At 68.7% G+C, this 230,686-nt stretch carries 174 protein-coding genes, 2 pseudogenes and 1 riboswitch (2 of these 177 running past the window's edge); of the genes and pseudogenes, 102 read left to right on the top strand and 74 right to left on the bottom strand.

Going from position 1 to position 230,686, the window contains the following annotated elements; genetic code table 11:
* The 4 genes from AC3B6C_RS01805 to AC3B6C_RS01790 form a co-directional block, all read right to left on the bottom strand.
* Positions 1–149: the 5' portion of a heme-binding beta-barrel domain-containing protein gene (locus AC3B6C_RS01805; protein WP_010840621.1), read on the bottom strand. Its footprint begins 559 nt before the window's first position; the window shows 149 of its 708 coding nt (coding positions 1–149); the start codon lies at positions 147–149; its stop codon lies beyond the left edge, outside the window.
* Positions 150–350: 201 nt separating this feature from the next.
* Entirely contained in the window at positions 351–656 is a 306-nt protein-coding gene (locus AC3B6C_RS01800) for a DUF1416 domain-containing protein (RefSeq protein ID WP_010840619.1), read from the bottom strand.
* A 5-nt stretch (positions 657–661) separates the two neighbouring features.
* Entirely contained in the window at positions 662–1,501 is an 840-nt protein-coding gene (locus AC3B6C_RS01795) for a sulfurtransferase (RefSeq protein ID WP_010840618.1), read from the bottom strand.
* 412 nt (positions 1,502–1,913) lie between these two features.
* The gene (locus AC3B6C_RS01790) at positions 1,914–2,771 is read right to left on the bottom strand and encodes an LmeA family phospholipid-binding protein (RefSeq protein WP_488374689.1); all 858 of its coding nucleotides are present in this window, start codon (positions 2,769–2,771) and stop codon (positions 1,914–1,916) included.
* A gap of 212 nt (positions 2,772–2,983) precedes the next feature.
* Between AC3B6C_RS01790 and AC3B6C_RS01785 the strand changes: the two genes are divergently transcribed.
* A complete protein-coding gene (locus tag AC3B6C_RS01785; protein WP_010840616.1) occupies positions 2,984–3,808 on the top strand; it encodes a winged helix-turn-helix domain-containing protein in 825 nt (274 codons plus the stop codon).
* A 4-nt stretch (positions 3,809–3,812) separates the two neighbouring features.
* Entirely contained in the window at positions 3,813–4,706 is an 894-nt protein-coding gene (gene mshD / locus AC3B6C_RS01780; protein WP_488374688.1) for a mycothiol synthase, read from the top strand.
* A gap of 3 nt (positions 4,707–4,709) precedes the next feature.
* On the opposite strand, the gene AC3B6C_RS01775 is transcribed toward mshD, so the two are convergent.
* Both AC3B6C_RS01775 and AC3B6C_RS01770 read right to left on the bottom strand, forming a co-directional pair.
* Positions 4,710–7,340: an alpha/beta fold hydrolase gene (locus AC3B6C_RS01775; RefSeq protein WP_488374687.1), complete on the bottom strand. Its 2,631-nt coding sequence runs from the start codon at positions 7,338–7,340 to the stop codon at positions 4,710–4,712.
* Entirely contained in the window at positions 7,337–8,671 is a 1,335-nt protein-coding gene (locus AC3B6C_RS01770) for a lipopolysaccharide biosynthesis protein (protein ID WP_488374686.1), read from the bottom strand. Before AC3B6C_RS01770 ends, AC3B6C_RS01775 begins: the two co-directional genes overlap by 4 nt.
* 401 nt (positions 8,672–9,072) lie before the next feature.
* On the opposite strand from AC3B6C_RS01770, the gene AC3B6C_RS01765 reads away from it, so the two are divergent.
* Positions 9,073–9,918 carry a glycosyltransferase family 2 protein gene (locus AC3B6C_RS01765; RefSeq protein WP_010840612.1) on the top strand — a complete coding sequence of 282 codons (846 nt, stop codon included), beginning with the start codon at positions 9,073–9,075 and terminating at the stop codon, positions 9,916–9,918.
* Between the two features lie 243 nt (positions 9,919–10,161).
* Here AC3B6C_RS01765 and AC3B6C_RS01760 read toward each other — a convergent pair whose 3' ends face one another.
* The 5 genes from AC3B6C_RS01760 to AC3B6C_RS01740 form a co-directional block, all read right to left on the bottom strand.
* On the bottom strand, positions 10,162–12,330 hold the full coding sequence (locus AC3B6C_RS01760) for a hypothetical protein (protein ID WP_488374685.1): 2,169 nt from the start codon (positions 12,328–12,330) through the stop codon (positions 10,162–10,164).
* A complete protein-coding gene (locus tag AC3B6C_RS01755) occupies positions 12,327–13,661 on the bottom strand; it encodes a glycosyltransferase family 2 protein (protein ID WP_488374684.1) in 1,335 nt (444 codons plus the stop codon). The genes AC3B6C_RS01760 and AC3B6C_RS01755 overlap by 4 nt, the downstream gene beginning before the upstream one ends.
* On the bottom strand, positions 13,658–14,437 hold the full coding sequence (locus tag AC3B6C_RS01750; protein WP_010840609.1) for a glycoside hydrolase family 16 protein: 780 nt from the start codon (positions 14,435–14,437) through the stop codon (positions 13,658–13,660). Before AC3B6C_RS01750 ends, AC3B6C_RS01755 begins: the two co-directional genes overlap by 4 nt.
* Before the next feature lie 26 nt (positions 14,438–14,463).
* Entirely contained in the window at positions 14,464–15,459 is a 996-nt protein-coding gene (locus AC3B6C_RS01745) for a glycosyltransferase family 2 protein (protein WP_488374683.1), read from the bottom strand.
* Between the two features lie 65 nt (positions 15,460–15,524).
* Positions 15,525–16,826 carry a hypothetical protein gene (locus AC3B6C_RS01740; protein WP_488374682.1) on the bottom strand — a complete coding sequence of 434 codons (1,302 nt, stop codon included), beginning with the start codon at positions 16,824–16,826 and terminating at the stop codon, positions 15,525–15,527.
* 232 nt (positions 16,827–17,058) lie between these two features.
* Between AC3B6C_RS01740 and pstS the strand changes: the two genes are divergently transcribed.
* The 4 genes from pstS to pstB all read left to right on the top strand — a co-directional run bounded on the left by pstS (position 17,059) and on the right by pstB (position 21,030).
* Positions 17,059–18,135 carry a phosphate ABC transporter substrate-binding protein PstS gene (gene pstS, locus AC3B6C_RS01735; protein ID WP_010840606.1) on the top strand — a complete coding sequence of 359 codons (1,077 nt, stop codon included), beginning with the start codon at positions 17,059–17,061 and terminating at the stop codon, positions 18,133–18,135.
* A gap of 141 nt (positions 18,136–18,276) precedes the next feature.
* Entirely contained in the window at positions 18,277–19,305 is a 1,029-nt protein-coding gene (pstC, locus tag AC3B6C_RS01730) for a phosphate ABC transporter permease subunit PstC (protein WP_010840605.1), read from the top strand.
* 2 nt (positions 19,306–19,307) lie between these two features.
* Complete coding sequence (gene pstA, locus AC3B6C_RS01725) at positions 19,308–20,207, top strand: phosphate ABC transporter permease PstA (RefSeq protein ID WP_035716889.1); 900 nt, start codon at positions 19,308–19,310, stop codon at positions 20,205–20,207.
* Positions 20,208–20,253: 46 nt separating this feature from the next.
* Positions 20,254–21,030, top strand: coding sequence for a phosphate ABC transporter ATP-binding protein PstB (pstB, locus tag AC3B6C_RS01720; RefSeq protein WP_010840603.1), 777 nt, complete (start codon positions 20,254–20,256; stop codon positions 21,028–21,030).
* Between the two features lie 106 nt (positions 21,031–21,136).
* On the opposite strand, the gene AC3B6C_RS01715 is transcribed toward pstB, so the two are convergent.
* The 6 genes from AC3B6C_RS01715 to AC3B6C_RS01690 form a co-directional block, all read right to left on the bottom strand.
* On the bottom strand, positions 21,137–21,286 hold the full coding sequence (locus AC3B6C_RS01715; RefSeq protein WP_010840602.1) for a hypothetical protein: 150 nt from the start codon (positions 21,284–21,286) through the stop codon (positions 21,137–21,139).
* Between the two features lie 166 nt (positions 21,287–21,452).
* On the bottom strand, positions 21,453–22,115 hold the full coding sequence (gene phoU / locus AC3B6C_RS01710; protein ID WP_044507185.1) for a phosphate signaling complex protein PhoU: 663 nt from the start codon (positions 22,113–22,115) through the stop codon (positions 21,453–21,455).
* Positions 22,116–22,222: 107 nt separating this feature from the next.
* Entirely contained in the window at positions 22,223–24,478 is a 2,256-nt protein-coding gene (locus AC3B6C_RS01705) for an LCP family protein (protein WP_488374681.1), read from the bottom strand.
* Between the two features lie 176 nt (positions 24,479–24,654).
* Positions 24,655–25,788 (bottom strand): tRNA dihydrouridine synthase DusB, encoded by a 1,134-nt coding sequence (gene dusB, locus AC3B6C_RS01700; RefSeq protein ID WP_269432730.1) that lies wholly within the window; start codon positions 25,786–25,788, stop codon positions 24,655–24,657.
* A 128-nt stretch (positions 25,789–25,916) separates the two neighbouring features.
* Positions 25,917–26,909, bottom strand: coding sequence for an acyl-ACP desaturase (locus tag AC3B6C_RS01695; RefSeq protein ID WP_010840598.1), 993 nt, complete (start codon positions 26,907–26,909; stop codon positions 25,917–25,919).
* 364 nt (positions 26,910–27,273) lie between these two features.
* Positions 27,274–27,831 (bottom strand): nuclear transport factor 2 family protein, encoded by a 558-nt coding sequence (locus tag AC3B6C_RS01690; protein ID WP_488374680.1) that lies wholly within the window; start codon positions 27,829–27,831, stop codon positions 27,274–27,276.
* A gap of 105 nt (positions 27,832–27,936) precedes the next feature.
* Here AC3B6C_RS01690 and AC3B6C_RS01685 point away from each other — a divergent pair, with 105 nt between their 5' ends.
* From AC3B6C_RS01685 to AC3B6C_RS01675, 3 genes are all read left to right on the top strand, one after another.
* Positions 27,937–29,856, top strand: a complete 1,920-nt coding sequence (locus AC3B6C_RS01685) for a serine/threonine-protein kinase (protein ID WP_010840596.1) — start codon at positions 27,937–27,939, stop codon at positions 29,854–29,856.
* Positions 29,856–30,707, top strand: a complete 852-nt coding sequence (locus tag AC3B6C_RS01680) for a fibronectin type III domain-containing protein (protein ID WP_488374679.1) — start codon at positions 29,856–29,858, stop codon at positions 30,705–30,707. Before AC3B6C_RS01685 ends, AC3B6C_RS01680 begins: the two co-directional genes overlap by 1 nt.
* A 131-nt stretch (positions 30,708–30,838) precedes the next feature.
* Positions 30,839–32,239, top strand: coding sequence for a WS/DGAT/MGAT family O-acyltransferase (locus tag AC3B6C_RS01675; protein WP_488374678.1), 1,401 nt, complete (start codon positions 30,839–30,841; stop codon positions 32,237–32,239).
* Positions 32,240–32,256: 17 nt separating this feature from the next.
* Here the strand turns inward: AC3B6C_RS01675 and AC3B6C_RS01670 are convergent, their stop codons facing one another.
* From AC3B6C_RS01670 to AC3B6C_RS01655, 4 genes are read right to left on the bottom strand one after another with little or no spacing between them, the layout of a single operon-like run.
* Positions 32,257–34,290 (bottom strand): NAD(+) synthase, encoded by a 2,034-nt coding sequence (locus AC3B6C_RS01670; protein ID WP_488374677.1) that lies wholly within the window; start codon positions 34,288–34,290, stop codon positions 32,257–32,259.
* 50 nt (positions 34,291–34,340) lie between these two features.
* Positions 34,341–35,165 carry an NAD(+) synthase gene (gene nadE / locus AC3B6C_RS01665; RefSeq protein WP_055474362.1) on the bottom strand — a complete coding sequence of 275 codons (825 nt, stop codon included), beginning with the start codon at positions 35,163–35,165 and terminating at the stop codon, positions 34,341–34,343.
* A 21-nt stretch (positions 35,166–35,186) separates the two neighbouring features.
* A complete protein-coding gene (locus AC3B6C_RS01660) occupies positions 35,187–35,681 on the bottom strand; it encodes a SixA phosphatase family protein (protein ID WP_010840591.1) in 495 nt (164 codons plus the stop codon).
* Positions 35,678–35,968 (bottom strand): hypothetical protein, encoded by a 291-nt coding sequence (locus AC3B6C_RS01655; protein WP_014927956.1) that lies wholly within the window; start codon positions 35,966–35,968, stop codon positions 35,678–35,680. The genes AC3B6C_RS01660 and AC3B6C_RS01655 overlap by 4 nt, the downstream gene beginning before the upstream one ends.
* A gap of 115 nt (positions 35,969–36,083) precedes the next feature.
* Here AC3B6C_RS01655 and AC3B6C_RS01650 point away from each other — a divergent pair, with 115 nt between their 5' ends.
* A complete protein-coding gene (locus AC3B6C_RS01650; protein WP_488374676.1) occupies positions 36,084–37,025 on the top strand; it encodes a DMT family transporter in 942 nt (313 codons plus the stop codon).
* Between the two features lie 28 nt (positions 37,026–37,053).
* On the opposite strand, the gene AC3B6C_RS01645 is transcribed toward AC3B6C_RS01650, so the two are convergent.
* On the bottom strand, positions 37,054–37,494 hold the full coding sequence (locus tag AC3B6C_RS01645; protein ID WP_010840588.1) for a flavodoxin domain-containing protein: 441 nt from the start codon (positions 37,492–37,494) through the stop codon (positions 37,054–37,056).
* A gap of 101 nt (positions 37,495–37,595) precedes the next feature.
* Between AC3B6C_RS01645 and AC3B6C_RS01640 the strand changes: the two genes are divergently transcribed.
* Genes AC3B6C_RS01640 through mmsB form a run of 3 tightly spaced genes read left to right on the top strand, consistent with a single transcriptional unit; the run spans position 37,596 to position 41,276 of the window.
* Entirely contained in the window at positions 37,596–39,185 is a 1,590-nt protein-coding gene (locus AC3B6C_RS01640; protein ID WP_014927954.1) for a CoA-acylating methylmalonate-semialdehyde dehydrogenase, read from the top strand.
* Between the two features lie 6 nt (positions 39,186–39,191).
* A complete protein-coding gene (locus AC3B6C_RS01635; protein ID WP_010840586.1) occupies positions 39,192–40,367 on the top strand; it encodes an acyl-CoA dehydrogenase family protein in 1,176 nt (391 codons plus the stop codon).
* Between the two features lie 39 nt (positions 40,368–40,406).
* Positions 40,407–41,276: a 3-hydroxyisobutyrate dehydrogenase gene (mmsB, locus tag AC3B6C_RS01630; protein WP_010840585.1), complete on the top strand. Its 870-nt coding sequence runs from the start codon at positions 40,407–40,409 to the stop codon at positions 41,274–41,276.
* A 78-nt stretch (positions 41,277–41,354) separates the two neighbouring features.
* Here the strand turns inward: mmsB and AC3B6C_RS01625 are convergent, their stop codons facing one another.
* Both AC3B6C_RS01625 and AC3B6C_RS01620 read right to left on the bottom strand, forming a co-directional pair.
* Positions 41,355–42,227, bottom strand: coding sequence for a DUF559 domain-containing protein (locus AC3B6C_RS01625; protein WP_488374675.1), 873 nt, complete (start codon positions 42,225–42,227; stop codon positions 41,355–41,357).
* A gap of 125 nt (positions 42,228–42,352) precedes the next feature.
* A complete protein-coding gene (locus tag AC3B6C_RS01620; protein ID WP_014927953.1) occupies positions 42,353–42,856 on the bottom strand; it encodes a MarR family transcriptional regulator in 504 nt (167 codons plus the stop codon).
* Between the two features lie 975 nt (positions 42,857–43,831).
* Here AC3B6C_RS01620 and AC3B6C_RS01615 point away from each other — a divergent pair.
* Positions 43,832–62,218, top strand: coding sequence for an amino acid adenylation domain-containing protein (locus AC3B6C_RS01615; protein ID WP_488374674.1), 18,387 nt, complete (start codon positions 43,832–43,834; stop codon positions 62,216–62,218).
* On the top strand, positions 62,215–63,270 hold the full coding sequence (locus AC3B6C_RS01610) for a hypothetical protein (RefSeq protein WP_488374673.1): 1,056 nt from the start codon (positions 62,215–62,217) through the stop codon (positions 63,268–63,270). Before AC3B6C_RS01615 ends, AC3B6C_RS01610 begins: the two co-directional genes overlap by 4 nt.
* Positions 63,271–63,325: 55 nt before the next feature.
* Here the strand turns inward: AC3B6C_RS01610 and AC3B6C_RS01605 are convergent, their stop codons facing one another.
* Positions 63,326–63,955 carry a TetR/AcrR family transcriptional regulator gene (locus AC3B6C_RS01605; protein ID WP_488374672.1) on the bottom strand — a complete coding sequence of 210 codons (630 nt, stop codon included), beginning with the start codon at positions 63,953–63,955 and terminating at the stop codon, positions 63,326–63,328.
* A 251-nt stretch (positions 63,956–64,206) separates the two neighbouring features.
* On the opposite strand from AC3B6C_RS01605, the gene AC3B6C_RS01600 reads away from it, so the two are divergent.
* From AC3B6C_RS01600 to AC3B6C_RS01560, 9 genes are all read left to right on the top strand, one after another.
* The gene (locus AC3B6C_RS01600) at positions 64,207–65,772 is read left to right on the top strand and encodes an amino acid permease (protein WP_488374671.1); all 1,566 of its coding nucleotides are present in this window, start codon (positions 64,207–64,209) and stop codon (positions 65,770–65,772) included.
* A 192-nt stretch (positions 65,773–65,964) separates the two neighbouring features.
* Positions 65,965–66,816 (top strand): urea amidolyase associated protein UAAP1, encoded by an 852-nt coding sequence (locus AC3B6C_RS01595; protein ID WP_488374670.1) that lies wholly within the window; start codon positions 65,965–65,967, stop codon positions 66,814–66,816.
* Between the two features lie 25 nt (positions 66,817–66,841).
* Positions 66,842–67,522, top strand: coding sequence for an urea amidolyase associated protein UAAP2 (locus AC3B6C_RS01590; RefSeq protein ID WP_488374669.1), 681 nt, complete (start codon positions 66,842–66,844; stop codon positions 67,520–67,522).
* Positions 67,523–67,572: 50 nt separating this feature from the next.
* Entirely contained in the window at positions 67,573–69,642 is a 2,070-nt protein-coding gene (locus tag AC3B6C_RS01585; RefSeq protein WP_488374668.1) for a 5-oxoprolinase/urea amidolyase family protein, read from the top strand.
* Entirely contained in the window at positions 69,639–71,312 is a 1,674-nt protein-coding gene (atzF, locus tag AC3B6C_RS01580) for an allophanate hydrolase (protein WP_488374667.1), read from the top strand. The genes AC3B6C_RS01585 and atzF overlap by 4 nt, the downstream gene beginning before the upstream one ends.
* Before the next feature lie 178 nt (positions 71,313–71,490).
* Positions 71,491–73,128 carry a hypothetical protein gene (locus AC3B6C_RS01575; protein ID WP_488374666.1) on the top strand — a complete coding sequence of 546 codons (1,638 nt, stop codon included), beginning with the start codon at positions 71,491–71,493 and terminating at the stop codon, positions 73,126–73,128.
* Positions 73,129–73,524: 396 nt separating this feature from the next.
* On the top strand, positions 73,525–73,719 hold the full coding sequence (locus AC3B6C_RS01570; RefSeq protein WP_014927941.1) for a hypothetical protein: 195 nt from the start codon (positions 73,525–73,527) through the stop codon (positions 73,717–73,719).
* Positions 73,720–73,922: 203 nt separating this feature from the next.
* The gene (locus tag AC3B6C_RS01565) at positions 73,923–74,810 is read left to right on the top strand and encodes a DUF3558 family protein (RefSeq protein ID WP_488374665.1); all 888 of its coding nucleotides are present in this window, start codon (positions 73,923–73,925) and stop codon (positions 74,808–74,810) included.
* Positions 74,807–75,358, top strand: a complete 552-nt coding sequence (locus AC3B6C_RS01560) for a DUF3558 domain-containing protein (protein ID WP_488374664.1) — start codon at positions 74,807–74,809, stop codon at positions 75,356–75,358. Before AC3B6C_RS01565 ends, AC3B6C_RS01560 begins: the two co-directional genes overlap by 4 nt.
* Positions 75,359–75,373: 15 nt before the next feature.
* Here the strand turns inward: AC3B6C_RS01560 and AC3B6C_RS01555 are convergent, their stop codons facing one another.
* Positions 75,374–76,201 carry an acyl-[acyl-carrier-protein] thioesterase gene (locus tag AC3B6C_RS01555; RefSeq protein WP_014927938.1) on the bottom strand — a complete coding sequence of 276 codons (828 nt, stop codon included), beginning with the start codon at positions 76,199–76,201 and terminating at the stop codon, positions 75,374–75,376.
* A 100-nt stretch (positions 76,202–76,301) separates the two neighbouring features.
* Here AC3B6C_RS01555 and AC3B6C_RS01550 point away from each other — a divergent pair, with 100 nt between their 5' ends.
* From AC3B6C_RS01550 to AC3B6C_RS01535, 4 genes are read left to right on the top strand one after another with little or no spacing between them, the layout of a single operon-like run.
* Positions 76,302–77,978, top strand: coding sequence for an FAD-dependent oxidoreductase (locus AC3B6C_RS01550; RefSeq protein ID WP_014927937.1), 1,677 nt, complete (start codon positions 76,302–76,304; stop codon positions 77,976–77,978).
* Positions 77,979–77,980: 2 nt separating this feature from the next.
* Complete coding sequence (locus AC3B6C_RS01545) at positions 77,981–79,255, top strand: glycosyltransferase family 4 protein (protein WP_044508152.1); 1,275 nt, start codon at positions 77,981–77,983, stop codon at positions 79,253–79,255.
* Complete coding sequence (locus AC3B6C_RS01540) at positions 79,242–79,973, top strand: class I SAM-dependent methyltransferase (protein ID WP_010840567.1); 732 nt, start codon at positions 79,242–79,244, stop codon at positions 79,971–79,973. The genes AC3B6C_RS01545 and AC3B6C_RS01540 overlap by 14 nt, the downstream gene beginning before the upstream one ends.
* A 25-nt stretch (positions 79,974–79,998) precedes the next feature.
* Positions 79,999–81,054, top strand: a complete 1,056-nt coding sequence (locus AC3B6C_RS01535) for a prenyltransferase (RefSeq protein WP_010840566.1) — start codon at positions 79,999–80,001, stop codon at positions 81,052–81,054.
* A 19-nt stretch (positions 81,055–81,073) separates the two neighbouring features.
* On the opposite strand, the gene AC3B6C_RS01530 is transcribed toward AC3B6C_RS01535, so the two are convergent.
* The 6 genes from AC3B6C_RS01530 to AC3B6C_RS01505 all read right to left on the bottom strand — a co-directional run bounded on the left by AC3B6C_RS01530 (position 81,074) and on the right by AC3B6C_RS01505 (position 86,092).
* The gene (locus AC3B6C_RS01530; RefSeq protein WP_488374663.1) at positions 81,074–81,895 is read right to left on the bottom strand and encodes an ABC transporter ATP-binding protein; all 822 of its coding nucleotides are present in this window, start codon (positions 81,893–81,895) and stop codon (positions 81,074–81,076) included.
* Positions 81,892–82,671, bottom strand: coding sequence for an ABC transporter permease (locus AC3B6C_RS01525; protein ID WP_010840564.1), 780 nt, complete (start codon positions 82,669–82,671; stop codon positions 81,892–81,894). Before AC3B6C_RS01525 ends, AC3B6C_RS01530 begins: the two co-directional genes overlap by 4 nt.
* A gap of 5 nt (positions 82,672–82,676) precedes the next feature.
* The gene (locus tag AC3B6C_RS01520) at positions 82,677–83,705 is read right to left on the bottom strand and encodes an ABC transporter substrate-binding protein (protein WP_488374662.1); all 1,029 of its coding nucleotides are present in this window, start codon (positions 83,703–83,705) and stop codon (positions 82,677–82,679) included.
* Positions 83,690–84,400, bottom strand: a complete 711-nt coding sequence (locus tag AC3B6C_RS01515; RefSeq protein ID WP_488374661.1) for a TenA family protein — start codon at positions 84,398–84,400, stop codon at positions 83,690–83,692. Before AC3B6C_RS01515 ends, AC3B6C_RS01520 begins: the two co-directional genes overlap by 16 nt.
* A riboswitch (TPP riboswitch) is annotated at positions 84,388–84,483 on the bottom strand. It overlaps the preceding gene by 13 nt.
* A 30-nt stretch (positions 84,484–84,513) precedes the next feature.
* Positions 84,514–85,371, bottom strand: a complete 858-nt coding sequence (locus AC3B6C_RS01510) for an LLM class F420-dependent oxidoreductase (protein WP_014927930.1) — start codon at positions 85,369–85,371, stop codon at positions 84,514–84,516.
* Positions 85,372–85,447: 76 nt separating this feature from the next.
* On the bottom strand, positions 85,448–86,092 hold the full coding sequence (locus tag AC3B6C_RS01505) for a TetR/AcrR family transcriptional regulator (RefSeq protein WP_488374660.1): 645 nt from the start codon (positions 86,090–86,092) through the stop codon (positions 85,448–85,450).
* A 177-nt stretch (positions 86,093–86,269) separates the two neighbouring features.
* Here AC3B6C_RS01505 and AC3B6C_RS01500 point away from each other — a divergent pair, with 177 nt between their 5' ends.
* Genes AC3B6C_RS01500 through AC3B6C_RS01490 form a run of 3 tightly spaced genes read left to right on the top strand, consistent with a single transcriptional unit; the run spans position 86,270 to position 89,348 of the window.
* Entirely contained in the window at positions 86,270–87,646 is a 1,377-nt protein-coding gene (locus AC3B6C_RS01500) for a flavin-containing monooxygenase (RefSeq protein WP_488374659.1), read from the top strand.
* Positions 87,643–88,596, top strand: coding sequence for an alpha/beta hydrolase (locus AC3B6C_RS01495; protein WP_488374658.1), 954 nt, complete (start codon positions 87,643–87,645; stop codon positions 88,594–88,596). Before AC3B6C_RS01500 ends, AC3B6C_RS01495 begins: the two co-directional genes overlap by 4 nt.
* Positions 88,593–89,348, top strand: a complete 756-nt coding sequence (locus AC3B6C_RS01490) for an SDR family NAD(P)-dependent oxidoreductase (protein WP_488358149.1) — start codon at positions 88,593–88,595, stop codon at positions 89,346–89,348. The genes AC3B6C_RS01495 and AC3B6C_RS01490 overlap by 4 nt, the downstream gene beginning before the upstream one ends.
* Positions 89,349–89,375: 27 nt before the next feature.
* On the opposite strand, the gene AC3B6C_RS01485 is transcribed toward AC3B6C_RS01490, so the two are convergent.
* Positions 89,376–90,074, bottom strand: coding sequence for a class I SAM-dependent methyltransferase (locus AC3B6C_RS01485; protein ID WP_010840556.1), 699 nt, complete (start codon positions 90,072–90,074; stop codon positions 89,376–89,378).
* A gap of 50 nt (positions 90,075–90,124) precedes the next feature.
* Here AC3B6C_RS01485 and AC3B6C_RS01480 point away from each other — a divergent pair, with 50 nt between their 5' ends.
* The 4 genes from AC3B6C_RS01480 to AC3B6C_RS01465 all read left to right on the top strand — a co-directional run bounded on the left by AC3B6C_RS01480 (position 90,125) and on the right by AC3B6C_RS01465 (position 94,617).
* Positions 90,125–91,099: an NADPH:quinone oxidoreductase family protein gene (locus AC3B6C_RS01480; RefSeq protein ID WP_488374657.1), complete on the top strand. Its 975-nt coding sequence runs from the start codon at positions 90,125–90,127 to the stop codon at positions 91,097–91,099.
* A gap of 63 nt (positions 91,100–91,162) precedes the next feature.
* On the top strand, positions 91,163–91,432 hold the full coding sequence (locus AC3B6C_RS01475; RefSeq protein WP_010840554.1) for a DUF2277 domain-containing protein: 270 nt from the start codon (positions 91,163–91,165) through the stop codon (positions 91,430–91,432).
* A 574-nt stretch (positions 91,433–92,006) separates the two neighbouring features.
* On the top strand, positions 92,007–93,833 hold the full coding sequence (locus AC3B6C_RS01470; RefSeq protein ID WP_044507170.1) for an ABC transporter substrate-binding protein/permease: 1,827 nt from the start codon (positions 92,007–92,009) through the stop codon (positions 93,831–93,833).
* A 4-nt stretch (positions 93,834–93,837) separates the two neighbouring features.
* Positions 93,838–94,617 carry an amino acid ABC transporter ATP-binding protein gene (locus AC3B6C_RS01465; RefSeq protein ID WP_014927924.1) on the top strand — a complete coding sequence of 260 codons (780 nt, stop codon included), beginning with the start codon at positions 93,838–93,840 and terminating at the stop codon, positions 94,615–94,617.
* 39 nt (positions 94,618–94,656) lie between these two features.
* Here AC3B6C_RS01465 and AC3B6C_RS01460 read toward each other — a convergent pair whose 3' ends face one another.
* The 3 genes from AC3B6C_RS01460 to AC3B6C_RS01450 are packed head-to-tail and all read right to left on the bottom strand — an operon-like array spanning position 94,657 to position 97,307.
* Complete coding sequence (locus AC3B6C_RS01460; protein ID WP_488374656.1) at positions 94,657–95,571, bottom strand: amidohydrolase family protein; 915 nt, start codon at positions 95,569–95,571, stop codon at positions 94,657–94,659.
* Positions 95,572–95,616: 45 nt separating this feature from the next.
* Positions 95,617–96,666, bottom strand: coding sequence for an alcohol dehydrogenase catalytic domain-containing protein (locus AC3B6C_RS01455; protein WP_488374655.1), 1,050 nt, complete (start codon positions 96,664–96,666; stop codon positions 95,617–95,619).
* Entirely contained in the window at positions 96,666–97,307 is a 642-nt protein-coding gene (locus AC3B6C_RS01450) for a PaaI family thioesterase (protein ID WP_010840549.1), read from the bottom strand. The genes AC3B6C_RS01455 and AC3B6C_RS01450 overlap by 1 nt, the downstream gene beginning before the upstream one ends.
* A gap of 197 nt (positions 97,308–97,504) precedes the next feature.
* Here AC3B6C_RS01450 and AC3B6C_RS01445 point away from each other — a divergent pair, with 197 nt between their 5' ends.
* The 4 genes from AC3B6C_RS01445 to AC3B6C_RS01430 are packed head-to-tail and all read left to right on the top strand — an operon-like array spanning position 97,505 to position 102,604.
* Positions 97,505–98,302 carry a lysophospholipid acyltransferase family protein gene (locus AC3B6C_RS01445; protein ID WP_488374654.1) on the top strand — a complete coding sequence of 266 codons (798 nt, stop codon included), beginning with the start codon at positions 97,505–97,507 and terminating at the stop codon, positions 98,300–98,302.
* 16 nt (positions 98,303–98,318) lie between these two features.
* Positions 98,319–99,974, top strand: a complete 1,656-nt coding sequence (locus tag AC3B6C_RS01440) for an AMP-binding protein (RefSeq protein WP_488374653.1) — start codon at positions 98,319–98,321, stop codon at positions 99,972–99,974.
* 3 nt (positions 99,975–99,977) lie between these two features.
* The gene (locus tag AC3B6C_RS01435; protein WP_010840546.1) at positions 99,978–101,429 is read left to right on the top strand and encodes a wax ester/triacylglycerol synthase domain-containing protein; all 1,452 of its coding nucleotides are present in this window, start codon (positions 99,978–99,980) and stop codon (positions 101,427–101,429) included.
* The gene (locus AC3B6C_RS01430) at positions 101,426–102,604 is read left to right on the top strand and encodes an alpha/beta hydrolase family protein (RefSeq protein ID WP_488374652.1); all 1,179 of its coding nucleotides are present in this window, start codon (positions 101,426–101,428) and stop codon (positions 102,602–102,604) included. Before AC3B6C_RS01435 ends, AC3B6C_RS01430 begins: the two co-directional genes overlap by 4 nt.
* Positions 102,605–102,805: 201 nt before the next feature.
* Here the strand turns inward: AC3B6C_RS01430 and AC3B6C_RS01425 are convergent, their stop codons facing one another.
* From AC3B6C_RS01425 to AC3B6C_RS01375, 11 genes are all read right to left on the bottom strand, one after another.
* Positions 102,806–103,876: an LLM class flavin-dependent oxidoreductase gene (locus tag AC3B6C_RS01425; RefSeq protein WP_488374651.1), complete on the bottom strand. Its 1,071-nt coding sequence runs from the start codon at positions 103,874–103,876 to the stop codon at positions 102,806–102,808.
* Positions 103,873–104,907: an ABC transporter substrate-binding protein gene (locus AC3B6C_RS01420; RefSeq protein WP_488374650.1), complete on the bottom strand. Its 1,035-nt coding sequence runs from the start codon at positions 104,905–104,907 to the stop codon at positions 103,873–103,875. The genes AC3B6C_RS01425 and AC3B6C_RS01420 overlap by 4 nt, the downstream gene beginning before the upstream one ends.
* 49 nt (positions 104,908–104,956) lie before the next feature.
* Entirely contained in the window at positions 104,957–105,307 is a 351-nt protein-coding gene (locus AC3B6C_RS01415) for a 4Fe-4S dicluster domain-containing protein (protein ID WP_010840542.1), read from the bottom strand.
* Positions 105,304–106,929, bottom strand: a complete 1,626-nt coding sequence (locus AC3B6C_RS01410) for an FAD-binding protein (RefSeq protein WP_488374649.1) — start codon at positions 106,927–106,929, stop codon at positions 105,304–105,306. The genes AC3B6C_RS01415 and AC3B6C_RS01410 overlap by 4 nt, the downstream gene beginning before the upstream one ends.
* Positions 106,922–107,701 (bottom strand): ABC transporter ATP-binding protein, encoded by a 780-nt coding sequence (locus AC3B6C_RS01405; protein ID WP_488358138.1) that lies wholly within the window; start codon positions 107,699–107,701, stop codon positions 106,922–106,924. The genes AC3B6C_RS01410 and AC3B6C_RS01405 overlap by 8 nt, the downstream gene beginning before the upstream one ends.
* A 4-nt stretch (positions 107,702–107,705) precedes the next feature.
* Positions 107,706–108,581 (bottom strand): ABC transporter permease, encoded by an 876-nt coding sequence (locus AC3B6C_RS01400; RefSeq protein ID WP_010840539.1) that lies wholly within the window; start codon positions 108,579–108,581, stop codon positions 107,706–107,708.
* 125 nt (positions 108,582–108,706) lie between these two features.
* Entirely contained in the window at positions 108,707–110,035 is a 1,329-nt protein-coding gene (locus tag AC3B6C_RS01395) for an alpha/beta hydrolase domain-containing protein (protein WP_488374648.1), read from the bottom strand.
* 8 nt (positions 110,036–110,043) lie between these two features.
* Positions 110,044–110,433, bottom strand: coding sequence for a carboxymuconolactone decarboxylase family protein (locus AC3B6C_RS01390; protein WP_010840537.1), 390 nt, complete (start codon positions 110,431–110,433; stop codon positions 110,044–110,046).
* Positions 110,430–111,326: an NAD(P)-dependent oxidoreductase gene (locus AC3B6C_RS01385; RefSeq protein WP_488374647.1), complete on the bottom strand. Its 897-nt coding sequence runs from the start codon at positions 111,324–111,326 to the stop codon at positions 110,430–110,432. The genes AC3B6C_RS01390 and AC3B6C_RS01385 overlap by 4 nt, the downstream gene beginning before the upstream one ends.
* The gene (locus AC3B6C_RS01380) at positions 111,323–112,063 is read right to left on the bottom strand and encodes an SDR family oxidoreductase (RefSeq protein WP_010840535.1); all 741 of its coding nucleotides are present in this window, start codon (positions 112,061–112,063) and stop codon (positions 111,323–111,325) included. Before AC3B6C_RS01380 ends, AC3B6C_RS01385 begins: the two co-directional genes overlap by 4 nt.
* A gap of 143 nt (positions 112,064–112,206) precedes the next feature.
* Positions 112,207–113,673: an aldehyde dehydrogenase gene (locus tag AC3B6C_RS01375; RefSeq protein ID WP_488374646.1), complete on the bottom strand. Its 1,467-nt coding sequence runs from the start codon at positions 113,671–113,673 to the stop codon at positions 112,207–112,209.
* A gap of 64 nt (positions 113,674–113,737) precedes the next feature.
* On the opposite strand from AC3B6C_RS01375, the gene AC3B6C_RS01370 reads away from it, so the two are divergent.
* Genes AC3B6C_RS01370 through AC3B6C_RS01335 form a run of 8 tightly spaced genes read left to right on the top strand, consistent with a single transcriptional unit; the run spans position 113,738 to position 120,710 of the window.
* On the top strand, positions 113,738–114,319 hold the full coding sequence (locus AC3B6C_RS01370) for a TetR/AcrR family transcriptional regulator (RefSeq protein WP_035716876.1): 582 nt from the start codon (positions 113,738–113,740) through the stop codon (positions 114,317–114,319).
* Positions 114,319–115,563: a cytochrome P450 gene (locus AC3B6C_RS01365; RefSeq protein ID WP_010840532.1), complete on the top strand. Its 1,245-nt coding sequence runs from the start codon at positions 114,319–114,321 to the stop codon at positions 115,561–115,563. The genes AC3B6C_RS01370 and AC3B6C_RS01365 overlap by 1 nt, the downstream gene beginning before the upstream one ends.
* Complete coding sequence (locus AC3B6C_RS01360) at positions 115,563–116,375, top strand: SDR family oxidoreductase (protein ID WP_488374645.1); 813 nt, start codon at positions 115,563–115,565, stop codon at positions 116,373–116,375. Before AC3B6C_RS01365 ends, AC3B6C_RS01360 begins: the two co-directional genes overlap by 1 nt.
* Positions 116,372–117,739 (top strand): cytochrome P450, encoded by a 1,368-nt coding sequence (locus AC3B6C_RS01355; RefSeq protein ID WP_010840530.1) that lies wholly within the window; start codon positions 116,372–116,374, stop codon positions 117,737–117,739. Before AC3B6C_RS01360 ends, AC3B6C_RS01355 begins: the two co-directional genes overlap by 4 nt.
* Complete coding sequence (locus tag AC3B6C_RS01350) at positions 117,739–117,930, top strand: ferredoxin (RefSeq protein WP_010840529.1); 192 nt, start codon at positions 117,739–117,741, stop codon at positions 117,928–117,930. The genes AC3B6C_RS01355 and AC3B6C_RS01350 overlap by 1 nt, the downstream gene beginning before the upstream one ends.
* A 54-nt stretch (positions 117,931–117,984) precedes the next feature.
* Positions 117,985–118,530, top strand: coding sequence for a Cif family virulence factor (locus AC3B6C_RS01345; RefSeq protein WP_488374644.1), 546 nt, complete (start codon positions 117,985–117,987; stop codon positions 118,528–118,530).
* Between the two features lie 6 nt (positions 118,531–118,536).
* Entirely contained in the window at positions 118,537–119,805 is a 1,269-nt protein-coding gene (locus AC3B6C_RS01340; RefSeq protein WP_488374643.1) for a hypothetical protein, read from the top strand.
* The gene (locus tag AC3B6C_RS01335) at positions 119,802–120,710 is read left to right on the top strand and encodes an SDR family NAD(P)-dependent oxidoreductase (RefSeq protein ID WP_488374642.1); all 909 of its coding nucleotides are present in this window, start codon (positions 119,802–119,804) and stop codon (positions 120,708–120,710) included. Before AC3B6C_RS01340 ends, AC3B6C_RS01335 begins: the two co-directional genes overlap by 4 nt.
* A gap of 805 nt (positions 120,711–121,515) precedes the next feature.
* Here AC3B6C_RS01335 and AC3B6C_RS01330 read toward each other — a convergent pair.
* Together AC3B6C_RS01330 and AC3B6C_RS01325 are read right to left on the bottom strand one after the other, a co-directional pair.
* Positions 121,516–122,078: pseudogene (locus AC3B6C_RS01330) on the bottom strand (NAD-dependent epimerase/dehydratase family protein); the annotation flags it as partial.
* A 63-nt stretch (positions 122,079–122,141) separates the two neighbouring features.
* Positions 122,142–123,194 carry a phosphotransferase family protein gene (locus AC3B6C_RS01325; RefSeq protein WP_488374641.1) on the bottom strand — a complete coding sequence of 351 codons (1,053 nt, stop codon included), beginning with the start codon at positions 123,192–123,194 and terminating at the stop codon, positions 122,142–122,144.
* 250 nt (positions 123,195–123,444) lie between these two features.
* On the opposite strand from AC3B6C_RS01325, the gene AC3B6C_RS01320 reads away from it, so the two are divergent.
* Positions 123,445–124,308, top strand: coding sequence for a mycofactocin-coupled SDR family oxidoreductase (locus AC3B6C_RS01320; protein ID WP_488374640.1), 864 nt, complete (start codon positions 123,445–123,447; stop codon positions 124,306–124,308).
* Positions 124,309–124,324: 16 nt separating this feature from the next.
* Here AC3B6C_RS01320 and AC3B6C_RS01315 read toward each other — a convergent pair whose 3' ends face one another.
* The 3 genes from AC3B6C_RS01315 to AC3B6C_RS01305 form a co-directional block, all read right to left on the bottom strand.
* A complete protein-coding gene (locus tag AC3B6C_RS01315) occupies positions 124,325–125,443 on the bottom strand; it encodes a TIGR03857 family LLM class F420-dependent oxidoreductase (protein WP_488374639.1) in 1,119 nt (372 codons plus the stop codon).
* Entirely contained in the window at positions 125,440–127,029 is a 1,590-nt protein-coding gene (fadD1, locus tag AC3B6C_RS01310) for a fatty-acid--CoA ligase FadD1 (protein ID WP_488374638.1), read from the bottom strand. Before fadD1 ends, AC3B6C_RS01315 begins: the two co-directional genes overlap by 4 nt.
* 103 nt (positions 127,030–127,132) lie before the next feature.
* Positions 127,133–127,594, bottom strand: a complete 462-nt coding sequence (locus AC3B6C_RS01305) for a hypothetical protein (RefSeq protein ID WP_488374637.1) — start codon at positions 127,592–127,594, stop codon at positions 127,133–127,135.
* 103 nt (positions 127,595–127,697) lie between these two features.
* Between AC3B6C_RS01305 and AC3B6C_RS01300 the strand changes: the two genes are divergently transcribed.
* From AC3B6C_RS01300 to AC3B6C_RS01280, 5 genes are all read left to right on the top strand, one after another.
* The gene (locus tag AC3B6C_RS01300; protein WP_488374636.1) at positions 127,698–128,609 is read left to right on the top strand and encodes a PaaI family thioesterase; all 912 of its coding nucleotides are present in this window, start codon (positions 127,698–127,700) and stop codon (positions 128,607–128,609) included.
* A gap of 395 nt (positions 128,610–129,004) precedes the next feature.
* Entirely contained in the window at positions 129,005–129,805 is an 801-nt protein-coding gene (locus AC3B6C_RS01295; RefSeq protein WP_488374635.1) for a TIGR03084 family metal-binding protein, read from the top strand.
* Positions 129,806–129,891: 86 nt separating this feature from the next.
* Complete coding sequence (locus AC3B6C_RS01290; protein WP_488374634.1) at positions 129,892–131,052, top strand: acyl-CoA dehydrogenase family protein; 1,161 nt, start codon at positions 129,892–129,894, stop codon at positions 131,050–131,052.
* Between the two features lie 75 nt (positions 131,053–131,127).
* Positions 131,128–132,300 carry an acyl-CoA dehydrogenase family protein gene (locus tag AC3B6C_RS01285; protein ID WP_488374633.1) on the top strand — a complete coding sequence of 391 codons (1,173 nt, stop codon included), beginning with the start codon at positions 131,128–131,130 and terminating at the stop codon, positions 132,298–132,300.
* A gap of 8 nt (positions 132,301–132,308) precedes the next feature.
* Positions 132,309–132,956 carry a TetR family transcriptional regulator gene (locus tag AC3B6C_RS01280; protein WP_014927895.1) on the top strand — a complete coding sequence of 216 codons (648 nt, stop codon included), beginning with the start codon at positions 132,309–132,311 and terminating at the stop codon, positions 132,954–132,956.
* On the opposite strand, the gene AC3B6C_RS01275 is transcribed toward AC3B6C_RS01280, so the two are convergent.
* The 3 genes from AC3B6C_RS01275 to AC3B6C_RS01265 all read right to left on the bottom strand — a co-directional run bounded on the left by AC3B6C_RS01275 (position 132,953) and on the right by AC3B6C_RS01265 (position 136,410).
* Entirely contained in the window at positions 132,953–133,606 is a 654-nt protein-coding gene (locus AC3B6C_RS01275) for a Pr6Pr family membrane protein (protein WP_488374632.1), read from the bottom strand. The genes AC3B6C_RS01280 and AC3B6C_RS01275 overlap by 4 nt on opposite strands.
* A 108-nt stretch (positions 133,607–133,714) precedes the next feature.
* Positions 133,715–134,833, bottom strand: coding sequence for an NDMA-dependent alcohol dehydrogenase (locus AC3B6C_RS01270; RefSeq protein WP_488374631.1), 1,119 nt, complete (start codon positions 134,831–134,833; stop codon positions 133,715–133,717).
* Positions 134,834–134,895: 62 nt separating this feature from the next.
* Positions 134,896–136,410, bottom strand: coding sequence for an aldehyde dehydrogenase family protein (locus AC3B6C_RS01265; RefSeq protein ID WP_010840512.1), 1,515 nt, complete (start codon positions 136,408–136,410; stop codon positions 134,896–134,898).
* A gap of 222 nt (positions 136,411–136,632) precedes the next feature.
* On the opposite strand from AC3B6C_RS01265, the gene AC3B6C_RS01260 reads away from it, so the two are divergent.
* Positions 136,633–137,751 (top strand): HPP family protein, encoded by a 1,119-nt coding sequence (locus AC3B6C_RS01260; protein WP_488374630.1) that lies wholly within the window; start codon positions 136,633–136,635, stop codon positions 137,749–137,751.
* Positions 137,752–137,760: 9 nt separating this feature from the next.
* Here AC3B6C_RS01260 and AC3B6C_RS01255 read toward each other — a convergent pair whose 3' ends face one another.
* Complete coding sequence (locus tag AC3B6C_RS01255; RefSeq protein WP_488376199.1) at positions 137,761–139,392, bottom strand: sigma-54-dependent Fis family transcriptional regulator; 1,632 nt, start codon at positions 139,390–139,392, stop codon at positions 137,761–137,763.
* Between the two features lie 93 nt (positions 139,393–139,485).
* On the opposite strand from AC3B6C_RS01255, the gene AC3B6C_RS01250 reads away from it, so the two are divergent.
* The 6 genes from AC3B6C_RS01250 (at position 139,486) to tuf (ending at position 145,925) form a co-directional block, all read left to right on the top strand.
* Positions 139,486–140,361, top strand: a complete 876-nt coding sequence (locus AC3B6C_RS01250; RefSeq protein ID WP_488374629.1) for an exodeoxyribonuclease III — start codon at positions 139,486–139,488, stop codon at positions 140,359–140,361.
* Positions 140,358–141,128, top strand: coding sequence for a hypothetical protein (locus AC3B6C_RS01245; RefSeq protein WP_488374628.1), 771 nt, complete (start codon positions 140,358–140,360; stop codon positions 141,126–141,128). The genes AC3B6C_RS01250 and AC3B6C_RS01245 overlap by 4 nt, the downstream gene beginning before the upstream one ends.
* Positions 141,129–141,581: 453 nt before the next feature.
* Positions 141,582–141,953 carry a 30S ribosomal protein S12 gene (gene rpsL / locus AC3B6C_RS01240; RefSeq protein WP_004020596.1) on the top strand — a complete coding sequence of 124 codons (372 nt, stop codon included), beginning with the start codon at positions 141,582–141,584 and terminating at the stop codon, positions 141,951–141,953.
* 6 nt (positions 141,954–141,959) lie between these two features.
* Entirely contained in the window at positions 141,960–142,430 is a 471-nt protein-coding gene (gene rpsG, locus AC3B6C_RS01235) for a 30S ribosomal protein S7 (RefSeq protein WP_004020595.1), read from the top strand.
* Positions 142,431–142,521: 91 nt separating this feature from the next.
* Positions 142,522–144,627 (top strand): elongation factor G, encoded by a 2,106-nt coding sequence (gene fusA / locus AC3B6C_RS01230; protein WP_010840507.1) that lies wholly within the window; start codon positions 142,522–142,524, stop codon positions 144,625–144,627.
* A gap of 107 nt (positions 144,628–144,734) precedes the next feature.
* Complete coding sequence (gene tuf, locus AC3B6C_RS01225) at positions 144,735–145,925, top strand: elongation factor Tu (protein WP_010840506.1); 1,191 nt, start codon at positions 144,735–144,737, stop codon at positions 145,923–145,925.
* 100 nt (positions 145,926–146,025) lie between these two features.
* On the opposite strand, the gene AC3B6C_RS01220 is transcribed toward tuf, so the two are convergent.
* Positions 146,026–146,898, bottom strand: a complete 873-nt coding sequence (locus AC3B6C_RS01220) for a CDP-diacylglycerol diphosphatase (protein WP_014927887.1) — start codon at positions 146,896–146,898, stop codon at positions 146,026–146,028.
* A gap of 232 nt (positions 146,899–147,130) precedes the next feature.
* Here AC3B6C_RS01220 and AC3B6C_RS01215 point away from each other — a divergent pair, with 232 nt between their 5' ends.
* From AC3B6C_RS01215 to AC3B6C_RS01205, 3 genes are all read left to right on the top strand, one after another.
* On the top strand, positions 147,131–148,024 hold the full coding sequence (locus AC3B6C_RS01215; protein WP_488358122.1) for an SHOCT domain-containing protein: 894 nt from the start codon (positions 147,131–147,133) through the stop codon (positions 148,022–148,024).
* Between the two features lie 211 nt (positions 148,025–148,235).
* Positions 148,236–149,147 carry an alpha/beta hydrolase gene (locus AC3B6C_RS01210; RefSeq protein WP_014927885.1) on the top strand — a complete coding sequence of 304 codons (912 nt, stop codon included), beginning with the start codon at positions 148,236–148,238 and terminating at the stop codon, positions 149,145–149,147.
* A 79-nt stretch (positions 149,148–149,226) separates the two neighbouring features.
* Positions 149,227–149,973: an alpha/beta fold hydrolase gene (locus tag AC3B6C_RS01205; protein WP_014927884.1), complete on the top strand. Its 747-nt coding sequence runs from the start codon at positions 149,227–149,229 to the stop codon at positions 149,971–149,973.
* A 134-nt stretch (positions 149,974–150,107) separates the two neighbouring features.
* On the opposite strand, the gene AC3B6C_RS01200 is transcribed toward AC3B6C_RS01205, so the two are convergent.
* On the bottom strand, positions 150,108–151,046 hold the full coding sequence (locus tag AC3B6C_RS01200; RefSeq protein ID WP_488374627.1) for an oxygenase MpaB family protein: 939 nt from the start codon (positions 151,044–151,046) through the stop codon (positions 150,108–150,110).
* Positions 151,047–151,128: 82 nt separating this feature from the next.
* Between AC3B6C_RS01200 and AC3B6C_RS01195 the strand changes: the two genes are divergently transcribed.
* The 10 genes from AC3B6C_RS01195 to AC3B6C_RS01150 all read left to right on the top strand — a co-directional run bounded on the left by AC3B6C_RS01195 (position 151,129) and on the right by AC3B6C_RS01150 (position 158,544).
* The gene (locus AC3B6C_RS01195; protein WP_488374626.1) at positions 151,129–152,157 is read left to right on the top strand and encodes an o-succinylbenzoate synthase; all 1,029 of its coding nucleotides are present in this window, start codon (positions 151,129–151,131) and stop codon (positions 152,155–152,157) included.
* 99 nt (positions 152,158–152,256) lie between these two features.
* Positions 152,257–152,490 carry a hypothetical protein gene (locus AC3B6C_RS01190; RefSeq protein WP_010840499.1) on the top strand — a complete coding sequence of 78 codons (234 nt, stop codon included), beginning with the start codon at positions 152,257–152,259 and terminating at the stop codon, positions 152,488–152,490.
* On the top strand, positions 152,487–153,119 hold the full coding sequence (locus AC3B6C_RS01185) for a TetR/AcrR family transcriptional regulator (RefSeq protein WP_035716915.1): 633 nt from the start codon (positions 152,487–152,489) through the stop codon (positions 153,117–153,119). Before AC3B6C_RS01190 ends, AC3B6C_RS01185 begins: the two co-directional genes overlap by 4 nt.
* 81 nt (positions 153,120–153,200) lie before the next feature.
* Positions 153,201–154,130, top strand: a complete 930-nt coding sequence (locus AC3B6C_RS01180; RefSeq protein WP_488374625.1) for an SDR family oxidoreductase — start codon at positions 153,201–153,203, stop codon at positions 154,128–154,130.
* Entirely contained in the window at positions 154,127–154,750 is a 624-nt protein-coding gene (locus tag AC3B6C_RS01175; RefSeq protein WP_010840496.1) for a hypothetical protein, read from the top strand. Before AC3B6C_RS01180 ends, AC3B6C_RS01175 begins: the two co-directional genes overlap by 4 nt.
* Complete coding sequence (locus tag AC3B6C_RS01170; RefSeq protein WP_488374624.1) at positions 154,747–155,286, top strand: SH3 domain-containing protein; 540 nt, start codon at positions 154,747–154,749, stop codon at positions 155,284–155,286. Before AC3B6C_RS01175 ends, AC3B6C_RS01170 begins: the two co-directional genes overlap by 4 nt.
* Positions 155,287–155,317: 31 nt before the next feature.
* On the top strand, positions 155,318–155,956 hold the full coding sequence (locus tag AC3B6C_RS01165; RefSeq protein WP_488374623.1) for a hypothetical protein: 639 nt from the start codon (positions 155,318–155,320) through the stop codon (positions 155,954–155,956).
* The gene (locus AC3B6C_RS01160; protein ID WP_488374622.1) at positions 155,953–156,528 is read left to right on the top strand and encodes a hypothetical protein; all 576 of its coding nucleotides are present in this window, start codon (positions 155,953–155,955) and stop codon (positions 156,526–156,528) included. The genes AC3B6C_RS01165 and AC3B6C_RS01160 overlap by 4 nt, the downstream gene beginning before the upstream one ends.
* Before the next feature lie 83 nt (positions 156,529–156,611).
* Positions 156,612–157,805, top strand: coding sequence for an NAD(P)/FAD-dependent oxidoreductase (locus AC3B6C_RS01155; protein WP_488374621.1), 1,194 nt, complete (start codon positions 156,612–156,614; stop codon positions 157,803–157,805).
* Between the two features lie 7 nt (positions 157,806–157,812).
* Complete coding sequence (locus tag AC3B6C_RS01150) at positions 157,813–158,544, top strand: DNA alkylation repair protein (protein WP_488374620.1); 732 nt, start codon at positions 157,813–157,815, stop codon at positions 158,542–158,544.
* A gap of 246 nt (positions 158,545–158,790) precedes the next feature.
* Here AC3B6C_RS01150 and AC3B6C_RS01145 read toward each other — a convergent pair whose 3' ends face one another.
* From AC3B6C_RS01145 to mftR, 3 genes are all read right to left on the bottom strand, one after another.
* Positions 158,791–159,120, bottom strand: coding sequence for a DoxX family protein (locus tag AC3B6C_RS01145; protein WP_425307023.1), 330 nt, complete (start codon positions 159,118–159,120; stop codon positions 158,791–158,793).
* A 112-nt stretch (positions 159,121–159,232) separates the two neighbouring features.
* Positions 159,233–160,291: a 2Fe-2S iron-sulfur cluster-binding protein gene (locus AC3B6C_RS01140; RefSeq protein ID WP_488374619.1), complete on the bottom strand. Its 1,059-nt coding sequence runs from the start codon at positions 160,289–160,291 to the stop codon at positions 159,233–159,235.
* A gap of 130 nt (positions 160,292–160,421) precedes the next feature.
* Positions 160,422–161,039: a mycofactocin system transcriptional regulator MftR gene (gene mftR, locus AC3B6C_RS01135; RefSeq protein WP_014927873.1), complete on the bottom strand. Its 618-nt coding sequence runs from the start codon at positions 161,037–161,039 to the stop codon at positions 160,422–160,424.
* 158 nt (positions 161,040–161,197) lie between these two features.
* On the opposite strand from mftR, the gene mftA reads away from it, so the two are divergent.
* The 5 genes from mftA to AC3B6C_RS01110 all read left to right on the top strand — a co-directional run bounded on the left by mftA (position 161,198) and on the right by AC3B6C_RS01110 (position 165,293).
* Positions 161,198–161,305, top strand: a complete 108-nt coding sequence (mftA, locus tag AC3B6C_RS01130; protein WP_010842291.1) for a mycofactocin precursor MftA — start codon at positions 161,198–161,200, stop codon at positions 161,303–161,305.
* On the top strand, positions 161,305–161,658 hold the full coding sequence (mftB, locus tag AC3B6C_RS01125) for a mycofactocin biosynthesis chaperone MftB (protein ID WP_010842290.1): 354 nt from the start codon (positions 161,305–161,307) through the stop codon (positions 161,656–161,658). Before mftA ends, mftB begins: the two co-directional genes overlap by 1 nt.
* Positions 161,659–161,805: 147 nt before the next feature.
* Entirely contained in the window at positions 161,806–163,101 is a 1,296-nt protein-coding gene (gene mftC / locus AC3B6C_RS01120; RefSeq protein ID WP_010842289.1) for a mycofactocin radical SAM maturase, read from the top strand.
* A gap of 103 nt (positions 163,102–163,204) precedes the next feature.
* Positions 163,205–164,404, top strand: coding sequence for a pre-mycofactocin synthase MftD (mftD, locus tag AC3B6C_RS01115; protein ID WP_010842288.1), 1,200 nt, complete (start codon positions 163,205–163,207; stop codon positions 164,402–164,404).
* 76 nt (positions 164,405–164,480) lie between these two features.
* Positions 164,481–165,293, top strand: coding sequence for a mycofactocin-coupled SDR family oxidoreductase (locus AC3B6C_RS01110; protein WP_010842287.1), 813 nt, complete (start codon positions 164,481–164,483; stop codon positions 165,291–165,293).
* Between the two features lie 203 nt (positions 165,294–165,496).
* Here the strand turns inward: AC3B6C_RS01110 and AC3B6C_RS01105 are convergent, their stop codons facing one another.
* Entirely contained in the window at positions 165,497–166,609 is a 1,113-nt protein-coding gene (locus AC3B6C_RS01105; protein ID WP_010842286.1) for a CaiB/BaiF CoA transferase family protein, read from the bottom strand.
* A gap of 197 nt (positions 166,610–166,806) precedes the next feature.
* Between AC3B6C_RS01105 and mftE the strand changes: the two genes are divergently transcribed.
* From mftE to AC3B6C_RS01080, 5 genes are read left to right on the top strand one after another with little or no spacing between them, the layout of a single operon-like run.
* Positions 166,807–167,502: a mycofactocin biosynthesis peptidyl-dipeptidase MftE gene (gene mftE / locus AC3B6C_RS01100; RefSeq protein WP_488376198.1), complete on the top strand. Its 696-nt coding sequence runs from the start codon at positions 166,807–166,809 to the stop codon at positions 167,500–167,502.
* A complete protein-coding gene (mftF, locus tag AC3B6C_RS01095; protein WP_488374618.1) occupies positions 167,499–169,031 on the top strand; it encodes a mycofactocin biosynthesis glycosyltransferase MftF in 1,533 nt (510 codons plus the stop codon). Before mftE ends, mftF begins: the two co-directional genes overlap by 4 nt.
* The gene (mftG, locus tag AC3B6C_RS01090) at positions 169,028–170,377 is read left to right on the top strand and encodes a mycofactocin system GMC family oxidoreductase MftG (RefSeq protein WP_488374617.1); all 1,350 of its coding nucleotides are present in this window, start codon (positions 169,028–169,030) and stop codon (positions 170,375–170,377) included. Before mftF ends, mftG begins: the two co-directional genes overlap by 4 nt.
* 54 nt (positions 170,378–170,431) lie before the next feature.
* Positions 170,432–170,863 carry a PPOX class F420-dependent oxidoreductase gene (locus tag AC3B6C_RS01085; RefSeq protein ID WP_488374616.1) on the top strand — a complete coding sequence of 144 codons (432 nt, stop codon included), beginning with the start codon at positions 170,432–170,434 and terminating at the stop codon, positions 170,861–170,863.
* Positions 170,850–171,506 (top strand): hypothetical protein, encoded by a 657-nt coding sequence (locus tag AC3B6C_RS01080; protein WP_488374615.1) that lies wholly within the window; start codon positions 170,850–170,852, stop codon positions 171,504–171,506. Before AC3B6C_RS01085 ends, AC3B6C_RS01080 begins: the two co-directional genes overlap by 14 nt.
* 16 nt (positions 171,507–171,522) lie before the next feature.
* On the opposite strand, the gene AC3B6C_RS01075 is transcribed toward AC3B6C_RS01080, so the two are convergent.
* The 10 genes from AC3B6C_RS01075 to AC3B6C_RS01030 all read right to left on the bottom strand — a co-directional run bounded on the left by AC3B6C_RS01075 (position 171,523) and on the right by AC3B6C_RS01030 (position 183,558).
* Entirely contained in the window at positions 171,523–172,281 is a 759-nt protein-coding gene (locus AC3B6C_RS01075) for a MerR family transcriptional regulator (RefSeq protein WP_488374614.1), read from the bottom strand.
* A gap of 4 nt (positions 172,282–172,285) precedes the next feature.
* On the bottom strand, positions 172,286–173,779 hold the full coding sequence (locus tag AC3B6C_RS01070) for a flavin-containing monooxygenase (RefSeq protein WP_488376197.1): 1,494 nt from the start codon (positions 173,777–173,779) through the stop codon (positions 172,286–172,288).
* 10 nt (positions 173,780–173,789) lie between these two features.
* Positions 173,790–174,713 carry a hypothetical protein gene (locus AC3B6C_RS01065; protein WP_014927862.1) on the bottom strand — a complete coding sequence of 308 codons (924 nt, stop codon included), beginning with the start codon at positions 174,711–174,713 and terminating at the stop codon, positions 173,790–173,792.
* Positions 174,714–174,755: 42 nt separating this feature from the next.
* Positions 174,756–175,616: an SDR family NAD(P)-dependent oxidoreductase gene (locus AC3B6C_RS01060; protein ID WP_488374613.1), complete on the bottom strand. Its 861-nt coding sequence runs from the start codon at positions 175,614–175,616 to the stop codon at positions 174,756–174,758.
* Complete coding sequence (locus AC3B6C_RS01055) at positions 175,613–176,623, bottom strand: alpha/beta hydrolase (protein WP_488374612.1); 1,011 nt, start codon at positions 176,621–176,623, stop codon at positions 175,613–175,615. Before AC3B6C_RS01055 ends, AC3B6C_RS01060 begins: the two co-directional genes overlap by 4 nt.
* A gap of 144 nt (positions 176,624–176,767) precedes the next feature.
* The gene (locus tag AC3B6C_RS01050; RefSeq protein ID WP_488374611.1) at positions 176,768–178,417 is read right to left on the bottom strand and encodes an NCS1 family nucleobase:cation symporter-1; all 1,650 of its coding nucleotides are present in this window, start codon (positions 178,415–178,417) and stop codon (positions 176,768–176,770) included.
* Positions 178,418–178,549: 132 nt separating this feature from the next.
* Positions 178,550–179,242, bottom strand: a complete 693-nt coding sequence (locus AC3B6C_RS01045; RefSeq protein WP_010842274.1) for a GntR family transcriptional regulator — start codon at positions 179,240–179,242, stop codon at positions 178,550–178,552.
* An 8-nt stretch (positions 179,243–179,250) separates the two neighbouring features.
* Positions 179,251–181,164 (bottom strand): S9 family peptidase, encoded by a 1,914-nt coding sequence (locus tag AC3B6C_RS01040; RefSeq protein ID WP_488374610.1) that lies wholly within the window; start codon positions 181,162–181,164, stop codon positions 179,251–179,253.
* A complete protein-coding gene (locus AC3B6C_RS01035) occupies positions 181,161–182,960 on the bottom strand; it encodes an N-acetylglutaminylglutamine amidotransferase (RefSeq protein WP_488374609.1) in 1,800 nt (599 codons plus the stop codon). Before AC3B6C_RS01035 ends, AC3B6C_RS01040 begins: the two co-directional genes overlap by 4 nt.
* 121 nt (positions 182,961–183,081) lie before the next feature.
* On the bottom strand, positions 183,082–183,558 hold the full coding sequence (locus tag AC3B6C_RS01030) for a hotdog fold domain-containing protein (protein ID WP_488374608.1): 477 nt from the start codon (positions 183,556–183,558) through the stop codon (positions 183,082–183,084).
* Between the two features lie 404 nt (positions 183,559–183,962).
* On the opposite strand from AC3B6C_RS01030, the gene rpsJ reads away from it, so the two are divergent.
* The 13 genes from rpsJ to AC3B6C_RS00965 all read left to right on the top strand — a co-directional run bounded on the left by rpsJ (position 183,963) and on the right by AC3B6C_RS00965 (position 191,841).
* A complete protein-coding gene (gene rpsJ / locus AC3B6C_RS01025; protein ID WP_003938093.1) occupies positions 183,963–184,268 on the top strand; it encodes a 30S ribosomal protein S10 in 306 nt (101 codons plus the stop codon).
* A 19-nt stretch (positions 184,269–184,287) separates the two neighbouring features.
* Positions 184,288–184,944 carry a 50S ribosomal protein L3 gene (gene rplC / locus AC3B6C_RS01020; protein WP_014927856.1) on the top strand — a complete coding sequence of 219 codons (657 nt, stop codon included), beginning with the start codon at positions 184,288–184,290 and terminating at the stop codon, positions 184,942–184,944.
* Positions 184,941–185,630, top strand: a complete 690-nt coding sequence (rplD, locus tag AC3B6C_RS01015) for a 50S ribosomal protein L4 (RefSeq protein ID WP_010842269.1) — start codon at positions 184,941–184,943, stop codon at positions 185,628–185,630. The genes rplC and rplD overlap by 4 nt, the downstream gene beginning before the upstream one ends.
* Before the next feature lies 1 nt (position 185,631).
* Positions 185,632–185,937 (top strand): 50S ribosomal protein L23, encoded by a 306-nt coding sequence (rplW, locus tag AC3B6C_RS01010; RefSeq protein WP_010842268.1) that lies wholly within the window; start codon positions 185,632–185,634, stop codon positions 185,935–185,937.
* 29 nt (positions 185,938–185,966) lie between these two features.
* Positions 185,967–186,803 carry a 50S ribosomal protein L2 gene (rplB, locus tag AC3B6C_RS01005; protein WP_010842267.1) on the top strand — a complete coding sequence of 279 codons (837 nt, stop codon included), beginning with the start codon at positions 185,967–185,969 and terminating at the stop codon, positions 186,801–186,803.
* Between the two features lie 17 nt (positions 186,804–186,820).
* Complete coding sequence (rpsS, locus tag AC3B6C_RS01000; protein ID WP_004020551.1) at positions 186,821–187,102, top strand: 30S ribosomal protein S19; 282 nt, start codon at positions 186,821–186,823, stop codon at positions 187,100–187,102.
* The gene (gene rplV, locus AC3B6C_RS00995; RefSeq protein WP_004020550.1) at positions 187,102–187,512 is read left to right on the top strand and encodes a 50S ribosomal protein L22; all 411 of its coding nucleotides are present in this window, start codon (positions 187,102–187,104) and stop codon (positions 187,510–187,512) included. The genes rpsS and rplV overlap by 1 nt, the downstream gene beginning before the upstream one ends.
* A gap of 3 nt (positions 187,513–187,515) precedes the next feature.
* Positions 187,516–188,322, top strand: coding sequence for a 30S ribosomal protein S3 (gene rpsC, locus AC3B6C_RS00990; protein ID WP_004020549.1), 807 nt, complete (start codon positions 187,516–187,518; stop codon positions 188,320–188,322).
* 3 nt (positions 188,323–188,325) lie between these two features.
* Positions 188,326–188,742: a 50S ribosomal protein L16 gene (rplP, locus tag AC3B6C_RS00985; RefSeq protein WP_004020548.1), complete on the top strand. Its 417-nt coding sequence runs from the start codon at positions 188,326–188,328 to the stop codon at positions 188,740–188,742.
* A complete protein-coding gene (gene rpmC / locus AC3B6C_RS00980; RefSeq protein ID WP_004020547.1) occupies positions 188,742–188,975 on the top strand; it encodes a 50S ribosomal protein L29 in 234 nt (77 codons plus the stop codon). The genes rplP and rpmC overlap by 1 nt, the downstream gene beginning before the upstream one ends.
* Positions 188,972–189,262 carry a 30S ribosomal protein S17 gene (rpsQ, locus tag AC3B6C_RS00975; RefSeq protein WP_004020546.1) on the top strand — a complete coding sequence of 97 codons (291 nt, stop codon included), beginning with the start codon at positions 188,972–188,974 and terminating at the stop codon, positions 189,260–189,262. Before rpmC ends, rpsQ begins: the two co-directional genes overlap by 4 nt.
* Positions 189,263–189,472: 210 nt before the next feature.
* A complete protein-coding gene (locus AC3B6C_RS00970; protein ID WP_488374607.1) occupies positions 189,473–190,741 on the top strand; it encodes a sensor histidine kinase in 1,269 nt (422 codons plus the stop codon).
* Positions 190,738–191,841 (top strand): hypothetical protein, encoded by a 1,104-nt coding sequence (locus tag AC3B6C_RS00965; RefSeq protein ID WP_488374606.1) that lies wholly within the window; start codon positions 190,738–190,740, stop codon positions 191,839–191,841. Before AC3B6C_RS00970 ends, AC3B6C_RS00965 begins: the two co-directional genes overlap by 4 nt.
* Before the next feature lie 78 nt (positions 191,842–191,919).
* On the opposite strand, the pseudogene AC3B6C_RS00960 reads toward AC3B6C_RS00965, so the two are convergent.
* Together AC3B6C_RS00960 and AC3B6C_RS00955 are read right to left on the bottom strand one after the other, a co-directional pair.
* Positions 191,920–192,231 (bottom strand): annotated as a pseudogene (locus AC3B6C_RS00960) (GNAT family N-acetyltransferase); the annotation flags it as partial.
* Complete coding sequence (locus AC3B6C_RS00955) at positions 192,228–192,725, bottom strand: phosphoribosyltransferase (RefSeq protein ID WP_014927852.1); 498 nt, start codon at positions 192,723–192,725, stop codon at positions 192,228–192,230. The gene AC3B6C_RS00955 and the pseudogene AC3B6C_RS00960, both read right to left, overlap by 4 nt.
* A gap of 355 nt (positions 192,726–193,080) precedes the next feature.
* On the opposite strand from AC3B6C_RS00955, the gene AC3B6C_RS00950 reads away from it, so the two are divergent.
* The 5 genes from AC3B6C_RS00950 to AC3B6C_RS00930 all read left to right on the top strand — a co-directional run.
* The gene (locus tag AC3B6C_RS00950) at positions 193,081–194,694 is read left to right on the top strand and encodes an ATP-binding cassette domain-containing protein (RefSeq protein ID WP_488374605.1); all 1,614 of its coding nucleotides are present in this window, start codon (positions 193,081–193,083) and stop codon (positions 194,692–194,694) included.
* A gap of 1 nt (position 194,695) precedes the next feature.
* On the top strand, positions 194,696–195,523 hold the full coding sequence (locus tag AC3B6C_RS00945; RefSeq protein ID WP_014927850.1) for an ABC transporter permease: 828 nt from the start codon (positions 194,696–194,698) through the stop codon (positions 195,521–195,523).
* Positions 195,523–196,389, top strand: coding sequence for an ABC transporter permease (locus AC3B6C_RS00940; RefSeq protein WP_010842260.1), 867 nt, complete (start codon positions 195,523–195,525; stop codon positions 196,387–196,389). The genes AC3B6C_RS00945 and AC3B6C_RS00940 overlap by 1 nt, the downstream gene beginning before the upstream one ends.
* A 372-nt stretch (positions 196,390–196,761) precedes the next feature.
* Entirely contained in the window at positions 196,762–204,957 is an 8,196-nt protein-coding gene (locus AC3B6C_RS00935) for an amino acid adenylation domain-containing protein (protein WP_488374604.1), read from the top strand.
* Positions 204,954–230,686, top strand: partial view of a non-ribosomal peptide synthase/polyketide synthase gene (locus tag AC3B6C_RS00930; protein WP_488374603.1) — the 5' portion only. The gene runs 14,482 nt beyond the window's last position; only the first 25,733 of its 40,215 coding nucleotides appear in the window; its start codon is at positions 204,954–204,956; its stop codon lies beyond the right edge, outside the window. Before AC3B6C_RS00935 ends, AC3B6C_RS00930 begins: the two co-directional genes overlap by 4 nt.

The raw sequence follows: 230,686 nt of genomic DNA, 5'->3' as shown, positions 1-230,686 counted from the left end.
CGGCTGCCGGACTCCGCCGCACGGGCTTCGGCCTGACTGATCGCCTCGTCGCCGGACCGGCGGGGTTCGGCGTCGGCGACGAACCCGTCATCGGAGGGCTCCGGATGACCTGGATTGTCCGCGGCCGGACCTCCGGGTGCGGACGTCACGACTCGTCGGTCACCAGGCGGTACAGCGTGTAGACACCGAACCAGGTGATCAGCACAGCGGCCAGGATCAGCAGGATTTCGAAGAAGAGGACCACGAGAGAAATTCTAACCCCGGGCCGGCGGGTGGGCCTCCGCAGGGTCGCAACGAGACAGCCCGGTCACCGCGGATGCGGTGACCGGGCTGTCTGGTCGACATCGGCGTCACTTCGAGACGGTGATGTCCTTCTCGTGGATGCCGGGGCCCTCGGGACTGATCGTCACGTCGCCGTTGCCCACAGCGGACAGGGCGCGAAGCGTCCAGGTGCCGGGGGCGGCGAAGAAGCGGAAGTCACCGGTGGGCGAGGCAACGACCTCGGCGGTGAATTCACCGGTCGAGTCGAGCAGACGGACGAAGGCGCCGGCGACGGGCGAGCCCGAGCCGTCGGTGACCTGTCCGGTCAGGACGGTCTCCTTCTCCACGTCGACGCCCGCGGGCAGCTTCTGTCCCTGCTTGGGTGCAGCACACATATCTCTTACTTTCCTTCTCCGAGTTCGATCGGGACGCCGATCAGCGAGCCGTATTCGGTCCAGCTGCCGTCGTAGTTCTTGACGTTCTGGTGACCGAGCAGTTCCTTCAGGACGAACCAGGTGTGGCTCGAGCGCTCGCCGATACGGCAGTAGGCGATGGTGTCCTTCGAGCCGTCGAGGCCGGCCTCGCCGTAGAGCTCCTTGAGCTCCTCGTCGGACTTGAAGGTGCCGTCCTCGTTGGCGGCCTTGCTCCACGGCACGTTGATGGCGCTGGGGATGTGGCCGGGACGCTGGCTCTGCTCCTGCGGGAGGTGAGCCGGCGCGAGGATCTTGCCCGAGAACTCGTCAGGGCTGCGCACATCGACGAGGTTCTTGACGTTGATGGCGTCGACGACCTCGTCGCGGAAGGCGCGGATGCTGAGGTCCGGCTCGCCTGCCTTGTAGGTCGTGGCGGGGCGGCTGACGGCATCGCTGGACAGCGGGCGACCGTCGAGTTCCCACTTCTTGCGGCCGCCGTCGAGCAGCTTGACCTCGTTGTGGCCGTACAGCTTGAAGTACCAGTAGGCGTAGGCGGCGAACCAGTTGTTGTTGCCGCCGTAGAGGATCACGGTGTCGTCGTTGGCGATGCCGCGCTCGGAGAGCAGGGCGCCGAACTGCTCGGCGTCGACGAAGTCGCGGCGGACCGGATCCTGCAGGTCGGTCTTCCAGTCGAGCTTGACGGCGCCGGCGATGTGGCCGCCGTCGTAGGCCGAGGTGTCCTCGTCGACCTCGACGAAGACGGTCTTGTCGGCATTGAGGTTCTGCTCAGCCCATTCGGTGCTGACCAGGACGTCGGAACGTGCCATGGCGGTGTCCTTTCCAGTGGATCTGTGATGGTCGTCGATCAGATGGAGATGGTGGAGAGTGAGGCGCGGGACGGATTCCCGCGTTCTCGGCGGAGATGATGAGCGCGGGTGGCGGCGCATGGAATCGAGGATTCAGACCTCGGTGGAGACGCCCCCGTCCTCATCGACGGTGTGGGCGGCCGGCTGCTCACGCAGCACGGATGGTCACACCGTCAACGGCGAGTGCGACAACAACAGTCGGCGACACGACAGAAGTCGATCGCCCGGCGTCGTGTGAGCAAGTACTCACGGCGCTGCTGCATGCCCACGAGGGTACAACAGAGCCGATCTCGCACCCAACGGCCGGGGTGCTTTGGCGCCGACACCGCCAGAAACCCGTCTGAACTGCTCAGAGTCTCCTCGGACGGTCGTCTCAGAAGCGGTCGGGACGGACCGCGGCCGGGCCCGAATCGCCGACCAGCTGGACGTCCCCGCCGAAGCTCTCCGCGCGCTCGGCCGTGACATCCCAGGCCATCGGCAGGCGGGGGAGCGTCATGCTGAACCGGTCGAGCACCGCGGTGCGCATCTCGGGCGGGACCTCGGCGTCGACGTGGCGTTCGGGCCCGGTGTAGAAGCCGGTGGCCCGGATGTCCAGTGCGCCGTCGACGACGGCGAGGTCGACGGAGACACTGACTCGGACCTTCGGCCCGTCGTAGGCCGACGCCGACGGCGGGTCGGCGGGGTCGAGGCCGTCGCGCGGCGGCAGCGCGACCGTACCGGTGAACACCACGCCGCTCTGGCGACTGACGGTGCCGTCCTGGGGGCCGCCCGCACCGGCCTTGCCGTCCGGCCCCGGGGTGCTGACTGTCAGGTCGACGATGCGCAGATACCGGGCGAGGGTGACGGCGTCGAGGCGGGTGTATGCCGAGATCGAGCGGGTGTGGAGAACATCACTCGGGGAGAATCCGCTGCCGTCGGCGACGTCGAACGGGCCGAGCGAGGCGCCCAGCTCACCCCGGCAGACACCGCGAACGGGCTCGCATCCCGGTAGTTCGACGCCCCGCGCGGCGATGGTGGCACCCGCGAAGTGACCGGCGGATGACTGGGAGGTGAACGGGAAACCGGCGATGGTGACCTCGGGATCGAAAGTCACGCGGGGGGATTCGGCGATCGCGCGGGAGAGCTGGTATTCCCCGCGGACGGCGGCCCCGACGTCGACGCCGACGGCGACCCCCACTGCGGCAAGGGTGGCGACGATGCCGATGACGAGCACTTTCCGGATGCGCGGCATACTCGGCCGATCACCCTCCCCGTCGTCGTCATCCTGCGGTCGAGGTCGCCTTGTTAACAGCGAACCGCCCCGGTGGCGCTATTCTGTCACCTATCCCGCACACGTTGGTAAGGCGGCGTAAACAATCGCCGAGCGCATGTGGGGGTGGCGTTCACGTCGTGGTGAGCGATCTGGATGGTCCGGGACGGGGACGAACGAGATCGGAGTGCTTGGTGGATCTCTTGTTGTTGACGGCCGACCCCAATCCGGAGTCGGTCTTGCCGTCGTTGTCGCTCCTCGCGCATACGGTGAGGACCGCTCCGACCGAGGTGTCGTCACTCATGGAGGCGGGGAACGCCGATGTGGCGCTGGTCGACGCGCGCGCCGATCTGGCCGCAGCTCGTGGACTGTGCCGGCTGTTGGGCAGTACCGGCTCCTCGGTGCCGGTTGCGGCGGTGCTGACCGAGGGTGGGCTGGTCGCGGTCAACGCGGACTGGGGTATCGACGAATTCCTGCTGCCGGGGACCGGTCCCGCGGAGCTCGACGCCCGGCTGCGCCTGCTCGTGGTGCGCACCCGCGGTGTCGCGGCCGAGGAGTCCTCGGGCAAGGTCACCCTGGGTGAACTCGTGATCGACGAGGGGACCTACACCGCGCGGCTGCGCGGCCGTCCGCTCGACCTGACCTACAAGGAGTTCGAACTCCTCAAGTATCTGGCGCAGAACGCGGGTCGCGTGTTCACCAGGGCGCAGCTGCTCCAGGAGGTGTGGGGGTACGACTTCTTCGGCGGCACCCGCACCGTCGACGTGCACGTCCGTCGACTCCGCGCCAAGCTCGGCAGCGAGCACGAATCGCTGATCGGCACAGTGCGCAACGTGGGCTACAAGGCCGTGCGTCCGACGCGGGGCCGGGCGGCGGCGGCCGACACCGACCTGTCCGACGACGAGCCGGCGGGTCCTGGCCCGGTCGGTGCCGAGCAGGCGGACGCCGACGACTTCGACGGCGCTCTCGACGGTCCGGATCCCTTCGACGAGGAGTTCAGTGCAAGCGCCGGAAACTGATCAGGTGCAGGTGCATCGGGGCGCGCTGCCCGACGATGTCGCGGATTTCGCTCATCGCCTGGTGCGCGATGCGACAGCGGCCGACGGCGTCGCCCCGCTCTCGGAGGGCGCGGTGACGGCCATCGACGCTCCGGACGGATCGCCGGTCGTGCATGTCTGGTCGACTGCGGCCTATGCCGTCATCGTCCCGGGTCGCGACGGTGAGCCGGCGATGATCGAGGCGGTCGTCGATCCGGCCCATCGGCGCAAGGGGCACGGTCGGCAACTGCTCGACGCGGCCTTCGGTGCCGCACCCGTTCCCGAGTCGGGAGCCGGGGTGCGGGTGTGGGCGCACGGTGACCTGCCCGGCGCGGTGGCGCTCGCCGCATCCATGGGCCTGACGAAGCGTCGCGAACTGCTGCAACTGCGTCGTCCGGTCGGAGCCGGCCACGAACTCCCGGAACTCGTCGTCGACCCGACCGTCGAGCTCCGGACCTATGCCGGACCGTCCGACGATGCCGAGATCCTGCGCGTGAACAACGCGGCCTTCGACTGGCATCCGGAGCAGGGTGGCTGGTCCGCGGAGCAGATCCGCGAACGGGTGGGCGCCGACTGGTTCGATCCGGAGGGTCTGTTCCTCGCCTTCGACCGTTCCGGCGACGAGCCCGGCAGGCTCCTCGGGTTCCACTGGACCAAGCGGCACGACGCCGACCTCGGCGAGGTCTACATCGTCGGGGTCGATCCCGCCGCACAGGGCCGGGGGCTCGGCCGATTGCTGACGCTGGCCGGACTGCACCATCTCGCGCGCGCAGGTGTCTCGGAGATCAACCTCTACGTGGAGGGCGACAACGCCGCCGCGCTGCACACCTATGAGCGGCTCGGGTTCACCCGTTACGCCGTCGACGTCGCCTACGGCTGAGTCTCACCGGTCGCGCGTTCGCAGGACGGTGTCGATGGCGTCGACGATGTCGCCGATGTGGGGTTCGCGGACCACGGACAGGTGGTTGCAGTCGAGACGGAGGACGTCGACGTCCCCGGTCACGATGTGGCGCCGCCAGATCGACGGTTCGTCGCGGTTCTCGCTGCCCTGCACCACCAGGGCACGCCCGGAATAGGGGCGGGGACGATGCAGCCGCCCGACCCGGACGCCGAGTTCCTCGAGGGCCTGGGCGTCGGCGGTCGGCGAGGTCTTCACCACGCCCGCGAGCGGGACGCGAATGCGTCGGCGCCACAGTTCTTTCCGCGGAAGCGGCTCGTACACCGGAGTGGTGGTGAGGGACGGGTCGGCGCGTTTGGCGCGATGCAGGATCCGCGGCGGGACGAACGTGTCCACCACGACGACCAGGTCGACACGGTGCCCCTCGGCCTCGAGTCGCCGCGCGGTCTCCAGGGCGATGAACCCTCCCAGCGAGTGCCCGACGAGGACGTAGGGTCCCTCGGGCTGGATGCGGCGCAGGTCGCGCAGATGGCGACGCACGGCGGCGTTGACCGTCCAGTCGGGGATTCCGCGGGTGTCCAGGCCGTGCGGTGCGAACGCGAAAACCGGTCCGACGCCGTCGAGTTCGCCGACGCGGTCGGCGAACGGCACGAACGTGAGTGCCGAGGCGCCCGCGCCGGTGAAACAGAAGACCGGCCGCCCGTGTCCCCGGCGCAACGGGATCGTCGTCGGTGCCAGGCGTTCGCCTCGCCGATCCCGCGACCCCGTGCCCGAGCCGCCGGTGCGGGCGGCGATGATCGTCGCGAGCTCGGCGACGGTCGGCGCGGAGGCCATGTCGGACTGGGTGAGGCCCGCTCGGTGCGTCGAGTTGAGGCGCACCATGATCTGCTGGATCGTGAGCGAATCCGCACCCAGGGCATAGATGTTCTCGGTCCGCCCGACGACATCCAGCGAGAGTTCACCGGCCCAGGTCGCGGCGACGGATGACTCGAGTTCGCCGACAACGGGTTCGATGTGGCGCCGGGGTTCGGGCAGGGCGGTGCGGTCGATCTTGCCCCGGGCATTGCGGGGCAGGTCGGACAGTTCGACGATGTGCGCCGGGACCATCCAGGGGGGCAACGCCTCGCGGAGGCGCGCGCGCAGGGCGGCGGTCGGCGGTGTGCGCCGGTTTCCCTCCGGGACCACGTAGGCGATCAGTTCGATTGTCCGGCTCGCATTCTCGCGCGCGATGACGACGGCCTCGGAGAGATCGCCCTCGCGTAGGAGCGCGGCGCTCACCTCGGCCGGTTCGACGAGGTAACCCCGGATCTTCACCGCATCGTCGGCGCGGCCGAGCAGGACGAGGTCCTCGCCGTCGAACCGCCCGTTGTCTCCGGAGTGGAACGTGCGAATCCCGTTGTCGTCGACGGAGAACCGATCGACGTCGCCGGCCGGGTCGAGGTAGCCGAGAGCGATGTATCGCGAGGAGATCGACACCCGTCCGGACCGTTCGACCCTCACCGTCTTGTGGAGTGCCGGTGTGCCGGCGGGCAGCGGTCCTGTTCGCGCAGGGTCGCCGGCGCGGACGTCGAAGTGTCCGATCGCGTAGGTCTCCGAGGAGCCGGCCCAGTTGGTGACCGTCGCCTGGGGTGCCAACAACAGTGTGGCGGTCGCGGATTCACCGGTCAGCGGCTCACCGGTGGTGATGATCCGTCGCACCGTCGACCACGCGGGGTGGACGGTGCCGGCGGTACTCGAGCGAACGAGTGAACGCAGCAACGACGGGGTCAGGAAGACGGTGTGGATCTGCTCCGCCGCGATCATGTCGAGCAGGTCGGTCGGCGTGCCCTGCCTGGGGTCGGCCACGAGGACGTCGCAGCCGCTCAGCAGTGAACCCATCAAGACGTTCAACCCGCCGCCGAAACTGATCGGCATGCACAGGGCGACGCGCAAGCGCTCACCGAGCCCGAAGCGCTCCCGCATGAAGATCGAGTCACACAGCCACATCGCGCCCGGTTGCAGCACGCCCTTCGGCGTTCCGGTGGAACCGGACGTGAACTGGATGTTCGTGACCCCGAACGCGGCGTCGGATCCGGATCGGGTGTCCTCGGTCTCGATCGCCCGCGCCGCCGTGTCCGGTGCGGACGCCGCGTCGACGAGGAGGCCGGTCGTCTCGACGACCGGGAGATCACATCGGGTTCCGCAGTCGCGCAACCCGTCCATGTGTTCGGCGTCGGCGATGGCCAGTCCCGGTGGCCGACCGTGGGTGCGCAGCGAGGCGAGGATCGCGTCGATCCGCTCCGCGGGCAGGGCCGTGTCGAGCGTGACCAGGGGGCGCCGCGTCAGGAAGACGCCGAGGACCACGGCGACGGTGTCCGGCGACAGACCGAGCTGGACGACGACCGGGCCCTGATCAGTGGGCTGCAGGTCGCGGATGCGGGCGGCGACTCCCCGTGCGGCGCGGAGGAGTTCGCGGTAGCTGATCACGGTGTCCGACAAGCGGAGCGCGATCGCGTCCCCGAACCGGTCGGCCGCCGTCGCGAACGCGTGCGCCAGTCCGCCGGTCAGGTCCGGCTCGGGGGCGGAGACAGGCGTGGGCACCGCGGCCAGGGGGCCACGAGAGGTGTCGATGGTCATGGTGTGGTCGTCCTCGCCGAGAGCTCGGCAGCAGTGGTGGTGGGGGTCAGGGCCTGCCGGATGAGGCGCAGCCCGGGAACGAGCAGGAGGATCACGACGGCGACGTTGGCCGTGAGGTAGACGTAACCGACGCCGATGATGCCCCAGTGGTCGGCGCCGAAGACGATGCCGCACAGGACGATCACGCCGAACACGCCCTGCACGCCGACCGCGAGACGGAGTTTGCGGCGCACGCGGGCCAGAGCGGTGTAGATCGTCACGAACGACACCGTCGGCAGGGTGAGCGCCATCAAGCGGATCAGGTCGGTGCCCTCGTCGGCGTACTGCGGTCCCATGATCGCGAGAATCCAGGGCGCGGTGACGAACAGCACGACGCAGCCGATGACCCCGGCGCCGCCGCACAGGGCGATGAACCGGAGCGTTGCCGACCGGAGATCGGCGCCGGGCTCCGCGGCGGTGGCCACGAAGGGTGCCGACGTGGCGTGCAGGAGGATCGCCGCGGTGTTGACGACCAGCCAGCAGATCGAGAAGTAGGCGTTCATCTCGGTGCCCAGGCGCGCCACGATGACCAGCGGGACGATGAGCGGCACGACCACCCCGACGGCCGTGATCCCCAGTGAGCCGGCGTAGAACTGGGCGATCTCGCCGGGCCGCGGCAATGTGCCCGGCCCGGTCATCGAGCGTGCGGTTCGACGGATCGCGCCCAGACCCACCCACGCCGCGATCACCGCGGCGGGTAGGACCCAGGCCCAGAAGACGGCGAATCCGGTGGCGATCGGGATGAACGCCGTCACGAGGACCAGCTTGATGGTCGACTGGGAGATGTTCTTCGTGGCGACCGTTCGTGAACGGCCCAGGCCGATGAGGATCTGGTCCTGGATGGCGAAGATGCCGAGAACGGCCACGAACAGCGGGAAAAGCCAAGTCTCCCAGGGGCTCATGAACAGCGAGTCGACCGGTCCGAGGAGGACGAAACCGAGGCCGAGGAGAAGTGCGGCACCGATGATCACCATGCGCCCCGACGTGATCATTCGCGGTGCGTTGCCGCCCGCGACCGGCAGAAAGCGTTCGTAGAGACTGCCGATGCTCAGATTCGACAAGGTGGCCAGCAGCGTCGCCGAGGTGATGAGCGCCGACGCCCGACCCACTTCCGCGGTGGTGTAGCCGCGCGCGGCGATCGTCCAGAAGATGAACCCGAGCACGCCGGTCGCCAGACTCGACGTCATGACGGCCATGATGTTGAGGCCCACGCCCGTCTGGTCGCCGAGGAGTCCGCCCGGGTTTCTGGTGAGTCCCCGTCGCGTCCGGATGCGACGGTGGGTGACGGTCACCGTCGGAGTCCGGATCGGTGTGCGGTCGCCGAGATCCGCGGATGGGACCCGAGTCGGTCTTGCGATCGTCGAGACGGCGTGTGCGCGTCGAACACTGACATCTCCGATCCGATCCGGCGGCTGTAGATCTGGCGGGGCGCTCGGATCCGAGATGAGGGTAGCCTATCCTGAAGATTGCTTCCATTCGGTGGCGCCGGAGCCCTTTTCGGGTCGACGGCGCCCTGACCGGCGGGAAGTGCGGAAGGCGAGGACCCCGTGCACGTCTGCGAGTCCGTTTTGGGCGGTTCGTATGAAGCTGATCACAAAGTAAGAGAAGCCTAACCTTACTGGTTATGCTTCTTCTCGCTGAGCGTCGTGGGGGGCGCTTCATGGCTTATCGATGATGCGAATGCTCTGGAGGAATGGTGACCGACTTGATCGACGCTGGGAATGGCACGGGGAGTGCCGATCCGGCGGTGCTCGACGACTTGACGGAGTTCGAGAACGAACTGGGCGTCTCCGAAGCCGGGATCGTGGAGACGGCGAAACCGACTGTCACCGTGGTGATCCCGACCCGGAACGAAGCGCTCAACCTGCCGTATGTTGCCGAGCGGATGCCGCCCGTGGATCAGATCGTCGTCGTCGACGGTGCGTCGGTCGACGGAACGGTGGACGTCGCGCGGTCGTTGTGGCCCGACGCGACGATCGTCTCGCAGACCCGTTCCGGGAAGGGAAACGCGCTCGCCTGCGGGTTCGAGGTGGCGACCGGCGACATCATCGTCATGATCGATGCCGACGGGTCCACCGATCCCGCCGAGATCCCCGACTTCGTCGGAGCGCTCGTGGCCGGCTCGGACCTCGCCAAGGGCAGCCGCTTCTCCCTGGGTGGACACAGCGATGACATCACCGCCTTCCGCCGCGTCGGCAACAAGGGGCTCAACTGGCTCGTGAACCGGATCTTCGCCACCTCGTTCGCCGATCTCTGCTACGGCTACAACGCATTCTGGCGTCGGCACCTGGACGTCCTCGACCTTCCGCTCACCGACTTCGACGAACCCCAGTGGGGCGACGGATTCGAAATCGAGACGATCATCAACGTGCGGATGGCGCGCAGCGGCTTGACGATCCGGGAGGTCGGCAGCCGGGAGTCCAAGCGAATCCACGGACGCAGCAACCTCAACGCCCTGACCGACGGTATGCGCGTGCTCCGGACGATCGGCCTCGAGCGCCGTCTCCATCGCGACGCGAAGGCCTCAGCCGTCCGCTGAGCGGCATCGAAAGACGTTCGGCCGCCCCGCTGGACGGCTCGCGTGACAAGAACGCCGGCGACCGTGTGGTCGCCGGCGTTTCGCGCTCTACCGATGAACCTCAACTCGACTGATGGACTTCGATCGAAATCCATCAGTCGAGTTGAAGTTCATCGGTCGCGTGGGTGTTTGTCTGGACCCTTCGTGGCTCGTCGCTTGCGCTCCTCGCACCTCAGGGAGCAGGAAGCAGGTCGTTCTTTCGGATCAGGGAGCAGAGGCGGCGGGCTTCGGTTCGAAGACGAAGATCGCGGTGTCGCCGTCCTCGTGGACCAGCCGCCACCCGGGTGCGACCCGCAGGGCCGCCTCGAGTTCCGCTGCCGCACCGGGGCGGTAGGTGCCGTAGTACTCGGAGATCCGACGAGACTGCTCGGTGAAGGTGACGTAGGTCGGCTTGTCGGACTGGTCGACCTTCCAGAAGAGGTCGCCGAGTTGTTCGGGACTGGGGAACGTCATCCGGTCGCCCGCGAGGTCGAAACTGAGCGGGTAGTCGAAGTAGGGGTTCGCCAGCGTCATCGGGGCGTAGTTGCCGTTCGTCCGGGTGGGCATGCCCGCCGGATGCAGTGTGATGAACCGGGTTCCGGGCTCGGCGGTCTCGGTGATGGCGTCGATCGCCTCGTACTGCGCGCGCGTCTCGACGATCACCGGCCACAGCGCGACGTAGGAGTACATCCCGGCGAGAGTCGCCGCACAGACCAGGATCGCGGCACCGGCGGCGCGCAACCGGGCGCGGCCGCCGCGTGCGAAGCCGGTGAGCAACCACACGAGGGTGGGCGCGATGAGCAGCGCGCACCCGAGTAGCCCATAGAGATACACGCGGAAGATCGCCTCGCCGCCGTAACTCTGTCCCAGCAGCAGGGCGAGGGCGGAGAACGCGAGAACGGCCAGGGTGAGCCAGTGTGCGCGCCGGCGGCGCCAGCCGATCAGCGCGCAGATCCCCGCCGCCACCACGACGCCCGCCGACAGGGCGCGGCACACCGTCGACGTCGTCTCCTTGGCGGGGACACCGGCCATCGTGAAGTTGGTGGCCGCGTTGTCGATCGGGTTACCCCCGGAGAGGATGCCGTACGGCGCGACGGCTTCGAGATTGGCCAGGAGATAGGCGCCGGCGATGCCGAGCATGATGGCCACCGCCCACCACGGCCGCACCCGGCGCAGGACCACCAGTACGACGGCCGCACCCAGAACCCAGAACGGTGTCAGCTGATGACTCGGCACGATCGCCGCGAACGGGATGATCGCCAGGACTGCGGCTCGCGGGGCATGCCGGGACGCCAGCAGAAGGGCGATCGCACCGTAGGCCAGGACGAGTGCCCACGCCTGGGGCGCGAAGTAGTCCTGGCCGACCCAGTTGGCCGTCTCGACGATGAGAGCCGCGGTCAGTGCGACGACACGGCGCATCGACAACGTGCGGGCGGTGGCATAGACGACGACCGCGAGCAGGATGTGGACGACCGTGGCGAAGAGATGCGCCAGGACCATCGGATCGAGCCCGGTGGCGTCGCAGAACCATGCGGCGACCGCGAAGAAGGCGGGCCACTGGGCGTAGATGTCGGTGCCGCCTGGGGTGAGCGTGCCCGTGTCCTGGATGTAGTCGACGACCGCGAGGTGCTTGTAGGTCCAGTCGTAGAGCGGCATCTCGGTACCGAGCCAGGTGGTCACGCGGCTGACGACGATCGCGGTGCCGATGGTGACGACCAGCCCGGAGCTGCTGCGGGTGGCGATCGCGACGACGGCTGCGGCCGCCGTCAGCACCGTCGCCGGGATGAGTAGACGTCCGCTGCCGGAGAACAGCAGGCCGTAGTAGCTCGCGTCGACGCTCGGCAGCGTCGGCACGGCCACTGCCCAGCAGGTCAGCGCCGCAACGCACAATGCGACCGACACGCGAAATCCGGTGGAGCGCAGCGCCGGACTGCGGACCGCGGTGAGTCCGCGGGATGTGAGTCGACTCCGTAGCTCCCGGACGTCGGGTGCAGGGGTGTGTGTTCGCCGACGGTGGACGATGCCGGATGCCAAGACCGCCACGCTGCCTGCCACGAGGAGTGTGGTCGGATGCCACCACGACGACCAGAGCGCGGCGATGGTGACGAGGGTGGTCAGCGCCATGCCGAGCGTCGGTACCGCGGCGAGCACGGTGCGCCGCGGGAGTGTCACCCAGGTGCACACGGCGGCACCGGGTCCACAGAGAACGAAGAAGCCCACCAGCAGTGCGCTCGGCACCGACGGCAGGGGCAGGGCGCCGACGAGTCCGGCGATCGCGGCGACGAGGCTCAGGACCGCGACGGACCCCGACGGTCCGGCCGATGCCGGGGAGATCCCGGCCCGAGCGTCGGCGTCGGTGGGAGGTGACGGCGCGGCCTCCGCGGCGGCCGTCACGACCGCGCCTTCGCCAGAGGCCTGGCGCGCCGGCCGCGAAGCCGTTCGCGTGCAAGAGCGACGGGTCCGCCGACGACCGACAACACCTCACGCCGGCCTGCCTGCGCCGCAACGCCGTCCGCGATCCCCTCCGGTGGCCTGGTGATCGCGCCGTAGGCGGCACCGGCTCTCGCGACGGCTCGCGACCGACGCCGGAGTACGCGCAGCGCGAGCGCGAGATGATGCCGCTCGGTGGCGACCTTCGTCAGCCATGCACCGAGCCCGAGCCCGTAGCCCCGTGACTGTTCCAGGAGATCCTCGTCGGTGCTGCGATGCCGGTGCCAGATGATCGAATCCGGCTCGTTGGCCAGCGCATGGCCGGCCGTCAGGATGCGGAAGAACATGTCGATGTCCTCGCCTCCCCGCGTTCGTGTCCCGGCCCCTAGTGCCTCGTCGAATCCGCCCAGCGCCAGGGCGACGTCCCGGCGGATCGCGAAGTTCGCACCGGTGCCGTAGACGCCGATCTGGAAGGGGAACAACGGGAGATCCGACGGTGGGTCGGCGAGCGAGAAGACCCGTGCCCGCATGGAATCCGCCCAGGACACCCGCCAGTCGAAGTAGATCTGGGACCGCGTCCGCAATTCCCCGCTCGGCACCATTCCACACACACACGCGATCTCCGGTGACCGGCCGAAACCCTGGGCCAGGCCGAGCAGCCACCCGGTGTCGGCGACGACGTCGTCGTCGGTGTAGGCCACCAGGTCGTGAGCGGCGGCGAGCAGACCGGCGTTGCGCGCGTTGGACAGTCCGGCCACCGGCTCGGTCACGAGCCGGAACCGCGGATCGTCGAGCGCGTCCACCACGCGTCGCGTGCCGTCGGTGCGGGGTGCGTTGTCGACGACGACCACCTCGTAGTCGGGATAGTCGAGTCGTTGCAACGAGGACAGTGCATCGGCCAGCATGCCCGGCCGCTCATGCGTGCAGACGACGACGCTGATCGGCGGCAGTGTGGCACGAGATGGCAAGTCCGGCAGAGCGTACGGTGCGACCGGGACACGCACCAGGCCGTCGACGATCGGCGCGTCGACGAACCGGATGGGCGCGGACCCGTGCCGGAGGAGAACCCGGGCTCGCCCATAACCGGCGGCGTCGAGTGGGGCGCACGTGACCATTCCGTCGGAGACCGAATCGGGATCCCGGTCGTCGCCGGTGATCTCGGCGACATCGAGCATCCCTACCCAGGTGGCGCCCGGCCATTCGGGGGCGCCCTCGAGCGGCATCGCGGGATCGAGTGGGACGGGGTCCGGCTCGGCGGTGGCATCCGCCGCGTCGTGGGCGTAGTCGGTTGTCACGGTGCGGTCACCCGGACCCAGTCGACGAGCATGGTGTTCTCCGCAGGTGTCGTGTCGTCGGTCGGTCCGGGCCAGTTGCCCCCGACGGCGAGGTTGAGAAGTAGGTGGAAGGGCTGATCGAGTACCCACCGCGAGTCCGGTGCCAGATCCCCGGGCTCGACGACGAACAGCCGTTGGTCGTCGATCCCGCTCTCGATCCGGCCCGGGAGCTTGTTCACCCAGTAGGTACGGAAGGTCGAGGCCAGTGGCTGGGCGGGCACGCCCGACCGCGAGATGTTCTGTCCCCGTTCCGATGATGCCTGCGGGACGTGGACGCCGGTGTGGTACTCGGGTGCCTGGTTGAGTGTCTCGATGATGTCGATCTCCCCGGCCGCGGGCCAGCCGACCTCGTCGATGTCGTCGCCGAGCATCCAGAACGCGGGGTGTAGGCCGGTGCCGGCGGGTACGGCGATGCGGGCACTGACCCGGCCGTAGGTGACCGACAACCGGTCCTTCGTGGACAACCTGGCCGAGGTGTAACCGTCGGGTCCCCGTCGCGCGGTGATGGCCAGATGTCCCTCGCCGTCGATCCGGGCGTTGGCTGGCGAGTCGGTGTACACCTGCGCTTCGTCGTTGCCCCAGCCCCCGCCGCCGGTCATCATCTGCCAGGGGTCGTCCGGTGCACGCGCGGGGCCGTCGAACTCGTCGACGAAGATGACCTCGGGCCCGTTGTCGGGTTCGGCCAGGACGGTCGGTGCCGAACACGCCGACACCGCTGTCGCCACCACGGCGCCCATCGACGCCAGCAGCCGTCCGGGCCCCATCATCGGGACACACCCCGGTCGCGGCGGGCGAGGCCGGAAACGTATCCGGCGCAGGTGAACACGAAGCCCATGACGAGCGCGCCGACACGACTCGGGGTCCGGCGATGACGCCAGACCCCGGAGGGCAGCACCCGGGTGGTGTATCTCCGCTCGCTCGACAGGGCATCGCCGGTGCCGGCCAATTCGGACAGAATCGCCTTGGAGCGACCCTCTTGGTAGCACCTACGGGCAAAGTAGACGAACCGGGCGCGGTCGTCGGTCACCGCATGGGTGACCCCGAAAGTGGTGTCGCGCACGATCTTCGAGGAAGGATCGCGACGACGCAGGTCGATGCCCATGAGGGTTTCCTCGCATCCGGCGGGCATCGTGCCGCGTCGGCCGAGCCGCGTCGAGAATCCGCCGATGTCGGTCAGTGCGTCCCGGCGGACCGCCATCGCGGCGCCGATCGGGTTGCGGATGGCCGAGCCGTCGCCGGGCAGTCCTCGGTAGTCGCAACCGATCACCCATCCGAATTCTTCGGGAAACCACCGGGGCGCGGGCGAATCCCACTGCGCCACAACGGCTCCCCCCACCGCCACGATGTCGGCGTCCGCGCATCGGGTCCGAACGGCCGCGAGTGCACCCGGTGCCGGGCACGCGTCGTCGTCGATGAAGACGACGATGTCACCGCGGGCGGCGGCGGTGCCGGAGTTGCGCGCGTCGGAGAGCCCGCGGGATCCCTCGTTCGCGCACACGACCGCGTCGGGATGTGCGGCCGCGAGGTCGGCCCACAGGGTCTCGTTGTGATCGACGACGAGGACGAGTTCGTCACCGGGGCCGAGCTGTGCCCGGATCTCGGCGATCGCGATGTCGAGCAGCCGGCGCCTGCGTTCGGTGTAACAGCACACGACCACCGACAGGGTCGGATAGGGGCGGACCGGGGCGTCGGGGTCGGGGGCACCCGGAACGGGGGTCGCCTGGTCGGCCAGTGGATCGACAGGATGGGAGGACAGCACGGTTTCGGCCTTCGGTAGCTCGGGATCAGATGTGGTTCGGGGTGTGACCGGGGGAGTGATGGACGTCAGGGCACCCCGACGATCCGTGCGGCGTGCCCGGCGACGGCGTCCATCGCCGCGCGAATGCGCGCCGGGTCGAAGACGTCGTCGCGGAACGCCGCGGTCATCGAGACCGCGCCGCCCACGAAACCGGTCGTGACCGTGATCCCGGTTGCCGACGGCGGCGTGGCCACCCCGATGACCGCGGCGCGGGCGGGGTCGGACCATTGCCAGCCGCGTTGATGTCCGGGCAGGTGGCCGACACTCGAGTGGAGCAGTTCGGCACGGACCCGACCGTCGGCCGGGACGTGCTGGGCCGGCGACGCCGAGCCGCGGTCGTCGCGTGGACGGCGCAGGGTCTTGATCGTGGCGAGTGCCAGGTTGGCCGTCGGCCGTCCCATCCGGGCCGACGCGGTCATCGCGCGTTGCAGCGCGGCAGCCGAGGTGGCCTCGTCTACGGGGAAGCTCAGCCCGGCAGAGAAATTGGCGTAGGTCCGCATCGCGGATGGCAGGTATGTGCGGGCGTCGAAGGGCAACGTGACCATCGGGTCGAGCCGGACGCCCGCTTCGGTCAGCGCCGCGACCAGGGCAACTGTGTAGATGGCGAACAGCCCCGTTCCCGGCATGGACGACGTCCGCCCGGCCCGGATCGCGTCCACCGCGGGGGCCGCGATGTGGACGTTCGCGGAGACCGGCCGTCGTGGCGGAACCAGGCGTCGGGTGCGAGGCGGCTCGACGGGTTCGCGGTGCCGCTGGAAGCGCAGGAGCGAGGCGGCGCGGCGCGGGTCGGCCACCGTGATCGCCGACGCGACCAGCAGAGGGGGGAGAACAGGTCCCCGGCGCGGCAGCGTCGACGGGTCGACCGCGCCCACGATGACGTCGACGATGAGATTCAGCAGGGTGAGGTCGCCGAGTCCGTGGTCGTAGTCCAGGGCGAGATGGTCGCCGGCCAGCACGATCCGCAACGGCCGGTGGGGCAACGAGTACAGAACATCGAACAGGCGGGCCGGGTCTGTGCCGGGCGCCGGCGGTGACGCGTCGACGACCGAGTCGGCGGCGGCGTCGGGGTCGAAGACCCACTCGCGTCGATGGGGCGAGGGAAGGAGGCCGACGCGGGTGTGCGGCCCCACCCGCGCGAGGCGCACGATCCGGTCGGCGGCCACCGCGCGGGACGGGAGGTCGAGCGGGCCGATCACCAGTGCCGCCCGGTTGTGTCCGTGCAGCAGGTCGATCGCCGCGCAGCGGAAACGCGAAAGCGTGCCGGGTCGGGATGCCGGTGGGTCGACGTGCCGGGGGGTCGAAGCCGGGGTGGGTGAGGGCGTGGCCATGAGTGCGATCCGGGAAACTATAGCAAGGCTTGCCTAAGTCCCGAATGTCGGGTTATGCAGATCACGTACGCTCGCCCCGAAGTTGTTCTCACCCCGTCTGCCTTGGCCAGTTCACCCGCAGTTCATCTTTTGTAGGGGATCAGTCCACCACGCCCCCATAGCTTTCCATTCGGACACTCCGGACCCGACGCCAGTCGGGGCGGAGAACGCGAACGGAAAGGCAACACCAGCGGTGAAAATCAATCGGAACGGCGCCCTGGCGTCGGTGTCGGCGATCGCGGCACTGACTCTCGTGACGGCGTGCGGTGGGGGAAGCGAACAGACGGTCAGCGGCGAGGGCTCCACCGCGCAGCAGAAGGCCATGGAGCACTTCAGCCAGGTCCTGACCGACAACAGTGACATCGTGCTCGACTACACCGGCAGCGGCTCCGGTGACGGCATCAAGAAGTTCATCGCGGGTGACGTCGACTTCGCCGGGTCGGACTCCGCCCTCAAGGCCGACGAGGTCACCGAGGCCACCGCGCGCTGCAACGGCAACGCCCCGTGGCACCTGCCGCTGGTCGTCGGTCCCGTCGCGGTCGCCTACAACCTCGAAGGTGTCGACGACCTCAAGCTCAACCCGAGCGTCATCGCGAAGATCTTCAACGGCAAGATCACCAAGTGGAACGACCCGGCCGTGGCCGCGCTGAACCCGGGCGTGCAGCTGCCCGCCAGCGACATCGTCCCGGTGTACCGCTCGGACAGCTCCGGTACCACCGACAACTTCCAGCGCTTCCTGGAGAACTCGGCTCCCGCCGACTGGCCGTACGAGCACAGCAAGGAATTCGCTCCCAAGGGCGTCGGCTCGGGTGCCTCGAAGTCCACCGGCGTCGGCGACACCGTCAAGAAGACCCCCGGATCGATCACCTACGTCGAGTGGGGCTTCGCCACCGAGAACGACCTCGGAGTGGCGCAGGTCGACTTCGGTGCCGGCCCGGTCGCGCTGAACGCCGAGAGCGCCGGTACCGCCCTCGAGTCGCTGGCCTTCAAGGACCCGGCCAGCAAGGACCTCGTCGTCGACACCGACGCGCTGTTCGCCTCCAAGGCTCCGGGTGCGTACCCGCTGCTGCTGACCCCGTACTCGATCGTCTGCTCCGCGGGCTACGAGGACGAGGCCACCAGCCAGACCTTGAAGGACGCCTTCACCGGAATCCTCAACGACGGCCAGGCCGGCCTCGAGGAGATCGGCTACGTGCCGGTCCCCGACGCCTTCAAGGCCAAGCTGCAGGGAACCATCGATTCGCTGTCCGGTGGGTCCGGGAACGCCTGATCAACCCCATCTGATCGCGTGCGCGGGGCCGCTTCGGTTGCGGCCCCGCGCACGTGGTTGACACACTGACACGACATTTCGCGTGTCCACGAGACGGCGGGAAGTGCCCCAATGACCAGAGCCGAATCACAAGAAGGACGCATGACCTCGCTGAGCAAAGAGGGTGGCGCGATTCCGCCGGACACCGGTGAATCGAACGCCCCCGGGTCATCGCCAGACCAACCGGAATCCAAACTGCACGCAGCCGCGCATCACCGGGTCGCCGACAAGGTGTTCCGGAATCTGGCCGTCGGGTCGGGGTTCGTGGTCTCCCTCGTCATCGCGCTGATCGCGCTCTTCCTTCTCGCACAGGCGATCCCGTCGCTGGCGAAGAACGAGGAGAACTTCTTCACCTACACCGGTCAGTGGATCACCAGTGGAGATCAGCTCGCCTTCGGCATCCCGCAGCTCTTCTATGCGACGGTGGTCGTGTCGGTGATCGCGTTGCTGATCGCGATGCCCGTCGCACTCGGTATCTCGATCTTCCTGACCGAATACGCGCCCAAGCGATTCGTCGGCCCGATCACCTACACCGTCGACCTCCTGGCCGCTGTGCCCTCGATCGTCTACGGCCTCTGGGGCATCCTCGTGCTCGGCCCGGCGCTGGTGCCGGTGAACGAGTGGCTGGTCGCGAACCTCGGCTTCCTGCCCTTCTTCCAGCAGCCCACCCAGGTCGCCAACATGAGCACCGGCGGAACGCTGCTGACCGCGGGAATCGTGCTCGCCGTCATGATCCTGCCGATCATCACCGCGGTGACCCGCGAGGTCTTCATGCAGACCCCGAAGGGTCATCGTGAGGCGGCGCTCGCGCTGGGCGCCACCAAGTTCGAGGTCGTCAAGGTCGCGGTGCTGCCCTTCGGGTTCTCCGGTTACATCTCCGGGTCGATGCTCGGCCTGGGCCGCGCGCTCGGCGAGACGATGGCGCTGCTGCTCATCATCTCGACCGTCGGGCCGATGAACTTCAACCTGATGGAGAGCGGCGAGACCTTCGCCACGAAGATCGCCAACAACGCGGCCGAGTTCGACTCCCCGGCGAAGACCGGCGCCTACATCTCGGCCGGCCTGACCCTGTTCGTCCTGACCTTCATCGTCAACGCCGCCGCCCGCGCGGTCGTCGCCGGAAAGAAGTGACCATGTCTGTGACAACGACAACTTCCGCGGCCGACCCGGTCAAGAAGCCGTCGGGCTTCACCCCGATGTCCGGGCGCCGGCGTTTCACCGACGCCACCGTGCGTGTCGCCGTCGTCGCCGCCCTCCTGGTGGCGCTCGTCCCGCTCCTCTGGCTGGTCTTCACCCTGCTGTCGCGGGGTATCGAGACCATCCTCGACATCGACTGGTGGACCCAGGCCGAGCGGAAGGGCGGTGCGGCCAACGCGATCGTCGGCACCCTGATGCAGACCGCGCTCGCCGCCGTCATCTCCATTCCCCTGGGCATCTTCGTCGCCATCTACCTGGTGGAGTACGCGACCAAGAAATCGCTCCTGGCACGCGTCACCACCTTCATGGTCGACATCCTCTCCGGCGTGCCCTCGATCGTCGCCGCGCTGTTCGTCTACGCGGTATGGCGCACCACGCTCGGCCTGCCCCGCTCGGGATTCGTGGTGGCCATCGCGCTGGTGCTCCTGATGGTTCCGCTGGTGGTCCGCGCCACCGAGGAGATGCTGAAGATCGTGCCGCAGGACCTGCGGGAGGCGTCGTACGCGTTGGGCATCCCCAAGTGGAAGACCATCGTGAAGGTCGTCCTGCCGACGGCACTGTCGGGCATCGTCACCGGCGTCATGCTCGCGATCGCCCGGGTGATGGGTGAATCGGCACCGGTGCTGATCCTCGTCGGCGCCACGCGAGCGATGAACTTCAACCCGTTCGAGGGCAACCAGCAGTCGCTGCCGCTGATGATGGTGCAGCAGTACAACAACGGGCCGGGCGCCTTCGACCAGGTGTGGGGTGCGGCGCTGACGCTGGTGATCCTCGTCGCCATCGTCTACTTCGGTGCCAAGGCGGTGTCGAAGCTCTTCGCCCCCAAGACCTCCTGACCTCCCACCCATCTCGGGTCATCTTTCCCCAGAACGGACCACTGCCATGGCCAAGCGCCTCGACATCAAAGACCTGAACATCTACTACGGCGATTTCCACGCGGTCAAGGACGTCACCCTCGAGGTCCCGCCGCGGTGCATCACCGCCTTCATCGGCCCGTCGGGCTGTGGCAAGTCGACGGTGCTGCGAACCCTCAACCGCATGCACGAGGTGACCCCGGGCGCGTACGCCAAGGGGAGCGTCCTGCTCGACGGCGAGGACATCTACGGCAAGTCCGTGGACCCGGTGAGCGTGCGCGCGACCATCGGCATGGTGTTCCAGCGGCCGAACCCGTTCCCGACGATGTCGATCCGCGACAACGTCGTCGCCGGCCTCCGCCTGCAGGGTGTACGGAACCGGTCACAGCTCGACGACGTCGCGGAGAAGAGTCTCCGCGGCGCCAACCTCTGGGAAGAGGTCAAGGACCGTCTGGACAAGCCCGGTGGCGGCCTGTCGGGCGGCCAGCAGCAGCGTCTGTGCATCGCCCGTGCGATCGCGGTCTCGCCCGACGTCCTGCTCATGGACGAGCCGTGCTCGGCGCTGGACCCGATCTCCACACTGGCCATCGAGGATCTGATGGGTGAACTCAAGAAGGAGTACACCATCGTCATCGTGACCCACAACATGCAGCAGGCGGCCCGCGTCAGCGACCAGACCGCGTTCTTCAATCTCGAGGCGGTCGGCCAGCCCGGTCAGCTCGTCGAGATCAACGACACCGAGACGATGTTCTCGAACCCGACGAAGAAGGAAACCGAGGACTACATCTCGGGCCGCTTCGGCTGAATCGACCGCGACACCGACCAGGCCCGCTCACCCGTCCGGGGAGCGGGCCTCGTCGTGTCGGCGGGTGGTGGGTGCGGCGGGGTCCGGCAGTCGACGAGTCGCGGCGTCACATGTTGAGCACCAGGATCGCCAGCATGGCGACCAGTGACGCGGTCACACCCAGGTATGTCAGTATCTTGCGTCGATGGGCGGCAGCCTCTGCGTCCTCGTCGGTCACCGCATTGAAATCGGGCTCGGTCGGATAGTGCTGGGCCATGTCCGCCACCCTAACGACGAGCTGGACGCAACTGAAATCTCGCAGGACTCGGTCCGGGCACAGATCTTCACGGACATGAAAAAGAGGCCGAGTTCAGTGTGCGAAACTGAATTCTCGGCCTCTTTCGTGTGGTCCTCCGCTCGGCGATCAGCGCCAGCGAGGGAAATCACCCAAGGGTCTGGAACTGCTCCGGGGTCTTGCCGGTCGCGGTGAACACCACGCGGCGTCCGATCAGCACCGCATGGTCGGCGAACCGCTCGTAGTACCGGCCGAGCAGTGTCACGTCCACCGCGGCGGCGACGCCGTGCTTCCATTCGCGGTCCATGAGCACTGTGAACAGGTGGCGATGGAGGTCGTCCATCGCGTCGTCGTCCTCCTGGAGACGGAGCGCGGCCTGCGGGTCGCTGGTCACCAGGACCTCGTGCGCGTTCTTCGCCAGGGTCACCGCCAAGCGGCCCATCTCGGCGAAGTAGCCGTTGACCTCTTCGGGGAGGGCCTTCGCCGGGTGGCGACGACGTGCGACCTTCGCGACGTGCAGGGCCAGCGCACCCATGCGGTCGGCGTCGGCGACGATCTGGAATCCACTCACGACTCCGCGCAGGTCGCCGGCGACCGGGGCCTGTAGCGCGAGAAGCGCGAAGGACTGTTCCTCGGCGCGAGCCGTCAGCCGGCTCATCCGGTCGGTGTCCCCGATGACCTCTTCGGCGACGGCGAGATCGGCCTGCAGCAGGGCCTGCGTGGCGCGCGCCATCGCAGTGCCGGCGAGCTCGCACATCTCACCCAGTACCGAGGTCAGCGCCTCGAGTTGCTCTTGGTAGGCGGTACGCATGATGCCAGGATACGTGCGTGATCACACGACTCCGACTCCGACCGATGAACGCACAGTGAACGTCGGGTGCAGATCCGTCCACCCGGCCGGTCGCGGACGTTCGCCGATCACGTGCAGGTGGTGTCACCCGCGTTGGTGATCGCCAGGTCGTTGGGCAGATTGCCGGTGTTCTCGGCGGGTGCGAGCTGATTCGCGGTCAGCGTCGCCCCGGAGGCCGGCACGGACCCGAGGGTGCCGGCGAAATCCGCACCGACGATGAGCTCGACGCCCGATTTGACCGTTCGGTCGAGCTGGATGCTCGCGTTGGGGAACATCTCGGCGAGGGTCGCGGCGGCGTCGCGCTGCCCCGGCCCGTAGCGCACCACGGTGTCGTCGCGGTTCTCCGAGGCGTCGGCGACACCGCGGACGTCGAAGCCGTACGGGGTGAGTTGTTCGGACACCTCGGTGGCGAGACCGGTCTGATCGGTGCCGTTGAGCACCCGGACGCCCACGTTGCCGGGATTCTGTGCCGTGGCGGTGACGGGTCCGGGAGTGCCGGCGTCGGCGTTTGTGCTCGGTGCGTCAGAACTCGAAGCCGCCCTCGACGACGACGGCGGCTTCTTGCGTGCCTGCTCGCCCGGCAGGGGCAGGTCGTCGATGATGGCGTCGAAGATCGCGTCGATGTCGCTGGTGCGCGGGATCTCGTTGTTGGCCCCGTCGGTGGACGTACCCGAGGTCGGGATCGTCAGGAACGAGACGCGTCCGGCCTCGATGCCCTGCATCGATTCGGCCAGGCTGATCAGCGACTGGGTGTCGACTCCGTCGACATAGCTGTATTCGATGAAGGTGTTGACGATCCCGTTGAGCTTGTTGGGGTTCGACAGGACATTGCCCGACAGGCTCGACCGCAGCAGGGACGACATGAACAACTGCTGACGTTTGATCCGGCCGTAGTCGCCGTTGCCCTCCGAGGCGATGTTGCGGGCGCGCACGTAGTTCAGGGCGCGCCGGCCGGTGAGCTTCTGCTTGCCGGGCTTGCGCAGGATCTGCCCGATCTCGTAGTCGTAGAGCGGGACCGTCGAACAGACCTCGACGCCGCCGATCGCGCGGACGACCTTCTCGAAACCGTAGAAGTCCATCCCGATGAAGTGATTGATGTTGAGGCCACTCATCGCGGTGATCACGCGGACGAGGCACTGCGGGCCGCCGTAGAAGTAGACGCTGTTGAGCTTGACGCCGCTCTGGGCCGGCATCTCGGCGCCGTACTGGCCGGTCTCGTTGTCCCACGCATTGCACGCCGGCTGGTCCACCTGCAGGTCACGCGGGAACGACACCGCGACGACGCGACCGCGGTTGGCCGGGATGTTGACCAGGATGACGGTGTCCGAACGGGCGCCCTCGGCGTCGGCGGTGGTGCCGGCGCCGACCTTGGCGTTCTGTCCGCCCCGGGTGTCGGTTCCGACGATCAGATAGGTCTCGTCGCCGTACTGGGCGTCTTTGTTGCGGATGTTCTGGTCATCGGGATCGACGGCGGTGACATTGCGCCAGTTGCCGTTCCACGACTGCAGGTAGCCCCAGACGAATCCGGTGCCGACGAGGGCGAGCACGCACGCGATGGCGACCAGGATCCGTCCGGTCGCGGCGGTCTTGCGGAGCATCGCGCCCGGGCGGTCCTCGTCGCGCCCGGGATGGCGTCGGGGCGCCGAACGCAGGGCGAGGGGGCCGGTGAGGTCGGGAGTGCGCTCGAGCGGCGGCTGCACGGCCGGGGCGCCGGCCGGAGGCCCGGCGACCGGCTCCTGGGCACGGGATTCCTCGATGGCCCGCTTAGCGGTCGCGCGGTCGGACAGGTCCGGTGCGGAGTCGCCGACGGTCGGGATCTTCTGGGTGACGTCGTTGTCGAAGCGGTGGACCGTGGTGGGGCGGTCGTCGGGTGCCGGTTGCGGGCTGTCCGGCGCGCGACCGGGCGGAGCCGGCGGGGGCTCGGCGCCCGAACCGAACGGCTGGCCGAGGCGGCGGGCCCGTCCGCGGGTCGACGGCGGGGTCTCGGGCGTCCGTGACTCCGGACGTGGCGGCATCGCGCGGCGGGTGCCGGGCCGGCCGGGGCCCGCGGGCGGCTCGGCGGGTGCCGACTCCTCCGCGTTCATCTGCTCCATGAGCTGGCGGACCGTGAGCCGCGTTCGTCCGCGGACGAAACGATCCGCCGAGCGGGGCTCGCGGAGGCTGGGGTGTGCGGGCGGCTGAGTACCGGGATCGGCGGGGCCGGTCGCGTCCTGACCCGGCGCCGGGACGAAGTCGTCGCGGGAGCGTCCGGCGCGACGGCCACGACGAGAGCGATCGGCGTCGCCCGCCTCGGGGTCGTCCGGGCCCGGTGTCCTACGACTCAATGCACGTTCCTCATGCCCCGTGGTCTGGTTCGCAAGTCACCGCAGATCGGGGCTCGACCAGCGCGGTGCGCACAGATGTGAGGCCCCGGCGGCCGGGACCTCCGCGCAATAGTACTGATTGCACCTGAGAATGGGTCTCAGCCAGGCGGCGGTTGTGACGGTTTTCGCAGTTCGGTTCAACCGCCGGAGTGCATGATCTCGGCGCCGGCCGGGATGACGTCCTCGTCCGGATCGTCGAGCCACCCGTCCGGCAGTGCGACCTTGGCCGGCGAACCCTGCCGACCGCGCGGGCCGTGGCCGTCGGACGGGAAGGGGGCGTCGGCGGGCAACTCGGCGAGCAGCTCACGCAGCTCGTCGACGCTGCCGACCAGCGCCATCCGCCGGCGGATCTCCGAACCTGCCGGGAAGCCGCGCAGGTACCAGGCGACATGCTTGCGGATCTCGCGGCAGCCCTTCATCTCACCGTGGTGATCGACCAGGAGTTGGCAGTGCCGGACCATGATGTCGGCGACCTCGCCCAGGTTCGGCGGCGTGGGGGCCGCGAAACCACCGAGTTCGGCCGCGAGTTCGGCGAACAACCAGGGACGGCCGAGGCAGCCGCGGCCGACGACCACACCGTCGCAGCCCGTCTGGTTCATCATCGCGACCGCATCGGCGGGTTCGAAGATGTCGCCGTTGCCGAGCACGGGCACCGAGGTCACGTGCTCCTTGAGCCGGGCGATCTCGTCCCAGTCGGCCTCGCCGGAATAGCGCTGCGACGCGGTGCGCGCATGGAGGGCCACGGCGGCCGCGCCCTCCTCCGCGGCGATCCGGCCGGCGTCGAGGTGGGTGCGGTGCTCGTCGTCGATGCCGATGCGGAACTTCACCGTCACCGGGATATCGGTGCCCTCGGTGGCGCGGACGGCCGCGGCGACGATCTTGCGGAACAGGGTGCGCTTGTACGGGATCGCCGAACCGCCGCCCTTGCGCGTCACCTTGGGGACCGGGCAGCCGAAGTTCATGTCGATGTGGTCGGCGAGGTTCTCGTCGACGATCATCTTCGCGGCCTGGTACGTGTACTCCGGGTCGACGGTGTAGAGCTGCATCGACCGTGGATTCTCGTCGGGTCCGAAGGTCGTCATGTGCATCGTGACCGGATGCCGCTCGACGAGTGCGCGAGCCGTCACCATCTCGCAGACGTACAGCCCGGAGACGGTGCCGGTGCGGGCGAGTTCGAGTTCACGGCACAGCGTCCGGAACGCGACGTTCGTGACACCGGCCATGGGGGCGAGCACGACCGGGCTGGCCAGCTCGATCGAGCCGATGCGCAACCCCTTCGAGACGCTCGCAAGCTCGCTCCTCAGGGAGCTGGGACCGGCGCTCGCAAGCTCGCTCCTCAGGGAGCTGGGACCGGCGCCTTCGGTGGTCGAAGGCGCCGGGTGCGTCGAGAGGGTGGTGCTCAGGATGCCTGCTGCTCCCGCTTCTTGGCCTCGCGGGCGAGCGAACGGTCGCGCATCTCCTCGAAGCGGATGGTGTCCTTCTCGAGCTGCTCGAGGAAGGCGGCGAGCTCCTCGCGGGTCTTCTCGCCCTCGCTGGTGAAGTCGTCGCGCTCGAAGACGTTCCACTTGCGCAGGACCGGCATGACGACCTCTTCGAGGTGCTGGCGCAGGTCGTAGATGCCGTGCTTGGCCATGAGCACGCCGTGGCGACGGAAGTTGGGCATACCGGCGCCGGGCATCTGGAAGTTGGTCACGATGTCGGTGACCGCACGCAGCGTCTGGTCGGGGGAGATGTCGAAGCCCGCACCGCAGATGTTGCGATAGAAGATCATGTGCAGGTTCTCGTCGGCCGCGATGCGCTGGAGCATCTTGTCGGCGATCGGGTCGTTGCAGGCCTTGCCGGTGTTGCGGTGGCTGACGCGGGTCGCGAGTTCCTGGAAGGTCACGTAGGCCACGGAGTGCAGGATGCCCAGTTCGTCGGCGTGCTCTTCGAGCTCGTCCACGCGCCCGGCGGCGGCCAGCATCGGGTCGTAACCGTTGGTCATGTGGATCATCCGCGCCTCTTCGAGGGCGACGGGATCGACACCGCGGGTGACCACGAGGTAGTCGCGCATGACGATGCCGTGGCGGTTCTCCTCGGCGGTCCAGCGACCGACCCAGTGTCCCCAGGCGGAGTCGATGGAGAAGTTGTCGGCGATGACGCGGTGGTACGACGGCAGGTTGTCCTCGGTGAGGAGGTTCGTGATCATCGCGGCCTTGGCGACCTCGTCGAGCTGCGACTGCTCGGGGTCGTAGTCGACGCCACCGAGGGCGGCGAAGTTGCGGCCCTCGTCCCACGGCACGTAATCGTGGGGGTTCCAGTCCTTGGCGATCTTGAGGTGACGGTTGACGTTGTCCTCGGCAACCGGGGCCAGCTCCTTGAGAAGCTCGAGTTGCGTCAGCTCGCGTGCCATATAGATGTCCTCCGAACGGTGTCCGCGTATGTCATCGTGCGTGTGTCGTCGTCTGTATGTCGTCGTGGGTCGGTCCGCGTGCGCGGCCGGCTGCCACAGTCGTGGTTCCCGACGTCGTCGGTGGTACTCGCCGCCCCGGCGAGGGTGTGCGGTACCCGCCGGACCGTGGGTGAGCCGGGTGGGATGGTGCCACGGCCCCCGACGCCGATGGTCAAAGTCCTAGCGTACGGCACGCTCACCGGTGTCCCAAGTCCGTCGTGAGGGTGTCGTCGCAGCACCGGCGAACCGTTACCGACCGCCGGGGTGTCATCCGTCACCTCCGGAGCCCGCACCGGCGTCGCCGTATACGCCCAGCTCGGCGGGGTCAGCGCCGCGAGGCGAACATGGCGCCGGTGGTCTTCATCCAGGCCGCCGCGGATTCGTCGATGGTGCCCAGTTCGCGCGCTTTCTCACACCAGCGCATCGCCGCCCGCCCGAACTCCATCGGGTTGTACACGTCTTCCTCACAGCTCCAGCGCCCCTCACCGGCATAGGTGAGGATGGTGATGTTGGTGGCTGTGATGTGGGTCGAGTCACCGGGATCGCGCATCGGGTTGTCGACTTCGCAGATGACCCGGCCGGTCGGGGCGTCGACCACGTGCCACAGCGACGGGAAACCGGTCATGTGGCTGCCGGGAAAGGAGGTCATGGTCCGCCAGATCCAGGCCCGGATCTCCTCGCGACCGCGCATGGTGCCGAGCGCGTGTTCGATGTAGTCGGCGTCGTCGGTGAACAGCTCGGCGTAGCGGTCCCAGTCCCGGCTGACGGCGATCTCGGCGACCGTGCGCTGGAACTGCGCGAACGCCTCGTCGAGTTCGGCTGCCGTGAACTCGGCCGGTGTGGCTGCGGTGATCGGTGGAGTCGGTGTCTCGGTGGTGTCCATCGTCGCCGATCGTAGAGTCCGAGGCGGCGTCGTCCACCGGGTTTCGCGACACTCGGTACCATTCGTGCCCAGCACAAACACCGCACACGGATCGGTGAGGACGTCATGTACCAGGTAGGGGACCTGATAGCGGGGTACCGCGTCCTCGGCGTGCTCGGACGCGGCGGTATGGGTGAGGTCTACCAGGTCGCCCACCCTCGGTTGCCGCGCGCCGACGCCCTCAAGGTTCTCCGGTCGGTACACGCCACGGATCCGGTCTTCCGCGCGCGTTTCGAACGCGAGGCCGACATCGTGGCGCCCCTGCATCATCCCAACATCGTCGCCGTCTACGACCGTGGCGTGTTCGAGGGTCTGCTGTGGATCGCGATGGAATACGTGCCGGGTACCGACGCCGCTCGCATGCTCGCCCGGGAGTCCCCCCTCGACCCCGGGCTCGCGTGCACGATCATCGCCGGAGCGGCGGCGGGTCTGGATGCGGCGCACCGCCGCGGGGTCATGCACCGTGACATCAAACCGGCCAACATCCTGATCACGCCGGGCGAGGCAGGAGACGACGGCGGCGTCGGCGGCCCAGAGGCCATCAAGCTCACCGACTTCGGCATCGCGCAGGTCCTCGACGAGGTCACCCACCTGACCGGTACCGGCATCACGATCGGCACCATGCGTTACGCCTCGCCGGAACAGATCGAGGGGCTGCGCGTCGACGGCCGGAGCGACATCTACTCGCTGGCCGCCACCGCCTATGAATTGCTGACCGGTGCACCGCCTTTCGACTCGCCGTCGCTGCACGGGCTGATGACCGCGCACATGCACCACGAACCTCCGTCCGCCAGCGCGCGCAACCGGGCGCTGCCCGCGGCCGTCGACCGGGTGCTCGCCCGGGCGATCGCCAAGGAGCCGGGTCGCCGTCACCCGACGGCCGGGGAGTTCGCGGCCGCGCTGGCCGACGTCTTCGACTCCCGTGCGACGCTCATCGGCCCTGTGGTGCAGCCCCATCCGCCGGAGGCCTCCGCGACCCGGGGTCCGGATGACGACCCCCCGGCCGGGTCGGGGTACGCCGGAACCGGCGTCGATGTGGGTGTTCGCCCGGCGATCTCCGACCCCGGCCCGGGCGGGGCGCTGCACGCGCCGCCGTCCGGGGTCGCGCCGGAACCCCCGCCGGCGTGGCCGTCCGACGACGATGCGACGCAGCCGAATCCGGTCCGTCGGCCACGAAGCCTGATCGTGATCGGGATCGTGGCGATGCTCGTCGCCGGAATCCTGGGCGCCGGAATCGGTCTCGTGCGTATGTCGGCCACCGCGCTCGACACCCCGGACCCACCGGATGCGGAGGTCACCACCGCCGCCGTCGAACTGAGCTGGAACCACGTGGCCGGCGCCACCGGCTACGTGGTCACCCAGAACGACACCGTGATCTACTCCGGGCCGGCCACCGAGTTCACCGCGCCCCGGCCGGTGCCCGGCAGCTACACCTATCAGGTCGCCGCGCACGACGACGGCCGGATGTCGGACTTCTCGCGGAACTCCGAGCAGGTTGACGTGTTCATGACGTGGGGGCATCTGCAACCGATCGCCGACCTGTACCACGACCTGATCCCGGCGACACCGTTGAGCACCAACGGTTTCGACGCGATGCGCTGCTGGGGTGAGGACGGCGACCTCGCCTTCTCGTCGAGCAAGCGCACCGTCTCGTGCACCAGGGACGCCGACACCACGACCGGAGCCGGCAGTGCTGGACCGTCCGGTCCGGAGGTGGCCGCGTATCAGGTGATCGTCGACGCCTACGACACCCCGGAGGAGGCCGTAGCGTCGGCGAAGGTGACCGCCTACGACCTCCGCGGCGTCGACTACACGACGGCGCAGGGACACACCGGCACGCTGTACCTGTCGGACAAGCAACGCGAGCAGGGTCAGGCGATCCTCACGTTCGACGACGGCGACCATGCGCGGTCGGTGGTGTGGGTGGTCGTCCCGGGCAAGCCCGCGGCGGCCGCCGGGGATGTCCTGAAGAGGTTGCCGATCTGATGACTTCGCCGACTTCGCCGACTTCGCCGACTTCGCCGACCCCGCCGGCCGTCCCGGCCCGACCGCGGCGGACCGGCCCCGCGCCCTGGCTGATCGGACTGATCGTGCTGATCTCGGCGCTGGTGGCGGTCGGCGGATTCGCGGTGGTCCGTTCGGTGACGGCGCCGGACGCGCCGGACGCGCCCGGCGGGCTGACCCTGCAGGCGCGGCCCGGACGGGTGATCGCGACCTGGGATCCGGTCCCCGGGGCGTCGGCCTATCAGCTTCTCCGCGGCGACGGCTACGTCGTCCACCAGGGTCCGGAGACCACCGCCGAGGATGCGACCGTGAGTGCCGGGGAACATGCTTACCGGGTGGTCGCGATGCGCGGGGGCGTGTACTCCGAGGCCGGCCCGGTGCAGCGGGTGCGGACGGGAGCGAGCTGGGGAGAATTCGCTCCGCTCGTGGCGCAGTTTCCCGAGCTGCTCCCGCAGGCGCCCGACACCGCCGCGCAGTGGATGAACACCGAGTGCGTCCGCCGATACTCCGGGGGCCGGGACGAGGTCGGCCCCTCGGAGACCGGCGCGGGTCAGGTGCGCACCGTCTTTGTCGTCCGGTGTGCGGCGGGTTCGGTCGACCGGCCCTTCGGGGTGTTCTGGTTCGCGTCGAGGGATGCGCTGAACGCGGAGTACTCGCGTTCGTCATCGACCTCGCGACCGGTGCGGTGGCGGCACGGGACGGGGTTGATCGACGAGAACGGTCGCGGCGTCTTCAAGATCACCGACGACCCGTCACGCGAACTGGCGATGATCGTCGTGCTCGAGACCGACGGTCAGGACATTCTCGACATGGTGGACTCACTGCCACTCTGACGGCCCCGACGATCTGTCCCGATGTGGTGGTGGCGGTCGGCGGAACCGGCTCCGCGAGGGACACCGGGTGCGGCATGATGGCGTGGGGTGCCTGCGGGGTGGGTGCCCGACGCCGAGGAGAGGCTGAACTCATGCAGCGCTTGAGTGGACTGGACGCATCGTTTCTCTACCTCGAGACTCGTGCGCAACTGATGCACGTCATCGGCCTCTTCGAGATCGATCCGAGCACCATGCCGGACGAGTATCGGTTCGACAAGCTCCGGGCCGAGATGGAACGCCGCGTCGCCGCCATCCCGACGTTCCGGCGCAAGCTCGACAACTCGCTGCTCAACATCGACCACCCGGTGTGGATCGAGGACGAGGACTTCGACATCGAGCGTCACGTGCACCGTGTGGGTGTGCCGGCGCCCGGCGGCGCCGCAGAGGTCGCCGAACTGTGCGGTCATCTGGCCGGTCAGACCCTCGACCGCGGGAAGCCGCTGTGGGAGCTGTGGGTCATCGAGGGGCTCGCCAACGGCCGGGTGTGCGCGATGCTGCGGATGCACCATGCCGGGACCGACGGTGTCACCGGCGCCGACATGCTGGCCCAGATGTGCACGCTCACACCGGAACCCCCCGAGCTCGACGCCGAGAAGGTCGGCGAGTCGGCGGGGCCGTCGTCGCGGGCCGCGATGGCGGCAGGCGGCGCCGTCAACTTCTTCGTGCAACGGCCGCTTGCCATGGTCAAACTCCTGCCCCGGACGGTCGGCGTGCCCATCGGGTGGCTCCGTCGCGCGCAACAGGATTCGGCGATGCCCGCACCGTTCCGTGCCCCGCGTACGCGCTTCAATGCGCCGATCACGCCGCATCGGAGCATCGCGGTGACGCAGTTGTCGCTCGACGACGTGAAGCGCGTGAAGGACCACTTCGACGTCAAGCTCAACGACGTCGTGCTCGCGATGGTCGGCGGTGCTCTACGTACCTACCTCCTCGGCCACGATGAGCTTCCCGACCGGCCGCTCGTCGGGATGGTGCCGGTGTCCGTGCACGGAGCCGACGAGAAGGACCTCGTCGTGAGCGGCACCAACAAGGTCACCGGCATGTTCACGCTGCTCTCCTCCGACGAGTCCGATCCTGTTGCCCGGCTGCGAAAGCAGGCCGAACTGAGTCGCACCTCGAAGGCGCATCACGCGGAGATCGATGCGAACATCCTGCGGTCCTGGGCCCAGTTCGCCCCCGGCACAACACTGTCCACCGTCATGAAGATCTACGGTGACCGCAACTGGGCGTCGGCCCACCCGCCGATCTTCAACGTCCTGGTGTCCAACGTCGCGGGACCGGACTTCCCGCTGTACTTCCTCGGCGCGCGCGTGACCGGCGTGTACCCGCTCGGCCCGATCATGCACGGACTCGGACTGAACATCACGGTCTTCTCCGCCGACGGCAACCTCAACATCGGCATCGTGGGGTGCACCGACCAGACCCCGGACCCCTCGGCCATCGCCGACGCGTTCGACGACGAGCTCAAGCAACTGCTCGCCGCCTGCGACTGACCGGCGGTGCGCCCGGCCTAGCTCCCGGGCGCACCGCCGGCCAGCTGGTCGAGCCAGACCCGCGCCGACGCATCCGACGGTGAACGCCAGTCGCCGCGCGGGGACAGGGACCCGCCCGAGCCGATCTTCGGCCCGTTGGGCATCGCCGAGCGCTTGAACTGGTTGCCCATGAAGCGCTTCAGAAACACTCCGAGCCAGTGCTCGATGGTCGCCTCGTCGTACTGGTTGCGTTTGTCCTCGGTCAGCAGATCCGACCACGGTCCGCGGGTGCGGTCATCCCACGCCTGCCGGGCGAGGTAGGCGATCTTCGTCGGGCGATAGCCGAACCGCGTCAGGTGGTAGAGGAAGAAGTCGTGCAGTTCGTAGGGGCCGACGGTGTCCTCGGTGCTCTGGATCCGGCCGTCGTCGCCGGCGGGCACGAGTTCGGGGGAGATGACGTCGTCGAGGATCTCGACCAGGGTCTCGGTGGTCTCCGCGGAGTGGTGCCCGCTGGTGATCATCCATCGGATCAGGTGCTGGATGAGCGTTTTCGGCACCGAGCCGTTGACGTTGTAGTGCGACATCTGGTCGCCGACGCCGTAGGTGCACCACCCGAGCGCGAGCTCGGACAGGTCGCCGGTCCCGAGCACGATGGCACCGTTGGAGTTCGCGAGGCGGAACAGGTGCGAGGTCCGTTCACCGGCCTGCACGTTCTCGAAGGTGACGTCGTAGACCTTCTCGCCGCGCGCGTACGGATGGTCGAGGTCGGCGAGCATCTGTTCGCACGACGGCCGGATGTCGATCTCCGTGCCGCTCACACCGAGGGAGTTCATCAGCGCGTGGGCCCGCCGGAGGGTCGGGCCGCCGGTTGCGAAGCCGGGCATCGTGTAACCGAGGATGTTGGTGCGCGGCAGCCCGAGTCGATCGAAGGTGTCGACGGCGACGAGGAGCGCGAGCGTGGAGTCCAGACCGCCCGAGACGCCGATGACGATCTTCTCCAGACCCGTGGAGCGCAGTCGCTGGGCAAGCCCTTGCACCTGGATGGAGCGGACCTCCGCGCAGCGTTCGTCGCGGTCGGCGGAATCCGCCGGTACGTACGGGAACCGGGGGACCACCCGCCGGACGACGTCGTCGTCGGACAGGTTTCCGAAGCTGAAGCCGATGCGGCGTAACGACTTCAGACGATCGGCGTGGTCGCCGACCTGGTCGCGCAGACTGATCATGCGCATACGTTCCTGCCGCAGCCGGTCGAGGTCGATGTCGGCGGAGATGATCTGGTCGGTCGTCGCGAACTGTTCGCTGCGGGCCAGGAGCGAGCCGTTCTCGGTGATGAGGGCGTCGCCGTCCCAGGCCAGATCGGTGGTCGATTCGCCGAACCCCGCGGCGACGTACACGTGGGCCGAGATGGTCCGCGCGGAATGTCCGGTGCAGAGATTGGTGCGGTAGCTCTCTTTGCCGATGGTGACCGGACTGCCCGACAGATTTGCCAGCACCGTGGCGCCGCCGAGAGCCGCCCACGTGCTCGGGGGGATCGCCACCCAGCCGTCCTCGCAGATCTCGACGAACAGTGCGAAGCCCGGGAGGTCGTGCGCCTCGAACACGAGGTCGGCGCCGAACGGCACCTCGTTGCCGCCGATCGACACGGTCGAAGGGATCGCGTCGCGTGCCGCGGCGAAGAAGCGCTGCTCGTAGAACTCCCGGTAGTTCGGCAGGTAGGACTTCGGGACCACTCCCAGCACGGCACCGTCGTGGATGACCGCGGCACAGTTGTACAGGCCGTCGCCGACCTGCACCGGCAGACCGACGCAGAGGACCGGCTTCAGTCCGGCGCTGGCGGCGACGATCTCATCGAGCGCGGCGCGACAGCCGTCGAGCAAGGCGTCCTGATGGAAGAGATCGTCGACGCTGTAACCGCACAGCCCGAGTTCGGGGAAGACGACCAGGCAGGCTCCGTCGTCGGCGGCCCGCGTCGCGAGCTCGATGGTGCGCGCGGCGTTGACCGCGGGCTCGGCGATCGTCAGGACGGGCACGGCTCCGGCGACCCGGGCGAATCCGTTTGCGTAGACAGACACTCCGACACCCTAATCGCGGGCGCGCCCCGATGCCTCCGCCGAGCGCATCGTCAGGAGCGCCACCAGGTGTCGTCGACCTCCACGGGGGTCGTGCGCTTGTGCCGGTTGCGGTGCCAGGCGGCCTCGATCTTCTCCGCGGCCTCGGCGGGGATCTCGCGACCCTCGAGGTAGTCGTCGATGTCGTCGTAGCGCAGGCCGAGCTCGTCCTCGTCGGTCTGACCGGCCTTCTCGTCGAGCAGGTCGGCGGTCGGGACCTTCTCCCACAGCTGCTGCGGCGCCCCGAGGTGACGCAGCAGCGCACGACCCTGCCGCTTGTCGAGTCCAGAAAGGGGCAGCACGTCGGCGGCGCCGTCGCCGTGTTTGGTGAAGAAGCCGGTGACGTTCTCCGACGCGTGGTCGGAGCCGATCACCAGCAGTCCCCGGTCGCCGGCCAGGGCGTACTGCGCGACCATCCGGTGCCGGGCCTTCGCGTTGCCCTTGGTGAAGTCGGACAGACCGGTGCCGGTGGCGCGTTCGATCTCGGCGTTGAGGGCGTCGACGCCGGGGGCCACGTTGACGGTCACGATCTCGTCGGCGGCCACGAACTCGAGAGCCGCGGCCGCGTCGTCCTCGTCGTGCTGCACCCGGTAGGGGAGCCGGACGCCGACGAACACGGCCTCGCCGCCGTCGGCACGGACGCGGTCGGCGGCCAACTGTGCCAGGCGTCCGGCCAGGGTGGAGTCCACCCCGCCGGAGATGCCCAGGACATAGCCTTTGGCGCCGGTCGCTCCGAGGTAGTCGGCGAGGAACCGGACGCGGCGTTCCACCTCCTCGTCGGGATCGATGGAGGGCTTCACCCCGAGGGCGTCGATGATGGTTCGCTGGATCTCACGCATGGTTCCAGTGTGCGTCATCGGTCAGTCCTCGCGCGGGATCCGCACGCCGACGAGGCGGGCCCCGGGGTCGGGGGCCATGCCGATGCGGTCCCACGGGTGGGTGACGGCGACAACCGCGTACGCCGAGGTGGGGAACCGTTCGATGAACCCGTCCGGATCGAGCGTCAGCGCGGTCTCGGGCATCCCGGGCGCGTGTCCGACGACGAGGATCGTCTGGGCGTCTGCCGGCGCGTGGAGGCGGATGGACTCGAGGATCTCCTCCGGCGCGCCGCCGTAGATGTCGTCGACGAAGGTCACCGGCGCGTCGATGCCGGTCCGGACCAGGGTCTGCCGCGTCCGCGTCGACGACGAGCAGAGCACCGCGTCGACCCGCAGGCCCTCATCGGCCATCCATCGCCCGGCGAGCGCGGCCTGCCGGTCGCCCCGCTCGGCCAGCGGGCGGCCATGGTCGGGCGTCCCGGGCGGGTAGCCCGACTTGCCGTGGCGCATGAGGATCAGCGTGCGGGCCCGGCTCATGCGGCGCCGTGCCGCCGGTCGCGGCTCCGGTGGCGCTGTCCGGACTCCGCATCCATCATCCGCAGCACTCGTACGGTGGCACGCCATGCCGCGGCCTCCTGGCGGAGGAAAGCCGCGTGCTCGTCGTCGCCGCGGGCCTCGGCCTCCTCGGCGGCGACATCGAACTCCAGATATTCGTCGACGGCACAGGCGATGAACTCGCCCACCGAGTCGCAGTCGGTGCAGGCCACCTCGATCGCGGCGGCGTCGAGGGTGGCCAGCCGTTCCAGATCTGACCGATAACGCATGGGTTCGAATCTACGTTGTCCGGGCAGGTGGTGGGTGTTCCGACACCGCGAACATCACCTCGGGCGGCTCCGGCCGCGACCGCGTGCGCGAGGAGCCGCCGTTACCCTGGGGATCGTGCACACCTGGGTACCCGCGCTCCTCGCGGTGTTCGCCGCGCTGATGATCGCGGCCGGCACCGTGTTGCGTCAGCGCGCCTCCCGGGTGAGCGGGGCCATCACCCCGGGCTGGTGGGCGGGTGCCGCGATCGCGCTGTGCGGCTTCGGTTTGCAGGCATCGGCGCTGGGGCTCGGCTCGATCCTGCTGGTGCAGCCGCTCGTCGTGCTGGCGGTGCTGTTCGCGCTGCCGCTGGAGGCGTGGGCCGATCATCGGCACCCGGCCCGCGTCGAATGGGCATGGGGCGGGGTGCTGGTGGCCTGCGTGGTCACCTTCCTCATCGTGGCGCGTCCCGAACCCTCGATGAGGCGGCCCGACGCACTGCTGCTCTGGAGCACGGTGGGGGCGGTGATCGGTGTCGTCGTCGCGTTGGTGATCCTCGCGCACCGCTCGAGTCCGCACTACAAGGCGTTGTTCTACGGGCTGGTGGCCGGCATCCTGTTCGGCGTGTCGGCGCTACTGGTGAAGACGGTGATCTACCAGGTCACCCACCATTTCTGGCGTACCTTCGTGCACCCGGAGATCTATCTGTTCGTGCTGGTCGTGGTCTGTGCGGTCATCGCGCAGCAGATGGGTTTCGGCGCCGGCGACCTGCAGACCTCGTTCCCGTCGATGACGGTGGCCGAGCCGGCCGTCGCGATGGTCCTCGGCGTGCTGCTGCTCGGCGAGAACCTGAAGGTGTCGGTGCCGACGGCGCTGTTCCTCGGGATCGTGCTCGCGATCATGGTCCGCGCGGTGTGCGAACTCGCGAAGCTGTCGGCCGTGCGCGGGTGGGAGCAGGCCGTGGCTGCGGAGGAATCCGCCGCAGAAGATGCCGCCGGGGATGCCGCTTCGGAGGGAGTCGCTGCGGAAGAGGCCGCGGCGGGGGAATCGGAAGCGGCGACGCGACGGCCGGTGGCCTGACCACCGGCCGCGTCGACGTCAGGCGTTCTCAGATCTCCTGCGAGATCCCCTCGGCCCACTCGGCGGCCTGCTTCGCCGGCTTGATCGGCGACGAGTTGTCGTGGCGGGCGTGCTCGCCCACCTGGACCGCGCCACGCTTGGTGAGCATCTCGGCGACGATCTCGCCACCGCGGTTGAACGTGTCGTAGATCGAGTCACCCAGACCGAACACCGCGAACCGCAGGCCGGTGAGGTCGGGGTCGACGCTCTCGAGTTCGTCGGCGAAGGGCTCGGCGCCCGTCGGCAGTTCGCCTTCGCCATAGGTCGAGCACACGATGACGAGGAAGTCCTCGGGGTCGAGGTCCTCGACCGCGAACTCGCTCATGTCGTAGATCGAGGGGTCGTGGTCGGCGGCCAGCGTGTCGGCGATGGCGTCCGCGACGAGCTCGCCGTTACCGGTTTCGGTTCCGTAGAGGATGACGACCGACATGTGAACTCCTCTCGACGTCGGCGTTTTCGCAAAGCGAGGGTAGCCTAACCGGCTCGCCGTCGCGAAATCGCTGGTGACAGGGGGTTGGAAGAAATACTTGGATGTCCTACTATGTGGTGACACCGGCCATACCCCCAACGAAGTCAAAGGTGATCTCCGTGTCCGCTCCTGCTGTCCCCTCGATCCCGCACTACCTGAACGGCAAGCGCGTTTCCGCCGAGGGCGGACGTTTCGCCGACGTCTTCAACCCGAGCACCGGCTCCGTGGCCGCCCAGGTCCCGCTCGCGTCCACCGACGAGGTCTCCGCCGCGATCGCGACCGCATCGGCCGCCCAGAAAGAGTGGGCCGCCTGGAACCCGCAGCGCCGCGCCCGCGTCATGATGCGGTTCGTCGACCTGATCAACAAGAACGCCGACGAGCTCGCGACCACGCTGTCGCTCGAGCACGGCAAGACCCACGCCGACGCACTCGGCGACATCCAGCGCGGTGTCGAGGTCATCGAGTTCGCGATCGGCATCCCGCACCTGATCAAGGGCGAGTTCACCGCCGGTGCCGGAGGCGGCATCGACGTGCACTCCATGCGCCAGCCGCTCGGCGTCGTCGCCGGCATCACCCCGTTCAACTTCCCGGCGATGATCCCGCTGTGGAAGGCCGGCCCCGCGCTGGCATGCGGCAACGCCTTCATCCTCAAGCCCAGTGAGCGGGATCCCTCCGTCCCGGTCCGGCTCGCCGAATTGTTCACCGAGGCAGGACTTCCCGACGGTGTCTTCCAGGTCGTGCACGGCGACAAGGAAGCCGTCGACGCGCTGCTGACCCACCCCGACGTCAAGGCTCTCGGCTTCGTCGGCAGCTCCGACATCGCGCAGTACATCTACTCGACCGCGGCCGCCCACGGGAAGCGCTCACAGTGCTTCGGTGGCGCCAAGAACCACGCGATCATCATGCCCGACGCCAACCTCGACCAGGTCGTCGACGCGCTGATCGGCGCGGGCTACGGCAGCGCCGGCGAGCGCTGCATGGCGATCAGCGTCGCCGTCCCGGTCGGCGAGCAGACCGCGGACCGGCTGCGCGCCAAGCTGATCGACAGGGTGAACGCGCTGCGCGTCGGCCACAGCCTGGACCCCAAGGCCGATTACGGGCCGCTGGTCACCGCCGCCGCCCTCGAGCGAGTCCGCGGATTCATCGACAAGGGAGCCGAGGAGGGTGCCGAGGTCGTCATCGACGGTCGCGACCGCACCAGCAACGAGCAGACCTTCGGCGACGAGGACATCTCGAAGGGCTTCTTCATCGGCCCGACGCTGTTCGACCACGTCACCAAGGACATGACCATCTACACCGAGGAGATCTTCGGACCGGTCCTGTCGATCGTGCGCGCCGGTGACTACGAGGAGGCGCTCGCGCTGGCGTCGGACCACCAGTACGGCAACGGTGTCGCGATCTTCACCCAGGACGGCGACGCTGCCCGTGACTTCACGGCCCGCGTCGACGTCGGCATGGTCGGCGTGAACGTGCCGATCCCGGTTCCGGTGGCGTACTACACCTTCGGCGGTTGGAAGCGCTCGGGCTTCGGCGATCTCAACCAGCACGGCCCGGCGTCGATCCAGTTCTACACCAAGACCAAGACGGTGACGACGCGCTGGCCGTCCGGCATCAAGGACGGCGCCGAGTTCGTCATCCCGACGATGGACTGATCGGCGTTGACCACCTTTGCCGACGCCGCGTTCGCCCGGCTCGACGGTGACGACCGCGTCATCGTCGAGACCGCGGCGGGTTTCGCGGCGAAGAAGCTGGCGCCGTTCGCGCTGGAGTGGGACGCCGCCAACCACTTCCCGGTCGACGAACTGCGCGAGGCGTCCGAGCTCGGGATGGGCGCCATCTACTGTTCGGAGGACGCCGGCGGCAGTGGCCTGCGTCGTCTCGACGGGGTGCGCATCTTCGAGCAACTGGCGTACGCCGATCCGGCCGTCGCGTCGTTCCTGTCCATCCACAACATGTGCACGTGGATGGTCGACAAGTACGGCACCGAGGAGCAGCGTTCGACCTGGGTGCCGCGCCTGGCGACCATGGAGACGGTCGCGAGTTACTGCCTGACCGAGCCGGGCGCCGGCTCGGACGCGGCCGCGCTGGCGACCCGCGCCGAGCGGTCCGGTGACGAGTACGTGCTCACCGGGGTGAAGCAGTTCATCTCCGGCGCCGGGTCGTCGGACCTGTACGTCATCATGGCCCGCACGGGCGACGCCGGTCCCAAGGGGATCTCCACGTTCCTGGTCGAAAAGGGCTCGCCCGGACTGAGTTTCGGAGCCCAGGAGCACAAGATGGGCTGGCATGCGCAGCCCACGGCGCAGGTCATCCTCGACGAGGTGCGGGTGCCGGCGACGAGCCTGCTCGGCGGCACCGAGGGCCTCGGCTTCGGTATCGCGATGAACGGACTGAACGGCGGCCGCATCAACATCGCGGCGTCGTCGCTCGGTGGCGCCCAGGCCGCGTTCGACAAGGCGGCCGCTTATGTCGCCAGTCGCCGTGCCTTCGGGCACGCGCTCATCGACGAGCCGACCATCCGGTTCACCCTCGCCGACATGGCGACCTCCCTGCAGGCGTCGCGGCTGATGTTGTGGCAGGCGGCGTCGGCGTTGGACGACGACGCGCCCGACAAGGTCGAGCAGTGTGCGATGGCCAAGCGTTTCGTCACCGACACCTGCTACGAGGTCGCCGACCAGGCGTTGCAGCTGCACGGCGGATACGGATATCTCACCGAGTACGGAATCGAGAAAATCGTCCGCGACCTCCGTGTGCACCGCATCCTGGAGGGGACCAACGAGATCATGCGGGTCGTGCTCGGCCGCTCGATCGCGACCCGCTACCGGGACAGCTGAATCCGCTCCACACAACCACTTTCGTAGGAAGCAGAGACAATGACGACGATCGCCTTCCTCGGCCTCGGCAACATGGGTGGCCCGATGGCCGCCAACCTGGTCAAAGCCGGCCACACCGTTCGCGGGTTCGATCCGGTTCCCGAGGCGGTGAAGACCGCCCAGGACAACGGCATCGAGACCTTCCCGGCCGCGATCGAGGCCGTGTCCGCCGCCGAGGTCGTGATCACGATGCTGCCCAACGGCGGCATCGTGAAGAAGCTGTACGACGACATCCTCCCGGCCACCCCGACCGGTGCGCTGTTCATCGACTCGTCGACGATCTCCGTCGACGATGCGCGAGAGATCCACCGGCTCGCCTCCGAGCACGGCTTCGCACAGGTCGACGCACCGGTGTCGGGTGGGGTCAAGGGAGCCGTCGCCGGCACGCTCGCGTTCATGGTCGGCGGTGAGGACGAGGCCTTCGCCGCCGCCCGCGGGACCCTGGATCCGATGGCGGGCAAGATCATCCACTGCGGCGCCGCCGGCGCCGGCCAGGCCGCCAAGGTGTGCAACAACATGGTCCTCGCCGTCCAGCAGATCGCGGTGGGGGAGGCCTTCGTCCTCGCCCAGAAGCTCGGGCTCGACGACCAGGCGCTCTACGACGTGATCACCGGCGCCACCGGCAACTGCTGGGCCGTGCAGACCAACTGCCCGGTCCCGGGGCCGGTCCCGACCTCGCCCGCGAACAACGACTTCAAGCCGGGCTTCGCGACCGCCCTGATGAACAAGGACCTCGGCCTGGCGATGGACGCCGTCGCCAGCACCGGGGCCCGCGCACCGCTGGGCACCCACGCCGCACAGCTCTACCGCAACTTCGCCGAACAGCACGCCGACCTCGACTTCAGCGCGATCATCACCTCGCTGCACTAGTCGTTCGACGCTCCCCTCAGATCCCGTTGCGTTTTGTCCCGGAAACCGGGACAAAGCACAACGGGATCGTTCGGTCCGTCAGGCGGCCAGCCGACGGAGGGCTTCTGAGACCGTCGCGACAACATGCTCGGGCCGTTCGATGAGGTCGGCCCAGGTGAAGTTGAGGACGGTCCAGCCCGCAGCGATGAGTGCGTTCCGCTTGGTGCGGTCGCGCTGAAAGGTCTGCGTGTCCCGGTGGAACGCGAAGCCGTCGATCTCGACCGCCAACGCACGTCGCTCGAAGGCGACGTCGATGACGTAACCGCATGACGGGACGTTGGACCGCCACCCGTCGACACCCGCATCTCGGAACAGTTCGACGACGAGGCGTTCGGCCTCGGATCGGGCTCCGTCGTCGAGTAGGTCCAGGTGACGCGACGTGGCCGGGGCACCATGCCTTTTCGGGTATCGCGCGTGGGCCGCTCGCAGGTCGGCGAGCTTCGTCGCACCGGTCAGGAGCGACGAGTCGAGGATGCTGATCCCGAGGTCCACCGAGGCGTCGAGGACGGTCAGGGCCGGGGCGGTGACCCGAAGGCCCTGGTGGGTCGTCACGTCCACATCCGCCAGAGTTCGGTGCCGCACCACCGCAGTCGCCGACGACCGGGCATGACGGCCACGTGACGCGGTCAGGACGAGATGCTTGCGCGGCTCCTTGGAGTGCAGTCCGTGCCACCATGCCGCCGCCACGCCACCGAGAACCGCGTCGTCGCCGATGGACATCACTGCGATGCGCGCCTGTGCCCGGGCCGACCGGTGATGACCGGCCACGAGGTAGACGGCCCGCGCGACGGGCACCCACTCCCCGGAGTCGAGCCGTCGCCCGATGGCCGATCTGCTCATTCCTGCTGTCATCGCCTGCGATGCCGAGACGACACCGTCCTGGGTGCTGATCAACTCGCGGAGATCTGTCATGCGCTTTGGACGCACGGGCAGCCGATTGGGTTGCACCGCCGCCACGAGTGGAAGCCGCCTGCCAGATCAGGTTGCGCTTTGGCCCGCTTTCCGGGACAAATCGCAACGTGATCGGACTGCGGCCCTCAGAAGTCCCCGTTGTGCTTCCGCAGTGACTGGATCGCGCCGACGAGCCCGGTCATCTCGTCGTCGGACATGCCGACGTCGCCGAAGACCTCGCTGTTGAGGGTCTCCGTCGCGTCGCTCACCGTCTTCTGTCCGAGCTCGGTGATCTCGACGAGTGTCGTGCGTCCGTCGGTGGGATGCGGGACGCGGCGGACGAGTCCGCCCTCTTCGAGCCGGCGGATCGCGTGGGTCACGCTGGTGACATGGACCTGGAGCCGGTCGCTCGCCTTGGTGATGGGCAGGGAGCCGTGTCGCGAGAACGCCAGCAGCCGGAGGAGTTCGAAGCGGGAGAAGCTGAGATCGTACGGCCGGAGAGCTGCCTCGACGCGGGCGAGCAGGATCTGGTGCGCACGCATCACCGAGGTGACCGCCACCATGCCGTCGGCGACCTCGCCCCACCCCGCCTGGGTCCAGTTCTCCCGTGCCTCGGCGATGGGGTCGAAATCCATGCTGCGCCCTGCCATACCGACACCCTAGTGGTGTGTCTCCGGGCCCGGCGACTGGTCTGCGGTGTTCGATCGGCGCCTGGCTGCGTTGTCGTCGGTCGAGATGGCTCCGCCATCCCTCTCTCCTCCGCCTTGGCAGATCACCGATCGCTCCACCGGATACCGGCCACCTGGTCCAGAGACACACCACTGGTGCTCGTCGCGGCTCGTCGCGGTCAGGCGCGAGGAGTGCGCCATCCGTCGATGACGGCGGTCACGGCCGCCGGGTCGGGAGCCGGCCGGCCCCGTGCCACGACACCGTCGTCGCATCGTGGTGTGCACGGGGCCCGGTCGGGCCGGGGACGGCCACCGCCGCCGGTCGTCTGGCTCGAAGTCGGCCGGATGTGGACTGTGTCGTATCAGTGAATGACGCTGCGAATTCGAGTGATTCACCGCGGTGATTAAATCAAAGTGTGACCGGGGTATTCGACGATATTCCGGCGTTTAGCGTGGGGAAGTTCTTCGTTAGCAATAGAACCTAACTGTACGTATGACCTTTCTGGGCGATTCGTGACCAATGCGTTCAATGGGACCGATGAGGTGAGGGCTCAAATATCAACTGTCGCTTGTAGTTTGACAATAAAGCCAAGAATGATGAATCCGCATTCGATTTTTTCGCTTGCGCAACTGAAAATCAGAGACATGGACGAAAATCCATGCTTTTCTGAAAACTCATCCGACTAGACCATTCGATGTTTCGTGACGTTTTCGAGACGTTATCCCAGGTCTCATTACCGCACCTTTACCCACATTTTGCCTTTGCCGAAAATTGATGTCGGCGAATGTTAATCGGGAGTAATGTTCCGATTTGTCGACGGGGCGACAGCTCTCCAGGGGGGCTTCTTGGCTTGATCTTGCGCGGGGTCGTGGAATTCTTCGTCCCGTGGTCTGCGGGGTCCGCTCGGGTCGTCCCGCCTCGGACGAGTGCGATCTATACGAACGCATGGAGGCCAAGTGACCATCTCCGACAAGGACCTCGTACACCCGTCCGCGCATGCCGCGACGACCCACCCCACAACCGACGGCCGTTCGCCGGGACCGGTCGGCGCCGACGCCCCGACGAGACCGGAGTCCGGCGTCGACTCGCTGCCGCTGTCCGCCGCGCAACGCGGGATCTGGTTCGCGCAGCACCTCGCCGGGGATCTGCCGATCTCGGTGGCGCAGTACGTCGACATCGACGGCGAGCTGGACACCGAGTTGCTGGCAAGGGTCTGCCGGATCACCGGACGGGAGTTCGGATCGGGGCACCTCCGTCTGATCGTCGTCGACGGCGAACCACGGCAGTACGTGGCCGAGCAGGGCGGCCCGGTGAGCACCGTGGACCTGCGGGACGAGGCCGATCCGATCGCCTCGGCTCATCGGCTGATGCTGCTCGACTACACGAGACCGCTCGATCTGCTCGCGGATCACCTGATGACGAGCATCGTCTACCGAGTCGGGGACGAGCACTACATCTGGTATCTCCGTGCCCATCACATCGCGCTCGACGGGTTCGCCGCCGTGACGATGGTCCGGCGGATCACCGAGTTGTACAACGCTGCCGTTCGCGGCGACGCGGCCCCGCCGTCGAAGGCGAGCGACATCGCCGACATCATCGCCCAGGATGCGTCGTATCCGGGGTCGACCCGTCACGACAACGACCGGAAGTACTGGAGCGAACACCTCGAGGGCGCCCCACCGGTCGTCACGCTGGCCGGGCGGCACGGCAAGCCGACGCTGCACCCGATCCTGGTGAGCGCGCCGATACCCGAGGACACGGCTCGACTCCTCGACGTCGCCGCGCACGAGGGAGGCGGCGTCACCCCGGTGATCGTCGCGGCCTTCGCCGCGTACCTCGCGCGGATGACCGGAAGTGCCGAGGTGCTCCTCAGTCTGCCGGTGTCCGGCAGGCACTCGGCCGTGCTGCGCAGGTCGGGCGGCATGGTGGCGAACGTGGTGCCGCTGCGCGTGCCCGTCGCCGGCCGCACCCTCGGCGACGTGGTGACCTCCGTGCAGGGCGAGCTCCTGAGCGCCCTGCGCCGCCAGCGGTACCGCCAGGAGGACATCTTCGCCGACATGGGGATGGCGCGCGACGAGTCGGCGGCGTTCGGGCCCGCGGTGAACCTCATGATGGTCGACAGCGAGGTCGTCCTGGGCGAGGTCACCGGGCGGTTGCATGTATTGACCTCCGGTCCGACGTCCGATCTGTTCGTCAACATCTACCCGGGCGCGGGTAAGAGCAGCACGCACATCGACCTGCAGGGCAATCCGAACATCTACACCCCCGACGAGCTCACCGCGCACCACCGTCGGTTCCTGATGTTCCTGCACGAGTTCCTCGGCGGGGCGCCCGACGACCACGTGGGACGACTCCCGCTGCTCGACGAGCAGGAGCGCGCGACGTTGCTCCCCGTCCGGGGCGCCCAGGCCGCCCGGCCACGGCTGCTGGCCGAGATACTCGCCGACACCGTTGCGCGCCACGGTGATTCGATCGCGGTCTGCGCTCCGGGGCGCTCGATGACCTATCGCGAACTCGATGCCGCCTCGTCGCGACTCGCGCATCGCCTGCTGGCCGCCGGCTGTGCGCCGGAGGAGTCGGTCGCCGTCCTGTTGCGGCGATCCCTGGACACCGTCGTGGCCGTCTGGGCGGTGGCGAAGACCGGGGCCGCGATCGTTCAGGTGGATCCCGAGTACCCGCGCAAGCGGATCGAGCACATCTTCGCCGACAGCGGCGCCCGGGCCGCGATCACCGTCGACGAGTTCGCCGATCGCGTCCCGCCGGCAGCAGTCCGGATCGACGTCGGTCACCTCGCGCAGGGCGACGGCGCCGACGACCTGGGCGCAGGTGCCGGCACCGACGGCGCGGTGCGTGCGCGGCTCGAGAACGTCGCGTACCTGACCTACACATCCGGCTCGACCGGTGTGCCGAAGGGTGTGCAGGTCACCCACTCCGGCCTGGCGAGTCTCATCGCCGACCGGACCGAGGCGTACGGGCTCGGGCCCGAGTCGCGGGTGTCCTATGCGCTGTCCCCGAGCTTCGACGCGTCGATGGAACAGCTCCTGACCTGCTTCGCGACCGGAGCCGCGCTGGTGATCGTGCCTCCGGAGATCATCGGCGGCGACCGACTCACCCGGTTGCTGGCCGACGAGCGCGTGACCCACCTGACCCTGACGCCCGCGATGCTGGCGACCGTCGAACCGGAGCCGCTGACCCGGCTGCAGACGGTCGTCGTCGGCGGCGACAGGTGCGCGCCGCACGTCGTCGAACGCTGGACGCGGTCGGCGACGATGATCAACGAGTACGGACCTACCGAGTCGACGATCACGGCCGCGAGTTCGGTTGTCGAGCCCACCGGGAACGTCACCGTGGGCGGCCCCATCCGTGGGACATCGGTGATGGTCCTCGACCACGCGCTGGAGCCGGTGCCGATGGGGACCGCGGGCGAGCTGTACCTCGCCGGCCCCGGGCTGGCGCGCGGCTACGCGCACCTGTCCGGTCAGACCGCGGCTCGATTCGTGGCCCATCCGCACGGCGCGCCCGGCGCTCGTATGTACCGGACCGGCGATCTCGCCCGCTGGGTGGGACCGTCGGCATCTCCGAGACTGGAGTTGTTGGGCCGCACCGACTTCCAGCTGAAGATCCGCGGCTACCGGATCGAGCCCGGCGAGATCGATGCCGCCCTCACCGGCCACGTCGCGGTGGACCAGTCCGTCACCGTGCCCGCACGCAACCACGCCGGCACGACCGTCCTGGCCTCGTACGTGATGCCGGCCGCGGGTGAGCGGGCCGAGCCGGCGGAGCTGGAGCGTTTCGCGCGCGAATGTCTGCCGCCGCACCTGGTCCCGGCTGTGATCACGACTCTCGACGCCCTTCCGCTGAACTCGTTCGGCAAGGTCGACCGGCGGGCCCTGCCCGCACCCGTGTTCGCCTCCGCGCGGTCTGGCCGGCCGCCGTCCACTCCCCGGGAATACCAACTGGCGCAGCTCTTCTCCGAAGTCCTGGGAGTGGCGGAGGTGGGTGCCGACGACAGCTTCTTCGTCCTCGGCGGGGACAGCATCCTGTCGATCCAGCTCGTGGCACGGGCGAAGACGAACGGACTGTCGTTCACCACCCAGGACGTGTTCGAGCACAAGACCGTCGCCGCCCTCGCCGCGATGGCGTCCGACGTCGCCGACGACACCGGACTGGGCGAGCTGCCCGGCGGTGCCATCGGGTCCCTACCGCTGTCGCCGATCATGCACGCGATGCTCGAACGCGGTCCCATCGACCGGTTCGGCCAGGCGGCGCTCGTCGAACTCCCGCCCGCCGTCGAACGCGACGAACTGGTGCGCACGCTCGGCGCCGTCCTGGATCGGCACGACATTCTCCGGGCCGCGCTGGTCGACGATCTCGCCGACCAGCCGCACGTGGTGGTCCGCCCGCCCGGCACGATCGACGCCGGCGAGGCGCTGGAGCACGTGTGGCTGGAACGACGCGACGCCGATGAGGTCGACCGGCACCTCCAGGCCGCCGCCGACCGGCTGGACCCGCGGGCCGGTGAGCTGGTGAGGTTCGTCTGGATGCAGGATCGGGACCGCACCGTCCCCGACCTGATGTGGCTCGTCATCCACCATCTGGCCGTCGACGGGGTCTCCTGGCGGATCATCCTCGCCGACCTGGCGATGGCCTCGCACCACGTCCGAGAGGGTTTAGCTCCGCGTTTCGGTCCGCCGACCACGTCGGTGCGGCGCTGGGTCCACGGCCTGGTGGAGCAGGCCCCCGCGCGCACCACGGCCGAACTCGATCGGTGGACAGAGGTCATGTCGCCGGACGACCGGTTGCTCGGTCGTCGCGCGCTCGACCCGGATCGCGACATCGTCGCCACCGCCGGCCGTCTGCGGATGCGGATTCCGGCGGACGTGACCGAGGCGGTGCTCACCACCATCCCGGCGCGCTTCCACGGGAGTGCCAACGATGCCCTGCTCGCGGCTCTGGCCCTGGCGCTCGCGCAGTGGCGACGCCGGCGCGGGCAGGACGACGGCAGTGAACTGATCGCACTCGAAGGTCACGGCCGTGAAGAGGCCGCGGTACCCGGTGCGGACCTCACCTCGACGGTCGGCTGGTTCACCTCACGCTTTCCCGTCCGGCTCGAGCTGCACGGCGTCGACGTCGAGGACGCCCTGACCGGTGGCGACGCCGCGGGGCGGGCGATCAAACAGGTCAAGGAACAGCTGCGCGCGGCACCCGATCACGGCGTCGGATACGGCATGGTCCGATACCTCGATCCGATCGGTCGCGACCGGCTCGGCAGCCGGCCCGAACCCCAAATCAGCCTCAATTACCTGGGCCGGATGGGGACCGGCGACCACACCGGTCCCTGGATGCCGGCACGCGGCTTCGACGCGCTGGCCGGGACCGGTGACCCCTGGATGGCCCTGCCCGCCGTCATCGACATCAATGCGATCGCCGAACAGGGGCCGGCCGGCCTCGAACTCGATGCCGGGTGGGACTACGCATCGCTGGTGCTCGACCGGGTCGACGTCGAGGAGCTCGCGGGCCTGTGGGTGCAAGCGCTCAAGGGCCTCGCCCAGCACGTGCGTTCCGGGACAGCCGGCGGGCACACGCCGTCGGACTTCCCGCTGGTCTCGGCCACCCAGGCGGAGGTGGACGGATGGACCCGGGCCCACCCCTCGATCGTCGACGTGTGGCCGCTGACCGCGCTGCAGTCCGGACTGCTGTTCCACGCCACCTACGACGACGCCGCCGACGGCTACACGGTGCAGGCCGAACTGCGGCTGGGCGGGCACCTGCGACCAGAACGGATGCGGCGTGCGGCGCAGGCGCTGATCGACCGGCACGACAGTCTCCGCGTCGCGTTCGTCGAGACGGGCGCCGGGCCGCGCCAGATCCTCCTCGACGACGTGTCCGTCGACTGGTCGGACTCCGACCTCACCGGCATCGCCGACACCGGCGACCGGGACCGCGCACTGCGTGGACTCATCGCCGAGTCGGCCGCGCCGTTCGACCTGGCCCGTCCGCCCCTGCTGCGTTTCCGGCTGGTCCGGACGGGCAGCGGCGAGACCGCGGACGCCGACGAGTACCTGCTCTCGATCACCAACCATCACATCGTGCTCGACGGGTGGTCGATGCCCGTGCTCATCTCCGAGCTGTTGGGCCTGTACCTCACCGACCGCGACGAGAAGGGAGACACCGGTCTACCGGCGCCCCGGACCTTCCGGGACTACCTGCAGTGGCTGCACACCCGCGACCACGATGCGACGACGCGCGCGTGGCAGGAGACCCTCGCCGGGATCGAGAGCCCGACGCGGCTCACCGGTGTCCCGGAACGCGGCGCCACCGGCGAGGTCGGCGAGACCGGCCTCGAACTCGACATCGCGACGACGGAGGCGATCGCGGGACTCGGACGTGCCCACGGCGTCACCGCCAACACCTCGATCCAGGTGGCCTGGGCGCTGCTGCTCTCGATCATGACCGGACGGTCCGACGTCGTGTTCGGCAACACGGTGTCCGATCGTCCCGCCTCCATCCCGGGCATCGAGCAGATGATCGGACTGTTCATCAACACCCTCCCGGTACGAATCCGGCTCGACCCGGACGAGCGCGTGGTCGACCTGCTCACCCGGGCGCAGTCCGAGCAGGCGGCGATGCTCGACCACCGCGACATCGGTCTGGCCGAGCTGCAGCGGGTGACCGGGGTGGCCGACATGTTCGACACCGCAACCGTGCTGGAGTCCTACCCCGTCGATCCCGACGAGATCAACCGCATGCTCGTTGACGCGGGGCTGCGCTGGAACGGCCTGACCGCGCACGACGCGACCCCGTATCCGGTCAGCCTCCAGGTCACACCGCCCCGGCCCGGTCGAGCCGACCATTCGGCCACCGATCGATCCGGCACCTATGAACTGGTGCTGAAGTACGCCGTCGACCGCCTCGACCGGGAGTCCGCCGATGTGCTGCTCGAGCGGTTCGTGCTGCTGCTGCGGCAGATCGCCGCCGAACCGGGCCGCAAGGTCGCCGCGCTGGGCTCGTGCTGGGACACCGAACGCAGCGCACTGTGCCCGATCGAGGGCCCGCCCGCGGTGTCGGCCCGCGTGCTCCGGGACATCCTCGCGGAGACCGCCCGGCTGTACCCCGAGGCGCCTGCGGTACGGGCCGACGGCCTCACCATGACTTACCGCGAACTGGAACGCCGCGGCGATCGGCTCGCGGGTGAACTCGCCGCTCGTGGCGTCGGTCCGGAAACCGCAGTGGCGCTGGCGGTCCCGCGATCGGCCGCCCTCATCGTGGCGATCTGGGCGGTCGCGCGGACCGGAGCTGCCTTCGTCGCCGTCGACCCGGGAAACCCGGCGTACCGCATCGCCGAGCTGCTCACCGACGCGAGATCCACCATCGGGGTGACCGTCGACGCCGTCGTCCCGAACCTCCCGGACACCGTCGAGTGGCTGACCCTGGTCGGCCCCGGCACGCTTCCGCTGGGGGAGGGCGTCGCGTTTTCAGACCGGCCGGACCGCTCGCGCCCGCTCCGGCCCGACAATGCGGCCTACCTCATCTTCACGTCCGGTTCCACCGGCCGGCCCAAGGCCGTCCACATCACCCACCGCGGTCTCGCCGACCGGGTCGTCGAGTACGCGGAATCGTTCGCCGTGCAACCGGATTCGACGATCCTGCAGGTCGCGTCGCCAGGTTTCGACGCCTGCGTCTCGGAAGTACTGGTCGCGCACAGCGCCGGCGCGTGCCTGGTCGTCGCGCCGCCGGAGGTCTACGGCGGGTCCGAGCTCGAGGACCTGTTGCGGACCGAGCGGGTCTCGCACGCGATCATCACGCCGACCGTGCTCAACACGATGGACCCGTCCCGCCTGCCGGCACTGCGGATCATCGCGGTGGTCGGCGAGGCGACGGGCGCGGACATCGTGAACCGGTGGTCGCCGGGGCGTCGTCTGATGAACCACTACGGACCCACCGAGACCACGATCTGGGCGACCGGGGCCAACGATCTCCGGCCCGGTGAGCCGGTCACGATCGGAGAGCCGATCCGGGGTGTGTCCGCGTTCGTGCTCGACACCTGGTTGCGCCCGGTGCCCGTCGGGGTGGTCGGCGAACTCTATCTCGGCGGTCCCGGCCTCGCCCGCGGCTACTTCGACCGCCCGGGCGTCAGCGCCACACGGTTCGTGGCGGATCCCGTCCGCGGTTCCGGCGAACGCCTGTACCGCACCGGCGATGCGGTGCGGTGGGTACGCGCGGAGGGCGCTCTCCGGCTGGAGTACCTGGGGCGCAACGATCATCAGGTGAAGATCCACGGCCTGCGGATCGAGACCGGGGACATCGATGCCCACCTCGCGCGCAACGCCGGTGTCGCCCAGACGGCCACGGTGCTCCAGCGCGGACCGGGGGGTCGACCGGTGATCGTGTCCTACGTCGTGGGCACGCCCGACGAGACGATGGACGTGCACGCACTGCACGACGAACTCGCGAACACACTGCCGCACTACATGGTTCCCGCGGCGATCGTCGAACTGGAGTCGATGCCCGTCACCCGATCCGGGAAGGTCGACACGAAAGCACTGCGGCAGTGCGACTTCCGGGCTGAGAGCAGCGGCGGACGGCCGCCGGAGACGGCCGCCGAGCGGATCATCGCCGCCCTGTTCGCCGAGGTGCTGCAGCTCGACGACGTCACCGCCGACGACAATTTCTTCACGCTCGGCGGTGACAGCATCGTCTCGATGCAGCTGGTCGCGTCGGCGAAGGCCGCCGGCCTGTCCATCACCCCGCGCGCGGTCTTCGAGGCGAAGACCGTGGCCGCACTCGCCGCCGTCGCGACCGGGACCGACGGTGTCCGGCGCTCGAGCGGAAGCGCGGAAGCCCCGGCCGCCGAGTCGGCCGCGCACCTGGAGGAGTTGCCGGACATCGACCTCGACGGCCTCCGGCACCGCTTCCCGCGGCTCGCGGATGTATGGCCGCTGTCGCCGACACAGTCGGGTATCCACTTCCATTCGACGCTCGATCCCGACGTCGTGGACGACTACACCGTGCAGTCGACCATCGCCCTGTCCGGTCCGGTCGACGCGGACCTGCTGCGCCGCGCGGCGCAGGCTCTCGTGGATCGGCACGACATCTTGCGGACGGCGTTCGTCCCGACGTCGCAGGGTCCCCGGCAGATCGTCGTCGGCGGCGTCGAGGTGCGTTTCCGGGCCGTCGACCTCGCCGGCGGGGACCGGGCAGCGGCCCGCCGGATCGCGGCCGACGACGCCGCCGCGGGTTTCGACCTCGCCGAGCCGTCGCTGATCCGTTTCACCCTCGTGCAGCTCGACCGCGATCGCTTCGCACTCCACGTCACCAATCACCACGTGATCCTCGACGGCTGGTCGATGCCTCTGCTGCTCGGCGAACTCCTGCAGTACTACGGCGATCCCGCGCAGATCGGCGCGGCCGGACCGGCGGCGTCGTACCGGGACTACCTCTCGTGGCTCGCCGATCAGGATCACGACGCCTCGGCGGCCGCGTGGGCGCGGGCCTACGCCGACGTCGACGGCCCCACCCGGGTGACCCGTCGCGGTGCCTCGACCACCGGGGTCGCCGCCGGCGAGATCACGGCCGAACTCCCCGGGCAGGAGTATGCGCGCCTGCGGTCGGCGGCCGCGGAGTCCGCCGTGACGGTCGGCACCGCGTTGTCGGCGGCATGGGCGCTCGTCCTGCGAACCCTCACCGGTGACACGGATGTGGTCCTGGGCTCCGCGGTGGCCGGACGACCACCGGAGCTGCCCGGCGTCGATCGGGCGCTGGGCATGTTCCTCAACACGGTGCCGATCCGCGTCCGTCTCGATCCATCGATGTCGTTGCGTGAGTTGCTGGTACACGTGCAGGACACGAATGCGCTGGTCCTCGACCACCACTACGTCGGACTCCCGGCCATCCATCGCGCGGTGGGCAGGCCGGACCTGTTCGACACCGCGCTGGCCTTCCAGTCGTTCCCGCTGCGCGAGGACGTGCTGCAACAGCTGGTCGCCTCGGCCGGACTGCACGTCGACGGCATCACCGGACTCGACGCCACGCCCTACCCGCTGAGCGTCGTCGTGGCGCCGAAGGTCGACGGTGGCGAGGGCGAACCGGGACTCGGGATCACGGTGCGGTTCCACCGGGACGAGTTCGACGAGAGCCGTGCGCGTGAGATCGTGGACCACTTCGTCGAGTGCCTGGCCCGAATCGCCGACGAGCCGGGCTCGCGGCTCGGCGACCTCCGCCCGGCCGGGCACGAGGCCGGCGCCGGTCGGATCGACGAGATGCCGCAACCGGCGACCCTTCTCGACATTCTCACCGCCGCGGCTGCGCACGACCCGGATGCGGGCGCGGTGACGTGCGGTGAGCGGTCGATGTCGTACCGGCAGCTGACAGACGAGTCCGACCGGGTGGCCCGGCAGATCCTGCGCCGTGCGGAGGGGCGCGTGGTGGCGTGCGCCCTGCCGCGGTCGGTCGAGGCGGTCATCGCGATCTGGGCCGCGGCGAAGGCGGGGGTGCCGTTCCTGCCGCTGGATCCGAACCTGCCTGCCGAACGCATCGAGTTCGTCCTCGCCGATTCCCGTGCCGGCCTGGGGATCACGGTCGGCGCGTGCCGGGCGGGACTGCCCGACAGCGTCGACTGGATCGTCCTCGACGATCCGCGGGCGGACCCCCGCTCCCTGAGGAGCGAGCTTGCGAGCGTCTCGGACCCCCGCTCCCTGAGGAGCGAGCTTGCGAGCGTCTCGAAGGGTCAACCCTCCGGCCCGGTCACCGACGCCGAACGGGGCGGCCCGATCCGGATCGGGGACAACGCCTACGTGATCTACACCTCGGGGTCCACGGGCACACCGAAGGGTGTGGTCGTCTCCCACCGTGGACTCGCGCATGTCGTCGAGGCCCAGCGCGCGGTCCTCGGCGTCGATCCCTCGTCGACGGTGCTCCAGGTGGCCTCGCCGAGCTTCGACGCCTTCGTGTTCGAGCTGTTGATGGCGCACGGTTCCGGGGGACGGCTGGTTGTGTCGCCGCCAGAGGTATACGGTGGCCCCGACCTCGCGAACCTGATACGGCGAGAGAAGATCTCACACGCGGTACTGACCCCGTCGGCTCTGGCCACGGTGCCGGCCGACGGTCTCGACGCCCTGCGCGTGCTGGCGACCGCGGGTGAACCGGTCGGTCCCGAGCTGGTCTCCCGCTGGGCTGGTGGACGCCGGATGGTCAACCTCTACGGACCGACCGAAGCCACCATCTGGGCCACCGCGAGCACGCCGTTGCGCGTGGGCGAACCGATCACGATCGGAACCGCGGTGGGGCCCGTCGGCACGTTGGTGCTCGACTCGTGGCTGCGCCCGGTCCCGCAGGGCGTCGTCGGCGAGTTGTACCTCGTGGGACCCGGACTGGCCGACAGCTACGTCAATCGCGCCGCGACGACCGCCGCGCGATTCGTGCCCTGCCCGGCCGATGGGCCCGGCACCCGGATGTACCGGACGGGTGATCTCGTCCGGATCTCCCGCGCCGGTGATCTGGAGTATCTGGGACGCAACGACTTCCAGGTGAAGGTGCGTGGCACTCGGGTCGAGGTCGCCGAGATAGACGCACGCCTCGGGTCGCGCGACGGCGTCGCGTACGCCGTGACCGTCCCACACGGGGGGAGCGGAACGCCGCAGTGTCTGGTGTCGTACGTGACCGCCGCCCCGGGGGTGTCGCTGTCCGGTGCCGAGCTTCGCAGGTCGCTCGAGCAGACGCTGCCCGCCTACATGGTTCCGGCCGCGGTCGTCGTACTGGACGAGATCCCACTCACCCCGACCGGCAAGCTGGATCGGCGTCGACTCCCCGAACCGGTCTTCGCCGCACGGGAATTCCGCGCGCCGTCCAACCGCGTCGAGGCCACGGTCGCCGCCGTCTTCGGGGAGGTCCTCGGGATTCGGCGAGTAGGCGCCGACGACGACTTCTTCGCCCTGGGCGGCGACTCGCTGAGCGCATCCGTGGTGACCGCGCGGCTGGGTGCGGAGCTCGGGGTCCGGATCCCGCTGCGATCGGTCTTCGAGGCGCCCGGCGTCGCGGCCCTGGCGGAGCTCGCCGCATCGTCGGTCGGCGCCCGGCGCACACCCTTGACGGCTGCTGTTCGTCCGAAGCGCATCCCGTTGTCGCTGGCGCAGCAGCGGATGTGGTTCCTCAACCGGATGGAGCCCGAGTCGCCGGCCTACAACATCCCGGTGGTCCTCGAGCTGACGGGACACGTGGACCTCTCGGCACTCGAGCAGGCACTGGGGGACGTCGTGGGGCGGCACGAGGTACTGCGGACGATCTATCCCGAGACCGACGGCGAGCCATGCCAACTCATCCTCGACGAGGCCCCGGTGATCCTGGAGTCGGTCCGGGCGTCTGTCGCCGAGGTCGAGGACGTCGTCGTCGGCTTCGTCCGTCGCGGCTTCGACGTGACCGCGTCGGTGCCGATGCGGGTGGCAGTGGTCGCGGTCGATCCGGACGGAGCCGGAGCGGTCCCGGGGTCGCGGGCCGACGGACGTTTCCTGCTGGTGCTCGTGGTCCATCACATCGCCGGGGACGGGCAGTCCATGGCGCCGCTGGCGCGAGATGTGATGACCGCCTACACCGCCCGGCTCGCCGGAGGCGAACCGTCCTGGGAGCCACTGGCGATCCAATACGCCGACTACGCCCTGTGGCAGCGAGAGGTTCTCGGCCGCAACGACGATCCGGACTCGCTGATGCGCAGCCAGCTCGACTTCTGGCGGTCGGCCATGGCCGACGCCCCCGACGTGCTCGATCTGCCCACCGACCGGCCGCGTCCGCCGGTGGCGACACTCGCCGGCGGGCAGGTGCCGGTCGCGATCGACGCCCGCCTGCACGGTCAGCTCCTCGCTCTGGCGCGCGCTCACGGCGCGTCGCTGTTCATGGTCCTGCATGCCGCGCTCGCGACGGTCCTCAACCGGCTGAGCGGCGGGGACGACGTCGTGATCGGCACACCCGTTGCCGGGCGCGGCGAACCGGGCCTGGAACCGATCGTCGGCATGTTCGTGAACACCCTCGCGCTCCGTACCGATCTCGACGCCGCGGAGTCGTTCGCCGGATTGCTCGACCGCGTCCGCGATGTCGACCTGGACGCCTTCGAGCACTCCGACGTACCGTTCGAGCGGATCGTCTCCGAACTCAATCCACAACGGTCCACCGCTCACCATCCGCTGTTCCAGGTCGCCCTCGCGTTCCAGGACCTGTCCGGCGTCGACCTCGAACTACCGGACATGCGCGTGTCCCGTGCGCAGGCGGACACCGGCATCTGCCAGTTCGACCTCCAGCTGGTGCTCGCCGAGTCGTACACGGACACCGGAGCGGCGCAGGGGATCTCCGGAACGATGATGTTCGCCCGCGATCTCTTCGACCCCGCGACCGTGGCGGTCTTCGTCCGCCGCCTGCAGCTCGTTCTCGATGCGATCGTCACCGACGCGTCGACCCCCGTCGGCGACATCGACTGGCTCGGTGGCACCGAGCGCGCCGAACTGCTGTCGGTCGTCGGATCGGGTGCGGTGACCGAGCCCAGGCTGCTGCCGGAGGTCTTCGCGAACGCCGTCGAGATCGATCCCGACGGTGCGGCGGTGATCGCCGGCGACGTCGAGCTGTCCTACGGTGACCTCGATCGCCGATCGAATCGTCTTGCTCGGCAGCTGATCCGGAGCGGAGCTGCACCGGAGCGGCCGGTGGTGGTGGCCGTCGAGCGGTCGGTCGACTCACTGGTGGCCTGGTGGGCCGTCGTGAAGTCGGGTGCCCCCTACGTTCCGGTCGATCCGCACTACCCGGCTGCACGCATCGAGCAGATGGTGTCCGATTCCGCTGCGTCACTGGGGATCACGACAGGCCAATCGCGGCCGGCGTTGTCCGGCGCGGTCGACTGGGTGGTCCTCGACGATCCCGCGACCACCACAGCGGTCGACGAACAGTCGTCCTCGCCGATCGAACAGTCCGATCGGGTGTGCCCGGTCCGACCCGCGAACACCGCGTGGGTCGTCTTCACATCCGGTTCGACCGGCGTGCCGAAGGGTGTCGCCGTCTCGCATGCGGGCGTCGCGGACTACCTCGCCACGCTGCACGCCGACCGATCCGGCGGAACAGCCCCGCGGGTCCTGCATTTCGCCTCCCCGTCCTTCGACGCATCGCTGCTGGAGATCCTGCTGGCCGTGAGCGCCGCGGGCACGCTGGTGGTGGCACCCACCGGGATGCGGGGCGGTCGGGAACTGGCCGACTTCCTCCGCAACCACCGCGTCTCCCACGCATTCGTCACCCCGGCCGCGCTGGCCTCGGTGGACCCGGACGGGCTCGACGACCTGCGGGTCGTCCTGTCGGGAGGTGACGAGGTGCCGACCGATCTGGTGAGCCGGTGGGTGGGTACCGATCCGGCCGGCGCCAGGCAGTTCCGCGTGCTGTACGGCCCCACCGAGGCGACCATCGTGGCCACCGCGACGGCTCCGATGCGGGTGGGGGAACGTTCGTCGATCGGGTCGGCGGTCGCCGGAATGCAGACACTCGTGCTCGACCCGCGCCTGCACCCGGTGCCGGACGGGGTCGCCGGCGAGCTCTACCTCTCCGGACCCGCGCTGGCGCGCGGTTATCTGAACCGCCCGGGGGTGTCGGCGGCCCGGTTCGTCGCCCACCCCGCCGGCCGTGCGGGAGAACGCGTGTACCGGACGGGTGACATCGTCCGCCGGAACTCTGCGGGGCGACTGGAATTTCTGGGACGCAACGACTTCCAGGTGAAGGTGCATGGTTTCCGGGTCGAACTCGGGGAGATCGACGCGGCGCTGGCCGACCGGGCCGCGGTGGCCTTCGCCGTCACCGTTCCGCGGCACGACCCCGGTATCGGCATGCGCCTGGTGTCCTACGTGGTGCCCGCGCCGGGCGTCGCCCTCGTCGGCGAGAAGTTGCGTGCCGGCCTCGGCGAGGTCCTGCCGTCGTACATGGTTCCGGCCGCGGTCGTGGTCCTCGACGAGATCCCGCTGACGCCGAGCGGGAAACTCGACCGGCGTGCCCTACCCGCACCCGTCGTCACCACCAGGAGCTTCCGTGCGCCGGCCACGCCGGTCGAGGAGATCGTCGCGGGAGTGTTCGCCGACGTCCTGTCCGCCGGCGCCGCGGTGGGTGCCGACGACGACTTCTTCGACCTCGGTGGGAACAGCCTCGCCGCCACCCGCGTGGTGGCGAGAATCGGTGCGGCGCTCGACACCACGATCCCGGTCGCGATGCTCTTCGAGGCGTCCACGGTGACGCGGCTGGCGGCGCGTGCGGAATCCCACGCGGACACCGGACGCGTCGGCCTGGTGGCGCACACTCGTCCGGAACGGGTCCCGCTGTCCTACGCCCAGCAGCGCATGTGGTTCCTGAACCGGATCGAACCCGAGTCGCCCGCGTACAGCATCCCGATCGTGGTGCGGCTGTCCGGCAGCCTCGATGTCGACGCGCTCCACCGGGCGATCGGCGACGTCGTCGACCGCCACGAGATCCTGCGTACCGTGTATCCCTTCGCCGAGGGGGAGCCGGCCCAGGTGATCCTCCCGGCCGAGGCCGACGTCGTCCCGATGGAGGTCACCCGGCTCGCCGAACACGAGGTGGACCAGGCGATCTCGGATCTGATCGGGACACCGTTCGATCTGACCGCCCAGGCGCCGACGCGCATCGTGCTCTTCGAGCTCGGCGGCGACGAATGGGTGCTCGCCGTCGTCCTGCACCACATCGGCGGAGACGGGTCGTCGTTGACGCCGCTCGCGCGGGACATCATGACGGCCTACGTCGCGCGTACGCAGGGGGAGGCGCCCGGATGGGAGCCGCTGCCGGTGCAGTATGCCGACTACGCGATCTGGCAACGCGCCGTCCTGGGTTCCGAGTCGGACCCGGACTCGTTGCTGCGCGCGCAGATCGACTATTGGGCGGAGCAGTTGGCCGACACACCACCGCTCCTCGAACTGCCCACCGACCGGCCGCGCCCGGCCACGCAGTCCTACGCCGGGGGCTCGGTCGGCCTCACCGTCGACGCCGATCTGCACGCCGGGCTCCAGCGGGTTGCCCGCGCGCACAACACGACCCTGTTCATGGTCTTCCACGCCGCGCTGGCGGCTGTGCTCGCCCGGCTCGCCGCGACCGACGACGTCGCCATCGGCACCCCGTACGCCGGACGCGGGGAACGCGAGCTCGACGAACTGATCGGCATGTTCGTCAACACCCTCGTCCTCCGCACGAGGGTGCGCAACGGGATGTCGTTCGGCGAGTTGATCGACGACGTGCGCGTCACCGACCTCGCGGCGTTCGGTCACGCCGACGTCCCGTTCGAGCGGCTCGTCTCCGAACTCAACCCCGTCCGCTCCGACGCCCACAACCCCCTGTTCCAGGTGATGCTGGCGTTCCAGAACATCTCCACCACCGACATCGAACTACCCGAACTGTCGGTGCGTGCTGTCGAACCGGACACCGGACTGGCCCTGTTCGACCTGCAGGTGACGGTGGCCGACACCTACGACGCGAACGGCGCGCCGGCCGGCATCACCGGCGGGGTCACCTTCGCGGCCGACCTCTTCGACGCCTCGACCGTGGAGCGGTTCGTCGAGCGGCTGGTGGGGATGCTCGAGGCCATGGCGACCGACGTCGATCGTCCCGTCCACGACGTCGAGTTGCTCGACGACGCCGAACGGTATGCGGCGCTGGAGGGTCCGAACGCGACGTCGCACGACGTGAACTCCGCCGAAACCCTGGCCTCGATGTTCGCCGCAGCCGCTCTCGCACACGCCGATGACATCGCGGTGGTCTCCGGGACGGTCTCGCAGAGCTATGCGGAGTTCTCCGGGCGGGTGAATCGGCTGGCCCGCTGGATGATCGCTCGGGGAGTGGGTCCGGACGCGCTGGTCGCTCTTCGCATGCGGCGCTCGCTCGACCAGCTCACCGCGATGTACGCGGTGCATGCCGCGGGCGGTGGCTATGTGCCGATCGACCCGGATCATCCCGCCGAACGGATCGACTACATGATCGAGTGCGCCGCGCCCGTGCTGGTGCTGTCCTCACTCGACGCCGTCGACCTGTCGGAGTTAGACGACTCGCCGGTGAGCGACGACGCCCGGATCAGACCGCTGAACCCGGATGCCCTCGCCTACGTGCTGTTCACCTCCGGTTCCACGGGCAGGCCCAAAGGTGTTGCCGTGTCGCATCGTTCGGTGGTCAACCAGGTGCGCTGGATCTGTGCCGAGTACGGCCTCGACCGGGCGGACGTGGTGTTGCAGAAGACCCCTGCGACGTTCGACGTGTCGGTGTGGGAACTGTTCGCGACTCTGGCGGTGGGTGCCCGGCTGGTCATCGCGCGACCGGATGGCCACACCGATCCGCGATACCTGGCCGAGGTCATGTCCGCGCATCGGGTCACCGTCACGTCGTTCGTGCCGTCGATGCTGGCGGTGTTCGCCGATGCCCTGCCCGTGGGCTCGGTGACGTCGCTGCGGGCACTGCTCGTGGCCGGTGAGGCATTCGGGCCCGATGTGGTGGACGCCGCCCGCCGCGCGCTGCCGGGGGTGGAGCTGCACAACCTCTACGGGCCGACGGAGTTCACGGTGCACGCGACCGCCTCCGCGGTGGGCACGGCCGACGACGGTGCGGTGCCGATGGGGGCGCCGGTGTGGAATGCCCGCGCCTACGTGCTGGATTCGCGGATGCGGCCGGTGCCGGTGGGTGTGACCGGAGACCTGTATCTGTCCGGTACGCAGGTGGCGCGCGGCTATCACGGACGCCCCGGTCTGACCGCCGATCGTTTCGTGGCCGATCCGTTCGCCGCCGGCGCCCGGATGTACCGCACCGGTGACCTGGTGCGTCGTCGCCGGAGCGGTGAGCTGGAGTACCTGGGACGCAGCGACTTCCAGGTCAAGCTCCGCGGATTGCGCATCGAACTCGGCGAGATCGAGGCGGTGTTCGCCGCGCATCCGGATGTCGCCCGTGCGGCGGCCGCGGTCACCTCCACCGACGCGGTCGACTATCTCACCGTCTATCTGGTGCCGTCCGGGCCGGACCGCGGCGATGCGAGGGGATCGTTGGACACCGCCGAGGTCACCGCATTCGCCTCGGCAGCGCTTCCGGGATACATGATCCCCACGGCGGTGATGGTGCTCGACTCGCTGCCGCTCACCGCCTCGGGCAAGCTCGACCGGGCTCGGCTGCCGCAGCCGCCGCGCGACGCCTCCGGGTTCCGCGCACCGTCGTCGTGGCTGGAGACCGAGATCGCGCGGACATTCGAGCACGTGCTCGGCGTGCCCAGAGTCGGGGCCGATGACGACTTCTACGCCCTCGGCGGCAACTCGCTGAGATCGGTGCAGGTGGTCAACGATCTCGAGACCGAGTTGCACGTGGAGATCCCGATCCGGTGGATGCTCTCCGATTCGAGTCCGGCCGACCTCGCCCGGCGGATCGAGGCCGGGACAGGCACCGGGTTCGACCCCGAACACGACTCCGCGGCCGGGCCCGGTGGCCCCGGGTCGCGCAGTGTAGGACTCGACGTGCTGCTCCCGATCCGCCCGGACGGCGACCAGCCGCCGCTGTTCTGCATCCATCCCGCGTCGGGACTGGCCTGGTGCTACCAGACGCTGAGCCGACACATCCCGGCCGGCCGGCCGGTCTACGGCCTGCAGGCGCCGCAGATCGGTGGTGAGGTGCCCGGTCCCACGACGATGTCCGACATCGCGCGCAGGTACTTCGACGAGATCCGGGCGGTACAGGCCGACGGGCCGTATCACCTGCTGGGCTGGTCGTTGGGAGGTGTGATCGCCCACGCGGTGGCCGCCGAGATGCGCGCGGCCGGTCACGAGGTCGCGCTGCTGGCGATGCTCGACGCGGAGGCCGACGGCGTCGACACGTCGGCGATCACCGCCGTCACGGCGGGCGAACTGATCAGCAACCTCGGACCGGTGCTCGGCATCGACTTCGTGAGTTCGGACGCGACCGCCGAACGCGCCGCCGAGCAGATCGCCGAGCGTCTCGGAGACGGATTCGGCATCGATGCCGCGACGATCGAGCGGCTGACCGACGCCTACAACCTGTTGATCCGTGCGACCGGTGAGTGGCACCCGCCGGTCGTCGATGCCGACGTGCTCTACTTCACCGCCGTGCGCGATCGACGACCGGATGCGGTGGGTGCCGACGGGTGGGGTCGCCACATCCGGGGAAGCATCACGAATGTCGACGTGGACTCCCACCACCTGGGGATGACCGAGAACGAGGCGATCGTGCAGATCGCCGCCGTGCTCGACGAGCACCTGACGCCCGAAAGTGCCACGCGGAAGGCCGGTTCGGGGTTAGCGTTTTCTCACGATGATCGGTTCACCATCAAGAAATGAGGTCGTCCATGGACAAGATCGGCAAATCCGGCGCACACCGGTGCCCACGTCCGCGCGGTCGCCGCCCGGCCGGCGCCCTGCTCGGCTGCGCATTGGCCGCATCGCTCACGGTGACGGTTCCGGCCCTCGCCCAGGCGGCCTCGCCCGGTGTCGCCCTGCCCGTCCCGCTGATACCCACGACATCGACTCCAGGGGAACAAGCGCTGTCCGGCAACGCCTTCCGGATCGCGCGCGTCGACGCCTCGTTGGTGTCGGACGCCGCCCCCGTGGTGGTCGGTCAGTGGCCGGAAGCGGGCTCGGCCGTCGGATCGCCGGCTCCGAGGCACCTGCGGCCGCTGGGTCAGGTCGTGGTGCCGGTCGCTGCCGCCGATGCCGGAGACCGGGTCCGGGTCGGCAACCTCGACATGACCCGTCCGAATGCGGTGTCGCCGGAACTGGCGGCGCAGATCTCGGCGGGTTCCGGTGAGATCGTGCAGGGAATCTCGGATGTGTTGCGCAGCAATGGTGTTTCGGCCGATCGAGCGGACCGGGTGGCCGAGCAGATGGTCGGCGACGCGGCGGTCGGCGGGGTCATCGGTGCAGGCGTGGCAGCGCCCCTCGCCCTCGCGGTCGGTGGCGTTGTGGGTGCCCCACTGGGTCTGATCCTCACATTGCCGTTGTGGCCCACCGGACTCGTCGTCGGGCCGTTGGTGGGGACGGCCGTGGTCGCCACCCTCGTCGCGCTGCCCGCGGTCGCCGCCGGTGTCGCGATCGGCGCCGCGCACGGCTACGACAAGGGCTGGAAGGTACCGATCAGCGGGCCGCGGCATCTGCGCCCGGACACCGGGGAGGTGGCGACCGAACGGTCCGTCGTCCCGCATCAGGCAAAGCATGCCGCATCCGCGCCGGTCGTCGCCCCGGAGGTCACCGGGCCCGTCTCCCGCCGGCCGGCCCCGACTCCCGCCGTCAAGCGGGTGGAGCCCATGGGGTCTGCCGGGAGTGGTCCGGCGGACTGCTCGATCGTGCGCAAGATGGAGGTGGCGCTGCGGGGAGGCGTGATCGGGACCTGCTAGTCGTCGAGCCTCCCGGGATTCCGTAGCGACAATGCGCGCCAGATACGCACTGCTGCTACAGAATCCGCGAGATTGCGTCGATCACGGTGTCGGCGAGACCGGCGGCGGTGTGCTCGCCGAGTTCGCCGCGCTGCTCGTCGGCGCGCATCATGATGACGGACTCCACCAACCGGAAGGGGAGCAGCGTGCGCTTGTCGGTGTCGTCGCCGAGCGCCGCAGCCGCCAGTGCGGCATACGAAACGGCCAATTCCTGTCGAGCCGAACGGAATTCGACGAATCGCTGATCGGCGACCTCGGGTAGGAGATAGAGCGCACCGAGGTTCCAGCGCGACCGCGCCAGCTGATCGATGTCGAATCGCGCGAGTTCGAGGAGTCGCGCCCGGGCGGGTTCGTCGCCGTCGAGGAGCCCCCGCGCGCGTTCGAGGGAGGCGACCACGGTCGTCTCCAGCAGCGTTGCGAGGATGTCGTCCTTGGTGCCGAAGTAGTGGTACATCGACGCCTGTCGGATGCCCACCGCCTCGGCGATCATCCGCGTCGACGTCCCGGTGTACCCGTGGCGGGTGAACAATTCTGCGGCGGCGTCGAGGATCTCCTCGCGGGCGGTCTGCCCGCGTCGCCGGGCCGGTACCAGGCGCGGTCGGCCGCGACCGATCGGAGTCGGGGGCGCGCTCGAGCCGGTGGGCATGCTCGTCTCCTCAGTGCGGTCGGGGCGATTTCTCGACCCTAGCCGACGAATCGCGTGCTTCTGCCGCGCGTGAACCCGCAGGTCGGGGAAGCCCAGGGCGTGTAACGAGGACGTAACCGGAGTTTTCACGACCGGAACATTTCTGTCAATTGATAGAAATCAGCGAGGGCTTACCTATCAGGTGACAGGAAACAGTGCCTGACTCACACCGTGCTCAACGTGGAGCTTCTTCTCCGAAAGGAAGACCGCGCATGACCTCCACCCCCGAAGTGGCTCCCGCGACGCCCTCCTCGCCCGCCGGCGTCCCGGACGCCGACGCCCATGACCTCTCGGCACTCGGCTACGACCAGCAACTCCACCGTTCGCTCGGCAAGTTCGCGTCCTTCGCTGCCGGGTTCTCCTTCGTCTCCATCCTGACCACCATCTTCCAGCTGTTCGGCCTGGGGTTCGGCTTCGGCGGCCCGGCCTTCTTCTGGACCTGGCCGATCGTCTACGCCGGCCAGTTCCTGGTCGCCCTGTGCTTCGCCGAAATCGCTGCGCGGTACCCGATCTCGGGTGCGATCTACCAGTGGTCGCGGCGCATGGGCGGCGAGGTCGTCGGCTGGTTCGGCGGCTGGTTCATGATGATCGCGCAGATCGTCACCGCGGCCGCGGCCGCGATCGCCCTGCAGGTCGTCCTGCCGTCGATCTGGATCGGCTTCCAGATCATCGGCGACGACCCGACCCTCACCACCACGAGCGGCGCGGCGAACGCGGTCCTGCTCGGCTCGGTCCTGCTCGTCATCGTGACCGCGATCAACTGTGTCGGTGTCCGGTGGATGAGCCGCGTCAACAGCATCGGTGTCGTCTGTGAACTCGTCGGCGTCGTGGCGGTCATCCTGGCACTGTTCACCCATGCGCAGCGCGGCCCCGACGTCGTCTTCGACACCGGCGTTCCCGGTCAGCAACCCGGCTACATCTGGGCGTTCATCGTCTCCGGACTCATGGCCGCCTACGTCATGGTCGGGTTCGGGTCGGCAGGCGAACTGGCCGAGGAGACCCGGGACCCGCGCCGCGTCGCACCCCGCACCATCCGGATGGCGCTGACCGTCTCGGCCATCGGCGGCGGGCTGATGCTGCTCGGCACCCTCATGGCGGCCCCGACCCTCGACGAGCAACTCGCAACCGGCGGACTGCCCTACGTGCTCGACTCGGTTCTCGGGAGCTTCTGGGGCAAGGTCCTGCTCTGCGACGTCGCGATCGCGATCTTCATCTGCACCCTCGCGATCCAGACCGCCTGCTCGCGGCTGATGTTCTCGATGGCGCGCGACGGCCGGCTCCCGTTCTCGGCGCAGCTGTCCCACGTCAACAGCCGCACCGGGACACCGATCCTGCCGTCGATCCTGATCGGTGTGCTGTGCATCGGCATCCTGCTGGTCAACGTCGGCAACTCCGCGATCTTCGCGACCCTCGCCAGCGTGTGCATCATCCTCATCTACCTCGCCTACCTGGCCGTCACCGGTCCGATGATCTACCGACGGTTCCAGGGCTGGCCGCATCGCGGCGGAGACACCCCGGCCGTCGACGCCGGCGGGCGAAAGTTGTTCAGCCTCGGCCGTTTCGGAATCGTGGTGAACGCCCTGGCGGTGCTCTACGGCGCCCTGATGGTGATCAACCTGGCGTGGCCGCGGGCCGAGGTCTTCGACCCCTCCGGTGAGATGCCGATCCTGCGCTGGGCCGGACCCATCTGCATCGTGGCGACCGTCCTCGTCGGGATCGCCTGCTACCCCCGCGGCAAGGAGCATCCGCGACCGGTGAGCACCCGCCTGTCCGCGTAATCCAGGTCGCGACCCTTCGAGGCTCGCTTCGCTCGCACCTCAGGGAGCAGGGAGTTGGTTGCTTCGCTCGCACCTCAGGGAGCAGGGAGTTGGTCGCTTCGCTCGCACCTCAGGGAGCGGATTATTCCGAGGAGCGCAAGCGACGAGCCTCGAAGGGGCACGCCGAACACCCACTACGACAAAGGAGTTCCCATGAGCACGATCACCGCTCCCGGTACCGGGACCACCTCCGGTGCCCGCGAACACGCCCGCGCACAAGCCGGCGCGATCACCGACAGCATGCCGGTGGTGCCGGCATCGGCCTGGCCGAACCCGCCCGCTGACGTGCCGGCCGCATCGTTGACCTGGGCGGAGACCGTTCCCGGCGGCCGGTACACCAGCAAGGTCCTGGCACGGGGGACCCGGCTGCGGTTCACCGACGTCGCGGGGGCGGCCTGCGCGCACCTGCTGCTGTGGCGCGCCGACGCGCCGTGGGAGCGTCTCAACGTCGCCGACACCGTCAAGGTGCCCTGGCAGGCGTATCTGGGTGCGGGGCATCCGCTTCTCAGCGATCAGGGGCGGGTGCTGGCGACCGTCGTCGCCGACGACTCGGGCCACCATGACGCGCTGTGCGGCACCTCGACTCTCGCCGGAAACGCTGCGAAATACGGAGCTGGCGAGGTGCATTCGGCGAGTCCGGCGGGCCGTGAACTGTTCACCCTGGCGGCGGCGAAGCACGGTCTGGCACCCGCGGATGTCGCCCCGTCGTTGTCGTTCTTCCACGGCGTCACCGTCGACGCCGACGGGTCGCTGCGCTCGACCGGGAGCGCCGGACCGGGCCGGACGGTGGACCTCATCCTGCACCTGCCGTGCACGGTGGCGGTCGTCAACACCGCGCATCCGCTCGACCCGTCGCCCGACTTCGGCACCACCTCGCTGGAAGTGCTGGCGTGGCAGGCGCAGAGCGATCTCGACGCCCTGCTGGCCGACGTCGCCGGGACCGACCCCGAGTACCAGCGCGCCGCCGCCAACTCCGAAGACGTCTGGGCCGCGGCTCATCACTGAGCCGTCCAACAGAGAGGACACCATCGTGACCGAGACAAGCACCGCAGTCATCACCGATTTCACCTCGGCGCCCGCCGCCGAACTCGCCCTCGTCCCCGGCGCCGTCGTCGACGACGCGCAGGTGGGCGAGCGCGCACCGTGGTCGGGTGTCGTCGCCGCCGGCGACGTCCTCACCATCGTCGACCTCCACGGCAACCAGGCCGTCGACACGCTGTTCTACGCGGCCGCCGACACGTCCCGACGGTATTCGGCCCAGGCGACCATCGCCGCGCAGGGCAACATCTTCCTGACCACCGGCAGTGTGATCCGCGATCACGACTCCGCAGCGCTGATGACGATCGTCGCCGACGAGGTCGGCAACCACGACACCCTCGGCGGCGCATGCTCGCAGGAGTCGAACACGCTGCGTTACGGGCACCACACCAAACATCAGCACGCGTGCGTCGAGAACTTCCTCATCGAGGGCAGCCGCCACGGGCTCGGCAAGGCCGACCTCGTCGGCAACGTCAATTTCTTCATGAACGTGCCCGTCGACCCCGACGGCTCGCTGGGGATCGTCGACGGGTTGTCCGCACCTGGTAAGCGTCTGGCGTTGCGTGCCGAGGTCGACACCCTGGTGCTCATCTCCAACTGCCCGCAGATCAACAACCCCTGCAACGGATTCGACCCCACCGCGGTCCGGGTCATCGTCACCCGGCCGTTCTGAGAATCCGCTCCCACCGCGCGCCGACCGAGTCCGACGAGGAATCCACCATCATGACTGCCACCACCCCGGGTGCCGTGACCGTAATCCGGTCCGGTCCGCTCACCACGATCCAGGACTGGCCCGGCCGGGTCGGGTACTGGAAGGTCGGCGTGCCGCCGTCCGGCCCGATGGACGACCTGTCCTTCCGGCTCGCCAACCTCGCCGTCGGCAACCCGGAGACCGCCGCCGGCCTGGAGATCACGCTCATGGGACCCGCACTGCGGTTCGACCGGCCCGCGGTCGTCGCCGTCACCGGCGCGCCGGTGCCCGTGACCGTGAACGGAGCGGCTGTGCCGCAGTGGGTCCCGCTCACTGTCGCCGAGGGTGACGTCCTCGACATCGGTTCGACCGGTGTCCTGGGCATGCGGGCCTACGTCGCGGTCGCCGGCGGGCTCGACGCCGCCGATCATCTCGGCAGCCGGTCGACCTTCACCATGGGCCGGTTCGGCGGACTCGACGGCCGGGCGCTCGTCGCCGGCGACCGCCTCGAACTGCTCGGCGCGCCGGCCGGGGCGCCGCGTCGGATTCTCGGAGACGAGCAGCCGGCCTTCACCAACAGGTGGCAGCTGGCCGTGACCGTGGGGCCCCACGGAGCGCCGGAGTTCTTCACCGACGAGGACATCGCCGACCTGTTCGCGACCGACTACGAGGTGCACTTCAACTCCGACCGGACCGGAATCCGATTGATCGGCCCCAAACCGCGATGGGCACGCGACGACGGCGGTGAGGCCGGACTGCACCCGTCGAACATCCACGACACCGCCTACTCCGTCGGCGCTCTCGACTTCACCGGGGACACGCCCATCCTCCTCGGTCCGGACGGCCCGAGTCTCGGTGGATTCGTCTGTCCGGTGACCGTGACGACCGCGCAACGGTGGAAGCTCGGCCAGCTGAAGCCGGGCGACACGATCAGGTTCGTCGCGGTACGCGGCGACCGGGCCGCCTCACCCTCCGAGCTCGGTCTGGGCCGGCGGGCCAGCTTCGTCGACGTCTGGTCGTCGGGTGGCGATCCCGACAACGGAATCCTCGGGACCACGATGACCGCGGACGGATCGACCTCTGTGACCTACCGCCGTTCCGGTGACGACAACATCCTCGTCGAATACGGCGAGATGCATCTCGACCTCGCCCTGCGTGCCCGGGTGCACGCGCTGGGCGAGCGGATCGCCGCGGAGAAGCCGCGCGGACTCATCGACCTCACCCCGGGCATACGTTCGCTGCAGGTGAAGGCGGATCCCGACGTGTGGTCGCAGGCGCAGATGCTGGAGTGGCTGACCGAATGCGAGAGCCAGCTGCCGGCCGCCGAGGACCTCGTGGTGCCGAGTCGTACTGTGCACCTGCCGTTGTCGTGGGACGATCCCGCCACCCGGGAGGCGATCGAACGCTACATGCTGGGCGTGCGATCCGATGCGCCGTGGTGCCCGTGGAACATCGAGTTCATCCGGCGGATGAACGGCCTGGACTCCGTCGACGACGTGTACCGTACCGTCTTCGATGCGAGCTACCTCGTGCTCGGCCTCGGGGACGTCTATCTCGGTGCGCCGGTTGCGGTCCCGCTCGACCCGCGGCATCGCCTCGTCACCACCAAGTACAACCCCGCCCGCACCTGGACGCCGGAGAACGCGGTGGGGATCGGCGGCGCCTACCTCTGCATCTACGGCATGGAGGGGCCGGGCGGTTACCAGTTCGTCGGCCGCACCACGCAGGTGTGGAACCACCGGCATCCGCTGCCGGCACCGGCGTTCGACCCCGAGCATCCGTGGCTGCTGCGGTTCTTCGACCGGATCCATTGGTACCCGGTGAGTTCGGAGGAACTCCTCGACATGCGGGCCGACGTCGCCGCCGGGCGTGGTGAGAGCACGAAGATCGTCGACGGTGAATTCTCGCTGGCCGCGCACCAGCGATTCCTCGACGAGCATGCCGCCGACATCGCGACCCGGCGGGAGAAGATGGAGACCGCCCGGGCCGAAGAGCGCGAACGGTGGTCGGTGCAAGGCGAATTCGCGGCGAAAGCCGCCGGGGCAGAGCTCGCCGGCACCGGGGCAGCGGGGATCAGAGAGGACGAGGAGCAGGTGGCATGAGCAGGATCGACGAGCTGTATGCGCGGATCGCCGAGGCAGACCGTCCGGAGGTGTTCATCACCCTGCGACCCGCCGGTGAGGTCGCAGCCGAGTACGAGCGGTCCGTCGCCGCGGGCGGCCCCTTGGCCGGCGTGCTTCTCGCCGTGAAGGACAACGTCGACGTCGGCGGTCTGCCGACCACCGCGGGATGTCCCGGTTTCGCCTTCACCCCCGAGTCCGATGCGCCCGCGGTCGCCGCATTGCGCGCGGCCGGCGCGGTGGTGGTGGGCAAGACCAACCTCGACCAGTTCGCAACCGGTCTGGTGGGCACTCGTAGTCCGTATGGCGCGGTGCGGGATTCGCGACGTCCCGACCGCATCTCGGGCGGGTCGAGTTCCGGGTCGGCGGTGGCGGTCGCCCTCGGATTCGCCGACATCGCGATCGGAACCGACACCGCCGGATCGGGTCGGGTGCCGGCCGGCCTGCAGGGCATCGTCGGCATCAAGCCGACCGTCGGTGTGGTCTCGACCGCCGGAGTGGTGCCCGCCTGCGCGAGCTATGACGTCGTCACCGTCTTCGCCGCCGACCTCGCGCTGGCCGACCGTGCGATGGCGGCCATGGCCGGGGCGCAGGGCCTGCGACCCTTCCCGACGTCGATCCCGTACGCCGCGCCCGAGCGCCCGGTCGTCGCGGTGCCCACCGAGCTGCCCGGGCTCGACGACCGGTGGCGGGCCGCGTTCGACGAGGCGGTGCTGCGTGCCGAGGCGGCGGGGCTCATGGTCAAGACCATCGACCTGTCGCCGTTCCTCGAGGCCGCCCGGCTCCTGTACGACGACGCGCTCGTGGCCGAGCGGTTCGACGCGGTGGGGGACTTTCTCGGCTCCGTCGCCGATCCCGATGACGCCGGCATCGACCCGACCGTGTCGACGATCATCGGTGCCGCGGCGAGGTTTTCGGCCGTCGACCTGTTGCGGGCTCGTCGTCGGCTCGCGGACCTGCGGTCCGAGGCGATGGAGCAGTGGGGCGACGCCACGGTTCTGATGGTGCCGACCGCGCCGGCGCACCCGACCCTCGCCGAGGTGGCCGCCGACCCGGTGGGCGTCAACTCGCGGATGGGCACCTACACCAACTTCTGCAACCTCTTCGACCTGTGCGGCCTCGCGGTACCGGCCGGGACGGTCGTCGACGAGGACGGCAGCACAGCACAATTCGGCATCACACTGCTGGGCCGCGCGCATGCCGACGCTGTCGTCGTCGATGTGGCCCGCCGGTTTCTGGGCGACGACACGGTGGCGCCGTCCTGGGCGGAGCGCGGCGACGCGATCGAGCTCGCGGTCTTCGGCGCACACATGCGGGGCGGACCGCTGACCCACGAGCTCGGCGAACGCGGCGCCCGATGGGCGGGTGAGGTCACCACGACCCCGTCGTACCGCCTGGTCGCGCTGGACACGACCCCGCCGAAGCCGGGGCTGATCCGAGATCCGGTTGCCGGCCGCGCGATCCGGGGCGAGGTCTGGACGGTGCCTTCCGCAGCGCTCGGGGATTTCCTGGCCGCCCTCCCCGAACCGATGATGCTGGGCAAGGTCGAGATCGCCGTCGGCGAGACCGGACCTGCCCGCTGGATCGTCGGCTTCGGATGCGCCGCCGACGCCGGCGCCTCCGGGCAGAGTCTCGACCGCGATCGCTGGTAGCCCGGTCACCGGGTTCGTCTGCGCCGGAACCCGTGCGCCGGAACCCGTCTCACGCCCAGTCTGGGACGTCTGTCCAGAACGGCCGCCTCGTGCCATTTCCACCGATCTGACCTCTGGTCGCCGACCGTGATGATTCACTTACTCAGCTCGGGCGGTCGGGGAGAGAGAGTTGGGACGGATGACCAGGGTGGGGCGCAACGGGATTCGACGATCGGACAAGGTCGCACGACGCGAGAACCGGACGCAGCGGCGGCAACACCGCGCGATCGCGGGGGCGGCGGCGCTGGCGACCGTCGCCGCGATCGGCGCGGGGCAGGTGGCGGAACCGGCGGTGGCCGACGCGGCGCTGGTCCCGGCGATCCCGTCCGAGATCGACGACCTGCGGAACTGGTCGAACGGTTTCGACAGTGCCAATCCGCTGGGAGGTCTGGTGACCACGATCGGAAACGGCGCCCTCGCCGACATCGCGGAGCAGTGGCGGATCCAGAGCTGCATGTCCGGCGCCGTCCGGGACGGGGCCGACTGCTCTGCGTCGAGCACGGAGTACGGCGGCATCGGACTCGCCGTCGTCCTGCCCGACCGCATCGAGGTCGTACCCGTCGCCGTCTACGATCCGGTCAAGCAGGTGTTCGACGGGTTGTCCGGGTCGGTCCTCGGGGACATCATCCGCCGGCTCGGCATCGATCTGCCGCCGACGATGATCGACGGCCCCGCAACCGAGGGTTCGGCGACGGTCGCCGGGAACGGCTTCCAGTTCGCGCTGGCCTACCGCGGCGGCGACGCGAGCGCGACGTCCTACCTCCCGTTGAGCATCGCGACCGCGGGTGCGAGCGACGGACGGACGGCGAGGTCGTTCGCGCTGATCGGGATGGCCCATGCATGGAACACCGGTCCGCTCGACGTCACTGTCCTCGGCGAGAAGATCGGAACAATCCCCGGTGTCACGGGCGTCGGCTGCTACGGCGGACTCACCGGCGCCTATGCAGAGGGCGTCGGGGCCTGTGCGAATGTGCTGGGCACATTCGACTTCCGCTACCAGCAAACAGATGGCGAACTGCAGTTCGCGCTCACCGATCCGACGGCACTGATCGCCGATCCGGGCGGGGTTCTCGGTGGCCTCGGTGCGGAGGTCCTCGAGGGTCTGCTCGCCGGCATCCTGAGCGGCTCCGGCATCGACTTCGACAGCGACTGGATGTCCCTCTCCAAGGACTTCGCCCGCCTGAGCATCGGCGGCGACCACGATCTGTTCAGCGGCAACTTCCTCCGGCTGACGAGCGATTACGGATTCACCGGTCCGATCACGGTCGACTGGCTGGGTTCGACGGTCACCTTCCGGCCGCTGGTCGAGGTCAACGGCGAGCTCCGGCCGAATCGCCTCGGGTTGCCGGTCATCGAGTTGGGTCAGCTCGACACCGGCGAGTTCATCCCGGCCATCCGCATCCCGGCGTACGAGTTCCCGTTCGGTCTGCCCGCGACCGATCCGATCGACACCGGTGCGTCGAACACGCTGGTGTCCGCGAGCCGTTCGGCGGAAGAGGCGCCTGTCGAACGGGTCAGCATCGCGTCGCACGACACGCCCGAGGCGGCGGCCGGCCCGGAGGCCGTCGACGCGGAGAGCTACGTCGGCAAGCACCGCGCGGCAGACGAGGACAGCTACGTCGGCAGGCACCGGACGCCGCAACCCTCCGACGACAGCGGCGCGGGGGAGTCGCACGCTCCGGAATCCGACAGCCCGGACGATGACACCACGGACGACGACAGCACGGAGGCGGGCGACGTCGACGCGGGCAGCGCCGACGAGTCCTCTGCTCCCTGAGGTGTGAGGAGCGTTAGCGACGAGTCCCCTGCTCCCTAATCCGAAAGAACCACAGACCCGCTGGCCGGCCCTGCTCCCTGAGGAGCGCCCGGAGCTTGCGGAGGGCGCGTCACGAAGGGTCTGGCGACCGAGGCTGCGAAACCCTTCGTGACGCTCGCAAGCTCGCTCCTCAGGGAGCAGAGCGTGACGCTCGCAAGCTCGCTCCTCAAGGAGCGGGGCGTGACGCTCGCAAGCTCGCACCTCAGGGAGCAGAGCGTGAAGCTCGCTCCTCAGGCGGCAACAACTCGGGCGACATGCTTCAGCGCAACGGTTCCGCCCTCGGACGGGACTACGCTGGGCACACGACCCCGGGCCGGTTGTGCAGGGCGGGCGGGGCGACCGACCAGGGAGGGCCTCATGGCGATCGATCGGGACAAGAGCAGAGCGGTGTCGGAGGTCGTGCGCGAGCACCCGGTGATGAGCCTGGTCGCGGTGTCCCCGGGCATCGCCGTGTTCGCGGCGTTGCTGTTGCTCGACCAGACCTTTCTGGCGATCCTGTTCCTCATCCTCGCCGTCGGCGGGGGTGCATACCTGCTGACCCGCAAGCGCTGACGGTGTCGCCCGTTCGGAGCCCGCGTCGAGGTATTCGTCGCGGCTACAGTGGTGCGCAATGAGTCCCGCCGGCGCCAAGCAAGCGCGGTGAACGGGTCGAGGAGAGCGGTGAAGGGAGTCGGCGTCGTGGTCGCTGAACCGGGTCGAGACGCTCCGGCCGGACGTGTTCTCGCGTTCGGGACGAATCGGCTGGGCGGCTGATCGTGTCCACCCGCGTCGACGCCTACATCTGGGCCATCCGACTGACCAAGACGAGGTCGGCTGCGGGCGCTGCCTGCCGTGGCGGGCACGTCCGGGTCAACGGGGTCACCGCCAAACCCGCGCAGCCGGTGGTGCCGGGCGACGAGATCCGGGTGCGGCTCGCCGGGCACGAGCGCATCGTCGAGGTCACCCGGACGATCAGCAAACGGGTGTCCGCGCCGATGGCCGCGGAGTGCTTCATCGACCGGTCTCCGCCACCCCCGCCCAGAGAGATCCTGGCCAGTCAGCCGCGTCGCGACCGGGGTGCCGGCCGGCCGACGAAACGTGAACGGCGCCAGCTGGACCGGCTGCGCGACAGCACCTTCCTCGTCGCGGCGCTGGCCGCGGTCGCGCTTGTCGTCGGCGCATGTTCCGGCGACGAGCCGACGGCCGACCCGAACAAGCCGAACACGCCCGAGGCGCCCGCGCAGGCAGGTTCCGGACCGTTCTTCGGCGAATGCGGCGGGGTGTCCCTCGACGAGGTCGTCCGCATCACCGGTTTCGGTGGGCTCACCGAAACCGTGAACAACACCTCGGTGTGCGAATGGGACACGACCGGTTCCAGGACCGGTGCCGTCGCCTCGTTCAACTGGTATCGCGGGTCGCCGATCGGTCGCGAGGAAGCGAACGTGAAGCTCTCGCGCGACGTGACCGACAAACTCGAGATCGACGGTCACGAGGGGTTCATCGGCCACACGCAGTCAGGTCAGATCTGTGAGGTCGGCATCGGTTTCGGTGCGGACTTCTTCGAGTGGTCGATCCGGGGCGACGCCGCGACACCGCGACCGATCGAAGAGATCTGCGATGCCGCGCGTGAACTGGCGACCCTGTCGATCGAGCGTGCGTCATGAAGCGGCTCGCCGTCCTGATCGCGGCCGTGCTGGTGGGCCTGTCCGTCCTCGCCGGGTGCGCACGGACCGTCGACGGTGAGCCGGTGCCCGTGGGTGCCGCGGACCAGTCCGGCAGCAGCGACATCGACACCGACCAGTTCGACCGCCTGCTGCTCGAATGCGACGTGTTGCCCGACGCCATGATCGCCGACGTCGTCGCCGGCGGCGGATTCGCCGAGCGCTCCTTCAGCGGCGCCATCTGCCGCTGGCTGGTCTCCGGTACCACCGACGTGGTCAGCGTGACGTTCAACTGGTTCGAGTGGGGCAACGTCAACGTCGAGAAGGAGACGGCGAAAAAGCTGGGCTTCGAGACCGAGAACATCAAGGTCGCCAGTCAGTCGGCATTCACCCAGCGCAGCCCCGAACGTCCCGGGGTCTGCGGGGTGACGGCCAGGGCGCCGAGCCGCGGCATCTTCACCTGGTTCGTCGAGCCCCGCGGTGCGCCCCAGGGCGACCCGTGCGAGGCGCCGATCAAACTGATGGAGCTACTGCTCCAGGGCGGTCAGTGAGCCTGTCGAAACCCATCACTCCGGGATCGGCCCGACGACGACGCTGGCCGCGACCACGAGTTCGTCGCCGGTACCCGGGATCATCAGCCACACGGTCAGCCGGTCGCCCTCGCGCACCCGCCGCAGGATGAGCCGGGTGCCGGGCACGATGGGCCGCAGGTACTCGATCACCACGCGGTGCGGACCGTCGACCAGGTCGGGATGTTCGACGAGTTCGTCTTCGATCGCCTCGAGGTAGGCGGCGTTGTTCAGGTGTTTGAAGGGGTCGAAGTCGGTGATCCGCAGAACGTGTTCGCGGTCGGGGAAGTCGATCTCGGCGGGGTCGGGGGCCTTCTCCGGGTTCATCGACCGCCAGCGCAGGCGGTGCTCGTCGGTCATCGAGGACAGCATCGAGAACGCCTCGTCGGACAGCCGCGACGGCATGCCCTTCTCGTTGACGTTGATCCAGAACGCCTCGGTCTCGATCAGCCCCGGAGGGCGAGGCCGCGGGTTGAACCGGTTCGTCTCGTGGTCGGCGGTGAGGCGCACGCGCATGTTGGTCCAGCGGGTCGACAGTGCGCCGCACCAGCGCTGCGCGGTGACCGCGGCCGGCCATGTCAGGGGCTCGATGACGTCGATGATGGTGCGCCGGACGATCCAGAACGGATCGGTGTCACCGAACGATGTGGCCTCGATGTTGTCGTTGGCCACGTCCTGGAGGTATCGCGCAACGGCGTCGAGCCGCACCCGCATGTCCTGGTCGACGTCGCCGGTGCGGACCCGATATCCCACCTCGTAGAACTGGGATCCAGGCTTGCGGTCCGGAAGTGATGCACCGGACACTGCTGGCGTAACCTGGCTCACTCGAGTCCCTTCGGTAGGTCGCCGGTATCTTTGCAGCTAAGATACATTCAATCGAAAAAATAGAACACGTTCTACGTGTCGGATCACGAGGAAACAGCAGATGGCGCATGTGATTACCCGCCCATGTTGCAACGATGCCAGTTGCGTGAGCGTGTGTCCGGTGAACTGCATCCACCCCACGCCCGACGAGCCGGAGTTCCTGACGGCGGAGGCCCTCTACATCGATCCGGAGACGTGTATCGACTGCGGTGCCTGCATCGACGAGTGCCCGGTGGAGGCGATCATCCCCGACGATCAGCTGGAGGCGCGCGACGAGCCGTACCTGCAGATCAACGCGGACTACTACAAGGACCACGACGTCGAGGGCGGGCTCGTCCCGCCGCGCAAGGCGCCGCCGCTGCCCGACAAGGAACTGCACGTGGCCATCGTCGGTGCCGGGCCCGCCGCGTTCTACGCCGCCGAGGAACTCGTCCGCAAGCCGAGCATCAAGGTCGACATGTTCGATCGCCTGCCGACGCCCTACGGACTCGTACGCGCCGGGGTGGCACCCGACCACAGCGCCACCAAGGGCGTGGAGAAGACCTTCGCTTCGGTCGCGGCCAAGAAGAACTTCTCGTACTACCTCAATGTCGAGGTGGGCAAGCACATCAGCCACGACGAACTCGTGGCGCGCTACCACGCGGTGATCTACGCGGTGGGTGCCTCGACCGACAAGCGGCTGGGCATCGACGGCGAGGACCTGTCCAACTCGGTTGCCGCGACGCAGTTCGTCGCCTGGTACAACGGCCATCCCGACTTCGCCGAACTCGACGTCGACCTGTCCGGTGAGCGGGCGGTCGTGGTCGGCAACGGCAACGTCGCGCTCGACGTCGCACGCATCCTGGTCACCGATCCCGACGAGCTCGCCAAGACCGACATCGCCGATCACGCACTCGCGAAACTGCGGGAGTCGAAGGTCTCCGAGGTCGTGCTGCTCGGTCGCCGCGGTGTCGCGCAGGCCGCCTACACCAACAGCGAATTCCTGGCACTCGGTGAGGTCGAGGGCGTGGACGTGGTCATCGATCCCGACGAGCTGGTCCTCGACCCGGCCACCGAGGCGGCGCTGTCCGACGACACGCTCGACTCGACGATCGCCACCAAGATCCGGCTCGCCCGCGAGTTCGCCGAGCGGCCGCAGACCGAGGGGAACAAGCGCATCGTGTTCCGGTTCCTCGCGTCTCCCGTCGAAATTGCCGGTGACGGGGAAGTGGCTAGTCTTACCTGCGTGCGCAATGCCTACGCCGACGCGACCGGGAAAGTCGCGGTGACACCCACCGACGAGCGTTTCGACCTCGAGACCGGCCTGGTACTCCGGGCCATCGGATACCGCGGTGTGCCCGTCACAGACCTGCCCTTCGACGAGGGACACGGCGTGGTCCCGAACAGCGAAGGGCGCGTCCAGACCGCGGCAGGCGGTGAGGTGATGCCGGGCCTTTATGTGACGGGATGGATCAAACGAGGGGCGACGGGGGGTATCGGCATGAACCGCATCTGCGGCCAGGAGACCGCGCAGGCGGTCATCGCCGACTTCGTCGCCGCGGCCTTCGACGATCCGTCGACCTCTCGGGACGATGTCGACGCCCTCGTGGCCGATCGTGGTGCCAACCGCATCGATCTCACCGGGTGGAAGGCGATCGACGCGGCCGAGAAGTCCGCAGGCAAGGCCGCCGGCCGGGTGCGCGCGAAGTTCGTCAGTGTCTCCGAGTTCGAGGCGGCCGCCACCGCCGGGGCGCGGTGACCGTGCGCATCGCACTGCTGTCCTACCGCAGCAAGCCGCACTGTGGCGGACAGGGCGTCTACGTCCGCCATCTCTCCCGCGAACTCGCCCTCCTGGGCCACAGCGTCGAGATCTTCTCGGGTCAGCCCTATCCGGAACTGGATCAGGTGGCCATCGATGCCGGCGTCACCGTCACCAAGGTGCCGAGCCTGGGACTCTACGACGAGCCGGACCCGTTCCGCACGCCCCGGCCGTCGGAGTACCGCGACTGGATCGACGTCCTCGAGGTCGGTTCGATGTGGACGGCGAGCTTCGGCGAGCCGCTCACCTTCAGCCTCCGGGTGGCCCGTCTCCTCAAGGAGCGTCGCGACGACTTCGACATCGTCCACGACAACCAGTGTCTCGGTTACGGATTGCTCGACATCCAGAAGGCGGGTTTCCCGCTGATCGCGACGATCCACCACCCCATCACGCGCGACCGCACGCTGGCGGTGAAGGCGGCCAAGGGATGGCGCAAGATCAGCGCATGGCGGTGGCATTCGTTCCTGCGCATGCAGGGTCGCGTGTCCCGCCGGATCCCTGAGCTGCTCACCGTTTCCCGGAGCAGTGAGGTCGACATCCGCAAGGCATTCGACATCCCGTCGGGCCGTATCACGACGATCCCGCTGGGAGTCGACACCGAGATCTTCACGCCGGCTGCCACGCGGGTGCCGGGTCGCATCGTGTGTGTCGCCAGTGCCGACGCTCCGTTGAAGGGCGTGTCCTACCTCCTCGAGGCGGTCGCCAAGCTGTCGTCCGAGCGCGACGTCGAACTGGTACTGGTGTCCAAGTTGGACCCGAACGGTCCGTCCGCCGAGATGATCGAGGACCTGGCGATCTCCGATCGGGTCACGGTGGTGTCCGGACTCGAGGACACCGAGCTCGCCGGTCTGCTCGCTTCTGCCGAGGTCGCGTGCGTGCCCTCGCTCTACGAGGGCTTCTCGCTGCCCGCGGTGGAGGCGATGAGCTGTGGCACGCCGCTCGTCGCCACCCGGGCCGGCGCGATCCCGGAGGTCGTCGGAACCGCCGAGGAGGCCGCATTGCTGGTGCCGCCGAGGGATTCCGGACGTCTGGCCCAGGCCATCGGCCGGCTCCTCGACGACGCGGACCTGCGGACGCGACTCGGTGACGGCGGTCGTCGCCGCGCCGAGGAGAACTACAGCTGGGCAGCGGTGGCCGCGAAGACGGCGGCGCACTACGAAACCGTGCTCGCCGGACACCGGCGGGCAACAGAAGGGACAGTGAGTGCTCACAGTTGATTTCGACCGGCTGGGCGTTGGACCGGGGACCAAGGCGATCGACATCGGGGCGGGGCAGGGTAGGCACTCGTTCGAGATGTTCCGTCGCGGCGCTGAGGTCATCGCATTCGACATGTCCGAGAGCGACATGTCCGACGTCGGTGAGATGTTCGACGCGATGATGGCCGAAGGGCATGTGCCCGCGTCGGCCAAGGCTCGCGCCGAGGTCGGGGATGCGCTTCGTCTCCCGTACTCGGACAACAGTTTCGACGTCGTGCTGATGAGTGAGATCCTCGAGCACATCCCGAGCGATGAAGGCGCGATCACCGAGATGGTGCGCGTGCTCAAGCCGGGTGGCGTCGCGGCGGTCACCGTGCCCCGGTACTGGCCGGAGAAGGTGTGCTGGGCCCTGTCCGACGAGTACCACGAGGTCGAGGGTGGGCACGTTCGCATCTACAAGGCCTCCGAGCTCGCGGACAAGTTGCGCCGCGCCGGACTGGAGGTCACCGGCACCGACCACGCCCACGCCCTGCATGCCCCGTACTGGTGGCTGAAATGCGCGGTGGGAGTCGAGAACAACGACAACGTCCTGGTGAAGGGTTATCACCAGCTGCTCGTCTGGGACATGATGAGCAAGCCGTGGCTGACCCGCGTCGGGGAGCAGGTGCTCAACCCGCTCATCGGCAAGTCGGTGGCCCTCTACCTGCGTAAGCCCGAGACCGCCACCGCGTCTTCATGACCGGGCCCTCCAGGACGGGAGCTCCATGACGGCCGCTCCGGCGGTCCCCGGTGTGGTCACGGCCGACGAGATGCACGCCACGGGTGCCGCGATCGTCGGCATGCAGGAAGAGTCCGGGGCACTGCCCTGGTTCCCGGGCGGTCAGACCGACCCGTGGGACCACATCGAATCCGCGATGGCGTTGTCGGTGACCGGGTTTCACGCCGAGGCCGAGGCTGCGTACGAGTGGTCGCGCCGCAAACAGCGCGATGACGGTTCGTGGCCCATCCGCACCGTCGGTGGCAAGGTGGAGGACGCGGGCACCGACAGCAACTTCTGCGCCTACATCGCGGTCGGGGTGTGGCACCACTACCTGATCACCGGTGACGACGCCTTCCTGCAGAAGATGTGGCCGGTGGTCTGGTCGGCGATCGACTGTGTGCTCCGCTTCCAGCGAGACGACGGTGCGTTCCGCTGGGGCGGCGACCACCGGACCGGGGCGATGTTCGGGGAGGCGCTGATCACGGGCAATGCCAGCATCTTCCAGGCCCTGGACTGCGCCATCCGGATCGCCGGGGAGATGGACCAGCCCGACGACGCCTGGATCGCGGCTCACAGTGTGCTCGGCGACGCCATCCGTACCGACGTCGCGCGCGACGAGTGGCAGATCTTCACCCCGCCGTCCGAACACTCGATGGACTGGTACTACCCGATCCTCGGCGGCGCGGTCCGCGGTCGCGACGGTCAGGAGCTCATCGCTCGCCGGTGGGAGCAGTTCGTCGTGCCGGGCAAGGGGGTTCGATGCGTGGACCACCGTCCGTGGGTCACCGGCGCCGAAACATGTGAACTCGCACTGGCACTCGATGCGCTCGGCGACACCGCCGACGCCGTCGAGCTCATCGCGTCCATCCAGCACCTGCGCGACCCCGATGGATCGTATTGGACCGGACTGGTTTTCGCCGACGGCAAACGCTGGCCGGTGGAGAAGAGCTGCTGGACCTCGGCGGCGGTCGTGCTGGCGGCCGACGCGGTGAGCCGTACGAGTGTGGCCAACGGGATCTTCCGGGATGTGCGGCAGAGGCTCGTGGCACCGACGCCCTGATCGGTCATCGCTCGGAAGATCATTCCTCGATCGACAAGCGCGGGTCGGTCTGCTCGGCGAGGGCCCGACGCGCTTCGTCGTGCAGCACTTCACGCAGATCTCCCTCGAGCGCGACGAACTCGGGGGAGGTCTGAACCGCCAGTTCCCGCGGTCGTGGGAGGTCGACGCGTGTTTCCCGGACGACGGTCGCCGGACGGGCGGACAGCACGATCACCCGGTCGGAGAGGTAGACGGCCTCACGGATGTCGTGGGTGATCATCAGCACGGTCCAGCGGTAGCGTTGCCACACCGACTGCAGCCACGACTGCATCTCGGTCCGGGTCAGCGAGTCGAGCGCGCCGAACGGCTCGTCGAGCAGCAGGAGATTGCGATTCTGCACGACCGTGCGGAGCAGTGCCGCCCGCTGCCGCATCCCGCCGGACAGCTGAGACGGACGCGCGTCCTCGAACCCGGACAGTCCGAAGGTGGGGAACAGTTCGGCGGCCCGGCGCCGGGCCTCGGCTGTCGACACACCGTGCACCTGGAGGCCGAGGATCGTGTTGTCGAGGATCGTGCGCCACGGGAACAGCAGGTCTTTCTGCGGCATGTACGCGCAGTGCCCGGCCACTGCGGTGTCGGAGCCGACGGTGACGCTGCCCGAGTCGGGGACGTCGAGCCCGGCGAGCATGCTGAAGATCGTGCTCTTGCCGCATCCACTCGGCCCGATGACGGAGACGAATTCGCCGGGTTCGGCCGTGAACGAGACCGCGTCGAGGACATGCCGCCGGGGACGACCTCGGCCGGGCTGAGGGAAGGATTTCGTCAGCCGGTCCACGACGAGCCGGCGGGTCTCGTCGGTCATGACGGCGCCTTCTCGGCTCGCGCCCACGGTGCGACGACCCGTTCGACCGCGAAGGTCAGCAGGTAGAGGGACACACTGACGAGTGCCGTCACCAGGACCGCGGCGAGCACGAGGTCGGTGCGGAACGAGTTCTTCTGCAGGCTCATGTAGATGCCGAGCCCTTGCGTGGCGCCGACGTACTCGGCGAACACGGCACCGACCACCGCGTAGGTGATGCCGATCCGCAGCGCGGTGAAGAACCGGGGCAGCGCGGAGGGGAGGCGGACGTAGCGAAAGATCTGGCGGCGAGTGGCACCCATGCTCCGCAGGAGTGCGCCGGCCTCGCGGTCGGCGGCCGCGAATCCCTCGATCAGCCCGATCGCCATCGGAAAGAAGGTGACCAGGGCGATGACCAGGACTTTGGGCAGTACGCCGAATCCGAACCAGATGACCATCAGCGGCGCGATCGCGATGATCGGCAACGTCTGCGACGCGACGAACAGGGGTACGAACGCCCGGCGCAGTACGGGGGAGAAGTCGACGATGATCGCCAGCACCCATGCCAGTACCAGCGACACCCCGAATCCGATCAGTGTGACCTGGAGAGTCGCCGCGGCATGCACCCCGATCTCGCTCCGGTGCGCCCACCCCTGCTCCGCGACACGCGACGGTGACGGCAGGAGCTGGGGCCGGATTCCGCTGAGCTCGACGTAGATCTGCCAGACCGCGACGAGGGCCGCCACCGTCACGATCGCGGGTGCCGCCCGCCGGAGACCGGTGCTAGCGGGCGGGGCCACGGCACTCAGCCCAGGTACTCATTGGTGAAGTAGGTCGACCAGTCCGGTTCGGCCGTGAGCGGAGCGCCGTCCGGACCGGTGAGAAGTCCACTGCGGTAGAGGAATCCGGAGTTGCCGGCCCATTGTTCCAGCGTTTGCGTGCCGACCTTGCCGTCGGCATCCTTCATGTACCGGTCGGCGAGCATCCGCTGGCTCTCGATCACCAGCTGTTCGTCGTTGAACGCGCCGGGGTTGGCCTCGATGAGGTCGCGTGCGGCCGCGTCTGGGTCGTCCGCCGCGGCCTGGTAGCCGCGTTGCAGCGCCCGTACGAACTTCGCCGCACGCTCCGGATTCTCCGCCAGCCAGTCCTCGTTGGCGTCGACGACGATCGCGTAGGCCTCCGGGAATCCGAAGTCGGTGTAGTGGAAGTACTTCATCGGGGTTCCGTGATGCTCGGCCTCGATGCCCTCCCAGGCGAGGTAGGAGACGGTGAAGTCCGCCCGCCCCGAGTAGACGGCCTCGTACGCGGAGGTGCCGAGGGTCACCGACGTGAAATCTCCTGTGCCGCCGTCGTTCCGGATCACCTGCTTGAGGGTCTCTTCCTCGCCGGGGTCGCCGAACCCGGCATATGTCCTGCCGTCGAGGTCCTTCGGGCTCGCGATGTCGTCACGACCGGCCCGAACCCCGATACCCGTCGCCCATCGCTGCAGCGGCGCGAGCACGGAGATCGTGTGCGCGCCCGAGGCCCGGGAGAAGGTGGACGAGTTGTGGGTGCTGATCCCGAACTGGGCGTTCCCCGCGTCCACCACGGTGTCGACGGCGGTGTTGTTGTAGGGCAGTATCTCGACGTCCAGTCCGGACTCGGCGAAGAAGCCGCGCTGTTGCGCCACGAACAGTCCCGTGTGGTTGGTGTTCGGGGTCCAGTCGAGCGCGAATCGGATGGTGTCGTCGGAGGCGGAGTCCGACCCGCACGCGGTGGCTGTCGACAACACCGCGATCGCGACGACGAACCCGGCGAGGGTGCGGTGCACGCGGCCGATCATGCGGCGGGCCATGCGTAGGGGTGCAACGCGGTGTCCCAGAACATGAGCTCGTACCGGGTGGCGACGGTGAACGCCGCGGTCATCGCGGCCTGCTCGTCCGCGCCGGCGGACGCCGCTGCCGCATCCACCAATTCCCTTGCCCGAGCGGCGGACTCCTGGAACTCCGGGGCGTCGTAGGTGGTCACCCACTGTGCATAGGGATGGTTCGGGTCGGCGGCGAGAACCGCGGCGGCGCTCGCGGCAAGTCCTCGGCCGACATCGGCGTAGATCCAGAAGCAGGGCAGTGCGGCGGCCGCGCCGACCGCGTACGACTCGGTCGCGGCGGTGGCGATCAGATAGGACACGTACCCGAGGCAGGCGGTCGACGGCTCGGGTTCACCCTGCCGCGGCGGCAACTGGCCTCCCTCGAGCAGGTCGCCGTGCAGGGTGACCTCGACGGCGGCCGCGGTTGCCGACGAATTCGCCCAGAACGCCGCGGTCTGCGGATCCGGCGACTTCGACGCCAGGATCGCGAGTGCTCTCGAGTACCCGGCCAGGTACAGGGAATCCTGTTCCAGGTAGGTGCGGAACACCTCCAGGGGCAACGTCCCGTCCCCGAGGCGGCGCAGGAACTCGAGATCGTCGATCGCCGCCCTCAGGCCGGAGGTGTGGTCCCACAGCTGATCGGTGAAGCGGCCGGTATCGGACAAAAGCGTACGCAAAGACATGACATCCCTTCGCCAGCATTACCTGGACAGGTTCTCGGGTCTCATCTCAGCCCCGCGGTCGCGGAGCACCCCGTGTCAGAACGGAACCAGGCTAGCAGAAGGGAGCAGGGGGCCTAGACGACCGCGGGCTCGATGCCCAGCTTGCCGGCCAGCTTCGCGAGGTATCCGGTCGCGCGCTCGACCGAGTCGTCGGGCAGGCCGTACAGCACTGTCGTGACCCCGATCTCGCGCCACTTCTCGAGCTTCTCGGGGACCGGCCGGAAGTCGAGCACGACGATCTCGGGCTCGCCGTCGCGGCCGGCGTCGGACCAGATCTGCTTGAGCAGGGACACCGATCCCTCGATGTCCTCCTCGCCGGGGGTGGTGATCCACCCATCGGCACTGCGCGCGATCCACTTGAAGTTCTTCTCGTTGCCCGCCGCGCCCACCTGCACCGGGATGTGCGACTGGGTCGACTTGGGCCACGCCCAGCTGGGGCCGAAGTTCACGAACTCGCCGGCGAACTCGGCCTCTTCCTGCGTCCAGAGAGCGGTCATCGCCTCGAGGTATTCACGGAGCATGGTCCGCCGCCGCTTCGGCGGCACGTCGTGGTCGGCGAGTTCGTCGAGATTCCAGCCGAATCCGACACCGAGAGTGACTCTTCCGTCGGAGATGTGATCGAGCGTCGCGATGGTCTTGGCGAGAGTGATGGGGTCGGACTGCACCGGCAGCGCCACCGCGGTGGCGAGCCGGATGCGTTCGGTCACGGCTGCGGCGGCGGCGAGTGACGTCCAGGGGTCCAGGGTGCGCATGTAGCGCTCGTCGGGAAGGGTCTCGTCGCCGGTGCGGGGGTGTGCGGCGTCGCGTCGCGTCGGAATGTGTCCGTGTTCGGGGACGTAGTACGACGCGAACCCCGCATCCTCGATGAGCGGAGCCAGGACATGGGGCTTGAGCCCCCGGTCACTGGTGAACTGCACGATCCCGAAATCCATGTGGCCCTCCGACGGCGTCGTTCGGTCGTCCGCACGATCCGGACGGTTGACTGGACACCAGTCTAGGTGATCGGCGTCACTCAGGCCAGGGGTGCCGGTGGGCGCCGGCCGTTCGATCACGCGGATGTGTGGACAGCGCCGGCATGACGAAGAGGTCGAGGTGACGCCGGATCTGCGCGGCGTCGTCGATGTCGAGTGCCTCGCCGGGCGAGGTGCCGAGGCTGATCAGCACGCGCGCAACCCATTCGGACACCTCGCGCAGATCGTGCGCGGGGTGTATCTCGCCCCGGTCGACGGCCTGCTCGACGAAGGGGAGCCAGAACGCCGCGAGGTCGGGGATCAGTTTGACGACGCCGACGCCCGCGCATTCGGCGAACTCGGTCGGCTCCTCGGTGCGGAGCCTCAACAGCAGCGTGCCCGGGTCGTCGTAGGCGCCTCGACCGATACGCACCCCGGCGGTGAGCTGGCCGGCCAGGTCGCCGATGGCGTCGAGCTCGGCACGGGCGTCGCGCCAGAACGATTCGGTCAGGCGGACGATCGTCGCGCCGATCATGGACGGTTTGTCCGGATAGTGCCGATACAGCCACGCGCGGGACACGCCCGCCGACTCCGCGACCTGTTGCATGGTGGTCGCCCGGATGCCCTTGTCCGCGAGCAACTTCTGCGTGGCGTCGAGCAACCGCTCGTGGACCGTCGTGGTCGAGGCTTCGGTCACCGGCATCTCCTGCGTTCGGGGTCGTCGCGCGCCGTGTGTCCGGGTGTCCGCTCGGGGTGGGAAGCAGATACGTCGTAGACAGTTCGCGGATTCTGTGTACACGATACGTCCCGTCGTGTAGACACAAATCAGATTGTGTCTACATCCACATCGTGACCACAGCGGGTCCATCGAGGGGGCAGTGTGCCTTTACCAACAACCGCGATCATCGGCGCCGGAATCAGCGGGCTGACCGCCGGGAAGATGCTCACCGACTACGGCGTCCCGTACACCTGTTTCGAGAGTTCGGACAGGGTGGGCGGCAACTGGGCGTTCGGGAACCCGAACGGTCACAGCAGCGCCTACCGGTCGCTGCACATCGACACCTCGAAGCATCAGTTGTCGTTCCGGGATTTCCCGATGCCCGACGACTACCCCGACTTCCCGCACCACACCCAGGTGAAGGCGTATCTCGATTCGTATGCCGAGGCCTTCGATCTGTACTCGTCGATCGAGTTCACCAACGGGATCGAGCACGCGGCCCGGTTGGACGGCGGCGGTTGGGAACTGGAGACCCAGCACGGCGAACGTCGACGGTTCGACCTGCTGGTGGTGGCGAACGGTCATCACTGGGATCCGCGGTGGCCCGACTTCCCCGGCGACTTCGACGGCATCGAGATGCATGCCCACCACTACATCGATCCGCGTACCCCGCACGACTTCACGGGCAAGCGCATCCTGGTGGTCGGGCTGGGCAACAGCGCGGCCGACATCGCCGTCGAACTGTCGTCGAAGGCGCTGGACAACAAGCTGACCCTCTCCACGCGGTCGGGTGCGTGGATCGTGCCGAAGTACTTCGGCGGCAAACCGGCGGACAAGTACTACCGGTCGACGCCGTACCTGCCCACGTCCTGGCAGCGGAAGTTCGTCCAGGTCATGCAGCCGGTGACCGCGGGCCGCCCAGAGGATTACGGCCTGCCGACGCCGAATCACAAGTTCTTCGAGGCGCATCCGACCCAGTCGGTGGAACTGCCGCTACGCCTGGGGTCGGGCGATGTCATCCCCAAACCCAACATCAGTCGATTCGACGGGTCCACGGTCCATTTCGACGACGGGACGGCCGACGACTTCGACATCATCATCTACGCGACGGGGTACAACATCACGTTCCCGTTCTTCGACCCGGACTTCATCAGTGCGCCCGACAACCGGATCGACCTCTACAAGCGGATGTTCTACCCGGGGATCGACGACCTCGTCTTCGCCGGGTTCGCACAGGCGGTTCCGACCCTGTTCCCGTTCGTGGAGTGCCAGGCGCGGCTGATCGGGGCCTACGCGACGGGACACTACCGGCTTCCCTCGGTGCCGGAGATGCGACAGACGATCGAGGCGGACATGCAGTACTACACGGGGCACATGCTCGACCGGCCGCGACACACACAGCAGCTCGATCACTATCTCTACGAACACAACATGCGGACCAAGGAGATCCCGGCCGGCATCCGCCGTGCCCGGCAGCAGGGGCCGCCGACCTGGGCGGGGATCACCGCGGACCTGGTCACGAAGGGAGTCTCCGCATGAGCACCCCCGACGGCGCGACCACCGTACGTTTCCGCTCGACCGACGCCGAATGCGATGCCTGGTTCTTCCCGGGCGCGGAGTCGTCGGCATTCGAGATCGACGGCAAGCGCCCCGTCGTCGTCATGGCACACGGCTTCGCCGGGACGAAGGACTCGGGCCTGGCCCCGTACGCACAGCGTTTCGCGGCCGCCGGTCTGGCGGTCCTCGCGTTCGACTACCGCGGCTTCGGATTGTCCGGAGGTGATCCGCGACAACAGATCTCACTGGAACGCCAGGCCGACGACTATCGCGCGGCGGTCACCGCGGCCAGCGAGCAGCCGGGAGCGGATCCCGAGCGGATCATCCTCTGGGGTGTGTCCCAGTCCGGCGGGCACGCGCTCACCGTCGCCGCCGATCGCACCGACGTGGTCGCGGTCATCGCGGTGGTCCCGCTGGTCAACGGTCTCGCTGCCGGTCGTGTCGCTTATGCGCAGGTCGGTGGGGCGGCCATCGCCCGATCCACCGCCACCGCGGTGGCCAGTTTGGTGGCGCGGCGGTTCGGCCGCGCGCCCAAGATGATGCGGGTCGTCGGCGAACCCGGCGACGTGGGTGCCGCGCTGACCGCGCCCGGGTTCCTGGAGAGTTATCGCGCCATCGCCGGGCCGTCGTGGCGTAACGAGGTCGACGCATCGGTCGGGCTCGAGATCGGATCGTTCCGGGTCGACAAGTACGCCACCCGTGTCCATGCCCCGGTGCTCTTCCAGATCGCCGACTTCGACTCCGCCGCACCGCCGCACGCGGCGTCGAAGACCGCGTTCAAGGCGCGCGCCGAGGTTCGCCATTACCCGTGCGACCACTTCGACGTCTTTGCGGGCAACGATTACTTCGAACCATGCGTCGCACACGAGATCGGCTTCCTGACCAGGCATCTGGTGTCGAGGTCCGAGGTCGTGGGGACCGGGACGCGATGAGCCGGGCGATTGTGATCGGGGGTGCCTCCGGCATCGGTCTCGCCACGGTCGACGCGTTCGTCGAGCAAGGTGTGCAGGTGATCGTGGCCGACCGCGACACCGAACGTGCCGACCAGGTCGCGGCCGCGCGCGACGGGGTGGCGGCGGTGCACCTCGACGTGACCGACGAGGCTTCGGTCGCAGCGACTTTCGCCGATGCCGGCGAGTTCGACACCGTGGTGAACTGCGCCGGTCTGTCGAATCCTGGTGCACTGACCGAACTCGAACTCGATGCGTGGCGAAACACCGTCGACACCTGCCTCACCGGCACGTTCCTCGTGATCAAGCATGCCGGACGCCGGATCGCCGACGGCGGGTCGATCATCTGTGTCGCGTCGCTCAACGGGCGTCAGCCGGGCGCGGGCATGGGGGCGTACTGCGCGTCGAAAGCCGGTGTGCTGATGCTCGTCGAAGTGGCCGCCCTCGAGCTCGCGGATCGTCGGGTGCGGGTCAATGCGGTGTCGCCGGGACTGGTCATGACGCCGTTGACCGAGGGCATCGGCTTCGTGCCGGGCCTCACCGAGGACTATCTCGACAACACCCCGCTGGGCAGGAGCGGGGAACCCGCCGAGATCGCCGACACGATAACGTTTCTCGCCTCGGACAAGGCGCGCTGGATCACCGGTGCCGCCTTCGACGTCAACGGTGGTGCGCACCTTAAGCGCTACCCCGACGTGCTCGGCAAGGTGCGCGCGCTGGCCGGGGAGGGGTAGTACCGCGCCCCTCTGCTCGCCGAGGTGTCAGACCTTCGGTGCCAGTGGCGCGCCGACCTCGCCCGAGTCGCGGCGGAGGACACGCAAAGAGCCTTCGGCGCGAACTTCCGTGAACTGCCCGGTTTCCAGCGCCTGGCAATAGATCTCATACGGTGGCCGACCGCCGTCGGCCGGGTCGGGGAAGACGTCGTGGATGAGCAGCGCGCCACCGATCCGCACCCACGGCGCCCAGCCGTCGAGGTCGGTCTGCGCCGCCTCCATGCTGTGCCCGCCGTCGATGAAGACGAAGTCGGCCGGGCGGCCCCAGATCTTCGCGGCGACAGCCGACGGCGCGAGCAGTCCGACGACGGTGTTCTCGAGCCCGGCGTCGAACATGGTGCGGCGGAACCGTGCCGACGTGTCGAGTGTTCCGGTGTGCGCGTCGACCAGGGACTCGTCGTGATACTCCCAGCCGGGCTGGTGTTCCTCGGAGCCGCGGTGATGGTCGACCGTCACGATGACGGCGTCGTGCGCCTCGCCGGCCGAACCGAGGAAGACGGTCGACTTCCCGCAGTACGTTCCGATCTCCACGCCGACCTTCGTCGAATCGGGTTGCGAGAGATACTCTCCGGCGATCTCGAAGAGTGTCTGGGCCTCGTCGAGCGGCATGAATCCGGGTGCCTCGTCGGCGACGCGGAGGCGGTCGGTGGAGGGTGCGTTGGGCGACGGTGCCGCGGGTTGTGACATGGCACCAGATCCTATCGGGTGTGTGAGGGTCGCCGCGTAGGGTGAGCCGTATGAAAGCTCAGGTGCTCACCGCAGAGACAGGACCCTCCGGACTCGAGTTGACCGACGTCCCCGACCCCACGCCGGCCGACGGTCAGGTGATCGTCGACGTGAAGTCGTGCGGCGTGTGCTTCCCCGACGTGCTGATGAGTCAGGGCAAGTACCAGCTGCGCGTCCCGACCCCGTTCACCCCCGGCACCGAGGTCGCCGGCGTGGTGCGCTCGGCACCCGAGGGGTCGTCGGTCGCGGTCGGGGACAAGGTCCTCGTGGCGTCGATCGTCGGCGGATTCGCCGAGCAGGTCGCGGCCGCACCCGAACAGCTCCTCCCGCTCCCCGAAGGGCTGACCTTCGAGCAGGGTTCGGCGATGGGGATCAACTATCAGACCGCGCTGTTCGCGCTCAAGACGCGGGCACACACCCAGCCGGGTGAGGTCGTGGGCGTGCTCGGCGCCGCCGGCGGTGTCGGGACCGCGTCGATCATGGTCGCCAAGGCGATGGGCGCGAGGGTCATCGCCATCGTGCACCGCAAGGGCGCCGAGGAACTCCTGCGCAGTGCCGGGGCCGACGAGATCGTGCAGCTCGAGGAGGGATGGGGCACCAAGCTCAAGGACATCGTCCCCAGGGGCGTCGACGTCATGATCGACCCGTCGGGTGGCGAGGTGTTCGACGAGGCGCTGCGGCAGGTGGCGCCCGACGGCCGGTACGTCGTGGTGGGCTTCGCGGCGGGCGGTATCCCGACCGTCAAACTCAACCGGGTCCTGTTCCGCAACATCGCGGTCGTCGGTGCCGCGTGGGGCGAATACGTGCGCACCCACCCGGAGCTGAATCTGCCCGCGAAGCTGCACGAGGAGCTGTCGCAGATGATCGCCGACGGCCTGGAACCCCAGGTGAACGTGACTTATACGCTCGATCAGCTGCCCGAGGCGTTGACCGATCTCGCCGAAGGGCGGATCCTGGGCAAAGCGGTCGTCAAGATCGGTGACTGAGGTCCCCACCTGAGTGCGGTCCCGGCGGCGACCCTCACGAGCATCCGACCGAAGGGATCTGCCATGTGCCGCAACATCACCGAACTCCGTGGACTGGAACCGCCGGCGACGGGGGACGAGATCGAGGCGGCCGCTCGGCAGTACGTGCGCAAGGTGAGCGGGGTCCGCCACCCGTCGGCGGCGAACGCCGAGGCGTTCGAGGCGGCGGTCACCGCGGTCACCGCTGCCACGCGCACACTCCTCGACGTCCTGCCGGAGCGTCGTCAGCCGCCGAAGACAGTGCCCCCGCTCCGGCGCCCCGAGGTCCAGGCGCGTATCGCCGCCCGAGGCTGAACCCCCGGCCTGCATACAGGTTCAGCAGTAGGTATCGCCTGGCGATACCTACTGCTGAACCATTTCGGCTCGCAGAGGAATCTACGACCCGGCGGCTTCGTCGCTTCCGGTGACGATTGTTTCCGCGATGTCCCAGAGCAGGTTGTCGAAGGCCTCGATTGCGTAGAAGATTGCTGACAGCATGGTTTTTCCAGCTTTCGTTTCGAATTCGACGGAGGATGGAAGCCGCGGCGTAACAGCACGTCAACGGCCGTCGGGAGAGCGAGACAATCGTCGAATGAATCGCAACATGCGCGATTCCGACGCGGTCGAGAATGGATGTTACAAATCCCGTTTCCCTGTATCATTGGTAGCACGGCCATCAGAAGCCGACAAGCAAATCGAGAATTCACACAGACAATTCACGTAGGCGCGCACGGTCGGTCGGGGACGGTGACGCGTTGTACCGGCGGGCGCCGCGTCCCGGGCTCGTAGTTCGGTGGCGGTCGACGAGAACGCGCAGCTCCGCGGGATTAAACCCACCGGCGAGCAAAAATTTGGGACACCTCTCGTGCGTCCGGATAGTGTCGACACGGTGTCCAACCACCGATCCCATCGCGCCCACGGGGCCGCGCCGCGCGCTGTTCGCGTCGTAGCGCTGGCCCTGACGGCCGCCATCGTCGGCCTGTTGACCATCCTCGGCGGACCGGCGCCCCGTGCGCAGGCCGCCCCCGCCGACAGCTGTGCGCCGGCCGGCCTCGCGTCGGCGTCGGCGGCGCCGGTCAACCTCGCCGCCGCAGATCAGGGGGGTGAAGACCGCTACACCACCGAGTCGACCACGCCGCTCGACCAGATCGACGTCGGTCAGCTGGAGCTGCTGTCGCCCGGCAAGATCTCCGTCGGCACCCTGTCCGATGCCGGGCCGAGCATCTGTGTGAACAGTGCGGGCGACTTCACCGGCTTCGACAACGAACTCCTCAAGGCCGTCGCCGCGAAGCTTGGTCTGCAGGTCGAGTTCAACGGCACCGAGTTCGCGGGTCTTCTGTCGCAGGTGGCCAATAACCGTTTCGACGTCGGATCGTCGTCGATCACCACCACCGACGACCGCCGCAAGACCGTCGACTTCACCAACGGCTACGACTTCGGGTACTTCTCCCTCGTGGCGCCGACCGCCGGCCCGATCAAGGGATTCGGCGACCTCTCCGACTCGACGCGGATCGCTGTCGTGCAGGGCACCGTCCAGGACGACTACGTCGTCAACACCCTGGGTCTCGACCCGGTGAAGTTCCCGGACTACGCCACCGCGTACGCGAATCTGAAGAGTGGCCAGGTCGACGCCTGGGTCGCTCCGTCGCAGCAGGCGGAGGGGGCGGTCCGCGAGGGCGACGGCACCGCGATCGTCGAGAACACCTTCAGCGTGAACAACTTCGTCGCCTGGGCCGTGGGCAAGAACAAGCCGCGGCTCACCGAGGCCCTCAACTCCGGACTCGACGCCATCATCGCCGACGGCACGTACGCCGATCTCTACGTCGACTGGGTGCCCCGCGAACTGCCCGAGGGATGGAAGCCCGGCAGCAAGGCCGCGCCCGCCCCGGACCTGCCCGACATCGCCGCCATCGCGGCCGAGAATGCCGAGAAGGCCGGCCCGGCGGAGGAGACCGCGCCCAAGAGCACCCTGGAGCAACTCGGCGACACCTTCTTCAACTGGGACCTCTACAAGGAATCATTCCCCGAGCTGATCAAGACCGGTCTCGTCAACACCCTGATCCTGTCGCTGGTCTCGGGAGTGCTCGGCACCATCCTGGGCATGATCCTGGCGATCTGCGGGATCTCGCGGTCGCGGTGGCTGCGCTGGCCGGCGCGGGTCTACACCGACATCTTCCGCGGGCTGCCCGCGGTCGTCGTCATCCTGATCGTCGGTCTCGGTGTGGGTCCGGTCGTCAAGGGCATCACCGGCAACAACCCGTACTGGCTCGGCGCGGTCGCGCTCGCCCTGCTCGCCGCGGCCTACATCGGCGAGATCTTCCGGTCGGGAATCCAGAGCGTCGACGACGGGCAGCTCGAGGCCTCGCGTGCCATCGGCTTCAGCTACCGGGAGTCGATGCGGCTCGTCGTCGTCCCGCAGGGCGTCCGGCGGGTGCTCCCGGCGTTGATGAACCAGTTCATCAGCCTGATCAAGGACAGTTCGCTGGTGTACTTCCTCGGGCTGCTGGCCAGCCAGCGGGAGCTGTTCGCGGTCGGCCGAGACCTGAACGCGCAGACGGGCAACCTCTCGCCGCTCGTCGCCGCGGGAATCATGTACCTCATCCTGACGATCCCGTTGACACACCTGGTCAACTACATCGACCGGCGCCTGCGCACCGGACGGCCCGCCGAGGTCCAGGACGACCCGCTGCCCCCGACCGTCGTCGAGAAGGGATAGGCCCGTGCCCGATCTCAGCAAGTCCGAGTCACCGTCCCCGAATGCCGCCGTCGTCCGGGAAGCCGTCTCGCTGACCGGTACCGATCTCCACCTGTCGTTCGGCAAACAGCACGTGTTGCGGGGTGTCGACATCCAGGTCGACGCCGGCACCACCACGACCGTCATCGGGCCGTCGGGGTCGGGTAAGTCGACCCTGCTGCGTGTGCTGAACCGGTTGTACGAACCCGATCAGGGAGACATCCTGCTCGACGGACGGTCCGTCCTCAAGGACAACCCGGACGAGCTCCGGCGGCGGATCGGCATGGTGTTCCAGCAGTTCAATCTGTTCCCGCACAAGACCGTCGTCGACAACGTCGCGCTCGGACCGCGAAAGCTGAAGGGGCTGAGCAAGGACGAGGCCCGCGAGGTCGCTCTCCGGCAACTCGAGATCGTCGGGCTCACCAACAAGGCCGACGTGCGTCCGGCACGGCTCTCTGGCGGTCAGCAGCAGCGGGTGGCGATCGCGCGAGCGCTCGCCATGACTCCGGAGGTCATGTTCTTCGACGAGGCGACCTCCGCGCTGGACCCCGAACTCGTCAAGGGAGTCCTCTCGCTCATGGCGGATCTGGCCACCGAGGGGATGACCATGGTGGTCGTCACCCACGAGATGGGTTTCGCCCGCAACGTCTCCGACAACGTGCTGTTCATGGACCACGGAGCCGTCGTGGAGACCGGCCGGCCGGAACAGGTCTTCGACGACGCGAAGTCCGACCGGTTGCGGACTTTCCTGTCCCAGGTCCTGTAGCCGGGGTTCTTGTCGACGGGGGTCTCGCCGACCGCTGGCTCAGCCGATCCCGAAGAGCCTGGAGCCGTTGCGGTAGAACACGTCTCGGAGCCAGTCGGCACCGAGGTCGAGGCGGATGATCGCCTCGAGCGCATGGGTGTAGCCGTAGGGGATGTTCGGGAAATCGCTGCCGAAGAGGATCTTCTCGCCGGCGTCGGCCAGACGCGGCAGGTAGTCCGCCGGGAACGGGGCGTCTTCCTCGGCGAAGTCGGTGAACGCCATCGTGGTGTCCAGGTGCACATTCGGGTACTCCAGCGCGAGGTCGAGGAACGCGGTGTACTCGGGCATCCCCATGTGCGCGACGATCAGCGGCAACGACGGGAACCGGTGCAGGAGTTCGCGGATCGGCTCGGGGCCGGTGAAGGTGCCGGGCGCGGGCCCCGACCCGCAGTGGATGATGACGGGGACCTGCGAATCGGCGATCTGGGACCACACGCCGTCGAGGAGCGAATCGGTGGGGGAGAAGTCGCCGACCTGGATGTGGCACTTGAACACCCGGGTTCCCGCCTGGATGGCGCGGGAGACGTAGGAGTGGGCGGACTCCTCCGGATAGAAGGTCGCGGTGTGCAGGCAGTCGTCATGGCCGGCGGCGAAGTCGTGCGCCCAGCCGTTCAGCCACTCGGCCATGTTCGGCTTGTGGGGGTACACCAGCGACGAGTAGGCCCGCACCCCGAACTCGCGCAGCGTGGCCACCCGGACGTCCTCGTCGGCGCGGTAGGTGATCGGCCACTCGCGTCCCACCAGCGGCCCGACCGAGTCGAAGTAGGCCCAGACCTTGTCCATGACCGGACGCGGCATGAAGTGGGTGTGGACGTCGATGATGCCGGGCAGGTCCAGCTCTGACCAGATCGCGCGCACCCGCTGCGCCTCGTCGGTACTGAACGGCTCGGGGGTCACGGGAACGGCACTGTTCACCCCAGAGACCGTACGCCGGGTGCGCCGCCGGCCGCGAGTGCCACCTCAGCCGGCGGACGACACCGTCGGTGAGATGAGCACCTTTCGGTGGTCGTTGGGCACGGAGAGTTCGCGGAAGACGCGGTCGGCCTCGTCGAGCCCGACGATCTCGCTGACCAGCGCCGACGACCCGATCGCGCCCTTGCTCAACTCGGCTGCCGCGGTGCGGAATTCGCTCGCGGTGTAGTAGGAGACGAAGTGCATCGTGGTCTCTTTCACGACCCCGGCCACCGGCATGAACGAGTCGTCGCTCAAGCAGACGCCCGCGATGACGATGGTGCCGTGGGTGGCGACCGCGTCCAGGGCGGCGGCGATCATGCCCGGCTTGCCCACGCATTCGATGACGACGTCGAAGCCCGGTCCGACGTGCGCAAGGAGTTCGTCGGGGATGCACACCGCGGACGCACCGAGATCGAGTGCCGCCGCACGCCTGCCCGGGGACGGGTCCGAACAGACCAGGTCGGTGGCCACGCCGCGCGACAACCAGTGCAGCGCGGCGAGACCGACCGGACCCGCGCCCAGCACCAGCACCCGGTCCCCGGGACGGACGGACGCGCGGGTGACCGCGTGCAGTCCCACGGCCAGTGGTTCGACCAGGGCGCCGTCGACCGGATCGATGCCCTCGAGAAGAACGCTCTCGGCCGCCCCGACCAGGACGTACTCGGCCAGCCCGCCCGGGAGGACACCGAGTCCCAGGGTGCGCGCCGACCTGCATCGCGCGACGTCACCGGTGAGACAGGCGCGGCACCGGTGGCATCCGATCACCGGCATGGCGGCCACGGTATCGCCGACCCGGAAGGAGTGCGCCGGATCGGCGCGGCCCCGGCCGGCGTCGTCTGGGTCTGCCGGCCCGACGCCGACGACCTCGCCGGCGAATTCGTGACCCATGATCGTCCCGTGCGGGAGCAACGGCGCGGTGGACAGGTCGGAACCGCAGATGCCGTTCGCCGCCACGCGCAGGACGAGCTCGCCGGGGCCCGGCGTCGGGTCCGGTAGGTCGGCGACGAGGAATCGGCCTGCGCCGAACTCTCCTGGGCCGGTCACCGCGGCGCGCATCAGCCCGCCGACCAGCGGACGGACGGGACGTCGTCCGCCGCGCGGGGCACGATGAACACGCCCTCGGCCTCGCAGGTCACCCCCTGCGCATCGGAGATCGTGCCGCGGACGATGCGCTTGCGTCCGTTCCGCTCGGTCACCCACGCCCGCGCGACCAGCGCGCCGAGGGGAGTCGGCCGCCCGTACCGGACGGTGAGGGTCCCGGTGTAGCAGGGGCCCTCGACGCTGGCCGCATTCCCCAGGACGTGGTCGAGGACCATCGCGCACACACCGCCGTGGACCTGGCCGGGCGGTCCCTCGTAGGCCGCCCCGAGGGTGAAGGCGCTGCGCACGCCGTCGTCGACGTGGACGACGTCGAGCGGCGGGGCCAGCGCGTTGCGCACCCCGATCACCGCGTTTCCCCAGGCCATCCCGGTGTTTTCGCGCGTGTGTCGCACCCCGAACGCGCCGTCCATCTGGCGACTCCGCAGGTCGGCCACCACCTCGGCGATCCGCCGTCGTGCCTCGTCGAGGTCCTCATCGGCCACCTCGGTGCGGATCACCGCGTCGACCAGATCCCGAACGGTGTCGGTGAGAGGGGTGTAGACCGCGCGGCGACGCGCGACCTCGTCTTCGGAGATGTCCTCCAGGGTGAACTCCATGTGGCTACCGATCAGTCAGTTGTGGCATAGGTAACGAACAGTGGCGACGCAAATTAGAACGTGTTCTAATTCAACCACTAGAACGTGTTCTCATTTTGCGGTTTCGAGGACATCGACCCCGGGTCGGACGTCGTGCTCCAGCCGATCGAGCGGTGATCCGATCGAACCGCACGAGCGATCCACAGGAGATGTGACCGATGAGCGCGAAGACCTTCGACCTCACCGCACGCGACGAGACCTGGGTGAAGCGGGTGCTGCCCGTCCTGAAACTCGTGGCGAAGACCTATTTCCGCTCCGAGGTCCGGGGCATGGACAAGGTGCCCGACGGCGGCGCGCTCCTGGTGTCGAACCACTCCGGCGGATTGCTGGCGTTCGATGTCCCGGTCATCAGCGTGGCCTTTGCCGACGAGTTCGGTGCCGACCGTCCGCTCTACACCCTCGCCCACGACCTCATCTTCACCGGATCAGGCAAGCAGATCTTCGGCAAGGTCGGCTTCCTCCCCGCCCATCCCAAGAACGCGGTCGCCGCGCTGCGGTCGGGTGCCACGACGATCGTGTTCCCCGGCGGGGAGTGGGAGGCGCTGCGGCCGAGCAGCCAGAGCGCGACCATCGACTTCCACGGTCGAACCGGTTACATCCGCACGGCGCTCGAGGCGGGCGTCCCGATCGTCCCCATCGTCACCATCGGCGGCCAGGAGACGCAGCTGTTCCTCAATCGCGGCGACACGCTGGCGCGTTTCCTCCGTCTCGACAAACTCCTGCGCACCGACACCGCGCCGTTCGCATTCGGCTTCCCGTTCGGCCTGACCGCCCACCTCCCGCCGAACATCCCGCTGCCGTCGAAGCTCGTGACGGAGGTCCTCGACCCGATCGACATCACCGCCGAGTTCGGCAACAACCCCGAACACGACGAGGTCGATCAGATGGTGCGCAAACGGATGCAACACGCTCTCGACGACCTCGCCCGCGCCCGCCGGTTCCCGGTTCTGGGCTGACCACGAGGAGACGACGATGATCTCGCAACTCCGCGATCGCGTCACCACCGCGTTGTGGCTCGTTCGCACCCTGATCCGCAGTGGATTCCTCGGCTCGCTCAGGGTCGACCGATATATCCGCATGGGGCTCAACCTGCGTCGGCACGGCGGTGCGTCGCCGGTGAGCGGTATCGGCCTCGCCGCGGCGCGCGATCCCGACGGCATCGCGCTCATCGACGAGGCGGGTCAGCTCACCTGGCGTGAACTCGACGCCCGCTGCGATGCGCTCGCCGTCGGATTGCGCGACGCTGCCGGCACATCCGTCGCGACCGTCGCCATCCTCTGCCGCAACCACCGCGGCCTCGTCGAGGCCCTCGCCGCGACGTCGCGGCTCGGCGCCGACGCGGTGCTCCTCAACACCGGCTTCGCCGCACCTCAGCTCGCCGATGTACTCGAACGCGAGCACGCCGACGTGCTCATCGCCGACGAGGAGTTCGATGCGGTCGTCGCGCCTGCGGCGCAACGCCTCCCGAGCATGCGGCTGATCCACGCGTGGACGGAGGGCGACCCGTCGCCCCGGGGCGCGACCGTCGACGGCCTGATCGACGCGAACAGCGGCTCGCGACCCGGCCGGCCCCCACGCGCCGGACGTATCGTGTTGCTGACCTCGGGGACCACCGGGATGCCCAAGGGCGCCCGTCGCGGCGGAAGCACCGACGTCGCCTCCCTCGCCGCCATGCTGGACAGGATTCCCTGGCGCGCAGGCGAATCGATCGTGATAGCCGCGCCGGCGTTCCACGCGTGGGGCTTCGGACAGGTGGCCATCGCGGCGACGATGTCGTGCACGATGATCATGCGGCGTCGGTTCGATCCGGAGGCGACACTCGAGCTGGTCCGCGACCACAGGGCCACCGGACTCGCGGTGGTGCCGGTGATGCTCGAACGCATCACCGATCTTCCCGACGAGGTCCTCGACGACCATCCGATGCCGACACTGCGCTTTGTCACCGCGAGCGGGTCGCGGATGCGCTCCGATGCGCTCGTCGCGTTCCTCGATCGATACGGCGACGTGGTCTACAACAGCTACAACGCCACCGAGGCCGGCCTCATCACCACCGCGACCCCGGCCGATCTGCGCGTCGCGCCGGACACGGCCGGGCGACCGCTCACCGGTACCAGCGTCCGCATCCTCGACGACGACGACCGGGAAGTGCCCGTCGGCGAGGTCGGCCGCATCGTGGTCGCGAACAATTCGGGATTCGACGGTTACACCAGCTCGGACACCAAGGCTTTCAGCGACGGGCACATGGTGTCGGGCGACGTCGGCCGCTTCGACGAGAACGGGCTTCTCTTCGTCGTCGGCCGGGACGACGAGATGATCGTGTCCGGCGGGGAGAACGTCTATCCGCTCGAGGTCGAGCAGGCCATCGACGCGCTCGACGAGGTACTCGAGGTCGCGGTGACCGGTGTCGACGACGACAGGTTCGGTCAGCGACTCGTCGCCCACGTGGTGCGTGCGCCGCGAGCCCAGATCGGTGCCGACGACATCCGAGAACACGTGCGCGACCAGTTGGCCGGGTTCAAGGTCCCGCGCGACGTGTACTTCCTCGACGAACTGCCGCGCAACGCCACCGGGAAGATTCTCAAGCGCGAACTCGGCGCCGGACCCTCGACCGAACGGAAGGTGAGCTGACACATGAACTCCGTCCAGCAGATCGACCGATCCGCCGGTGGTGCGGACGCCGAACGGATGTCCGGACCCGATGCGCTGATGCTCAACATGGAGTCGGCGTCGAATCCGATGCACACGCTGAAGGTCGCGATTCTCGACACCGCGCGGCGCGGACGACCCCTCGACCTCGCCGAGCTCGCCGACGTCCTGCCCGACCACCTCGGGATGTTCCCGCGCGCAACCCAGCGTCTCGCGTGGGCGCGCGGACACCGTGCCCGTCCCTTCTGGGTGCGCGACAACGACTTCGACGTGACCCGGCACCTGGACGAGCGATGGGTCGCCGCCCCGGGGGGACGTGCCGAGCTCGACGAGATCCTCTCCGAACTCGCGGTCCGGCAACTCGACCGTCGCCGGCCGCTGTGGGGACTGACGCTCGTCCACGGTCTCGCCGGCGGTCGGCAGGCGGTCGTCGTACGTGTCCACCATGCCGTCGCCGACGGTCTGGCCGCACTCAACACCTTCATGGCCGCCACCGCCGGACCGGACGAGCGGGTCTGTCGTGCGCCGATCGACCGGACCCGGGTCGAGCACGACGAGCGGGAGCTCACACGCGCGGCGCGTGCGGAATCCTGGCGCATGGTCCGCGATCTCCCGGCCGCGGCGTCGGCCCTGGCACGCGCGTTCTCGGCAAAACGCAAGGCGGGTCACGCCGAACTCATCCCGAAACCACTGACCGTCCGCCGGACGAGTTTCAACGCGCGCAGCGGCGCCGAACGCGTCTGCGCGTCCGGTGACATCCCGCTCGCCGCCGTCCAGCGGCTCGCGCTCGCCACCGGCACCACCGTGAACGGGGCACTGCACGGCGTCATCGCGGGGGCGATCCGGGCGGAACTGATCGCCCGCGGTGAGGAGCCGGGCGTCGCGGTGTCCATCTTCGGAGTGTGCCGGGACCTGGCCTCGACGCGCGTCCACGGCAACGAGATCGCCACGGCGATGGCGTATCTGAGGTCGGACCTGGCCGATCCGGTCGAGCGGATCGCCGCCACCGGGGAGAGCTGCGCCGCCACCGTGCGATGTCGGCGCGAGGTCGGGTTCGAACTGACCGACGCACTGGCCACCTACACCGGCCGCCTCGGACCGGCTTTCCGCGGTCTGGCCGCGCACCGCGCGCCGTTGGTGATGAACAACATCACCACGGCCAACATGCCCGGTCCGCGCACCACTCGGTGGGTCGGGGACATCGAGGTCGTCGACTGGATCTCGTTCGCCCTGGCGATCGCACCCGCCGACGTCAACCTCACCACGTACAGCTACGCCGGAAAACTCAGCATGGGGCTCATCGCGACGCCGGAGTCCATGCCCGACCCGGCCCGGTTCCTGCGGCGGGTGGCCGACGCGGCCGTCGAAGCCGCCGACGCGCTCGGGCGGCCGACCGAGGACACCGACGATGCCGTGCTGGCGCGGGAGGCGAGTTGATCGACTGGGAGTCCGGCGCAGCGCGACTGGGACTGTTCGCGAAAGTGCTGCCACGCGCGATCGGCAGTTCGCGTGCGGCCGGTCGCGGCGACCCGGCGGCGGGAGTGCCACCGGCGGAATGCGGTCCGCGCATGGTCGGGGAGACCGCCGTCGACGAGCTGTTCATCGCGATCAACTCGGTGATCCGGGACATCCCGCCGATCGAGTTCGTGGAACAGTGCGTGCAACGATGCGCCGGCGTCGCCGAGGAACTGGCCGCGCTGGGGCCGTCGGGAATCCACCTCGACCCCGGGCCGCCCGGCATCGTGTCCCGTGATCGGAAGACCTTCGGGACGACCTCGTTCGATCACATCGACTACTCGGTCGCCGTTCCTCTCCCGGAGTCCATCGCCGCCGCCGACCCCTACGCCGACGGGATCGCCTCGGTCCGCGTGCTCTCGCGACGACGAACCGGCCGTCGCTGGTTGATCTGGGTGCACGGGGCGGCCCAGGGGCGCGCCGACGATCTCTATGCGTTCCGCGCTGCCAACCTGTACAACAAGCTCGGCTACGACGTGGTGTTCCCCGTCCTGCCGGCGCACGGCTCGCGGCGGGTGGAGAAGGTCGCCTACCCGGGTTTCGACCCGCTGGTCAACACCGTCATCACCATCCGGGCGATCGCCGAGATCCGCTCGCTCATCACCTGGATCGAGGGCCAGGAGCCGGCCGACATCGCGATCGCGGGTACGTCGCTCGGCGGTCCGATCGCGGCGATGGTCGCCTCGATGGATCCCCGGATCAGCTCGGTCCTGGCCGTCGTCCCGATGCTGGAGATGCACGCCACCCTCGCCCACCACATGGAACGCGGCGGGTCCAAGGGGCGTCACCTCGCGTCGCTGATGCGCAGCGACCCGGTTCGCGCGGTCTCGTCGGTGATCAATCCGCTGGCGGTGCAACCCATCCCGACGCCCGAACGCCGGATGGTGGTCGCGGCGCTCAACGATCGGGTCACCTCGGTGTCCGCCGCCCAACAGCTACACCGACACTGGGGCGGGCAGGTCCACTGGTACTCCGGTAGCCATGTCGGACACGCCATCTCGGGCAGCATCCGGCAGGCCACGGACGAGTTCCTGCGTGCCTCCCCGCCGCCTGATTCTCGGTTCGACAGCGAAGCCGGCCTGCGTTCGTTGATGTAGGAAAACCGTTGCTCCCTGAGGTGCGCGGAGCGGTGCGGCCTGCCCCCGCTCCTTGAGGTGCGCGGAGCGGTGCGGCCTGCCTCCGCTCCCTGGGGTGCGAGGAGCGGTGCGGCCTGCCTCCGCTCCCTGAGGTGCGCGGAGCGGTGCGGCCTCCCCCCGCTCCCTGAGGTGCGAGGAGCGCAAGCGACGAGCCTCGAAGGGTCAGCCTCCCGGCACGGCGACAACCGCTCCCAGACGCTCGTGCACGCGCGGGATCACTTCCGCGGCAAAGCGTTCCATCTCGGCCTCGAAGGGCTGGAACTGCAGCATGAATGTCTCGATCCCGGCCCGGTGGAAGTCCGCGATCCGATCGGCCACCTCGTCGTAGGACCCGACGAGTCCGGCCGCGGTACCGCCGTTCGTGCCGATCGCGGGGTAGCGCGCGAACGTCTGGAACATCACCGCCTTCTCGTCGGCCCCGCCGGCGATGTTCGCCAGGACGGGCTGATCGAGTTCGTTGAGCTTCCAGTGGTGATCGAGCTCGCGCTGAGCGGACTCGGCGTCGTCACGGGCGATGACGAAGGCCGACAGTCCGTAACGGACCGGCGGGCCGGTCCGTTCGCGCCGGCCGACATCGGCGATGAGTTCTCGGACCCGCTCGATCGGTTGTCCGTTGATGAACCACACGTCGCCCTGCGCCGCCACCAGATCGCGGGCCTGATCGGATTCACCGCCGACGTAGATCTGCGGACGGGACCGGAAGCGGCCGGTGGGGTTGATCTCGTAGTCGTCGACGGTGAAGTACCGCCCGGCGTGGGAGACCTTCTCCCCGTTGAGCAGCCCGCGGACGATCCCGAGCCATTCGGCCCCGTACCCGTAGCGGTCGTCGTGCTCGGGGAACGCGATCCCGGCCTTCTCGAGCTCTGGACGGAACCACGCGTTGACGACGTTCAGGGACAGCCGGCCGCCCGAGATCTCCTCGATGTTGGCGGCCTGTTTGGCCAGCACCACCGGATGGAACAGCAGCGGCTTGATGGCGGCGATCAGTTCGATCGTGGACGTCGACGCTGCGAGTGCGGCTGCCGAGGTCCATGTCTCGAGCTGATCCCATTCCGACGAGAACGGATTGATCACGTGCTGGGCGATCAGTGTGCTGTGGTACCCGAGTTCCTCCGCGCGCCGGACCAGTGCCAGGTTGCGTTCCCAGGACGCGTCGACCGGGTCGTCGGGATGGTGCGCCGAGGCCCACGTGCCGTAGACATTGGCCCACACACCGAATCGGGGGCCGGTCACGGGTTCGGTCCGGTCGAGGGCCGCTGCAGCCAGGAGTCGAGTTCGAAGTCGTCTTCGATGCTGCCCTGTTCGACGAGGAATGCCTTGGTACCGGTGAGCAAGTCGACGGCGCGGGCCGGGAACGGCTCCTCGGAGTACCCCTCCGGGTTGGCCGCGGCACGGACCGCGGCTTCGGGCGCCTTGGAGTTGCCGAGTTCGAAGCGCAGGTATTCCTCCCAGTTCGCCTTCGCATAGCGGACCGACGACGCGTGCAGTTGCTGCCAGGTCGCGGCGAAGTCCGGGTTCTTCTCGAGGAACTGGTCACTGCTCACCGTCACGCTGGTGCCCGCGAGGTCGGGATGGTCCCGGTACACCGAGTCGACCAGGTGGAACCCCTTGCCCTCGAAGGTCTGCAGTGCCACCGACGGGATGACGCCCGGCAGCGCCGCTGCGTCGATCTCACCGGAGTTCAGCGGAGCCTCCTGATCGGCCGGATACAGATGGATCAGGTTCGCGGTGATACCCCGTTCGGCCAGCGCGCCTTGGAGATAGCGGTCGATGTAGGAGCCCTTCGGCACGCCGATGTTCTTGCCGGCCAGGTCGGCCAGCGACCGGATCGACGGGTCCTTGGCCACCACACCCGCATCGTTGTCGAACTGGTTGATCGACAGCAGACGGGTCTGTAGACCCGAGCCACGGGCGACGAGCGCGGGCGTGTCACCGTAGCTCGCGACGTCGAGACGTCCGCCGATGAGCGCCTGATTGAGATCGGGTCCGTTCGGGAAGCTGAAGACCTCGACCTTGTTGACGCCCAGCGGGGCGAAGGCCTCGATGAGTTCCCCGCGGCTGTGGGCGAAGCCGACGGGACCCGAGATGACATTGCTCGAGCCGATGACCCCGATCCGGAGTGTGTCGATGACGTCGCGCTGCGCCGACGATGCGTCGTCGGAACCGCACGCGGCCACCGCCGCGAGTGCGACGCCTGCCGAGAGGACGGCGATGGCGCGTCTGATCCGGCGCAGCGGGGATCCGAATGATGTTGTGGTGGGCATGGTTCTCTGTCCTGGAGATCTCGAGGGGTTGGTGAACGAGGTGAGCTGGTCAGTCCGTGCGTCGGTCGACGAGCCGTGGTGGCGGGTCTCCGTGCGGGATCGGTGGTCCGACGGCGGTCAGGCTTCCGGGCGCGCGGCCCTTGCCCCAGCCGAGCCGTTCCCGGTAGCTGCCGATCAGTTCGAGCGGCACGGCGTCCCCGGCGCCGAGTGGGGAGGACTCGGGGCTCACGTAGAGAGCGTCGGTGGGGCAATATGCCTCGCACATGAAGCATGTCTGACAATCCGATTGCCGGGCGATCGTCGGCACGCCGTCGGGTCCGGTGTCGAAGACGTTGGTGGGACAGGCGTTGACGCATTTGTCGCAGGCGATGCACGCCGACGCGACGACGAGCTCGATCATGCGGGAATCCCGACGGCGAGGCCAGGAGCCGGGTCCTCGATACGTCCCACGGCCGACCCGGGTACCGCGACCCAGACGTCGGTGAGTCCTCCCGTGCGGACGTGATCACCGAACGCCGGGTCGAGCCGGGGGTGGTCGGCGCGCTTGCTCATCCCGCGGGATTCGGTGCGGGCGAGTGCAGATCGGTAGATCCATCGTCCGACGGCGGTGATCGCGGCCGCCTCCCGTGCCCGCACGCGCCCCGCCGGTGTCCGGGCGCCATAGGCCGGTCCGGCGATCTCGTCCCACAGCGCGTCCAATGTGTTCAGGGCCGGAGTCATCCGGTCGCCGTGACGCAGGTAGTTCTTCTCGAACGGGATCAGCTCGCGCTGCGCGGCGGTCACCAGCTCGTCGGGTGTGATCCCGCCCCGGGCCGTGCCCAGCCCGACGGTGCCGGCGCCGGTGAGCACGTCGAGCGGGGACGCCCCGCCGGCGTCGCGGGCCGCTCGTGCCGCGGCAGTTCCGGCGAAGCTGCCCGACGACATCGCCCACGCGGAGTTGTGACTGCCACCGCCGGTGAAGCCGCCGCAGATGCGCTCGCGGGTGGCGGCGTCCCCGGCCGCATAGAGCCCCGGGACGCCGGTCCAGCAGTCCGCATCGACGATGTCGATGCCACCGGTTCCGCGAACGGTGCCCTCGGCGAGCAGGTCGACCTCGAACCGGTCGGTGAACGGGTTGATCCCCCGACGGTCGAACTGGAGGAAGAAGTTGGGCTGGCCTCGGCGCATCTGCGCCGCCACCCGCTCGTCGGCCCGGTCGAGTTGCGCATAGACCTTCTCCTGCAACAGAGTGCGTGCGATCACCGACCGTCCCTTCGTCGACCCCGCGCCCTCGACGATGCGTCCGTCGGCATGGAAGAAGGTGGCGTAGCCGTAATACGCCGTCTTGGTGACCGTGGAGCCCTTCGGCACGATCGCGTACGCGTTGGCGAATTCCATTCCCGAGAACGAGGCACCGACCTCGGCGGCCATCAGGGCGCCGTCGCCCGTGTCGACGTTGCTGCCCAATGCCTTTGACAGGAATGCGCAGCCGCCGGTCGCGACGACCACTGCGCCGGCGGACACACGAAAGTCGCGGCCGGTCTGTCGCTGGTGTCCGGCGGCACCCCGTACGGCGCCCTCGCGGTCGGTGAGGAGTTCCAGGACAGGGGAGTGGTCGAGGATTCGCACACCGCGGCGTCGTACCCATGCGCGCATGCGGCGCATGTACTCCGGGCCCTGCACTCCCGTGCGGATGGGCTCGCCGGTGTGCTCGTCGACCGGGAACGGGTAGCGCCCTTCGGTGCCCAACCGGTGCATGTTCGCGTAGGTCTTGTCGAGGACCCGGTCCATCCAGCCGTGGTCCGCGAGATACCCGCCGAGGGCTTCACGGCTCGCCTTCGCCGCCGAGCGCTTCTCCGGGTCCGGGGCGACGTACCAGACCCCGGTCCCGGAAGGGGCCGTCGTACCCGACGCTCCGCAGTATCCCTTGTCCGCGATGATCACCTCGGCTCCGGCATCGCGAGCGTGGATGGCGGCCCAGGTGGCGGCGGGGCCGCCGCCGATCACCAGCACGTCCGTGGACAGGGTCAGTACGTCAGACATGGGTGAACTCCTGGGGTGTCGATGCCGGTGTCGGTGTCGTTGTGGGGCCGGTGGATTCGGCGTCGCTTCCGCTGACGCCGAGTCCGGCGAGCAGTTGCGAACGCAGGGCGACGAACGCGGGGTCGGTGACCCGGCGCGGACGAGGTAGGTCGACGACGATCTCCTGCGCGATCCGACCGGCCCGCAGGATCAGTGCGCGATCCGCGAGAAGCAGGGCCTCCTCGACGTCGTGCGTCACCAGCAAGGTGGCCGGCCGGTGCGCTTCCCACAGTCGCGCCACGAGGCGCTGGGCATTGATCCGGGTGAGGGCATCGAGTGCCCCGAAGGGTTCGTCGAGCAGCAGAATGTCGGGCTCCCGGACGAGTGCGCGGGCCAGCGCGGTGCGTTGGGCTTCGCCGCCCGAGAGCGTGGACGGCCAGGCTCCGGATTTGGCCGCCAGTCCGACCTCGTCGAGTGCGCGGAGTGCGCGGGCCTCGGTGTCGCCGCCTCGCAACCCGAGGGCGACGTTGCGCCACACCGGCATCCAGGGCATGAGCCGGTGTTCCTGGAACACGATCGCCTTGGCCGACGGTGCCTCGATCGTGCCGGTGAACCCGCGGTCGAGGCCGCCGATCCCACGCAGCAGCGTGCTCTTCCCGGAACCGCTCGCACCGAGCAGCGCCACGAATTCGCCTCGGTCGATGGTCAGGTCGACGTGGTCGAGCACCCGCCGGCCGTCGAACTCGCGTGCGGCCCCGGTGACCCGGACACCGTCGATGTGGTCTGCGGACATCAGGTCACCGTCCTTCGAATCCGTTGCGCCACGACAGGAATCGACGCTCGAGTATCCGTACGCCGATGTCGGTGAGTAGTCCGAGTACCGCATAGATGACCAGGACCAGGAAGATCTGATCGGTGCGGAGGTACTCCTTGGCGTCGTTCATCAGAAAGCCCAATCCGACCGGGGTGGTCTGCATCTCCGCGACGACGAGGACCAGCCAGCCGATGCCCAGCGCCTGCCGCAGGCCGACGAAGATCTGCGGTAGCGCACCCGGCAGGACCACGTACCGCACGAGCTCGAAGCGCGTCAGCTCCAGTGATTCGGCGGCTTCGATGAGTTTCTGGTCGACGCCCCGGATTCCGGCGAGGAAGTTGAGATAGATGGGGAAGATCGGGGCGACGATGATCAGGGCGATCTTGAACGAGTCGCCGATCCCGAACCAGATGATGAAGACCGGGACGAGGGCGACGGCGGGCATCATCCGCAGCACCTGGACCGGTGCGTTGACCAGGTCTTCGGCGACCTTGAAGAGGCCGGCGGCCGCGCCCAGCACCGCGCCGACGGCGATTCCGATCGCCAGTCCGATCGCGACGCGGCGCCCGGAGGCGGCCAGGTGTGTCCAGAGTTCGCCGGTACTGATCAGTTCCCATCCCGCCTCGACCACCTCGGTGGGCGCGGGAGTGGTGGCGCCGAGCCATCCGCGCGCACCGAGCTGCCAGATGACGACCACCAGGATCAAGCCGATGGACTGACGGAGAGTGCGTATGGCGGCCTGGCGGGAGAACCGTCGCCGACGCGCTTGTGCCGCTGGAGCGTCGGACGGTGCGTCGACGGTCCCGGCCGCCGACGGGCCGGGGGCGACACCGACCGGTGTCGTGAGTTCTAGGGTCATCGAAATCCGCCTGAGAGAGGGCTGGGCAGGACTTCTGGGACGCTACTGAGCTCTGGGCGCCGGCGGCACCGTTGGAGTCATGGTGATTTTCAAATACGCAGCGCGCCGCGCTGATCGGCGAACCGTCAGTTCGGGATCAGCTCCGGATTGGCGTCGGCGAGCAACTCGTCGCGGTCCTCGGCGAGGACGAACCCACCCGCGATGGCGATGTCTGCGGCGTCCCGGTAGTGCTTCTCGTACTCGTCGCGCGTTCCGTACCGGGCCACGAGTTCGTCGGTGGGGACCGGAGAGGTCGTTCCGAACAGCAGACAGATCCGGGACACCGGGTCGGCGACGATCCCGCTGAGGATCTGGGTCGGCGCGTCGACGCACGGTGTGCGGACCCCGCCCCGGACGTTGCCGATGTCGTCGAGCTCGAACACGGGCTCGGCACCGCCGGCGTCCCGGAGGGCCAGCGGGTCGGCCACCGGAGGCGGGGGACCTCCCTCGGCCCAGGATCGCAGGTGCCGCAACGCCGATCGCAGAACGAACCTCTGCTGGCCCCGATTGACCGGGTCGGGGCAGCCGAGGAACTCCTCGAAGTCACCGACCTGGTGGAGATCGGCGTGTGCCGTGCCCGCCATCTCCCAGACCCGGAGTCGATCCGAATCGGGTTGCCGCACGGCGTGATAGCGGAAGTTGGTCAGGACGTCGGTCTCGGTCTGGACAACGAACACCGGTGCGTCGAGATCGGCGCGGATCGTGGTGGGCTCGCTCCCGAAGACGCTCGCCACGTCGATCCCCGAACCGACCTCACCGGGGGGCAACCCGGCGGCCGCACGGCTGTGGATGAGGTACCCGTCGAACGGTGCCCCGTCCGGACCGATGGTGTTGACGTAGGTCGTCAGGGCCATGGCCGACTGTGATTCGCCGATCCCGAGAACGGTGGAGACCGTCAGACCCGCGAGCGGATGACCGGCGGCGTCGGTCTCGCGGACTGCTCGGCCCACCGAAGTGAAGATGTCGTAGCAGTACGCGTCGCCGGGGTGTCGCAGTCCGGCATAACGTTCCGGGTCTTTGGCGGCGAGGCTCTGCGGGGCGCCGGTCGCCACGCCGACCGAACCCGCCCCGCCCTCGACGCCGACGAACTGTGCCGACACGCCCACCCACGCGTGGCCCGCGCGGACGAGCTCGGCCGCCACATAGGAGTATTCGGGCGCGGCGTCGGCGCCGCTGCTGACGTTCAGCCACTCGACGACCACGCAGCCGCTGAAGGCCGCGGCCTCCGTCGGGCGTCGGACGACGATCCGGGTCGTGAACTCGGCGGTGGGCGCGCCGGTGTCACCGACGACCGGGTCGGCGGCCCCCGAAGCCGCGTACTCGGTGTCGGTGTAACCGGCCGCGGTGAGGTCGGGTAAGGGTGAGGCGCTCAGCAACGAACACCCGTTTCCACCGCGGAGGACACGGAATCGCATGGCCTGACTCACTTCTTCTTCCGATGCTGCTTGATCACCTCACCGAACATGAAGTGCATCTTGGTGCCCTGCGGCCAGCCGACGTAATAGCAGAGGAAGAGGCTGATCTCCTCGAGCTGTTCGGGAGTGAGCTCGCCGTTCCCGAGGGCGGCGCCGGCCTGGATCTCGGCGACGTCGATGTTGTTGCTCGCGGCGAGCGCACCGAGCAGGAGCAATCGGCGATCGCGGTTGGACAGACCGTCGCGCGCCCAGACGTTGCCGAACACCTGGTCGGCGGTGTGCGCGAAGTAATCGCCCGGGCCGTCGCTCACCTCCCAGCCGTAGACCTCGGACATCTTCGCGAGTCCGCGCCTGCGCACCTCGTCGGGTGCGTCGCCGGAGATGTCGGATCGGGTCATGCTGGTTCTCCTTCGAGGTGGGGGACACCGAGCCCGGCGGCCAGATTCCGCAACGCGAGCTGCCCGAGAGGCAGATCGACACCGAGTTCTTCGCCGAGAGCGAGTGCGAGCGTCAGGTCCTTCTCCCCCAGGGTACGGACGCCGGTGAGGATTCCGTACCAGGGATCGTCGGCCGCGACCGGAGCGGTGGTGTCACGCAACATGATCGCCCCGGGCCCACCGGTCACGGCGTCGGAGTGCCGGACCACCTTGCCGAGCTTGGCGATGTCAATGCCGGCGGCCTCGGCCAGTCGCGCGGCCTCGGTGGTCGCGGTGAACGAGATGAAGTGGAGGAGGTTGCGCGCCAGCTTCATCCGGGTGCCCGAGCCGACCTCGGGTCCCGCGTGGACGAGCATGTCGGCGGTGAGCGCGAACGGTTCCTTCAGTTTCTCGTACGCCTCACGCGGCCCGCCGACCATGATCGCGAGCCGGCCCGACGCCGCACCCATCGCGCCACCGGAGATGGGGGCGTCGAGCAATGTCACCTCGCGCGCCGTGCATTGTTCGGCGAGTTCGGCGGCGGTCTCCGGCGCGATCGTCGAGTGGACGGTGATGATGGTGCCCGGGCGAGCCTCGGACAGCAGGCCGTCCGGCCCGGCGACCACCGTTCGGACCTGGGCGTCGTCGAGGACGCAGATGCCGATGATGTCGGCCGACGCGGCGAGATCGGCGAGCGAACCCGCGGCCGCGGCACCTTTCTCGACGACCTTCGCGATGGCCTCGGACGAGAGGTCGAACACCGTCAGACCGCCGCGCCACGCGGCCAGACTCCCGGCCATCGGACCACCGATGTTGCCGAGTCCGACATATCCCAGCCGAATCGGGTCCGGCGGGCCGGGCGTCGATTCGCTCATGAGCGGATGACCTGGCCGCCGTCGACGTTGAAGATCTGCCCGGTGATCCACCCGGCTTCGTCGGACAGGAGAAACAGGCACATGCCGACGAGATCCTCCGGCGTGCCGAAGCGCTTCAGCGGCAGACGATTCACGATGTCGGCGACCATCTCCTTGGGTGTCGTGGTCCGAGTCGCCTCGGTGTCGATGGGGCCGGGGGCGATCGCGTTGACGCGGATGTTCTGCCCGCCGAGTTCGGTGGCGAGTTGCTGTGTCAGACCGTTCACCCCGACCTTGGCCAGACCGTAGAAGCCGCTGTACAGCCACGCGGCGGTGGAGGACTGGTTGACGATGGCGCCACCACCATTGGTCATGTGCGGGTAGACCGCCCGGGTCACGTTGAGCGCACCGTCGAGGTTCACGCTCATGAACTTCTTGTAGTAGTCCCAGGGCACGGTGATGAGGAAGTCGAGCTTCATCCCGCCGTAGATCGCCGCGTTGTTGACCAGGCCGTCGACCGAGCCGTAGGCGTCGACGGTGGCCGCGGCGAGCGCCTTCGCCGAATCCTCGTCGGCGACATCGGTGTTGACGTACAGTCCGCCGATGTCGGCCGCGACCTGCTTGCCCTTGTCGTCGGCGAGGTCGGCGACCACGACGTTCGCGCCCTCGGCGGCGAGCCCGCGGGCGTACGCCTCACCGATCCCTCCTGCCGCGCCGGTGACGATGATGGTCTTGTTCTCGAAACGCTTGGAACTCATTGTCCTGCTTTCTGTGTGGTCAGTGTTCTGTTCCCTGAGGAGCGATAGCGGGGGCTTCTCTGTTCCCTGAGGTGCGAGGAGCGATAGCCGCCGGGCCGAGCAAGCGACGAAAGAGCGCGTCGAGGTCGACGAGCCTCGAAGGGTCACGCCGGACGCGCGACGGCCTTGGTCTCCAGGTACTCCTCGAAACCGGCGACTCCCATCTCGCGGCCGATGCCCGACTGTTTGAAGCCGCCGAACGGGACATCGGCGGAGTACCAGATGCCGCCGTTGACGCCCATCGTCCCGGTGCGTACTCCGTCGACGACCTTGTTGATCCGCTCCTCGTCGGATCCGTAGACCATGCCCGACAGGCCGTACGGCGAGTCGTTGGCGATGCGGATCGCGTCGTCGTCGCCGTCGTGGGGAATGATCACCAGCACCGGACCGAAGATCTCCTCCTGCGCGACTCGCGCCGAGTTGTCCAGGCCCGAGATCAGGGTCGGCTCGACGAAGTAGCCGGCGGGCTTGTCGGCGGGACGTCCGCCACCGATCTCGATGGTGCCGCCCTCGCTGGTGGCTAGTTCGATGTAGGACTCGATGCGCTGACGCTGCCGGGCGGAGATGACCGGTCCGCAGATGGTGCCGCCGTCGGTGGGGTCTCCGGCGGGCAGGCCGGCCATCGCGTCGCGGGTGGCGGAGATCGCCTCGTCGAGTCTGCTGCGCGGCACCACCAGGCGCGTGGTGATGGCGCACCCCTGACCGGCATGGGTGACGACGTTGAATGCGGCCATGGCGCAGGCAGATCCGATGTCGGCATCGTCGAGGACGATGAAGGCCGACTTGCCGCCCAGCTCCAGGAACACCTTCTTGAGCGACTCGGACGCGGCGGCCATCACCTTCTTGCCGGTCGCGGTGGAGCCGGTGAACGACACCAGGTCGACGCGGGGGTCGGTGCTGAGCTGGGCGCCGAGCTGGTGGTCGGTCGAGGTGACGATGTTGAGAACACCGGGCGGGAAGTCCGTCTCCTCGGCGACGACCCGGCCGACGAGCGCGGCACACCACGGGGTGTCGGGTGCGGGCTTGAGCACGACCGTGCACCCGGCGGCCAGGGCGGGGCCGATCTTGGCGAAGTTGATCTGGTGCGGGAAGTTCCACGGCGTGATCGCGCCGACGACGCCCACGGCCTCCGAGCGCAGCTCGCGACGGTTCTTGAGGCCCATGGGTTTGGCGGTGCCGAGGTCACGGGTCCACTCGTAGCTTTCGGCGAGGTCGGCGAAATAGCCGAGATCGGTGACCGGTCCCTCGAACTGCGGGCCGTGGGTGAGGAAGGACGGGCAACCCACCTCGGCGATGGTGAGTTCGCGGAGCTCGTCACCGTGGGCGAGCAGGGCGTCGCGCAGCTGACGGAGACAACGGGCGCGGAAGGCGTGGTCGCGCGACCAGTCGGTGGTGTCGAAGGCGGTGCGTGCGGCCGTGATGGCGGCGTCCATGTCGGCCGAGGTGGCGTCGGCCGCCTGCCCGATGACCTCCTCGGTCGCGGGATTGACGACGTCGAAGACGCCACCGCTCCCGGGGGTGAGTTTGCCGTCGATCAACAGATCCGACGCGGATTCGGGGCGAAGAGGCATGAGCTGGAACTCCATCTGGACAGGTGTCTGGACTCGCGTTCAAAGCTAGTGTAGCGTGGCTCACATGTCCAGCCCCGTGTCTCAGGAATCCACTCGCCGCAGGCTGACCCAGCAGCAGGCGGAAACGGTCACGCGCCTCACCGATGCCGCAGTCGATGTGCTGAACGCAGAGGGTTTCGACGGTCTCACCGTGCGGACGGTGGCCAAGATCGCCGGGGTCGCGCCGGCCACCGCCTACACCTACTTCTCGTCGAAGAGTCACCTGGTCGCCGAGGTGTTCTGGCGTCGACTCTCGGCCGGTGTGCTGGAACCGGATCCCGCTGCGCCACGGAGCGAGCGCGTCGCGCAGGTGCTCCGCGAGGTCGCGCTGGTCGTGGCCGGCGAGGGGCAACTGGGCGGTGCGGTGACGGTGGCCCTGCTGGGCAGTGATCCCGACGTCGAACACCTGCGCGTGCGGATCGGCGCTTTCATCCGACGTCGCCTCGCCGCGGCACTCGAAGAGGACCCGGAGAATCCGGGCCCGCTCCTGGACACCCTGGAGATGATCTACTCCGGCGGCCTGGTCTACGCCGGCATGGGGCACATGACCTACGAGCAGACCTCCGAACGTCTTGTCGCAGCCGCACATCTACTGATGGAGAAGTGATGACCGAATCGACGACGGTGTCGGGGATGGAGCACGAACTCCCCTTCGACCCGTATGCCTATGGTTTCCACGAGGATCCGTACCCCACCTATCACCGCCTCCGGACGGAATCGCCGGTGTACTACCACAGCGGGATGGACTTCTGGGCACTGGCCGGACATGCCGACGTCCGTGCGGCTTTCCGTGACACACAACGACTCTCGAACAGCTGGGGCGTGTCGATGGACCCCTCGGCGTACGGTCCCGACGCACACAAGTCGATGTCCTTCCTCGCCATGGACGACCCCAAACACATGCGCATCCGCAAACTGGTCTCCAAGGGTTTCACTCCTCGCCGGGTCAACGAACTCACCGGCCGGATCACCGCCCTCACGCACCAGCACTGGAGCAAGTGTCTCGACAAGGGGGAGTTCGACTTCGTCCACGACTTCGCCGCGCTGCTCCCGATGGACGTGGTGTCCGAGCTGCTGGGAGTCCCCGAGGCCGATCGCACCAGGCTGCGCCATCAGTCCGACCTGCTCCTCCACCGCGAGGACGGCGACCTCGACCTTCCCGAGGCGGCGGTCTACGCCTACATCGAACTGCACAACTACTATTCGGAGCTCATCGCCGACCGCCGCAAGAACCCCGGCGAGGATCTGGTCTCGGCCCTCATCGCGGCCGAGATCGACGACGACGAGACCGGCGAGAAGACACGGCTCACCGAGGACGAGATCGTCGGCTTCATGGTCCTGATGGTGGTGGCGGGCAACGAGACCACGACCAAACTCCTTGCCAACGCCCTGTATTGGGGCTGGCGCAATCCCGACGAACTCGCGAAGGTCTTCGCCGACCCGGAGGTCGTCGTCCCGGACTGGACCGAGGAGACGTTGCGCTACGACAACTCGACGCAGATCGTCGTGCGACGGGTGGTCGAGGACGCCCCGTACGGCGACTTCGTGATCCCGGCGGGCGATCGCGTGCTCCTCCTCGTCGGTTCGGCGAATCGCGACGTCGAGGTGTTCGGCGCCGATGCCGACCGGTACGAGATCGGCCGCGACTGCGGCCAGGCCCTGATGAGCTTCGGGCTGGGAGCGCACTTCTGCCTCGGCGCGCACCTCGCACGCCTGGAGGCGAACATCGGCCTGACCGAGGTCGTCAAATCGATCCGGGCGGTGGACATCGACGCCGACAAGGCGGTCCGGGTCCATTCGGTGAACGTGCGCGGCTTCGCCGAACTCCCGGTGAAGGTGACGGTGCGCTGATGGCCTTCCGTCCCCATCCCGAGCGGCGACCGGTCCTCGTCGCCGGCGCCTCGTCGGGCATCGGTGCCGCCACCGCCGAATTCCTCTCCACCGCCGGTCATCCCGTCGCCCTCGCGGCCCGCCGGGTGGACAAGCTGCAGGAACTGGCCGACACGATCACGGCGCGGGGCGGCGAGGCCGTCGCGGTGCCGTTGGACGTCACCGACGAACAGTCCGTGCTCGACTGCGTGGCGAAGGCCGAGGCCGCTCTGGGGCCGCTGGAGATCGTCGTCGCCGGTGCCGGCGACCTCGCGGTCGGGCTCTCCTATGAGACCGGGACCGACCATTTCGCCGACCAGATCAACATCCATCTCACCGGCGCCTACCGGATCTACCGCGCGGTCATCAGTGGCATGATCGAGCGCGCCCGAGGTGATTTCGTGTTCATCGGGTCCGATGTGGCGATCCATCCGCGACCCTGGTCGTCGGCGTATGTCGCCGCGAAATCCGGTATCGACGGGCTCGTTGCGACCATTCAGCTCGAACTCGAGGGCACCGGTGTGCGGGCCGGGGTCGTCCGCCCCGGGCAGACGCTCACCGGTATGGGGATGAACCTCGATCCGACGACGACCGAACACATGCTCAACGACTGGATCACACACGGTCTGGCCCGCCACGGCAATTTCCTCTCGCCCGAACACATCGCGCAGGCCGTCGCGGCCATGGTGTCCATGCCGCGCGGCGCGCACATGCGGTCGGTCGAGGTGGAGGCCGAAGGCGCGGTCAGCGACAAGAAACGACAGGCAGCACAGGAGAAGGGGACGGACAAATGACCGCCATCACCGAATCAGGCCTGAGACAACCGAATCGCGTCTCGGGTGGCGAGGGCGAACACGGGCATCTCGACGAACTCGCGACCGACCCGATCTCGCTGTTCTGGCGCGTCCGCGAGGAGTGCGGGGACGTCGGCATGTTCCAGCTCGCCGATCGGGAGGTGGTGCTGGTCTCGGGGTCGGCCGCGAACGAGGAGTTCTTCCGCGCGCCCGAGGAGGATCTCGACCAGGCCGCCGCCTACCCGTTCATGACGCCGGTCTTCGGCGAAGGCGTCGTGTTCGACACGAGCCCCGAGGAGCGGTCCAAGGCGATCCACAACTCGGCGCTCAAGGGCGCACACATGAAGCAGCACGCGGTGACCATCCCGAACGAGGTCGAGCGGATCATCGCGGGGTGGGGTGACGAGGGGGAGATCGATCTCCTCGACTTCTTCGCCGAGCTGACTCTCTACACGTCGTCGTCGTGCCTCATCGGGCGGAAGTTCCGGGAGCGGCTCAACGGGCACATCGCGCACCTGTTCCACGACCTGGAGAAGGGCACGGACCCGATCGCGTACGTGGACTACAAGGCCGACATCGAGAGCTTCCGCAAACGTGACGAGGCCCGGGCCGAGCTGGTCGAGTTCATCCAGGGCGTGATGGACGAGCGGATCGCGAATCCGACCGAGGACAAGGAAGATCGCGACCTGATGGACGTCCTGGTCCAGGTCGGATTCGACGCGAACACCGTCACCGGCATGTTCATCTCGATGATGTTCGCCGGCCACCACACGACGTCGGGCACCGCCGCGTGGACCCTCATCGAACTGTTGCGCAACCCCGACTACATGCGACGGGTGTACGACGAGCTCGACGAGATCTACGGCGAGACGCCGCCCGGTGAACGTCCGGAGTACACCTTCGCGCACACCCGTCAGATGCCGCAGCTCGAGAACGCACTCAAAGAGGCGCTTCGGTTGCACCCGCCGCTGATCATCCTCATGCGAGTGGTGCAGAACGACTTCCACGTCGAGGACTTCGAGGTCAAGGCCGGACAGTCGATCGCCGTCTCGCCGGCGATCTCCAATCGGCTGCCCGAGGACTTCCCCGGCGCAGACAGCTTCGACCCGGACCGCTACGACAAGCCGCGGCAGGAGGACCTGGTCAACCGGTGGACCTGGATTCCCTTCGGCGCCGGCCGCCATCGTTGCGTCGGCGCGCAATTCGCGATCATGCAGTTGAAGGCGATCTTCTCGGTGCTCTTCCAGAACTACGAGTTCGAGATGCTGCAGCCCCCGGAGAGCTACCGCAACGACCACTCGAAGATGGTGGTCCAACTGCAGCAGCCCTGCCGCGTCGCCTATCGCAAGCGTCAGGACGCCTGATGCGCGTCGAGGTGGACCTGGACCTCTGCCAGGGGCATGGGATGTGCGAGCTCGAGGCGCCTGAGGTCTTCGCCGCGCACACCGACCATGTCGAGATCCTCGACGCGACCCCCGACGAATCCCGGCGCGCCGAGGTCGAGGCCGGCGTGCACTACTGCCCGACGCAAGCTCTCCGGATCATCGAGGGCTGAGTTCTGAACACGTCGCCCTCGCAATACCAGAACGACCGAATGAAGGTGGAAGACATGTCTTTTGACCGTGCGGAACTCGACGAGATGAAGGAGCGGTGGCTCGCCGCCAACATCGAGGCCGAGAAAGCGGGGGACTGGAAACCCCTGGCCGACTTCTACACCGAGGACGCCACCTACGGGTGGAACTACGGCCCTGAGAAGGATTTCATGGCCGTGGGTCGCGAGGAGATCCGCGAGCTCGCCCTCGGCCAGGAGATGGAGGGCCTGCAGGGGTGGGAATATCCCTACCAGGCGTGGGTGATCGACGACCAGACCGGCGACATGATCGGACTCTGGAAGCAGATCTACGAGGGCACGCGCGAGGACGGCAGCCATTACGCACTCGAGGGTATCCAGGGCAGCTGGTTCAAGTACGGCGGGAACTTCCAGTTCCGCTGGCAGCGCGACTTCTTCGACTACGGGAACGTGTCGGCGCTGTTCATCGAGATGATGAAGAACAACGCGATGAGCGAGCCGATGCTGAAGCGGGTGGAGAAGTCGGCGCCGGGAAACCTGCCGGGGTGGTACGACTTCGGCAAGGCCCCGGTCAAGTTCTGGTGACCTGAGATGACTTCCACAGCCCCGGCCTACCAAGGTCTGAGTCAGGATCAGCTCGCCGTTCTCGTACCCGAACTGCTGCTGTCGGGTCAGATGATCGACCGCAGCGGGATGGCTCACCTCATCAGTGCCTTCGGCCGGGACGTGATGGGCAAGGTCGCCATCGAGGAGTGGATGGCGGCGAGCCCGGTCTACACGCACCGGATGCGCACCGCCCTCGGGATCGACGGTGACGGCGTCGAGGACATGTTCAAGTGCCTGCAGCTCGACATCGGCGCGCCACCACAGTTCATGGACTTCCGGTACCGCATCGACGACGAGTACCACGGTTCGTTCGTCCTCGATCACTGCGGCGCATTGCTCGACGTCGAACCTCTCGGTGACGACTACGTGACGACCATGTGCCACGACATCGAGGACCCCACCTTCGACGCGACGGCCATCGCCACCAATCGGCGGGCGCGGATCCGGCCGGTCCATCGGCCACCGCGCCGGCCGGTCGATCGAACGCCGCACTGCGAGTGGACGGTCACGATCGAGCCGGATCGTGACGAGTTGCCGCTGCCCCCGGACTCCGTGGACATGTTCGGCACCCGGGCCGGGCAGCTGGTCCTGTCGCCGATCGACACCACGGAGACCGACGGCTGGGTCGACTACCGCGGCCCGCTCGTCGAGGACCTCCAGTTCGCGGAATGGTCGACGTCGGCCCTCGTCCGCGTCGCCGAAGAGGTTGCGCTGCAACATCAGCTGCTGTCGCTGGGCTTCCTCGTCAGTCTGCGCAGGTCCGCCGAGAGCGAGGCGCAGGTCACCGAGATCTTCCGCAAGCAGTTGACCGGCATCGCCGGGCTCGCCGCCGACCGGATTCGCGTCGCGCTTGGATTGTCCGCCGACGCCGCAGGTCTCGCCGGGGTACTCGCCCTGCACCCGTGCTTCGGCCCGGTCCAGTACACGGGACTGAGCGCCGAGGCCGACGGGGACACCGTCGTCGTCCGCATCCCGCAAGAATCCGATGCGATGACCGACTGCGGCTGGGTGTCGATCCTGGACGCCGATCACGTCGAGCCGCTCCAGGCCGCGGCCACCGCCGTCGACCCGTATCTCGCAGTCGCGGATGCGACGGAGGCAGGCGGCGATCTGGTCGTCCGGATCGTCAAGACGGACAGCCCGCGGAAGGAATACGGCGAGGTGGCCGTCGCACGATTCAGCGGGGGAGCGAGTTTCGAGTTCGTCGACCGCGGGCGGTCGATCCCGATCACGCCGGTGGGCAGCTCGGCGTGACCCCCGGCGGTGGCTGGTCACCCGGCGGCGCTGGACTCGGGGGCCGGGTCGCCGTGGTCGCCGGGGCCACGCGGGGCATCGGTCTCGCGGTCTCGTACGCGCTGGCCGGCCAGGGGGTCTCGGTCGTGGTCAACGGACGCGACCCGCAGGCGGTCGCCGACACGGTCGCCGAGATCCGCGGGGGCGGGGGCTACGCCGTGGGCGTCCCCGGCTCCGCGGGTGACGACGGAGTGGCCCAGACGATGGTCGAGACGGCACTGGCGGAATTCGGTGCCCTCGACATCGCCATCAACTGTGCCGGGATCGCCGAACCGTCCGGTTCGACGGTCCTCACGATCTCCCCGGACGAGTTCCGTGCCCAGGTCGACGCCCACCTGATGAGTGCGTTCCACCTGCTGCAAGCTGCCGGGCGGGTGTTCGTCGAGCAGGGTTCCGGGTCGATCGTCCTGACCGGTTCGGCGGCGTCACTCGGAATGTTCGGCGGCAGCGGGTACCCCGCCGCCAAGGGCGGTGTCAATGCGCTCGCTCTCGCCGCGGCCGCCGACCTTCGGGACCACCGGGTGCGTGTCAACGTGGTGATGCCCGGTGCGAAGTCGCGGTTGTCCTCCGGTGAGGACTACATCGCCCACATCGAAGGACTCCATCGCCGCGGGATACTCGACGACCTCACGCGCGACGCTGCTCTCGATCCCGCCCCGCCCGAGTACGTCGCGCCGCTGTACGTGTTCCTGGCCGGTGACGCGGCCGAACACATCACCGGTGAGATCTTCAGTGCTGCCGGTGGATTCATCGGCCGCTTCGAGTCGCAGCAGGCGAGCTTCGTGGCCTACCGCGACCACAAGGACACCTCGCCCTACAGCCTCGACGAGCTCGCCGGCATCCTGGCCGGGCCTGCCTCGCCCTGAGCGGGTCGCGTCACCCATTCTCTGAGGAGCGAGCGGTGACCCCCGCTTTCTGAGGAGCTAGCGGTGACCCCTTTCGTTCCCTGAGGAGCGAGCGGTGACCCCTTCTGATCCCTGAGGAGCGAGCTTGCGAGCGTCACGAAGGGTCTGGCGCGGCGCCGTGCGGGACCCTTCGTGGCTCGTCGCTTGCGCTCCTCGCACCTCAGGGAGCGGAAGGGTTGTTGCTTGCGCTCCTCGCACCTCAGGGAGCGGAAGGGTTGTTGCTTGCGCTCCTCGCACCTCAGGGAGCGGAAGGGTTGTTGCTTGCGCTCCTCGCACCTCAGGGAGCGGAAGGGCGTCGCTTGCGCTCCTCGCACCTCAGGGAGCGGTGGGGTTGTCGCTTGCGGTTCTCTCACCTCAGGGGTGCCGGCTCAACCAGCGGGGGTGGTGCCGCTCAAACAGCGCGGCGCGCGACGCGGCGATCGAGACAGAACCGGGCACCGTCGGCGATGGCCTCGGTCACCGGGCGTGGTTGCCAACCGAGGTCGCGTTCGGCCTTGCCGTGGTCCATCTCGGACATGAAGTGCATCAACCGGACCGAGGGGATCGTCAACTGCACCGGCTTGCGGGTCAGCGCCGCCCGCGCGGAACCCACTGCCCCGAAGGTGTAGAGGGCGGCGCGGTTGAGAACCAGACGCGGGGCCGGCCGGCCTGCGGTCGCGGCTGCGATGGAGACGATCTCACCGGTGTCGATGGATCTCTCGGAGACGATGTAGCGTTCGCCGACCTCGCCGCGGTCCGCGGCGAGGAGCAGCGCGTGCGCGGCGTCGTCGATGCCGACCGACTCGGCGCGACAACCGCGAACGGTGAACGGCAACCTGCCAAGCGCCGCGCCCGCCACGAACGCGCCGTGCGGGGTGGGTTGCCAGTCGCCGGGGCCGTAGGTGTTGGCAACGCACATCGCGACCGCGGGCACCGCGCCGTCCTGCGCTCGGTTCACCACCAGGTCTTCGGCGGCCACGCGGCTCTTCACATACTCAGGAGCCCTCGCGGCCCAGTTGAACTCGTCGTCCTCGGTCGCTTGACGGCCGTCCACCCGGCCGATGGTCGCCGCGGTGCTGGTGAACACGAACTTCCGCAGTGGCATCCGAGCCGCGACGTCGAGCACCGAGCGCAGGGCTTCACATTCGTCCGGTACAGCGGTGCGGGGTCGCGCAGCCACGCGCGCGTGTCGACCGCACAGTGGAACACCACGTCGCACCCGTTCATCGCTCGCGCGACCGCGTCGGCGTCGAAGAGGTCGCCCGTCACGTGGTCGATGCCGAGGCCGGCCAGGGTACGGAGGTCGCTGGTGGGTCGTGTCAGCACTCGCACCTCGTCACCCGCGTCCACGAGCTGCCGCACGAGACGGGAACCCAGAAACCCGTTGCCTCCGATGACGAGTGACGGCACGGTTCAGAGTCCTCCGGGCGCGAGGTCGTCGATCGCCGCCGCGCTCCGGGACAGCATCGCGTCGAACATCGCGTTGCCCCGCTCGGTCGGTTGCGCCGCCGCGGAGCCGAACACGATGATCAGCGGCGCCTGGATGAGGTTTCCGACGTAGTCGTCCCAGCATTCGTCGAGCGTGTAACCGCTCACGCCTGCGATCGTCAGTGCTCGATGGTACGAGGCGACGATGCCGCGCTCGTGTCGGCGCCGGTCGTCGGTGTTCAGACTGGTACTCAGGAGAAAGGCGATGTCGCGCAACGGGTTACCGGTCGTGATCGTCTGCCAGTCGATCACCGTGACCTCCCCGGAGGGTCCGAACAGGACGTTGTCCACACGGAGGTCGCCGTGGATCAGGGTGGCGTTGTCCAGCGGGGCGACCAGCCACTCACCGGCCTCGCGGACGAGCCAGTCGACGGCCGCCGACGACGGGCCGTCGGGGGAGAAGCGTTCGCGGTACACCTCGGCCATCGGGGCGAGGATCGATTCCATCACCTCCCGGTCGGCGTCGGTGGGCAACGGCATGTCGGCCAGGAGGGTCGGATCGTTCCATCGGGGAGCGTGCAGACCGGCGGCCGCGACGGCGATCGACTCGGCCTGCGCCGGTGTGCAGCCGGCGATCTGGTCACCCTGGACAGCGGCGCCCATGTCCTCGAGCAGGAGAACGAACTCGGTGCCCGGATCAGAGATCGTCGCGGCGAAGCAGGTGGGTATGGGGACAGTGAACGAGGAGGCGAGGTCGCGGTAGAACCGCACCTCGTTGCGGAACACCCCGGATCCGAACTCGCGCTGGTCCGGTGTTCCGGTGGCGAGTTTCGCGATGACCGTGTCGGGCAACGCCGCTGCGTTCTCGTGGTCGAGATGCAGCCGATACGACCCGGCCATCTGCCCGGTGCCGACCGGCTCGGTCCGGACCGAGCCGATGTGGACGTCGTGTCCGTTGGCGGCGAGAAACGCGGTCAACCACTCCGGGCTGAGTTCGTCTACGCGGGTGGGGATTCCGACGGTGTCCGGCACGGTCACGCCCTTTCGGTTTAGCGGTACGGATCGGGCCGATGTGACCGGGCTCACCCAGGCCGCTGGTCGCGACACTACCGAGGAAATGGACTGGTGTCCAGGGAGGCGGACGACGGTTCCGGTGTGTGGTGGATTCTTGCCTCACGACGGCTCCGAGAGCAGCAAATCCATTCCGCCACAGTACGGATCGTGCTCGACTAGGCTGCGCGCAGACGCGGTGACCCGAGTCGCGGTCGCCGGGAGAGGGGAAGTGCGAGTGAACACCAGACTCGACGGAAAGGTCGCCCTCGTGACGGGCGCGGCGCGCGGCCAGGGCCGCAGCCACGCCGTGCGGATGGCCGAAGAGGGCGCCGACATCATCGCGATCGACATCTGCGATCAGATCACCACGGTCAACTACGCGATGAGCACTCCGGACGACCTGCAGCAGACCGCCAAGATGGTCGACGCCACGGACCGCAGGGTGATCGCCAAGATCGCCGATGTCCGCAGCCGCGATGCGCTGCAGGCCGCGATCGACGATGCAGTGGCGCAATTCGGCAGGCTCGACATCGTCGTGGCCAACGCCGGGATCAGTCCCCTCGGACCCGAGAGTCCCTCGGTCACATGGATGAACACCGTGTCGGTCAACCTCGGTGGCGTGATCAACACCCTCGAGCTGTCCTTGCCTCACCTCGAGGCGGGTGCGTCGATCGTCTGCATCGGGTCGATGTCCGCGTTCATGCCGTCGTTCGAGTCCGCGCAGGCCGGACCGGGCGCGGGCGGGTACGGCCACTCGAAACGGGCGGTGGCGCGACTCGTCAACGACCTCGCACGTCTTCTGGCGCCGAAAGGCATCCGCGTCAACGCGATCCATCCCGGCAACGTCGACACCGCGATGGTGCATCACGACGAGATCTACCGGTTGTTCCGTCCCGACCTGGAGAAGCCGGACTACGCGGACGTGAAGGATGTCTTCGCCTCGCTGCACGCGATGCCGGTGGATCTGCTCGCACCCGAGGATGTCACCGAGGCGGTCCTCTACCTGGTGTCCGATGCTGCGCGATATGTGACCGGGCAGCAGCTTCGGGTGGAGGCGGGCGCGTTGCTCAACTCGGTTCCGCCCGGCGTGCCCGACTGAGCGCGCGCCGATCAGGTCACCCCGCAACAGAACCCGGGTTCACGGGCAATTGTCGCCTGGCGGGCCGGATCGAGCGATACGCACTCAGTACCGACAACAGTTCCGACGGTGCGGCGCCGTGCATGATGACCGAGTCGACACCGAGGTCGAACTGCCGAGCCACGGTGGCCGCACAGCGCGCGGCGGTCCCGACCGCGCTGTCGGCGACCCAGGACGCCGGGATGACCTCGGCGAGCTGTGCGAGTTCGTCAGCGGTCGCGGTGGCGTCGATCGGTCCGCGTGCGCCGGCGAAAGCCGGACTCTCCCTGATCCGGTCGAGATCCTCTCGGTGCCAACCATTGGCGCGCATGAGAACATCCGGATACCCCTGGAGATAGGTCGCGAGCCGGCCGTACAGGCGACGCAGCCGATCGTCCTCGGCGAGTTGATCGGGCACGGTCGCCACCACAGACCAGATACGCACCGAAGCCGGGTCCCGGCCGGCCTCCTCGGCCGCCCCTCGCACCGTCTCGACCGCAGCGGTCGTGGCGGCGTCGGAGAAGAAGGTGTGCAGGACCACCCCGTCCGCGATTCGTCCGGCGAGACGCAAGGTGTTGGGCGACATGGTCACCAGCAGGATGGGGACCGGTGGGACGGCGACCCCGAGGTTGAGGTAGTCGTAGGTGCCGAGCGGTCCGTCGTGCCCGAGGACCATCTCGCCCCGCCAGAGGGTGCGCAACACCGAAGCCGCGTCGGTGAGTTGGGCACTCGTGACATCGGGGACGCCGAGAACTTGCCACTGCATGGCGAATCCGCGCCCGAGGCCGAGTGCGAACCGCCCACCTGTCATCGCCGACAACGTGGCGCCCATGGACGCGGTGATGATGGGATGACGGGTGTTGTGGTTGGTCGCGGCCGTGGCGACGCCCATGCGGCGAGTCGCTGCTGCCAGACCTCCCGCGAGCACGGCGGCATCCTTGACGTTGAAGCGCTCGGAGACGAAGGCGGCGCCGAAGCCCTCGTGGTCGGCCAGCCGCGCCTCGTCGGCGAGCTCGGCGGGATCGACCGGATGCCGGGACAGGGCGTAGTAACCGATCTCCGGGAGTGTCTGGTGTGCGGTCGAATCGGGAGACGACACCGCCGCGGGCGACGTCATGCCTGTGCGGCCACCGCTTGCCGGTACACGCGGGTCCGGGCTTCGCGCACCCAGAGCCGGCCCGATCCGGGCGTGGCGCCCTCGGCCTTGAGGGTCCGTTTCAGGATCTTGTTCGTCGCGGTCGTCGGGAGGTCGTCCTCGATCCGGACGTAGGTCGGCCACGCCTTCGGTGACAGGTCCGGTTGCGCAGCAAGCTGTTCGGCGAATGACTCCGGTGTGAGTTCGACGCCGTCCTGCAGGACCACCGCGGCCATCACCGCGTCGCCGACGTGTTCGTCCGGAACGGCGTAGACCGCAACGCGATTGATCTCCGGAACACGCAGCAGCACGCGTTCGATCGGACCGGCAGCGAGATTCTCGCCGTCGACGCGCATCCAGTCGCCGGTTCGGCCGGCCAGGTAGATCCAGTCGTCGGAGTCCTTGTAGGCCAGGTCGCCCGACCAGTACATCCCGTGGCGGAGTCGTTCGCTCGTGGCGTCGGCGTCGTTGTAGTAGCCCATGAACATGCCGCCGCCCTCGATGTTCACCAGCTCGCCGATCGCGTCGTCGGCGTTGAGAAGTGCGCCATTGGAGTCGAATTCGGCCCGCGGGCACTCGGTCAGCGTCGACGAGTTGTATACGGCGACATTCGGGAAGCCCTTGCCGATCGAACCGTGCGGGGTGCCGGGCTCTCGGGTGATGATGATCGCCAGTTCCGTCGAGCCGAATCCGTCCCACACGGTGCAACCGAAACGGCGGGAGAAGTCGTCGATGTCGCGGTCGGTGGCCTCGTTGCCGAACGCCACCCGAAGTGGGTTGTCGGCGTCGTCGGGCTTCTCCTCGGTCGCCAGGATGTAGGCGAGCGGCTTGCCGACGTAATTCATGTATGTCGCGTTGTAGCGGCGGATGTCGTCGAGGAAGGTCGACGCGGAGAACTTGGCCGGTGCGATCGCTGCACCACCGCACAGCGCCACGCAGTAGCCACCCATGAGTGCGGCGCTGTGGAACAGGGGCATCGAGAGGTAACACACGTCGCCGGGGCCGATGTCGTACTTGTCGGCGAGCACCGGGCCGGCGAAAGGCATCATCAGATGCGCGAACTGGACGGGCTTGGGATTGCCACTGGTGCCCGAGGTGAAGATGAGCATGAACGTGTCCATCGCCCCGGGTACCGAATGGGGCGTCAGTTCGCCTGCGCCGGAGATCATGTCGGCCCACTGCTGGGTGGAGGTGTCCAGTACCGTCACGCCGGGCAACTCCAGGCCGTCGAGGAGTGGTCGGTGTTCGGCGTCGGTGAGGAGGATCTGACAGTCGGCTCGCAGGATGTCGGCGGCGAGGCCGTCACCGCGGCGGGTGTTGTTGATACCCGCCGTCACGTATCCGCCGAGTGCGCCGGCCGCCAGAGCGATCAGCATGTCCGGGGTGTTCCCGAGCAGTGCGCCCACGTGGAGTGGGCGCTGCGGGTCGGCGACCCCGAGGATCGCCGACGCCGCCCGCTCGGCATCGCGTATGTACTCGCGCCAGGTCCATTGCCGGCCCTCGAAGGTGATCGCGAGGTTGTCGTCGTCGGCGCGTGCCTGCAGGAGCTGGGTGACTGTCTCGGCCATGCGGCAAATCTAGAACGTGTTCACCCCACGTGTGTACAGATTTGCAGAATTGTCTACTCGGTTCTGGAGAGCCCGCTCAGCCCCGGGGAAGAACGTTGAAGAATCAACGCGTGAACGATCCGCTGCCCGGCACGACCGTGAAGGTCTGATCGCTCTTTCCGAGGATCGTCGTCGTGAATTCGACCGACCCGGTCCCGGTGGTGACAGCGACACCGTCCGACGGACGCCCGTCCGTGCACGCCGCAAAGACTTCGTCTCCGGATGTCCTGGACGACGTGTTCTTCCAAGTGATCCCGACTCGTGCGTCCTTGAGGTTGGTGGCGCAGGCCTCGGTGGGAGTGGTGTCGAGTGAGATCCGCGTGACCCCGGGTTCGGTGGCCGAGGCGAGAATGCTCGCCACGAATCCGCCGGTGACGCCCTGGGAGCCGACGGTGACGCCGGCATTGGGGATCTGCTCCACGCTGAGCGGCCGCTCCGCGGGTTCCGCGACGGCGGTGCCCGCTCCGGCTCCGAACGCTCCCACTGCCACAATCGCCCCGATTGTTGCCACAGTCTTGCGTCGCATCTGTCTCTCCCGTCACTTTGGACACGTACGAACCCAGAGTACGGGAGTGAGATTGGACTCTCCAACGTGAGATCGGCTGCACTTCGCTGATACAAGGGATTTCATGAGCGAGCCGCACGATCCACTGTCCGCATTCCACCTCGGCGACATCACGGTGTCGGAGTCGGGGGTGCGGGCCTCGCAGCAGCTGTGCACGCGTTTCGTTGATCATCGCGGACTGATCGAGTTGCCGGCCCTCGCGGTGCTGTTCGACCACTGCGGCGGCATCCCGTTCCATGGCGTCCACGACGACCCCGCCGCAGCGACCCTGCAGGCGCGCCTGACGATGTCGACCCATGGGCGCGCGGAGATCGGGGACCTCCTCGCGGCGCGCGCCGAGGTGGTCATGCACGACGACGCGTGGGGCTCGACGTCGGTCGAGATCCGCACCGGAGCCGGGGATCTGTGCTGTGTGGGGACTGCGCGAAACGTTCGCGTCGGCCGTGCGCCGACCGGTGCCACGCCGTCGGCCGAGCTGGGCCTTCCGACACCACGGTGCGCCGACGCCGACCAGTCCGTCCTGCCCGAACCGATCCCGGCCACGCTGTCCGGGCGCGAAGTGGTCGATGAGATCGCGTCGAAGATTCGGGAGCCCGGCCCGCTCACCGACATGCTCAACGGCCGCGTCGAGGTCATCGACGGTACCTCCGACCGCGAGTCCGGTATCCGCTTCCGCAGTGCCACCGAACCCTGGATGGGCAACATGTTCGGCACCATGCACGGCGGTGTCATCGCCACGATCGTCGGTCAGGCCGCGTCGTTCGCCGGACATCTTCATGCCGGTGCCGGCCAGGAGTACTCGATCGGGGACATGGCGATCGGCTTCTACCGCTCACCTGCTGTCGACGGCAGTGAAGTGGTGGTCGAGGTGACGCCGATCAAGCTCGGCAGGCGCATCTCGTCCTTCGAGGCGACGATGACCTCCTACGACGACGTCCTGCTGAGCCGGGCCACGGTCGACATCCACTACCGCTGACCGCAGCTGGGTCTCGGGCTGGCCGAGCAGCGTCGACCGAGCGTAGCGAGGCCGCGTGGTGCTCCTGCTGGCCGAGCAGCGTCGACCGAGCGTAGCGAGGCCGCCGCGTCCGTCGAGGTCACTTTCTCATGCTCGGGTCGCCAGGTGGCTTCGACTCGGCGCCTCGCTTCGCTCGGTGCCGGCTCAACCAGCGGTGGGAGCGTCGATCGACGAGCCTGGGGCTGTTTGCTCTACCGGCGGTGGGTCGCTGGCTCAACCAGCGGTGGGAGCGTCGATCGACGAGCGGTGGGGCTGCCGGCTCAACCAGCGGAGGGGGGGTCGATCGACGAGCGGTGGGCTACAGAAACAATCAAGCGTGCTTGATTTCTTCTGCGGTCGTGTGTGAGGGTGATCGCATGTCTGATGGACGCACCGCCGTGATCGGCGTCGTCGCCGATCTCGAGGCCGAATCCGCGCAGCTCGACACCGTGGTCGCCGGTCTCGACGACGCGGGCTGGGCCACGCCGACACCCGCGCCGGGATGGACCGTCGCCCACCAGATCGCGCATCTGGCGTGGACCGATGAGGTCGCCGCTGTCGCGGCCACCGATCCCGATCGCTTCGCCGAACTCCTCGGCGAGGCGGCGGACAGCGTGGCGACCTTCGTCGACGACGCGGCCGAGGCCGGCGCGGCCGCACCGGTCGGGGAGATCCTCGCCGGGTGGCGAGCCGCGCGTGAGCGTCTCGCCGACGCCCTGCGTGAAATTCCCGCCGGCGTCAAGATCCCATGGTTCGGCCCGCCGATGTCCGCGGCGTCGATGGCCACCGCGCGACTCATGGAGACCTGGGCACACGGCCTCGACGTCGCCGATGCCCTCGGTGTTTCCCTGCCGCCCACCGACCGGATTCGCGGGGTCGCGCACATCGGTGTGCGCACCCGCGACTTCGCGTACGTGATCAACGGCCGGACCCCGCCCGCCGAGCCCTTCCACTACGCGCTCACCGCGCCGTCGGGTGAACTGTGGACTTGGGGGCCGGCGGACGCGTCGAACAGCGTGCGAGGACCGGCGCTCGACTTCTGCCTCCTGGTGACGCAGCGGCGCGCACTCGCCGACCTCGACCTCGAACTCACCGGCTCCGACGCGGTCGAATGGTCCAGCATCGCACAGTGTTTCGCGGGGCCGCCCGGACCGGGTCGCGAACCACGCGGGCGCTGAGACGCCCCGACCCCGCCGAGGCCCGGCGGACAGAGACCGATCGCCGTCGAATCACCGATCGCACGCAGTCCCGACAGGAGAACACGATGCCCATCGCCAACCCGCTCTGGGAGACACCGGAACGTCTCGAATTGCGTTCCACTGTGCGGCGATTCGTCGACAAGCACATCCTCCCGCACCAGGACGACTGGGAGCGGGACGGAGCGATCCCGCGTGAACTGCACGTCGAGGCAGCCAAACTGGGCCTGTTCGGGCTCGGGGTTCCCGAGGAGGTGGGCGGCTCCGGCGGCGACCTGATCGACAGCACGATCCTCGGCGAGGAACTGCACTACGCCGGTGCGGCCGGCGGCGTCTTCGCGTCGTTGTTCACCCACGGCATCGCGCTGCCGCATCTGATCGCGGCCGGCGACCCCGACCAGATCGACCGCTGGGTGCGGCCGACGCTGGCGGGCGAGAAGATCGGGAGCCTGGCGATCACCGAGCCGGGCGGCGGCAGCGACGTCGGTCATCTGACGACCAAGGCCGAGCGCGACGGGGATGAGTACGTCGTCAACGGTTCGAAGACCTACATCACCTCCGCGGTCCGGGCCGACTTCGTCGTCGTCGCCGTCCGCACCGGAGGTCCCGGGGCAGGCGGTGTCTCGCTGCTGGTCGTCGAGAAGGGCACGCCCGGCTTCTCCGTCACCCGCAAGCTGGACAAGATGGGCTGGCGCAGTTCCGACACCGCCGAACTGTCCTTCGTCGACGCCCGGGTGCCGGTCGGCAATCTCGTCGGACCCGAGAACTCCGGATTCGCCCAGATCGCCACGGCTTTCGTCACCGAACGGTCCGGCCTCGCGGTCCAGGCCTACGCCAGCGCGCAACGGTGTCTCGACCTGACCCTGCACTGGGCGCGTGATCGGGAGACCTTCGGCAAGCCGATCATCGCCCGGCAATCGGTGCAGGACACGCTGATCGAGATGGCCCGGCGCATCGACATCGCGCGGACCTACACGCGCGCTCTCGTGGAGCGCAAGGTCAGCTCCACCGACGACCTCATCGCCGAGGTGTGTTTCGCGAAGAACACCGCGGTCGAGGCGGGGGAGTGGGTGGCCAACAAGGCCGTTCAGCTGCACGGCGGCCTCGGTTACATGACCGGCACCGAGGTCGAACGGCAGTACCGCGACATGCGCATCATCGGAATCGGTGGCGGCACCACCGAGATCCTCAACGGACTGGCCGCCAAGCGGCTCGGCTACCAGGCCTGATCGGCCCGCTGGAACGCCCGCCCGCGGGACCATTCCGCCGACGAACCACATCGACGACTGACAGGGAGTATCGAGATGACCGTGGACACCAATCCGTTCGTGGAGACCACCGAACGAGCCGAACTGCGCGCCGCGGTCGCCGGACTGGCGGCGAAGTACGGACAGGAGTATTTCCGCGAGTGCGCGCGAACCGGTCGTAAGACCGACGAGTTGTGGGCCGAAGCGGGCAAGCTCGGCTTCATCGGGGTCAATCTCCCCGAGGAGTACGGCGGGGGCGGTGCCGGGATGTACGAGCTCGCGATCGTGATGGAGGAGATCGCCGCGTCGGGTACCGGACTGCTCATGCTCGTCGTCTCACCGGCCATCTGCGGCAACGTGATCGCGCGGTTCGGCACCGACGAGCAGAAGCAACGCTGGCTGCCGGGTCTCGCCGACGGGTCGATCACGATGGCGTTCGGGATCACCGAACCCGATGCCGGCTCCAATTCCCACCAGATCACCACCACGGCCCGCCGGGACGGTTCGGACTGGCTGCTCACCGGCCAGAAGGTCTACATCTCCGGCGTCGACCAGGCTCAGGCGGTGCTGATCGTCGCACGCACCGAAGACGCCAAGACCGGCAACCTCAAGCCCGCGCTCTTCATCGTCCCCACCGACTCCGAGAACTTCTCGTACACCATGATCGACATGGAACTGCAGAACCCGGAGAAGCAGTTCCAGCTCTTCCTCGACGACGTGCGGCTGCCGGCCGACGCGCTCGTCGGCTCCGACGACGCCGCACTCAGTCAGCTGTTCGCGGGACTCAATCCGGAACGGATCATGGCCGCGGCGTCGGCCGTCGGGATGGGCCGCTTCGCGCTCGACAAGGCGGTGTCGTACGTCAAGGAGCGCACGGTGTGGAAGACGCCGATCGGCGCGCACCAGGCGATCGCGCATCCGCTCGCGCAGGGCAAGGTGGAACTCGAGATGGCCAAGCTGATGATGCAGAAGGCCGCGACCCTCTACGACGCCGGCGACGACTGGGGCGCCGCCGAACCGGCCAACATGGCGAAGTACGCGGCCGCCGAGGCCTGCGTGAAGGTCGTCGACCAGGCCGTGCACTCCCTGGGCGGCAACGGACTGACCACCGAGTACGGACTGGCGCCGATGTTGAGTCTGGCCCGGATCGCCCGCATCGCACCGGTGAGCCGGGAGATGATCCTCAACTTCGTCGCGCAGACCAGCCTCGGGCTGCCGAAGTCCTACTGAGGCCCTCGGTGACCGCATCCTCGGCGAATGTCCGCTCACCGCAACAGGAACGCTCGCGACTGACCCGCGAGCGCCTGTTGCGGTCGACGATCGACGCGCTGGCCGCGGACGGCTGGGCCGCTGCGACCGTGGCCGCGGTCGCCGAACGCGCCGGCGTGTCCCGCGGCGCGGCGCAACATCATTTCCCGACGCGCGAGACCCTCATCACCGCGGCGCTCGAGCAGGTCTTCGAGGACATGACGCGTGCGGCCGGCCAGGACCCCGGGGCATCGTCGGAGCCGGCTGACGAGGTGACCCCCGACCGGGTCATCCGTGCCGTGCGGAGGGCCGTGGACGTCTACACCGGCACCGAATTCAAGGCCGCACTCCAGGTGTGGGCGGCCGCCGCGTCCGATCCCGCACTGCGGCGGCTCATCCTGCCGCTCGAGGCGAAGTTCGCGCGGGCGGCTCACCAACGCACCATGGCCGCGATGGGGGTGTCCCCGGACGACGAGACCGGTTACCGGCTCGTGCAGGCGACACTCGACATGGCGCGCGGACTGGGTCTGGCGGACACGCTGTCCGACGATTCGGCTCGACGCGCGCTGGTCGTCGACACATGGTCGGCGCAGCTCGTCGCCGCGTTCGGGACCGGGTCCGCGGACCGGCCGGGTTAGACCCGTTTGGAGGCGGGGTGTTCGGGGTCCGGGTGTTCGGGCTCTGGCGGGCCGGGTCGCCGGCCACGGGTGCCTGCCCAGTAGACACCGAACGACATGAACGCCATGCCGACGAACACGACGACGAGTGAGATCGTCATCGACAGATAGCCCTGTTCGCGCGGATCGATGAACGGGTAGGGATACCAGTTCACGATCGGCCCGCGGATCAGCGTGTAGACGCCGTACACGAACGGGATCGCGAGCCAGGTCAGCCATGAGCGCTCCGGTAGTCGGCGGGCGCGCACCACGATCCAGTCCAGGAGCATCACCAGCGGGATGACGCGGTGCAGCACGTCGTTCACCCAGGCATAGGTGACGTCGACGTCGATCCCCTGCAGCAGAAGTGCGTAGACGATCCCGGTGATGACCATGCATGTGGTTGCCGCTCCGCGAAGCCACTCCCACACCGGTGTCCCGGGCGCGAGGAGGCCCCCGGCGAGCAGGACGATTGCGGCGAAGATGTTGCTCAGCACCGTGAAATAGCTGAAGAAGTTGGCGAGGGTGAACCCGGCGTCGCCGTAGCGCAGCGCTGCCTGGTAGACGAGGGCGCTGATGCCGAGCGCGGCAAAGGCGATGCGGAGCAGACGTATCCACCAGGTTGCGGTCACGTCAGCAATTCAAGCACCTCCGCCCAGGGTGACCCGGGTGAATCGCTCGCCGACATGGGTGGCCGGTTCGCCCGAGGGAGACGACACCTCGGGCGAACCGACCGGGTCTCACTCCGCGTGGATGATGACCCCGCGGATGTTCTTGCCGTCCCGCAGATCCTGGTACCCGTCGTTGACCTGGTCGAGGGTGTAGGTCTGCGTGATGAGTTCGTCGAGCTTGAGCTGCCCGGCGTCGTAGAGACGCAGCAGTTTGACGATGTCGTACTGGGGGTTCGCCGACCCGAACAAGCTGCCCTTGATCGTCTTCTGGTTCAGGGTCAGGTCGGTTCCGGAGACCTGCACGGTCAGCTTCGTCGGATCGGCGAGACCCGTGATCACGACCGTCCCGCCCTTGCCCACCACGGCGGTCGCGTTCGCCACCACCTCCGCGTCGACCGTTCCGACGAGGATCAGAGCCTGATCGGCGCCTTGTCCCCAAGTCAGCTCGTTGACCTTCTCCGCAGCCTCGGCAGCGTCGGCGAAAGCATGTGTCGCACCGAATTTCAGCGCCGTGTCCCGCTTGAGGGCGACCGGGTCGACGACCACGACGTACTTGGCTCCCGCCGAGACCGCACCCTGTACCGCGTTGATACCCAGGCCGCCGATGCCGTAGATCACCACTGTGTCGCCGGCACGGACACCGCCGGCATACACCGACGTGCCCCAGCCGGAGGGCACGCCGCAGCCGACGAGCACCGCCTTCTCGAGCGGCAGCCACTCGTCGACCTTGACCACCGAATGCTGCGAGATCGTCGCGCGTTCGGCGAAGGTGCCGAGCATGCACATGGCGCCGAAATCATCGCTGCCGGAATGGAACCGGAACGTGCCGTCGGGCATCGACCCCTCGAGGATGGTGGCGCCCATGTCGCAGAGGTTCTGCCGACCGGTGGAGCAGTAGCGGCAGGTGCCGCAATTCGGGATGAAGCTGCAGACCACGTGGTCGCCGGGCTTCACCTTGGTGACCCCGGGGCCCACGGCTTCGATGATCCCCGAACCCTCGTGGCCGCCGACGATGGGGTAGCGGGGCGGGAGATCGCCGTCCGTGAGATGCAGGTCGGAGTGGCAGAGGCCGGCCGCGGTGTACTTGATCAGCACCTCGCCCTCGCGGGGCTCGTCGAGGTCGAGTTCGACGATCTCGAAGGGCTTTCCGGGTGCGGTGAGGACGGCGGCCTTGGTGGTGAGAGACATGAGGTTGTGCTCCTTGGGTATACGGGAAGGGGGCGTGCGGCCGGGCGGAGATGCGCTGTGGGTCAGAGCGAGATGTTGACGGCCTTGGTCTGGGTGTAGAGCTCGATGGCCGACGATCCGAGTTCGCGTCCCCAGCCCGACTGCTTGTAGCCACCGAACGGCATGGCCGTGTCGAAGCCGTTGTACTGGTTCACCCACACCGATCCGGCCTTGATCTGGCGGGCAGTCCGGTGCGCCTTGGACAGGTCGGTGGTCCAGATGCCCGCGGCGAGTCCGTAGATCGAATCGTTGGCCGCGGCCGCGACGCCGGTGTCGGCATCGAAGGGCATCGCGGCGACGACGGGACCGAAGATCTCCTCCTGCACGATCGAGAAGCTCGGCTCGACGTCGACGAACACGGTCGGTTCGATGAAGAAACCCTCATCGCCCCAACGTTTCCCACCGGTCAGTGCCCGTGCGCCGTCGGCGAGGCCCGCCGCGAGATACCCCGAGACGCGATCGAACTGTTCCTGGCTGACCAGCGGTCCGAGTTCGGTCGTCGGATCGAGGCCGGGTCCGATCTTGGCCTGGGATGCGGCCTCGGCGACAGCCGCGGTGAAGTCGTCGAAGATGGGGCGTTCGACGAAAAGCCTTGTCCCGGCGACACAGCACTGGCCGTGGTTGAACATCCAGGCCGCCACCGATCCGGCCACCGCCTTCTCGAAGTCCGCGTCGGCGAACACGATGTTGGGGCTCTTGCCACCCAGCTCCAGCGACACCTTCTTGAGGTTGCCCTTCGCGGCGTCGACGATCTTCTTGCCGACCTCGGTCGAACCGGTGAACGCGATCTTGTCGACGTCGTCGTGCGCGGCGAGCGCCGCTCCGGCCTCGCCGTACCCGGTGACGATGTTGACCACACCCGGCGGGAAGCCGGCCTCGGTGAACACCTCGCCGAGGAGCAGGGCCGTCAGCGGGGTCTGCTCGGCAGGCTTGAGGATCACGGTGTTGCCGGCCGCCAGTGCGGGCGCCAGCTTGAACGCGGCCATCAGCAGCGGGAAGTTCCACGGCACGATCAGGCCGCACACCCCGACCGGTTCGCGCAGCGTGTACGCGTGGAACTCGCCGCCGGGCACGAACGGCATCGAGACGTCGACCGTCGACCCGGTGATCTTGGTGGCCAGCCCCGCGTTGTAGCGGAAGATGTCGGCGGACCAGTTGGTGTCGACCGCGGCGGCGATGGTGGCCGCCTTGCCGTTGTCGAGCGCCTCGAGCTGACCGAACTCCTCGGCGCGTTCGGTGAGGATGTCGCCGACCCGCCAGAGCAGGCGTTCACGCTCGTTCGGCTTCATCCGGGTCCACGGGCCGTCGTCGAAAGCACGGCGTGCGGCGCGGACCGCCAGGTCGATGTCTGCCGCGTCGCCGTGCGCGACCGAGGTGATCGGGCGTGCGGTGGCGGGGTCGATGGTCTCGAAGGTGCGGCCCGAGGCCGACCACACCCATTCGCCGTCGATCAGCATGGGACGGTCGGCGGAGATGAAATCGCGGACACGCTGATGCAGGGCGGTGTGGTGGGCGGTGTCGGGTGCGACGGCGGTCATGTGGCCTCCTGGTCGGAACGGTGTCGACAGGGATGTGTCCTGGAGTGATCTGGGTCATATGCGACCTGACTCATTTCTCTCACCGTTCCGGGCCGCCGCCGTGTCCAGAAACTGAACACCTGGGCTGTACAGGGGCCGCGGCGGCCGGGCGCGCCCGCATGGCTACGGTGAGACGCCGACGAGTCAGTCAGATTCAGAGTTGGGGATCCCCGGAGGAGCAGAGTGAACGTGCGCCCAGCGGGCAGGGCCGGCGCCGCCCTGCGCGGCCTCGGCCCGGTGGCCGGGGGTCTCTCGGTCCGTGAGGCGATCCGGGCCGGGACGGGTGCCGGAGTCGCGCTCGGACTCGTCGGCCTGGTGCTCGCGGCGTCGGGGGTCGACCTGCGGCTCGGGCTCTTCCTGATAGCGCCGTTCGGGGCGACCGCCGTGCTCGTCTTCGCCGCGCCGAACAGTCCGCTGGCACAACCGTGGCCCGCGACCGTCGGCAACGTGGTGTCGGCCGTCGTGGGGGTGGCGACGACCCTCACCATCCCGCTGCCGGCCCTCCGGGTGGCGCTCGCGGTGGGCCTGTCCGTGGGCCTGATGATCGGGTGCCACGCGGTGCATCCGCCCGCCGGCGCGGTGGCGATGACGGCCGCGCTCAGTCCGGAGACGATCCACTCGCTGGGATTCCGGTTCGTCCTCGCGCCGGTCCTCGCGGGCACACTCCTCCTGGTCGTCCTCGCCGCCGGATACGCAGGGCTGACCGGGCGGCGTTATCCGTATCGCCGGTTCGACGACGCGTCTCCGCCGGCGGCGCGGCTCGGTCTCGACGAAGACGAACTGACCGGTCTCCTCGATCGCTACGAGCAGTCGCTCAACCTCGGCGTCGCCGATCTCGCCCGCCTGATCGGGGCAGCAGAGCTCCAGGCCGCCGGGCATCGGGCGGGTCCGCTCGCCGCCTCGGATGTGATGTCCCGCGACCTGGTGACGGTGGGCTCCGAGACGCCGCTACGGGACGTCGCGACCCTCTTCGACGAGTACGGCTTCACCTCGCTTCCGGTGATCTCGGACGAGGGCACGTTCGCCGGGGTTGTCTTCCAGATCCATCTCGTGCGCCGGTTGATGCGTCCCGACGAGGTCGAGTTGCGCGCCGCGGACGTGATGTCGCCGGAACCGGCCGTCGCGACCCCGGGTACGCCGGTCGGCGCCCTGCTGCCGCTGCTCGCCGAGAGCGGATGCGACGCGGTTCCGGTGCTGCAGGGCCGGACCCTGGTCGGCATCGTCACCCGGACCGACCTCATCGCGGCGCTCGCTCGGCGGACGCTGCGGGACCCGCTGCCGCCCAGCTCGGTGCCGGAGTAGCCGGCCGGTTCAGATGTCCAGCGCGCGCATCCGCGAGTACAGCGTCGTGCGGCTGATGCCGAGATCCTTCGCGGCGTGCACCTTGTTGCCGCGGGCCCGGTCGAGTGCCTCGACGATGGCCGTGCGCTCGGCCTGCTCCCGGCCGGACAGGTGTGCGGCCCGGCTGGTCGTCCGATATGCGGGTGGCAGGTCGCTCGACTCGACGACACGCGCCGCGCGGGCCCGGCAGGCCGCCGCGGCCTGTCGGAGTACGGAGTTGAGCTCGGTGAGGTTGCCGGGCCAGTCGTCGCACAGCAGCGCATCCGTCGCCGATCCGGACAGCGAGAGCTCCGGGTCGATGCCGGTCAGCGCGCTGCTCGCGATCGCCGCCAGCTCCGAGGTCCGATGACGCAGCGGCGCGAGGTCGACCCGCGTCGCACACCGCGCCAGCAGGGCGGCCACACCCGGGCTCGCCTGGTCTCGAGGCCCGCCGACGACGATCAGCGGCGACTCCCGCGAACTCGAGACCGCCACGCGGCCGAGCAGCGCGACCGACTGTGCGTCGAGCAGGTCGACGCCGTCGATGACCAGCGGAGTGTTCATCGATCGGGCACGTCCGACATACGCGGGGATGTCGGGCCGCCGTCCGCTGATGAGTTCGTCGGCCACATCGACGATCACCGCCGACCGATCGGCCTCCGCGGCGAGCGCGGCCGCGTGGGTGCTGCGTCCGGTGCCCGGTTCGCCGGTGATCGCGACGCTCGTGCGGGACGGGGCGGTCGGCGGTGCGGACCGCGTCGTGGGCGGCTCGCTGACCGGCCGGAACCGGAACAACGCTGCGCCGCAGGCGCCCGGCACGGGTTCGACCGCGATCTCCACCTCGGCGCCGGACACGAGCGTCAGCGGGAGCACCGTCGCCCGCAGAGCGGGATCGGTCGCGACGATCCGTAGGGCGCCGATGTCGGTGGGGGAGAGCAGTTCGGCGGCAAGGGCATTCGTGAGCTGGAGGTCGTCGCCGATGGCGGCGACGGCCAGGTCGCGCCGTGGCGCGGCACGCTGGAACGCGTCGAGGACGCACCGTTGGTGGGCGCGCGAGCGGTCGAGCAGACGGTCGGCGATGTCGGCGACGATCCCGTTCACCACGGGGATCGCCAGCGGGTTGATGCGGTCGGCGATCTCGGACATGCAGATGATCCCGGCGAGCCTGCGGGTGGCCGGATGGATGATCGGCTGCCCGAAACAACTGATCGACTTGAACTGCTCGAGGTAGTGCTCGGCTCCGTTGACGACGATCCCGCCCCGGGTCTCCGCCGGGGTGCCGAGGGCCGTGGTCCCGACGACGTCCTCGCCGAACGGCACACCCGGCGACGCGCCGATCGCGTCGAGTCTGCGCTCCACCGTCGTGCCGAACGCCACCCGTGTCACCATCCGGCACTCGTGGTCCACGAGCAGCAGCGAGACGTCGGTGCCGGCGAGTCGGGCGGCGGCATCGTCGAGTACCGGGCGCGCGGCGTCGAGCAGCGGATCGGCGGCGGCGATGTCCTGGACCTGCGTCGGGGTCCGGTCCCCGGGGCGGACCCCGGACAGCGCCGAGCGGCGCCACGAGTGCTCGATGACGGCTCGTCGAGGCGCGGAATCGGAGGTGCGGTGCAGCGTGTCGATGCCACCAACGTGACATACATCACCGTGGAAGGAAAGGTCGGGTCCCTGCTCCGCGGTCTCGGGGGCCTGGTCCGAGCGTACTACCGTGGTCACATGCGCGTGGCGACCTGGAATGTGAACTCGGTGAAGCAGCGCATCCCGCGCCTGCTGCCGTGGCTGGACGAACGTCGACCCGACGTGGTGTGCCTGCAGGAGACCAAACTCTCCGACGCGGCCTTCCGCGAGTCGCTGGGCACCGAGCTCGCCGAACGCGGATACGAGATCGCGCACGCCGGACAGGGGCAGTGGAACGGGGTGGCGCTGCTGTCGCGGGTCGGACTCGACGACGTCCGCATCGGGTTCGACGGCATGCCCGGATATCCCGACCCGTCGACCCTCGAGGCGCGGGCGGTGTCGGCGGTGTGCGGGGGACTGCGCATCCACTCGCTGTACGTACCCAACGGCCGCTCGCCGGACTCGGACCACTACGGCTACAAACTCGAATGGCTGGCGGCGCTTGCCCGCGCGGTCGACGACCCCGCCACGACGCTCCTGTGCGGCGACATGAACATCGCGCCCGCCGACGCCGACGTGTTCGATCCCGGCGCGTACGTGGGACACACCCATGTGACCCCGCCCGAACGCGCCGCGCTGGCGACCTTCGCATCGATGGGCCTGCGCGACGTGGTCCGGGACCGGTGGCCCGACGACCGCGTGTTCAGCTACTGGGATTACCGCGCCGGGATGTTCCACAAGGACCTCGGGATGCGCATCGACCTGATCCTGGCCGGCGAATCGGCCGCCGATCGGGTGACGGCCGCCTGGATCGACCGGAAAGCGCGCAAGGGCAGCAAGCCCAGCGACCACGCGCCCGTCATCGTCGACCTCGACGAGGCCCCCGACGGAGACATCGGCCCGGTGGTCCCGCCGCCGTCGAACCCGGCGAAACCCGGTGCGGCGAAGGTGAAACTGCCGCAGACGCCGGAGTGACCCGCTCGACGGCCGACCCTCGCCTCCGTCGTCCGGTCGTCGCGGTCGCGAGGACTTACGGACGATTGCTCGGCGCGGTGCTGTCCGTCGCGAAACGGTGCGGTGCCGGACGACTCGGCGGGGGTCCGGCGGCCACGGCCGGTGTCCTCGTCTCGGTTCACCTGCTGGCGGTGACCATGTGGTTCGGCCCGCTCGGGATCGGCGCGGCGCTCGGCGCGGGCCTGGTGTCGGCGGCCGTCGTCCGACGCCGCGTGCGGTACCGCGGGCTGACCGAGGTCGAACGCCGCACCGCCGAGGAGGTGTTCGGGACAGCGAGCTGGCTCGACGACGTGGTCCTCACCGATCTGGCCGGTCGCGGTCGGCGCGCGTTCACCCTGCCCGCGGTCGACGGACGCGTCCTGTGCAACCTCGGAACGGCGTTCGACGCGCCCCTGGGCACCGGCACCGGGGCATATCCGGCGCCGGCGCAGCTGCTGATCCACGAGCTGGTCCACGCCTGGCAGATCACGGCCGCGACCTCGCCCGGGGAGTTCCTCGCCGACGCGCTGGCCGACCAGGCCCGGTACGAACTGGGCGAGGACGTCTACGGCATGCACGACGCCGGCGCCACCCACCGCGCGCTGCGCCGGGGCGACGTGGAACGGCAGGCGACCGTCGTCGACCGGTGGTTCGCCGGCCAGTCCTCGCCCACCCGGCGTCCGCGCGATCCGAACAGCCCGTACCTGCACGAGATCGAGCAGCTCAGGAGTCCCCGCCGACGCCGATGACCGTGCCACCCGGCCGGCCGCTCTCCGCCCTCGACGCCTGCGGTTTCGAGGTGTATGAAGTGAGAGGGGTGCGCCGTGCACGAGCGTCACCCGGAGCCGATCGCACACAACCCGTTCACCTGCTGGTTGCGCGCAGGATCCGTTTTTTGACCTGTGTAAACCCGATCGGTAGAGTGGATCGTCGGTGCCCGGCCCATGCTGGGCCAGTCCGCATGCCTGCCCAACGGCTCTCGAGCCGCCGAGTTTCTCGGGGTACGGCCGGCAGAGGGACTGACAGGCGAATCCGCTGTCGAGTGTATGACACGCCCGACCTCGGGGTAGCGAAAATGTACTGACCAGCACATACGTGCTGGTGGGGCGAGTTGTGGAAGCCACGAAAACAGGCTGCGAGCCGGTTTTCGTGCTTGCCCGGAGCACCAACCACAACCGATGACAAAGAGGAACGAACACCTAGTGCCAACCATCAATCAGCTGGTCCGCAAGGGCCGTCATGACAAGGCCGCCAAGACCAAGACCGCGGCCCTCAAGGGAAGCCCGCAGCGTCGTGGCGTGTGCACCCGCGTCTACACCACCACCCCCAAGAAGCCGAACTCGGCGCTGCGCAAGGTCGCCCGTGTGCGCCTGACCAGCTCGGTCGAGGTCACCGCGTACATCCCCGGCGAAGGCCACAACCTGCAGGAGCACTCGATGGTGCTCGTCCGCGGCGGTCGTGTGAAGGACCTCCCGGGTGTGCGCTACAAGATCATCCGCGGCTCGCTCGACACCCAGGGTGTCAAGGACCGCAAGCAGGCTCGCAGCCGCTACGGCGCAAAGAAGGGGAACTGATAAGTCATGCCACGTAAAGGACCCGCGCCGAAGCGCCCCCTCATCAACGACCCCGTCTACGGTTCGCCGCTGGTGACCCAGCTGGTCAACAAGATCCTGCTGGACGGCAAGAAGTCGACCGCCGAGCGCATCGTCTACGGCGCACTCGAGCAGGCTCGCGACAAGACCGGCACCGATCCGGTCGTCACCCTCAAGCGCGCCCTCGACAACGTGAAGCCCACCCTCGAGGTGAAGAGCCGCCGCGTCGGTGGTGCCACCTACCAGGTGCCGATCGAGGTCAAGCCGAACCGTGCCAACACCCTCGCGCTCCGCTGGCTCGTCAGCTTCAGCCGTCAGCGTCGTGAGAAGACCATGGTCGAGCGTCTCGCCAACGAGCTGCTGGACGCGTCCAACGGTCTCGGTGCTTCGGTGAAGCGCCGCGAGGACACCCACAAGATGGCCGAGGCCAACCGGGCGTTCGCGCACTACCGCTGGTGACACCTGCCGTCCGCGGCGTCGGCGAACACCGACGCCGCGGACGGTCCCACCCCCAGACCCAACAGCTCTAGCGAAAATGCGAGGCGATTAAGTGGCACAGGAAGTGCTCAGCGACCTGAACAAGGTGCGCAACATCGGCATCATGGCCCACATCGATGCCGGCAAGACCACCGCCACCGAGCGAATCCTCTTCTACACCGGTGTGAACTACAAGATCGGTGAAACCCACGACGGTGCCTCGACCACCGACTGGATGGAGCAGGAGAAGGAGCGGGGGATCACCATCACCTCCGCGGCGGTGACGTGTTTCTGGAACAAGAACCAGATCAACATCATCGACACCCCCGGCCACGTCGACTTCACCGTCGAGGTGGAGCGCAGCCTCCGCGTGCTCGACGGCGCGGTCGCCGTGTTCGACGGCAAGGAAGGCGTCGAACCGCAGTCCGAGCAGGTCTGGCGTCAGGCGGAGAAGTACGACGTCCCGCGCATCTGCTTCGTCAACAAGATGGACAAGCTCGGTGCGGACTTCTTCTTCACCGTGCGCACCATCGAGGAGCGCCTCGGCGCCAAGCCGCTGGTCCTCCAGCTGCCGATCGGTGCCGAGGACAACTTCGACGGTGTCGTCGACCTCATCGAGCAGAAGGCCATCACCTGGCGCGGAACCGTCGAGATCGGCGCCGAGCCGACCATCGAGGAGATCCCCGCGGACCTGGCCGACCAGGCTGCGGAGTACCGCGAGAAGCTCCTCGAGACGGTCGCCGAGACCGACGAGGCGCTGCTCGAGAAGTACTTCGGCGGCGAAGAGCTGACCGTCGCGGAGATCAAGGCCGCGATCCGCAAGCTCACGATCGCCCGCGAGTACTACCCGGTGATCTGTGGTTCGGCGTTCAAGAACAAGGGCGTCCAGCCCATGCTCGACGCGATCATCGACTACCTGCCGTCCCCGCTGGACGTGCCGTCGGTCGAGGGTCACGCCGTGGGCGACGAGGAGGAGATCCTCTCGCGCAAGCCGTCCGCGGACGAGCCGTTCTCGGCTCTCGCGTTCAAGATCGCGGCTCACCCGTTCTTCGGCAAGCTCACCTTCGTGCGTGTCTACTCGGGCCACATCACGGCGGGCACCCAGGTGCTCAACGCGACCAAGGGCAAGAAAGAGCGCATCGGCAAGCTCTTCCAGATGCACGCCAACAAGGAGATGCCGGTCGAGGACGCCACCGCGGGTCACATCTACGCGATGATCGGACTCAAGGACACCACCACCGGTGACACCCTGTGCGATTCGGCCGCGCCGATCGTGCTCGAGTCCATGAGCTTCCCGGACCCGGTCATCAACGTCTCGATCGAGCCGAAGACCAAGTCCGACCAGGAGAAGCTGGGCACCGCGATCCAGAAGCTCGCCGAAGAGGACCCCACCTTCTCGGTGAAGCTCGACGAGGAGACCGGCCAGACCGTCATCGGCGGTATGGGCGAGCTCCACCTCGACATCCTGGTCGACCGCATGAAGCGCGAGTTCAAGGTCGAGGCCAACGTCGGCAAGCCGCAGGTCGCCTACCGCGAGACCATCCGCAAGACGGTCGAGAAGCACGAGTTCACCCACAAGAAGCAGACCGGTGGGTCGGGCCAGTTCGCGAAGGTCATCATCAAGCTCGAGCCCCTCGTGGACGCCGAGGACGGTGCGACCTACGAGTTCGCCAACGCCGTCACCGGTGGTCGCGTCCCGCGCGAGTACATCCCGTCGGTGGACGCCGGCGCCCAGGACGCCATGCAGTACGGTGTCCTCGCCGGTTACCCGCTGGTCAACCTGAAGGTCACCCTGCTCGACGGTCAGTACCACGACGTCGACTCCTCGGAGATGGCGTTCAAGATCGCCGGCTCGCAGGCCCTGAAGGAAGCTGCGCGGATGGCCAGTCCGGTCATCCTCGAGCCCATCATGGCCGTCGAGGTCACGACACCCGAGGACTACATGGGTGACGTGATCGGCGACCTGAACTCCCGCCGTGGCCAGATCCAGGCCATGGAGGAGCGCAGTGGTGCGCGTGTCGTCAAGGCACAGGTGCCGCTGTCGGAGATGTTCGGCTACATCGGAGACCTCCGGTCGAAGACCCAGGGCCGGGCAAACTACTCCATGGTGTTCGATTCGTACGCGGAGGTTCCCGCGAACGTGTCGAAGGAAATCATCGCGAAGGCCACCGGCGAGTAAATCCGGTCCTAGCGACATGCGCCGACCCGTTCTGCGCACCAACGTAAGAAGAAAACCCCTGCTGGGATCCGCCCAGTAGAGCAACAACAGTCCAGGAGGACAATCAAGTGGCGAAGGCGAAGTTCGAGCGGACCAAGCCGCACGTGAACATCGGCACCATCGGTCACGTCGACCACGGCAAGACCACGCTGACCGCGGCCATCACCAAGGTGCTGCACGACAAGTACCCGGACCTCAACAAGAGCTTCGCGTTCGATCAGATCGACAAGGCTCCCGAGGAAAAAGCTCGCGGTATCACGATCAACATCTCGCACGTCGAGTACGAGACCGAGAAGCGTCACTACGCCCACGTCGACGCCCCCGGTCACGCCGACTACATCAAGAACATGATCACCGGTGCTGCCCAGATGGACGGCGCGATCCTCGTGGTCGCCGCCACCGACGGCCCGATGCCGCAGACCCGCGAGCACGTGCTGCTGGCCCGCCAGGTCGGTGTGCCCTACATCCTGGTCGCCCTGAACAAGGCCGACATGGTCGACGACGAGGAGATCATCGAGCTCGTCGAGATGGAGGTCCGCGAACTGCTGGCCGCCCAGGAGTTCGACGAGGAAGCCCCGGTCGTCAAGGTCTCGGCTCTCAAGGCCCTCGAGGGTGACCCCGAGTGGACCAAGTCGGTCGAAGAGCTCATGGCTGCCGTCGACGAGTCGATCCCGGACCCGGTCCGCGAGACCGAGAAGCCGTTCCTCATGCCCGTCGAGGACGTCTTCACCATCACCGGCCGTGGCACCGTTGTCACCGGTCGTGTGGAGCGCGGCGAGGTCAACGTGAACGAGGAAGTCGAGATCGTCGGCATCCGCGAGAAGAGCACCAAGACCACCGTCACCGGTATCGAGATGTTCCACAAGCTCCTCGATTCGGCACAGGCAGGCGACAACGCCGGTCTGCTGCTCCGCGGCCTCAAGCGTGAGGACGTCGAGCGCGGTCAGGTCATCGTGAAGCCGGGCACCACGACCCCGCACACCGAGTTCGAGGGCCAGGCCTACATCCTGTCCAAGGACGAGGGCGGCCGTCACACCCCGTTCTTCAACAACTACCGTCCGCAGTTCTACTTCCGCACCACGGACGTGACCGGCGTCGTGACCCTCCCCGAGGGCACCGAGATGGTCATGCCGGGCGACAACACCGAGATGAGCGTCAAGCTCATCCAGCCGGTCGCCATGGACGAGGGCCTGCGTTTCGCCATCCGCGAGGGTGGCCGCACCGTCGGTGCGGGTCGAGTCACCAAGATCACCAAGTGATCTTGTCCTGACGCACTGACTCTCTGAGTCGACAAAGGCGCCCGGTCACGACAGTGGCCGGGCGCCTTTGTCGTCGGCCCATTCCGACGGGGGTCGGCTCCTACTTATGGACCCAGGCGTAGATCTCGTCCATCGACCCGGTACCTGTGGCGGTTCCTCCGCCGAGAGTCGGTGTGCTGGCGAGTACGAAATAGGTATTGGGCTGGCCGGCGTCGACGACTGCGATCGAGTACTTTCCGATGTCCTGCGAGGCCGTCATCTGACCGTGCAGGACCTTGAACAGGTCGGGGAGTCCACCGGTGTACTTCACGACATGGAAGTGTCGCTTCGAATTAGGGGTCTTCGCGGGATCGACGTTCAGGATGACGTCGGTCTTCGTCCATGCGTACAGGTTCGTCTCGGGCTGCGGGATGGCTCTTAGATCGCGCAGTGTGCCGGGGTACACCTGGGCCATGTGGAGATGGAGTTGGTCCTGGCCCCGCTTCTCGACCGAGTTCACCCCGATGGCAAGGGGTTTGGCCGGATCCTTGGCGACGCGCTTGCCGCCCTGCCACCACGCGGCGCTCCACAGATTCAGCTGCGAGCCGTCCCACAGGTAGGGGCATTCGATGCCGCGTACGCGGTTGGTGGGCACGACCAGGAAGTCGTCGTTGACCCCTTTGCTGTCGCCGCCGTGGCGAACCGCGTAGTACTTCGGCTTCTTCGGATTCGGTTGTACCTGTGCCGCGGGTTGGACGACTTCGAGGTTGCTGCCGAGTTTCTTGGGTGTCGTGTTCTTCACCTGCCCCCACAGCCAGAGTCGGTTGTCGGTTTTCGGATTGTCGCCGGCTTGGCCGCAGAGTTTCTGAGTGGGCGTCGGTGGTGCGGCCGAGGCGACCCCGCCTCCACTCAGGGCCGTACTCGCGACGACGGCCGTGCTGACGGCCAAGGTCGTGAGGAGCCGGGTGAACCGATGCGAGTGGGTGTCGTGCATGGGGAACCTCTCAATTGTGAGCTCGGCGTGCTCATCTGAGCGCAGAGTGTGCCACCCGACTCGCCCGGGTTGGGCGAGAACGTGCAGATCAGGCACGTTCTGCTCGAGCGAAGTGCCGCGAAACACGCGTTTCCGGCGCGGATTCCGAATGATGTGTGAACGTGTCGTTCCATGGCGGGACGCGATGGACTTCAGGCTTCCCCGGAGGAGGTCCGCGAATTAGAGTTCGCGCATGACCATGTTCGGAGAGTCGGGGACCGGACCTCGTGTTCCTGCCCACGTGTGGAGTGCCGTGGGCACTTTCGCCTTTGTCATGCTGTGCGGGATCGTCGGGCCGATCTTCCTCGTCGCCTACTTCGTGATCGATGCGCCCGACACCGAGTGGATGCTGTGGACCGGGATCGGCGTCACCGTTCTCGATGTCCTTCTCGGCGTGGGAATCGCGTGGTTCAACTACCGCGGCGGCGCCAAGCTCGAACGGCTGCGTGCCGCGGGGGTATTCGGCATCGCCGAGATCACCTCCATCGGTCAGACGGGTGTCGAGATCAACGACCAGCCGATGATGAAGCTGGGGTTGCGGATCCGGGCAGACGGGCTGGTGCCCTTCGAGGTGTCGACCCGGAAGGTCGTCCCGTACTACCAGCAGCCGTTGCTGTCTGCCCGGCGGCTGGCGGTGATGGTCGACCCCGACACCCAGGACTTCGAGATCGATTGGCAGGCAACGGCCTTGCTCGCCGGGACGGTGCCCGCCAGGTTCACCTCGGAAGAAGACGGTCGTACCTACGATCTCACCGGTCAGGCGGAGCCGCTGAGCGAGATCCTGCAGATCCTCGGGCGACACGGGGTGGCGGGGAGCGGCGTCATCGATCTGCGTTCGAATCCCGCGGCGCGCGCGGAGGTCATGGACGTCGTCCGCGGCTGGGCCGGCGTCCGGACGGACTCGGCGACGCCGTCCCGGACGGACTCGCCGTTCTTCGCCAAGCCCGGCGCCGGGTCGGGCCGGGTGGCCGACGCCGGTCGATCGCCGGCGGAGCGGCTTGCCTCGCTCGACGAACTGCGCCGTGCCGGAACGATCACCGAGGAGGAGTACGCGCGGGCGCGACAGCGCATCGTCGACGATCTCTGATGGTCAGCACACCTTCTGCGGCGTGGTGAACCGGTTGTCACATCAGCAACTTTGATCACTATAGCCACTGTGGTCACCGCCCGGTATCGATGTCGATGCCCTCTGGTCACAGCTGTGGCATCGCGAATCGCCGTCGAATTACTGTTCGTCAGTGCAGTTCTCACTACGGCCTCGCCGTCTCGCCCGTCGACGACGAGCCCTGGCTCTCTCCTTGACGCTTCTTGCCGTGGTCGGTGTGATCACCTTCGGATCGGGCAATGCATCCGCCTCCGCGACGTTCAGCAGGTTCCACGTGACCGGCTGCGGCATGCCGACCACCCCGGTGGACACCTGGACCCGCTGGGGCAACTACAAGACCGTGATCGCGCTCGACGGCCTCCGTGCGACCGGCGACATCAGCGGGTGGCGACGAGACACCCGTATCCAGCGCATCGCCGACGCCGGCGTCAACGTGGTCCAGCCCGTCGGTGGGCTCGCGAGCTTCTACACCGACTGGGAAGCGGCCAGTCCGGCCAACAAGATCGGTTATCGGTACCGATGGACGTGCCGGCTGAACACGATCGTGCGCGAACTCGACGCACGCGGTCTCGCCGTCGGCGCGGCAGGCAAGTACGCGATGATGGGTATCTCCATGGGCGGCAACGCCGCGATGGTCTACGGGGCGTATCACCGCAAGCGCATATCGCACGTGTTCTCGATGTCCGGTTACCTGAACCTGTCCGCACCCACCATGCGGGAGGCCGTGCGGCTCGCGTTGATCGACGCCGGGATCGGCGCGGGCGTCGGCCCGTTCAGCGCCGACGCCATGTGGGGGCCGCCGTGGAGTGACCGGTGGGCCCGTAACGACGCCCTCGTCCAACTGCCCCGGATGCGTGGGATGAAGATCCGCATCGGCTCGGGATCGGCGACGTGGGGTCCGCACAACGCCGACGCCGTCGCCTCGGTCAAGGGCACCCCGCTTGAGGTCGTGTCGCTGGCGCAGACCCGGTCGTTCGAGGTCGCCGCCGCGCTGCAGGGCATCCCGGTCACGACGGACTTCCCGTCGGTGGGGACCCATACCTGGGGGTACTGGGAGGACATGGTGTGGCGTGCCACGAACAGCGGCTGGTTCCGCGACCGATGAGAACCGGTCCGTCCGGGACCCACGCGCTGGTGTGGACTGTGACGGCGACCGCACCGCCGACGCTCGTAAGCTGACGGTCATGCGTGTTCTGCGTCGAAGCGGCGCCCCCGACCTGGCGGTCCGGGTCGCGGGCGAAGCCGACCGTGGCGTGCCCGTCGTCCTCGTGCACGGCATGGCGTCGGATCATTCGACCTGGCGTCGCCTCGCGGCGGCTCTCCGCGCCCGCGGGCGCGCGGTGATCAGCGTCGACCTCCGCGGACACGGACGCAGCGGGCGGGCCCGAGATGTCTATCGGCTCGACGACTTCCGCGACGATCTGGCCTACGTCCTCGACACCCTCGGCATCGCGGTCGCCGACGTGGTCGGCCACTCTCTCGGGGCCCACACCGCGCTACGTTTCGCCATGCTCGAGCCGTCCCGGATCCGGCGCCTGGTCCTCGAGGAGGTGCCGCCGATGCCCCGTGACGAGGCCGACCTGTCCGAGGGCATCGCGATGCGCGCCACGCTGGGTGAGCAGGTTCGTGGACTGATCGCGTTGGCGCGCAATCCCTTTCCGGTCATCCGATTCGATGGACGGATGGGCGACCAGATCGTCGCCGAATTCGATGTCTGTGCACCGCACTGGTGGTCGGAACTGCCGGATGTGCAGGCCGCCGCCCTGGTCATCTCCGGTGGCGAGAAGAGTTTCCTGCCCCCGCGCCACCTGCAGACCCTCAGCGAGGCCCTGCCGGACTCGCGGTTCGTCACCATCGAGGCGGGTCACAGCGTCCACCGTGATCGCGCTGCGGAGTTCGTCGCACACGTCGACGGATTTCTCGGGCACTGACCCTTCGAGACGCTCGCACGCTCGCTCCTCAGGGAGCGGGAGAGGTGAGGCCCCCTGCTCGCGGTGTGGTCCCGGGGTGCCGGAGGCGCCCTGCTCCCTGAGGAGGCCCGGAGCTTGCGGAGGGTCTGGAAGGGTTATCGCGCGGGCTTGTTGTGCAGCGGCCTCGGGTCGATCCCGACCTTGCGCCAGGCGTCGTAGGCCCACGGGACGTAGAGGTACTTGAGCGGCAACTTGTTGATCAGCGGATTGGCGGCCCGCATGAGGGCGGCGAAACGCTGGAAGTTCTTCTCGCGTCGCTCGTTCCACTCCAGATCGCAGACCGCGCGCATCTGTGGGGGCAGCGTCCCGACGACGACCGTTCGGATGAAGGCGTTCAACGGAAGCGACACGATCTTCCACACGGGTGCGAGAATCTTCTTGGGCCGCGGGAGCCCCTGCCGGATGTAACCGGTGGCGTAGACGATCGTCTTGTGCGGCACGAAGCGGTCGAGCATGTCGTCCCAGTACTGGACGAACTCCTCGTAGGTCTGCGGCTGACCGCGGTCGCTGACCCCGTAGAGCTGGTACCAGGTCTTGCTCTCCTCGAAGATCTGGACCTTCTCGGCGTAGGACAGGCGGCGGATGAAGGTGTCGGTGATGTAGAGGACCTGGTCGACGAAGGTCGCGTGCGCCCAGTAGAACAGTTCCGGATTGAGTGCGTGGTAGCGCGATCCATCGCTGATGGTGCCCTTGATGTCCTTGTGGAAGTCGCGCACCGTGCGTCCCCACTTCTCCGGCTCGGTGCTGTAGACGGTCCGCATGACCGGCGGCCCGGTGCGCTTGGCCCGACCGAGGAAGTCGCTGAAGATGACCGAATGGTCGAGCACGGCCTGGCCGAGCTGCTCGATGCAGTTCTCCGTGCCGGCCAGGCGCTGGAAGCCGAGCAGGCCCCGGTTGTCGCCGTAGAACTTCCACACGAGCGAGTCGGCACCGAGGCGCGGCGAGGCGATCTCGCCCGCGGTGTCCGGAGTGTCGTCGACGATCATCGGTTCCGCCTCGCGGATGCCGGCGTCGAATCCCTGGTTGACTGACATGGCGGCGAGAATATCGCACTTGGAACAAACTTGGAAGGTTGTTTCAACGACGCGGGTGATCCGCATGCGAGAGGGAGGTCCGATGACGCGCGGCCGACAACGGGAGACGGGACGGCAGGAGTGGGCGCTTCCCGACGTCGAGGACGTCCTCGCCTCCGCGGTCGCGGTACGGCTGCCGATGCGCACGAGGTTCCGCGGACTGACCGCCCGGGAGACGATGATCTTCGCCGGGCCGGCGGGATGGGGTGAGTTCGGGCCGTTCGTCGAATACGACGACAAAGAGGCGTCGTCGTGGTTGCGGGCCGGCCTCGAAGCCGCCTGGGTCGGGCCCCCTGGCGCCGTTCGCGAGACCGTCCCGGTCAATGCGACCGTGCCCGCGATCCCCGCCGACGAGGTCGCCACTCTGCTGGAGCGTTACCCCGGCGCGGGTACCGCGAAGGTCAAGGTCGCCGAACCCGGTCAGACGCTCGACGACGACGTCGCGCGGGTCGCGGCGACGCGAGCGGTCATCGACCGGGTCCGCGTCGATGCGAACGGGGGCTGGACCGTCGACGAGGCCGTCGCCGCGTTGCGTGCCATCGGAGACGTCGAGTACGCCGAACAGCCTTGTCGCACAGTCGAGGAATTGGCTGCGGTGCGTCGAGCGGTGTCGGTGCCGGTCGCCGCCGACGAATCGATCAGAAAAGCCGAGGATCCGTATCGAGTGGTGGCCGCCGACGCCGCGGACGTCGCCGTGGTCAAGGTGGCTCCGCTCGGCGGGATGCGGGCGACCCTCGACCTCGCCGACGACCTCGGACTCGAGATCGTGGTCTCGAGCGCCCTCGACAGCGCGGTCGGGATGGCCGCGGGCGTCGCCGCCGCTGCTGCCCTGCCGCGCCTGGAACTCGCGTGCGGACTGGGAACCGGATCGCTGCTCACCGCGGATGTCGCGGCGTCGTTCCTGATGGTCGACGGCACGGTCGGAGTTCGATGGTTCGGCCCCGGCGCCTCGGTGGAGACGGCCGAGCTCGCCGTCGGGCCGGATCGGCAGCACTGGTGGCGGGAGCGTGTGCGGCGGTGCCATCGGCTGCTCGCGGCGCGCTGGAACGTCGACGCCCACACCGCTCGATAGGAACGCTTTTTCCGATCTGTCTCATCATGGTCTAGGATGCGATGTGGGTCACAGTGTGGCCGACGCTTCACGGACAGCTCGAGCGGGAGAGGGATGAGCATGGCTTCGGATCTGGCGGCTGCGCCGGCGGGGATGGGTCTGCCCGGTACCTCCTGCTCGGACCGAGTCGTGGCGATGGCTGCGGGCGGCGCTCTCGGCGACCGCGTGCACGCAAGCCCCGGGTTGTATTTTGACCAGATGGAGATCACGACGATCACGCAGCGCAGGCTGGGCGGCAACCAGTGGCCGGTACCCGCGGAGGACGAGCTCCCTGTCACGGTGTGGCGGCGATGACCGTGGCAGACACCGGAACGAAGACCGACAGCAGGGCCAGGACGTCGACACGGAAGGTTCGCAACACCGCCAGCCCGGCCGACCAGGAAGCGGCGATCCTCGCCGCTGCCGGGGCCGAGTTCGCCGAGGTCGGCGTCCGACGCGCCAACATCGACGAGGTCGCCGCACGCGCGGGGGTGAGCCGCAGTACGTTGTACCGTCGCTTCCCCAACAAGGACGCGCTGCTCTACGCGGTGGCGAACGACGCCTACGAGACCGGCATGCAGAAGCTGGAGGCCTCGGTGAAGGGCCTCGGCCCGAAGGCCGCGCTGGTGGAGGCATTCGCCGTCGGCGCCGAGTGGGTCAACTCCGACCCGTTGCTCAGCCGCATCGTCCTCACCGACTCCGAGATCAAGAGCGTCACCGCGAAGATGACGTCGCTGTTCATCGACATGGTCACCGACCGGGTTGCCGCCACACTCCGCGACGAGGGCGCGCAGATGCCCGTCGAAGATCTGCTGGAAGCAGTGGAGATCCATGTACGGCTGGTGATCTCGCTCCTGGAGACGCCGCCCTCGGACCCCGCCCGTAACGAGCCGCAGCGCGTTCGGGACTTCGCGTCGAAGTTCCTGGCGCCGATGATCTGGTGAACCCCGGCCGGGGATGAACGGGCCCGGTCCGTCGCACCCCGCGCCCGCTGTTCGAAGTCCGCACCCACCGAAGGAGATCCAATGAGTCTGCGCGACAGGCTGTCCCGAACACCCGATCACGACGCCATCCGCGCCGCGTTACGGGACAAGGTCGTGGTCGTCACCGGTGGCGCACGCGGCATCGGATTCGAGACCGCGACCCAGCTGTTCGACGCGGGCGCCAAGGTGGCCATCGGCGATGTGGATTCGGAAGCCGTGGGCAAGGCCGCCGCCGACCTCGGCATCGAGGGCATCGAGGTGGACGTGACCAAGCGCGAGTCCTTCGACGCCTTCCTGACCGAGGTCGAGGCGCGGCTGGGACCGATCAACGTGCTCGTGAACAACGCGGGGATCATGCCGGTCGGCCCGTTCCTGTCCTACGACGACACGATCATCCGCCGCACCTACGAGATCGACGTGCTCGGCGTGATCATCGGCTGCCAGGAGGCGGCCCGCCGGATGGCGCCGCGCCGCACCGGTCACATCGTGAACATCGCATCGACGGCCGGACGCATCCCGACCCCCGGTCTCACGATCTACAACGGCGCCAAGGCGGCCGTCATCGAGTTCTCCGAGGCGCTCGGCGCCGAACTCGAACCGCAGGGCGTCACGGTCAGCGCGGTACTCCCGACATTCACCCGTACCGCCCTGATCTCGGGCCTGCAGACCAACAAGTTCATCCAGACCGTCGAGCCCGGCGAGGTGGCCTCGATCGTCGTGCAGACGATCGCGCGGCCGGTCACCCGGGTCTACGCGCCGCGGTCGATGCGATGGGCCGAGTCGAGTCCGCTGTTCCCGCAGGCGATGAAGCGCCTCTCGCGCAAGCTGACCAAGCTCGACTCGATCTTCCTGAGCCCCGACCAACAGGCCCGCGCCGCATACTCCAGCCGGATCCGCGGCGAGAAGGTCGACACCAGGGCGGTGGGCGCGAGCCTGACGCAGCCCCAGGAGAGCACGCCCCTGTCGTCGTGAAGGTGGCGGACACGAGAGGTCGGCCGGCGGCCTCGTCCGGGGCGCGCGACATCGCTGCCGAGCGGGCGGCCAGACGCGAGCTGCGCGAGGCACTGGACGAATTGCACAGGATCGAGGTGGACGCCGGACTCCGGCGTCGCCTTCCCCGGCGGCGGTGGGTCGTCGCGGTCCTCGTACTCGTCGTGGCCCTCGCGCTGGCCGCGGTCGCGGTGACCGCGTGGACGCGAGACCATGCGCGCTACTCCGACGCCGAACTCCAGTCGGCCGCAGCCGAACGGGTCGAAGTGCTCATCGCGCCGGACAGCCGCGATGACCGGCGAGCCCAGCGGATCCTCGCCGGTGCCACAGGGGCCTTCTATGACGAGTTCGCCCAGTCCGCGGACAGCTACACCGAATTCGTCCGTGCCAACGGCACTGTCGCGGAGTCCTCGGTCGACGGCACCGGGATATCGGCCCGGGACGGGGACTCCGCCACGGTCCTCATCGCCGCCACCGTTGTGTTCGCGCGCCCCGGCCCACCGGATGAGACCGACGACCAGACACGCAGATTCCGGTTGCGGGTCCTTGTCACACCGGACGACGGCAGCCTCAAACTCGGGGCGGTGCAGTACCTCCCATGAGATCGACGACGACATCCGGAGCGGCCGGAGGACACGCGGGACGGGCGACGGCGCGGACCGTCTCCGCGCGCGTCGCAGCTGTCCGCATCGTGATCGCGACGGTCGTTCTGGTGACGACGCTCGTCGTCGTGCTCGCGCTGTGGGATTCGCAGCGAGCGGGCGCCGATGTCGCGGAGAGCCGGGACGAGCTGCGGACGCAGGCCGGTGCGATCGTCTCGGAGGTCTTCTCCGTCGACGCGGAAAGGTGGCAACAGGACCGGGCCCGGGCGCGAGCCCTGGTCGCCGAGGACTTCACGGACAGCTACGGTGCCCAGCTCGATCGACCGCCGCCCGAGGGGACGTCTTCGGTCACCTGGCGACCCGAGATCGTCAGCATCGTCGGGGCCGACGCGCAGGAGGGGGAAGCGTTGTTACGCGTCGCGGTGACCGTTCGCCCCGCCGACCGGCCGGCGACGACGGTGCGCCGTTCGGTCCTCGCCCGGTTCGTGCGCTCGGGCGACGCGTGGCGTCTCTCCGCCGCGGATGTGATCGGATGACCGCGCTCCACGGCCGCCGGGGGTGGCGGCGATGAACGAGACCGGCGCCACCAGAGTCGAACTCGCCCGTGAGCGGGTCGACACGGCGGTGCGCCGGGCGCGCACCGCCCGGATCGCCGCCGCCCCGGCCCTTCGGTCGCGTGCGATACGTCGGACACGCCTGCTGCGCCGGACCCTCGTCGCAGCGGCACTCGCCGTGCTGGTCCTGGTCGCGGTGGCCGGCGTGCTGAGCTGGCAGATCCGCGGGCAGCACGAGGTGACGGAGCTGACGAACGACGTGCTCGCGTCCGCACGCGGCGCCGTGACCGTCATGCTCACCGCCGACCCGGCCGATCCCGATGGTTACGTGACCGCTGTCGCCGAGGTGAGCACCGGAGCCCAGCGGGAGCGGATCGAGGCAGCCCGCGACGCCCTGGTCGCGGAGGTGGGCGGGCAGACGGGTTCGAGTGTCGGACAGGTGGTGTCGGCGGGACTCGTCACGGACCCGACATCCGACGAGATCGGTGCCGACGTCGACGTGCTGGTGGTCGCCGACGCGACGAATCCGGCCCTCCTGGGTGAGTCGGGGGACGGGTCCGGGGTCGACACCACCGGCGAGCGGGTCACGGCGCTGGTCACGATGACCCTCACCGAAGACGGCTGGAAGATCGCCCAGGCGAGGCGTCCGTGACCGCCACCGGAGACCGCGAGTTGCTACCGCCACTCCCGGCCAGACGCGAGCGCACCCGGATACGGCTTCTGGCCGCCGCGTCGGTGCTGCTGCTCGCGGTCGCGGTGATCGCCGGCGCGGGCGCGCTGCGTCCTGACTCCGATCCGACCGAGGAGCAACGCGCCGAGATCCTGACGGCCGCGGCGGCGGCGGTCGGTGCGGTTCTCACCTATTCGCCGGATGAGCCCGCAGACCGGCGTCGAGCGACCGACGCGTTGCTCACCGACCCGCTCCGCCTGGAGTACCGCAACCGCGGAGCCGATGTCGTGGTGCCGGGTGTCCGTGCGTCGGCGGTCTCGGTGACGGGTGAGGTCGTCGGTGCCGGCCTGCACGAGAGCGGTCCCGACCGGGCGCGGGTGCTCGTGTTCGTGAACGAGATAATCGCGACCGCGCCTGGTGAATCTACAGGCTTTAGGCTGCCCGCCGATGCGAAACCGGCGCGGACCCCTACCGCGCGGTGGGCACTTATGCGTAAGGTCGACGGGAATTGGCTGCTGTCCGACCTGCAACCGGTCGGCGATGTGACCCGTTGAGACACGAGTTGTCCCCGGGCGGTCCGCGCGACCGCCGGGCGCAGACGGCTGTCGACCGGGAGAGACGACGAAGGGTACGAGAGATGAGTGGATCGAGCGCGGGCGTGGTCGTCGTCGGTGCCGGGCTGGGCGGAATCCGGGTCGCGGAGAACCTGCGGAACAACGGTTTCACGGACCCGATCACGCTCGTGGGGGCCGAAGCCCACCCGCCGTACGATCGTCCGCCGCTGTCGAAGTCGGTGCTGCTGGGCAAGGACGACCGCGTCGACCTCAAGCCCGCGGAGTTCTATGACGAAGCCGGTATCACGCTGCGGCTGGGTGAGGCGGTGACCGCGGTGTCACCGGCAGATCAGACGCTCACGCTGGCCTCGGGCGCCACCGTCGCCTACGACACCCTGGTGCTGGCCACCGGCCTCGATCCGCGGCCGTTTCCCGGTCTCACCGAGAACGTCCGGGGCGTACACGTGCTCCGCACCTACGACGACGCGGTCGCGCTGCGCGACGAGATCGATTCCGCGAGCACCGCGGTCGTCATCGGTGCCGGCTTCATCGGATGTGAGGTGGCCGCCGGGCTCACCGCGCGCGGTGTGGCCGTCAGCCTCGTCGAACCGGCTCCGACGCCGCTCGCCGTGGCGCTGGGCGAACAGATCGGCGCGCTGGTGTCGCGTCTGCACGTCGCGAACGGCGTCGATCTCCGGACCGGCGTCGGAGTCGGGAACATCGTCGTCTCCGACGGCCGGGTGCATGCCGTCGAACTCACCGACGGCACCACGTTGCCCGCTGACATCGTGGTCGTCGGCATCGGTTCGACGCCGGTGACGGGATACCTCGAGGGCTCCGGCATCGAGCTCGCCCCGCGCGACGTCGGGGGTGGCATCGCCTGCGACGCAACCGGACACACCAGTGCCGAGAACATCTACGCACTCGGCGACGTCGCCAACTGGCTCGACGAGGACGGCACTCCACACCGCGTCGAACACTGGAATCACACGGTCGAGCAGGCGTCGGTCGTCGCCCACCAGATCACCGGGGGCGACGCGGTCACCGCGTCGGTCGCGTACTTCTGGAGCGACCAGTTCGACGTCAAGATCCAGGTGCTCGGCGCACCGCGCGCCGATGACGACGTCCACGTCGTCGACGACGACGGCAAGAAGTTCGTCGCGTACTACAGCCGGGACGGTGTCCTCACCGGGGTGGTGGGCGCGGGCAAGGTGGGCGCGGTGATGAAGACCCGGCCGAAACTTCAGACCCCGACGCCCGTGGCGGATCTGCTCTAGACCTCTCATGTCGCACGCGCCCACCGCCGCGCAGGTACGCGACGCGGCGGCCGAGGTGGCGGATCCAGAGCTCGCGCGCGGACAGGCCGCGTTCTTCCAAGCCCGACCGGGTGGATACGGGGAAGGCGACGAATTCCTCGGAATCCGGGTACCCGTGCAACGCAAGATCGCGAAGAGGTTCCGCGGTATCGCGCCGGATCAGGTCGTCGAGCTGCTCGACTCACCGGTGCACGAGCACCGTCTGATCGCGCTGTTCCTCCTCCGCGAGGAGTTCGACAGCGAGCTGCGTCGCGGTGGCGACGGGCGGGCCTGGGTCGACCTCTATCTCGACGCCGTGTGTCGGGGCCGGGTCGACAACTGGGATCTCGTCGACTCCTCCGCCGATCCGGTCCTCGGCGAATACTGCAGGCGCACCGGAGAACTCGACCTCGTCACGCAGCACGCGCGGGACCCCGACCTCTGGCGACGACGTGTCGGGATCATCGCGACCTTCGCGTTCATCAAGCACGGGGATGCGACGGCACTGCTCGCCGTGGCACCGTTCGTCCGCGACGACCGTCGCGATCTGATCCAGAAGGCATTCGGCTGGATGCTGCGCGAGGTCGGCAAGCGGGTCGACGAGACCGTGCTGCTCGGCTACCTGGACGACAATGCGGCTCGGATGGGCCGTACCGCTCTGACGTACGCGCTCGAGCACCGGACTCCGGAAGAACGCACGCACTATCGCGGCCTCCGTTGACCGGCTCCGTGCTCGAATCCGGCAGCGCCGCAGAGCCTACTGCTACTTGGGGTGCGTGGCGCGTCGCCAACCCTTCGTGACGCTCGCAAGCTCGCTCCTCAGGGGGCAAAAACACGGCCGAGCAAGCGACGACGGAGCGCGTCGAGGTCGACGACCTGCCCTCCGCTCCCTGAGGTGCGAGGAGCGATAGCCGCCGGGCCGAGCAAGCGACGAAGGAGCGCGTCGAGGTCGACGAGCCTCGAAGGGTCAGCCCTCGCGCGCGACCTTCGCGGCAGCCCAGATCATCGGCAGCTGGAAGGGCAACCGGGCGAGGGCCACGATCTTGTAGGGCAGCGGCTTGTCCCACCAGAGGCGGACCATGTTGATGTTCGCGGGGTACACGGCCAGGAACAGCAGCACCGACGCCGCGCCCGCGGCACGCCGGGTCTTCGGCGCGAGAAGTGCTGCGCCCAGCCCGATCTCGGCGACACCGGAGGCGTAGGTCAGTGTCCGGGGGTCGCCCGGGATCTCCTCGGGGATGATCTCGTCGAACGGCTTGGGCGCGACGAAGTGCAGCACGCCGATGCTGATGAGCATGGCGGCGAGGCCACGTGCGAGCTGGACGGGGTCGAGCCGGGAACCACGGAGGGTGTTCACGTCGTCGTACTCCTTCGGTAGACCTGCGACTGCACGAACTCAACCCACTCTGTCAGAATTCGATCTTCAGCGTGTCCGATGTGGGATGCGCCTGGCAGCCCAGGATGTAGCCGTCCTCGATGTCCTCGGGGTCGAGCGCGCCCGCGTTGTCCATGTCGACGCTGCCCTCGGTGAGAGTGCAAGCACACGAACCGCATTCGCCCTCCTGGCAGGAATACGGCGCATCGAGTCCGGCGGCCAGCATGATGTCGATGAGAGTGCGTGACCGCGGCCAGGTCAGGGTGTGGGTCTCACCGTCGAGTTCCACCTCGACGGTGGCGGCCGCCGCCTGCTCCTCGTCGCTGACCTCGTCGAGTTCGACGTCGGCGAACGGATCGCCGGACAGCGAGTTGTAGACCTCGGTGTGCACGTTGTGATGCGGGAAATCAGCGTCGGCGAGGCCCTTGTGCACGGCATCCATGAAGGGCCCCGGCCCGCACATGTAGGCGACGTGCGAGGCCGCGTACGGGGCGAAGGCCGTCGACAGCGCGGCGGCACTCGGCAGGCCCTGCAGTGACTCGAGCCAGTGGATGACGGTGAGCCGGCCGGGGTGGGCGGTGAGGAGTTCGCGGAGCTCGGCGGCGAAGATGACGTCGGCGACATCGCGATTGGCATAGAAGAAGACGATCGGCGCATCACCCTTCGCGAGGGCGGCCTTGAGGATCGACATCACCGGTGTCACACCGCTGCCGGCAGCGATGAGCAGGAGCGGGTCGTCGTAGGACCTGGGGGTGAACACCCCGGACGGCGGCAGCACCTCGACCTGGGTGCCGGGGGAGAGGTGGTCGCACACCCAATTCGATCCGTACCCGTCGGCCGTGCGCTTCACGGTCACCTTCGGCTGCGGGTCGGTGAACGGCGACGATGCGAGCGAGTAGCAGCGCGCGACCGATCCGGTCTGCTCGCTCGGAATCCGGAGCGTCAGGAACTGCCCCGGTTTGTAGTCGGTGAACGCCTTCGCCGAGGCCTCCGGCACCTCGAAGGCGATGGACTTGGCCTGGGCCGTCTCGTCGATCACCTCGGACACCGTGAGGATCACGCTGCGTGAACCGTGAGGGGTCAGGTCAGACATGTGCGCAGTCTCCGCCGTCGAGGACCGGCACCCCGGCCCAAATTAGAACACGTTCTACTTCAGCCTAGCGCAACTGCCTCGGGTCCCACGAGGGGCTCCGGCGACACCTGGGCGACCGTTGCCAGCGTAGTCATGCCAGGGAGGCCACGCCGTCGGCCATGGTCCGTGCGCCGGACTCGATGAGCGCCTCCAGGTCGGCGTCGGGGTCGTCGAGCCACTTCTCATATGCAGCGAGTGCGGCGCCCAGGCACAGCCAGCCGACGGTCTGCGGCAGGTGGTCGCCGACTCCCACGCCCAGTCGGGCGGCGCAGAACTCGGCGATGACCTGCCGCCAGTCGGCGTAGACGATCATCGAATGTGCCTGCAGTGCAGGCACGCCGAGCAGGAGTGACATGCGCCGGCGGTGATTGTCGAGTTCCTCGGCGGGTACCCGGTTGAACGAGACGAGCGCGTCGACGAGTGCTTGTGCGATGGGCGTCTCCGGCGGGGTTCCGGCGAGGAGCGCTCGGAGTCCGTCGAGGTGGTCGTCGAATTCGCCCCAGGGGATCTCGTTCTTCGACGAGTAGTAGCGGAACAGCGTGCGCCGGGCTATGCCGGCCGCCTCGGCGATGTCGTCGACGCTCGTGTCCTCGAAGCCCTGGATGGTGAAGAGATGAATCGCCAGTGCGCTGATCTGCGCGCGTGACGTGATCGGTCGCCGCCCCGGCGGCGTGCGTGCGGGCGGATCGTCGTGCGGCGTCGTCGTCATCGGAACCTCACCCTATGGGACCGGTGTCGTGTGGGGCGAGGCAACCGTTCACCTGGCCGTTCGGACAGTTGTCGCGCGTCCTCTGGATTTCTGCACCGAGTGCCACTATAGTCTGTCGTGATCCGCATCACTACCCGATCAACCAGGAGGTATGGATCATGGCAGATCAGTCCGCCGCGACAGCCCACGGCTCGAACGACACCGAGCTCCTCGCCGAGTCGCTCGTCGAAGAGGTCTCGATCGACGGGATGTGCGGGGTCTACTGATGTCAGCCCCGACATCGAATCCGATCTCCGGCGACCGTTCCGCGGTCGCCGGGGTCCGGTTCGACACCCCAGCCGACGCCCCGGGTTTCGACACGCTCGAGCCGTGGCAGCTCAATCCGAAGGTGGCGCTGCGGCCGGAACCGTTCGGCGCGCTGCTGTACCACTTCGGCACTCGCAAGCTGTCGTTCCTCAAGAACCTGACCGTCGTGGGCATCGTGAAATCCCTCGCCGACCACGACTCCGCAGAGGCCGCGCTCCTCGCCGCCGGGATCTCGCCGGCCCAGCGTCCCCTGTATCTGCAGGCGCTGACCGCGCTCGCCGACAGCGGCATGATCGTGCCGCGCCCCGCCTGACCCCGGCCACTCGGACGACCCCCGCACGACGATGTCGACCGGCAGCAGCCCCGTTCGATCCGCATCGGTGCGACCGGTGCCCGCCCCGACCGCCCGGCCTGGCGCCCCAGCCCTGAACTGCCAGCCCCGAACGCAAGGACCTCAACGATGACGACCATCGAGATGCCGCCCACCGCAGTCGAATTCGCGAATTCGCTTCGCGCACCCGCGCCGACAGCCGGCGAGGTGCCGAAAGTCGGTCGGCTCGTCGACCAGTTCGAGAAGGGCCTGGATGCGCCCATCTGCCTCACCTGGGAACTGACCTACGCGTGCAATCTCGCGTGTGTGCACTGCCTGTCGTCGTCGGGCAAGCGGGACCCGCGCGAGCTGTCCACCGAACAGTGCAAGGCGATCATCGACGAGCTGCAGCGCATGCAGGTCTTCTACGTCAACATCGGTGGCGGCGAACCGACGGTGCGTCCCGACTTCTGGGAACTCGTCGACTACGCGACCAGTCACCAGGTGGGAGTGAAGTTCTCGACCAACGGTCTGCGGATCGACAAGAAGGTGGCCGCGCGACTCGCGGCGTCGGACTACGTCGACGTCCAGATCTCGCTCGACGGTGCCACCGCGGAGGTCAACGACGCGGTCCGCGGTCCCGGTTCCTTCGACATGGCGGTCCGCGCGCTCGAGAACCTGTCCGAGGCCGGTTTCGCCGACGCCAAGATCAGCGTCGTCATGACACGGCAGAACGTCAGCCAGCTCGACGAGTTCAAGGCGCTGGCCGACCGCTACAACGCCACTCTGCGCATCACGCGACTGCGCCCGTCCGGCCGTGGCGCCGACGTGTGGGACGACCTGCACCCGCTGCCGCAGCAGCAGCGCGAACTCTACGACTGGCTTGTCGCACACGGTGATCGGGTGCTCACGGGCGATTCGTTCTTCCACCTGTCGGCGTTCGGCTCGGACTCCGGCGGAGGCCTGCCGGGACTCAACCTCTGTGGTGCGGGACGCGTGGTCTGCCTGATCGATCCGGTCGGCGACGTGTACGCGTGCCCGTTCGCGATCCACGAGAACTTCCTCGCCGGCAACATCCTCTCCGACGGCGGCTTCCAGGAGATCTGGCAGCGGTCGGATCTGTTCACCGAGTTGCGCGAGCCGCAGAATGCCGGGGCGTGCACGAAGTGCGCGCATTTCGACGCCTGCCGCGGCGGGTGCATGGCGGCGAAGTTCTTCACCGGGTTGCCGCTGGCCGGACCCGACCCGGAGTGCGTCCAGGGATACGGCGAAGAACTCCTCGCCGGAGACCGCATGAAACCGACTGCGAACAAGGACCATTCGCGTGGAACGCCGCTGACCCTGATGACCCGTCGTCCCGACGGTGACCTGACGCCGGTGGCCTCGCGCCCCACGAAGTCCTGTGACGAGAACCCGCTCGCCGGGTTCACCCCTGCCGCGCGGTAGTCCGCCCGCGGTACACCACGGGCGCGCCGTCCTCACCGATCGGCGCCCCGTCTCCATGAGTGCCGGGTAGGCGCTCATGCCAGATGAATGAGTAGGAAAGATCATGGTTGCCAACCCCTGGGCGAGAAACCCCTGGTTCGAGACCGTCACCGAGGCACAACGACGGGCCAAGAAGCGTCTGCCGAAGTCGGTGTACTTGTCACTGGTCGCCGGCACCCAGGCCGGCATCACCGTCGACGACAACGTCCGTGCCTTCTCCGAACTCGGCTGGGCACCGCACGTCGTCGGCGCACAGGCCGAGCGTGAGATGGCGACAACGGTCATGGGGCAGGAGATCTCGTTCCCGGTGATGATCTCGCCGACCGGTGTGCAGGCGGTCGACCCCGAGGGCGAGGTCGCGGTCTCCCGCGCCGCGGCCGCCCGGGGTACCGCGATGGGGTTGTCGAGCTTCGCGTCGCACTCGGTCGAGGAGGTGACCGCGGTCAACGACAAGGTCTTCTTCCAGATCTATTGGCTCGGCAGCCGGGACGACATCCTCGCCCGCGCGGAGCGCGCGAAGGCGGCAGGCGCCAAGGGCCTGATCGTCACGACCGACTGGGTGTTCAACGTCGGACGGGACTGGGGCAGCCCGGAGATCCCGGAGAAGGTGAACCTGAAGGCGTTGGTGCGTCTGGGGCCGGAGATCGCGGTGAAGCCGCGCTATGCACTCGACTGGGTCAAGGGCGGCAAGATCAACATCCCCGATCTGTCCGCGCCCAACCTCACGCCGCAGGGTGTGCCGGGGCCGACCTTCTTCGGGGCGTACGGGTCCTGGATGAACACCCCGCCCCCCACGTGGGAAGACCTGCAGTGGCTGCGCGAGCAGTGGGATGGGCCGTTCATGGTCAAGGGCATCACCCGCCTCGACGACGCCAAGCGCGCCGTGGACATCGGTGCGACGGCGCTGTCGGTCTCCAACCACGGCGGCAACAACCTCGACGGCACCCCGGCCACGATCCGTCTTCTGCCCGACATCGCGGCAGCGGTGGGCAACGACATCGAGGTCCTACTCGACGGCGGCATCCGGCGCGGCAGTGACGTCGCGAAGGCGCTGGCGCTCGGCGCCCGCGCGGTCATGATCGGCCGTGCCTACCTCTGGGGTCTCGCGGCCAACGGCCAGGCCGGTGTCGAGAACGTGCTCGATCTCCTGCGCATGGGACTCGACGGCGTACTGATGGGGCTGGGACACAAGAGCGTGCACGAGCTCTCGGCCGGCGATCTCGTCATCCCGGACGGGTTCAAGCGGTCGTTCGGCGACGCCTGACCCGTGCTCTGCGCGGCCGAGATCGTGCCGGTGAGAACGCTGGGGAACCATAACTAGAACGTGTTACAGTTCTGCCATGGGACAGTTCGACGGCAAGGTCGTCTACATCACCGGCATCGCCCGAGGTCAAGGTCGCAATCATGCGATCCGGTTCGCCCGCGAGGGGGCTGTGATCGTCGGCCTGGACATCGCGGGTCCGATCATCGATCACGCGACCTACCCCGCGGCCACCGCCGACGACCTCGCCGAGACAGTCCGTCTCGTCGAGGGCGTCGGCGGCAAGATCATTGCGCGGCAAGGTGACACGCGTGATCTCGCGTTCCAGCAGCAGCTCGTGGCCGACGCCGTCGAGCAGTTCGGTCGTCTCGACCACGTGGTCGCCAACGCCGGTGTGCTGACGTGGGGCAAGGTGTGGGAGCTCACCGAGGAACAGTTCACCGACGTCATCGACATCAACCTCGTCGGTGCGTGGAAGACGTTGAGGGCCACCATCCCGGCGATGCTCGAGGCGGGCAACGGGGGATCGATCACCGTCATCAGCTCGGTTGCCGGCCTCAAGGCGATGCCGCTGCAGGCGTCGTACTCGGCGTCGAAGTACGGACTCGTCGGACTGACGCAGACGACGGCCAAAGAGCTCGGGCACCATCGCATCCGGGTGAACAGCGTGCATCCCTACGCGGTGGACACCCCGATGGGCGTGGCCGACACCGAGGCCCACCGGATCTTCGGGATCCCCTGGGTCAACCCGCATTTCACGTCGATCCTCGACTACCACCCGGTCGCCGCCCTCGACGAGATCTCCGACGCGGTGCTCTACCTGGCCTCCGACAGCGCCAAGGGCATCACCGCTGCCGAGTTCCAGATCGACATGGGGCACTCGAAGGTCTGACGCGCGCGGCCGCCGGTTGCTCACTTGGTGCGCGCGAAGCGAGCCACGAAGCGGCTTCCGAGTGTGCCTCGCGAAGCCCTTCGTGGCTCGTCGCTTGCGCTCCTCGCACCTCAGGGGGCAGGGGTGGGTCGCTTGCACTCCTCGCACCTCAGGGGGCGGGGGTGGGTCGCTTGCGCTCCCGGCTCCCCCGGGGAGCAGACGTGTCAGTCGGCCCAGAGCGTCGACGGGTCGGTCGCCTCGGTGGTCGGGCCCGCCGGAGTCTCCGGCTTGGTGCGCGAGAAGCGCGGAGCCACCTGGGCCTGGGTCACGCCGTCGATGTCGACGAGGTTGGCACGCGCGGCCATGTGGGCGTCGGCGGGCGCCTCGGCGAAGGTGAGGACCGGCGACGTGCAGGCGTCGGTTCCCTCGAAGACCGCGGCCCAGTCGTCGCGGGTGCGGGACTTGAAGGTCTCGGCGAAGACCTCCTTCAGCTTGGGCCACTGGGCGATGTCGTTCTGCTCGGGCAGGTCGGCGTCGGCGAGTTCGAGCCCCTTGAGGAGTTCGGCGTAGAACTGCGGCTCGATCGCGCCGACCGCCATGTACTTGCCGTCGGAGGTCTCGTAGACCTCGTAGTACGGGGCGCCGGTGTCGAGGAGGTTCACGCCGCGGGTGTCGCTCCACAGGCCGGTACCGCGGAACGCCCAGATCATCTGTCCGAGAACGGAAGCGCCGTCGACCATGGCGGCGTCGACCACCTGTCCGCGGCCGGAGATCCCGCGCTCGAGCAGCGCCGCGAGCACGCCGACGACGAGGAACATCGACCCGCCGCCGAAGTCGCCGGCCAGGTTGAGCGGCGGCACCGGGCGATCGTCTGCGCGTCCGATGGCGTGCAGCATTCCGGTCAGCGAGATGTAGTTGATGTCGTGCCCGGCCAGCTCCGCGCGCGGCCCGTCCTGACCCCAGCCGGTCATGCGTCCGTAGACCAGTCCCGGGTTCACCTTCTCCAGATCATCGGGTCCGAGCCCGAGCCGCTCCATCACACCGGGGCGGAAACCCTCGACGATCACATCGGCCTTGGCGACGAGGCCGAGGATGGTCTCCCGGTCGTTCTCGTCCTTGAGGTTCGCCTCGACGACGCGTCGGCCACGAAGGAGGGCATCGGCGTTGCGGCCCGGCTTGGGCAGCGAACCGGGCCGCTGGACGCGCACGACGTCGGCGCCGAGATCGGCCAGCAGCATGGCGGCGTGCGGGCCGGGCCCGATGCCGGCGAACTCGATGACCCGGATCGAACTCAGTGGGCCGGCCTTGCCGCTGTTGCGTGGTGTGGCACTGCTCATGGGGTGTCGTCCTCCCGATCGTTGTACTGCGCACTGTGTCAGGTGTCACTGGATGCACCAAGCATTCCATAACCGATCGAACGCTCGTCAGAGTGGTCCTGGGCGGGATCCGGGCGCGTTTTTCGCTTCGTTTTTCGGGCGAGGCCGACATACGCGCAAGCACCATCGCTAGCATTGGTCGAATGACAGGGCCATCGATGTTGGGGCAGTGCAACTGGCCAGACCTCGATGGGCAGGTGGTCACCCTGCTGGTGCCCCTCGGCTCGGTCGAGCAACACGGTCCGCACCTACCGCTCGACACCGACACGCGCATCGCGGCTGCCATCGCGGACCGCGTGTGCGGACGATCGGACCATCTGGGACTCCTGCGGGCCCCGGACCTCAACTACGGCGCCAGCGGCGAGCACGAGGGCTTCGCCGGCACCATCTCCATCGGGCACGAGGCGCTGCGCGGGCTCCTCGTCGAATACGGCCGCAGTGCGTGCCGCTGGGCGGCGCGTGTGGTGTTCGTCAACGGGCACGGCGGAAACACCCGGACCCTGATCGAGGCGGTGACCCGTCTGCGGTACGAAGGCCGGGACGTCGCCTGGTTCCCGTGCGCCTTCGACGGCGCCGATGCGCACGCAGGTTTCACCGAAACTTCTGTGCTGCTGCATGTCTCGCCGTCGGTTGTCGATCCCGACCGCGCTGTCGCGGGCAATCGGGAGCCGGTGGGCGCGCTGCTGGGTGCGATGCGGTCCGGTGGTGTCGCCGCCGTGAGTCCCAACGGCGTCCTCGGTGACCCGGGGGGCGCGAACCCCGACGACGGTGCGCGGCTGGTCGGCGACGTCACCGAACGTCTGTCGGCCGCCCTCGAGTCGTGGCAGGTCGACGATCAGGGGCGTCTGGGATGACCGCCCTCGACGACTCGGCTCCACGTCGGTGGGCCGAGAACCAGGACGCGGGCGCCGACGGCCCGGCCCCCGGCGACGACTCCGGCGCCGCCGACCGCGAGAGCGATGCGGTCGCGGACGCCCCGGCGGTGACGCACACCGGTCTGCCCGACGGGTTCCAGGTGCAGATCGACCTCCGGTGCGCGAAGGCCGGTGACTTCCGCTACCTGGTCGGCGGATCGCCGACCCGACTGCTGCGCATGTCCGACACCGCACTCGGAATGACCTCCGAGGACGGACGAATCGAAGTGTGCGACAACGTGACCCGGCGTCTGGCGCGCGCCCTGCTGGACGCGGGGATCGCCAACCCCCGGCCGATGTTCGGCCCGCAGCCCGAGGACGTGACCGTCGTCATCCCGGTGCGGGACAATCAGAGTGGGGTCGACCGCCTCCTCGAGGCCCTCGATGGGCTGGCGGTCATCGTCGTCGACGACGGCTCCATGACACCCATCGAGGTGGACCGGCCGACCGCCCGGGTCCTACGCTTCGACGACAATCGTGGCCCGTCCGCGGCGCGCAACGCTGGCGCGGCGGCGGCGACAACCGACTTCGTGGCGTTCCTCGACTCCGACGTCGTGCCCGACCCGGACTGGCTCACGATCCTGCTCACGCACTTCTCCGATCCGACCGTGGGTCTCGTCGCGCCGCGGATCGTCGGACTGCAGTCCGAGGCGATGACGGCATCGCTGGCCGAGCGATACGAAAACGGCTGGTCGTCGCTGGACATGGGGCCAGAGGAGTCCGCGGTGGCGCCGTCGACCAGGACTCCGTATGTGCCCAGTGCCGCGATGGTCGTGCGGCGCAGCGCTTTCTGCGGATTCGACGAGTCATTGCGCGTCGCCGAGGACGTCGACGCCTGCTGGCGGATGCATGCCGACGGGTGGCGGATTCGGTACGACCCGGTGGCACGTGTGGCCCACGAGCACCGCACCGACCTGCGCTCGGTGCTGTCGCGCCGGTGCTTCTACGGCACCGGTGCGGCGCACCTTGCCTCCCGGCACGGTGACCGCGCGGCGCCGATGAAGATGTCGGTCCCGATGGCCGCCGCGGTCGTCGCGCTGCTGTCCCGGACCCGCTTCGGTGCCGCGCTGGCGATGATCATCCTCACCCACCTCGCGGTCCGGATGCGGCGCCGGCTCGGTGACCTGCCCTCGGCGCCGCTGGTGTCCGCGCAGATGACCGGACGGGCGGCCGGGTTCGGGTTGCTGCAGGCCGCCGATGCGATCTGCCGTCACTACTGGCCGCTGGCGTTGGTGCTCGCCCTGGTGTCGAAGCGATTCCGCGTCCTCGCCGTGCAGGTGGCGATCGTGGAGGGGGTGGTGTCCTGGGTCCGGGACCTGCTCGCCGATCCGACCAGTCCGCCCACGCTCGGCCCGCTGCGGTACATCCTCATGCACCGGCTCGACGACCTCGCCTACGGTGCCGGCCTCTGGCAGGGAGTCATCGCCCACCGAGACCCGGAAGCGTTGCGCCCGGTCATCTCTCGATGACAGCGGCCGAACGGCCGATCACCGCCGACGTCGTCATCGTCGGTGCCGGTAGCGCCGGATGCGTGCTCGCCGAGAGGCTCTCCCGTGAGCCCGGTCGCACGGTCGCCCTCCTGGAACGTGGGCCCGCGGGGCTGCCCACGCCGGCGGATCTGGACCTGCGGCGACTACCGATCGACGACGCCGCGCCGCATGCGGTCCGCCACGACACCGACCTCGGGGTGTCCGCGGCCCGGGGGTCGGCGCTCGGCGGCTCGTCGGCGGTGAACGGCGGCTACTTTCTGAGGTGGCATCGAGACGACTTCGGCTCCTGGCCGGCCGGATGGGAGCCCGACGCCATCGCCGGCGCCTACGACGAACTGGACGCCCCGACGGGCACCATGGGTGTCGGACCCGTGCCCGACAGCGAACTCGGGGACGCCGGAAGCGCTTTCGAACGTTACTGGTCGGTGCGGGCGCCGGTGCGTCCGATCGCGCAGCGGTGGCCGATGGTGGGCCTGAACCGGGTGCTCACCAACCGGAGCGGACTCGCGCGCCGCTCGGCCGCGGACGCCTATCTCGTCCCCGCTCTGTCCCGCCCCAACCTGCGGGTGGTGACCGGATGTGCGGTCGACCGTCTGGTCGCGGTCCGGGGCGCGACGGTGACGGGAGTGCGTGCGGGACCGCTGGAGGTGAGCGCAGGGGAGGTGATCCTCGCTGCGGGCACGCTCGGGACCGCGGGAATCCTGCTCCGATCGGAACTCGGGGACCTGCCGTGGCCGGACGCGGCCGGCCGCTCGGATGTGCGGTCGCTGACCGCCGGGGAACATCGGGGTCTGGCGGTGTCGTACTCGAGACGATCGCCGGCGGATGCGGGCATGGTCCTGCCGACGGTGCTGCACACCGACGAAGGCCTCGAGATACGCTGCTACCGAGATGATTTCGCCACCTACATCCGCGGGCTTCCCGCGGGTGGGCCGATTGTCGAGGTGACCGCGATGCGGCACTCGCCGGTACGTCTCGTCGCGGAGCGCGCCGGGGTGCGGATGGCGTTCGACGAACCCGACCCGGACACGGCCACGGCACTGAGGGCCGGAGCCGCCGGGGTCGTGAAGATGCTGCAGGCGCCCGAGTTCGCCGACATCGTCGTACCGGGGAGCGTGCGGATCGCCGATCGGGCCGGGTTCTCCCAGCACGCCTGGGGGACCATGCCGATGGGGGACCGGACCGATTGGCTGGGTGGCGTCTTCGGGGTCCGTGGACTGCGGATCGTCGACGGGTCCATCCTGCCGAGCAGCGGTCGCAGTGGTCCGCACGCGACGATCATGATGATGGCGTGCCGGATCGGCGGCGTGCTCGCGCAACGGTGAGTCGACGAGGCCGAACGCTCGCGGTCCGGTCCCATCCTTATCTACGCTGAGAACATGTCTGCCCCCACGCTGTCCGATCCCGCCGTCCGCGCTTTTCTCACCGACGGCACCAAGACCGGGCACCTCGGATACACCGCCGCCGACGGACGACCGCTCGTCGTTCCGGTGTGGTTCGTGCTCGACGGTGACCGGATCGCCTTCAACACCGGTGCCACCACCGCCAAAGGCCGCGCGCTGCTTCGTGATCCACGGGTCGTGATGTCGATCGACCTGCCCGAGCCGCCCTACGGCTTCGTGCAGGTGCAGGGCCTGGCGCGTATCACCGAGGACCTGGACGAAGTGCGTCGCATCGCGTCGCTGTGCGGGGCCCGGTACATGGGCGCCGAGCGGGCCGAGGAGTTCGGGGCGCGCAACGGCGTGCCCGGCGAGCTGGGCATCTGGATCGAGCCGAGCAAGGTCATCGCGAGCCTCGATGTCACCGCGTGAGCGCTCGCCCGCGTTCCTGACGCCGACGCTGTCCAAACAGTGCTGGGGGTTCATGATCGGGTCGGCGCTGTTCGCGCTGGGCTCGGCTCCCGGGCTGGCGCACGTGGTGGGTGCCGGGTTCGCCAACGGCTGTTACTTCGTCGGCGCGTGGTTCTTCACCGGGGCCGGGTTCATCCAGCTGGTTCGCAGCGGAACCGTGGCCGAGCTGCAGTCCTCGGCGCCGGGGTCGGTGATCCGTGCCGAATGGCTGAGCGCGGCAACGCAGTCGGTCGGCACTATTCTCTTCAACGTGTCGACCACGGGAGCACTCCTCGCACACACGATCTGGGGAGACCGGCACCTCGTCTGGACCCCCGACGCCGGCGGTTCGGTCGCCTTCCTCATCAGCGGTGCGGTCGCCTTCGTCGGGTACTCCCGCGCCACGGGGCGTCGATGGGATGTCCGCGACCGCGACTGGTGGTCGGTGCTGATCAACTGGATCGGGTGCGTGGCCTTCGGGGTGTCGGCAGTCGGGGCGTTCGTGACCAAGGGCGGCGTCACCGCCGACGCCGTGGCGGCCACGGCCGGCACGTTCGTCGGTGCGATCTGCTTCTTCCTCGCGTCGCTCGTCGTACTCCCGAAGCGGCACAACGTCTCCCGCTGAGTGCGTCAGCCCGGGTTCAGTCCGGCTGCGGCGCGTCGGCGTCCGCACGTTCGTCGACGGCGCTCTGGTGGGCAGAGAGCTCCCGGTCCAGTGCCGTGTCGAGAGCGCGGTCGAGGGCGGCGTGCGCGTTCTCGGTCCCGACGCGCCGCATCACGCCCAGCAGGTTCACCGCCCAGGCCACGTCGTCGTCGTTCTCGGGCAGCCAGCCCGGGCCCTTGCGCCGGTCGACCTCGTCGTGAGCGGCCGCGAGCAGGATCTCGGCCGCCTCGTTGATCTTGCCGGTGAACCGTTCGTGGACGTCGGCGAGGGTGGAGATCTGCATGCCCCGTCGTACGAGCCTGGCCAGGTTCCCGATGATGCGCTGATCGACGGCCTCGTACACCCCGTCGCGCGCGGTCTCGGCGATCACCCCGGCGCTCACCAGCGCGGCGACCTCCGCGTCGTCCAGCAGGCCGAACCGATCGTCGAGCTCGGCGCGGGTGATCTCCGGACGCGACGTACTCGACCAGTGCTCGTCAAGGATCTCGTTGAGTTCCAACGCATCCCCGATGCGAGCACCCGGATTGGTCATGAACGTGGCGATGTGTTTGAGCGTGAACCCGCTGCCGAGCAGCTTGTTGATGGCCCGCAGATTGCGAAGGTGCTTCTCGGTGTAGATGGCGACGCGTCCGCGGCGGAGCGGCTGGGGGAGCAGCCCCCGTTCCTGGTAGCCACGGATGTTCCGGGTCGTGGTGCCGGACACGCGCGCCAGGTCGTCGATCCGGTACTCTGTCATCCCCTCACTGTAACGCTGCGGCGGCCGGAGTCCGAGCCCCCTCGTGGACGAGGATCCGGTAGTCGCGCAACTCGACGCGGCGCAGCTGGCCGACATACTGCGAGGCGAACCCCGGGTACATCGTCGCGTTGAACCCGTCCTCCGTCAGGTACCAGCTCTGGCAGCCCGAATTCCACGTCGTCGAGGTCAGCCGGCGCTGGATGTCCCGGTTGTATCGGTCCTGCGCCTCGGCGCGGACGTCGAGCGCCTTCCACCCGTTGTCGAGCAGTTGGGCGACGGCCCCGGTGATGTAGTCGATCTGTGCCTCCATGTAGACCAGTGCCGAGCTGTGGCCGGGACCGGAGTTGGGACCGAACGTGAAGAACAGGTTGGGGTAGCCGGACACGGCGACGCTGCGGTAGGCGAACGCGCCTCGCTCCCACTCCGATGCCAGCTCCCGCCCGTCGAGACCGGTGATCGGGATCGGCGTCCCGGTCTTGGAAACGTCGAACCCGGTCGCGAACACGATGCAATCGAACTGATGCTCAACACCTTCCACGGTGCGGATGCCGCGTTCGGCGAACCGGGCGATCGGCCAGGTGACCAACTTGCAGTTGGGTCGCTGTAGGGCCGGGTAGTAGTCGCTGGTCATGAGCAGTCGCTTGCATCCCGCGGCGAAGTCCGGAGTGAGTTGCCTGCGCAGCCACGGGTCGTCGACCTGGGACCGCAGGTGCAGTTTGCTCACCGCCTCGACGACGCGGGTCAGGGGCGTGTTCCAGACGACGCCCAGTGCCACCGTCTCGTGACCCCAGAACCAGAGCGAACGCGCGAGACGCTGGGTGCCCGGTATCGAGCGATAGAGCCGTTTGGTGGCCTCGCGGGTCCGGGCGTCGGCACGGGGCAGGACCCAGCCCGGCGTGCGCTGGAAGACCTTCACCGAGGCGGCCCGGTCCACCAGCTCCGGAACGATCTGCACCGCGCTGGCCCCGGTGCCCACGACAGCGACCTTCTTCCCGGTGAAGTCATAGTCGTGATCCCAACGCGCGCTGTGGATCTTGTGGCCCGCGTAGTCCTCGATGCCGGGGATGTCGGGGAACGAGACGTTCGCGAGCGGCCCGGAGGCGAGGACGACGGCGCGTGCCCGTACCGGCTCGCGTCCCTCGGCGAAGGTGACGGTCCACAGACCTTCCTCGGCGGAGTACTCCAGCCCCGACACCGTGTGGCCGAACCGGATGTGGCGGCCGATCCCGGAGTCGTCGACCATCGAGCGGATGTAGTCGAGGATCTCGGCACTCCGCGAGTAGGTGTGTGACCACTCCGGATTGGGGGCGAAGCTGTAGGAGTACAGGCGCGACGGGATGTCGCACGCGGCCCCCGGGTAGGTGTTGTCGCGCCAGGTACCGCCGACCCGGTCGTCGCGTTCGAAGATCGCGAAGTCGTCGATCCCGCGATCCCGGAGGCGGATTCCCGCGCCGATGCCGGCGAAACCGGCGCCGATGACGGCCACCGAGGTGTGCATCGCCATCCCCTCAGGCCGTCGGCTCATAGGTCAGTTCCTGCGACCACGTCGGTGTTCGGTGGACCAGGCCGAACGGGATGCGGTCGGTCAGCTTCACCATCGAGTCGGCGAACAGGTGGTAGGGCACATTTCGCCGGTTGATCACCGCCGCGCCGTGGTACGCGACCACCTGGAACATGGGCAGACGCCGCACGTATTCACTTCGATCGCCCACTGCCCGATAGCGCTTCATCGCGCTGTAGAGCCGTTCCTCGTCGACCCCCATCGCGACGATGTTGTCGCGCATCTTGTTCAGCAGCGGTACGTAGCTGAGTGCGCCGATCAGGAACGTCGGCTTCACCCATCCGCCGACGAAGTCGATCGTCCGCTTGCGCAGCCCCGCATGCCCGAGGATCTCCATGACCTCGAAGTCGACTGCCAGGTGGCGGGATTCGTCAGAGTTGATCCGCTTGAACACCTCCTGGGCCACCGGGTCCTTGACCTCGTCGGTGATGAACTTGATGAGGGCACCGTCGAGCGCGACCTCGAGCATCGGGATCACGGTTCCCAGGAAGGACAGGGACATGTCGTCGGAGTGCCGGTCGAGCCAGTTGATCACCAACTGCACGTTCACATTCGGCGACGGGATCTCGTCACCGTCCAGCATCCCCCACCGCCGCATCAGTGCCAGTTCGGCATTGGCGTGTTTCTGCTCCTCGGCGTGGAAATGCTCGTAGATGCTCTTGAGTGTCGGGGTCGGCGCCTTCTTCGCCATCGCCGCGAAGCCCCGCGCACCGACGTTCTCGATCCACATGAGGTCACTCATGAAGGGTTTGAGCTTGGCGTGCAGGTCCGGTTCGATGAGTTCGGCCCCCGGTGCATCCCAGTCGATGTCGGCCAGAGCCCATTGACGGTCCTTGATCTTCTGCAGCATGTTGTCGAGGTCGATGGCCATGACAAGTCCTTTCGAGTGGTCGTTCGGCTGAGGTCTGACGCGTCAGGACGACGGCAGGAGACGGTTGAGGAGTCCGAGCCCGCGGACGTAGGACGCGGGGAAGTGTCGTTTGAGATGCCAGATGACCCGGGCATCCAGCTGAGGCAGGACGTACAGTCGGCCGAGATCGTGGGCATCGAGTGTCGACGCGGCCACCCCGGCCGCCGACACCCCGGTCCAGCGCATCAGCGCCCCTGCGAGATCCTGTGCGTCAGAGGTGATCCGGCCGTCCCGCGCCACGTTGGTCTTCACGAAGGTCGGGCACAACACCGTCACACCGACGCCGGAGTGTGCCAGTTCCGCCGCGAGCGTCTCGCTCAACGAGACCACGCCTGCCTTCGACACGTTGTAGGGCGCCATCACGGGCGCTGCGGCGAAACCCGCCGCCGACGCGACGTTGATGATCCCGCCGCGGCCTGCCGCGCGCAGCAGGGGTGCGAAGAGTTCGCATCCGTACACGACGCCCCAGAGGTTGATCCCGAGAGCCCAGTCCCAGTCGTCGAACCCGATGTCGCCGACCGGGCGGCCGCCGATGCCGACCCCCGCGTTGTTGATGACGAGTGTCGGCGGACCGTCGAAGGTGTCACGGGTGAACGCCACCAGTGAGGCCATCGCATTCCGGTCCGCGACGTCGCAGCCGAAGGCGTGGGCCACGCGGCCGGTCCGGCTGGTGACGAGGGACGCGGTCTCGTCGGCGCTTCTCTCGTCGATGTCGGCGCAGATGACCTCGCCTCCGCGCCGGCCGAGTTCGAGTGCGAACGCGCGACCGATGCCGCTCCCGGCGCCGGTCACGACAGCTCTGGCGTTCTGCGACAACGGGTTCCGGACGAATCGGTGCCGGATGCCGTCGACTGCGGTGATCATGACGCGTCCGACACGATGCGCACAGCCGAGGTGGCCGGCGCCGGTGCGTGCCGGTCCGCCGCTCGGTCGGTCAGGAACTCGCCGACCCGCCGCAGCGCGGCGTCGGCCTCGGGGCCCAGGCGAGGGAGGGCCTGGAAGACGTGCATCATGCCCGGCCAGATCTCCAGCCGGCTGTCACCGCCGTGCGCGCGGAGTTCGTCGTGCAGGTGGCGCGCGTCGGCGCTGAGCATCTCGGCACCACCGGTCTGGACGAGAAACGGCGGAAGGTGTCGCGCCGGTGTGAAGTCGAGCGAGAGTCGTGGGTCGTCGGCGGCCGCGTCACGGGCGTAGAGGCCCACCAGGCGCGCCGCTGCCGCCGCGGTGATCGCCGGGTCCCGCCGGATACGCTCCTGATCGCGCGCCAGGCCGAAGGTGAGGTCGATGAGCGGAGAGAACAGGATGACCGCCGAGGGTTGCTCGACGTCGGCGACCGCCCGCCGGAGGGTCAGATCACAGGCCAGGTGTCCACCCGCGGAGTCGCCGGCGACGACGATGTCCCCGGGTGCGAAGCCCTGTCGGAGCAGCCAGTCGAATCCGTCGGCGACGTCGTCGGCGGCCGCGGGAAAGCGGTGCTCGGGTGCCAGTCGGTAGTCGACGACGAACACCGGCAGATCGGTGGCCAGCGACAGCCGCGCGGCGAGAGAGCGGTGCGTGCGTGCCGAACAGATCGTGAACGCGCTGCCGTGGATGTAGTAGATCGCGGCTCGCCCGCGTCGGACTCCCGGACCAAGGACCCATTCCCCGGAGATCCCGTTCTCCTCGACGTTCAGCACGGTCGTCCCGGACGGGGTACGCCCGAGCGTGCGCATGATCGCGGCGATGAGTCCACGCGAGAGGCGGATACCCAGTGGGTTCAGCGGGATCACCCCGGTGAACGTGCCCAGACCCCACCTCGTCGCGTGGGCGGTGAGCGTTGCCCGCGTGGAGGCCTCGCTCGGCAACGGGGTGGGCGTCGACGTGGTGTGCATCAACTCACACCATCAGCAACTGTGCCATTTGTCAATGGCATGGTTGCTGCGGTGACGAGGTGGTGCCCGGTCGACATCACACGGACACCGACAAAAGACCGGGCCGCGCGATGTCCTCGCGCGGCCCGGTCGTTCACCTGTGCGTCAGCTGCGTGCGCTGCCCTCCGGAACGGCGGACGCGGACTCCGCGGCCACCGGGGCGTCGGGGGCGGCCTGCGTGTCGGTCACCTCGATGTCGCCGGTCATCCGCGCGATCGCCGCGCGTCCGTAGATCAGGTGCGCCGGCACGAATTTCATCCCGAGCCAGTAGAGGACCATGCCCGCAGCGGCGCCCATGAACCAGGTGAAGCTGGCCTGGTACACCGTGCCGAAGATGACGACGCTGATGGGGAGCACCGACGCGATGATGGTGGCGCCCACGGCAACCGGGTTCCAGCCGTTGCGGTACCAGTAGGTGCCCTCGGGCTCCATAGTGAACAGATCGTCGACCTCGATCCGTTGCTTCTTGATGAGGTAGAAGTCGGCGATCAGGATGCCGAACAGCGGACCGATGACCGCGCCGAGGGTGTCCATCGTGTAGTGGATGGCGGTGGGATTGTTGAAGAGATTCCACGGGGTGATCAGCACCGAGCCGACCGCGGCGATCATGCCGCCGGTCCGCCAGCTGATCTTGGTGGGCGCCACATTCGAGAAGTCGAAGGCAGGCGAGACGAAGTTCGCGACGATGTTGATGCCGATCGTGGCGATGGCGAAGGTGAGCACGCCGAGCACCGCCGCGGTGGTGTTGTCGATGCGATCGACGATGTGGACCGGATCGGTGATGATGTTGCCGTCCTCGTCGGTACCGATCACGGTGACCGCGGCAGACACCGTGCACACCACCAGGAGTGAGAAGAAGAGGAAATTGACCGGGAGTCCCCAGAAGTTGCCCTTCTTGACCTCGCCGAAGGTGCGGCCGTAGCGCGAGAAGTCGCCGAAGTTGAGCATCGGTCCGGAGAAGTACGAGACCACGAGCGCGAACGCGCTGATCATCATCGTGATCGACGACCAGCCGGAGAGCCCGTCGCCGACCGACAGGTCGAGGCTCACGTTGTCCCACCCGGCCTCGACGACGAGGTAGGCCGCCAGCGCGATCATCACGACATACACTGCGGGACCGCAGAAGTCGATGAACTTGCGGATCGTCTCCATGCCGTTCCAGAAGACGAGGGCCTGCAGGACCCACATGAGGATGAAGCCGGCCCAGCCCAGCGCGGACAGGCCCAGGAAGCCGTGCTGCTCGACGTCGCCCCAGGGTTCGAGGCCCGGCCAGAACTTCAGCGCCAGCAGGCCGAAGGCGACCGACGCCAAGTAGGTCTGGATGCCGTACCAGACGACCGCGATCACGCCGCGGATGATCGCCGGGATGTTCGCGCCCTTGACGCCGAAGGACACCCGGGTGGTCACGGGGTAGGGGACGCCGGCCAGCTGCGAGGGCTTGGCGACCAGGTTGCACAGGAGGTTGACGGCGATGATGCCCACCAGGAGTGCGACGAGGACCTGCCACGCCGCGATGCCCAGGGCGAAGAGGCTGCCCGCGAACACGTATCCACCGACGCTGTGCACGTCGGACATCCAGAAGGCGAAGATGTTGTACCACGTCCACTTCTGTTCTTTCAGTGGCGCGAGATCGGTGTTGGTGAGCCGGTCGTCATACGTGGACTTGATGACGCTCTCGCCGGCGGCGCCGGAGTGGGACGCAACCGACGGGGCCGCAGGCGACGGCCCGGGGTTCCCGGTGGGCGGTGTGGACATGGGTGCTCCTGGTCTTCCGATCAGCGGTGGGGGTCGGATGTCGTGCTGGCGGCGCTGATGGGAAGAATGTAGGAACGCTTTGTTACCCCACGATGAACGGGCAGATATATTCCGCCGGGGATGACCCGGGTGTCAGTCGTGGCGGACGTCGAGGAGTGCGGCGGTCTCGATGACGGCGCTCTCGAGGCGCTGGTGATGACGACGGGCGACGTCGAGGACCGACGCGGTGTCACGGTCGGCGAACGCCGCGAGCAGGTCGGCGTGGTCGGTGTTGAGTGCGTTCTGGGTATCGGCTGTCACCGATCTCATCACCTGGAACGGTTCGGTGAGGTTCCAGGTCGCCTCGAACATGTTGAGCAGGCGTGGCATCGCGCACGGCGCGGTCAGCGCGCGGTGGAACTCCCGGGAGATGTCGTGAAACGCCTTGCCGTCGTTGAACTTCACCGCGGCCAGCAATTCCGCGTGACGGGCGCGGGCGGTCTGCAACGACGACTCGTCGATGAGGCCGACCGATCGGGCGAGCGCGGCCTGTTCCAGGGTGCCACGGACGAAGTAGATCTCGCGCAGCTCCTCGGTGGACAGTTGACTCACGCGATATCCGACCCCCTGCCGGTGGACCACGAGGCCCTCGCCGACAAGGGTTTTCAGCGCCTCGCGGACCGGGATCGGGCTGACGTCGAAAGCGTCGGCGATCTCGCCGGGTGGGAGCTGGGTACCAGGCGGCGCGCCGCCGGACAGGATCAGCCGACGCAGCTCCTCCAGCACGTTCGCACGTGCGTTGCCGGTGCGCGTCTCGGCGAGCTGATCCAGCAACCGGTCGGTCATGCGCCGGTTCATCGCGACGATCCGGGGCGGGACGGGTGGCGGGCGATCCAGTCGGCCACCGCCTCGGTGAGCCGATGCTGATTGTGTCGCTTGACGATCTCGTGACCTTCGTCGTCGAACATCAGCATCTCGGCCACCGCCCCGCGTGCCTGGAGTTCGGCGACGATCTGCTGCGACTCGCTCACCGGGACGTTGGTGTCGTGCGCCCCGTGGACGACGAGCAGTGGCGCGCGGACCGCGTCGATCCGGTGGATCGGCGAGAGGTCGGCGAGAAGTTCCCGGTCGGACTCGGGATGCCCGTACTTGGTGTAGGCCGCGACCGCGATCCACGGTTCGGTGTTGCGGAAGAACGATTCGAGGTCGCTCATGCCGCAGATCGCGATCCCGGCGGCGAACAGCTCGGGGTGGAACGTGAGGCATGCCAGCGTGAGATAGCCGCCGTAGGAACGACCCGAGCAGTACACCGCATCGGGGTCGGCGATTCCCTGCCGGCACAGGAACTCCGCGCAGTCCGCGGCGTCGTTGATCCCGGCGTACCGCCCGTATCGGTCGTCGGCATGGGCGAACAGCCGGCCGTATCCCGACGACCCGCGGACGTTCGCGGCGAAGACCGTGATCCCGGCGTCGACGAGCGGGCCGAACAGGAACTGGTAATCCGGTCGCGACTGCCCCTCGGGGCCGCCGTGGAAGTACAGGAGGGTGGGACCCGGCGTCACCGAACCCGTCTTGTCTCGCGCGCGGAACAGGAAGCCGGACAGCGGCATACCGTCGCGCGCGGAGAACTCGAGGAGATCGGGCCGGAGCAGGCACGAGGGTCCCTCACCCGTGATGACGTCGTCGCGGACGGGATACACGGCCCGGTTGGCGACATCGACGAGGTGGACCAGGGGGGAATGTTGGGGACTCGACACCGTCACGGTCACCACCGAACCCGCCGCACTGATGGAGAGGTCGGAGGCCACCTCGCCGGGCAGGTCGATGGGTGGGTGCAGGGTCTGATCGGGCAGGGTCATGATCTGCAGCTCGCTGCGCCCCTGGACATTCCACAGCAGCGCGACGGTCGACTGGTCGTGGCTGACCGCGAACTCGTCGAGTCCGATGTCGACGCGCTGGGCCATCACCCGGAACCGCACCCCGAACTTGCTGACCTCGACACCGAGGAGTCGTGGGAACTTGGCGTCGAAGTCGCTGCGCACCAGCGCCTGGACGCTGTCGAGGTCGCGTGTCGGTTCGTTCGGGGCGTGCACGAAGACCAGTGAGGAGTGGTCGAAACCCTGATCGAGGACGTAACCCTGATCGGTGACCGCGCCTGGATCCTGCGGTAGGAGAGGGGTCATCGAGATCTCGTCGTCGCCCGAGTCGGGCTGACGGCGCAGCAGCAACATGTCGTGGTAACCGCGCGGACCGACCCGGACTAGGGTGGCGCCCTTCCACGAGTCGATGAGCACACTGCCGACGCGCTGATCCAGGGTGAGTGTCGTCGCGGTTCCCGGATGGACGCGTAGGGCGTGGGAGGTGCCGTCGGTGTCGATGGCCGTGATGAGAACCCAATCGGTGTCCCATCCGACGAGACCCACGGTGCCGAACGAGCGGCCGTCGGGCCGCGTCGCCGCGATGCGGTGGGCGGTGTCGTCGTCGGGATCTGTCGTGACGACCCAGACCTGGTGGTGCTCGCCGCCGCTGGGGGCGATCTCCACGGCCAGCCAGCGACCGTCGGTCGAGTGCACCACCTTCCGGACGGGCCCGGTGGACCGCAGCTTGACCCACCGCAACTCGCCGACACCGTCCCGGGAGAGCGAGCGCTGCGCGGCCCGTGGATACCCCGTCCCTTCGTCGACGATGTAGGCGAACGCGCTCCCGTCAGGCGAGAGCGAGGCGCCGTAGGTCTTCCATCCGCGGTCGTCGAAACGCAGCGAGGTCACCGTCGTGCGTTCGCTTCCATGGTCTGCAACCACATCTCGAGGAGCGCGACCTGCCACAGCTCGTTGCCGTCGAGCCTGGTGCGAATCCCGTTGGGGTCGGCGAAGAGTCGATCGAGCGCCGCCGGCCGGTACAGCCCGCGGTCACGGGCGGCCTTGGATCGCAGCGTGTCCGAGACGAGGTCGAGGACACCGCCGGTGAGGTGGCGGATCCCCGGCACCGGGAAGTAACCCTTCGTGCGGTCGATGACGGCCGACGGCAGCAGCGCTCGGCTCGCCTCCTTGAGAACGCCCTTGCCGCCGTGCGCGAGCTTGAGATCGGGGGGACAGGTGGCGGCCAGTTCGACGAACTCGTGATCGAGGAACGGGACGCGGGCTTCGAGTCCCCACGCCATCGTCATCGTGTCGACGCGCTTCACCGGGTCGTCGACGAGCATGACGGTGGTGTCGAGGCGAAGCGCCGCGTCGACGGCGGTCGCGGCGCCCGGTGCGGACTGATGGGCCGAGGCGAACTCGAAGCTGGGGTCGTAACCGGCCTCGGGGAGATAGTCGTCGGCGAGGATGCCGCGGATGTCGACGTCGTCGCGGTCGAAGAAGACGTCGGCATAGGCGCGCGTCGTCTTCTCGCGGGTCACGTCGAGCAGTGGGGGATACCAGCTGTACCCGCCGAGGATCTCGTCGGCGCCCTGCCCGGACTGGACGACCTTGATGGACTTGCTGACCTCCTGCGAGAGGAGATAGAACGCGACGCAGTCGTGGCTGACCATCGGTTCACCCATGGCCGCGACCGTGTCCGGGATCGCGGGCAACAACCGGTCGGTCCCGATGTGGATCTTGTGGTGGTCGGTGCCGAAGGTGTCTGCGATGAGATCGGAATAGGCGTACTCATCTCCCGATTCTCCGGCCGCGGAGTCGAATCCGATGCTGAAGGTGGCGAGGTCGGTCTGGCCCTGCTCGGCGAGGAGGGCGACGACGAGTGAGGAGTCGACGCCGCCGGACAACAGCACCCCGACGGGTACGTCGGCGACCATGCGCCTGCGCACCGAGGTCCGCAGCGAGTCGAGCAGCTCGTGCTGCCACCGCTTCTCGTCCCAGTCCCGGCGGTCGGGGTGCGGCTCGAATGCCGGTTCCCAGTAGCGGCGTTCGGTACGCCGGCCGTCGGGCCGGATCGTCAGAACCGTCGCCGGCGGGAGCTTTCGGATGCCGTTGTAGATCGTGTGGGGCGCCGGCACGACGGCGTGGAAGCTGAAGTAGTGGTGCAGCGCCACGCGATCGATCGAGGTGTCGACGTCACCGGCGCGCAGCAGCGCCTGCACCGACGAGGCGAACCGGAGGCGCCCGGGGGTGTCGGCGAGGTAGAGCGGCTTGATGCCGAGCCGGTCGCGGCCGAGAGTGACCACGCCGGTGTCGGTGTCGACGATCGCGAAGGCGAACATGCCCATGAAGTGGTCGACGCAATCGGGACCCCAGGCGTGGAACGCCTTGAGGATGACCTCGCTGTCGGCGTGGGAGAAGAAGGTGTAACCCTTGCCCTCCAGTTCGGCGCGCAGTTCGTGGTGGTTGTAGATGCAGCCGTTGAACACCAGGGCGAGGCCGAGCGTCGGGTCGATCATCGGCTGACTGCCCTTCTCGGTCAGGTCGATGATCTTCAGGCGCCGATGACCCAGCGCGACAGGACCTTTCGAGAAGACGCCGGAGCCGTCGGGGCCTCGGCGGCTCATCTCGCAGGTCATGGCATCGACAGCCGAGACATCCGGGGCCGTGCCGTCGAACCGGATCTCACCGCAGATTCCGCACATGGGTCGCTGGTCCTCCTCGTCGCTGCCGCACTCCGATGCCACTGGTGCTCTGGCGCACCGGGCGGAGGCATCCTCCCACCCTAGGAGGCCGGAGGCCCGACGGCACCCCGGGCGGGGGCCGCTACTTCGGGGTCACCCACGTGGTGATGTCGCAGTGCACGACCTCCACGCCCCTGGTGTCGACGATGCTCACCGACACGGTGACGTCGGTGCCGGCGGTGATGGCATCGAAGTCGACGGGCTCGGCGAGCCGCGCCTCGGCGATCAAGCGCGTCGTCGCCTTGGTCAGGTAGCTCGTCTGCATCGCCTTGGGTATCCAGCGATGGGACGTCGGTGTGGTGGCCTCCATCAGCATCCCCATCGCGGCCTCGGCGAGATTGCAGGCGGCGATCGCGTGGAAGGTGCCGATGTGGTTGTGGACACCGAACCAGTTGGGCGCGGTGACCTTGCAGTAGCCGGGCTCCATCTCCTGGACGAGCGGTAGGACGGTGCCGAAGTAGGGGACCTTCGCGACCATCCCGAGGGAGAACAGAACGTTCCCGAGAGGATTGGCCGGCAGCCTCTTGCGCAGGGCGAAGGTGGGGTTCGTCGAACTCATGCCGGTATCTTACTCATGAGTCAGTTCATTCCCCGGTGTCGGCGTCCGGCGTGGATTTGATCGTGCTCCCGACCTGATGCATACTGTTCGGGTTGCCTTGACCGGCGGACGCAGGTTGTGCCGTGTGCCAGCCCAGCGGTCGCGGACAGGTGAATGACTCCCAGGCCCGGTCTACGGGGACTGGGCGTGTAACGCGTGCGCCGATATCGGTTCACGGTCCCGACACGCCCGACCGCGGGTGCCGGAGCAACCAGGCTCGTACAGGTACGAGCCAACGTACAACGACAGATGAACAGCGTCGATTGCCGTATCTCACACGGTGGTCATGTGCTCAGCCGGCGAGAGCTCGGTCCGGATCACGCGGTGTTTGTCTGTCGAGAACAACTGACGGAAGAGGACACAGCGTGGCGGGACAAAAGATCCGCATCAGGCTCAAGGCCTACGACCACGAGGCGATCGACGCTTCGGCGCGCAAGATCGTGGAGACCGTGACCCGTACCGGGGCACGCGTCGTCGGCCCGGTGCCATTGCCCACCGAGAAGAACGTGTACTGCGTCATCCGTTCGCCGCACAAGTACAAGGACAGCCGCGAACATTTCGAGATGCGTACCCACAAGCGACTCATCGACATCCTCGACCCGACACCGAAGACGGTCGACGCGCTGATGCGCATCGACCTCCCGGCCAGCGTCGACGTCAACATCCAGTAGGACGGGGGCGAGATAAATCATGAGCAATCAGAGTTCGACCAAGGGAATCCTGGGCACCAAGCTCGGCATGACCCAGGTCTTCGACGAGAACAACCGCGTCGTCCCGGTCACTGTCATCCAGGCCGGCCCGAACGTGATCACCCAGCTCCGCAGCGCGGATCGTGACGGCTACACCGCCGTCCAGCTCGCCTACGGCGCGATCGATCCCCGCAAGGTGACCAAGCCGGTCGCCGGCCAGTACAGCAAGGCCGGGGTCACCCCGCGCCGCCACCTGGCCGAGATCCGCGTCAACGACATCAGCGAGTTCGAGGTCGGTCAGGAACTGACCGCCGAGATCTTCGCCGACGGCGCGCTGGTCGATGTCACCGGCACCTCGAAGGGCAAGGGTTTCGCCGGCGTCATGAAGCGCCACGGCTTCGCCGGTCTGGGCGCCAGCCACGGTGCCCACCGCGTGCACCGCGCACCGGGCTCGATCGGTGGCTGCGCCACCCCGGGTCGTGTGTTCAAGGGCATGCGCATGGCAGGCCGCATGGGTAACGACAAGGTGACCACGCAGAACCTCACCGTCCACAAGGTGGACGCCGAGGCCGGTCTCCTGCTGATCAAGGGAGCGATCCCGGGTCGCAAGGGCGGCATCGTGATGGTTCGCGACGCAGTGAAGGGTGGTGCCAAGTGAGCACCGAGACCGCTACGAAGCTGACGCTGGACGTCAAGACTGCCGACGGCAAGACCAACGGAACCGTTGACCTGCCCGCCGCACTCTTCGACGCCCCGGCCAACATCGCGCTGATGCACCAGGTCGTCGTGGCCCAGCAGGCCGCGGCACGCCAGGGCACGCACTCCACCAAGACCCGCGGCGAGGTCCGCGGCGGTGGCGCCAAGCCGTACCGCCAGAAGGGCACCGGCCGTGCGCGTCAGGGCTCGAACCGCGCGCCGCAGTTCACCGGTGGTGGCACCGTCCACGGCCCGCAGCCGCGCGACTACAGCCAGCGCACACCGAAGAAGATGAAGGCGGCCGCCCTGCGCGGTGCGCTGAGCGACCGCGCTCGCAACGAGCGCATCCACGTGATCACCGAACTGGTCTCGGGGCAGCAGCCCTCGACCAAGTCGGCGCGCCAGTTCCTGGAGAGCCTCTCCGATCGTCGCAAGTTCCTGGTCGTCCTCGGCCGCGAGGACCTGACGGCGTGGCTGAGCGTGGCGAACCTGCAGAACGTGCTGCCGATCGCGCCGGATCAGCTCAACACCTACGACGTCCTCGACTCGGACGAGGTGGTGTTCAGCGTCGAGACGCTCAATGCCTTCATCGAGCAGAACACGGCGGATGCCAAGGCTGCCGTCGAGAAGACAGCAGAGGAGGCCTGACATGTCGACCATTGCCGACCCGCGCGACATCATCCTGGCGCCCGTGATCTCGGAGAAGTCCTACGGGCTCATGGAGGACAACGTGTACACCTTCCTGGTGCACCCGGAGTCCAACAAGACCGAGATCAAGATCGCGATCGAGAAGATCTTCGGCGTCAGTGTTGCCAGCGTCAACACCGCGAACCGACAGGGCAAGCGCAAGCGGACCCGCTCCGGCTACGGCCAGCGCAAGTCCACCAAGCGCGCCATCGTGTCGCTGACCGCAGACAGCAAGCCCATCGAGATCTTCGGGGGCTCGGTCAGCTGACCGGGGCCTTCGAGAAGGACTAGAGACTCATGGCTATTCGTAAGTACAAGCCGACGACCCCGGGTCGTCGTGGGGCCAGCGGCTCCGACTTCGCCGAGGTCACCCGTGACCACCCGGAGAAGTCGCTGGTGCGTCCGCTGCACGGGCGTGGTGGCCGAAACGCTCACGGCCGCATCACCACTCGTCACAAGGGTGGCGGCCACAAGCGTGCCTACCGTCTGATCGACTTCCGTCGTAACGACAAGGACGGCATCAACGCCAAGGTCGCTCACATCGAGTACGACCCGAACCGCACCGCGCGGATCGCGTTGCTGCACTACGTCGACGGCGAGAAGCGCTACATCATCGCGCCCAAGGGCCTGAAGCAGGGCGACGTCGTCGAGAGCGGCTCGACCGCCGACATCAAGCCCGGCAACAACCTGCCGCTGCGCAACATCCCGACCGGTACCCAGGTCCACGCAGTGGAGCTGCGCCCGGGCGGCGGCGCGAAGATGGCCCGCAGTGCGGGTTCGTCGATCCAGCTGCTGGGCAAGGAAGGCAGCTACGCCACCCTGCGTATGCCCTCCGGCGAGATCCGTCGCGTCGACGTGCGCTGCCGCGCCACCGTCGGCGAGGTGGGCAACGCCGAGCAGAGCAACATCAACTGGGGCAAGGCCGGCCGTATGCGCTGGAAGGGCAAGCGCCCGACCGTCCGCGGTGTCGTGATGAACCCCGTCGACCACCCGCACGGTGGTGGTGAGGGCAAGACCTCCGGTGGTCGCCACCCGGTCAGCCCGTGGGGTAAGCCCGAGGGCCGCACCCGCAAGAACAAGGCCAGCGACAAGCTGATCGTCCGTCGCCGTCGTACCGGCAAGAACAAGCGATAACAGGAGGAGGTAAGAGAATGCCACGCAGCCTCAAGAAGGGCCCGTTCGTCGACGACCACCTCCTGAAGAAGGTGGATGTCCAGAACGAGAAGGGCACCAAGCAGGTCATCAAGACCTGGTCCCGTCGTTCGACCATCATTCCCGACTTCATCGGTCACACCTTTGCCGTCCACGACGGACGCAAGCACGTGCCGGTGTTCATCTCGGATTCGATGGTCGGGCACAAGCTGGGCGAGTTCGCCCCCACCCGTACCTTCAAGGGTCACATCAAGGATGACCGGAAAGCGAAGCGCCGGTAATGACTACGCAGACCGATAATCCGACAGCAAAGGCGACCGCCAAGTTCGTGCGCGTCACGCCGATGAAGGCTCGTCGTGTCCTGGACCTGGTCCGCGGCAAGAACGTGGACGAGGCCCTCGACATCCTGCGGTTCGCCCCGCAGTCGGCGTCCGAGCCCGTGTACAAGGTCCTGGCAAGTGCCGTCGCCAACGCGGAGAACAACCTGGATCTGGATCGCCGGACCCTGGTCGTCGCCACCGCGTTCGCCGATGAGGGTCCGACCCTCAAGCGCTTCCAGCCGCGCGCACAGGGTCGCGCGTTCCGTATCCGCAAGCGCACCAGCCACATCACCGTGGTCGTGGAGAGCTTGCCGGAGAAGGCAGCCGGCGGCCGTGGCCGTTCGCGTCAGCCGAAGAAGAAGGGAGCCTAGACAGTGGGCCAGAAAATCAACCCGCACGGCTTCCGTCTGGGCATCACCACCGACTGGAAGTCGCGGTGGTACGCCGACAAGCAGTACGCGGACTACGTCAAAGAGGATGTCGCCATCCGCAAGCTCCTCTCCACGGGGCTCGAGCGGGCCGGCATCGCGAAGGTGGAGATCGAGCGCACCCGTGACCGGGTTCGCGTCGACATCCACACCGCGCGTCCGGGCATCGTCATCGGACGCCGTGGCGCCGAGGCCGATCGCATCCGCGGCGACCTGGAGAAGCTGACCGGCAAGCAGGTCCAGCTGAACATCCTCGAGGTCAAGAACGCCGAGTCCGAGGCCCAGCTGGTGGCCCAGGGCGTCGCCGAGCAGCTGAGCAACCGTGTGGCGTTCCGCCGCGCGATGCGCAAGGCGATCCAGTCGGCGATGCGTCAGCCGAACGTGAAGGGCATCCGGGTCCAGTGCTCGGGTCGTCTGGGCGGCGCAGAGATGAGCCGCAGTGAGTTCTACCGCGAGGGTCGCGTGCCGCTGCACACGCTGCGCGCCGACATCGACTACGGACTCTACGAAGCCAAGACCACCTTCGGCCGGATCGGCGTGAAGGTGTGGATCTACAAGGGCGACATCGTCGGTGGACGTCGTGAGCTGGCCGCGGCCGCTCCGGCGGCCGAGGATCGCCGTCCGCGCCGGCCCAGCCGGCCCCGGCGTAGCGGTGCCTCGGGCACCACTGCGACGAGCACCGACGCCGCTCGCGCGGCCGAGGCCGCTCCCGCCGAGGCCACCGCTGGTGCGGCTGAGAAGCAGGAGGGCTAGGCCATGTTGATCCCCCGTCGGGTCAAGCACCGCAAGCAGCACCACCCCAGCCTCAAGGGGCAGGCCAAGGGCGGCACCAAGGTGACGTTCGGCGATTACGGCATCCAGGCTCTGGAAGGCGCGTACATCACCAACCGTCAGATCGAGTCCGCTCGTATCGCGATCAACCGGCACATCAAGCGTGGCGGCAAGGTCTGGATCAACATCTTCCCGGACCGCCCGCTGACCAAGAAGCCGGCCGAAACCCGCATGGGTTCGGGTAAGGGTTCGCCCGAGTGGTGGGTCGCCCCGGTCAAGCCGGGTCGCGTGCTGTTCGAGATGACCTACCCGAATGAGGAGATCGCTCGCGAGGCCCTGCGTCGCGCGCAGCACAAGCTCCCCATCAAGACCAGGATCGTGACCAGAGAGGAGCAGTTCTGATGGCACTCGGAGTTGCTGCGAACGAGCTTCGTGAGCTCAACGACGCTGATCTGGTCGATCGCCTGAAAGAGTCGAAGGAAGAACTGTTCAACCTTCGGTTCCAGATGGCCACCGGCCAGCTCGACAACAACCGTCGCCTGCGGACCGTGCGTCGCGAGATCGCGCGTATCTACACCGTGATGCGTGAGCGGGAGCTGGGCCTGGCGTCCGGACCGGATGGTGATGACGCATGAGTGAGGACCAGAAGGTGACCGAAACCCAGACCGAGGAGCGCGCACGCCGCAAGGAGCGCATCGGCTACGTGGTCAGCGACAAGATGCAGAAGACCATCGTGGTCGAGCTGGAAGATCGTAAGAGCCACAAGCTCTACGGCAAGATCATCCGGACCACGAGCAAGGTCAAGGCCCACGACGAGAACGGCGATGCCGGCGTCGGCGACCGTGTGCGGATCATGGAGACCCGCCCGCTGTCGGCGACCAAGCACTGGCGTCTCGTCGAGGTGCTGGAGAAGGCCAAGTAGGCCTTCTCCCAACGAGATCTACCGACACCGGCCCGTTCCCCCTGGGGAGCGGGCCGGTTGTCGTCTGGGCCGATCCCTGAGGAGCTCCGGAGCCTGCGGAGGTCGGCCAGTGATCCCTGAGGAGCTCCGGAGCCTGCGGAGGAGCGTCACGAAGGGTGGTCTCAACGGGGGATTGACCGGCTGAGCCGAACGGTGTGAGGGTGAGATGCGATGCCCACCACCGATCTCGCGACAGCCGAATCCCGCGCACGACCCGCCTGGGTCCGGCGCGCATTCGAATCCGACTCGGCGGAGCCGGACCTGGATCGCGTTCGCCGGGTGGGGGCACGGTTCCTGGGTCTGGGTTTCATCGGTTACCCGGTGGTCTCCGTGGCGGCGATTCTCGCCTCGGCGCCGCTCACCGACGCCTGGTGGCCACCGTTGAGCATCCTGCTGTCGGTCGGACCCGGAATCCTGTTGATCGCGGCGACCTTTCGGCCGGGCACGGCATGGCTCACGCCGCTGGCGCTGACGTCGTGGGTCGGTTACATCCTCGGGCTCGGGTTGTGGTTCGTCGCATGGAACGGCTCGACGCTGGCGGATCCGGGTGGCACGGCCCAGTGGATGGTCGCCTTCTGCGGCATGCCGAGCATGGTCCTGATGCTCGTGCACCCGCGTCTGGCCGTGCTCGGTCTCGTCGCGTCCTCGACCCTCGCGCATCTCTCGCAGCAGCTCGGCCGGTTCGGCGAGGTGACCTCCGACGCGCCGGTGGAGATCCTGTGGTCGCTGATGTTCACCGGCGTCTTCCTCGCGGTGGTGCTGGTGGCCACCCGGACCGGGCGCGAACTCGACGAGACACGCGAAGAGACCTACCGCACCGCGGCCAACGTCGCCGCCGCCTCGGCCCGCGAGGTGGAGAAGGAGCGATTCGACGCCATCGTCCATGACCGGGTCATCGCGTCACTGCTCGCCGTCCGGCCCGGCCGTCCCGATGATCGGCTGGCGGCGCAGGCCGCGTCGGCTCTCGAAGAACTCGCGCGTGTCCCGGGGCCGGATGATCCGGTTGCCGCGAGCGAGGTCGAGGTGATCCGACGCATACGGTCGGCGGCCGCAGACGTCTCGGAACGGTTCGACGTCGAGGTCGTGGACGGCGACGCGGACGGGGACGGGGACGAGCGGTGGCCCGAGGCGGCGGCCTCCTATCCGGTCGAGGTGCTCGACGCGGTCGTCGAGGCGATGTCGGAGGCGCTGCGGAACGTCGCCGGGCACGCCGGGGACGATGCCGAATGCGCCGTCATCGTGCAGCTCGGACCCGACTCGCTGAGCATGGCGGTCGTCGACAACGGTGTCGGGTTCGACCCCGACGCGGTGGCGGCCGGCCGGCTCGGCATCGCCGTCAGCATCCGTGGCCGTCTCGCACGACTACCGGGCGGCCATGCGCGGGTGCAGAGCCGCGCCGGCCGGGGGACCACGGTGCAGATCCTGTGGGAGCGGCCGTGAGACGCGACTGCGCCAGGGGCGTCGACAGCGCTCAGCGCGGCGAGGTCGTGAACGCCTTCGGGATCGGCTCCCGGCCCCTGTGGCTGATGATGGGGGTCCTCGCCTGCGGCTACTTCGCCGTGACGCTGTACGCCGACTCGACCGTCTCCGGGTGGTGGCAGTGGATCGGACTGTTCGCCGGTTTCGTGTTGTTCGTCGTCGCGGGGGTGTCGATTCTCGACTCCCCGGGCGATCCGCTGCCCACGTCGACGACCATCGCCGTCGCCGGGCTGGCCGTCGCGGCGGTGGCTGCCACGCTGTTCTCGCTGCCGTTTCCGCCATCGCACGTGATGCAGACCGGGCCGCCGATGGGCGCGTCGGTGATCATCCTGGCCTTCGTCGCGGTGCGCGGCCGTCCCCTGGCCGCGTGGCTCGCCAGCGCCTGCATCTCGGTCATCGCGGCCGTGTGGGGCGCGGTCTCGACGGCGGGGGCGCTCTGGGGACTGTCCATCACCCTGCCCGGCTACGCGATCATGATCATGGGTTCGCTGTTCTCCGTCATGCTGCGCCCCATGGCCAGGCAGATCTACGAACTCCGGGAGGCCAACGAACGTCAGGTGGCACTCGACGCCGCCGCGGCGGCGGCCACCGAGGTGCGGGACCGCCGACTCGCCGCCCTCGACGAACGGGCGCGTCCCGTCCTCACCCGTATCGCCAACCGTGAGTCCTTCACCGCGGACGAGGTCGTCATGGCCCGCCTGCTCGAGGCGCAGTTACGCGACGGCATCCGTGCCTCCGGGCTCGACCTCCCGGTGGTCCGGGATGCGGCGTGGCGCGCACGACAGCGCGGGGTTCGCGTGGTCCTTCTCGACGACGGTGGGCTCGCGGCGCTCGACGAAGCGAATGCGGCGACGGCGCGCGAACGGCTCGCCGTCGCCGTCGCCGAACTGCTGGACGAGGTCGACGACGGGCGGGTGACGATCCGCATCCAGCCGCCGGGGCGCGACGTGCTCGCCTCGGTCGGCGTGGACGCCGACCATCGCACCGACCGGATCGAGTTCGACCACCGCATGATCGTCTCCGCCGATACGGCGCGGGAGACGCCGGCCTCGGGCAGGTGACGCCGCGGGTCAGGCGTTGCCGGTACGCAGCCATTCCAGGACGGCGGGAGTCACCGGTGCGGTGGCGTCGGCGTACTCCGGATGTTTCTTGAGGAATGCGGCGACCAGCGGGCACACACCCACGATCGTGAGGTCGCGTGCGCGGGCGTCGTCGAGGGCCTCGGTCACCAGGATCGTCGCGAGGCCGCGTCCGCCGAAGTCGGGGTCGACCTCGGTGTGGAAGAACACCCGCGCGGTCAACGGGGCGTCCTGAGTGCCGGAGACACGGTCGCGGTACTCGGCGAAGCCGGCCAACGTCTCGCCGCCGGGCGCCTGGACCAGGATGTCGTACCGGTTCTCCGCGGGATTGTCGCGCACCGTGGTCTCCGCGCCGGTCTTGTCCGCGGTCATCGCTGCACCGTCACGATCGGGCCCTGCACCGACCAGGGGAAGTTGATCCACTTGTCGGTGGTACGCCAGGTGTAGTCGGGGACCGTGATGGTGTGCGGCTTCTTGTAGAGCACGGCGTTGCGGACCTCGGCGACCCGGCCCTGCTCCTGACAGAAGTCGTTGACCAGTTTGAGGGTCTTGCCGGTGTCGGCCACGTCGTCGACGACGAGAACACGCTGGTCGGTGAGGCCGCTCGACTCGAGAAGCGACGGCAACATCACGGGTTCGGACAGTGTCTCGCCGACGCCGGTGTAGAACTCGACGTTCAGAGAGATCATCAGCTTGCAGTCCAGGGCGTAGGCGAGGGCGCCGGCCGGGATCAGGCCGCCCCGGGCGATGCCGAGGATGATGTCCGGGGCGAACGCGTCGTCGGCGACCTGCTGGGCGAGCTCACGGCACGCCACGCCGTTGAGCTCCCACGTCAGGATCTCGCGCTCGGGAGATGTGGTGGTCATGAGAACACTCTTCCAGAGGGTGCGCGACGACGCGTGACCGAAGTCCATGTCGGCGCAGTCGTGCGGCTCGTCGGTCGAGCGATACACGCACCGCGGGTGCGTCGAACGCGGCGAGGAGGCGGAAACGCCACGTCGTGCGAGGTCGCGGACACGACGTAACCATTCGACCCCGACCGCACGACATATTCGTGGAGGACAGACCGAGTCAAATTCGTCGGGAACTCTGATTCGTGCGTAAGTTTGTTGTCGTGGATGCCTAGCGTCAGATCCTTGCCGCCGTCCCATCGGTGGCCGACGACGTGCGACGCTCTGGTTGTCCATGTTGCCGCCCTGTTGTCGACGCGTAGAGGAAGACATGTCCGAGGCCAGTGGTCAGCGACCCTCCGTCGCGTCCTACGCGCCGCGTCATCAACGGCAGGATTCGCCTCTTGCGTCGCTGCCCGAAGACCCGTTCGTACTCCCGGACCCGGTCGAGGAGCAGCTACGACGCTGGCGCGCCGAGCGGTCGAATCCCGCGCCCCCCACCGCCGAGGACGGTGATGCGGCCGAGCCGTCGCCCAACGGGCACGTGACCGTCCCGACCGAAGAGTCCGCACCCACCGACTCCGCACCCACCGGCTCCGCACCCACCGGCTCCGCACCCACCGGCTCCGCACCCACCGACGGCCCGCCCGTCGACTCCGAGCCGGCCGATCCCGCGTCCGCCGACGCGGCACCCACTGCCGAGGCGCGCGCTGCTGACGCACCCACAGCCGCGGGCCCGCCGGTGAGCACGCGCCCCGTCGAGTCGCCGCTGGATCCGTCGCCCGTCGCCCGTGCTTACGCGCCACCGCCGGTCTCGACGACCCCGCCGCCCCCACCCGCCGAACGGAACGGACATGTCGTCCGGCCGGCGCCGAACGGCGTGGCGGGACGGGTGGTCCCCGAGTGGCAGAGGGGACCCGTCGACGGGTCGGAGTCGCAGACCGTCGCATTCCCGGTGGCCGACCCGGTGCGTGAACCTGCGCCCGGTGACTCCGCAGGCATCGCCATCGAGGCGAGGAACCTGCACAAGAAGTTCAAGGACATGGTCGCGGTCGAGGATGTGAGCTTCACCGTCCCCGCGGGCAGCATCGTCGCGTTGCTCGGACCCAACGGCGCAGGCAAGACCACGACGGTGAACATGCTCTGCACGCTGCTCAAGCCCGACGGCGGGAGCGCCACGGTCAACGGCCACGACGTCTCGCACGACGCGGCCTCGGTCCGGAAGTCGATCATGCTCACCGGCCAGTTCGCCGCACTCGACGAGGCGCTCACGGGCCGCGAGAACCTGGTGCTGTTCGGACGCCTCCTGGGCCTGGAGAAGTCGGCCGCGCGGGTACGCGCCGACGAACTGCTCGATGCGTTCTCGTTGACCGACGTCGGCGGCAAACGTGTCCGCGAGTACTCGGGCGGCATGCGCCGCCGGATCGACATCGCCTGCGGCCTGGTCACCGCACCGAGGATCGTGTTCCTCGACGAGCCGACGACGGGGCTGGATCCGCGCAGCAGGCTGGAGGTGTGGTCGCTCGTCGAGAAGCTCCGCGACTCCGGCGTCACCATCCTGCTGACCACCCAGTACCTCGAAGAGGCCGACGTCCTGTCCGACAACATCGTCGTCATCGACAAGGGCCGGGTCATCGCCGAGGGAACCTCCGACGAGCTGAAGGCATCGACCGGTGCGGCCTACTGTGAGGTCACGCCGGCCGACCCCGCCGACCGTGCCCGACTCCGCGACACCCTGGCCGACCTCATCGCCGACCACGTGCAGAGCGCCGACGACCACTTCGTCGCGGTGCCGGCCCCCGATGGTCCGGAGACGCTCGTCGAGGTCATCCAACGCACGGCAGCCGCGGGTATCCCCCTCTCCGACGTCGCGATGCGCCGGCCTTCGCTGGACGAGGTGTTCCTGGCGTTGACCGACCCGCGGCGGGACCGGAGTTCCACCTGACATGACGACATCTGACGTACTGCGGTCGGGTGCGACGTCGGGGTCTCCGACGACCACGCTGATCGAGCCACGCGTGCGACCCGTGCAGCAATGGTGGGCGCTGTCGGGGCGCGGGATCTCCAAGGTCTTCCGGGGCGGCGAGGTCATCTTCGCCTTCATCTCGCCGGCGTTTCTCGCCATCTGTTTCTACGTGCCGCTGCGGAGCATCGTCGAGGTCGCGCCCGGCGTGAACTACGGCCAGTTCCTGATGCCCATCATCGTGCTGCAGTCGGTGAACTTCGCCGCGTCCTCGGCGGCGATGCGCGCGGCCTTCGACGGGGTGCAGGGAATCAACACCCGCTTCCGGGTGATGCCGATGTCGCCGCTGATCCCGATGCTGGCGCGGACCGCGACCAACGGTGTGCTGCTGGTGATCTCGCTCATATGCGCGGCCGTCGCCTGTCTGATCATCGACTGGCGGCCGGGCGGTGGGGTCTGGGGGACGCTCGGTCTGTTCGGCCTGGCCTTCCTGATCGGAGCCCTGTTCTCGTGGGCGGCCGACGGTCTCGGGCTCGTCGCCGGCAGCCCGGAGGCCACCAGCCAGGCCCTGGCCCTGCCGACCCTGATCCTGGGCATGATGTCCACCGGATTCGTGCCGCTGGAGCAGTTCCCGGAGTGGATTCAGCCGTTCGTGCGCAACCAGCCCATCTCGCAGTTCGCCGACTCGATGCGTGCCCTCGACGCCGGGACCGCCACCTGGCACCAGTTGCAGCCGTCGCTGTGGTGGTGCGCGGGGCTGGCCGCGACCGCACTGGCGTTGCTGGCCGTCAGCACGCGGAGGACTCGCTGATGAGCGCCGCCGGAGTGGGCGCCTCCACTGCGGAATCGACCGCGCAGCGGCATTTTCTGACGACCGCGCCCACCGACGTGCCGACGGAGTCCTCGTTCCGGGCGTGGTGGCGTCAGAGTCTGCCGCTGGCCGGCAGACAGATCGTGGTGTTCGTCCGCGACGTCCCGACGCTGATGCAGGCGTTGCTGTTCCCGGCGCTCAGCATGCTCATGTTCAAGGTCGTGCTCGGCGACGCGATCGGGTCGGCGACGGGTCAGAACAGTGCGTACGGCACTGTGCCGCTGGTCATCCTCGTCGGCGCGATGTTCGGCTCGATCGCCTCGGCGACCCGACTGAACCGGGAGCGGGCGACCGGACTGCTCGCCCGGCTGTATGTCCTGCCGATCCACCGGGCGGCGGACCTCACCTCGCGGGTGATGTCCGAATTGGTGCGGATCCTGGTCACGACGCTCATCCTCCTCGCCGCCGGCCACCTCATCGGATTCCGATTCACGCAGGGGCTGGGTTCGGCGATCGGGCTCGTGCTGGTCGCGCTGGCCTACGGCACCGCCTTCGCGACCCTGACGCTGGCACTCGCCGTCAGCGCGCGCCCGGGCGCGCCGATCGTGCCGTATCTCGGTCTGGCCTCGAGTCTGTTGATGTTCTTCAACTCCGGCTTCTCCCCGATCAGTGCTTATCCGGAGTGGCTGCAACCGATCGTCGCGAATCAGCCCATGACACCGGCCATCGAGACGATGCGGGCGTTCGCGGCGGGTGGCCCCCTCGCCGAGAATCTCACGAAAGTCGCTGTTTGGACCGTGCTGATTCTGGTCATTTCCATTTATCCGGCTCTTCGCGGTTATCGGAAAGCCGCGAGGGACCGATGATCACGAACCGATCCCATACCGTCGGGGTAACGAATGACACCCGGTATGGCCCCAATGGGGTCGATGCCGAGCGTGTCAACATCCCCCGTCGGCACATCGGCGCTGGTCAGTGGCTCTTGTGCGGGATCGGACGGGATATCGGCGCCGTCCCCTCGCCACGCGCGGGCACGCCGAAGGGCGTAACAAGGAAGGTGGGTACGGCGATGGCATTCACAGAGGCTGGCCCTGCATCCCGGTTTCATCAGACCCCCTCGCGTGAAATAGGATGGAGATTCTGTGTCGGCGTCCGATGTGGAGGGTCTGAACGATTACCAACGGCAGTGTCGTGAGGTCTAATCGACTGCAGGACTAGCGAGGGAGTGTTCAGAGGACGTGGCAATCGCCGATTACCGTGCTGATACGCCGGGTGACGTGGACGAGACCATTGCGGTCCTTCCGCTCACCGCGGCGCAGCGCGGCATGTGGTTCGCCGAGTCGCTGTCGTCCGAGTACTCGGTCAACATCGCTCAGTATGTGGACATCCGCCATGCGCCGGGCGGATTGGACGTCGAACTCTTCGCACAGTGCTGTGTGGAGGTCGGCAAACTCGTCGAGTCGCCGTTCGTCCGTCTGACCGAGATCGACGGCATCCCGATGCAGTACGTCGACGTCGACTTCGACCAGACCGTGGACATCCTGGACTTCCGTGGCGAGCCCGACCCGGTCGCGGCGGCGATGGAATGGATGCAGGCGGAGTACCGGCAGCCGGTCGATCTCCTCAACGACCAGTTCATCATCGTCTCGATCCTGCTCATCTCGGACGAGCGCACGTTCTGGTACAACCGTGCCCACCACATCATCATCGACGGCTATGCCGCACTGTCGATCATGCGTCGCACCGTCGACCGCTACAACGCTCTCCGCCGGGGCGAGGAGCCGCGCGACAAGCCGCCGGCCACCATGGCCGACATCGTCGCCTATGAAGAGGCCTACCAGGGCAGCACACGGCGGGAGACCGACCGCGCACACTGGCTCGAACGCGTCGCGGATCTGCCGGAGCGGGTGACACTGTCGAAGGTCGGGACCTCCGGGTCGCTGTCCTTCGACAACGTCGTCGCCGGCGCCGCCCTGGACCCGGATCGGCAGCGCCGGTACGAGGCCCTCGCCGGGGAGTTGAACAGTTCCCTCGCGGTCGTGATGACCTCGGCGTTCGGCGCGTTCCTCGCGCGGATGAGCAACCACGACGACATCGTCCTGAGTCTTCCGGTCACCGGCCGTGCCACCGCCAAGATCAAGATCTCCGGTGGCATGGTGTCCAACATCCTGCCGATCCGGCTGCGCGAGGTGTCGTCGAAGTCGGTCCGCGAGCTGATCGCGACCGCGCAGCTCGAACTGACCGGCGCGCTGCGCCACCAGCGGTACCGGTCCGACGACATCCGTCGCGACGCCGGTCTCGACCAGAGTTCGGTCTCCTTCGGACCCACCATCAACATGGTGTTCTTCGACGAGCAGGTCGCCATCGACGGCACCGACATGGAGTACCGCATCCTCACGTCGGGCATCCTCGAGGACCTCCTGATCAACCTGTATCAGTCGAGTCCCGGTTCCCCGCTCGTCGTCGACCTGCACGGCAACCCGCACCTGTACTCACCGGCCGAACTCGAAGCGCTGCACGGGCGATTCCTGACGTTCCTCGACCGGTTCCTGTCGAGCGAGGCGCTCGACACCCCCGTCGCCGATGTCGACTTGCTCGTGGACAGCGATCACCGGCTCCTCGACGCACTCCCGCAGTCACTGCCGCGGGCGACCACACCGACCCTGGTCGAGGTGTTCGACGAGGTCGCGACCGCCCACCGTCATCGGGGTGCGGTCTCCGACGCCGACGGTGTGACCCTGAGTTACGCCGAACTCGCGAGCCGTTCGGACGCGATGGCGCGATCGCTCGTCGCACGTGGGATCGGGGCGGGCGATCTGGTGGGTGTGGCGACGGCGCGCGACACGAGCCTCGTGGTCGTCATGCTGGCCGTGCTCAAGGCCGGCGCGGGATACCTGCCGCTGGACACCGGCAACCCGGAAGAACGCCTGCGCTACATCATCGACGACGCCGCCCCGGCGTGCCTGGTCGTCTCCGACGGCGACCGGCCCGGATGGGCAGGGGAGTGCGAGGTCGTCGAGACCGGCCGGCTCCTCGCCGAGGCGCAGACACCGGGAGCCGTCGCGGTCGAAGTGCCGCGCGGTCCGGCGACGCCCGAGGCGACGGCCTATGTCATCTACACCTCCGGATCGACCGGGGCGCCCAAGGGCGTCGAGATCGTGCACCGCAACGTGGTCACGCTGCTCGACGCGGCGTCGGCCGACTTCGACTTCACGCCCGAGGACGTCTGGTCGGTCTTCCACTCCTACGCCTTCGACTTCTCCGTGTGGGAGATCTTCGGGCCATTGCTCACCGGTGGACGCGCGGTGATCGTGGATCGGATGGTCGCCCGCGCGCCCGCCGAGTTCCTGCAGCTGCTCGCCGACGAGCAGATCACGGTCGCATCCCTGACGCCCTCGGCGTTCAGCATCGTGGCCGACGTCCGCCGCCGGACCGGGACGCCATTGGCGTTGCGCTACATCGTCTTCGGCGGCGAGGAACTGCGCTTCGACGAGGTGCACAACTGGTACGAGTCGTTCGGCGACGAGATCGAACTCGTCAACATGTACGGCATCACCGAGACGACGGTCCATGTCACCTACCGTCCGCTCGATCCCGATCTCGTGCGCGGCGAGAGCGCCAGCCTCATCGGCCGTCCGTTGAACTCGTTGGGCGTTCGGGTTCTCGACAACCGCCTGCGTCCGGTGCCCGAGGGCGCCGTCGGCGAGATCTACGTCGTCGGTGACCAACTCGCGCGCGGATATCGTCATCGCCACGGACTCACCGCAACCCGGTTCGTCGCCGACCCGCACGGGACCGGCGGGCGGATGTACCGCTCCGGCGACCTCGGCCGGCGGATCGGTACCGACGTGCAGTATCTGGGGCGCGCCGACACGCAGGTGCAGCTGCGGGGCTTCCGGGTCGAGCTGGGAGAGGTCGAGACGGCGCTGCGCGCGGTCGACGGGGTCACCGCGGCGGCCGCGGTCGTCACCGACGCGGCCTCGGCGGGCGGGGCGAAGCTCGTCGGTTACGCGGTCACCGAAATCGGTGGCGGGCTCGACGAATCCGCCATCCGTGAGCAGGTCCGCGCCCATGTGCCCGGGTACATGGTGCCCGATGTCGTCATGTTGATCGACGAGCTGCCCCTCACCGCGAACGGCAAGCTGAACCGGCACGCGCTGCCCGCTCCGGTGTTCGCGCGTGACGAACGGATCGCCTACGTCGCGCCGTCGACCCCGCGTGAACGCGAAGTGGTCGCGATCGTCGAAGAGCTGCTCGACATCGAACCGATCGGGTTGCAGGACAACATCTTCGCGCTCGGTGCCGATTCGCTGACCGCGGCCCGGCTGGCATCGCGGCTGCGTACCGTCGCCGGCCTCGACATCAAGCTGGCCAACGTCTTCGAGAGTCAGAGCCTCGGCGACATCATCCGGGTCGCGACACCGGTCACCGAGGACGCCGCCGGCCGCCGGCCGGAGCTCCTGCCGCAGCGGCGCCCGGACCGGATTCCGTTGGCATTCAGCCAGCGTCGTCTCTGGTTCATCAACCGGCTCGACCCGACCTCGGCGGCCTACAACATCCCGGGAGCGGTCCGGCTCGGCGCCGACGTCGACGCCGCCGCGCTGGCCGCCGCGATCGACGACGTCATCGCGCGACACGAGCCGTTGCGGACCACGTTCCCGGACGAGGACGGGGAGACCTTCCAGTTCATCCACTCGGCGGAGGCGGCCGCCGCGGCCCGACTGTTCGACGTGGTCGACGTGGCGCCGGTGGACACCGAACGCCGACTCGCCGACTTCGCCGTGACCGGCTTCGACCTGAACTACGAATATCCGGTCCGCGCACGACTTTTCCGCGCCGTGGCGCCCGACGGAACGCTCGACCACGTCCTGATCGTCGTCATGCACCACATCATCGGCGACGGTGCCTCGCTCGGTCCGCTGATCACCGACGTCCTGACTGCGTACGCCGCCCGGCTCGCCCACCAGCAGCCCGCCTGGCGTCCGCTGCCGGTGCAGTACGCCGACTACGCGTTGTGGCAGCGCGAGGTCCTGGGGGAGGCCGCCGACGAGACCTCGCTGATGTCGGCGCAGCTCGACTTCTGGCGCACCGAACTGGCGGGGATGCCCGAACTCATCTCCTTGCCCACCGACCGGGCACGACCGATCCGGCCCTCCGGTGCAGGCGGTTTCGTCGACACCTTGCTCGACGCCGACACCGTCGCCCGGCTGCACGCGGTGGCCGCCCAGCACGGTGTGACCGTCTTCGCGATCTTCCACGCCGCGCTCGCCGTGGTGCTGTCGCGCCTCAGCGGCAGCGACGACGTGGCCATCGGCACCGCGATCGCGGGTCGGGACGAGCCGGAGCTCACCGACCTGATCGGCATGTTCGTCAACACCCTCGTGCTGCGCACCCGGGTGCACCCCGACACCGATCTCACCAGTCTGCTCAACGAGGCCAATCACACTCGCGCGCAAGCTCTCAGCAACGCCGACGTCCCCTTCGAGCAGGTCGTCGACGCGGTGGGGGCCCGGCGCTCCACGGCCCATTCCCCGCTCTTCCAGGTCGAACTGGTGATGCAGCACGACCAGGTCGAGCGGCTCTTCGAGGACGAGGCAGGCATCAGCCTCATCGACGCGCGTGCCCCGTTCGCCAAGTACGACCTCTCACTCAGCGTCGTCGAGTACTCCGACACCGGTGACCACGCCGGCCAGATCTCGGTGGCGTTCGGATACGCGCGTGATCTCTTCGACGAGTCCACCATCGAACGGTTCGCGCGTTACCTCCACGACGTTCTCGCCGCGATGGCCGGCTCGCTCGAGGCCGACGATGCGGGCCGGACACTGCGCGTCGACGACCTCTTCGCGTTCCCCGAGGCCGAGGTGGACACGGTTCGGGGGTGGTCACGCGGCGCTTCGCACGAGCTGACCGCGCCCGATCTGGCTTCCGCGCTGCTCGCCGGGTACCGGCAGGACCCCGACGCGGTTGCGCTGGTGTTCGCCGACCGTGAACTCACCTACGCCGAATTCGCCACGCGGGCAACGGCTCTGGCCCGTCAGCTCATCGACGACGGCGTTGGTCCGGATGTCGCGGTGGCCGTGTGCATCCCGCGTTCGGTGGAACTGCTGGTCGCGGTGCACGCGATCGTGCTCGCCGGTGGCCAGTACGTGCCGCTCGACACCGAGGCGCCGGTCGATCGTGCCGACTACATGCTCGAGACCGCCGGTGCACGGCGCGTACTGGTCGGGCCGGGGACTCGCCCCGCAGTGATCGACGACCTCGCCGACCGCGTGACCGTCACCTCGGTCGACGCCTCGGTCGATGCGGATGCGCAGGGCGGAACCTTCACGCCGGACGAGCGTCGCGGAATCCTTGGACCGGAGAACGCCGCGTACACGATCTTCACCTCCGGCTCCACCGGACGGCCCAAGGGCGTCGTCGTGTCGCATCGCGCGATCGTCAACCGACTCGACTGGATGCAGGAGCACTACACCCTCACCCAGCGCGACGTGGTGCTGCAGAAGACGCCGGTGACATTCGACGTGTCGGTCTGGGAGCTGTTCTGGCCCTTCATCTCCGGGTCCCGACTCGTGGTCGCGGTGCCCGGCGGACACGGCGACCCGTCCTATCTCGTCGACATCATCCAGCGCGAGGACGTCACGACGCTGCACTTCGTGCCGTCGATGCTGTCCACCTTCCTCGACGTCGTCGGCGCGGACCGGCTCGCCGAGCTGAGCTCGTTGCGTCAGGTGTTCACCTCAGGTGAGGCCCTGACCGCCGCGACCGCGGGTGGTCTGCGCACCGCCTTGCCCGCCGTCGGGCTGCACAACCTGTACGGGCCGACCGAAGCCGCCGTCGACGTCACCGAACACAACGTCCGCGGCTCGGAGACCGTCGTACCGATCGGTCGGCCGGTGCCGAACACGACGATCCACATCCTCGACCACCGGCTGCGGCCCCTGCCGGTCGGTGTGCCCGGCGAGATCTACCTCGGCGGCGTCCAGCTGGCCCGCGGATACGTGTCGCAGGGCCGGCTCAGTGCCGAACGCTTCGTCGCCGACCCGTACGGCCCGCCCGGGTCGCGGCTGTACCGCACCGGCGATCTCGGCAAGTGGAACCCGGCAGGGGAGATCGAGTACCTGGGCCGCAACGACTTCCAGGTGAAGTTGCGCGGTCAGCGACTGGAGCTCGGCGAGATCGAGTCGGCGCTGATGTCGGTACCCGGCATCGTCCACACGGCGGTGACGGTCGCCGATCTGGCCGCCGGACAGAGCCTCGTGGCCTACTACTCGCCCGACTCCGTCACCCCCGCCGACGCCCAGGCGCACCTGAACGGCACCGTGCCGGAGTTCATGGTGCCGACGATCTGGATGCCGCTGTCGACCATGCCGCTGAACTCGGCGGGCAAGGTCGATCGCAAGGCGCTGCCCGCCCCGGTGATCGAGACCGCCGAATTCGTGCCGCCGAGCACCGAGACCGAACGGGTGATCGCGCGGGTGTTCGCCGACGTGCTCGGCGTCGATCGGATCAGCGTGGCCGAGTCGTTCTTCGACCTCGGCGGCAACTCGCTGAGCGCGACGAAGGTGGCGGCTCGGTTGTCAGCCGACCTGGAGGTCGACATCCCGGTCGCCGCGGTGTTCGACGCGCCGTCCGTGCGGGCGATGGCGACGTTCGCCAGCGACCACGGGACCCCGTCGCGCCGCCCGCGTCTGGCAGCACGCGCGCACGGAGACCGGGCGCCGCTGTCCGCAGTGCAGCGCGGGATGTGGCTGATCAACCGCGCCGATCCGGCGTCGCCGGCCTACAACGTCGCGATGGCGCTGCGCTTGTCCGGACAGCTGGACACCGACGCGATCGGCGCCGCGATCGAGGACCTCATCGAGCGCCACGAGTCGATGCGGACGCGTTATCCGCTCGTCGACGGCGAGCCGATCCAGCTCGTGCTCGATCGGGATGCCGCGCTGGAGTTGCTCGAGCGCAGCGTCGTCGACGTCGACGGCGATCCGGTCCCGGTGATCGCGGACTTCACCGGACGCGGTTTCGACGTCACCGTCGCACCGCCGCTGCGGATGATGTTGCTGCGGCTCACCGAGACCGAGCACATCCTGGTGTTCGTCGTGCATCACATCACCGCCGACGGCGCCTCGATGCTGCCGCTGGCCACCGATGTGATGACCGCGTACTCCGCGCGGGTGGCCGGTCGTCGACCGGATTGGCCGCCGCTCGCGGTCCAATACCTGGACTACACGCTGTGGCAGCAGGAGGCCCTCGCCGTTTCCGGACCCGACGGGACGACCGAGGCGGGCCGCCAGCTCGCGTACTGGACCGACCGGCTCCGCAACGCGCCGGCCCGGCTGGAGTTGCCGACCGATCGCCCCCGCCCGCGGACACCGTCCTTCGTCGGCGAGGAGGTGCGGTTCGACATCGACGGCGGCCTGGTGCACAAGCTGGAGGCCGTCGCGCGCCAGCACAACGCGACGCTGTTCATGGTGATGCAGACCGCACTGGTGGTGTTGCTGAGCCGGCTGACCACCCAGCGCGACATCGTGATCGGCACGCCGTTCGCCGGGCGGGGTCAGCCCGAACTCGACGGCGTGGTCGGCATGTTCGTGAACACCCTGGCCCTGCGGTCGCGACTCCAGGACGAGGAGAAGTTCGCCGAGCTCCTGCAGCGTGTCCGCGACGAGGATCTGGCCGACATGGCGAACGCCGAAATCGCGTTCGATACGATCGTGTCATCTGTACTTCCCTCGCCGCCCACCAGTTACAACCCGATCTATCAGGTGATGTTCGCCTACCAGAACTTCACCATCCCCACGCTCGACATGGATTCGATGACGATCGCGCCGGTATCCGAGCAGTTGACCCCAGCCAAGGTGGATCTCCAGCTCACATTGTTCCCGGACGACTTCGTTGCACCGGCAGCAAAGGACGCTGATTCAATGACGGGCCAGTTGATCTACGCCGCCGACATCTTCACCAAGGGCACTGTCGAGACGTACGCGCAGCGCTATCTGCGCGTCCTCGAGGAGGTGTCGGAGAACCCGCAGGTGTTGGTGGGGGACATCGACATCGCCACCGCCGCCGAGCAGACCGCGGCCAGTGCGGTCGCCGACGCCGAACTCGCCGTCGCACTGCCCGATCTCGTCGCCCGGGCCGTGGCCGCACAGCCCGATGCGGTCGCCGCCGCGCACCAGGGGGCAGAGGTAACGTTCGCGGTGCTGTCGTCGATCAGTGATGCGATGGCTGCCGCTCTCCCCGACCCGGACTCTGCCCTCACCACCGCGCTGATGAGCCTGTTGCCGGGCCTGGCGGTGTCGGGGCCCGATGCGCTCGGTGATGTGCTGGGCGAACTCCGCGCCAACGCACTCCGAGTGGTGGACGGCGCGATGTCGGGAGCCGGGTCCCGCGGGAACGAAGCAGTGCAGTCGACCAAAGGAATGACTCAGACGTGACCGATGTCGATTCAACGGCCTCCAACATCTCTCTCACCTGGGGCTCGCGGCCTTCGACACTGCACCTGATCGCCTTCTCGGCCGGCGTCGCACCCTCCGAGACCGCCTACGAGGCGGCGTCCGGCCCGGTCACGTTCGGCGAGCTGTATGCGCGCGTGTCGGCGACGGCCGGCGTCTTCATCGCCCAGGGACTCGACACCGAGGCCGCGGTCGGCGCCGGGGTCACCCAGACCGAGGCCGCGCCCGGACGTGCGCCGGCCGAGATCGCCGACGCCACCCGGCGCGCGATCGCGCTGATCCGCGAGCGGGCGCTCGGACTGATCGGCAGCACCGATCTCGGTTCCCTGCCCGGACTGTTCCGCTCCGCCGTCGCGCGCCACGCCGCGCGGCCCGCGGTCAGCGACGCGACCGGCGCCGTGCTGTCCTACCGCGAGCTCGACGAGCGGTCCGACGCGCTGGCCGACGGACTCCGCACGGCCGGTGCCGGCCCGGGCAGCCTCGTCGGCGTCGCGCTCCCACGCCGGACAGACCTGATCGTGGCCCTGCTGGCCGTCCTCAAGACCGGAGCGGCGTACCTGCCGCTCGACCGCTCCCAGCCGGTCGCCCGCGCACAGTCGATCATCGACGACGCGGCGCCGCTGCTGGTGCTCGCCGACCCCGAGCTCGCCGCGACGTGGGATGTCATCGACGTCCGGTTCGTCACGACCGAGGACGTGATCCGAGCAGAGGGGGGACGGCTCTCCGCAGGCTCCGGGGCTCCTCAGGGAGCAGAGGGGGCAGCACGGACCGACTCGCTCGACGACCGGCTGCCGGCCTACCTGATCTACACCTCTGGTTCGACGGGCAAGCCGAAGGGCGTGGTCGTGTCGCACCGCGAGGTCGTCGCGCTGATGAAGGCCGCGTCCGAGGAGTTCTCGTTCGGCCCGGACGACGTCTGGACGCTGTTCCACTCCTACGCCTTCGACTTCTCGGTCTGGGAGATCTGGGGTCCCCTCGTCACCGGCGGACGCGTCGTCGTGGTCGAGCAGGACACCACGAGGGACCCGGAGGCCTTCGTCGATCTCCTCGAGACCGAGCGGGTAACGGTGCTGAGTCAGACGCCGTCGGCCTTCTACCAGCTCATCGCCGCACAGCGACACAGGCAGGCGTCACTCGCATTGCGCTACATCGTGTTCGGTGGCGAGGCGCTGAGTTTCGAGCAGGTCCGGCGCTGGTTCGACGACAATCCGGCAGATCCCGCGCAGCTGGTCAACATGTACGGCATCACCGAGACCACGGTGCATGTCAGCTACCGCGCGCTGGACCGCGACGCGGTGTCGGCCGGTGACGCGTCGTTCATCGGGCGACCGCTGTCGTCGCTGGACATCCACATCCTCGACTCGCGACTGCGACCGGTGCCCGAGGGTGTCATCGGCGAGATGTACGTCACCGGAACACAACTCGCGCAGGGCTATCTCCGGCGGGCCGGGCTCAGTGCCACGCGCTTCGTCGCGAACCCGTTCGCGCCCGACGGTTCCGGTGATCGCATGTACCGGACCGGCGACCTGGCGCGTCGCGTCGGTGACGACATCGAGTACCTCGGTCGCGGCGACGCCCAGGTCCAGCTCCGCGGCTTCCGCATCGAATACGGCGAGATCGAGGCCGCGCTCGTCGGCCTCGACGGGATCTCGGCCGGTGCGGCCAGCGTCGTGGACCTGTCCGACCGGGGTGAGATCCTCGCCGCCTACGTGGTTCCCGAGCCGGGCGTCGAGGTCGACGAACAACTCGTGCGTCGGCGTGTGGCGACCCTGGTGCCGGAGTACATGGTCCCCGACGTCGTCATGGCGGTCGAGCGGCTGCCGCTGACCCAGAACGGCAAGCTCGATCGCGGCGCACTCCCGCGCCCCGTACTCGCGTCGACAACCGAATTCGTGGCGCCCGAGAACGACACCGAGGCAGCCCTGCGGGACATCTTCGCGGAGGTGCTCGGTCTCGAGGACATCAGCGTCGTCGAGTCGGTGTTCGACGTCGGCGGCAACTCGCTGCTGGCCGCCCGCATCGTCGGCCGCGCCGCGGAGACGCTCGGCGTGGACCTCACGGTCCGTGACCTCTTCGACGCCCCGACGGTGCGCGACCTCGCGCTCGCCGCAGCCTCGAAGCGGCCGGGACTGCCCCCGATCGAACCCGTCGCCTCCCGCCCGGACCGCATCCCGCTGTCGCTCGCACAGCAGCGGATGTGGTTCATCAACCGGTTCGATCCGGCATCGCCCGCCTACAACATCCCGATGGTCCTGCGGCTGCAGGGCGGCGTCGACGCCGACGCCCTGCGCCAGGCGCTGCTCGACGTCATGACCCGCCACGAGGTCCTGCGTACCACCTATCCCGAAGCCGGCGGCGACGCCGCTCAGCTCGTCCACGAGCCGTCGTCGGCGGCCGCGATGCTCGACTGGCGCGAGGTGCCGGAATCGGCCCTGCCCGAGGTGATGCTCGGCGGATTCGATCTCGTCTCCGAACTGCCTGTGCGCGTGGGCTTCTCCCAGATCTCAGATTCCGAGGCGGTCCTCGGGATGGTCGTGCACCACATCGCGTGCGACGGTGAATCCCTCGCACCGCTGGTGACCGATCTGATCACCGCGTACACCGCGCGGGTGGCCGGGAACGCGCCCGACTTCCGGCCGCTGCCGGTCCAGATGGCCGACGTCGCCCTGTGGCAGCGCCGGGTGTTCGGCTCCGCGACCGACGACTCGTCGCTCATCGGTGCGCAGTTGCAGTACTGGGCGCGGCAGCTCGACGGGGCGCCCGACGTGCTGGAGTTGCCGACCGACCGACCGCGTCCGGCGGTGGCCTCGCAGCGCGGCGCGCGCATCGAGTTCAGTGTGCCGCAGGATGTTTCGGAGCGTGTCGCCCGTCTGGCGCGCGATCGCGGGCTGACCCCGTTCATGGTGGCGCATGCGGCGCTCGCGGTGCTGCTGTCGCGGCTGTCGGCGACCGAGGACGTCACCGTCGGCACGCCGATCGCCGGTCGCGGGCAGTCGATCCTCGACCCGATGGTCGGCATGTTCGTCAACACGCTGGTCCTCCGGACCGGGGTCGACCCGGCGGCCGGTTTCGGACGGTTGCTCGACGACGTCCGCCGGACCGATCTCGAGGCCTTCGCCAACGCGGACATCCCGTTCGAGGCGGTCGTCGAACGGGTGAACCCGTTGCGCACGGAGGCCTATGCACCGCTGGCCCAGGTGTGGCTCGCGTTCGACCAGTCGGCCATCGCCGATCTGGCCTCCCAGACGCTGACGATCGGGGAGGGCGGCGGACTGGCCGTGACCCCCGTCGAACCGCAGGATCTGTCCGCGCGGGTCGATCTGACCGTCGGGATCGCCGACAACGGGGACAACTGGCAGGGATCGGTGCTCTATGCGACCGACCTGTACGATGCCGGGTCGGTGCGTCTCTTCGCCGACCGGTTCGTTCGCCTCCTCGACACCCTGACTGCGGACCCCTCGGCTCCCGTCGGCGATGCGGACCTGATGACCGCAGCCGAACACGAGGCGCTCGCGCGCTGGGGCGGCGGTGCCGACACCGCTGCTCTGCCGGAGCCGGCCGTCACGGTCGCCGATGCACTGGCAGAGTCCTTCGCTCGCAATGCTTCCCGGGTGGCGATCCGGGCACACGGCCGCACTCTGGACTATGCCGAGTACGGTGCACTGGTCCACGCCTTCGCGCGGCGCCTCGTCGCCGACGGGGTCGGACCCGACGTGCCCGTCGCGGTCGGCGTGCCGCGATCGGTCGAGATGCTGGTGGCGATCCACGGGATCGTGCTCGCCGGCGGCACATACGTGCCGCTCGATCCGGAGGCGCCGGCGGATGTCGTGCGTCGGCAGCTCGCGCTCTCCGGGGCGTCGACGGTCGTCGTCGGCGGCGAGATCCCGGGCTGGGCCGAGTCACTGTCGCACCCGGGGACTCTCGTCACGGTCGATCTCGACTCGCTCGCCACCGCCGGCTCGGCTCGCGTGACAACTGCCGACCGTGTGGCACCCCTGCGCGGCGGACATCCGGTGTACACGTTGTTCACGTCCGGATCGACCGGGCAGCCCAAGGGCGTGACGGTCACGCATCGCGGCCTGCACGACATGCTGTCCTGGTTCGGTGCCTACACCGGCGACCCGGCGGACGAACGGGTGCTGGTCAAGACGCCGTACACCTTCGATGCGTCGGTCTGGGAGTTGTTCTGGCCCTTCGTCGCCGGCGCGACCGCCGTTGTCGCCGCGCCCGACGGCCACCGGGACCCGGCTCATCTGGCCCGCGTCATCGCCGACGAGCGGGTGACCTCCGTGCAGTTCGTCCCGTCGTTGCTCGCGGTGTTCCTCGACGAGACCTTCGATCCCGCCACCGGTCTGTCCTCGGTGCGCCAGATCTTCACCGGCGGTGAGGCACTCACCCCCGCGGTGGCCCAGCAGACCCTCGCGGCCGCCCCGCACGCGGTGATCGTGAACCAGTACGGCCCCACCGAGATGACCGTCGACGCGACGATCGCGACGCTGACCGAGCCGGTCGACGTCGTGACCGTCGGCCGGCCCGCGTCCGGCCTGACCGCACGCATCCTCGACGCACGTCTGCGCCCGGTCGCGCCCGGTGTGCCGGGCGAGCTGTACCTCGGTGGCGCGCAGATGGCCCGCGGCTATGCGTCCGCACCGGCCCTCACCGCCCAGTCGTTCGTCGCGGACCCGGCCGGACCCGCCGGTGCGCGGTTGTACCGCACCGGCGACCTCGCCCGCTGGCGCGCGGACGGAGACATCGAGTACCTCGGTCGGACCGACTTCCAGGTGAAGATCCACGGTCAGCGCATCGAACTCGGCGAGACCGAGGCCGTGCTGGCGGCGGCGCCGGGCGTGGTCTCGGTGGCCGCGGCGGTCACCACGACTCCCGCGGGCGATGCGCTCGTGGCCTACCTGACCGGTCACCCGGGTGACACCGTGGACGTCGAGGCCATCCGTGCCTTCGCGGGCGAGAGACTGCTCGCGCATCTGCGCCCCACGTTGTGGGTCGTCCTCGACGAGATGCCACGCAATGCCTCCGGCAAGGTGGACCGCCGGTCGCTGCCCGCACCGACCGTCGTCGAGTCCGAGGTCGTCGAGCCGGCGACCCCCGCCGAGCGCGCTCTCGCCGACGTCGTCGCGGAAGTGCTCGGAGCCGACCGGATCTCGGTGGTGGACTCCTTCTTCGACCTCGGCGGCAACTCGCTTGCCGCGATGCGGGTGGCGGCCCGGGCCGGTGCCGCTCTTGGCGTCGAGGTCAGTGTTCGCGACCTGTTCGACGCTCCCAGCGTGCGCGAACTGGCGCAGCGTGTCGCCGACCGCGTGCCCGGCCTCCCGCCGGTGACGGCGGTCTCCCCGCGACCGGACGCGATCCCGCTGTCGTATGCGCAGCAACGGATCTGGTTCATCAACCAGTTCGACACCGCGTCCGCGGCCTACAACATCCCGATCGCCCTGCGCCTGCGCGGCAAGCTCGATCTCGCGGCCCTGCGTGCGGCGATGGTCGACGTCGTCGAGCGTCAGGAAGTACTCCGGACGGTGTTCCCGTCGATCGACGGTGCTCCGCGACAGGTCATCGGGGACGTCGCCGGGGTCGGGGCCGAACTCGACTGGGCCATCGTCGACGACGAATCCGAGCTCTTCGCGGCTGCCGCCGGCGGCTTCGACGTCGCAGTGCAGCGACCCATCCGGATCCGGGTCCACCGCGTCGACGACCTCGAACACATCGTCCTCATCGTGATCCACCACATCGCCGGCGACGGCGAGTCGATGCGTCCGCTGGTCACCGACGTCGTGACGGCGTATGTCGCGCGCTCACAGGGGCGTTCGCCGGACTTCGCCGAGCTCGAGGTGCAGTTCGCCGATGTCGCGCTCTGGCAGCGTCGTGAACTCGGCTCGATCGACGACCCGGACTCGCGGGTGTCGGCTCAGGTCGACTACTGGCGCTCTGCGCTGGCCGGACTCCCCGAGGTGCTCGAGCTGCCCGCCGACCGCCCGCGTCCCAGGGTCGCGTCCATGGCAGGCGCCGAGGTGGGCTTCGAGATCGACTCGGCGACAGCGGGTCTCGTCCGCGAGCTCGCTGCCCAGCGCGGCGTGACCGAGTTCATGGTCATCCATGCGGCACTCGCGGTGCTGCTGTCGCGGCTCTCGGCCACCGACGACATCGCCATCGGCACCCCGATCGCCGGTCGCGGCGACGCCGCTCTGGACCCGCTGGTCGGGATGTTCGTGAACACGCTGGTCCTGCGTACCGTGGTCGACCCGGCGCAACGGTTCGCCGACCTCCTCGACGTGGTGCGGGTCACCGATCTCGATGCGTTCGCACATGCCGACGCGCCCTTCGAGGCGGTCGTCGACGCGCTCGCACCGTCCCGGTCCGAGGCGTTCGCCCCGCTCACCCAGATCCTGCTGACCGTCGACCCCACGCCCGCGGATCCGTCCACGCTCGTCGCCGACATCGACGACCTGGCCGTCGAAGTGGTGGAGACCGAGGAGAACTCGGCGAAGGTGGACCTGACGGTCGGTCTGCGCGGCGGACGCGGCGGGTCTTGGATCGGTCGCGTCAACTACGCCACCGACCTGTTCGACGAGGCGACGGTCGCGCGGATGATGGACCGTTTCGCCCGGTTGCTGCACGAGCTGGTCGCCGATCCGACCGTGCCGGTCGGGGACGCCGACCTGCTCGACACCGCCGAGCGCGACATGATCACCCCGGTCGGCCGCCGACCCGCGATCCCGGCCGTGCCGCTGGCGGAGCTGTTCGCCGCCGCGGTCCGGCGTGGCGGAACCGACCGCACCGCGGTCGTCGACCCCGACCGCACCCTCACCTACGGTGAACTCGACTCGGCGTCGAACCGGCTGGCTCGTCACCTGCTGGACCAGGGCATCGGCCGCGGAACGCTGGTGGCACTGGTGATCCCGCGTTCGGTCGACCTCATGGAGGCGATCTGGGCAGTCGCCAAGACCGGTGCCGGATACGTGCCGATCGACCCGGACTACCCGGCCGACCGTGTCGCACACATGATCTCGGACTCGGGTGCGACCATCGGGCTCACCCGGACCGGTGTTGCCGACGTGAGTGCTTTCGGGGGGCGCTGGATCGACCTCGACGCCGACGCGGACGCCGTGTCGGCGCACGACGACGCACCGGTCACCGACCTGGATCGCGGCGCCGCGGTGCGTACCGACGACACCGCCTACGTGATCTACACGTCGGGGTCGACCGGCTTGCCCAAGGGTGTGGCCGTGACCCACGGCGGCCTCGCGAACTTCGGTGCCGAGGCGGTCAAGAGGTCCGGGGTCACGCGGGAATCGCGTGTGCTCGGGTTCGCCTCACCGAGTTTCGACGCCTTCGTCCTCGAGTATCTGCTGGCCTTCACCGCGGGCGCGGCGGTCGTCTACCGCCACCGTGACGCGGTGGCCGGCGCGCCGCTCGCGGAGTTCATGCGCGAACAGCGGATCACCCACACGTTCCTGACCCCGACGGTGCTGTCGTCACTCGATCCCGCCGAACTCCCGCACCTGGAATCGGTGTGGGCGGGCGGCGAGGCCGTACCGGAGACGTTGCGCGACCGCTGGAGTCGATTCGTCGCCTTCCGCAATGTGTACGGCCCGACCGAGACCACGATCGTGATCACCGTCGCCCCGCCGACGCACGCCGGCGAACCGTTGTACATCGGGCCTCCCATCGACGGCATCGACCTGCTGGTGCTCGACGGTCGGCTCCGTCCCGTGCCGGTCGGGGTGGCGGGCGAACTCTACGTCAGCGGACCGGCTCTCGCGCGCGGCTACCTCGACCGCGCGAGTCTGACCGCCGAGCGGTTCGTCGCCGATCCCCACGGCGAGCCGGGGGAGCGGATGTACCGCACCGGCGACATCGTGCGGTGGGCTCGTGACCGAGACGGCGCGCTGACGGTCGACTACGTCGGACGCAGCGACGACCAGATCAAGCTCCGCGGTCTGCGCATCGAACTCGGTGAGATCGAGAACGTCCTGACCGATCACCCGTCCGTGGCCTCCGCGGTCGTCGTGGGGGTCGACGCCGACGGCGGACTCGCCGCGAGCGGACAGTCGGTGGTGGCCGCGCTGGCCGCCTACGTGGTGCCCCGCGACACCGTCGAGATCGCTTCGCTGCGCGAGCATCTCGCGGATCGGCTGCCCCTGTTCATGGTGCCCGCGAGCATCACCGTCCTCGACGCGCTCCCGCTGACCCCGGTGGGCAAGCTGGACCGCCGTGCGTTGCCCGCGCCCACGATCGAGGTCGAATCCGACCACGTGGAGCCCGAGAACGCGGTCGAGCAGCAGCTCGCCTCGATCATCGCCGGCCTGCTGGGGCTCGAACGCGTCAGCGTCACCGACTCGTTCTTCGCCCTCGGCGGCGACTCGATCATGTCCATCCAGGTCGCGTCGGCCTGTCGCGCGGCGGGTATCGACGTCTCACCGCGGGACATCTTCGAGCACAAGACGGTTCGCGCCATTGCCCGTGCCGTCGGCGCCCGCGGCGACCGGGTACCCGCCCTGGCGGAACTGCCCGGTGGCGGCGTCGGTCCGATGACCGTCCCGCCGGTGGTCTCCTGGGTCCTGGAACACACCGACGACGTCTCGGACTTCGCCGACTTCTCCCAGTCGATGGTGCTGACCGCACCCGAGGGGCTCACCGTCGAGATCGCGCAGGAACTCCTGGCGCAGGTGGTCGACGTCCACCCCATGCTGGGTGCCTCGGTCGAACCCGGCGGGAGCGCGGGCGACTGGCGGATGCGCACCGGCGTCGCGCCGCTGCATCCCGGTGCGGTGACCGCGATGACGAGTCCGGCGCCCGTCGGCGAACCCGGCTTCTCCGACACCGTCGTCGCCGCCTTCGAGGACGCCTCCGGCCGCCTCGACCCGACCGCCGGGCGGCTCGTCGCAGCCGTGCTGGTCAGCGCCCCGGACGGCGATGCGCGTCTCGTGGTCGTCATCCATCACCTCGGTGTCGACGCCGTCTCGTGGCGGGTGATCATCGAGGACCTGCTGACCGCCTGGGCGCAGCATCAAGGGGGCCAGGCGTATTCGCTGCGACCGGAGACGACCTCGGCGCGTGCGTTCACCGCGGCGCTCGACGCCCAGCGGGCCGGACGCTCGGACGAGTTGCGCTATTGGCTGGATCGGTCGCCGGAACGGGTCACCGACCTCGGTGGTGCCCTCGACCGTGCACGTGACCGCATGTCGACCACCGACACCGTCGTGCACACCGTCGGCTCGGCGGTCACCGAGGCGCTGCTGACGACGGTGCCGACCGCCTTCCGCGGCAACGTCAACGACGCCCTCGTCGCGGCGCTGGCGCGCGCGGTCCGGTCCTGGCAGCAGGCCCGGGAGATCGCTGATGACCAGCCGGTGACGTTGCTGCTCGAGGGCCACGGCCGGTACGAAGAAGCTCTGCTGCACGGAACCGATCCGCGGACCGTGGACCTGTCCCGGACCGTCGGGTGGTTCACCACCATCGCGCCGCTGGCCATCGACGTGCGCGGCGACTCCGTGCACACGGTCAAGGTCGCCAAGGAAGAGCGGGTCGGACAGCCCGACAACGGAATCGGCTACGGACTGCTGCGCTACGGCGACACCGAGCTGTCCCGTCGGCCGTTGCCGAGCATCGGGTTCAACTACCTCGGCAACGTCGCCGGGACCGCATCCACCGGCGAGAACGCCGCCGCGGACGATGCGGGCATGCCGTTCCTGCCCGACCCGGCGGCACCGCGACTCCCGGGCACGGTCACCGGCGCCATGGTCGTCCCGAATGTGTTGAGCATCAACGCCGGTACCGCGATCGGCCAGGACGGCCGGGAGTTCGTCGCCGGCTTCACCTTCCCGCGCGGGGTGCTCACCGCCGGCGATGTCGACGACCTCGCACGGCGCTGGGACTCCGAACTCGCGACGATCGTCGACGAGGTCGCCCGCGTCGGCGACCCGGGGCTCTCGCCGTCGGATGTCCTCGGCGCACGCGTCACCCAGGACGATCTCGATCACCTCGCCCGGCGGTATCCGGGTGCCGACGTGTGGCCGCTCTCGCCGTTGCAGCGGGGCCTGCAGTTCCAGGCCGAGCTCGCCGCGGCGGGCCGCGAGGCCGGGGCGGTGGATGTCTACACCGCGCAGGCGGTCGTCACGCTCAAGGGCGACGTCGACGCCGACCGTCTCGCCGAGGCCGTGCGCGAGGTCTTCGTCCGCCACCGTGTGCTGCGGTCCAGCTTCGTGCGCGTCCCCAGCGGTGAGGTCGTCGCGGTTGTTCCGGATACGGTCGACATCCCTTGGCGGACAGTTGATATCGAATCGACTGACACGCCGGGGGCCGGTGCCGGCCGGGACGGCGACAGCGGTGTCGCCGCGGTGGCCCAGGCCGAGCGCGTCACGCCGTTCGATCTCGAATCCGGCCCGCTCATGCGGTTCGTCCTCGTCCGCAGTGGCGCGCGGTCGACGCTGGTCGTCACCAGCCACCACATCCTGATCGACGGCTGGTCGAGCCCGCTGATCATGGCCGATCTGTTCGCGCTGTATGCCACCGGTCAGACCTACACCGGCACCGTCGCCGCCGAGGCCGGTGCGCAGGGGGACTATCTCGACTACCTGCGGTACATCGCCGCATCCGACACCGACGCGGGTCTGGCGGCGTGGCGCTCGGTACTGGCCGCGGTCGACGAGCCGACGCTTGTCGGCGCGGGCCGTGAGGCGACTTCCGATCAGCTGCCGCGCGACCACAGCGTACTGCTCCCGGCCGAGATCACCTCTGCCGTCGAGGATCTCACGCGTGCACGAGGGGTCACCGTCTCGACGGTGATGCAGTTCGCCTGGGCGGTGCTGCTGTCGCGCATCACCGGGCAGCAGTCGGTCGTCTTCGGCGAGACCGTCTCCGGTCGCCCAGCCGATCTGGACGGCGTCGAGACGATGGTCGGCCTCTTCATCAACACGCTGCCCGCCGTCGCGGATGTCGATCCGAACGCGCGGGCCGCCGACGTCCTCGACGCGCTGCAGGCCTCGAAGGTCGCGGTGCTCGACCACCAGCACCTCGGCTTGCCCGAGCTGACGGCCCTCGTCGGCCGCGGACAACTGTTCGACACCCTCGCGGTGCACGAGTCCTACCCGGTCGACGCCCAGTCGCTGAAGCAGGGGGCCGACGCGGGCGGCATCGGGATCGAGGATCTCGACGCGACCGACTCGACCCACTATCCGCTGAACCTGGTGACCGGCGTGGTCGGCGACCGCATCGAGCTCAAACTGAAGTACCTGCCCGCGGCCTTCGACGAGCGACAGGTGCAGGTGTACTCCGATGCGCTGGTCCAAATCCTGACCGGTGTCGTCGCGGATCCGGCCATCGAGGTCGGGGCGATCTCGCTGCTCGACGACGCGGAGTACCGCCGCGAGATCACACCGCCGGTCACCCGCACGGCGAACACGGACTCGTCGCTGGTGGAACTGTTCGGCCGTTCGGTGCTGGCACATGCCGACCGTCCGGCCGTCACCGACACCGAGACCTCGGTCGACTACCGCGAACTCGGCCGGCGGTCGGCGGCGATCGCCGCGTCCCTGCGGGCGCGAGGCGTCCGGTCCGGGGATCTCGTCGCCGTGGCGACGTCCCGGGGCGTCGATCTCGTCGCGTCGATCCTGGGTGTGCTGCGTTGCGGCGCGGGCTACCTGCCGCTGGACACCACCAACCCGGTCGACCGTCTGCGCTTCATCGTCGACGATTCCGCACCGAGCGCGGTGATCGTCGACGACACGACCGCGGACCTCGAGCTGTGGTCGCAACTGGGGGCGACACCGGTGGTGCCGGTCGGGCAGCTCGTGGCCGACGGTGCCGGTGCGAATCCGGAAACCGCTGCGGTTCATCCCGATTCGCGCGCCTACGTGATCTACACGTCGGGCTCCACGGGGCGCCCCAAGGGCGTCGAGGTCACCCATCGCGATGTCGTCACGCTGATGGACACCGCCGCTGGTGATTTCGAGTTCGACGAGACCGACGTGTGGACGATGTTCCATTCGTACGCGTTCGACTTCTCGGTCTGGGAGTTGTGGGGACCGCTGCTGACCGGCGGCCGTCTCGTGCTCGTGGACCGTGACCTGGCCCGGGCTCCGGAGGAGTTCCTCGACCTGCTGGCGCGCGAACACGTGACCGTGCTGAGCCAGACGCCGTCGGCGTTCTATCAGCTCGCCGAGGCCCGCCGGCGCCGCAGGACCGCACTGTCGTTGCGCTACATCGTGTTCGGCGGCGAGGCGCTCAGTTTCGAACAGGTCCGCCGCTGGTTCGACGACCATCCGGGCGAGACCACGTCGCTGGTCAACATGTACGGCATCACCGAGACGACCGTGCACGTCAGCTTCCGTCCGCTCGACCCGCAGTCGGTGGCGGCCGACGACGCGAGCTTCATCGGCCGCCCGCTCGGCTCGCTGGCCATCCACGTACTCGACGACCGTCTGCGTCCGGTGCCCGAGGGCATCGTCGGCGAGATGTACGTCACCGGTGGGCAACTCGCGCAGGGGTACCTGAAACGTGCCGGGCTGTCGTCGACACGTTTCGTGGCCTCGCCCTACGGTGAGCCCGGATCCCGGATGTACCGCACGGGCGATCTGGCCCGCCGCGTGGGCGAGGACATCGAGTACCTCGGCCGCGGTGACGCTCAGGTCCAGTTGCGTGGCTACCGGATCGAGTTCGGTGAGATCGAGGCGGCGCTCCTGGCCGTGCCGGGTGTGAGTGCGGCGGCCGCGCGTGTCGTCGACATCCCCGGCCGCGGGGAGCAACTGATCGGCTACCTCGTCCGCGACACGGAGAACGCGGTCGAGGTCGCCGAGGTCCGGCGAATCGCCGGCCGTGCGGTGCCGTCGTACATGGTCCCGGACCAGATCGTCGACCTCGAGACCCTGCCCCTGACGGCGAACGGCAAGCTCGATCGTGAGGCCCTGCCGGTACCCGACTCGGCCACCGTCGTCGAGGATGTCGTCGCGCCCGCCGGCCCGCAGGAGACCGCGGTCGCGCAGGTCTTCGCCGAGGTGCTCGGCGTCGACGAGATCGGGGTCACGACAAGCTTCTTCGACCTCGGCGGCAATTCGCTGTCGGCGACCCGCCTCGCCTCCCGCGTCGCCGATGCGCTCGGCGCCGAGGTGTCGGTCCGGGACGTGTTCGAGGCGCCGTCGGTCCGTGATCTGGTGACGGCCGTGTCCGGACGCGGATCCGGTCTGCCGCCGGTGACGGTCGTGTCGCCGCGCCCGGAGCGGGTCCCGCTGTCGTTCGCACAGCAACGCCTGTGGTTCATCAACAGGTTCGAGCCCGCGTCGTCGGCCTACAACATCCCGATCGCACTGCGGTTGCGCGGCGACCTCGACACCGACGCGCTGCGGGCCGCGGTGGCCGACCTCGTCGCACGACAAGCCGTGTTGCGCACCACCTTCCCCGAGATCGACGGCGTCCCCCACCAGCGCATCGACGGACCGGACGAGGTCGACCGGCTGGACTGGGCGGTCGTCGGCTCCCAGTCCGAGATCGAGTCCGCGGTGACCGACGGCTTCGATGTCACCGTCGACTGGCCGATCCGCGCCCGCCTGTGGCCGGTGAGCGCGGGCGAATTCGTCTTCGTGGTGGTCGTCCACCACATCGCCGCCGACGGCGAGTCGATGAAACCGATGCTCGCCGACCTGCTCACCGCGTACGGCGCCCGCGCCGAGGGCCGCGATCCGGTGTTCGCCCCGCTGGAGGTGGAGTTCGCCGACTACGCGCTCTGGCAGCACGACGTCTTCGGCTCGGCCGGCGACCCCGACTCGCTCATCGCCGCCCAGCTCGACCACTGGATCAGCAGGCTCTCCGGTGCGCCGGATCTGCTCGAACTGCCCACTGACCGTCCGCGTCCGGCCGTGGCGTCGCAGCGCGGCGCCCGGTTCGACTTCGAGATCCCGACCGAGGTCGGGACCGCGATCGAACGGGTGGCGGCCGAGCGGGCGGTCACCCCGTTCATGGTCGTGCACGCGGCCCTCGCAGTCCTGCTCGCGCGGCTCTCGTCCGGCGACGACATCGTCATCGGTACCCCGATCGCCGGGCGCGGGAAGGCGTCCCTCGACCCGCTCGTGGGCATGTTCGTGAACACGCTCGTCCTCCGGGTCCCGGTCGACGGCACCGAGTCCTTCGAGTCCCTGCTGGACCGCGTGCGAACGACCGATCTGGATGCCTTCGCGAACGCCGACGTTCCGTTCGAGACGCTCGTGGAGAAGCTGAACCCGGTCCGGACGGAGGCCTTCGCCCCGCTCGCCCAGGTGAATCTCACGTTCGACCAGTCGGCCTCGGCCGACTTCGCGATCGACGCCGAACAGGGCGGATCCGTCGGCGACCTGAGCTTCGAACCGCTGCCGCAGGAGGCTCCGGGCGCGAAGGTCGACCTGAACTTCGCGATCGACCGCGGGGACGACGGACGCCGGTGGGCCGGTTCGGTGATCTACGCGACCGACCTCTTCGACCCCTCGACGATCGACACCCTCACCCAGCGGCTCGTCGCGATTCTGACCGGTGTGCTGAGCGCACCGTCTCGTCCCGTCGGCGACACCGAACTCGTGCTGCCTGCCGAGTCGTCGCGTCTCGACGACTTCGCGGTGGGCGCGCGGGTCGAGGTGGGGGCACCGCAGACCGTCGCCGATCTCGTGGCGGCGAACGCCGCGTCGGCTCCCGATGCGCCCGCGGTCATCTTCGACGACCGCGTGGTCGACCAGACCGAATTCGCGGCGCGCGTCTCGCTGCTGGCCCGCGAGCTCGTCGACGCGGGTGTCGGTCCCGATGTCGCCGTCGGCGTCTGTCTCGACCGTTCGGTGGAGATCATGGTCGCGGTGCACGGAATCGTCGCGGCCGGTGGCCAATACGTTCCCATCGACACGGAGAGCCCGGCCGAACGCGGGCAGTACATCCTCGACACCGCTCGTGTGTCGACCGTCGTCGTCGGCGCCGGGCCGGTCCCCGCCGTCCTCGACGACTTCCGGGGCCGGATCCTGCGCGTCGACGCCTCGGCCGCGCTGCCGGATGCGCCCGTGCCTCCGGTGACCGATGCCGACCGTCTCGGTGTCGTGCATCCGGACAACGCCGTCTACACGATCTTCACGTCCGGATCGACGGGACGGCCGAAGGGCGTCACCGTCACCCATGGTGCGCTGCGCAACACCCTCGCATGGTTCAGCGACTCGAACGGCGAAGGGCCGCATCGGTTCCTGCTCAAGACCCCGTACACCTTCGACGCCTCGGTCTGGGAGTTCTTCGGTCCGGTGTTCACCGCCTCGGCGGTTGTCGTCGCCGAACCGGGCGGACACCGCGACCCGCGTCACCTCGCCGGGCTCATCGAGCGCCACGGTGTCACCACGGTCAAATTCGTGCCCTCCATGCTCGCCGCCTTCCTCGACGGCGCCACCGGTGTCGGCATCGAGAGGCTCGCCGGCCTGCGCCGCATCTTCTCCGGTGGCGAGGCGCTCCTCCCGGGTCTCGCGTCGGGACTGGCCGCCGCGCTCCCGGATGCGTTGCTGGTCAACCAGTACGGCCCCACCGAAGCCGTCGTCGACATCACCTATGGCGCCGTCACCCGGCCGCCGGCCCAGAACATCCCGATCGGTACCCCGGTCTGGAATTCGACGGTGCGCGTACTCGACGCACGCCTGCGTCCGGTCCCCGTCGGAGTGGCCGGCGAGCTGTACCTGGGCGGGGTCCAGCTGGCGCGTGGGTACGCCTCACGGCCCGGGCTCACCGCCCAGACCTTCGTCGCCGACCCGTTCGGGCCGGCGGGCGCGAGGCTGTACCGCACCGGTGACCGTGGGCGCTGGAACGCCGCGGGTGAGCTCGAATACCTGGGCCGCAACGACTTCCAGGTGAAGCTGCGTGGTCAGCGCATCGAACTGGGCGAGATCGAGTCGGTGCTGGGATCGGCGCCGGGTGTCGTGCACACCGCCGTGACCGTCGCCGCCCCGGCCGGGGGCGGCGAGCAGCTGGTCGCCTACCTGGCGGCCGGACCGGGCGTCGAGCTCGACGCCGACACGGTCAAGGACGTCGCGCGGCGCGGGCTCCCGGAGTTCATGGTGCCGACGACGTGGATGGTCGTGGACCGGATGCCGCTGACCACCTCGGGCAAGGTCGATCGTCGTGCGCTTCCGGCACCGGAGTTCACCGCCGGCGAGTACGTGCCCCCGGCCGAGGGCCAGGAGTCCGAGGTCGCCGAGATCTTCGCCGGGCTGCTCGACGTCGCCCGGGTCGGCGCGACCGACGACTTCTTCGCCATCGGTGGCACATCCCTGTCCGCGATGCGGCTGGCCGCCCGGATCTCCGACGCCCTCGGGGTCGACGTGTCGGTGCGGGACATCTTCGACGCTCCGACGGTGCGCGAGCTGGTGGCGCGCACCCGCGAGCGCGGCCGGGCCCTGCCGCCGGTCGTCGCGGCGTCCCCGCGGCCGGACCGCATCCCGCTGTCCTTCGCCCAGCAACGGATGTGGTTCATCAACCAGTTCGATCCGACGTTGCCGACGTACAACATCCCGACCGTCGTCCGGATGGTGGGTGACCTCGACGTGGCGGCACTGCGCGCGGCGATCGTCGACGTCGTGGTCCGTCACGAGGTCCTGCGCACCACGTTCGCCCAGGACGACAACGGCCCGTTCCAACGCGTCTCGGCTGCCGACGAGGTCCCCGCGCGGCTCGAGTTCTCCGTTGTCACGACGGCCGAGGACTTCGAGCGCACGGTCACCCGCGGGTTCGACGTGTCCCGGGAGTGGCCGGTTCGGGCCTGCCTGTGGCAGGTCGACGCCGAGACCCACGTGCTGGGCGTCGTCACCCACCACATCGCCTCCGACGGTGAATCCCGCAAGCCGCTCGTCGCCGATGTCGTGACCGCCTACGTCGCCCGAAGTGCCGGGGACGCACCGGTTTTCGAGCCTCTGGAGATCCAGTTCGCCGACTACGCGATCTGGCAGCACGAGGTGCTCGGTTCGGCCGACGACCCCGATTCGGTCCTCGGCCGGCAGCTCGCCCACTGGACCGGACGCCTGGCCGGACTGCCCGACGTCCTGGAACTGCCGACCGATCACGACCGCCCGGCCGTCGCCTCCACACGGGGCGGGCGCATCGCGTTCGAGATCCCCGCCGAGGTCGCCGACGCGGTGAACTCCGCGGCACGTGCCCACGGCGTCACGCCGTTCATGGTCGTGCACGCCGCGCTCGCGGTGCTGCTGGCGCGACTGTCCGCCACCGACGACATCGCGATCGCCACCCCGGTGGCCGGTCGTGGATCGCGCGTCCTCGACCCGGTCGTCGGCATGTTCGTCAACACCTTGGTGCTCCGCTCCCGCATCGTCCCGGGAATGACGGTCGACGAGGTGCTCGCCCAGGTGCGCGCAACCGATCTCGACGCGTTCACCAACGCCGACATCCCGTTCGAGACCCTCGTCGAACACCTCGACCCCATCCGTTCCGAGGCCTTCGCGCCGCTCGCGCAGGTCCTGTTCACCCTGGACCAGTCCGGGCCCGTAGCCGGCGGCGCCTCCGGTTCCGACGCGGCAGTCCTGTCCGGACTCACGATCACACCGGTCGAGCCACCCGAGGTGTCGGCACAGCTCGACCTGGCCTTCGCGGTCGCCGCCGACGTGCCCGGCCGGCCGTGGACGGGAACCGTCATCTACGCGCGCGATCTCTTCGAGGCCGACACGGTGAGCGAACTCGCCGGTCGGCTGGTGGCCCTGCTGCGGGACATGACCGATTCCGGCCGTGCGACGCGCGCGGTCGGGGATCTCGCACTCGTCTCCGGGACCGACCGCGCACAGGTCGACGACTGGTCCGTCGGTGCGACACAGGAGTTCGGCGAACCCGTCATCCCCGCGGCCGTCGCCGCGCGGATCGCCGCCGACCCCGCCACGGTCGCGATCGAGTTCGAGGGCCGCCGGCTCACCTATGGGGAATTCGGTTCGCGTGTGGCCGATCTCGCACGCACACTCATCGGGCTCGGGGTCGGGCCCGAGGTGGCGGTCGGGATCTGCATCGACCGGTCGGTCGAGATGGTCGTCGCCGTACACGCCGTGCACGCCGCAGGCGGACAGTACGTCCCGATCGACACCGCGGCTCCCGCCGACCGCGTGCAGTACATGATCGACACCGCGCGGGTGCGGCTCGTGCTGTCGGCGTCGGGTGCCCGACCGTCGGCCATCGAGGGTCTCGGCGATCTGGTCACCGTCCTCGACGTCGATGCCTCGAAGGCGGTCGGTGAGGCCGAGCCGGTCACCGACGCCGAACGGCTGGCCCCGCTCCGTGGCGACCACGCCGCGTACACGCTGTTCACGTCCGGGTCCACCGGTCGCCCCAAGGGCGTGACGGTCTCGCACGCATCCGTGATGAACCGCCTCTGGTGGGGACTCGGTGAGTTCCCGTGGGCGGTCGGCGACCGGATCGTGCAGAAGACGCCGTACACCTTCGATGTCTCGGTGCCCGAGCTCTTCGGTCCGTTGCTGACCGGGGCGACCATGGTCGTCGCCCGCCCGGGTGGCCACACCGATCCGGACTATCTCGCGGACCTGATCGTGTCCACCGAGGCCACCTCGGTCCACTTCGTGCCGTCGATGATGTCGATCTTCCTCGATCTCGTACCGGCTGCTCGGTTTGCCGAGATGTCCTCGCTGCGATGGGTTTTCGCCTCCGGTGAGGCACTGCCGCCGGCGGTCGTCGCGAAGGTCGCGGCAGTGTTGCCGGGCGTCGCGATCGTCAACCTCTTCGGTCCCACCGAGGCGGCGGTCGAGGTGGCCGTCGCCGACGTCTCGTCGGCGCCCGCGCTCATCCCGATCGGGACCCCCGTGGCGAACACGTCCACCTGGGTGCTCGATGCCCGGTTGCGGCCCGTCCCGGCCGGGGTTCCCGGCGAGCTCTACCTCGGTGGCGTCCAGCTCGCGCGCGGCTACGCGGCGCGTCCCGACCTGTCCGCCGAGCGGTTCGTCGCAGACCCGTTCGGGGCGCCCGGTTCACGCCTGTACCGCACCGGCGACCTCGTGCGGTGGCGTGCCGACGGGACCCTGGAATACTTGGGCCGCACCGACTTCCAGGTGAAGTTGCGCGGCCAGCGTATCGAGCTCGGCGAGATCGAATCGGTGATCGCGACCGTCGCGGGTGTCGTGCACACCGCGGTGACCGTGGCCAAGGCGCCCACCGGCGCCGATCACCTCGTCGGCTACGTCGCCCCTGCGGACGTCGACCTCGACCTGGTCAAGTCGACCGTGGCCGCCGAACTGCCCGAGTACATGCGGCCGACGATCTGGGTGCGGCTGCCGCACCTCGAACTCAACACCGCCGGCAAGATCGACCGGAAGGCGCTGCCGGAACCGGACTTCGGGGTCCACACCGACGTCCACGTGGCACCCGCGACCGCGACCGAGGAAGTCCTCGCGTCCATCGTCGCCCACCTGATCGGGCTCGATCGGGTGTCGGTCACCGAGTCCTTCTTCGCTCTCGGCGGCGACTCGATCATGTCGATCCAGCTCGCGTCGGCGGCCCGCGCCGCCGGACTCGACCTGTCGCCGCGGGAGATCTTCGAGCACCGCACCATCCGCGCGATGGCCGCGGCCGCCGACGACGATGCGGCGCGGCTGCCGATGCTGGAGGAGTCCGAGCAGGCTGGCGCCGGTTCGCTCGCGGTGTCGCCGGTCGTGCACTGGATGATCGAACACGCCCAGGACGCAGCCGACTTCGCCGATTTCGTGCAGGCCGCGGTTCTGCGGGCGCCGGCCGGACTCGACGTCGCGTCGCTGGCCGGCCTGCTCTCGGCGGTCGTCGAGAGCCACCCGATGCTCAGCGCGAGCCTGGAACTCGTCGAGGGGGAGTGGCGATCGTCGGCCGGTGGCCGGTTCGACGCCGCGGACGCGGTCATCGAGGCCACCAGCACCGCCGCGACCGGCACCGAGGCGTTCGACGCCGATGTCCGCACCGCATTCGAGACCGTCTCGGCCACCCTGGATCCGAGTTCCGGGCGCCTGGTGCGTGCCGCGCTGATCCACGATCGGGACGGCGTCGGCCGGGTCCTGCTCGTCATCCACCACCTCGGTGTCGATGCCGTGTCGTGGCCCATCCTCATCGAGGACCTGATCACCGGGTGGGCGCAGCTCTCCGACGGTCGGGACATCGAGCTGCGCGCCGAACAGACCAGCGCGCAGGCGTGGACGAACACCCTCGCCGCGAAGTCCGGATCGTGGTCCGATCAGGTGGATCACTGGCTGGACCGGTTGCCCGCGCGACCCACCCCGCTCGGCGTCACGCTGGACCGCGACCAGGACCGGATGGCGACCGAACGGCACATCTCGCACGAGATCTCGCCGACGGTCACCCGGTCGGTGTTGACCACGGTGCCGGAAGCGTTCGGCGGCAACGTCAACGACGTGTTGCTCGGCGCCTTCGCGCGGGCGGTCCGATCGTGGCAGTCGCGCCGCGAGATCAACGACACCGCACCGGTCACCGTCCTCACCGAGGGACACGGCCGATACGAAGAGGTGCTCGCCACCGGCGAGGCAGCGCGCCGCGCGGACCTGTCCCGGACGGTCGGCTGGTTCACGACGCTCGTACCGGTGCGCCTCGACCCCGGCGCCGACGTCGTGCACGCGGTGAAGGCGGCGAAGGAGGAGCGACTCGCGCAGCCGGACAACGGGATCGGCTTCGGTTGGCTCCGGTACGGACAGTCCGCCGAGCTGGCCGCACGTCCACTCCCGAGCATCTCCTTCAACTACTTCGGGGCCGGCGGCGGCGCTGCCGCTTCCGAATCCGAGCCCCTGCCGTTCACCAATGCGCCGGACGCTCCGATCCTCGGGTCGTCGGCGTCCGGACGGATGGTGGCGCTGAGTGCTCTGGGGGTCAGCGTGACCACGGCGCACGACGAGCAGGGAAACCGCCGGCTCGTCGCCGGGGCGAGTTTCCCGCAGGCGCTGTTCGCGGCCGACGAGGTCGCGGACCTGCTGGAGCTGTGGGCGGCCGAACTGTCGGCTCTCACGGACCTGGTGAACCGCGGCACCCGGATCGGTCTGTCCCCGTCGGACGTCCCGGGTACGCACGTGACCCAGCGCGATCTCGACGACCTGGCCCGCACGTACCCGGGCTCGGCGGTGTGGCCGCTGACCCCGTTGCAGCAGGGTCTGTACTTCCAGGCCCAGCTGGCAGCCGCCGGCGCGGACGCCGGTGCGGTCGACGTCTACGTGACCCAGGTCGTCCTGACGCTCGGCGGCCGGGTCGACGGCGAGCGCCTGCGCGGCGCAGCCGAGCAGTTGTTCGCCCGGCACCGGGTCATGCGCTCGGCCTACCTCCGCACCGGTGGCGGTGCCGTCGTCGCGGTGATTCCCGCGGAGGTCGAGATCCCCTGGCGGGTCGTCGAACTCCCGGCAGACGAACCGGGTGACACGGTGGCCGCGGAGATCCAGCGGATCGTCGACGCCGAACGCCTCACGCGTTTCGATCTGGGTCGCCCGCCGCTGGTGCGATTCGTGCTGGTGTGGCACGGCGATCAGGCGCATCTCGTGGTGACCAACCACCACATCCTGATGGACGGGTGGTCGGGTCCGCTCGTCCTGGCCGACCTCCTCGCGCTCTACGCCACCGGCGAGACCTACACCGGCCAGACCGGCGCGACCGGTCTCGACTTCGCCGATCACGTGCGGCGACTGGCTGCTTCGGATCGCGATGCGGGACTTGCCGTCTGGCGAGAGGTGCTCGAACCCGTCGAGGGACCGACCCTCGTGGCGCCCGGCCTGGAGGCGACCGACGACGAACTCCCCCGTCAGTACCGGGTGATGCTCGACGAGGAGACCACCGCGGGTCTCGAGGAACTGACCCGGACCGAGGGCGTCACCGTCGCGACGGTGATGCAGTTCGCGTGGGCCGTGCTCCTGTCGCGGATGACCGGCAGTCGCGTCGTCGTCTTCGGCGAGACCGTCTCCGGGCGCCCGGCCGATCTGCCCGGTGTCGAGACCATGGTCGGTCTGTTCATCAACACGCTGCCCAGCGTCGTCGACGTCGACCCGGCGTCGACCATCGTCGAGGTGCTCCGCCGGCTGCAGTCGTCGAAGGTGGCGGTGATGGACCACCAGCACCTCGGTCTGGCGGAGCTGACCGCCCTCACCGGGACGAACCAGCTGTTCGACACGCTGACCGTGCACGAGTCGTTCCCCATCGACACCGACGCGCTGTCGTCGCCGGACACGGTGCCCGACGGGCTGACCGATGGCCTGGTCGTCGCGGACGTCGACTCGCGCAGCACCACGCACTACCCGATCAACCTGATCACCGCCGCGGCGGGCGGCCGGGTGTCGCTCCAGCTCAAGTACCTGCCCGCGGCCTTCGGCGACGACCAGATCCGGGTCTTCGGCGATGTGCTGGTGCACATCCTGGAGACGGTCGCCCGTCGGCCCCGCGAGCTCACCGCCGACCTCGCGCTGGTGTCGGAGACCCAGGGCCTCGACGTCGCGGCGTGGTCTCGCGGAACCGAGGTCGAGATCAGCGGCGACCACACCGTGGTCGACCTGGTCGCCGACGCCCGCGCGCGTGCGGCCGACCGGCCCGCGATCCTCTTCGGCGATCGCGTCGTCGACTACACCGAGTTCTCGGCACGCGTGAGCACGCTTGCGCGCGAACTGATCTCGCTCGGAGTCGGTCCGGATGTCGCGGTCGGCGTCTGCATCGACCGATCGGTCGAGGTGATGGTGGCCGTGCACGCGATCGTGGCGGCCGGCGGCCAGTACGTGCCGATCGACACCGAGTCCCCGGTCGAGCGGACCCGGTACATGCTCGACACGGCCGGCGTCGCCCTGGTCCTGACCGGTCGGGACCGGCCGGAAGCGCTCGCGGACATCGACCTGCCGGTGGTCGTTGTCGACGCCTCGGGACCCGTCGACCTCGCGGTCGCGCCGGTCGGAGCCCGCGACCGGAGTCGGCGCGTGCTGCCGGGTCACGCCGTCTACACGATCTTCACGTCCGGTTCGACGGGACGTCCGAAGGGCGTCACCGTCACCCACGGCGCACTCCGCAACACCCTGGAGTGGTTCAGCGAATCGAACGGACCGGGCGAGCACGTCTTCCTCCTGAAGACGCCCTACACCTTCGACGCATCCGTGTGGGATTACTTCGGCGGCATCCACGCCGCATCCCCCGTGGTCGTCGCCGAACCCGGTGGGCACCGGGACCCCGTCTACATGGCCCGGCTCATCGAACGTCACCGCGTGACGACCGCGAAGTTCGTCCCGTCGATGCTCGCGGCGTTCCTCGACGGTGCCACCGGCGCCGGCGACGCCGACCTCGGATCGATGCGACGGATCTTCTCCGGCGGCGAGGCGTTGAGCCCCGCGCTGGCCGGCGGCCTGCTGCGGTTGCTCCCGGAACTCGGGTTGTACAACCAGTACGGTCCGACCGAGGCGACCGTGGACATCACCTACGGCCGCGTGGACGCGCCGGCGCCGAACATCCCGATCGGCTCACCGGTGTGGAACTCGACGGTGTACGTCCTCGATGATCGACTGCGTCCGGTACCTCCCGGCGTTCCGGGCGAGATGTACCTCGGCGGACCGCAGCTGGCACGCGGCTATGCCTCCCGGCCGGGCCTCACCGCCGAGACCTTCGTCGCCGATCCCTTCGACCCGCGCGGTGGACGGCTCTACCGCACCGGGGACCGGGCACGGTGGAACACCGACGGCGTCCTGGAGTACCTGGGACGCGCCGACTTCCAGGTGAAACTCCGCGGACAGCGGATCGAGCTGGGCGAGATCGAGTCGGTGCTGGCCTCCGCACCCGGTGTCGTACACGTTGCGGTGGTCGTCGCGACCGCCCCCGGCGGGGGCGAGCAACTGGTCGCCTACGTCGCCGGCCGCCCGGGCGAGGACGTCGATCTCGACTCCGTGCGGAACGCCGCGGTGCGGGGACTGCCCGAGTTCATGCGCCCGACCGTCTGGATGGCGCTGCCCGAGATGCCCCGGACGACCTCGGGCAAGGTGGACCGACGGGCGCTGCCGCAGCCCGAGTTCGCCGCGGGCGAGTACGTGGCCCCAGAGTCTCCCGAGGAGACCGCGGTCGCCGGCGTGTTCGCCGAACTGTTGCAGGTCGACCGTGTCGGTGTCACCGACAGCTTCTTCGACCTGGGCGGGAACTCCCTGTCGGCCATGCGGGTGAGCGCCCGCGTCGGCGACGCCCTGGGGGTCGAGGTCTCGGTCCGCGACGTCTTCGAGGCGCCCTCGGTCCGCGAGCTGGTGGCGGCGCTGACCGGTCGCGGCTCCCGGATCGCGCCCGTGGTGGCGGTGTCACCACGGCCCGAACGGATTCCGCTGTCGTTCGCGCAGCAGCGCATGTGGTTCCTCAACCGCCTGCATCCGAGTGCACCCACCCACAACATGACCATCGTGCTGCGGCTGTCCGGCGACCTCGACGTCGAGGCGCTGCGTACCGCACTGGGCGACGTCGTACGTCGGCATGAGGTCCTCCGTACGACGTTCCCCGATGTCGAGGGTGTGCCCTACCAGCTCGTGCATCCGCAGGACTCGGTCGCGGGCCGGCTCGACTGGCAGGTCGTCGACTCCGAGGACGAGATCTTCGCCGCGGTGACAAGGGGATTCGACGTCACCGAGGAATGGCCGCTGCGCACGCGCCTGTGGCCGGTCGAGCCCGGCGAGTTCGTGCTCGCCGTGGTGTTCCACCACATCGGCGCCGACGGCGAGTCCATGGCACCGCTGGTGTCCGACCTCGTCACCGCCTACAGCGCCCGCGTCGCCGGGCACGAGCCGCAGTTCCCGCCTTTCGCCGTGCAATTCGCGGACTACGCGATCTGGCAGCACACCGTGCTGGGCTCGGTCGAGGACCCGGACTCGGTCGTCGGTCGTCAATTGGCCTACTGGGCAGAGCAACTCGCCGGTGTTCCGGACGTGCTCGAACTGCCCGCGGATCGTCCGCGACCGCCGGTGGCCTCCGGACGGGGCGCCCGCGCGCGGGTCGAGATCCCGGCCGCGATCGGCGAGCGGATCACCGAGGTGGCACGTGGCGCCGACGTCACGCCGTTCATGGTGCTCCACGCCGGGGTGGCGGTCCTGCTGGCACGGCTGTCGGCCACCGACGACATCGTCGTCAGCACCCCGATCGCCGGGCGTGGCCAGGCCGAGCTCGACCCGCTGGTCGGCATGTTCGTGAACACGCTGGTGCTGCGCACCCTGATCGACGGCGCGCAGCCGTTCGAGCAGCTCCTGTCGGCGGTTCGCGACGTCGACCTGAACGCGTTCGCCAACGCCGACGTCCCCTTCGAGACGGTGGTCGACCGGCTCAGTCCCGTGCGCTCGGAGGCCTTCGCCCCGCTCGCTCAGGTCATGTTCTCGTTCAGTCCGTCGGCAACCGCCGCCGAGGCGCTCGGCGACGCGGCGGGGATCACGGTGACCCCGTATGCGGACGTGATGGTCTCCTCACAGATCGACCTCTGGATCACGGTCTCCTCCCGGCCCGCCGGGGAGACCTGGCCGGTCAACCTCGACTACGCGACAGATCTGTTCGACGAGCCGACGATGCTGGAATTCGGCGGACGCTTCATCCGCCTGCTCGACGCGCTGACCTCGGCGCCCGACAAGGCGGTGGGCGATGCGCCGTTCGTCGCGGCCGAGACGACGGCCACCACCGAGTCCGCGGAATGGGGCGAGCGGGTGGACCTGCCACCCGTGCAGACGGTCAGTGACGCCGTCGCGGCACAGGCGCGGCG

The organism is Gordonia sp. 11cp, assembly GCF_057767225.1.
Note: the sequence above shows the minus strand (reverse complement) of the source record. Positions and strands in the feature narration are given on the sequence as shown.

Bases quoted from the DNA above. Each gene is read 5' to 3' on its own strand.
- AC3B6C_RS01800 (WP_010840619.1), bottom strand. From the start codon at position 656: ATGTGTGCTGCACCCAAGCAGGGACAGAAGCTGCCCGCGGGCGTCGAC.
- AC3B6C_RS01795 (WP_010840618.1), bottom strand. From the start codon at position 1,501: ATGGCACGTTCCGACGTCCTGGTCAGCACCGAATGGGCTGAGCAGAAC.
- AC3B6C_RS01790 (WP_488374689.1), bottom strand. From the start codon at position 2,771: ATGCCGCGCATCCGGAAAGTGCTCGTCATCGGCATCGTCGCCACCCTT.
- AC3B6C_RS01775 (WP_488374687.1), bottom strand. From the start codon at position 7,340: ATGACCATCGACACCTCTCGTGGCCCCCTGGCCGCGGTGCCCACGCCT.
- AC3B6C_RS01765 (WP_010840612.1), top strand. From the start codon at position 9,073: ATGGTGACCGACTTGATCGACGCTGGGAATGGCACGGGGAGTGCCGAT.
- AC3B6C_RS01750 (WP_010840609.1), bottom strand. From the start codon at position 14,437: ATGGGCGCCGTGGTGGCGACAGCGGTGTCGGCGTGTTCGGCACCGACC.
- AC3B6C_RS01740 (WP_488374682.1), bottom strand. From the start codon at position 16,826: ATGGCCACGCCCTCACCCACCCCGGCTTCGACCCCCCGGCACGTCGAC.
- pstC (WP_010840605.1), top strand. From the start codon at position 18,277: ATGACCTCGCTGAGCAAAGAGGGTGGCGCGATTCCGCCGGACACCGGT.
- pstA (WP_035716889.1), top strand. From the start codon at position 19,308: ATGTCTGTGACAACGACAACTTCCGCGGCCGACCCGGTCAAGAAGCCG.
- pstB (WP_010840603.1), top strand. From the start codon at position 20,254: ATGGCCAAGCGCCTCGACATCAAAGACCTGAACATCTACTACGGCGAT.
- AC3B6C_RS01715 (WP_010840602.1), bottom strand. From the start codon at position 21,286: ATGGCCCAGCACTATCCGACCGAGCCCGATTTCAATGCGGTGACCGAC.
- phoU (WP_044507185.1), bottom strand. From the start codon at position 22,115: ATGCGTACCGCCTACCAAGAGCAACTCGAGGCGCTGACCTCGGTACTG.
- AC3B6C_RS01695 (WP_010840598.1), bottom strand. From the start codon at position 26,909: ATGGCACGCGAGCTGACGCAACTCGAGCTTCTCAAGGAGCTGGCCCCG.
- AC3B6C_RS01690 (WP_488374680.1), bottom strand. From the start codon at position 27,831: ATGGACACCACCGAGACACCGACTCCACCGATCACCGCAGCCACACCG.
- AC3B6C_RS01685 (WP_010840596.1), top strand. From the start codon at position 27,937: ATGTACCAGGTAGGGGACCTGATAGCGGGGTACCGCGTCCTCGGCGTG.
- AC3B6C_RS01680 (WP_488374679.1), top strand. From the start codon at position 29,856: ATGACTTCGCCGACTTCGCCGACTTCGCCGACTTCGCCGACCCCGCCG.
- AC3B6C_RS01675 (WP_488374678.1), top strand. From the start codon at position 30,839: ATGCAGCGCTTGAGTGGACTGGACGCATCGTTTCTCTACCTCGAGACT.
- nadE (WP_055474362.1), bottom strand. From the start codon at position 35,165: ATGCGTGAGATCCAGCGAACCATCATCGACGCCCTCGGGGTGAAGCCC.
- AC3B6C_RS01660 (WP_010840591.1), bottom strand. From the start codon at position 35,681: ATGAGCCGGGCCCGCACGCTGATCCTCATGCGCCACGGCAAGTCGGGC.
- AC3B6C_RS01655 (WP_014927956.1), bottom strand. From the start codon at position 35,968: ATGCGTTATCGGTCAGATCTGGAACGGCTGGCCACCCTCGACGCCGCC.
- AC3B6C_RS01645 (WP_010840588.1), bottom strand. From the start codon at position 37,494: ATGTCGGTCGTCATCCTCTACGGAACCGAAACCGGTAACGGCGAGCTC.
- AC3B6C_RS01640 (WP_014927954.1), top strand. From the start codon at position 37,596: ATGTCCTACTATGTGGTGACACCGGCCATACCCCCAACGAAGTCAAAG.
- mmsB (WP_010840585.1), top strand. From the start codon at position 40,407: ATGACGACGATCGCCTTCCTCGGCCTCGGCAACATGGGTGGCCCGATG.
- AC3B6C_RS01625 (WP_488374675.1), bottom strand. From the start codon at position 42,227: ATGACAGATCTCCGCGAGTTGATCAGCACCCAGGACGGTGTCGTCTCG.
- AC3B6C_RS01620 (WP_014927953.1), bottom strand. From the start codon at position 42,856: ATGGCAGGGCGCAGCATGGATTTCGACCCCATCGCCGAGGCACGGGAG.
- AC3B6C_RS01610 (WP_488374673.1), top strand. From the start codon at position 62,215: ATGAGGTCGTCCATGGACAAGATCGGCAAATCCGGCGCACACCGGTGC.
- AC3B6C_RS01605 (WP_488374672.1), bottom strand. From the start codon at position 63,955: ATGCCCACCGGCTCGAGCGCGCCCCCGACTCCGATCGGTCGCGGCCGA.
- AC3B6C_RS01600 (WP_488374671.1), top strand. From the start codon at position 64,207: ATGACCTCCACCCCCGAAGTGGCTCCCGCGACGCCCTCCTCGCCCGCC.
- AC3B6C_RS01595 (WP_488374670.1), top strand. From the start codon at position 65,965: ATGAGCACGATCACCGCTCCCGGTACCGGGACCACCTCCGGTGCCCGC.
- AC3B6C_RS01585 (WP_488374668.1), top strand. From the start codon at position 67,573: ATGACTGCCACCACCCCGGGTGCCGTGACCGTAATCCGGTCCGGTCCG.
- atzF (WP_488374667.1), top strand. From the start codon at position 69,639: ATGAGCAGGATCGACGAGCTGTATGCGCGGATCGCCGAGGCAGACCGT.
- AC3B6C_RS01575 (WP_488374666.1), top strand. From the start codon at position 71,491: ATGACCAGGGTGGGGCGCAACGGGATTCGACGATCGGACAAGGTCGCA.
- AC3B6C_RS01570 (WP_014927941.1), top strand. From the start codon at position 73,525: ATGGCGATCGATCGGGACAAGAGCAGAGCGGTGTCGGAGGTCGTGCGC.
- AC3B6C_RS01560 (WP_488374664.1), top strand. From the start codon at position 74,807: ATGAAGCGGCTCGCCGTCCTGATCGCGGCCGTGCTGGTGGGCCTGTCC.
- AC3B6C_RS01550 (WP_014927937.1), top strand. From the start codon at position 76,302: ATGGCGCATGTGATTACCCGCCCATGTTGCAACGATGCCAGTTGCGTG.
- AC3B6C_RS01535 (WP_010840566.1), top strand. From the start codon at position 79,999: ATGACGGCCGCTCCGGCGGTCCCCGGTGTGGTCACGGCCGACGAGATG.
- AC3B6C_RS01530 (WP_488374663.1), bottom strand. From the start codon at position 81,895: ATGACCGACGAGACCCGCCGGCTCGTCGTGGACCGGCTGACGAAATCC.
- AC3B6C_RS01520 (WP_488374662.1), bottom strand. From the start codon at position 83,705: ATGGCCCGCCGCATGATCGGCCGCGTGCACCGCACCCTCGCCGGGTTC.
- AC3B6C_RS01515 (WP_488374661.1), bottom strand. From the start codon at position 84,400: ATGTCTTTGCGTACGCTTTTGTCCGATACCGGCCGCTTCACCGATCAG.
- AC3B6C_RS01510 (WP_014927930.1), bottom strand. From the start codon at position 85,371: ATGGATTTCGGGATCGTGCAGTTCACCAGTGACCGGGGGCTCAAGCCC.
- AC3B6C_RS01505 (WP_488374660.1), bottom strand. From the start codon at position 86,092: ATGCCGGTGACCGAAGCCTCGACCACGACGGTCCACGAGCGGTTGCTC.
- AC3B6C_RS01495 (WP_488374658.1), top strand. From the start codon at position 87,643: ATGAGCACCCCCGACGGCGCGACCACCGTACGTTTCCGCTCGACCGAC.
- AC3B6C_RS01490 (WP_488358149.1), top strand. From the start codon at position 88,593: ATGAGCCGGGCGATTGTGATCGGGGGTGCCTCCGGCATCGGTCTCGCC.
- AC3B6C_RS01485 (WP_010840556.1), bottom strand. From the start codon at position 90,074: ATGTCACAACCCGCGGCACCGTCGCCCAACGCACCCTCCACCGACCGC.
- AC3B6C_RS01480 (WP_488374657.1), top strand. From the start codon at position 90,125: ATGAAAGCTCAGGTGCTCACCGCAGAGACAGGACCCTCCGGACTCGAG.
- AC3B6C_RS01475 (WP_010840554.1), top strand. From the start codon at position 91,163: ATGTGCCGCAACATCACCGAACTCCGTGGACTGGAACCGCCGGCGACG.
- AC3B6C_RS01455 (WP_488374655.1), bottom strand. From the start codon at position 96,666: ATGCGCGCCGCGGTGACCGGCCCAGGAGAGTTCGGCGCAGGCCGATTC.
- AC3B6C_RS01450 (WP_010840549.1), bottom strand. From the start codon at position 97,307: ATGGAGTTCACCCTGGAGGACATCTCCGAAGACGAGGTCGCGCGTCGC.
- AC3B6C_RS01445 (WP_488374654.1), top strand. From the start codon at position 97,505: ATGAGCGCGAAGACCTTCGACCTCACCGCACGCGACGAGACCTGGGTG.
- AC3B6C_RS01440 (WP_488374653.1), top strand. From the start codon at position 98,319: ATGATCTCGCAACTCCGCGATCGCGTCACCACCGCGTTGTGGCTCGTT.
- AC3B6C_RS01435 (WP_010840546.1), top strand. From the start codon at position 99,978: ATGAACTCCGTCCAGCAGATCGACCGATCCGCCGGTGGTGCGGACGCC.
- AC3B6C_RS01420 (WP_488374650.1), bottom strand. From the start codon at position 104,907: ATGCCCACCACAACATCATTCGGATCCCCGCTGCGCCGGATCAGACGC.
- AC3B6C_RS01415 (WP_010840542.1), bottom strand. From the start codon at position 105,307: ATGATCGAGCTCGTCGTCGCGTCGGCGTGCATCGCCTGCGACAAATGC.
- AC3B6C_RS01410 (WP_488374649.1), bottom strand. From the start codon at position 106,929: ATGTCTGACGTACTGACCCTGTCCACGGACGTGCTGGTGATCGGCGGC.
- AC3B6C_RS01405 (WP_488358138.1), bottom strand. From the start codon at position 107,701: ATGTCCGCAGACCACATCGACGGTGTCCGGGTCACCGGGGCCGCACGC.
- AC3B6C_RS01400 (WP_010840539.1), bottom strand. From the start codon at position 108,581: ATGACCCTAGAACTCACGACACCGGTCGGTGTCGCCCCCGGCCCGTCG.
- AC3B6C_RS01395 (WP_488374648.1), bottom strand. From the start codon at position 110,035: ATGCGATTCCGTGTCCTCCGCGGTGGAAACGGGTGTTCGTTGCTGAGC.
- AC3B6C_RS01390 (WP_010840537.1), bottom strand. From the start codon at position 110,433: ATGACCCGATCCGACATCTCCGGCGACGCACCCGACGAGGTGCGCAGG.
- AC3B6C_RS01385 (WP_488374647.1), bottom strand. From the start codon at position 111,326: ATGAGCGAATCGACGCCCGGCCCGCCGGACCCGATTCGGCTGGGATAT.
- AC3B6C_RS01380 (WP_010840535.1), bottom strand. From the start codon at position 112,063: ATGAGTTCCAAGCGTTTCGAGAACAAGACCATCATCGTCACCGGCGCG.
- AC3B6C_RS01375 (WP_488374646.1), bottom strand. From the start codon at position 113,673: ATGCCTCTTCGCCCCGAATCCGCGTCGGATCTGTTGATCGACGGCAAA.
- AC3B6C_RS01370 (WP_035716876.1), top strand. From the start codon at position 113,738: ATGTCCAGCCCCGTGTCTCAGGAATCCACTCGCCGCAGGCTGACCCAG.
- AC3B6C_RS01365 (WP_010840532.1), top strand. From the start codon at position 114,319: ATGACCGAATCGACGACGGTGTCGGGGATGGAGCACGAACTCCCCTTC.
- AC3B6C_RS01360 (WP_488374645.1), top strand. From the start codon at position 115,563: ATGGCCTTCCGTCCCCATCCCGAGCGGCGACCGGTCCTCGTCGCCGGC.
- AC3B6C_RS01355 (WP_010840530.1), top strand. From the start codon at position 116,372: ATGACCGCCATCACCGAATCAGGCCTGAGACAACCGAATCGCGTCTCG.
- AC3B6C_RS01350 (WP_010840529.1), top strand. From the start codon at position 117,739: ATGCGCGTCGAGGTGGACCTGGACCTCTGCCAGGGGCATGGGATGTGC.
- AC3B6C_RS01345 (WP_488374644.1), top strand. From the start codon at position 117,985: ATGTCTTTTGACCGTGCGGAACTCGACGAGATGAAGGAGCGGTGGCTC.
- AC3B6C_RS01340 (WP_488374643.1), top strand. From the start codon at position 118,537: ATGACTTCCACAGCCCCGGCCTACCAAGGTCTGAGTCAGGATCAGCTC.
- AC3B6C_RS01315 (WP_488374639.1), bottom strand. From the start codon at position 125,443: ATGACGTCGCCCGCGGCGGTGTCGTCTCCCGATTCGACCGCACACCAG.
- fadD1 (WP_488374638.1), bottom strand. From the start codon at position 127,029: ATGGCCGAGACAGTCACCCAGCTCCTGCAGGCACGCGCCGACGACGAC.
- AC3B6C_RS01305 (WP_488374637.1), bottom strand. From the start codon at position 127,594: ATGCGACGCAAGACTGTGGCAACAATCGGGGCGATTGTGGCAGTGGGA.
- AC3B6C_RS01300 (WP_488374636.1), top strand. From the start codon at position 127,698: ATGAGCGAGCCGCACGATCCACTGTCCGCATTCCACCTCGGCGACATC.
- AC3B6C_RS01295 (WP_488374635.1), top strand. From the start codon at position 129,005: ATGTCTGATGGACGCACCGCCGTGATCGGCGTCGTCGCCGATCTCGAG.
- AC3B6C_RS01290 (WP_488374634.1), top strand. From the start codon at position 129,892: ATGCCCATCGCCAACCCGCTCTGGGAGACACCGGAACGTCTCGAATTG.
- AC3B6C_RS01285 (WP_488374633.1), top strand. From the start codon at position 131,128: ATGACCGTGGACACCAATCCGTTCGTGGAGACCACCGAACGAGCCGAA.
- AC3B6C_RS01270 (WP_488374631.1), bottom strand. From the start codon at position 134,833: ATGTCTCTCACCACCAAGGCCGCCGTCCTCACCGCACCCGGAAAGCCC.
- AC3B6C_RS01265 (WP_010840512.1), bottom strand. From the start codon at position 136,410: ATGACCGCCGTCGCACCCGACACCGCCCACCACACCGCCCTGCATCAG.
- AC3B6C_RS01250 (WP_488374629.1), top strand. From the start codon at position 139,486: ATGCGCGTGGCGACCTGGAATGTGAACTCGGTGAAGCAGCGCATCCCG.
- rpsG (WP_004020595.1), top strand. From the start codon at position 141,960: ATGCCACGTAAAGGACCCGCGCCGAAGCGCCCCCTCATCAACGACCCC.
- AC3B6C_RS01220 (WP_014927887.1), bottom strand. From the start codon at position 146,898: ATGCACGACACCCACTCGCATCGGTTCACCCGGCTCCTCACGACCTTG.
- AC3B6C_RS01215 (WP_488358122.1), top strand. From the start codon at position 147,131: ATGACCATGTTCGGAGAGTCGGGGACCGGACCTCGTGTTCCTGCCCAC.
- AC3B6C_RS01205 (WP_014927884.1), top strand. From the start codon at position 149,227: ATGCGTGTTCTGCGTCGAAGCGGCGCCCCCGACCTGGCGGTCCGGGTC.
- AC3B6C_RS01200 (WP_488374627.1), bottom strand. From the start codon at position 151,046: ATGTCAGTCAACCAGGGATTCGACGCCGGCATCCGCGAGGCGGAACCG.
- AC3B6C_RS01195 (WP_488374626.1), top strand. From the start codon at position 151,129: ATGACGCGCGGCCGACAACGGGAGACGGGACGGCAGGAGTGGGCGCTT.
- AC3B6C_RS01190 (WP_010840499.1), top strand. From the start codon at position 152,257: ATGGCTTCGGATCTGGCGGCTGCGCCGGCGGGGATGGGTCTGCCCGGT.
- AC3B6C_RS01185 (WP_035716915.1), top strand. From the start codon at position 152,487: ATGACCGTGGCAGACACCGGAACGAAGACCGACAGCAGGGCCAGGACG.
- AC3B6C_RS01180 (WP_488374625.1), top strand. From the start codon at position 153,201: ATGAGTCTGCGCGACAGGCTGTCCCGAACACCCGATCACGACGCCATC.
- AC3B6C_RS01170 (WP_488374624.1), top strand. From the start codon at position 154,747: ATGAGATCGACGACGACATCCGGAGCGGCCGGAGGACACGCGGGACGG.
- AC3B6C_RS01165 (WP_488374623.1), top strand. From the start codon at position 155,318: ATGAACGAGACCGGCGCCACCAGAGTCGAACTCGCCCGTGAGCGGGTC.
- AC3B6C_RS01155 (WP_488374621.1), top strand. From the start codon at position 156,612: ATGAGTGGATCGAGCGCGGGCGTGGTCGTCGTCGGTGCCGGGCTGGGC.
- AC3B6C_RS01150 (WP_488374620.1), top strand. From the start codon at position 157,813: ATGTCGCACGCGCCCACCGCCGCGCAGGTACGCGACGCGGCGGCCGAG.
- AC3B6C_RS01145 (WP_425307023.1), bottom strand. From the start codon at position 159,120: ATGCTCATCAGCATCGGCGTGCTGCACTTCGTCGCGCCCAAGCCGTTC.
- AC3B6C_RS01140 (WP_488374619.1), bottom strand. From the start codon at position 160,291: ATGTCTGACCTGACCCCTCACGGTTCACGCAGCGTGATCCTCACGGTG.
- mftR (WP_014927873.1), bottom strand. From the start codon at position 161,039: ATGACGACGACGCCGCACGACGATCCGCCCGCACGCACGCCGCCGGGG.
- mftA (WP_010842291.1), top strand. From the start codon at position 161,198: ATGGCAGATCAGTCCGCCGCGACAGCCCACGGCTCGAACGACACCGAG.
- mftB (WP_010842290.1), top strand. From the start codon at position 161,305: ATGTCAGCCCCGACATCGAATCCGATCTCCGGCGACCGTTCCGCGGTC.
- mftC (WP_010842289.1), top strand. From the start codon at position 161,806: ATGACGACCATCGAGATGCCGCCCACCGCAGTCGAATTCGCGAATTCG.
- mftD (WP_010842288.1), top strand. From the start codon at position 163,205: ATGGTTGCCAACCCCTGGGCGAGAAACCCCTGGTTCGAGACCGTCACC.
- AC3B6C_RS01110 (WP_010842287.1), top strand. From the start codon at position 164,481: ATGGGACAGTTCGACGGCAAGGTCGTCTACATCACCGGCATCGCCCGA.
- AC3B6C_RS01105 (WP_010842286.1), bottom strand. From the start codon at position 166,609: ATGAGCAGTGCCACACCACGCAACAGCGGCAAGGCCGGCCCACTGAGT.
- mftE (WP_488376198.1), top strand. From the start codon at position 166,807: ATGTTGGGGCAGTGCAACTGGCCAGACCTCGATGGGCAGGTGGTCACC.
- mftF (WP_488374618.1), top strand. From the start codon at position 167,499: ATGACCGCCCTCGACGACTCGGCTCCACGTCGGTGGGCCGAGAACCAG.
- mftG (WP_488374617.1), top strand. From the start codon at position 169,028: ATGACAGCGGCCGAACGGCCGATCACCGCCGACGTCGTCATCGTCGGT.
- AC3B6C_RS01085 (WP_488374616.1), top strand. From the start codon at position 170,432: ATGTCTGCCCCCACGCTGTCCGATCCCGCCGTCCGCGCTTTTCTCACC.
- AC3B6C_RS01080 (WP_488374615.1), top strand. From the start codon at position 170,850: ATGTCACCGCGTGAGCGCTCGCCCGCGTTCCTGACGCCGACGCTGTCC.
- AC3B6C_RS01075 (WP_488374614.1), bottom strand. From the start codon at position 172,281: ATGACAGAGTACCGGATCGACGACCTGGCGCGCGTGTCCGGCACCACG.
- AC3B6C_RS01070 (WP_488376197.1), bottom strand. From the start codon at position 173,779: ATGCACACCTCGGTGGCCGTCATCGGCGCCGGTTTCGCCGGCATCGGC.
- AC3B6C_RS01065 (WP_014927862.1), bottom strand. From the start codon at position 174,713: ATGGCCATCGACCTCGACAACATGCTGCAGAAGATCAAGGACCGTCAA.
- AC3B6C_RS01060 (WP_488374613.1), bottom strand. From the start codon at position 175,616: ATGATCACCGCAGTCGACGGCATCCGGCACCGATTCGTCCGGAACCCG.
- AC3B6C_RS01055 (WP_488374612.1), bottom strand. From the start codon at position 176,623: ATGCACACCACGTCGACGCCCACCCCGTTGCCGAGCGAGGCCTCCACG.
- AC3B6C_RS01050 (WP_488374611.1), bottom strand. From the start codon at position 178,417: ATGTCCACACCGCCCACCGGGAACCCCGGGCCGTCGCCTGCGGCCCCG.
- AC3B6C_RS01045 (WP_010842274.1), bottom strand. From the start codon at position 179,242: ATGACCGACCGGTTGCTGGATCAGCTCGCCGAGACGCGCACCGGCAAC.
- AC3B6C_RS01035 (WP_488374609.1), bottom strand. From the start codon at position 182,960: ATGTGCGGAATCTGCGGTGAGATCCGGTTCGACGGCACGGCCCCGGAT.
- AC3B6C_RS01030 (WP_488374608.1), bottom strand. From the start codon at position 183,558: ATGAGTTCGACGAACCCCACCTTCGCCCTGCGCAAGAGGCTGCCGGCC.
- rplC (WP_014927856.1), top strand. From the start codon at position 184,288: ATGAGCAATCAGAGTTCGACCAAGGGAATCCTGGGCACCAAGCTCGGC.
- rplW (WP_010842268.1), top strand. From the start codon at position 185,632: ATGTCGACCATTGCCGACCCGCGCGACATCATCCTGGCGCCCGTGATC.
- rplB (WP_010842267.1), top strand. From the start codon at position 185,967: ATGGCTATTCGTAAGTACAAGCCGACGACCCCGGGTCGTCGTGGGGCC.
- rpsS (WP_004020551.1), top strand. From the start codon at position 186,821: ATGCCACGCAGCCTCAAGAAGGGCCCGTTCGTCGACGACCACCTCCTG.
- rplV (WP_004020550.1), top strand. From the start codon at position 187,102: ATGACTACGCAGACCGATAATCCGACAGCAAAGGCGACCGCCAAGTTC.
- rplP (WP_004020548.1), top strand. From the start codon at position 188,326: ATGTTGATCCCCCGTCGGGTCAAGCACCGCAAGCAGCACCACCCCAGC.
- rpmC (WP_004020547.1), top strand. From the start codon at position 188,742: ATGGCACTCGGAGTTGCTGCGAACGAGCTTCGTGAGCTCAACGACGCT.
- rpsQ (WP_004020546.1), top strand. From the start codon at position 188,972: ATGAGTGAGGACCAGAAGGTGACCGAAACCCAGACCGAGGAGCGCGCA.
- AC3B6C_RS00970 (WP_488374607.1), top strand. From the start codon at position 189,473: ATGCCCACCACCGATCTCGCGACAGCCGAATCCCGCGCACGACCCGCC.
- AC3B6C_RS00955 (WP_014927852.1), bottom strand. From the start codon at position 192,725: ATGACCACCACATCTCCCGAGCGCGAGATCCTGACGTGGGAGCTCAAC.
- AC3B6C_RS00950 (WP_488374605.1), top strand. From the start codon at position 193,081: ATGTCCGAGGCCAGTGGTCAGCGACCCTCCGTCGCGTCCTACGCGCCG.
- AC3B6C_RS00945 (WP_014927850.1), top strand. From the start codon at position 194,696: ATGACGACATCTGACGTACTGCGGTCGGGTGCGACGTCGGGGTCTCCG.
- AC3B6C_RS00940 (WP_010842260.1), top strand. From the start codon at position 195,523: ATGAGCGCCGCCGGAGTGGGCGCCTCCACTGCGGAATCGACCGCGCAG.